Annotated in this window: 202 protein-coding genes (2 of these 202 cut by a window edge); 123 read left to right on the top strand and 79 right to left on the bottom strand. The window is 59.2% G+C overall.

Going from position 1 to position 230,686, the window contains the following annotated elements:
• From HNQ72_RS19155 to HNQ72_RS19115, 9 genes are all read right to left on the bottom strand, one after another.
• Position 1, bottom strand: a 1-nt sliver of a protein-coding gene (locus HNQ72_RS19155) for a four-carbon acid sugar kinase family protein (RefSeq protein ID WP_183994284.1). Its footprint begins 1,028 nt before the window's first position; a 1-nt sliver of its 1,029-nt coding sequence is all that appears in the window; the start codon is cut by the window's left edge — 1 of its three bases falls inside, at position 1; its stop codon lies off the left edge, out of view.
• 520 nt (positions 2-521) lie between these two features.
• Positions 522-1,718 (bottom strand): amidohydrolase family protein, encoded by a 1,197-nt coding sequence (locus HNQ72_RS19150; protein ID WP_183994282.1) that lies wholly within the window; start codon positions 1,716-1,718, stop codon positions 522-524.
• 37 nt (positions 1,719-1,755) lie between these two features.
• Positions 1,756-2,736 carry an ABC transporter ATP-binding protein gene (locus HNQ72_RS19145; RefSeq protein ID WP_183994280.1) on the bottom strand — a complete coding sequence of 327 codons (981 nt, stop codon included), beginning with the start codon at positions 2,734-2,736 and terminating at the stop codon, positions 1,756-1,758.
• Positions 2,733-3,734: an ABC transporter ATP-binding protein gene (locus tag HNQ72_RS19140; protein ID WP_244654452.1), complete on the bottom strand. Its 1,002-nt coding sequence runs from the start codon at positions 3,732-3,734 to the stop codon at positions 2,733-2,735. Before HNQ72_RS19140 ends, HNQ72_RS19145 begins: the two co-directional genes overlap by 4 nt.
• Positions 3,731-5,236: a chlorohydrolase family protein gene (locus HNQ72_RS19135; RefSeq protein ID WP_183994278.1), complete on the bottom strand. Its 1,506-nt coding sequence runs from the start codon at positions 5,234-5,236 to the stop codon at positions 3,731-3,733. The genes HNQ72_RS19140 and HNQ72_RS19135 overlap by 4 nt, the downstream gene beginning before the upstream one ends.
• Entirely contained in the window at positions 5,233-6,426 is a 1,194-nt protein-coding gene (locus HNQ72_RS19130; RefSeq protein ID WP_183994277.1) for an amidohydrolase family protein, read from the bottom strand. The genes HNQ72_RS19135 and HNQ72_RS19130 overlap by 4 nt, the downstream gene beginning before the upstream one ends.
• A 9-nt stretch (positions 6,427-6,435) precedes the next feature.
• The gene (locus tag HNQ72_RS19125; protein ID WP_183994275.1) at positions 6,436-7,404 is read right to left on the bottom strand and encodes an ABC transporter permease; all 969 of its coding nucleotides are present in this window, start codon (positions 7,402-7,404) and stop codon (positions 6,436-6,438) included.
• A 12-nt stretch (positions 7,405-7,416) separates the two neighbouring features.
• Positions 7,417-8,382 carry an ABC transporter permease gene (locus HNQ72_RS19120; protein WP_183994273.1) on the bottom strand — a complete coding sequence of 322 codons (966 nt, stop codon included), beginning with the start codon at positions 8,380-8,382 and terminating at the stop codon, positions 7,417-7,419.
• A gap of 77 nt (positions 8,383-8,459) precedes the next feature.
• Complete coding sequence (locus tag HNQ72_RS19115) at positions 8,460-10,013, bottom strand: ABC transporter substrate-binding protein (protein WP_373289465.1); 1,554 nt, start codon at positions 10,011-10,013, stop codon at positions 8,460-8,462.
• Positions 10,014-10,252: 239 nt separating this feature from the next.
• On the opposite strand from HNQ72_RS19115, the gene HNQ72_RS19110 reads away from it, so the two are divergent.
• From HNQ72_RS19110 to HNQ72_RS19100, 3 genes are read left to right on the top strand one after another with little or no spacing between them, the layout of a single operon-like run.
• Complete coding sequence (locus tag HNQ72_RS19110) at positions 10,253-10,942, top strand: GntR family transcriptional regulator (protein ID WP_183994271.1); 690 nt, start codon at positions 10,253-10,255, stop codon at positions 10,940-10,942.
• Positions 10,943-10,985: 43 nt separating this feature from the next.
• Entirely contained in the window at positions 10,986-12,509 is a 1,524-nt protein-coding gene (locus tag HNQ72_RS19105; RefSeq protein ID WP_183994268.1) for a gamma-glutamyltransferase family protein, read from the top strand.
• Between the two features lie 7 nt (positions 12,510-12,516).
• Positions 12,517-13,764 (top strand): amidohydrolase family protein, encoded by a 1,248-nt coding sequence (locus HNQ72_RS19100; protein WP_183994450.1) that lies wholly within the window; start codon positions 12,517-12,519, stop codon positions 13,762-13,764.
• A gap of 3 nt (positions 13,765-13,767) precedes the next feature.
• Here HNQ72_RS19100 and HNQ72_RS19095 read toward each other — a convergent pair whose 3' ends face one another.
• The 8 genes from HNQ72_RS19095 to HNQ72_RS19060 are packed head-to-tail and all read right to left on the bottom strand — an operon-like array spanning position 13,768 to position 22,827.
• A complete protein-coding gene (locus HNQ72_RS19095; RefSeq protein WP_183994266.1) occupies positions 13,768-14,661 on the bottom strand; it encodes a ribokinase in 894 nt (297 codons plus the stop codon).
• 12 nt (positions 14,662-14,673) lie between these two features.
• On the bottom strand, positions 14,674-16,479 hold the full coding sequence (locus HNQ72_RS19090) for an ABC transporter ATP-binding protein (protein WP_183994264.1): 1,806 nt from the start codon (positions 16,477-16,479) through the stop codon (positions 14,674-14,676).
• 4 nt (positions 16,480-16,483) lie between these two features.
• Complete coding sequence (locus HNQ72_RS19085) at positions 16,484-17,425, bottom strand: ABC transporter permease (RefSeq protein ID WP_183994262.1); 942 nt, start codon at positions 17,423-17,425, stop codon at positions 16,484-16,486.
• The gene (locus tag HNQ72_RS19080) at positions 17,425-18,399 is read right to left on the bottom strand and encodes an ABC transporter permease (RefSeq protein WP_183994260.1); all 975 of its coding nucleotides are present in this window, start codon (positions 18,397-18,399) and stop codon (positions 17,425-17,427) included. The genes HNQ72_RS19085 and HNQ72_RS19080 overlap by 1 nt, the downstream gene beginning before the upstream one ends.
• Positions 18,396-19,376, bottom strand: coding sequence for a nucleoside hydrolase (locus tag HNQ72_RS19075; RefSeq protein ID WP_183994258.1), 981 nt, complete (start codon positions 19,374-19,376; stop codon positions 18,396-18,398). The genes HNQ72_RS19080 and HNQ72_RS19075 overlap by 4 nt, the downstream gene beginning before the upstream one ends.
• A complete protein-coding gene (locus HNQ72_RS19070) occupies positions 19,373-20,335 on the bottom strand; it encodes a nucleoside hydrolase (RefSeq protein WP_183994256.1) in 963 nt (320 codons plus the stop codon). Before HNQ72_RS19070 ends, HNQ72_RS19075 begins: the two co-directional genes overlap by 4 nt.
• A 36-nt stretch (positions 20,336-20,371) precedes the next feature.
• Positions 20,372-21,253, bottom strand: coding sequence for a dihydrodipicolinate synthase family protein (locus HNQ72_RS19065; RefSeq protein WP_183994255.1), 882 nt, complete (start codon positions 21,251-21,253; stop codon positions 20,372-20,374).
• A gap of 23 nt (positions 21,254-21,276) precedes the next feature.
• Positions 21,277-22,827 (bottom strand): ABC transporter substrate-binding protein, encoded by a 1,551-nt coding sequence (locus tag HNQ72_RS19060; RefSeq protein WP_183994253.1) that lies wholly within the window; start codon positions 22,825-22,827, stop codon positions 21,277-21,279.
• 136 nt (positions 22,828-22,963) lie between these two features.
• On the opposite strand from HNQ72_RS19060, the gene HNQ72_RS19055 reads away from it, so the two are divergent.
• Entirely contained in the window at positions 22,964-23,845 is an 882-nt protein-coding gene (locus HNQ72_RS19055; RefSeq protein ID WP_183994251.1) for a LysR family transcriptional regulator, read from the top strand.
• A 30-nt stretch (positions 23,846-23,875) separates the two neighbouring features.
• On the opposite strand, the gene HNQ72_RS19050 is transcribed toward HNQ72_RS19055, so the two are convergent.
• Positions 23,876-25,975, bottom strand: coding sequence for a carboxy terminal-processing peptidase (locus tag HNQ72_RS19050; protein ID WP_183994249.1), 2,100 nt, complete (start codon positions 25,973-25,975; stop codon positions 23,876-23,878).
• 288 nt (positions 25,976-26,263) lie between these two features.
• On the opposite strand from HNQ72_RS19050, the gene HNQ72_RS19045 reads away from it, so the two are divergent.
• Genes HNQ72_RS19045 through HNQ72_RS19035 form a run of 3 tightly spaced genes read left to right on the top strand, consistent with a single transcriptional unit; the run spans position 26,264 to position 30,386 of the window.
• Positions 26,264-27,796: an acyl-CoA carboxylase subunit beta gene (locus tag HNQ72_RS19045; protein ID WP_183994248.1), complete on the top strand. Its 1,533-nt coding sequence runs from the start codon at positions 26,264-26,266 to the stop codon at positions 27,794-27,796.
• A 12-nt stretch (positions 27,797-27,808) separates the two neighbouring features.
• Positions 27,809-29,827 carry an acetyl-CoA carboxylase biotin carboxylase subunit gene (locus HNQ72_RS19040; protein ID WP_183994246.1) on the top strand — a complete coding sequence of 673 codons (2,019 nt, stop codon included), beginning with the start codon at positions 27,809-27,811 and terminating at the stop codon, positions 29,825-29,827.
• Positions 29,828-29,834: 7 nt separating this feature from the next.
• The gene (locus HNQ72_RS19035) at positions 29,835-30,386 is read left to right on the top strand and encodes a 2'-5' RNA ligase family protein (protein WP_244654451.1); all 552 of its coding nucleotides are present in this window, start codon (positions 29,835-29,837) and stop codon (positions 30,384-30,386) included.
• 390 nt (positions 30,387-30,776) lie between these two features.
• On the opposite strand, the gene dgoD is transcribed toward HNQ72_RS19035, so the two are convergent.
• Positions 30,777-31,925: a galactonate dehydratase gene (gene dgoD / locus HNQ72_RS19030; protein WP_183825092.1), complete on the bottom strand. Its 1,149-nt coding sequence runs from the start codon at positions 31,923-31,925 to the stop codon at positions 30,777-30,779.
• A gap of 279 nt (positions 31,926-32,204) precedes the next feature.
• Here dgoD and HNQ72_RS19025 point away from each other — a divergent pair, with 279 nt between their 5' ends.
• The 16 genes from HNQ72_RS19025 (at position 32,205) to HNQ72_RS18950 (ending at position 51,564) form a co-directional block, all read left to right on the top strand.
• Entirely contained in the window at positions 32,205-32,990 is a 786-nt protein-coding gene (locus tag HNQ72_RS19025; RefSeq protein WP_183994446.1) for a FadR/GntR family transcriptional regulator, read from the top strand.
• 189 nt (positions 32,991-33,179) lie between these two features.
• Positions 33,180-33,749 (top strand): TetR/AcrR family transcriptional regulator, encoded by a 570-nt coding sequence (locus tag HNQ72_RS19020; protein ID WP_183994444.1) that lies wholly within the window; start codon positions 33,180-33,182, stop codon positions 33,747-33,749.
• 15 nt (positions 33,750-33,764) lie between these two features.
• Entirely contained in the window at positions 33,765-34,367 is a 603-nt protein-coding gene (locus tag HNQ72_RS19015; protein WP_183994244.1) for a 2-hydroxychromene-2-carboxylate isomerase, read from the top strand.
• Positions 34,368-34,444: 77 nt separating this feature from the next.
• Positions 34,445-35,308, top strand: coding sequence for a 3-mercaptopyruvate sulfurtransferase (gene sseA / locus HNQ72_RS19010; RefSeq protein ID WP_183994242.1), 864 nt, complete (start codon positions 34,445-34,447; stop codon positions 35,306-35,308).
• Complete coding sequence (locus tag HNQ72_RS19005; RefSeq protein ID WP_183994240.1) at positions 35,305-36,681, top strand: FAD-binding oxidoreductase; 1,377 nt, start codon at positions 35,305-35,307, stop codon at positions 36,679-36,681. The genes sseA and HNQ72_RS19005 overlap by 4 nt, the downstream gene beginning before the upstream one ends.
• A gap of 47 nt (positions 36,682-36,728) precedes the next feature.
• Entirely contained in the window at positions 36,729-39,047 is a 2,319-nt protein-coding gene (locus HNQ72_RS19000; RefSeq protein WP_183994238.1) for a molybdopterin-dependent oxidoreductase, read from the top strand.
• Positions 39,048-39,583: 536 nt separating this feature from the next.
• Positions 39,584-41,239 carry an ABC transporter substrate-binding protein gene (locus tag HNQ72_RS18995; RefSeq protein WP_183994236.1) on the top strand — a complete coding sequence of 552 codons (1,656 nt, stop codon included), beginning with the start codon at positions 39,584-39,586 and terminating at the stop codon, positions 41,237-41,239.
• 34 nt (positions 41,240-41,273) lie between these two features.
• The gene (locus HNQ72_RS18990) at positions 41,274-42,284 is read left to right on the top strand and encodes an ABC transporter permease (RefSeq protein ID WP_183994234.1); all 1,011 of its coding nucleotides are present in this window, start codon (positions 41,274-41,276) and stop codon (positions 42,282-42,284) included.
• The gene (locus tag HNQ72_RS18985; RefSeq protein WP_183994232.1) at positions 42,281-43,129 is read left to right on the top strand and encodes an ABC transporter permease; all 849 of its coding nucleotides are present in this window, start codon (positions 42,281-42,283) and stop codon (positions 43,127-43,129) included. The genes HNQ72_RS18990 and HNQ72_RS18985 overlap by 4 nt, the downstream gene beginning before the upstream one ends.
• Complete coding sequence (locus tag HNQ72_RS18980) at positions 43,108-44,832, top strand: dipeptide ABC transporter ATP-binding protein (RefSeq protein WP_183994230.1); 1,725 nt, start codon at positions 43,108-43,110, stop codon at positions 44,830-44,832. Before HNQ72_RS18985 ends, HNQ72_RS18980 begins: the two co-directional genes overlap by 22 nt.
• On the top strand, positions 44,829-45,917 hold the full coding sequence (locus HNQ72_RS18975; protein ID WP_183994228.1) for an LLM class flavin-dependent oxidoreductase: 1,089 nt from the start codon (positions 44,829-44,831) through the stop codon (positions 45,915-45,917). The genes HNQ72_RS18980 and HNQ72_RS18975 overlap by 4 nt, the downstream gene beginning before the upstream one ends.
• 152 nt (positions 45,918-46,069) lie before the next feature.
• Positions 46,070-47,173: an LLM class flavin-dependent oxidoreductase gene (locus HNQ72_RS18970; RefSeq protein WP_183994226.1), complete on the top strand. Its 1,104-nt coding sequence runs from the start codon at positions 46,070-46,072 to the stop codon at positions 47,171-47,173.
• 112 nt (positions 47,174-47,285) lie between these two features.
• A complete protein-coding gene (locus HNQ72_RS18965) occupies positions 47,286-48,467 on the top strand; it encodes an acyl-CoA dehydrogenase family protein (protein ID WP_183994224.1) in 1,182 nt (393 codons plus the stop codon).
• A 63-nt stretch (positions 48,468-48,530) separates the two neighbouring features.
• A complete protein-coding gene (gene msuE, locus HNQ72_RS18960; RefSeq protein WP_183994222.1) occupies positions 48,531-49,091 on the top strand; it encodes an FMN reductase in 561 nt (186 codons plus the stop codon).
• Positions 49,092-49,153: 62 nt separating this feature from the next.
• Positions 49,154-50,155, top strand: coding sequence for a C-terminal binding protein (locus HNQ72_RS18955; RefSeq protein WP_183994221.1), 1,002 nt, complete (start codon positions 49,154-49,156; stop codon positions 50,153-50,155).
• Positions 50,156-50,349: 194 nt separating this feature from the next.
• Positions 50,350-51,564, top strand: coding sequence for an SfnB family sulfur acquisition oxidoreductase (locus HNQ72_RS18950; protein ID WP_183994219.1), 1,215 nt, complete (start codon positions 50,350-50,352; stop codon positions 51,562-51,564).
• 20 nt (positions 51,565-51,584) lie between these two features.
• Here the strand turns inward: HNQ72_RS18950 and HNQ72_RS18945 are convergent, their stop codons facing one another.
• Positions 51,585-52,358 (bottom strand): RBBP9/YdeN family alpha/beta hydrolase, encoded by a 774-nt coding sequence (locus HNQ72_RS18945; protein WP_244654450.1) that lies wholly within the window; start codon positions 52,356-52,358, stop codon positions 51,585-51,587.
• A 152-nt stretch (positions 52,359-52,510) separates the two neighbouring features.
• On the opposite strand from HNQ72_RS18945, the gene HNQ72_RS18940 reads away from it, so the two are divergent.
• The 3 genes from HNQ72_RS18940 to HNQ72_RS18930 all read left to right on the top strand — a co-directional run bounded on the left by HNQ72_RS18940 (position 52,511) and on the right by HNQ72_RS18930 (position 53,394).
• On the top strand, positions 52,511-52,699 hold the full coding sequence (locus tag HNQ72_RS18940; protein WP_183994217.1) for a hypothetical protein: 189 nt from the start codon (positions 52,511-52,513) through the stop codon (positions 52,697-52,699).
• A 78-nt stretch (positions 52,700-52,777) separates the two neighbouring features.
• Entirely contained in the window at positions 52,778-52,954 is a 177-nt protein-coding gene (locus HNQ72_RS18935; protein WP_183994215.1) for a hypothetical protein, read from the top strand.
• A gap of 149 nt (positions 52,955-53,103) precedes the next feature.
• Positions 53,104-53,394 carry a hypothetical protein gene (locus HNQ72_RS18930; protein ID WP_244654449.1) on the top strand — a complete coding sequence of 97 codons (291 nt, stop codon included), beginning with the start codon at positions 53,104-53,106 and terminating at the stop codon, positions 53,392-53,394.
• A gap of 262 nt (positions 53,395-53,656) precedes the next feature.
• On the opposite strand, the gene HNQ72_RS18925 is transcribed toward HNQ72_RS18930, so the two are convergent.
• On the bottom strand, positions 53,657-54,436 hold the full coding sequence (locus HNQ72_RS18925) for an IclR family transcriptional regulator (protein ID WP_183994213.1): 780 nt from the start codon (positions 54,434-54,436) through the stop codon (positions 53,657-53,659).
• A gap of 534 nt (positions 54,437-54,970) precedes the next feature.
• Between HNQ72_RS18925 and HNQ72_RS18920 the strand changes: the two genes are divergently transcribed.
• The 8 genes from HNQ72_RS18920 (at position 54,971) to HNQ72_RS18885 (ending at position 62,558) form a co-directional block, all read left to right on the top strand.
• Positions 54,971-55,924: a DUF6282 family protein gene (locus HNQ72_RS18920; RefSeq protein WP_308422353.1), complete on the top strand. Its 954-nt coding sequence runs from the start codon at positions 54,971-54,973 to the stop codon at positions 55,922-55,924.
• A 90-nt stretch (positions 55,925-56,014) separates the two neighbouring features.
• Entirely contained in the window at positions 56,015-57,319 is a 1,305-nt protein-coding gene (locus HNQ72_RS18915) for an MFS transporter (RefSeq protein WP_183994210.1), read from the top strand.
• Positions 57,320-57,425: 106 nt separating this feature from the next.
• Positions 57,426-58,157 carry an NAD(P)H-dependent oxidoreductase gene (locus HNQ72_RS18910; RefSeq protein WP_183994208.1) on the top strand — a complete coding sequence of 244 codons (732 nt, stop codon included), beginning with the start codon at positions 57,426-57,428 and terminating at the stop codon, positions 58,155-58,157.
• A gap of 58 nt (positions 58,158-58,215) precedes the next feature.
• Positions 58,216-59,412: a beta-ketothiolase BktB gene (bktB, locus tag HNQ72_RS18905; RefSeq protein ID WP_183994206.1), complete on the top strand. Its 1,197-nt coding sequence runs from the start codon at positions 58,216-58,218 to the stop codon at positions 59,410-59,412.
• A gap of 17 nt (positions 59,413-59,429) precedes the next feature.
• The gene (locus HNQ72_RS18900; RefSeq protein ID WP_183994204.1) at positions 59,430-60,191 is read left to right on the top strand and encodes an HpcH/HpaI aldolase family protein; all 762 of its coding nucleotides are present in this window, start codon (positions 59,430-59,432) and stop codon (positions 60,189-60,191) included.
• Between the two features lie 3 nt (positions 60,192-60,194).
• A complete protein-coding gene (locus HNQ72_RS18895) occupies positions 60,195-61,103 on the top strand; it encodes a cupin domain-containing protein (protein WP_183994202.1) in 909 nt (302 codons plus the stop codon).
• 142 nt (positions 61,104-61,245) lie between these two features.
• The gene (locus tag HNQ72_RS18890; RefSeq protein WP_183994200.1) at positions 61,246-61,905 is read left to right on the top strand and encodes a CoA transferase subunit A; all 660 of its coding nucleotides are present in this window, start codon (positions 61,246-61,248) and stop codon (positions 61,903-61,905) included.
• Positions 61,902-62,558 (top strand): 3-oxoacid CoA-transferase subunit B, encoded by a 657-nt coding sequence (locus HNQ72_RS18885; RefSeq protein WP_183994198.1) that lies wholly within the window; start codon positions 61,902-61,904, stop codon positions 62,556-62,558. Before HNQ72_RS18890 ends, HNQ72_RS18885 begins: the two co-directional genes overlap by 4 nt.
• 187 nt (positions 62,559-62,745) lie before the next feature.
• Here the strand turns inward: HNQ72_RS18885 and HNQ72_RS18880 are convergent, their stop codons facing one another.
• The 8 genes from HNQ72_RS18880 to HNQ72_RS18845 form a co-directional block, all read right to left on the bottom strand.
• Positions 62,746-63,951 (bottom strand): pyridoxal phosphate-dependent aminotransferase, encoded by a 1,206-nt coding sequence (locus HNQ72_RS18880; protein WP_183994196.1) that lies wholly within the window; start codon positions 63,949-63,951, stop codon positions 62,746-62,748.
• Positions 63,952-64,026: 75 nt separating this feature from the next.
• The gene (locus HNQ72_RS18875; RefSeq protein WP_183994194.1) at positions 64,027-65,664 is read right to left on the bottom strand and encodes a hydantoinase B/oxoprolinase family protein; all 1,638 of its coding nucleotides are present in this window, start codon (positions 65,662-65,664) and stop codon (positions 64,027-64,029) included.
• A 14-nt stretch (positions 65,665-65,678) separates the two neighbouring features.
• A complete protein-coding gene (locus HNQ72_RS18870) occupies positions 65,679-67,769 on the bottom strand; it encodes a hydantoinase/oxoprolinase family protein (protein WP_183994192.1) in 2,091 nt (696 codons plus the stop codon).
• A gap of 174 nt (positions 67,770-67,943) precedes the next feature.
• Positions 67,944-68,789, bottom strand: coding sequence for a transporter substrate-binding domain-containing protein (locus tag HNQ72_RS18865; RefSeq protein WP_183994190.1), 846 nt, complete (start codon positions 68,787-68,789; stop codon positions 67,944-67,946).
• A gap of 41 nt (positions 68,790-68,830) precedes the next feature.
• Entirely contained in the window at positions 68,831-69,481 is a 651-nt protein-coding gene (locus HNQ72_RS18860; protein ID WP_183994188.1) for an amino acid ABC transporter permease, read from the bottom strand.
• A 9-nt stretch (positions 69,482-69,490) separates the two neighbouring features.
• The gene (locus HNQ72_RS18855; RefSeq protein WP_183994186.1) at positions 69,491-70,159 is read right to left on the bottom strand and encodes an amino acid ABC transporter permease; all 669 of its coding nucleotides are present in this window, start codon (positions 70,157-70,159) and stop codon (positions 69,491-69,493) included.
• Between the two features lie 10 nt (positions 70,160-70,169).
• Positions 70,170-70,925 (bottom strand): amino acid ABC transporter ATP-binding protein, encoded by a 756-nt coding sequence (locus HNQ72_RS18850; RefSeq protein WP_183994184.1) that lies wholly within the window; start codon positions 70,923-70,925, stop codon positions 70,170-70,172.
• Positions 70,926-70,943: 18 nt separating this feature from the next.
• Positions 70,944-71,417: a RidA family protein gene (locus HNQ72_RS18845; RefSeq protein WP_183994182.1), complete on the bottom strand. Its 474-nt coding sequence runs from the start codon at positions 71,415-71,417 to the stop codon at positions 70,944-70,946.
• Positions 71,418-71,852: 435 nt separating this feature from the next.
• Here HNQ72_RS18845 and HNQ72_RS18840 point away from each other — a divergent pair, with 435 nt between their 5' ends.
• The 13 genes from HNQ72_RS18840 (at position 71,853) to HNQ72_RS18780 (ending at position 84,728) form a co-directional block, all read left to right on the top strand.
• Positions 71,853-72,605 (top strand): FadR/GntR family transcriptional regulator, encoded by a 753-nt coding sequence (locus tag HNQ72_RS18840; protein WP_183994180.1) that lies wholly within the window; start codon positions 71,853-71,855, stop codon positions 72,603-72,605.
• Positions 72,606-73,002: 397 nt separating this feature from the next.
• Positions 73,003-73,707, top strand: a complete 705-nt coding sequence (hutC, locus tag HNQ72_RS18835) for a histidine utilization repressor (protein ID WP_183994178.1) — start codon at positions 73,003-73,005, stop codon at positions 73,705-73,707.
• 165 nt (positions 73,708-73,872) lie between these two features.
• Positions 73,873-75,501 carry a TIGR04028 family ABC transporter substrate-binding protein gene (locus HNQ72_RS18830; protein ID WP_183994176.1) on the top strand — a complete coding sequence of 543 codons (1,629 nt, stop codon included), beginning with the start codon at positions 73,873-73,875 and terminating at the stop codon, positions 75,499-75,501.
• 80 nt (positions 75,502-75,581) lie between these two features.
• On the top strand, positions 75,582-76,526 hold the full coding sequence (locus HNQ72_RS18825) for an ABC transporter permease (protein WP_183994174.1): 945 nt from the start codon (positions 75,582-75,584) through the stop codon (positions 76,524-76,526).
• Positions 76,523-77,413 carry an ABC transporter permease gene (locus tag HNQ72_RS18820; RefSeq protein ID WP_183994172.1) on the top strand — a complete coding sequence of 297 codons (891 nt, stop codon included), beginning with the start codon at positions 76,523-76,525 and terminating at the stop codon, positions 77,411-77,413. Before HNQ72_RS18825 ends, HNQ72_RS18820 begins: the two co-directional genes overlap by 4 nt.
• Positions 77,410-79,041: a dipeptide ABC transporter ATP-binding protein gene (locus HNQ72_RS18815; protein WP_183994170.1), complete on the top strand. Its 1,632-nt coding sequence runs from the start codon at positions 77,410-77,412 to the stop codon at positions 79,039-79,041. The genes HNQ72_RS18820 and HNQ72_RS18815 overlap by 4 nt, the downstream gene beginning before the upstream one ends.
• 16 nt (positions 79,042-79,057) lie before the next feature.
• Positions 79,058-80,095: a putative FMN-dependent luciferase-like monooxygenase gene (locus tag HNQ72_RS18810; protein WP_183994168.1), complete on the top strand. Its 1,038-nt coding sequence runs from the start codon at positions 79,058-79,060 to the stop codon at positions 80,093-80,095.
• A gap of 41 nt (positions 80,096-80,136) precedes the next feature.
• Positions 80,137-80,733, top strand: a complete 597-nt coding sequence (locus HNQ72_RS18805) for a CMD domain protein (RefSeq protein WP_183994166.1) — start codon at positions 80,137-80,139, stop codon at positions 80,731-80,733.
• Positions 80,734-80,745: 12 nt separating this feature from the next.
• Positions 80,746-81,348, top strand: a complete 603-nt coding sequence (locus tag HNQ72_RS18800; protein WP_183994164.1) for an alkylhydroperoxidase domain protein — start codon at positions 80,746-80,748, stop codon at positions 81,346-81,348.
• Between the two features lie 107 nt (positions 81,349-81,455).
• Positions 81,456-82,064, top strand: coding sequence for a J domain-containing protein (locus HNQ72_RS18795; RefSeq protein WP_183994162.1), 609 nt, complete (start codon positions 81,456-81,458; stop codon positions 82,062-82,064).
• Positions 82,065-82,210: 146 nt separating this feature from the next.
• A complete protein-coding gene (locus tag HNQ72_RS18790; RefSeq protein WP_112456227.1) occupies positions 82,211-82,414 on the top strand; it encodes a cold-shock protein in 204 nt (67 codons plus the stop codon).
• A 276-nt stretch (positions 82,415-82,690) separates the two neighbouring features.
• The gene (locus tag HNQ72_RS18785; protein WP_183994160.1) at positions 82,691-83,299 is read left to right on the top strand and encodes a DUF2026 family protein; all 609 of its coding nucleotides are present in this window, start codon (positions 82,691-82,693) and stop codon (positions 83,297-83,299) included.
• 166 nt (positions 83,300-83,465) lie between these two features.
• A complete protein-coding gene (locus HNQ72_RS18780; RefSeq protein WP_183994158.1) occupies positions 83,466-84,728 on the top strand; it encodes a glycerate kinase type-2 family protein in 1,263 nt (420 codons plus the stop codon).
• Positions 84,729-84,732: 4 nt separating this feature from the next.
• On the opposite strand, the gene HNQ72_RS18775 is transcribed toward HNQ72_RS18780, so the two are convergent.
• Positions 84,733-85,638, bottom strand: a complete 906-nt coding sequence (locus tag HNQ72_RS18775; RefSeq protein WP_183994156.1) for a S1C family serine protease — start codon at positions 85,636-85,638, stop codon at positions 84,733-84,735.
• Positions 85,639-85,849: 211 nt separating this feature from the next.
• The gene (locus tag HNQ72_RS18770) at positions 85,850-86,266 is read right to left on the bottom strand and encodes a hypothetical protein (RefSeq protein ID WP_183994154.1); all 417 of its coding nucleotides are present in this window, start codon (positions 86,264-86,266) and stop codon (positions 85,850-85,852) included.
• Positions 86,267-86,586: 320 nt separating this feature from the next.
• Here HNQ72_RS18770 and HNQ72_RS18765 point away from each other — a divergent pair, with 320 nt between their 5' ends.
• Entirely contained in the window at positions 86,587-88,173 is a 1,587-nt protein-coding gene (locus tag HNQ72_RS18765; RefSeq protein ID WP_183994152.1) for a GMC oxidoreductase, read from the top strand.
• 99 nt (positions 88,174-88,272) lie between these two features.
• On the opposite strand, the gene HNQ72_RS18760 is transcribed toward HNQ72_RS18765, so the two are convergent.
• From HNQ72_RS18760 to HNQ72_RS18730, 7 genes are all read right to left on the bottom strand, one after another.
• Complete coding sequence (locus tag HNQ72_RS18760; protein WP_183994150.1) at positions 88,273-89,187, bottom strand: TIM barrel protein; 915 nt, start codon at positions 89,185-89,187, stop codon at positions 88,273-88,275.
• Between the two features lie 16 nt (positions 89,188-89,203).
• The gene (locus HNQ72_RS18755) at positions 89,204-89,962 is read right to left on the bottom strand and encodes a glycerophosphodiester phosphodiesterase family protein (protein WP_183994438.1); all 759 of its coding nucleotides are present in this window, start codon (positions 89,960-89,962) and stop codon (positions 89,204-89,206) included.
• A gap of 35 nt (positions 89,963-89,997) precedes the next feature.
• Positions 89,998-90,879, bottom strand: a complete 882-nt coding sequence (locus tag HNQ72_RS18750) for an ABC transporter permease (RefSeq protein ID WP_183994148.1) — start codon at positions 90,877-90,879, stop codon at positions 89,998-90,000.
• Between the two features lie 12 nt (positions 90,880-90,891).
• Positions 90,892-91,818: an ABC transporter permease gene (locus tag HNQ72_RS18745; RefSeq protein ID WP_148144552.1), complete on the bottom strand. Its 927-nt coding sequence runs from the start codon at positions 91,816-91,818 to the stop codon at positions 90,892-90,894.
• Positions 91,819-91,832: 14 nt separating this feature from the next.
• On the bottom strand, positions 91,833-92,759 hold the full coding sequence (locus HNQ72_RS18740) for an ABC transporter ATP-binding protein (RefSeq protein ID WP_183994436.1): 927 nt from the start codon (positions 92,757-92,759) through the stop codon (positions 91,833-91,835).
• A 71-nt stretch (positions 92,760-92,830) separates the two neighbouring features.
• Positions 92,831-93,841 (bottom strand): ABC transporter ATP-binding protein, encoded by a 1,011-nt coding sequence (locus HNQ72_RS18735; protein ID WP_183994146.1) that lies wholly within the window; start codon positions 93,839-93,841, stop codon positions 92,831-92,833.
• 71 nt (positions 93,842-93,912) lie between these two features.
• Positions 93,913-95,550 carry an ABC transporter substrate-binding protein gene (locus tag HNQ72_RS18730; RefSeq protein ID WP_183994144.1) on the bottom strand — a complete coding sequence of 546 codons (1,638 nt, stop codon included), beginning with the start codon at positions 95,548-95,550 and terminating at the stop codon, positions 93,913-93,915.
• A 211-nt stretch (positions 95,551-95,761) separates the two neighbouring features.
• Here HNQ72_RS18730 and HNQ72_RS18725 point away from each other — a divergent pair, with 211 nt between their 5' ends.
• From HNQ72_RS18725 to HNQ72_RS18690, 8 genes are all read left to right on the top strand, one after another.
• A complete protein-coding gene (locus HNQ72_RS18725) occupies positions 95,762-96,709 on the top strand; it encodes a sugar-binding transcriptional regulator (protein ID WP_183994142.1) in 948 nt (315 codons plus the stop codon).
• 216 nt (positions 96,710-96,925) lie between these two features.
• Positions 96,926-97,915: an aldo/keto reductase gene (locus HNQ72_RS18720; RefSeq protein WP_183994140.1), complete on the top strand. Its 990-nt coding sequence runs from the start codon at positions 96,926-96,928 to the stop codon at positions 97,913-97,915.
• An 87-nt stretch (positions 97,916-98,002) separates the two neighbouring features.
• Positions 98,003-99,253, top strand: a complete 1,251-nt coding sequence (locus HNQ72_RS18715) for a multidrug effflux MFS transporter (protein ID WP_183994138.1) — start codon at positions 98,003-98,005, stop codon at positions 99,251-99,253.
• Between the two features lie 4 nt (positions 99,254-99,257).
• On the top strand, positions 99,258-100,058 hold the full coding sequence (locus tag HNQ72_RS18710; RefSeq protein WP_183994136.1) for an SDR family oxidoreductase: 801 nt from the start codon (positions 99,258-99,260) through the stop codon (positions 100,056-100,058).
• Between the two features lie 22 nt (positions 100,059-100,080).
• Positions 100,081-100,923 (top strand): SDR family oxidoreductase, encoded by an 843-nt coding sequence (locus tag HNQ72_RS18705; protein WP_183994134.1) that lies wholly within the window; start codon positions 100,081-100,083, stop codon positions 100,921-100,923.
• A gap of 67 nt (positions 100,924-100,990) precedes the next feature.
• The gene (locus HNQ72_RS18700) at positions 100,991-102,007 is read left to right on the top strand and encodes a zinc-dependent alcohol dehydrogenase family protein (RefSeq protein WP_183994132.1); all 1,017 of its coding nucleotides are present in this window, start codon (positions 100,991-100,993) and stop codon (positions 102,005-102,007) included.
• 177 nt (positions 102,008-102,184) lie between these two features.
• Positions 102,185-103,402: a (R)-mandelonitrile lyase gene (locus HNQ72_RS18695; protein ID WP_183994130.1), complete on the top strand. Its 1,218-nt coding sequence runs from the start codon at positions 102,185-102,187 to the stop codon at positions 103,400-103,402.
• A gap of 29 nt (positions 103,403-103,431) precedes the next feature.
• Entirely contained in the window at positions 103,432-104,010 is a 579-nt protein-coding gene (locus tag HNQ72_RS18690; protein WP_183994128.1) for a flavodoxin, read from the top strand.
• Positions 104,011-104,018: 8 nt separating this feature from the next.
• On the opposite strand, the gene HNQ72_RS18685 is transcribed toward HNQ72_RS18690, so the two are convergent.
• The gene (locus tag HNQ72_RS18685; protein WP_183994126.1) at positions 104,019-107,657 is read right to left on the bottom strand and encodes a hydantoinase B/oxoprolinase family protein; all 3,639 of its coding nucleotides are present in this window, start codon (positions 107,655-107,657) and stop codon (positions 104,019-104,021) included.
• 198 nt (positions 107,658-107,855) lie between these two features.
• Between HNQ72_RS18685 and HNQ72_RS18680 the strand changes: the two genes are divergently transcribed.
• From HNQ72_RS18680 to HNQ72_RS18665, 4 genes are read left to right on the top strand one after another with little or no spacing between them, the layout of a single operon-like run.
• Complete coding sequence (locus tag HNQ72_RS18680; protein ID WP_183994124.1) at positions 107,856-108,440, top strand: TRAP transporter small permease; 585 nt, start codon at positions 107,856-107,858, stop codon at positions 108,438-108,440.
• 4 nt (positions 108,441-108,444) lie between these two features.
• On the top strand, positions 108,445-109,758 hold the full coding sequence (locus HNQ72_RS18675; protein ID WP_183994122.1) for a TRAP transporter large permease: 1,314 nt from the start codon (positions 108,445-108,447) through the stop codon (positions 109,756-109,758).
• Between the two features lie 21 nt (positions 109,759-109,779).
• Positions 109,780-110,760, top strand: a complete 981-nt coding sequence (locus HNQ72_RS18670) for a TRAP transporter substrate-binding protein (protein WP_183994120.1) — start codon at positions 109,780-109,782, stop codon at positions 110,758-110,760.
• A gap of 59 nt (positions 110,761-110,819) precedes the next feature.
• Positions 110,820-111,356 carry a winged helix DNA-binding protein gene (locus tag HNQ72_RS18665; protein ID WP_183994118.1) on the top strand — a complete coding sequence of 179 codons (537 nt, stop codon included), beginning with the start codon at positions 110,820-110,822 and terminating at the stop codon, positions 111,354-111,356.
• Between the two features lie 102 nt (positions 111,357-111,458).
• Here HNQ72_RS18665 and HNQ72_RS18660 read toward each other — a convergent pair whose 3' ends face one another.
• From HNQ72_RS18660 to HNQ72_RS18635, 6 genes are all read right to left on the bottom strand, one after another.
• Positions 111,459-111,995, bottom strand: a complete 537-nt coding sequence (locus HNQ72_RS18660; RefSeq protein WP_183994116.1) for a DUF992 domain-containing protein — start codon at positions 111,993-111,995, stop codon at positions 111,459-111,461.
• A gap of 180 nt (positions 111,996-112,175) precedes the next feature.
• A complete protein-coding gene (locus HNQ72_RS18655) occupies positions 112,176-113,108 on the bottom strand; it encodes a phosphatidate cytidylyltransferase (RefSeq protein WP_183994114.1) in 933 nt (310 codons plus the stop codon).
• Entirely contained in the window at positions 113,105-113,758 is a 654-nt protein-coding gene (locus HNQ72_RS18650; protein ID WP_183994112.1) for a lysophospholipid acyltransferase family protein, read from the bottom strand. The genes HNQ72_RS18655 and HNQ72_RS18650 overlap by 4 nt, the downstream gene beginning before the upstream one ends.
• Positions 113,755-114,192 carry a hypothetical protein gene (locus tag HNQ72_RS18645; RefSeq protein ID WP_183994110.1) on the bottom strand — a complete coding sequence of 146 codons (438 nt, stop codon included), beginning with the start codon at positions 114,190-114,192 and terminating at the stop codon, positions 113,755-113,757. Before HNQ72_RS18645 ends, HNQ72_RS18650 begins: the two co-directional genes overlap by 4 nt.
• Positions 114,189-115,523, bottom strand: coding sequence for a phosphatase PAP2/dual specificity phosphatase family protein (locus HNQ72_RS18640; RefSeq protein WP_183994108.1), 1,335 nt, complete (start codon positions 115,521-115,523; stop codon positions 114,189-114,191). The genes HNQ72_RS18645 and HNQ72_RS18640 overlap by 4 nt, the downstream gene beginning before the upstream one ends.
• A 7-nt stretch (positions 115,524-115,530) precedes the next feature.
• Positions 115,531-117,267, bottom strand: a complete 1,737-nt coding sequence (locus HNQ72_RS18635) for a bifunctional alpha/beta hydrolase/class I SAM-dependent methyltransferase (RefSeq protein WP_183994106.1) — start codon at positions 117,265-117,267, stop codon at positions 115,531-115,533.
• A 120-nt stretch (positions 117,268-117,387) separates the two neighbouring features.
• Here HNQ72_RS18635 and HNQ72_RS18630 point away from each other — a divergent pair, with 120 nt between their 5' ends.
• Entirely contained in the window at positions 117,388-117,987 is a 600-nt protein-coding gene (locus HNQ72_RS18630; RefSeq protein WP_183994104.1) for a CDP-alcohol phosphatidyltransferase family protein, read from the top strand.
• 16 nt (positions 117,988-118,003) lie between these two features.
• Here the strand turns inward: HNQ72_RS18630 and HNQ72_RS18625 are convergent, their stop codons facing one another.
• The gene (locus tag HNQ72_RS18625; RefSeq protein WP_183994102.1) at positions 118,004-119,320 is read right to left on the bottom strand and encodes a replication-associated recombination protein A; all 1,317 of its coding nucleotides are present in this window, start codon (positions 119,318-119,320) and stop codon (positions 118,004-118,006) included.
• Positions 119,321-119,620: 300 nt separating this feature from the next.
• On the opposite strand from HNQ72_RS18625, the gene HNQ72_RS18620 reads away from it, so the two are divergent.
• The 4 genes from HNQ72_RS18620 to nadC all read left to right on the top strand — a co-directional run bounded on the left by HNQ72_RS18620 (position 119,621) and on the right by nadC (position 123,979).
• Complete coding sequence (locus HNQ72_RS18620; RefSeq protein ID WP_183994100.1) at positions 119,621-120,526, top strand: NUDIX hydrolase; 906 nt, start codon at positions 119,621-119,623, stop codon at positions 120,524-120,526.
• Positions 120,527-120,596: 70 nt separating this feature from the next.
• Positions 120,597-121,568, top strand: coding sequence for a quinolinate synthase NadA (gene nadA / locus HNQ72_RS18615; RefSeq protein WP_183994098.1), 972 nt, complete (start codon positions 120,597-120,599; stop codon positions 121,566-121,568).
• Positions 121,565-123,118, top strand: a complete 1,554-nt coding sequence (locus HNQ72_RS18610) for an L-aspartate oxidase (RefSeq protein WP_183994096.1) — start codon at positions 121,565-121,567, stop codon at positions 123,116-123,118. Before nadA ends, HNQ72_RS18610 begins: the two co-directional genes overlap by 4 nt.
• A gap of 15 nt (positions 123,119-123,133) precedes the next feature.
• The gene (gene nadC / locus HNQ72_RS18605; RefSeq protein ID WP_183994094.1) at positions 123,134-123,979 is read left to right on the top strand and encodes a carboxylating nicotinate-nucleotide diphosphorylase; all 846 of its coding nucleotides are present in this window, start codon (positions 123,134-123,136) and stop codon (positions 123,977-123,979) included.
• Between the two features lie 237 nt (positions 123,980-124,216).
• Here the strand turns inward: nadC and HNQ72_RS18600 are convergent, their stop codons facing one another.
• From HNQ72_RS18600 to HNQ72_RS18585, 4 genes are all read right to left on the bottom strand, one after another.
• Positions 124,217-125,416: an OFA family MFS transporter gene (locus HNQ72_RS18600; protein ID WP_183994093.1), complete on the bottom strand. Its 1,200-nt coding sequence runs from the start codon at positions 125,414-125,416 to the stop codon at positions 124,217-124,219.
• Positions 125,417-125,517: 101 nt separating this feature from the next.
• Positions 125,518-126,255 carry a LytR/AlgR family response regulator transcription factor gene (locus HNQ72_RS18595; RefSeq protein WP_183994091.1) on the bottom strand — a complete coding sequence of 246 codons (738 nt, stop codon included), beginning with the start codon at positions 126,253-126,255 and terminating at the stop codon, positions 125,518-125,520.
• Positions 126,252-127,907, bottom strand: coding sequence for a LytS/YhcK type 5TM receptor domain-containing protein (locus HNQ72_RS18590; RefSeq protein ID WP_183994089.1), 1,656 nt, complete (start codon positions 127,905-127,907; stop codon positions 126,252-126,254). The genes HNQ72_RS18595 and HNQ72_RS18590 overlap by 4 nt, the downstream gene beginning before the upstream one ends.
• Before the next feature lie 106 nt (positions 127,908-128,013).
• Positions 128,014-128,643 carry a GntR family transcriptional regulator gene (locus tag HNQ72_RS18585; protein WP_183994087.1) on the bottom strand — a complete coding sequence of 210 codons (630 nt, stop codon included), beginning with the start codon at positions 128,641-128,643 and terminating at the stop codon, positions 128,014-128,016.
• A gap of 113 nt (positions 128,644-128,756) precedes the next feature.
• Between HNQ72_RS18585 and HNQ72_RS18580 the strand changes: the two genes are divergently transcribed.
• The 5 genes from HNQ72_RS18580 to HNQ72_RS18560 are packed head-to-tail and all read left to right on the top strand — an operon-like array spanning position 128,757 to position 133,281.
• Positions 128,757-130,184, top strand: coding sequence for a M20 family metallopeptidase (locus HNQ72_RS18580; protein WP_183994085.1), 1,428 nt, complete (start codon positions 128,757-128,759; stop codon positions 130,182-130,184).
• Positions 130,181-130,900, top strand: a complete 720-nt coding sequence (locus tag HNQ72_RS18575) for an ABC transporter permease (RefSeq protein WP_183994083.1) — start codon at positions 130,181-130,183, stop codon at positions 130,898-130,900. The genes HNQ72_RS18580 and HNQ72_RS18575 overlap by 4 nt, the downstream gene beginning before the upstream one ends.
• A complete protein-coding gene (locus tag HNQ72_RS18570; protein WP_183994081.1) occupies positions 130,900-131,622 on the top strand; it encodes an ABC transporter permease in 723 nt (240 codons plus the stop codon). The genes HNQ72_RS18575 and HNQ72_RS18570 overlap by 1 nt, the downstream gene beginning before the upstream one ends.
• Positions 131,619-132,398: an ABC transporter ATP-binding protein gene (locus tag HNQ72_RS18565; protein WP_183994079.1), complete on the top strand. Its 780-nt coding sequence runs from the start codon at positions 131,619-131,621 to the stop codon at positions 132,396-132,398. Before HNQ72_RS18570 ends, HNQ72_RS18565 begins: the two co-directional genes overlap by 4 nt.
• Before the next feature lie 37 nt (positions 132,399-132,435).
• Positions 132,436-133,281 carry a transporter substrate-binding domain-containing protein gene (locus HNQ72_RS18560; protein WP_183994077.1) on the top strand — a complete coding sequence of 282 codons (846 nt, stop codon included), beginning with the start codon at positions 132,436-132,438 and terminating at the stop codon, positions 133,279-133,281.
• A gap of 121 nt (positions 133,282-133,402) precedes the next feature.
• Here HNQ72_RS18560 and HNQ72_RS18555 read toward each other — a convergent pair whose 3' ends face one another.
• Both HNQ72_RS18555 and HNQ72_RS18550 read right to left on the bottom strand, forming a co-directional pair.
• Entirely contained in the window at positions 133,403-134,245 is an 843-nt protein-coding gene (locus HNQ72_RS18555; RefSeq protein ID WP_183994075.1) for a D-hexose-6-phosphate mutarotase, read from the bottom strand.
• Positions 134,246-134,774: 529 nt separating this feature from the next.
• Positions 134,775-135,596, bottom strand: a complete 822-nt coding sequence (locus HNQ72_RS18550) for a glycosyltransferase family 2 protein (RefSeq protein ID WP_183994073.1) — start codon at positions 135,594-135,596, stop codon at positions 134,775-134,777.
• 276 nt (positions 135,597-135,872) lie between these two features.
• On the opposite strand from HNQ72_RS18550, the gene HNQ72_RS18545 reads away from it, so the two are divergent.
• The 5 genes from HNQ72_RS18545 to HNQ72_RS18525 are packed head-to-tail and all read left to right on the top strand — an operon-like array spanning position 135,873 to position 140,630.
• Positions 135,873-136,661: an NAD-dependent epimerase/dehydratase family protein gene (locus HNQ72_RS18545; protein WP_183994071.1), complete on the top strand. Its 789-nt coding sequence runs from the start codon at positions 135,873-135,875 to the stop codon at positions 136,659-136,661.
• Positions 136,654-137,433 (top strand): glycosyltransferase family 2 protein, encoded by a 780-nt coding sequence (locus HNQ72_RS18540; protein WP_183994069.1) that lies wholly within the window; start codon positions 136,654-136,656, stop codon positions 137,431-137,433. Before HNQ72_RS18545 ends, HNQ72_RS18540 begins: the two co-directional genes overlap by 8 nt.
• Positions 137,433-138,599, top strand: coding sequence for a DegT/DnrJ/EryC1/StrS family aminotransferase (locus tag HNQ72_RS18535; protein WP_183994067.1), 1,167 nt, complete (start codon positions 137,433-137,435; stop codon positions 138,597-138,599). Before HNQ72_RS18540 ends, HNQ72_RS18535 begins: the two co-directional genes overlap by 1 nt.
• Before the next feature lie 3 nt (positions 138,600-138,602).
• Positions 138,603-139,688 (top strand): GDP-mannose 4,6-dehydratase, encoded by a 1,086-nt coding sequence (gene gmd, locus HNQ72_RS18530; RefSeq protein ID WP_373289460.1) that lies wholly within the window; start codon positions 138,603-138,605, stop codon positions 139,686-139,688.
• Positions 139,689-139,691: 3 nt separating this feature from the next.
• Complete coding sequence (locus HNQ72_RS18525) at positions 139,692-140,630, top strand: GDP-L-fucose synthase family protein (protein WP_183994063.1); 939 nt, start codon at positions 139,692-139,694, stop codon at positions 140,628-140,630.
• 37 nt (positions 140,631-140,667) lie between these two features.
• Here the strand turns inward: HNQ72_RS18525 and fhuB are convergent, their stop codons facing one another.
• The 5 genes from fhuB to HNQ72_RS18500 all read right to left on the bottom strand — a co-directional run bounded on the left by fhuB (position 140,668) and on the right by HNQ72_RS18500 (position 147,605).
• On the bottom strand, positions 140,668-142,635 hold the full coding sequence (gene fhuB, locus HNQ72_RS18520) for a Fe(3+)-hydroxamate ABC transporter permease FhuB (protein WP_183994061.1): 1,968 nt from the start codon (positions 142,633-142,635) through the stop codon (positions 140,668-140,670).
• Positions 142,632-143,513 carry an iron-siderophore ABC transporter substrate-binding protein gene (locus HNQ72_RS18515; protein WP_183994059.1) on the bottom strand — a complete coding sequence of 294 codons (882 nt, stop codon included), beginning with the start codon at positions 143,511-143,513 and terminating at the stop codon, positions 142,632-142,634. The genes fhuB and HNQ72_RS18515 overlap by 4 nt, the downstream gene beginning before the upstream one ends.
• Before the next feature lie 12 nt (positions 143,514-143,525).
• The gene (locus tag HNQ72_RS18510) at positions 143,526-144,302 is read right to left on the bottom strand and encodes an ABC transporter ATP-binding protein (RefSeq protein WP_183994057.1); all 777 of its coding nucleotides are present in this window, start codon (positions 144,300-144,302) and stop codon (positions 143,526-143,528) included.
• Between the two features lie 82 nt (positions 144,303-144,384).
• The gene (locus HNQ72_RS18505; RefSeq protein WP_183994055.1) at positions 144,385-146,502 is read right to left on the bottom strand and encodes a TonB-dependent siderophore receptor; all 2,118 of its coding nucleotides are present in this window, start codon (positions 146,500-146,502) and stop codon (positions 144,385-144,387) included.
• Between the two features lie 233 nt (positions 146,503-146,735).
• Positions 146,736-147,605 carry an alpha/beta hydrolase gene (locus HNQ72_RS18500; RefSeq protein WP_183994053.1) on the bottom strand — a complete coding sequence of 290 codons (870 nt, stop codon included), beginning with the start codon at positions 147,603-147,605 and terminating at the stop codon, positions 146,736-146,738.
• Positions 147,606-148,016: 411 nt separating this feature from the next.
• Here HNQ72_RS18500 and HNQ72_RS18495 point away from each other — a divergent pair, with 411 nt between their 5' ends.
• From HNQ72_RS18495 to HNQ72_RS18470, 6 genes are all read left to right on the top strand, one after another.
• Entirely contained in the window at positions 148,017-148,925 is a 909-nt protein-coding gene (locus tag HNQ72_RS18495; RefSeq protein ID WP_183994051.1) for a dihydrodipicolinate synthase family protein, read from the top strand.
• Between the two features lie 136 nt (positions 148,926-149,061).
• Entirely contained in the window at positions 149,062-149,856 is a 795-nt protein-coding gene (locus HNQ72_RS18490; protein ID WP_210319646.1) for an IclR family transcriptional regulator, read from the top strand.
• Between the two features lie 186 nt (positions 149,857-150,042).
• The gene (locus HNQ72_RS18485) at positions 150,043-151,797 is read left to right on the top strand and encodes an alkaline phosphatase (protein ID WP_183994049.1); all 1,755 of its coding nucleotides are present in this window, start codon (positions 150,043-150,045) and stop codon (positions 151,795-151,797) included.
• A 142-nt stretch (positions 151,798-151,939) separates the two neighbouring features.
• Positions 151,940-152,416, top strand: a complete 477-nt coding sequence (locus tag HNQ72_RS18480; protein ID WP_373289459.1) for a hypothetical protein — start codon at positions 151,940-151,942, stop codon at positions 152,414-152,416.
• A 4-nt stretch (positions 152,417-152,420) separates the two neighbouring features.
• Positions 152,421-153,110 carry an ABC transporter ATP-binding protein gene (locus HNQ72_RS18475; protein WP_183994047.1) on the top strand — a complete coding sequence of 230 codons (690 nt, stop codon included), beginning with the start codon at positions 152,421-152,423 and terminating at the stop codon, positions 153,108-153,110.
• Positions 153,107-154,507 (top strand): ABC transporter permease, encoded by a 1,401-nt coding sequence (locus HNQ72_RS18470; RefSeq protein WP_183994044.1) that lies wholly within the window; start codon positions 153,107-153,109, stop codon positions 154,505-154,507. The genes HNQ72_RS18475 and HNQ72_RS18470 overlap by 4 nt, the downstream gene beginning before the upstream one ends.
• A gap of 23 nt (positions 154,508-154,530) precedes the next feature.
• On the opposite strand, the gene HNQ72_RS18465 is transcribed toward HNQ72_RS18470, so the two are convergent.
• The 5 genes from HNQ72_RS18465 to HNQ72_RS18445 form a co-directional block, all read right to left on the bottom strand.
• Positions 154,531-155,529: an ABC transporter ATP-binding protein gene (locus HNQ72_RS18465; protein WP_183994043.1), complete on the bottom strand. Its 999-nt coding sequence runs from the start codon at positions 155,527-155,529 to the stop codon at positions 154,531-154,533.
• A 4-nt stretch (positions 155,530-155,533) separates the two neighbouring features.
• On the bottom strand, positions 155,534-157,168 hold the full coding sequence (locus HNQ72_RS18460; protein WP_183994041.1) for a glycoside hydrolase family 43 protein: 1,635 nt from the start codon (positions 157,166-157,168) through the stop codon (positions 155,534-155,536).
• Positions 157,169-157,172: 4 nt separating this feature from the next.
• Positions 157,173-158,003, bottom strand: a complete 831-nt coding sequence (locus HNQ72_RS18455) for a carbohydrate ABC transporter permease (RefSeq protein ID WP_183994039.1) — start codon at positions 158,001-158,003, stop codon at positions 157,173-157,175.
• Positions 158,000-158,932 (bottom strand): carbohydrate ABC transporter permease, encoded by a 933-nt coding sequence (locus tag HNQ72_RS18450; protein WP_183994037.1) that lies wholly within the window; start codon positions 158,930-158,932, stop codon positions 158,000-158,002. The genes HNQ72_RS18455 and HNQ72_RS18450 overlap by 4 nt, the downstream gene beginning before the upstream one ends.
• A 70-nt stretch (positions 158,933-159,002) precedes the next feature.
• A complete protein-coding gene (locus tag HNQ72_RS18445) occupies positions 159,003-160,256 on the bottom strand; it encodes an ABC transporter substrate-binding protein (RefSeq protein ID WP_183994035.1) in 1,254 nt (417 codons plus the stop codon).
• Between the two features lie 203 nt (positions 160,257-160,459).
• Here HNQ72_RS18445 and HNQ72_RS18440 point away from each other — a divergent pair, with 203 nt between their 5' ends.
• From HNQ72_RS18440 to HNQ72_RS18420, 5 genes are all read left to right on the top strand, one after another.
• Positions 160,460-161,644 (top strand): AraC family transcriptional regulator, encoded by a 1,185-nt coding sequence (locus tag HNQ72_RS18440; protein WP_183994033.1) that lies wholly within the window; start codon positions 160,460-160,462, stop codon positions 161,642-161,644.
• 335 nt (positions 161,645-161,979) lie between these two features.
• Positions 161,980-162,996 (top strand): D-xylose ABC transporter substrate-binding protein, encoded by a 1,017-nt coding sequence (gene xylF, locus HNQ72_RS18435; protein WP_183994031.1) that lies wholly within the window; start codon positions 161,980-161,982, stop codon positions 162,994-162,996.
• Positions 162,997-163,057: 61 nt separating this feature from the next.
• Entirely contained in the window at positions 163,058-164,590 is a 1,533-nt protein-coding gene (locus HNQ72_RS18430) for a xylose ABC transporter ATP-binding protein (protein WP_183994029.1), read from the top strand.
• Between the two features lie 34 nt (positions 164,591-164,624).
• The gene (locus HNQ72_RS18425; protein ID WP_183994027.1) at positions 164,625-165,788 is read left to right on the top strand and encodes a sugar ABC transporter permease; all 1,164 of its coding nucleotides are present in this window, start codon (positions 164,625-164,627) and stop codon (positions 165,786-165,788) included.
• Between the two features lie 213 nt (positions 165,789-166,001).
• Positions 166,002-167,285 carry a cystathionine gamma-synthase family protein gene (locus HNQ72_RS18420; protein ID WP_183994025.1) on the top strand — a complete coding sequence of 428 codons (1,284 nt, stop codon included), beginning with the start codon at positions 166,002-166,004 and terminating at the stop codon, positions 167,283-167,285.
• 35 nt (positions 167,286-167,320) lie between these two features.
• On the opposite strand, the gene HNQ72_RS18415 is transcribed toward HNQ72_RS18420, so the two are convergent.
• The 5 genes from HNQ72_RS18415 to HNQ72_RS18395 all read right to left on the bottom strand — a co-directional run bounded on the left by HNQ72_RS18415 (position 167,321) and on the right by HNQ72_RS18395 (position 171,633).
• Complete coding sequence (locus tag HNQ72_RS18415) at positions 167,321-167,566, bottom strand: DUF982 domain-containing protein (protein ID WP_183825422.1); 246 nt, start codon at positions 167,564-167,566, stop codon at positions 167,321-167,323.
• Positions 167,567-167,700: 134 nt separating this feature from the next.
• Positions 167,701-168,147, bottom strand: coding sequence for an RrF2 family transcriptional regulator (locus HNQ72_RS18410; protein ID WP_183994023.1), 447 nt, complete (start codon positions 168,145-168,147; stop codon positions 167,701-167,703).
• Positions 168,148-168,305: 158 nt separating this feature from the next.
• The gene (locus HNQ72_RS18405) at positions 168,306-169,250 is read right to left on the bottom strand and encodes an isoaspartyl peptidase/L-asparaginase family protein (RefSeq protein ID WP_183994021.1); all 945 of its coding nucleotides are present in this window, start codon (positions 169,248-169,250) and stop codon (positions 168,306-168,308) included.
• A gap of 71 nt (positions 169,251-169,321) precedes the next feature.
• The gene (locus tag HNQ72_RS18400) at positions 169,322-170,914 is read right to left on the bottom strand and encodes an ABC transporter substrate-binding protein (RefSeq protein WP_183994019.1); all 1,593 of its coding nucleotides are present in this window, start codon (positions 170,912-170,914) and stop codon (positions 169,322-169,324) included.
• Positions 170,911-171,633 (bottom strand): MarR family winged helix-turn-helix transcriptional regulator, encoded by a 723-nt coding sequence (locus tag HNQ72_RS18395; protein WP_244654448.1) that lies wholly within the window; start codon positions 171,631-171,633, stop codon positions 170,911-170,913. Before HNQ72_RS18395 ends, HNQ72_RS18400 begins: the two co-directional genes overlap by 4 nt.
• Before the next feature lie 45 nt (positions 171,634-171,678).
• Between HNQ72_RS18395 and HNQ72_RS18390 the strand changes: the two genes are divergently transcribed.
• The 6 genes from HNQ72_RS18390 to HNQ72_RS18365 all read left to right on the top strand — a co-directional run bounded on the left by HNQ72_RS18390 (position 171,679) and on the right by HNQ72_RS18365 (position 177,660).
• On the top strand, positions 171,679-172,380 hold the full coding sequence (locus tag HNQ72_RS18390; protein ID WP_183994017.1) for a creatininase family protein: 702 nt from the start codon (positions 171,679-171,681) through the stop codon (positions 172,378-172,380).
• Between the two features lie 69 nt (positions 172,381-172,449).
• Positions 172,450-173,421: an ABC transporter permease gene (locus HNQ72_RS18385; protein WP_183994015.1), complete on the top strand. Its 972-nt coding sequence runs from the start codon at positions 172,450-172,452 to the stop codon at positions 173,419-173,421.
• Positions 173,421-174,296: an ABC transporter permease gene (locus HNQ72_RS18380; protein WP_183994013.1), complete on the top strand. Its 876-nt coding sequence runs from the start codon at positions 173,421-173,423 to the stop codon at positions 174,294-174,296. The genes HNQ72_RS18385 and HNQ72_RS18380 overlap by 1 nt, the downstream gene beginning before the upstream one ends.
• Complete coding sequence (locus tag HNQ72_RS18375; RefSeq protein ID WP_183994011.1) at positions 174,293-176,005, top strand: dipeptide ABC transporter ATP-binding protein; 1,713 nt, start codon at positions 174,293-174,295, stop codon at positions 176,003-176,005. The genes HNQ72_RS18380 and HNQ72_RS18375 overlap by 4 nt, the downstream gene beginning before the upstream one ends.
• Before the next feature lie 22 nt (positions 176,006-176,027).
• The gene (locus HNQ72_RS18370; protein WP_183994009.1) at positions 176,028-176,912 is read left to right on the top strand and encodes a polysaccharide deacetylase family protein; all 885 of its coding nucleotides are present in this window, start codon (positions 176,028-176,030) and stop codon (positions 176,910-176,912) included.
• Positions 176,905-177,660: an SDR family NAD(P)-dependent oxidoreductase gene (locus HNQ72_RS18365; protein ID WP_183994007.1), complete on the top strand. Its 756-nt coding sequence runs from the start codon at positions 176,905-176,907 to the stop codon at positions 177,658-177,660. Before HNQ72_RS18370 ends, HNQ72_RS18365 begins: the two co-directional genes overlap by 8 nt.
• Positions 177,661-177,744: 84 nt before the next feature.
• Here HNQ72_RS18365 and HNQ72_RS18360 read toward each other — a convergent pair whose 3' ends face one another.
• Positions 177,745-177,966, bottom strand: coding sequence for a hypothetical protein (locus HNQ72_RS18360; RefSeq protein ID WP_183994005.1), 222 nt, complete (start codon positions 177,964-177,966; stop codon positions 177,745-177,747).
• A 235-nt stretch (positions 177,967-178,201) separates the two neighbouring features.
• On the opposite strand from HNQ72_RS18360, the gene HNQ72_RS18355 reads away from it, so the two are divergent.
• The 11 genes from HNQ72_RS18355 to HNQ72_RS18305 all read left to right on the top strand — a co-directional run bounded on the left by HNQ72_RS18355 (position 178,202) and on the right by HNQ72_RS18305 (position 193,734).
• On the top strand, positions 178,202-179,053 hold the full coding sequence (locus HNQ72_RS18355; protein WP_183994003.1) for a transporter substrate-binding domain-containing protein: 852 nt from the start codon (positions 178,202-178,204) through the stop codon (positions 179,051-179,053).
• A gap of 161 nt (positions 179,054-179,214) precedes the next feature.
• Positions 179,215-179,958: an amino acid ABC transporter ATP-binding protein gene (locus tag HNQ72_RS18350; RefSeq protein ID WP_308422352.1), complete on the top strand. Its 744-nt coding sequence runs from the start codon at positions 179,215-179,217 to the stop codon at positions 179,956-179,958.
• Between the two features lie 5 nt (positions 179,959-179,963).
• Positions 179,964-180,638 carry an amino acid ABC transporter permease gene (locus tag HNQ72_RS18345; RefSeq protein ID WP_210319645.1) on the top strand — a complete coding sequence of 225 codons (675 nt, stop codon included), beginning with the start codon at positions 179,964-179,966 and terminating at the stop codon, positions 180,636-180,638.
• A 10-nt stretch (positions 180,639-180,648) separates the two neighbouring features.
• Positions 180,649-181,314 (top strand): amino acid ABC transporter permease, encoded by a 666-nt coding sequence (locus HNQ72_RS18340; protein ID WP_183994001.1) that lies wholly within the window; start codon positions 180,649-180,651, stop codon positions 181,312-181,314.
• 20 nt (positions 181,315-181,334) lie between these two features.
• Positions 181,335-182,261 carry an N-carbamoyl-D-amino-acid hydrolase gene (locus HNQ72_RS18335; protein WP_183993999.1) on the top strand — a complete coding sequence of 309 codons (927 nt, stop codon included), beginning with the start codon at positions 181,335-181,337 and terminating at the stop codon, positions 182,259-182,261.
• 11 nt (positions 182,262-182,272) lie between these two features.
• On the top strand, positions 182,273-183,733 hold the full coding sequence (hydA, locus tag HNQ72_RS18330) for a dihydropyrimidinase (protein WP_183993997.1): 1,461 nt from the start codon (positions 182,273-182,275) through the stop codon (positions 183,731-183,733).
• A complete protein-coding gene (locus tag HNQ72_RS18325; RefSeq protein ID WP_183993995.1) occupies positions 183,730-184,401 on the top strand; it encodes an aspartate/glutamate racemase family protein in 672 nt (223 codons plus the stop codon). The genes hydA and HNQ72_RS18325 overlap by 4 nt, the downstream gene beginning before the upstream one ends.
• Before the next feature lie 5 nt (positions 184,402-184,406).
• Complete coding sequence (locus HNQ72_RS18320; protein ID WP_183993993.1) at positions 184,407-185,321, top strand: LysR family transcriptional regulator; 915 nt, start codon at positions 184,407-184,409, stop codon at positions 185,319-185,321.
• 100 nt (positions 185,322-185,421) lie between these two features.
• Positions 185,422-186,276 carry a D-amino-acid transaminase gene (locus HNQ72_RS18315; RefSeq protein WP_183993991.1) on the top strand — a complete coding sequence of 285 codons (855 nt, stop codon included), beginning with the start codon at positions 185,422-185,424 and terminating at the stop codon, positions 186,274-186,276.
• A gap of 215 nt (positions 186,277-186,491) precedes the next feature.
• A complete protein-coding gene (locus HNQ72_RS18310; RefSeq protein ID WP_183993988.1) occupies positions 186,492-191,987 on the top strand; it encodes a glutamate synthase-related protein in 5,496 nt (1,831 codons plus the stop codon).
• 10 nt (positions 191,988-191,997) lie between these two features.
• Positions 191,998-193,734 (top strand): sulfite reductase subunit alpha, encoded by a 1,737-nt coding sequence (locus HNQ72_RS18305; RefSeq protein WP_183993986.1) that lies wholly within the window; start codon positions 191,998-192,000, stop codon positions 193,732-193,734.
• A 39-nt stretch (positions 193,735-193,773) separates the two neighbouring features.
• Here the strand turns inward: HNQ72_RS18305 and HNQ72_RS18300 are convergent, their stop codons facing one another.
• From HNQ72_RS18300 to hutI, 4 genes are read right to left on the bottom strand one after another with little or no spacing between them, the layout of a single operon-like run.
• Positions 193,774-194,346 carry a HutD/Ves family protein gene (locus HNQ72_RS18300; RefSeq protein WP_183993984.1) on the bottom strand — a complete coding sequence of 191 codons (573 nt, stop codon included), beginning with the start codon at positions 194,344-194,346 and terminating at the stop codon, positions 193,774-193,776.
• Positions 194,347-194,350: 4 nt separating this feature from the next.
• Positions 194,351-196,036, bottom strand: coding sequence for a urocanate hydratase (hutU, locus tag HNQ72_RS18295; protein ID WP_183993982.1), 1,686 nt, complete (start codon positions 196,034-196,036; stop codon positions 194,351-194,353).
• Positions 196,037-196,064: 28 nt separating this feature from the next.
• The gene (gene hutH / locus HNQ72_RS18290; RefSeq protein WP_183993980.1) at positions 196,065-197,600 is read right to left on the bottom strand and encodes a histidine ammonia-lyase; all 1,536 of its coding nucleotides are present in this window, start codon (positions 197,598-197,600) and stop codon (positions 196,065-196,067) included.
• A complete protein-coding gene (hutI, locus tag HNQ72_RS18285) occupies positions 197,597-198,886 on the bottom strand; it encodes an imidazolonepropionase (RefSeq protein WP_183993978.1) in 1,290 nt (429 codons plus the stop codon). The genes hutH and hutI overlap by 4 nt, the downstream gene beginning before the upstream one ends.
• 117 nt (positions 198,887-199,003) lie before the next feature.
• On the opposite strand from hutI, the gene HNQ72_RS18280 reads away from it, so the two are divergent.
• Positions 199,004-200,365, top strand: a complete 1,362-nt coding sequence (locus HNQ72_RS18280) for a formimidoylglutamate deiminase (RefSeq protein WP_183994425.1) — start codon at positions 199,004-199,006, stop codon at positions 200,363-200,365.
• A gap of 80 nt (positions 200,366-200,445) precedes the next feature.
• Here HNQ72_RS18280 and araD read toward each other — a convergent pair whose 3' ends face one another.
• The 5 genes from araD to HNQ72_RS18255 all read right to left on the bottom strand — a co-directional run bounded on the left by araD (position 200,446) and on the right by HNQ72_RS18255 (position 206,210).
• The gene (gene araD / locus HNQ72_RS18275) at positions 200,446-202,185 is read right to left on the bottom strand and encodes an L-arabinonate dehydratase (protein WP_183993976.1); all 1,740 of its coding nucleotides are present in this window, start codon (positions 202,183-202,185) and stop codon (positions 200,446-200,448) included.
• Between the two features lie 40 nt (positions 202,186-202,225).
• Positions 202,226-203,128 carry a dihydrodipicolinate synthase family protein gene (locus HNQ72_RS18270; protein WP_183993974.1) on the bottom strand — a complete coding sequence of 301 codons (903 nt, stop codon included), beginning with the start codon at positions 203,126-203,128 and terminating at the stop codon, positions 202,226-202,228.
• Positions 203,129-203,134: 6 nt separating this feature from the next.
• Positions 203,135-204,634, bottom strand: a complete 1,500-nt coding sequence (locus HNQ72_RS18265; protein ID WP_183993972.1) for a tripartite tricarboxylate transporter permease — start codon at positions 204,632-204,634, stop codon at positions 203,135-203,137.
• 53 nt (positions 204,635-204,687) lie between these two features.
• Complete coding sequence (locus HNQ72_RS18260; protein ID WP_183993970.1) at positions 204,688-205,167, bottom strand: tripartite tricarboxylate transporter TctB family protein; 480 nt, start codon at positions 205,165-205,167, stop codon at positions 204,688-204,690.
• 62 nt (positions 205,168-205,229) lie between these two features.
• Positions 205,230-206,210: a Bug family tripartite tricarboxylate transporter substrate binding protein gene (locus HNQ72_RS18255; RefSeq protein WP_183993968.1), complete on the bottom strand. Its 981-nt coding sequence runs from the start codon at positions 206,208-206,210 to the stop codon at positions 205,230-205,232.
• A 237-nt stretch (positions 206,211-206,447) separates the two neighbouring features.
• On the opposite strand from HNQ72_RS18255, the gene HNQ72_RS18250 reads away from it, so the two are divergent.
• Positions 206,448-207,473 carry a LacI family DNA-binding transcriptional regulator gene (locus HNQ72_RS18250; RefSeq protein WP_183993966.1) on the top strand — a complete coding sequence of 342 codons (1,026 nt, stop codon included), beginning with the start codon at positions 206,448-206,450 and terminating at the stop codon, positions 207,471-207,473.
• Position 207,474: 1 nt separating this feature from the next.
• Here the strand turns inward: HNQ72_RS18250 and HNQ72_RS18245 are convergent, their stop codons facing one another.
• Complete coding sequence (locus tag HNQ72_RS18245) at positions 207,475-208,620, bottom strand: L-talarate/galactarate dehydratase (RefSeq protein ID WP_373289471.1); 1,146 nt, start codon at positions 208,618-208,620, stop codon at positions 207,475-207,477.
• A 143-nt stretch (positions 208,621-208,763) separates the two neighbouring features.
• On the opposite strand from HNQ72_RS18245, the gene HNQ72_RS18240 reads away from it, so the two are divergent.
• The 10 genes from HNQ72_RS18240 (at position 208,764) to HNQ72_RS18195 (ending at position 218,783) form a co-directional block, all read left to right on the top strand.
• Positions 208,764-209,648, top strand: coding sequence for a LysR family transcriptional regulator (locus tag HNQ72_RS18240; protein WP_183993962.1), 885 nt, complete (start codon positions 208,764-208,766; stop codon positions 209,646-209,648).
• Positions 209,649-210,006: 358 nt separating this feature from the next.
• Complete coding sequence (locus HNQ72_RS18235) at positions 210,007-211,650, top strand: ABC transporter substrate-binding protein (protein ID WP_183993960.1); 1,644 nt, start codon at positions 210,007-210,009, stop codon at positions 211,648-211,650.
• Between the two features lie 67 nt (positions 211,651-211,717).
• Positions 211,718-212,671: an ABC transporter permease gene (locus HNQ72_RS18230; protein ID WP_183993958.1), complete on the top strand. Its 954-nt coding sequence runs from the start codon at positions 211,718-211,720 to the stop codon at positions 212,669-212,671.
• A gap of 2 nt (positions 212,672-212,673) precedes the next feature.
• Positions 212,674-213,564, top strand: coding sequence for an ABC transporter permease (locus HNQ72_RS18225; RefSeq protein WP_183993956.1), 891 nt, complete (start codon positions 212,674-212,676; stop codon positions 213,562-213,564).
• Positions 213,561-214,634, top strand: a complete 1,074-nt coding sequence (locus tag HNQ72_RS18220; protein WP_183993954.1) for an ABC transporter ATP-binding protein — start codon at positions 213,561-213,563, stop codon at positions 214,632-214,634. The genes HNQ72_RS18225 and HNQ72_RS18220 overlap by 4 nt, the downstream gene beginning before the upstream one ends.
• A gap of 1 nt (position 214,635) precedes the next feature.
• Positions 214,636-215,604: an ABC transporter ATP-binding protein gene (locus tag HNQ72_RS18215; RefSeq protein ID WP_183993952.1), complete on the top strand. Its 969-nt coding sequence runs from the start codon at positions 214,636-214,638 to the stop codon at positions 215,602-215,604.
• Between the two features lie 66 nt (positions 215,605-215,670).
• Entirely contained in the window at positions 215,671-216,348 is a 678-nt protein-coding gene (locus HNQ72_RS18210; protein WP_183993950.1) for an aspartate/glutamate racemase family protein, read from the top strand.
• Positions 216,349-216,446: 98 nt separating this feature from the next.
• Positions 216,447-217,286: a MurR/RpiR family transcriptional regulator gene (locus HNQ72_RS18205; protein WP_244654447.1), complete on the top strand. Its 840-nt coding sequence runs from the start codon at positions 216,447-216,449 to the stop codon at positions 217,284-217,286.
• Positions 217,287-217,501: 215 nt separating this feature from the next.
• A complete protein-coding gene (locus HNQ72_RS18200) occupies positions 217,502-218,269 on the top strand; it encodes an SDR family oxidoreductase (RefSeq protein ID WP_183993946.1) in 768 nt (255 codons plus the stop codon).
• Positions 218,238-218,783 carry a gluconokinase gene (locus HNQ72_RS18195; protein WP_183993944.1) on the top strand — a complete coding sequence of 182 codons (546 nt, stop codon included), beginning with the start codon at positions 218,238-218,240 and terminating at the stop codon, positions 218,781-218,783. Before HNQ72_RS18200 ends, HNQ72_RS18195 begins: the two co-directional genes overlap by 32 nt.
• 46 nt (positions 218,784-218,829) lie before the next feature.
• Here HNQ72_RS18195 and HNQ72_RS18190 read toward each other — a convergent pair whose 3' ends face one another.
• The gene (locus tag HNQ72_RS18190; RefSeq protein ID WP_183993942.1) at positions 218,830-219,486 is read right to left on the bottom strand and encodes a GntR family transcriptional regulator; all 657 of its coding nucleotides are present in this window, start codon (positions 219,484-219,486) and stop codon (positions 218,830-218,832) included.
• Between the two features lie 317 nt (positions 219,487-219,803).
• Between HNQ72_RS18190 and HNQ72_RS18185 the strand changes: the two genes are divergently transcribed.
• The 8 genes from HNQ72_RS18185 to HNQ72_RS18150 all read left to right on the top strand — a co-directional run.
• A complete protein-coding gene (locus tag HNQ72_RS18185) occupies positions 219,804-220,571 on the top strand; it encodes a LamB/YcsF family protein (RefSeq protein ID WP_183993940.1) in 768 nt (255 codons plus the stop codon).
• Positions 220,572-220,616: 45 nt separating this feature from the next.
• Positions 220,617-222,218: a 5-oxoprolinase subunit PxpB gene (gene pxpB, locus HNQ72_RS18180; protein ID WP_183993938.1), complete on the top strand. Its 1,602-nt coding sequence runs from the start codon at positions 220,617-220,619 to the stop codon at positions 222,216-222,218.
• Complete coding sequence (locus tag HNQ72_RS18175; protein ID WP_183993936.1) at positions 222,215-223,981, top strand: acetyl/propionyl/methylcrotonyl-CoA carboxylase subunit alpha; 1,767 nt, start codon at positions 222,215-222,217, stop codon at positions 223,979-223,981. Before pxpB ends, HNQ72_RS18175 begins: the two co-directional genes overlap by 4 nt.
• The gene (locus tag HNQ72_RS18170; protein WP_183993934.1) at positions 223,978-225,795 is read left to right on the top strand and encodes an ABC transporter ATP-binding protein; all 1,818 of its coding nucleotides are present in this window, start codon (positions 223,978-223,980) and stop codon (positions 225,793-225,795) included. Before HNQ72_RS18175 ends, HNQ72_RS18170 begins: the two co-directional genes overlap by 4 nt.
• 58 nt (positions 225,796-225,853) lie before the next feature.
• Positions 225,854-227,389: an ABC transporter substrate-binding protein gene (locus tag HNQ72_RS18165; RefSeq protein WP_183993932.1), complete on the top strand. Its 1,536-nt coding sequence runs from the start codon at positions 225,854-225,856 to the stop codon at positions 227,387-227,389.
• A gap of 78 nt (positions 227,390-227,467) precedes the next feature.
• A complete protein-coding gene (locus tag HNQ72_RS18160) occupies positions 227,468-228,391 on the top strand; it encodes an ABC transporter permease (protein ID WP_183993930.1) in 924 nt (307 codons plus the stop codon).
• Positions 228,392-228,397: 6 nt separating this feature from the next.
• Positions 228,398-229,246, top strand: a complete 849-nt coding sequence (locus tag HNQ72_RS18155; RefSeq protein ID WP_183993928.1) for an ABC transporter permease — start codon at positions 228,398-228,400, stop codon at positions 229,244-229,246.
• A gap of 30 nt (positions 229,247-229,276) precedes the next feature.
• A protein-coding gene (locus HNQ72_RS18150) for a M14 family metallopeptidase (RefSeq protein WP_183993926.1) crosses the window boundary here: on the top strand, positions 229,277-230,686 show its 5' portion. It continues 324 nt past the right edge of the window; the window shows 1,410 of its 1,734 coding nt (coding positions 1-1,410); the start codon lies at positions 229,277-229,279; its stop codon lies off the right edge, out of view.

Raw genomic sequence — 230,686 nt, 5'->3', positions numbered from 1 at the left:
TATGTCTCCGCCTACCTATGTTGTAATCTTTATACCACAAAAAAATGCTTAAATGTCAACAATAATGTAACTCCAAATGACAAATACGAAGACATGATTTTGTCAAATGTCGGCGCGTCTTTAGCCCCCTCCCCGTGCGCGTCTGCGGGGAAAGAGGCGACCATGATCAATCGGGAGATGTTGCAGGTGGTCGGGGGAACGAACCGAGGCCGTTTAGCCGCTCCGATCTCCCGCGGGTCGATCATAGGCGACTACGGGGAACCGGCAGGCGGAATTCTTCCGGCGAATTTCGCTGACTGAAAGAGGATAGAATAGGCTCGAAGCAGCCAGGCCTTCGGCTACACGGAAGGCGTTGATCCAATGCAAAACATTGAAGAGAAATGCTGCCGCCGAATGACCTCAGCGACAGATCCTTTCTTGCCGCTACGATAACGCAACGGCCTTCCATGGCTGTTTAATACGCTCTGCGCGGGCACCGTTTTCGTTGAGCCCGAACGGCAGCTAAAGCGTGAAATTTTCGACTATTGCCTGTAGATCTTGCCACTCTCGGCGACCAGACGTCCTTCCTTGAAAACCTTACGATTTCCGGGGAAGCCAACAACCGCTTCCGGAATATGCTCGGCAGCAATGGCGACGAAATCCGCTTTGGCGCCGATTTCGATACCGTGATCTTCAAGCCTGAGTGCCTTCGCACCCGCGGTGGTGACGATATCGAATGCCGCCTGCAACTCGGCATCGGTGAAGAAGCCGGAACGGTAACCGATAATCTCTGCTCGACGCAGCATGTCGCCATCGCCATAGGGCCACCAGCTATCGCGGATGTTGTCGCTACCGCTGAAGACGTTGACGCCTTCGCTGCGCAGCAACGCGACAGGCGGAAAAGTGTGATGTCCCGGTGCATTGGTCATGATCGAGATCCCGCTCCTGGCAATCTTTGCGGCAATCTTGCGGGCAGCGTCAGGTGCAAGGTCGCCAAGACCATAGGCGTGGCTGATCGAGACATGTCCCTGCATGCCGAGCGCCTCCGTCCGGGCACAGATTTCCTCGATGGTGAAAGCTCCCATGCTGCCGCCTTCATGCAGATGAATATCCGCATCGACACCGCGTTTTTCAGCGATACCGAAAACGACATCGAGATGGGCGCTGACGTCACGATCGAAACTCGCCGGATCCAGACCGCCGATCAGGTCAGCGCCGAGGCCGATTGCCTCGTCGAGTAATTCGGGAGTACCGGGGCTTTTGAGGATGCCGCTCTGCGGAAAGGCAACGAGCTGGATATCTATGATATCCTTGTATTTTTCCTTCACCGCCATGATCGTTTCAAGCGACTTCAGCCCGACCGAAGCATCGACCATCACATGGCTGCGCATCTGCAGCGTGCCATGCGAAACGCAAAGTTCCAGCTGCTTGATGGCGCGTTCCGCCATAGGCTCCGCTTTCGCCATGTTATCAGCCTGGAAAGCGACCCGTTCGTGCACGTCGAAACCGTTGGTGCAGGGCCGATGCGGCACCCATTTTCCGCCGTAGAAGCTCGTATCCAGATGGATATGCCCTTCGACGAAACCCGGCACCAGAAGATCACCCGCGATATCGATGACATTGCCGGAGGCGGGTGACGCTGTCGTAGCCTGGATGCCGGTTATGCGGCCATTCTCGACATGAATATCGTGCAGTGCTCCATCGGAGAGCTTCGCATTGGTGAAAATTGTCTTCGTCATGATCGGGTGTTTCCTCAAGATCTTATCGTGGAAAGGCTCAGGTGGCGGGCGCCAGATGACAGGCAACCGTGCCGCCGCCCGCCCGTGCCCGAACCTCGGGTGCCGTTTTGCTGCATTGATCCGTTGCCATCGGACAGCGCGGATGGAAGGCACAGCCTTTCGGCGGATCGAGCGGGCTTGGTGGTTCGCCGCCCATCAGTTCACGGTCGCGATTGGGAGCCGCGACATCGGGGATCGTCTGAAGCAGCAGCTGCGTATAGGGATGCTGCGGATTGGCAAAAAGCGCCTCGGTATCGGCTTCTTCGACGATCCGCCCAAGATACATGACCGCAATACGGTCTGCCATGTGCCGCACGACGGCAAGATTGTGGCTGATGAAAAGATAGGTCAGCCCGAGTTCGTCCTGAAGGCGGCGCATCAGATTGAGGATCTGTGCCTGCACCGAAACATCGAGCGCAGAGGTCGGCTCATCGCAGACCAGGAATTCCGGCTCGCTGGCCAGCGCCCGGGCAATCGAGATACGCTGGCGCTGCCCACCGGAAAACTCGTGCGGGTAACGTTTGCCATCGTCCGGAGAAAGACCGACGGTGCGCAGCAATTCGGCGACACGCGCTTCGGTTGCTTCCGCGCCGCTGCGAAGGCCAAACTCGCGGATCGGCTCGGCAATGATATCGCCGACGCGCCAACGCGGATTGAGGCTTGCATGCGGATCCTGGAAGATCATCTGGGCTTCCATCGGCCTACCACGCCCCCTGCCCTTTACCGCGGGCGCAAACAGGATGGCGCCTTCGCTCGGGGCATAAAGCCCGGTGACAAGCCGCGCCACGGTGGACTTTCCGCAACCGGACTCACCGACAAGCGCGAGGCACTTGCCTTTTTCGACAGTGAACGTGACATCCTGAACCGCATGCAGGTAGCGCTTCGGCTTGCGATCGATCACCCGGTTCAACCAGGGTGCGGAGACATCGAAGGTGCGGGAGAGCTGATCGACCTCCAGGGCATTGTTTGCGCTTCTCACTGAACACCTCCATCATGAACGAGGCAGGCAACACTGCCCTGCCCTTCCGTTACCAACGCCGGACGGACCTGGCGGCATCGAGACCCCGCATCCAGACAGCGCGGGTTGAACGCACAGCCCACAGGAATGGCATTCAGCCGCGGCATTGCACCATCGATCTGGGCGAGCCGCTCGACACGGGCGCCGAGAGCCGGGATCGATCCCATCAGGCCGCGCGTATAAGGATGCTTCGGCCGGCTCAGCACCTCTTCGACCGGGCCGATCTCGATCACGCGACCGGCATACATCACAGCCACCCGATCGGCGGTTTCCGCGATTACGCCCATATCGTGCGTCACCAGCATAACGCCCGTGCCGTGTTCGCGGCACAGCCTGCGCAACAAAGCAGTAATCTGCGCCTGGATAGAGACGTCGAGCGCCGTCGTCGGCTCATCGGCGATGATCAGTTGCGGATTGCCTGCAAGCGCCAGTGCGATCACCACACGCTGGCGCATGCCGCCGGAGAACTGATGCGGATAATGATCGATGCGCTCATCTGCGCCGGGGATGCCGACCTGTTTCAAGAGTTCGATGGCTCGGGCACGCGCATCCATGCGGCTTCGGCTCGAATGCAGCCGAATGGTCTCGATCAATTGCTGACCAACGGAAAACAGCGGATTGAGCGAGGTAAGCGGGTCCTGAAAGATTGCGCCGACCATGCTGCCGCGGATCGATGCCATCTCCGCTTCGCTCAGTTTATCGGTCCTCTTTCCACCGATGCGAATTTCGCCGGAAGACACGCGACCAGGCGGTTCGAGCAGGCCGAGAACGGCCATCCCCGTCATCGATTTACCCGCACCGGATTCACCGACGACGCCCAGTATCTCGCCGCGCTTGATGGTCAGAGAGACATCCGAGAGTGCGGTCAGCACACCTTTACGGGTTGGGAACTCGACCGAGAGACCTCGAACATCCAGCGCGAGTGCGTCAGATGCTGGTGGGTGAGTGGACATGCTCATGACGCAACCTCGCTCTGGCTGAGATGCAACGGATAGCTTGGAGGAAAGATCGTCTCGACCGGCGGATGCCCGTAGGTGCGTTCGGGATAGTGCCCGACCAGCCCATCGAACTGTGCCTGCGCCCGGTCGCGTGCAGCCGCGAGGTCAATGCCGGCAACCTGTCCGTCACGCATGGAGAGGCGACCGTCAACGATCGTCGACCGCGTAACGCGCCCAGTCGCGCCGTAGACAAGCGTCTGGATGGGGTCGATGCGCGGTGCGATCATGCGGTCTGCCATGTCGAAGACGGCAATATCGGCCTTCGAACCAACGGCAAGCCGTCCGAGATCTGGGCGGTTCAGAGCGTCGGCTCCGGAAATCGTCGCGGCATCATAGAATTCGGCAGCAGATCCGGCATCACCGCGGCCTTCCGCAATGCGGTTCGCCATCAGGCCGACCGACATGTTGAGCACCATGTCCGGCGGCGCGGTGTCGGTGCCCATGCCGATACGGATACCCATCGCCTTCAGACGCGAGAAGGATTTGAGCGCAGAACCATGCCGCGCCGACACGAGTGGGCAATGGGCGACCGAAACACCGCTCGCCGCATAACGGGCGAGATCGTCGTCGGTGGCGACCGTTGCATGTGGCGCGATCAGGCGCGAGGAAAGCAGGCCCAGACTGTCCAACCATTCCGGTGCCGTGACCCCATGCAGCCGCCGCACCGTCTGCAGCTCCATCTCACCCTGCGCCATATGCAGCCGCACCGGCAGATCCATCTCGCCTGCATGAGCGAATGTCCGACGCAGCAGGGTTTCCGTACAGGTTTCGACACGATCCGGGGCGAACATGCCCGAAATCAGGCCACCAGCCGTGCCGTGAACACATCCCGCAAAAGCCGCAGCTGCTTCGAGCTCTGCCAGCCCTCGTTCCTCGTCGAAGACGGGCTTCATCGCACCAGCGTCATCAAGAATCACGCCGCCGCTGCGATAGGCCGGCCCGAGCCAGACGCGCAGGCCGAGCTCTTCGGCCGCAACAGCGGCCGCCTCGAATTCGGCGACCGTCTCGCCCCAGGCTCGATAGAAAAGTGAAGCGATCGGCAGCGCCGAAGTAATGCCGTTCAGAAGAAGCTGCGCGAAGGCATAACGCTTCTGAAAGGCGAGCTCTTCCGGGCTGTACATTTCATAAGCGCGCCCGGCATAGTCCGAAGGCCAGACACGCCCCTTTTTCCAGCCGGGCTGGTTGTCCATGCCCAAAACCGTCGTATCGAGGTCGGAGAGCGCGTCGAGATCGACGAAACCTGGGCCGATCAGCGCTTCTCCCATGTCGTAGCGCGCGGCAAGTTCGCCCTCGAAGCGCTTGCCGATCCAGATGACGCGGTCGTTTTCGATCACCACCTCGCCGTTTTCGATCAGCCACCGCCCTTCCGGCAGATCGGCCACGATGAAACGTGCGCCGAGAGCCCAGCGACCGGGTGGCCGTTTGCCGAGCGGAAGATCAGACCAGTTCCTGTCTACCCTCATGGCCGTTCCCGCAGGCTCTTGCCGTCACGGGCGACGACGTTTCCGGCTGTGACCACCAGCTTGCGCAACTGATGCGTAACGAGCGCCTCACCGACCGTTTCGCCTTCAACGATCACCACATCTCCACGTCCGCCGACTGTGAGACTGTGGTCCTTGCGATCGATCGCCATTGCGCCGCCAGTCGTGCAGACATCGAGCGCCATCAGCAATTCGTCGTCGCGGCGCAGATTGTTCTTCATGCCGAGCAACATGGCGCGTTCCAGCATGTCGCCATTGCCGTAAGGCCCCCATGTGTCGCGAAAACCGTCGACGCCGGCACCGAAGCGTACGCCGGCAGATCGTAACCGCTTCAGCGACGGTACGTCCCGCGACGGCGGTGCGGTGGTCAGGATCGGCACGTCAAGTTCGGCGCAGGTATCGATCAGCGCTTGCGAGATATTCCAGTCGGGAAGCGCAAGGCAGAAGGCGTGGCTGACCGCGACCTTGCCCTGCATGCCGGTGGCGCGGATGCGCTCGAAGATCATCTCCATCGAAAACGCACCAAGTTCGCCGAGTTCATGGAGGTGGATATCGATGCCCTTGCCGTGTTTTCCGGCGAGCGCAAAAATAGCGTCGAGATGAGCTTTGGGGTCGCGATCCATGCCGCATGGATCCAGCCCGCCGACGAGATCCGCGCCCATGGCCATTGCCTGATCAAGCAGTTCGACCGTCCCCGGCCGGCGCATCAGGCCGGATTGCGGGAACGCGACAATCTCGATCTCCACCACTCCGGCCAGCTGGCGGCGGGTTTCCATCACGCCTTCCAGCGCCACCAGACCCTGATCGGTGTCGATATCCACATGGGTGCGGATCAACGTCGTGCCGTAACCGACAGATTGCAGCGATTGGCGCATGGACTGGACATGCGCATCGAGGCCGTAGTCGCGTTTCACCTTGCGCTCGTTGTCGATCTTGTCGATCAACCGCGGTCCGACTTCGTTTACATACCAAGGATAACCGAGCAGCGACTTGTCGAGATGAGTATGCGCGTCGACCAGGCCCGGAATGGCGATGCGGCCACCCACGTCTTCAGTGTGGACACCTTCGGCAACAAGTCCCGACCCGATTGCGGTAATACGGCCGTCCTCGATGAGGATGTCGGACGCATCGGCCCCCATGGGTCTCGCATTTTTAATCAGAAGATCACTCATGGATAAGCCTCAGCGCAGTTTGGGATTGAGAACATCACGCAGCCAGTCGCCCAGCACGTTGATCGAGACGACGAGCAGACAGAGCTGCAGGCCGGGGAAAAGGACGATCCACCATTGCCCGGAAAACAGGAACTGGTTTCCGATCCGGATCAGCGTGCCGAGCGACGGTTGTTCCGGCGGCATGCCGACGCCGAGGAAGGAAAGCGTCGCTTCGATCAGGATACCCAGACCGAAATTCAGCGTCGCCGTCACCAGAAGCGGCGTGGTAGTGTTGGGAAGGATATGCTTGATCAGGATACGCCAGGTCGGCACGCGGATAAGGCGTGCGGCCTGCACATATTCCTTGTTGCGCTCGACCATGGTGAGCGCCCGGACCGTGCGCGCATATTGCACCCAGGCGGAAAGCGAGATGGCAAGCACGATGACGCCGGAGGCACCGACCTCACGCAATGACGGCGGCAAAGCCTGCCGTGCAAGTGCCGACACGAGGATAGCAATCAGCATGGTCGGCATCGACAGAAGCACGTCGCCGGCGCGCATCAGCAGACCATCCGCCCATTTGCCATAATAACCGGCGACCAGCCCAAGCGCCGAACCGACGATCAGCGACACCGCGACAGACGCTGCGCCGATGACGATCGATGCCCGCGAGCCATAAAGGATGGCGGAAAGCAGGTCGCGTCCCTGGGTATCCGTGCCGAGAATAAACGGCCATTGCCCATCTTCCATCCAGATCGGCGGGATCTCGGCGTTCAAAAGGTCAAGCGAGGCGAGATCGTAAGGGTTCTGAACGGTGATCAGGGGTGCGAAGAACGCCGAACCGATGAGTAGCAACAGCAGGATTGCGGCGGCAACGGCAGACGGATGATGCTTGAAGCTCCACCACAGATCGGAATCCCGCAGGCGAGCAAGCCATGAGGGAGCCGTTCGGACTTCCTGTTTGGCGGTGTGTTCGGCAGTATTTACAAGAGGTGGCATGATTGTCTCCCGTCACGCAGCGCGCAGACGCGGGTCGATCACCGCGTAGGCGATGTCGACGAACGTGTTCAGCGTCACGAAGATGAAGGATACGATGCAGAGATAGGCCGCCATGACCGGAATATCGACGAAGGTGACGGCCTGCATGAACAGCATGCCCATGCCCGGCCACTGGAAGACCGTCTCGGTAACGAGCGCAAAGGCGATCAGGTTGCCCACCTGCATGGCAGTCAGCGTCACCACCGGCATGAGACAGTTCTTCAGCGCATGACGAAACCAGAGCGCTTGCCGCTTCACACCGCGGGCGCGAGCAAACTTGATGAAATCGGCCCGGAGGATTTCCAGCATTTCGGCGCGGACGAGCCGCATGACCAGCGTGATCTGGAAAAGCGACAATGACAGTGCCGGCAATACGACGGCGGCACGACCGGATGGCGTCAGCAGCCCCGTCGACCACCAGCCAAGCTGCACGACCTCACCGCGGCCATAGCCCGGCAACCATCCGAGACTGACGGAAAAGGCAAGGATCAGGATGATCCCGACAAAAAAGCTCGGCAGAGACACGCCGACAATCGAGGAAAACTGCAGGCCTTCCGCCCACCAGCGCCCGCGACCGATCGCGGTGAAGACGCCGAGCGGAATGCCGATCGCCAGCGAAAGAATGGTGGCGATGATGACCAACTCGAATGTCGCGGGAAAACGCTCGCCGATCAGGGTGATGACATTCTGCTGATTACGCCAGGAAAGGCCGAATTCGCCCTGGGCGGCATTGGTGACGAAACGCAGGTACTGCACCAGAAAGCCGTCATTCAGGCCGAGGCGGGTGCGCAACTCGTCGCGCTCCACCTGGGTGGCGCTTTCGTTCACCATCATCTCGACGGGGTCGCCGAGGAAACGGAAGATCAGGAAAGCGAAGAAGGCAACGGTCAACATCACGAGGATGGCGTTGCCGACGCGCTTTACGAGGAAGGCGATCATGGTCGCTGCGTCCCTGTTTTTTTAAGATAGGAAGGGCGCCCCTTGCCGGTGTGATCGACGGCAAGGGGCGTGGCGACTTACATCTTCACCAGCCAGAGGCGGGGAAGATTGTCCGAGAAGAGCGGGAAATCCTTGATCTTCGCGGAGGTCGCCCAAGCGAGCGGCTGCTGGTGCAGCGGGATCATCAGGGCATGGTCCTTGGCGATTTTCAGCGACTGCGCTTCCAGCGCAAGGCGTTTGGTTTGGTCGAGTTCGACGGCTGACGCTTCCGTCACCTTGTCGAATTCCTTGTCGGACCAGCCACCCCAGTTGAATATGCCGAACGAGCCTTCCTTCGTATGCAGAACCTGCGAGGTCAGGCTGTAGGTGTCGAGCATGGGCAGCGTTGCCCAGCCGAGCGTGTAGACATCCACTTTACCAGACGAGCGCTTCGGTGTCTGAACCGCACGGGTACCCTGATCCAGCTTCGGCTTGAGGCCGACACGCGACCACATGGAAGCGACGGCCTGGCAGACCTGCTCTTCGTTGACGAGGGTGTCGGCACAGTTGAACTCGAATTCGAAGCCTTCGGCACCCGCTTCCTTCAGGAGAGCCTTGGCTTTTTCCGGATCGGCCTTGACCGGCGTATCGAGCGCAGCGTCATAACCCGGGATCTGCGGGGCAACGAGCGCACCGGCATTGCGGGATTTTCCGCGCATCACCTTCTTGTTGATGAGGTCGAGATCGATGGCGAGCTGCATTGCCTGGCGAACGCGCAGATCCTTCATCGGGTTTGCAGCGCCGGACAGAAGCTGGTCACGCTGGGAAAAGCCGATCATGACAGTACGAAGGTCGGTTCCTTCCAGAACCTTGACCTCGGGTGAAGCAGCAAGCCGCGGTAGATCCTGTACCGGCGCCTGATCTGTGAAATCGATATCGCCCGCGAGAAGGGCGGCAACACGCGTAGCCGGTGAGGCAATCGGGGTCAGTTCGATCCGATCGATATTGTGCTGGGGCTTATCCCACCAGCCATCGAACTTGGTGAAGACCGTCTTTGCGTCAGGCTGGCGGCTTTCGACCTTGAACGGGCCGGTGCCGTTTTCATTATAGGTCGCATAACCTTCGGTACCGGATCCGACATCGGTCGGCGCTTCGGCATTGTTGTCCTTCAGCCAGCCGGCATCGAAGATGTAGATGGTCGTGAGGTCGTTCGGCAGCAGCGGATAGTTGGCCGAAACGTCGATCTCGATCGTGTGTGCGTCGATGACGCGTGAGCCCTTATAGGCCGGGATATTGCCACGCAGAGGCGACTTCGGGTTCGAAGCACGCTGCAGCGAAGCCTGTACGTCTTCGGCAGTGAAGTCTGCGCCATTGTGGAACTTGACCCTTTCCCGCAACTTGAAACGCCAGGTCGTCAGCGAAACGATTTCCCAGGATGTGGCGAGCGCAGGCTCGATCTTGAGATTACGGTCGTAGCGAACCAGCCCCTCATAGGCGTGGTTGAGGACGCCGAGCGCAAAACTGTCGCCGTAGGAATAGGGATCGAGCGAGCTGATGTCGCGCGAGGCACCCCATTTCAACGTTCCGGCCATGGCTGGCATTGCCAAGGCGAGAAGCGCAACGCCTCCCACCAGAATTCTCGATAATTGCATTGATAGTTCCCCTCGGATTGCATGCAATGCCCGCAAGACGGCGCTTGAGATCGGACCACATGTCGTTGAAACCGGTTGCTGTAGGCGGCTTTTGCGCTTTCTCTATCAGCTTGAGACGAGGCTAGATCAGAACGAATGCAAACTCAATAGATAATTGCATGCAATTTATTCGACTGGATGACGTACGATTTTTATGCGATATGCAGATAAAACTGCATTCAGGAGAAAGAGCGACAGCGATGTCCACTAATCTCAGCAGAAGCGATGCGATCTACGCTTCGCTTCGCCGCGCCATTCTCGAACAGGCGCTGAAGCCGGGCACGAAACTGCCGGAAGATTCCATCGGCGACACATTCGGGGTCAGCCGTACCAGCGCGCGCAATGCGCTACTGCGGCTCGCATCCGACGGCCTTGTCGAGATCAAGCCCAACCGAGGTGCTGCCGTTGCCATGCCGACGCTGGAGGAAGCCGAAGAGGTTTTCGCCCTGCGACGTTGCCTGGAGCGTGAAGTGATCGAACGGCTCTGCAAGCGCATGCCGCGCGACGGAATCGATGCGCTGATCAGCCATGTGCGCGAAGAAGAGCGAGCATTGCAGGCATCTTCGCCTCGCTCCATCCGGCTTGCCGGCGAGTTTCACATCCTGCTTGCCGAACTTACCGGCTCTAAACTGCTGATCGACTTCATCAGCCAGGTCGTCTCGCGCTCGTCGCTTATCCTTGCCCGCTTCGGGCGTCCCCATTCGGCCGAGTGCGGGATCGATGAACATGTACAGCTGATCGAAGCGCTCAAGGAGCAGGATCCGCAGACCGCGAGCCGGATCATGGACCACCATCTGCATGCGGTGGAAGACCGCGCCAAGACGGACGACAAGGATGATGGTCCCGACATTATCGAAATTCTCAACCGCTACATGTCGGCATCCGATTGATATGAACCAGTCAGAGAGAGCCGCTGCGCGGTCCAGACGCGGTATGGTGACCAGCCCGCACCATCTCGCCAGTGAAGCAGGCGCAAAGGTTCTGCGTCGTGGCGGCACGGCGATCGAGGCGGTGATCGCGGCAGGTGCTGCGCTGACGGTGCTCTATCCGCACTTTTGCGGGCTGGGTGGCGATGCGATCTGGATCGTTGCCGATCGCGCCGGTCGGCGCAAGGCGATCATGGGGATTGGTCAGGCAGCGAATAACCTGCCCAAGCTCGAAACCATCCCGGCCCGCGGCCCGCTTTCGGCACTGACAACTGCGGCACTCGTGGACAGTTGGGGCGAGGCCTTAAGCTTTTCGCGAGACCACTGGCAGGGCAAGGAGAGCCTTGCATCTTTGCTGGCGGATGCGATCGAGTTGGCAGCGGGAGGTTTTCCGGTCAGCCGATCACAACAGCATTGGCATGCCTTCCGAAGCGGAGAGATCGAACACTGGCCGGGCGTCGCAGGCGCTTTCGTGACCGAAGGAAAACAGCGCCAACCGCAACTCGCGGAAGTGCTGAAGACGATTGCGCTGCATGGGCATCGCGAATTTTACGAAGGCGAGCTCGGTCATCGCATTGCCAATGCATTGGAGACGGCCGGCAGCCCGATCCGGGCGGGTGATCTGGCAAAGACAGCGGCCACTTTCGCCGACCCGGTATCTCTCACCTACCGGGACATCGAACTTCTGGCGCCGCCGCCGCCTTCCCAAGGCATCTCGACGCTCGCCATCATGGGCATCCTTTCGAAATTTCCGATGCAGGATGTCGATCCGGCCTCAGCGGATTTCTACCATCTCTGTGTCGAGGCGGTAAAACAGGCTTTTCTCGACCGGGGACAGATCGCCGATCCGGATTTCATCGTACAACATTGCGCCGAATGGATCGCAGCCAACACCCTTTCAACCAAGGCTGCAGCGATCGATCCCGGCGTTGCCATGCCATGGCCGCACCGTTTCCAGACCGGAGATACGGTCTATCTCGCGGCAGTCGATGCCGAGGGCCGTTCGGCAAGCGTCTTGCAGAGCACCTATTATGACTGGGGCAGCGGCGTACTGCTGCCGGATACCGGCATTCTCTGGCAGAACCGTGGAGCTGCGTTCAGCACCGATCCTGCAAGCCCGAATGTTCTGGCCCCCGGTAAGCGCCCCTTCTACACGCTCAATCCCGGCCTGGGCTTGAAGAATGGGGTGCCACATCTTCTCTATGGAACTCAGGGAGCCGACGGCCAGCCGCAGACGCTGACCGTCTTGCTCAGCCGGTTGATAGATCACGGTTTCGACCCGCTTTCGGCCCTTGCGGCACCGCGTTTCCTTCTCGGGCGAACCTTCTCCGATACGCGCGATAATCTGAAGGTAGAGGATGCGGTCGGCACCGAGGTTCTCGCGACGCTTGCCGCTCGCGGGCATGAGGTCATTCCAATCCCTGCACTGAATGCCCTTTCCGGCCAGGCGGGCGTCATTCGGCTGAAAGACGATGGCTGGATGGAAGGTGCCCATGATCCACGCAGCGATGGTTGCGCCATCGCAATATAGGTTTCAGATGAAAGCCGATCTCGTTCTTCGCAATGCCCTGATCGCCCAACAGGCGGGTCTCGTCGATATATCCATCAAGGATGGCCTGATTACCGGAATTGAGCGCCAGATCCGCTGTGAGGCCGTAGAGGAAGAAGATCTTGAAGGCGCCTTTGTATTCCCCGGCTTCGTCGATAGCCACATCCATCTCGACAAGGCCTGTATCATGGAGCGCTGCTCGATATGTGCCGGGACGCTCGAAGAGGCGGTACGTGAGACCGCAAAGGCAAAGGCCGGCTTTTCCGAAGACGACGTCTACCAGCGGGCGTCGAAGCTGGTCAGCAAGGCTATCATGCATGGCACGAACCGGATGCGAACATTCGTCGAGATCGATCCGCGCGCCGGAATGCGCTCGTTTGAGGCGATCAACCGGGTTCGGGAAGATTACGCCTTCGCGATCGATATCCAGATCTGCGCCTTTGCTCAGGAAGGGCTGACGCAGGAGCCTGAAACGGAAGCCATGCTTGACGAGGCTCTTCGCTCAGGTGCCGACCTGATCGGCGGCTGCCCCTATACCGATGCCGATCCGGCCGAACATGTGCGCAGGATCTTTGCACTTGCGTGCAGGCATGATGTCGATGTCGATTTCCATCTCGATTTCAGCCTTGATCCGGAAAAGACCGATTTGCCGACCGTGATCGAGGCAACCCGTATGAATGGTTATGCCGGCCGCGTTACGATCGGCCATGTCACCAATCTTTCGGCACTCGATCCTGACGCTCTTTCCGCCATTGGGAAAAAGATCGCCGATGCCGGCATCGCGCTTACAGTCCTGCCGGCGACGGATCTGTTTCTCATGGGGCGGCAATATAGCTCGAATGTTCCGCGCGGCATCGCACCTGCAAATTTGCTGTCCAAGCTGGGCGTCAGAACGGCAATCGCGACGAATAATGTGCTAAACCCGTTCACCCCGTTCGGAGATGCGTCGCTGGCACGCATGGCCAATCTTTATGCCAACGTGATGCAGTTATCGCGCGATGCGGATATCGACCTTGTATTCGACATGGTGGGATCGCAGGCGGCATCGATCATCGGCTCGAGGCATGAGCTGATCGTTGGTCGCCCGGCAGACATGGTTGCTCTCGATGCCGCCAATGCTTGTGAAGTCGTTCGCTCCTCGGCACTCGCTCTTGCAGGATGGAAGCGCGGAAAGAAGACTTTTTCGCGCCCGAGGGCTCAGCTTCTCAAAGCGGCGATGATCACCGGCGAGAGCTGATACTCAGGCCAGCGTAAGCAGTCCCGGATGTTTATCGATATCCGCCGCCGAAGGAAGGCTGCTCTGGCTACCCCGTCTGGAGCAGGCGATGCCGGCGGCGACCGAAGCACGCTCCATGGCAACTTCAAGCGGCATGCCACGATCAAGCGCCGAAGCGAGTACGCCGACAAAACAGTCGCCAGCGGCCGTTGTGTCCTGCACATCGATTGGCAAGGCTGCGACGTGGATCTCCCTTCCATCGACACAGGCTTCTGCACCTTCCCCGCCCAACGTTCGCAGAACGCCGGTGCCGAGCCTTGCCGAAAGCGCATTTGCCGAGGAACCACAGCCCAGCCAGCCGGCCAGCGCCTCTGCCTCATCCTCGTTGACGACGATGAGATCACAAAGCAAGAGAACCTCTTCTCCAATCGGAAATGCCGGAGCAAGGTTGAGGATCGACATGGCCTTCGAGGCGCTTACGCGGCGGATGAGCATTTCCACCTGCGCCATGTCGTTTTCCAACTGCATGAGAACGACATTTGCCCGCTCTAGCAATTCGTCTTCCACGGTATCGGAGGACGCGATCAGATTGGCGCCGGCCGCGACAACGATCATATTTCGGCCCTTGGAATCGATATGGATCGAGGCATTGCCGGTCGGCTCGCTGGCACTAGCAACGCGGCTGATATCCGTCGCAGAGGTCAAATTCTGCAGTCCGATTGCCGCCAGGCTGTCATTCCCGACCGCCCCGACCATCACCACTTCGGCGCCATCACGCGCCGCTGCCAGCGCCTGATTGGCACCCTTCCCACCGGATTCGGTGCGAAACTTCCTGGCAAGCAGGGTCTGGCCCGGTTGCGGCATCTCATCGACCTCATAAACGAAGTCGACATTGATGGAGCCGAAAGTGATGATCATGGCGATGCTTCCTTACGCGACCTGAACGAAATGGCCTTCGCCGGCCTGTTCGTAAGTCCGTTTCGGCGGCACATAATCGGCAGCGCGGAACGGGCTCTTGATCTCGTCGTTGGAGATGCGGCGCGTCTGCCGGCGTGACGGATCGGCGATCGGAACCGCCGCCATCAGGCGCTTGGTGTAATCGTGCTGTGGATTTTCGAACACGGCCTGACGCGGGCCGATCTCGACGATTTCGCCGAGATACATGACCGCCACACGGTGGCTGATGCGTTCGACAACGGCCATGTCATGGCTGATGAACAGGTAACCGAGGCCGTATTTCTCCTGCAGGTCGAGCATAAGGTTGATGACCTGCGCCTTGACCGAAACGTCGAGCGCCGAGACGGATTCGTCCGCAATCAACAGCTTCGGTTCGAGTGCAAGCGCACGGGCGATGCAGACACGCTGGCGCTGGCCGCCGGAAAACTCGTGCGGGAAACGATCCGCCATAGAGGCGGACAGGCCGACACGTTCCAGCAGTTCCCCGACACGCTGGCGGGCATCCGATGCCTTGACCAGGCCATGGGTGATGATCGGCTCGGCGATCGCCTGGCCGACGCGAATGCGCGGGTTGAGGCTTTCGAACGGATCCTGAAAGATCATCTGCGCTTCGCGGCGGATATCCGTCAGCTCCGACTTGCCGGCCTTCAGCACGTTCTTGCCGTCGATCTGCACTTCACCCGAAACCGGGTCGGTCAGGCGGATGATCGAGCGACCAGTGGTCGACTTGCCGCAACCGCTCTCTCCGACCAGCGACAGCGTTTCGCCCTGACGCAGCTCCAGCGACACGCCTTCGACGGCGTGGATACGGCCGATCGTCTTGCGGAGGAAACCGCGCTTGACCGGGAAACGGGTGATCAGGTTGTCGACTTTGAGGATAGGAGGCGCGTCACGCTTGACGGTATCCTCTGTCGGCTTGACCGGCTGGATTTCGCCTGTTGCCATATCGACATGCGGGAAACGCAGAGGACGATCCTTGCCGGTCATCGAGCCGAGCTGCGGCACGGCGGAGAGAAGCGCGCGGGTATAGGGGTGCTTGGCGCCGGCAAACAGGTCATGCGTCGTGCCGGTCTCGACCTGTTCGCCACGATACATGACGACGGTACGGTCGGAGATTTCCGCGACAACGCCCATGTCATGGGTGATGAAGAGAACCGACATGCCCTCCTCTTCCTGTAGCGTCTTGATCAGTTCCAGGATCTGCGCCTGGATGGTGACGTCGAGCGCGGTGGTCGGCTCATCGGCGATCAGCAGCTTAGGATCACAGGCAAGCGCAATGGCGATGACGACGCGCTGGCGCATGCCGCCCGAGAAATTCATCGGGTATTCGTTGAGGCGCGATTTGGCTGACGGAATACGGACCTTTTCCAAAAGTCGCACGGCTTCCGCCTGAGCCTGGCTTTCCGACATGCCGCGATGCTGGCGTAGAACCTCGGTGATCTGATCGCCGATCTTGAGGACCGGATTGAGCGAGGTCATCGGCTCCTGAAATATCATGCCGATGCGGTTGCCGCGGATTTTCTGCATGTCGTCGAGCGGAATGGACAGAAGATCCTTGCCCTCGAATTCGATCTTTCCCGTCACCCGCGAATTGCCGGGTGACAGAAGCCGCATGATCGACATGGCCGTGACGCTCTTGCCCGAACCGGATTCGCCGACGACGGCAACCGTTTCCTTTGGCGCGATGTCGAAGCTGACATTGTTGACGACGTTGCGCCACTCGCCGCCGACGCGGAAGGCCGTGTTGAGGTTGGAAATCGAAAGAATGGGATTTGTCATGATCTTAGCCCTCACGACGCGGATTGAGGATGTCGCGCAGGGCATCGCCGATCAGGTTGATCGCGACGATGAGCAACAGAAGGGCGATGCCCGGGAAGAAACTGATCCAGTAATCGCCGGATAGCAGGTATTCGAAGCCGTTCGAAATCAGCAGGCCAAGCGACGGTTCGGTCACCGGCAGGCCGATGCCGAGGAAGGAGAGCGTTGCTTCCAGCATGATCGCATAGGCGACACGCATGGTGGCGACGACGATCAGCGGTGGCAGGCAGTTCGGCAGGATATGGCGGAACAGGATGCTGCGATCCGGCAGCGCCATCGAACGGGCGGCATCGACATAGGCGCGCTTGCGTTCAACCAGTGCTGAGCCACGGATCGTACGGGCGTAATAGGCCCATTGGGTAACGACCAGCGCAAGAATGATCTTGTCGACGCCCTGGCCGAGAATGGCCAGGAAAATCAGCGCGATCAGGATGGCGGGGAAACTGAGCTGGATATCGACGATACGCATCAGGATGGAATCCGTGCGACCGCCGACATAGGCGCTGGTGAGGCCGATCGAAGCGCCGATAACGAGCGCGATTGCCGCACTGGACAGGCCGACGAGAATGCTGGTGCGCAGGCCATAAAGGATGGCGCTGAACAGGTCGCGGCCTTGCGTATCGGTGCCGAGCAGATAGGTCATGCCCGACATACTTTCCGAACCCGGCTGCAGGCGGCCGTCCATGATGTCGAGCTGCGCCAGATCGTACGGGTTCTGCGGCGCGATCAGCGGCGCGAACACGGCGGCGAGAATGAAGATCGTCACCAGCACGATGCCTAGAAGCGCCAGCTTGTCATGCAGCAGCGCGTAGATGACTTCTGCAGCCGGAGAACGCGAAGCGGATTTCGCGCCGCTATTGGCCGCAGCATGGACCGAGGTGGTCGAGGATGAATTGTTGTCGGTCATCACGAGTTCCCCTCAAGACGGACGCGGGGATCGACGATCGAATAGAGGATGTCGACCAGGAGATTGATGACGCTGAACATCACGACGGTGATCATCAGATAGGCGAGAATGACGGGGCGATCGAGAACACCGATGGCGTCGATGATCAGCTTGCCCATGCCCGGCCATGCAAAGATGGTTTCGGTGACGACGGCAAAGGCAATCAGCGAACCGAGTTCGAGGCCGATAACCGTGATCAGCGGGATCAACGTGTTTTTGAGCACATGCACGGTAACGATGCGGCGCTCCGTCAGGCCCTTGGCACGGGCGAAACGCACGAAATCGAGCTGCATGGTTTCCATCACGCCGGCGCGGGTGAGACGGATGACCAGCGAAATCTTGAACAGCGCCAGATTGAAGGCCGGCAGCAGCAGATGCGAAAGACCATCGAGCGTGAACATGGAGAGCGGCACGCCGAGCACATTGACGGTATCGCCACGGCCCGATGACGGCAGCCAGCCGAGATAGACGCTGAAATACATGATCATTACGAGGCCGATCCAGAAGGTCGGCAGGCTGAAGCCGAGGATCGAGAAGGTCATGATCGACTTAGAAACAAGCCCCTTCGGCTTCAGGCCGGCATACACGCCGAGCGGAATACCGATGACCAGCGCCATGAACAATGCGACAAATGCCAGTTCCAGCGTTGCCGGCATGCGGTTCATGATCAGCGTCAGCGCCGGCTGATTGAACACAAAGGAATTGCCGAGATCGCCGGACAGCGCGTTGGTCAGAAAGATCCAGTACTGTTCCCAGACGGATTTATCGAGACCAAAGGCCTGGATGACCTGCATGCGCTCGGCCGGTGTTGCGGTCGGGCTCAACAGCACGTCGACCGGGTTGCCGACCAGAAACAGGCCGGCAAAGACGAGAACCGACATGACGAAAAGTGTGAGCACGGTCTGCAGAGACCGGCTTAAGAGATATCCGCTCATACGTGTGAGCCTCCCATAGTTCCTGCGTCGAGCGCCTCGCCGCCATGGCGGGCAATGCGCTCGATCAGCAATGCGATGAACCCGGCCTCGTCGACATCGGTGACTACGGTGGCATTGGCCGGCCGGTCCATCTTCTTGTAGAAATCGGCATAGGTATAACCCATGGTCAGGCCGGTGATCTGCACGCCGACAAAAGCCTCGCGGCTGGTGAACAGTTCGGGGCGGATGAGCCAGGCGATCGTGGTCGCATCATGGATCGGCCCACCCGGACGACCAAAGCGTTTTTCATCGCTGCGGTCGAAGGTGGAAAAGAGATTGTAGAGCGCTGCACCCGCCTCGCCGCCGGCGCGGAATTTTTCAAAATGCTCGGCGGTAAACAGTGCCTGAAAGGTCATGTCGAGCGGCATCAGCACGATCGGCACACCGGACTGGAAAACGATCTCGGCCGCATGCGGATCGGCATAGATGTTGAATTCCGCCCAGGGCGTGCGGTGACCAAGTGCCGTGAAAGCGCCACCCATGGATACGATCTGGCGAATGCCGAGAGCGACATCCGGGTGCTGGATCAGCGCCAGCGCCACGTTAGTCAGCGGGCCGATGGCACAGATGGTGATCTGCTCACCGGCGGCCACAGCGGCGCGCGCCGAACGGGTGATGAACTGGACCGCGTTTTCGTCCGACGGCACGATATCACCGGCCTTGACCAGCTTGTCGTCAAACGAGCCGATACGGGCATATTTGCCATAAACCTGTTCGCGCACCAGCGGGCCGCTGGCGCCGGCATGAACCGGCACGTCGCGACGACCGCTCACACCGATAAGCTTGCAGGCATTGGTGACGGTATGTTCGAGCGACACGTTGCCGGCCACAATCGACAGGCCGAGCACCTCGATTTCCGGCGAGGCAAGCGCCATCAGGATGGCGGCGGCATCGTCCACGCCCGGATCCGCATCGATGATGACTTTGTGGATGCTCATGCGACGGCCTTTTGATCGGCGTAACGCGACAGGCGCTCGAGGAAAAAGGCGATCACGCCTTCAGCATCGACCTTGGTGACGATATCGGCATTCGGCTCCAGCCCGCTCTTGCCGTACCAGTCGGCAATCGTCTGGCCCATGCAGAGCTCGCTTTCATATTCGACGAAAACGCGGGCCTTCTGTGTTTCGAACAGATGCGGCGCGAGGATATATGCCATCACCAGTGGATCATGCAGCGGGCCGCCGCGCGAGCCATAACGGCGCACATCGTTGCGATCCCAGAAGGCCATGAGTTCGGCCAGCGTCTCGGAAATGCGGCCGCTGACGCGCGAAAATTCGGCGACATGCTCCGGCTTCAGCATCACCTGATGGGTCGCGTCGAGCGCCAGCGCCACGATCGGGATGCCACTCGAAAACACAATATGCGCAGCATGTGGATCGGCGAGAACGTTGAATTCCGACGTCATGGTACGGTTACCCGGTTCGCGATAGGCGCCGCCCATCATGACGATGCGTGCGATACCGTCGGCCAATTGCGGTTTCATCCGCAGGGCCACCGCAACATTGGTGAGCGGTCCAAGGCAGCAGAGCGTGACGCGCTCACCGGTCTCGGCAGCATTGCCGAGCGTTTCGATAAGGAAATCGACGGCGGACATCGCTTCCGCCTTCTTCACCGGCTCCGGCAGCGTCGTGTTGCCGAGGCCCGTCTTGCCATGGAACTGTCCATGGATCGGCTCGCGCAGCATCGGCCGGAAACAACCGGCATAGACGGGGATATCAGTGCGGTTTCCGAGCTCGCAAACCTGCAGCGCATTGCGCACCGTACGCTCCAATGGCTGGTTGCCACAGACCGGCGTAATGCCAAGGATCTCGAGTTCCGGTGATACGAATGCGGTCAACAGCGCAATCGTGTCATCGATACCAGGATCACAATCGACGATGATCGAAGTCGGCTTCATGCAAAAATGCCTTCAATGTGTGGGATCAGAAAAACGTCAAAGGGCGCCGATATCGCGCAACACGCCGGCGATTTCTTCCCGCGCCGCCTCATTCAGCGGCATTTGCGGATGCATCGGTGCTCCGACGGCAAACCCTTGCAGATCGAGCGCCGTCTTGATGCAGGCAGCGATCGAATATTTCGCGAAAACCTCGTTCAGCTTCCAGAGCGGTCGCTGCAACTCCATCGCACGCGTCCAGTCGCCCGCCTTGGCGGTTTCGTAGAGCTCTATGCTCTGTTTCGGCGCAATACAGGCCGGGCCAGCCATCCAGCCAACGCCGCCGATCATCATCACGCAGGTCGGAATATGCGCCGAGGCTGCAAATACCTCCATCCGGCCCCGGGTTCTTTCGATGATCGAGAGAAGACGTCCGGTATTGGTGGAAGCGTCCTTGATGTAGCGGATGTTGTCGATGCGGCTCAGGCGCTCGATCACCGGGAGAGACAGGTCGGAGCGCTGGAACTGCGGGTTGGTGTAGAGCACCACGGGGCGCCCTTTTGCGGCCTTGGCGATCGCGGTGAAATAGGCTTCGACGCCTTCGTCACTGATCGGAAAATAGGCTTCGAGGATCGCGAGTATCCCGTCAGCACCCGAATTGACCATATATTCCGTCTGAGCCACGGCGTCGGCCGTCGACGTCGACGCTACGCCGGCGACAACGGGGACACGACCACTACTGGCCGAAATCACCGTGTCGACGACGCAGCGCCTCTGCTCTTGGGAGAGATAGGCAAATTCACCCGTGCTGCCGAGTGGTGCCAGACCGTGGACACCCTCATCGATGAGATGATCCACCAGATCCGTCAGTAGATTCCGCATCACCTTGCCGGATTCGTCGATCGGCGAGACGAGATAGGGAAATACACCGCTGAAAGACATGGTGGATCGCTCCTCTTCTTCGATCAGTTCGGCTTCACGTAGTAGGGAAGCGTGTAGCCATCGGAGCGACCCGCGTAGTTTATGTCGCTCTTCACCGCCCAGGTATTGGCGAGATAGAAGACCGGGATAACACCAAGATCGGTCATCGCGATCTCGGTCGCCTTCCTCAGCAGTTCCTCGCGCTTGGCGTCATCGAGCGTCGAGCGGGCTTCGTTCAAAGCCTTGTCGAATTCCGGGTTGGAATAACGGCCGCGATTGCCTTGGCCGGCCTTTTCGCCATAGGTCTCGAGGATCGGCCCGAGAACGCCAGACGCTTCACCGGTTTCGACCGCCGCACCGCCCATGATGAACGAGAATTCGAGGTTTGAGGCGCGGGTGAAATAGACGCTGCCCGGCAGGGTGGCGACTTCGGTCTTCACGCCGATACGGCTGAAGAACTGACCGATTGCCTGCGCAACCTTGCTGTCGTTCGGATAGCGGTCGTTGGAAGCATGGAATGTCAGCGAGAAGCCGTTCGGATAACCGGCCTTGGCCAGCAGTTCCTTTGCCTTGTTCGGATCATAGGCATCGACCTTGAGGGCCGGATCATAACCGAAATACCCTTCCGGCACGACCTGACCGGCAGGAACGCCCTGGCCATCCATGATGCGGTCGACCAGCGCTTCGCGATTGATCGACAGCGACAATGCGCGGCGAACATCGGCATTCAGAAGCGGGTTCTTGCCGTCGGGACCCTTGGCGAACGGCGATTCCGCGCGGTTCTGATCCATATGCAGGTACATGATGCGGTTGCCGGCAATGTTGACGACCTTCAGCTTGTCGGACGCTTCCAGACGGCGGGTGTCGGCCGTCGGGATGTTCTCAATCATGTCGACATCACCCGACAACATGGCCGCAACGCGAGCGCTCGGGTTCTTGAAGACGCGGAAGGTCACCTTGTCCCACTGAGCCTTTTCGCCCCAATAGGCGTCATTCTTGGCGACAACGACATTGTCGTCCGGCGACCAGGACACGAACTTGAACGGGCCGGTGCCGATGACACCCTTGCCGGTATTCATTTCGCCGGTCGTGACCTTTTCCATCTCTGCCGGCAGGATTGCGATGCGGCTGAGATTGTTCAAAAGCAGCGGCGTCGGGCCGGAAGTCTTGATGCGTACCGTTAACGGATCGACGGCCGTAACTTCGGTGATCGCCTTCACATAGGCGGCAAAGGAGCTCGGGCTGTTGGTCGAGGCAAGCGGAATGCGCTTGATGCTGGCGACTACATCTTCAGCCGTAAAATCGCTGCCGTCGTGAAATTTCACGCCTTCGCGCAGCTTGAATTCCCAGGTCGTGTCATCGACGATCGTCCAGGAGACAGCCAGAGCCGGCTGGATCTGCTGCTTATCGTCCTGGTTGACGAGGCCATCGAAAATATTGCGTGCCATCGCGCTGTTCGGACCGACGACATAAAATTGCGGATCCATGGATGTCGTCGATGCGGAAAGACCGACGGTCAGGTCCTTGGCCTGGCTTGCGAGCGGCAGAGCAGAAACAGACGCGACCAGTGCGGCTGCGAATACAGAAAACTTCATGATGAGGACTCCTCCAAGTTGTCCAATCTCCGCACTCTCCCTGCGGGGGTGGAGATGAGTTAAAGCTTTCTTACAAGAAAGAAAAATTGCATTTAGTACTCGATCCATGCCTAAATGTTATGGAAAGGAGGTCTGCATGCGATTGAAACCACGCCAGGTAGAGGCATTCAGGGCCGTGATGATGGCCGGAGGCATTACCGCGGCAGCGGATGCGATGAATGTGACGCAACCCGCCGTCAGCCGGTTGATCCGCGATCTCGAGGACATTGTTCAGATGACACTGTTCGAGCGGGTGGGCGCACGCCTGATACCGACCGCCGAGGCGACCCAGCTCTATCGCGAGGTCGAACGACTTTACTTGGGTCTCGACCAGATTGCCCAGGCCGCCGACGATATCCGCCTGCACAAGAATACCGTTCTGCGCATCGGCAGCGTGACATCGCTGGTCCGTCCTTACCTGCATCAAGCCATAGTTGACGTAATCGGTGAACGACTGGACATTCCTCTGGTTATCGAGGTCGAGAACAGCCGTTACATCTGGGACATGGTCGAACAAAACCGCTATGATCTTGGTCTGGTCTTCGCCTCGCCGCGAATGGCAGATAAAAACGCCGTTCGCCTGCACAGCACGAACGCGGTTGCCGCGATGGCGCCGGGCCATCGTTTGGCCGGGCATTCCGTCATTACGCCCTTTGACCTCATCAACGAGCGGGTGCTGATACCGGGCCGGAATTCGCCTTTGCGGCTCTCACTAGACAGGGCCTTTTCCCGCGAGGAGCACCAGCCTGTCAGCACGATGGAAACATCCATGCTGAACTGCTGTTACTTTGCCGCGGCCGGCATGGGAGTGGGTATCGTCGATCACATCAGCCTCAGGTCCGCGGAGGCTGATGTGATCTCCGTCCCATTCGAACCGAATATCGAGGTGTCCTATTTCGCGATACGTCCGAGCGGCGGTCAACGTATCGCCATCCTCGACGAGATCATCAGCAGGATCCAGCACCTGATCCAGAACTGACCACGAGCGAGCCTTTCTGCCGGCGCCTCGTTACGGCTGATTGGCGGCCTTTCGCACCGGAGCCAGCAATTCCGCCTGATCAGCAACGATGGAAGCAGCCTCGGTCCTCAAGACGTCCTTGGCGTTCTTGCGGGCATTCTCAAGTGCGAGATCCGCGCTCAGACTGCGCTCGTTGGCCTGCAAGCCGTCATCCTCGCCACGCAGCACACCATCATCACCTTCTGCACGCGCCTTCAGGCGGCTTTCAAGGGCTTTCATCTCTTCGCGGCGCTCGGCCTCATTCAGAGAGATAACGCGCTTTTCCCGCTGTGCCTTCAACTCCGCAGCATCCTCCACAAAACGCTGGAAATCCTTGTCGTCTTTCACCCGGGCTTCATGGCGGCTCAAGAGTTGCGGTAGCAACGAAGTTGTCTTGTTTGATGCGGTATATCTAGCCGGCTTGATCTTATCCCACGGCAAGGCATTGTCATAGCTCGACTCGCCAACGATCTTCGGGTCAAGGAGACCCGGCAGGGCAATGTCAGGTGTCACGCCATGAAGCTGGGTGGTGCCACCGTCGATCCTGAAAAACTGCGCGATCGTCAGCTTCAACTGGCCGTATTTCGGCGTGTTGTTGCGAACGGCCTGGTCGAGATCGATGACAGTCTGCACCGTCCCCTTACCGAAACTCGGCTCGCCGATGATCACGCCGCGACCATAATCCTGTATGGCGGCCGCAAAAATCTCGGATGCCGACGCAGAACCGCGATTGATTAGCACACCAACCGGGCCAGCCCAGGCCGGCTTGGAAAGATCATCGCTTTCCACTTCGACCCTGCCCGCAGCGTCACGCTGCTGGACAACCGGACCCTTGCCAACGAACAGCCCGGTCATGTCGATCGCTTCGGTCAACGAACCGCCGCCATTGTCGCGCAAGTCGATCAGCACGCCATCGACCTTTTCCTGCTTCAATTCGCCGAGAAGCTTGGCGACGTCGCGGCTGGCGCTGCGATAGTCCTTGTCGCCCTTGCGGCGCGCGTCAAAATCCTCGTAGAAGGCCGGCAGGGTAATGACCCCGATCTTGCGGGCCGTGCCACGATCGTCGATGGGCAGGACAGTCTTTTTCGCGGCCTGTTTTTCAAGGCTGATCTTGTCACGCACCAGGCTGATCACCCGATGGCCTGCATTGGCGGCAGTCTCGGCGGGTAGAATATCGAGCCGTACGACCGAATCCTTCTCGCCGCGGATCAGTTGCACGACTTCATCGAGACGGATGCCGACAACTTCCTTGACCGCACCATCCTTGCCCTGCCCTACGCCGATGATGCGATCGCCGACCGCCAACTGCCCGGATAGCTGGGCTGGGCCACCAGGCACGAGTTCGCGAATGGTAGTATAGCCGTCCCGCTCCTGCAGAACTGCGCCGATGCCGACCAGCGAAAGCTTCATCGAAATGTCGAAGTCGGCCGAAGCGGCAGCGCCGAAATAATCGGTATGCGGATCGACGGAGGTCGTGTAGGCAGCCATGAAGGACTGGAACACGTCGTCGCTCTTGTAGGTATAAACGCGCTGCTGGATGTTCTCGTAGCGCTTGTCGAGCGTATTGCGAATTGTGTCGCTGGTCTGGCCGGCCAGTTTCAGCCGCAGCCAGTCGTTCTTGACGCTCTTGCGCCACAGGTCATGAAGCTGTGCTTCCGATTGCGGCCATGGGTCATCCTCGCGCGACAGAGGAAAATCTTCCTTGGCGCTGAAATCGAAGCCCTGCTTGAGCAGATCCCGCGCATACGTCATCCGATCGACAACACGCTTCGAATAGACGTTGAATACTGAAAACGGGATCTTCAGGTCTTCGTTGACGATGGCATCGTCAATCTTGGTCTTGTTGACCATGAACTTGTCGATATCGGCCTGCAGGAAAAAGCTGCGGTCAGGATCAAGCGACTTCAGGTATCGATCCATGATTTTAGCAGACAGGGCATCGTCGAGCGGAACCGGCTTGTAGGCATAGCGCTCGAGGAATTGCGCGCTCAGATTAGCAGCCTCCGCCTGACTCTTTTGCGGCGCAAGAACCGGCGGCGGGCCAAGCTCCAAGGCATGGGCGGACGATGCCATTAGAAGAAACAGGCCAACGAAACCGTAACGAGCGCGCATTCAGCTTTAATCCCAGATGCAGAAAAAACAGACTGTCAGGTGTTGCATCAACCGCACTGTTTTAGCAACCCAACTCTATGCGCAATAATTTGTGTCTCGCCTCCACATTCTCGACAAAATTGCAGTAACGACCCGGATCCCGCTCTCAACCTTTTGCTGCCTGGCACCATGTTTCTCGGCTCCCATCGCTTTTTCCTTCATGGTCTTAAGACTGAAACCGGCCTTTCCCTCGATCCCGTTTTGCTATCTTTATACATGTCTGCATTCGCACATTCTTTGGGAGGAAATATGCGGGCAATGTTGAACGAGCTCGAAAAGCGTCGTGTAGAGGCGAGGCTTGGCGGCGGCACCAGGCGGATCGAGGCCCAGCACGCCAAGGGCAAGCTGACCGCCCGCGAACGGATCGAGGTGCTACTCGATGAAGGTTCGTTCGAAGAATTCGATATGTATGTCACCCATCGCGCCGTCGATTTCGGCATGGCGGACCAGAAGGTTGCCGGTGATGGCGTGGTAACCGGCTGGGGCACGATTAACGGTCGACAAGTCTATGTCTTTTCCCAGGATTTCACCGTGCTCGGCGGCTCACTGTCGGAAACCCATGCGCAAAAGATCTGCAAGATCATGGATATGGCGGTGCGGGTCGGCGCACCGGTGATCGGCTTGAATGACAGCGGCGGCGCGCGCATCCAGGAAGGTGTCGCCTCGCTTGCCGGTTATGCAGAAGTGTTTCGCCGCAACGCAGAAGCTTCCGGCGTCATTCCGCAGATCTCGGTGATCATGGGGCCTTGCGCTGGCGGTGCCGTCTATTCGCCTGCCATGACCGATTTCATCTTCATGGTCCGGGATTCGTCCTACATGTTCGTCACCGGCCCGGATGTGGTGAAAACGGTGACGAACGAGATCGTGAGCGCTGAAGAACTCGGCGGCGCCTCAACCCATACGCAAAAATCATCTGTTGCCGACGCGGCGTTTGAAAACGATATCGAGGCACTGGAAGCGGTTCGACGGCTTTTCGATTTCCTGCCGCTCAACAACCGCGACAGGGTTCCGGTCAGGCCGTTTCACGACGACCCGTCACGGGTCGAAATGCGGCTCGATACGCTCGTGCCGGACAGTGCGACCAAGCCCTACGACATGAAGGAACTGATAACGGCGATTGCCGACGAAGGTGATTTCTTTGAGATCCAGCAGGCCTTCGCGAAGAACATAATTACCGGATTCATCCGCATCGAAGGCCAGACGGTCGGCGTCGTCGCCAACCAGCCGATGGTTCTTGCCGGCTGCCTGGATATCGATTCATCACGCAAGGCGGCGCGGTTCGTCCGTTTCTGCGATGCCTTTTCCATCCCGATCCTGACGCTCGTCGACGTTCCCGGCTTTCTGCCCGGTACGGCACAGGAATATGGCGGCGTCATCAAGCATGGCGCAAAGCTGCTGTTTGCCTATTCGGAAGCAACCGTGCCGATGGTGACGCTGATCACCCGCAAGGCCTATGGCGGCGCCTATGACGTGATGGCATCGAAACATATCGGTGCCGATATCAACTATGCCTGGCCGACAGCCGAGATCGCGGTGATGGGCGCCAAGGGCGCAACCGAAATCCTCTATCGCTCCGAGCTTTCCGATCCGGAGAAGATCGCGGCCCGCACCAAGGAATACGAGGAACGTTTCACCAATCCGTTCGTCGCCGCCGAGCGCGGTTTCATCGACGAGGTGATCATGCCGCATTCATCCCGTCGCCGTATCGCCCGCGCATTCGCCTCGCTGCGCAACAAGCAGGTGACGACCCATTGGAAAAAACACGACACGATACCGCTCTGAAGGCCCGCAAACATGTTCAAAAAAATCCTCATCGCCAATCGTGGCGAAATCGCCTGCCGGGTCATCAGAACAGCGCAGAAGATGGGCATCGCGACCGTCGCCGTCTATTCGGACGCCGATGCGAATGCGCTTCATGTGTCGATGGCCGACGAGGCCGTACATATCGGCCCCGCCCCTTCCAACCAGTCTTATATCGTCATCGACAAGATACTCGATGCGATTGCTCGAACCGGCGCGGATGCTGTGCATCCGGGATATGGCTTCCTGTCTGAGAATGCCGCTTTCGCCGCGGCACTCGAAAAAGCCGGTGTCACCTTCATCGGCCCGCCGGTGAAAGCCATCGAAGCGATGGGCGACAAGATCACCTCGAAGAAGATCGCTTCGGAGGCTGGTGTCTCGACGGTGCCCGGGCATATGGGCCTGATCGAAGACGCTGACGAGGCTGTAAAGATCTCTTCTTCGATCGGCTATCCGGTCATGATCAAGGCGTCAGCCGGCGGCGGCGGCAAGGGCATGCGCATAGCCTGGAACGACGCGGAAGCGCGCGAGGGTTTCCAGTCGTCCCGCAACGAGGCGAAAAGCTCGTTCGGCGACGACCGTATCTTCATCGAAAAATTCGTCGACCAGCCGCGTCATATCGAGATTCAGATACTCGGCGACCAGCATAACAGCACGCTTTATCTCGGCGAACGAGAATGCTCCATCCAGCGGCGCAACCAGAAGGTTATCGAGGAAGCCCCCTCGCCTTTCCTCGATGAAGCGACCCGCAAGGCGATGGGGGAACAGGCGGTAGCCCTTGCAAAGGCCGTCGGTTATTTTTCCGCCGGCACGGTCGAATTCATCGTCGACGGCAACCGGAACTTCTATTTCCTTGAAATGAATACCCGCCTGCAGGTGGAGCATCCGGTAACCGAACTCGTCACCGGCATCGACCTTGTTGAGCAGATGATCCGTGTTGCAGCCGGCGAAAAGCTCTCGTTCAAGCAGACGGACGTATCACTCAGGGGATGGGCGATCGAAAGCCGGCTTTATGCCGAAGATCCCTATCGCAATTTCCTGCCGTCGATCGGCCGGCTTACACGCTACCGCCCGCCAGTCGAGGGGTTACAGGATAGCGGGGCCGTTATCCGCAACGATACCGGTGTTTTCGAGGGCGGCGAGATATCGATGTATTATGATCCGATGATCGCCAAGCTTTGCAGCTGGGCCGAGGATCGGACAGCGGCAATCGACGCCATGGGAGTGGCGCTCGATGCGTTCGAGGTGGAAGGGATCGGCCACAACCTTCCCTTCCTGTCAGCCGTGATGGGACAGGAGCGCTTCCGCTCCGGCAAGCTGACAACCGCCTATATCGCGGAAGAGTTCCCGGATGGCTTTTCCGGTGTAGAGCCCGATGTCGGCGACCCGCGCAGGCTTGCGGTCATTGCAGTGCTGGTCAACCAGGCTTTGGAGGAGCGGGCCACCTGGATTTCCGGCACGCTGTCCAAACGCCGCCGGGCGGTGGCAAAGGACTGGGTCGTGACGCTCTCGGTCGGGGCAAAGCCGACGTTCGAAGGCCCGGTCACGCTCGATACGGCCGCCGATGGAGCCTTCGTGCGTTTCGACGATGCCCATCATATCTCTGCGGCGACCGGATGGTTTCCCGGGCAAAGTCTTGCCGATTTCCATGTCGGCGGCGAAAGTCTGATGGTGAAGGTCGATCTGGTGGGATCGGCCATCCGGCTGCGCTGGCACGGCATGGATGTTCTGGCGCGCGTTCGCTCGCCGCGCATCGCCGAGCTTGCCAAGCTCATGCCGGTCAAGCTGCCACCGGACACCTCGAAAATGCTGCTTTGCCCGATGCCCGGCGTCATCACGTCTATCGCAGTGAGCTCAGGTGACAAGGTGGAGGCAGGCCAGACGCTTGCAACGGTCGAGGCGATGAAGATGGAGAACGTTCTGAAGGCTGAAAGGGCGGGGCTTGTCAAACGCGTTGCCGCCAAGCAAGGCCAAAGCCTTGCCGTGGACGAAGTGATCATCGAATTCGAATGATGGCCTTGTGACGCTGCCGCCGGTGATCATAACCGCTCATGTCGAAGCTGATGACATGGAGCCTTTCGATCGTCTCCGGCAGGCGCATTTTCCTGCTGCCCGCAATTTCCTAAAGGCGCATGTCACCGTCTTCCATCATCTCCCCGGCCGGCGGCTCGCGGCGGTCAAGGAGATCGTAGCCGAAATGCTTTTGGCGCGGACAGATTTCCTCGCAACCGTCAGCGGCATCCAGCATCTGGGAGCAGGCGTCGCATTCAAGATCGAAAGCCCTGAACTGCATGACCTGAGAGGCGAACTCGTCCGTCGCTTCGGCTCCTGGCCCGGCCCGCAGGATCTGCAGAAATTCCGCCCGCATATCACGATCCAGAACAAGGTATCGCGGGCAAAAGCCGACCAGTTGTTTTTCGAACTGAAAAGCCGGTTTGAACCGAAATCCATCCGCATAACCGGGCTCGATCTATGGAGTTATCTGGGCGGCCCGTGGCGTCATGAAGGGCGCGTGTCATTGTCGGATCGAGAGGGGCAATCGCAACCCCAGTCATCCGGCGCAGGAGACTGATCCTCCGTACTCCCGGAAACGTTTTCGCAATTTCCTAAAAAAACCGAGTCCTCGTCGGAACCGGAAGCCTTGCCGGACATTACGCCCTCGTTGTTTTTCTCACCACAAGCGTGATGTCCGAGGTTTGATGACATGCCCAACGCAAGCGACCTTTTACGCTTAGGCCACATCGTGCTCACGGACTTCGGACCGTCATTCTCAATCCTTCTGTCGATTTTCGCCCTGGGTGCCTGGGCTTTAGGCCTTCAGTTCGGAAGCGTGCTGCACGATTTTCCAGACTACGGAGACAGCGTGTTTCAGAACATCCGGTCGTCGACGATTTCCGATTTCGTCGGATAAACGGCACCCGGCCCTGATAGAGCCGGATGCTTATTGTTTGAGGAAATTACCTTACCACTCGGCGAAGCTCCCATCCTCATGGCGCCAGATGGGATTGCGCCAACGATGGCCTTCCTTGGCTCTTTCGATCACATAGGCTTCGTCGACTTCGACACCGAGGCCAGGCCCCTGCGGAATGCTGACGAAGCCATCGGCGTAATGGAAGACTTCCTTGTTGGAGATATAGTCGAGGATATCGTTGCCCTGGTTATAGTGGATACCAAGGCTCTGTTCCTGAATGAAGGCGTTGTAGGAGACGGCATCGACCTGCAGGCAGGCGGCAAGGGCGATCGGGCCGAGCGGGCAATGGGGTGCCAGCGCCACATCATAGGCTTCAGCCATGGCGGCAATCTTGCGGCATTCGGTAATCCCGCCCGCATGCGAAAGATCCGGCTGGATGATATCGACGTAGCCGTCAGACAGAACCTGCTTGAAATCCCAGCGTGAGAACAGCCGCTCGCCAAGCGCGATCGGTGTCGAGCAATGGTTGGCAATCTCTTTCAGCGTCTCGCGGTTTTCGGAAAGCACCGGTTCCTCGATGAACATCAGCTTGTAAGGCTCGAGTTCCTTGGCAAGAACCTTGGCCATCGGCTTGTGGACACGGCCGTGGAAATCGACGCCGATGCCGATATGCGGGCCGACGGCCTCGCGGATGATGGCGATCGTCTCGACCGCCTTTTCCACCTTTTCATTGGTATCAACGATCTGCATTTCCTCGCAGCCGTTGAGCTTGATGGCCTTGAACCCGCGGGCAACCACATCCTTGGCATTGTTGGCGACATCCGACGGGCGGTCGCCGCCGATCCAGGAATAGACCTTGATCCGATCCCTGACCTGCCCACCGAGGAGCGAGTGGACCGGCTGGCCCAGCGCCTTGCCCTTGATGTCCCAGAGCGCCTGGTCGATGCCGGCGAGTGCCGACATGTGAACTGCCCCTCCCCGATAGAAACCACCGCGATAAAGAACAGTCCAGTGATCCTCGATCAGAAACGGATCCTTGCCGATCAGGTAATCGGACATTTCATGCACGGCGGCCTCGACCGTCAGCGCCCTGCCCTCGACCACGGGCTCACCCCAGCCGACGATACCCTCGTCGGTCTCAATCTTCAGGAACAGCCAGCGCGGCGGGACGATGTAGGTGGTCAGCTTGGTGATCTTCATCAAAGTGCTCCAAATATGAACTCATACAGCGGCATTGCCGACTATAGCGCGGACTATGGTGTTCCTCTTGGTCCGGAAACGGTCGGCATCAGGTGATCTAATTCTCTGCTGACAAGGATTAAAATTCATAGGATGGATGTCAATATAAATATGATTTATTTCTGGATTTGATCAAAAAATAAGATCGTTCCATACTATGAATTGCAAACGAGAATCTGCGCCCCTTTGGAGAGAGATAGAGCAATGACAAAGGAGGGCTCACTGCTTAAAAATATTACGATGACACGGGTGCTGACAGAGGACGGCGAACCGATCGCACAGCGCGGAAAACGAACTGTCCGAGAAGCGCTACTTCACTGTCTTATCGAGATGATCGTGTCGGGGGCGTTCGCCGAAAACTCCACCCTGCCTAACGAGGCCGAGCTTACCGAACGTTTTGGCGTCAGCCGCACCAGCCTACGTGAAGCCATGCAATATCTCTCTGCGCTCGGCATGGTTCGATCGCGAACAAGGGCCGGCACCACCATCCTGCCGAAGGAAAACTGGAACTATCTTGATCCCATCGTCCTTGAGGTCATGCTGTCGGTCGGAGCTGACGAAGCCTTTTATTCCTCACTGATCGACGCTAGACAACTGCTAGAACCTGCAGCCGCGGCACAAGCGGCCGCCAATGCTAACGCGCGCCAGCTCTACCAGATTTCCAAAGCGTTCGAGGACATGGTCGAAGCCAACTCCCGGGATACCGAGGCCTGGAGCCGGGCCGATCTGGAATTCCATACAGCAATCATCAACGCCAGCGGAAACTGGGTTTACCGGCAGTTCGCAAGCGCCATCCAGGCAGCGCTGCTCGCGAGCTTCCGGCTCACCAACCGTGCCAGCCAATCACACGAACAGGCGATCTCGAGCCATCAGGTTGTGCTGGAGGCCATTCGCATGCGGCGACCCGAGGCAGCACACCATGCCATGGCACATCTTATCGGCGCAGCACGAATAGAAATGACCGAAGCACTCCGACAAGCACGTGTGGTTTTTCAGCCGCCGAAGCGAGAACGGGATACTGAATAAATCCTACAATAGCTCAGGATCATATGTGGTTTTCTGCCACTTTATGCGCGAGAGGACTGCGGGCCGCTTGACGTAATGCCGGCAATCGTTGACAACTCTAGCAACCGAGACAGACCGGTCTTACTTCTATCGATCTGCGACCGTCTATGGATCATCGAAGCAATAGGCCCAAAGTTTAAAAGCGATTCCATGAGAGAAGCCATACCTGACCAGATCCTCACTGCTGCCGGAGCACTTTTCTACAGGGAAGGCATCCGAGCGGTGGGAATTGACCGCATCATCGAAGAAGCGAATGTCGCCAAGGCGACGCTTTACCGGCACTTCCCTTCCAAGGACCATCTGGTCGCAGCCTACCTTCAGGCCCGCCACGATCGAGTTATCCGATCTCTCGAAGAAGTCATCGAAGCAGAGATTGCCCCAAGAGACGCGATAAAGCTGATCTTCGAACGCTTGCATGAAAAGGCAGACAGTCCGGAGTTTCGCGGCTGCGCATTTGCGTTGGCAGTCGCGGAACACGGCGATTCCGAGCGTGTCGTCTCTGTAGCTCGAACTCATAAGACAATGGTTCGGAACATATTCTCTGCCATTATGTCAAAGGCCGACAGCGGATCTCAACAGGCGTCCGCCCATCTTTCCCTTCTTTACGAAGGCGCACTGGCTATCGTGGCGGTGGGGCGCGATCCGAGTGCCGTACTCATTGCCCGCGATTGCGCACTTTCAGTCTTCGATACGGCAGTGTTCACCAAGCAGCCTTCCTGAAAGCGATAGCAGACCATGACAAAAACGATCGATTTCTTCTTCAGCATCGGCTCACCCTGGGCCTTTATCGGGTTGGAACCATTTGCCACGCTGGCAGCTGAACATGGCGTCACGATCCGTCCTCACGTCATTCCGCTGATAGAGGACAATGGCGGCATTTACTCCCGCAATCGGCCCGAAGCACGCCGCGCCTACTGGACGAAAGACCTGAAACGTTGGGCAGCGTTGAGAGGCAAGACACTCAACTTCGACAATCGCGCCGCACTTTCCGATCCAGCACCGGCCGGCCTGATGGTTGTCGCCGCGATCGAGGCCAATCAAGACTGGCTCAAGCTGACGAAAGCGCTTCAGGAAGCGTTCTGGGGACGTGGCGAAGATATTGGCGATACCGAGATCCGCCGGCCGATTGCGACGGCGGCAGGCTTTGATGCAGCGGCACTGGATGACCTGGGCCAGGGCGAGGCCGTGCAGGCACGCCGCACATCCAGCTACGAGACTGCCAAGGCCGCCGGCGTATTCGGACTTCCGACTTTCTTGTATGAAGGTGAGCTTTATTGGGGCCAGGACAGTCTGCCTTTCCTTGAACGCCATCTGAAGGGCGAAAAGCTGGTCGCCTGATTTTCACTCAAGCGACCCCATGCGCCTCAGACGCCGCACGGCTTTGCTTATCCGCTTATATTTTTCGGAGTTTCCCAATGTCTCTTTCCCTGCCTGGCTCTCTGGTCACCACCGAATGGCTTGCGGCGCATATTGACCGGCCAGAGCTCGTCATTCTTGATGGATCGTTTAAGCTTCCGGGCGTCACGCCCATTGCAGCCGACGATTTTGCGGCCCGGCACATTCCAAAGGCGCGTTTCTTCGATATCGACAAGATTGCCGACCACGAAACGTCGTTGCCGCATATGCTACCCTCGCCCGAATCTTTCGAGCAATATGCGGCGGATCTCGGCATCTCGAGCGACAGCACCGTAGTGGTCTATGACACGCCCGGCCTTATGTCGGCTGGCCGAGTCTGGTGGACCTTGCGGACGTTCGGACACGACAAGGTCGCAGTTCTAGACGGTGGCCTGCGGAAGTGGCTGGCAGAAGGTCGGCCGGTAACCGATAAGATTGCCTCGTTCGCCAGAGGAGTTTTTCAGGCGCATTTCAATCCCGGCGCGGTGCGTTCGAAAGCACAGGTCCTTGAGAATATAGCAAGCCAGGCCGAACAGGTCATCGATGCCCGTTCCGCCGCACGCTTCACCGCGACGGAAAAGGAAGCGCGCCCGGGTCTTCGCTCCGGTCATATTCCGGGAAGCCTCAATCTGCCCTTCAATGCGCTGACCAATCCCCAGACGGGCGAACTTCTCGATACCGCAAGCATCGCGAAGGCTTTTGAACAGGCTGGTCTCAATCTTTCGGAACCCGTCATCGCAAGCTGCGGATCGGGCGTGACGGCCGCAGCACTCGCCTTCGGTCTTCACCTTGCGGGCAAGGATGACGTGGCTATTTACGACGGAGCCTGGACAGAATGGGGGCGACCAGGCGATACACCCGTTGAAACCGGAGACGGAAAATGAGCGCGCTTCCGCTCTCCCTTTCCGAAGCGCTGAGCAACCGCTTCGGTGATCGTTATTCGATATCGCAGGCCCTCCGTGAACAGCATGGCCGTGGTGAATCCCATCACACGCCAGCCATCCCGGATGCCGTCGTTTTTGCGGAGAACACGCAAGAGGTGGCCGATATCGTGCGGCTATGCGCTGCTGAAAGCGTTCCAGTCATCGCCTTTGGCGCAGGAACATCTCTCGAAGGCCACCTGACAGCGGTGCGCGGTGGTGTATCCATCGATCTGTCGCGCATGGCGAAGATCACCCGCATCAGCCCCGAGGATCTAGACTGCACCGTCGAGGCGGGCGTTACGCGGGAGCAGTTGAACACCCATCTGCGTGACAGGGGCCTGTTCTTCCCGATCGATCCGGGTGCCAACGCCTCGATCGGCGGCATGACAGCAACACGCGCTTCCGGTACCAATGCCGTGCGCTACGGCACCATGCGCGAAAACGTCCTTGGGCTAACCGTCGTGTTGCCGAATGGCCAGATCATCCGCACCGGTGGCCGGGCGCGCAAGTCCTCGGCAGGTTACGACCTGACCCGGCTCTTCGTCGGTTCGGAAGGCACGCTTGGCATCATTACTGAGGTCACATTGCGTCTCTACGGTATTCCCGAGACGATCTCTGCTGCGCTCTGCTCGTTCGAAAGTGTCGAACAGGCGGTAGCCGCTGCAATTCAGGTCGTCCAACTCGGCATTCCCGTTGCCCGTATGGAACTGATGGACCGTGGTCTGATCAAGGCCGTCAACGCCTATTCCAGCCTGTTACTGAAGATCGAGGATACGCTCGCCTTCGAATTTCACGGCTCACCGGTCGGCGTGCAGGAACAGGTCGAAATGGTTGCCGCGATCGTCGCAGAAAACAACGGTCGGGATTTCGAATGGGCAAATGCAGCAGAAGAGCGAAACCGGCTTTGGAAGGCGCGTCATAGCGCCTTTTATGCTGTCGTCTCCCAGCGAGAAAACGCCAAGGGCTGGTCGTCCGATGTCTGCGTGCCTGTCTCCGAGTTAAGTGGCTGCATCCTGAAGACACGCGAACTTCTGAAGGAGTGCAGTGTCCCGGCAGCCATTCTCGGACATGTCGGGGATGGCAATTACCACGTCGTCTTCGCCGTCGATCCGAACAACCGGCAGGAACTCGACGAAGTCGCTGCAATCAATAAGAAGATGGTGCAATATGCCATCTCGGTCGGCGGTACATCGACAGGCGAGCATGGGGTCGGCACAGGCAAGATTGCCTATCTTCGGGCTGAACATGGTGATGCCGTTGATCTCATGGCCGTCATCAAGAATGCTATCGATCCGGCGGGCATCATGAACCCTGGCAAGGTTCTGCCAAATTAGCCAGTGCCTAACAGCTGAAATACATTGATCGTCGAGGATACCCGCCAATGAACTCGTTCAAGCCTCACAGCTCACATTGGGGCGCCTTTTCAGGCAGATACGAAAACGGCACCCTCCACATCCGGCCTCATCCCGGCGATCCGCACCCCTCTCCCCTGCTGGGCAACATTCCGGCGATTGCCGATAGTCCCGCTCGTGTCAGACGCCCCGCCATCCGGCGTGGCTGGCTTGAGCAAGCACCTGCCCACGCAAACAAACGTGGCGCCGATGATTATATTGAAGTTAGTTGGCCCGAAGCGGTGGAGCTGGTTGCAAACGAACTGCAGCGCGTTTACCAGGATTTTGGCCCGCAGGCCGTATTCGGCGGCTCCTATGGCTGGTCGAGTGCCGGCCGTTTTCATCATGCGCAGAGCCAAATCCATCGTTTTCTAAATGTGCTCGGCGGTTACGTGCGATCCGTCAACACCTATAGTTCTGGCGCGGCATCGGTCATCATCCCGCATGTATTGGGGCCTTATGACACGGTCGACCGCAAGAGCGTCACCTGGGATGCAATCGAGCGCAGCACGGAACTCGTCGTCGCCTTCGGCGGAATGGCGATCAAGAACGGCGACGTGCATGGCGGCGGTATAGGCGCCCATATTGTGCGGCCGAAACTGTCCGGCGCCAGTGCCCGCGGCGCCCGGTTCATCTCCATCACCCCGCTTAAGGATGACTTCCCTTCTGAAGTAAATTCCGAATGGCTGGCGATCATCCCGGGCACCGATGTTGCGCTCATGCTAGGAATAGCACATGTGCTGGTGGCAGAAGGGCTGCATGACCGCGAGTTTCTTGAGCGCTATACGGTCGGATATGAGCGCTTCGAGGACTATCTGCTTGGCCGCAGCGATGCATTGCCGAAAACGGCCGAATGGGCAGCGGAAATCTGCGGCATAAGCGCAGAAACGATCAGGGACTTGGCGCGGGCAATGGCACGCTTGCGCACGCTGGTGACCGTCAGCCATTCGCTCCAGCGAGCCGACTACGGCGAACAACCAGTCTGGATGGGTATTGTGCTTGCCGCAATGCTTGGCCAGATCGGTCTTGATGGAGGCGGATATTCCTATTCGCTCGGAGCGCTTGGAAACATCGGAAAACGCCAACTTGCCGTGCCGCTGCCAACGTTAAGTCAGTTCAAGAATCCTCTGGCGGACTATATCCCCGTCGCCCGCATTGCAGACATGTTGCTCGATCCGGGTGGCGAATTCCAATATAATGGCAATGATTTGCACTATCCGGATATTCGCCTCGTCTATTGGGCAGGCGGCAATCCGTTTCATCACCATCAGGATCTCAACAGGCTGCGCGACGCATTCAGGCGGCCCGAAACAATCATCGTCCACGAGACAGCCTGGACGTCCACGGCGCGTCACGCGGATATCGTTCTGCCGGCAACAACAACGATCGAACGGGACGACATCGGCGCGGCAGACCGCGACGATTTGATGGTCGCGATGAAGAAATTGATCGAGCCGGTCGGCGAAGCACGCGACGACTATGAGATTTTTTCTGCCATCGCCCGGCATCTCGGGAAATTCGATGCGTTTACCGAAAACCGCACGGCCCGGGAATGGCTCGGCTTCCTTTTCGAAACGACACGTCAGGCGCTTGCAGCCAGCGGGCATGAAGCTCCGGATTTCGAAGAGTTGTGGGAACGTGGTGAACTGCGGCTGCCGATCAAACCTGATGATGGCGGGCCAGCACGCGCCTTCCGCGACAACCCGTCTGCATCTCCCCTGCAGACCCCATCCGGCAAGATCGAGATATTTTCAAAGACGATCGCAGCTTTCGATTATGACGATTGCGGCGGTCATCCATATTGGTACCCAGCAAGGGCTGAAGCAGCGGTCGATAAAACGATCTACCCACTGCATCTGGTTTGCAACCAGCCGCACCAGCGACTGCATAGCCAGCTCGATTATGGTGACTTCAGCCGCTCTACGAAGATCAAGGACCGTGAGCCGGTCCGCATCAACCCGGCCGATGCGGCAGCGCGCGATATAGCGGATGGCGATATTGTCAGGCTTTTCAACAATCGTGGCAGTTGCCTTGCAGCAGCGATATTGAGCGACGACGTAAGGCAAGGCGTAATGCAGCTTTCGACAGGCGCGTGGTTCGAGCCGGATGATCCGAAGTCGGAACACCCGATGTGCATCCATGGAAATCCGAATATCCTTACGCAGGATATCGGTACTTCCAGATTGGCCCAAGGCTGCACCGGTCAGATCACCAAAGTGGAGGTCGAGCGGTTTTCCGGCGACGCTCCACCAGTCCGGATCTTCGAGGGCATGATATTCTCGACGAATGAGAACGGCACCGAGACGTAAACCCGGACGCAAATCTGCACCTTTGTGCCGGACTACATCTTGGTCGAGACCGCATATGAGAGATGGTCGGCGGCTGTTCCCTGCATTTTCCATTTCTCACCGCCTGCCTCGCAATCCGGCGTTCAGGCCTCCACCATTACCCATCACCACATTTGAAACACCAATCCCAAACGCTTCCCAAACTGCGACAAATTAATCCACTAATTCCATAGAAAAAGAATAACCAGTCTTTCTCCTTGGCGGTGTGCTGATAGGCTGTGTGTCATGATCTTCTTGCCGAACAACGGAGGACCGCGTCATGAACGGAATATGTAGCGCCGAGCGCGCTCTGCGCGCGAGATTGCCTGGCAGGACCGGCTAACAGCGGCTGCGCCGAAGTCCATTCATCGGAATTTACATTTTTCTATTCGCCCGCTCGGCACGGAACCGCAGCGGCAACGGTTTGACGCGCACAATTTCCGCTCATCGCGGACCAGCATGTGCACTCGCAGAACATCGAAAACACAACCTACGCCCCGAAACATCAGGATCACCCAATGACCGAACGATCTTCTCTTCTCAACCTCTCCCGGCGGCGCCTGCTGATCACGATATCGGCTACGGTTGCAGCGGCTCTTCTGGTCTCGACGGCGGGCTTCGCTCCGGTTCAGGCCGCAGAAACACCGAAGGATGGTGGTGACATAACCTTCCTGATTGACTCTCTCGGCGATACCTGGATTCCCAACAACAGCGCCATCTCCAGCTTCCAGGGGCATATCTGGGGGCACGTCACCGACAAGCTTCTTTATGTCGATGCCGAAGGCAAGGTCAGTCCCTGGCTCGCAGAACGCTGGGAGCAGAATGACAATGCAACGGAATTCACGCTGCATCTCAAGAACGGGGTGACCTTCTCCGATGGCGCGCCGCTCGATGCCTCCGCGGTCGTTGCCAATCTCGACATCTGGTATGCGGGGCGCAAAAACGAGGGTATCAACCCCATCGGCCTTTTCCCCAAGACTTACGATCGCGCCGAAGTTATCGACCCGTCCACCGTCAAGGTCTTTTTCAAGAAACCTACACTGGGTTTTATCCCGACGCTTGGCTATCACGGCTCGATCCTGGTATCGCCCAAAAGCCTGGCACAACCGGCTTCCGAGCAAGCCGACCTGAGCAAGACTGCCGGCAGCGGACCCTATGTGGTCGAGAGCTGGAAGGAAGGCGATCACGTTACGCTGGTCAAGCGCAAGGATTATAACTGGGGGCCGGCCGCCGTTGGCCATACCGGTCCGGCCTTTCTCGACAGTATCACCTACAAGCTTGTGTCAGAACCCTCTCTCCGGGTTGCCTCGGTCCAGTCCGGTCAGGCAGATGTCGCCTATAATGCTTCCCCCCAGGAGCTGAAGTCGCTCAGGGAAGAAGGCTACACGATCGCAACGCCGCGCTATCTCGGTTTCGTCAATGGCTGGGCGGTCAATACGAAGATCGCCCCCTATGACGACGTAAAGGTTCGCCAGGCGCTGCAGGCCGGCATCAACCGTCAGGAAATCATCGACACGGTCTACACGCCCGACTGGAAGCTGCCGACCTCGTTCATCCAGAGCAACGTGCCCGGCGCAACCGACCAGAGCGGCCTTTTAGCCTACAATCCTGACAAGGCAGAAAAGCTGCTCGACGAGGCGGGATGGACGAAAGGTGCCGACGGTGTTCGCACCAAGGACGGCAAAGCGCTGACGCTGACGCTCCATTCCAACCCCTATCTCGCCACCTCCAAGTCGGTCGACGAGCTTATCGCCCAGCAGCTCGGCAAGCTTGGCTGGAAGGTCGCCATCCGTGCTTATGACGTCGTGACGTATGGAGAGAAGGTGAAATATGGCGGCCCTGCCATCCCGACATACGAAGTCACACGCAGCTTCATCGACGCAGGAACGGTTGCCGGCATTCTGACAAATGCCAACAATGGCGAGAACTGGTTCGCGCTCGATGACCGCGATACCAAGCTCAACGAACTGCGCGACAAAATTGCGGGTGCAGGCACTTTCGATGAACGCAATCCGCTGCTGAATGACCTGCAGCAATACGTTCTCGACCAGGGATATTTCATCCCGCGCACGCAGATCGTCCAGCGCATCTATGTGCAGTCGCCGACGCTGAAAGGCGAGGTCTATAACGGCGTTGCCTATGCCAGCTACTACACGGCCTTCATCGCCGATTGACGCTTAAAGCAACCAACCAATGCGAGGCACCGGCATGAGCAATGCCTACCTAACCTATGCCGCAAAACGGCTCGGCCAGGCGGTCGTCGTCATCCTGCTGGCCTATGTGTTCACCTTCGTGGTCGTCAGCATCCTTCCCGGCGATCCGATCACCAGCGTTCTGCGCAACCCGCAGAACGGCTTCAGCGAAGAAGAAATCGCCGAGATCATCGCCGCACAGGGGCTGGACAAGCCGATCATCGTCCAGCTCTGGCATTCGCTGTCCGGCTTCCTGACCGGCGACCTCGGCATGTCGATGCGGTCCAACCGGCCGGTCTCGACGCTGATTGCCGAGGTCCTGCCCTCGACGCTCATTCTGGCGTCGGCGGGTCTCGCCGTAGCACTGGTGCTGGCCATGCTTGTTGCTTACGGCACCCGCTTCGTTCCCAAGCGATACGGGCAGGGCCTGCTGCGTGGCTTTCCCTCGCTGTTTCTGTCGGTGCCAAATTTCGTCATCGGCCTGGTGTTGATCCATCTGTTCGGTTTCCAGCTCGGACTGTTCCGAGTGATCAATCCGGACAGTTTCTGGGCTACCCTGTTTGCTGCCATAGCACTCGGCATCCCGATTTCCGCACAGATCGCGGAAGTCCTGATCGCCAATCTGGATAAGGAGGCGGAGCAGGAATATGCCACTGTGGCCCGCAGCCGCGGCATCGGACAGGCACGTCTCTTCGCAAGCCACCTGCTGAAGCCGGCTTCGCTCCCCGTCGTCACCGTCATCGCCCTTACGATCGGCGAACTTCTCGGCGGTTCTCTGATTACAGAAACGGTATTCGGGCGAACCGGTATCGGCAGTCTCGTACAACGATCGGTCAGCACACAGGACCTTCCCGTCCTGCAAGCAATTGTCTCGCTCGGCGCCGTGATCTTCGTTCTCGTCAATCTCGTTGCGGACCTTCTCTACCCCCTCCTCGATCCGCGCGTGAAAATTCTGGGCGGGCAGAAACGCCAGCCGACCACCGCGGACGAGACATCGATCGGACCAACCAGAGTGGTGACGCCATGACCTTTGTCGCGAACTCCACACTTTCACGCGGAAGCCGAAGCGGCTGGGCGGAAGCGCTTCGAATGCCGCCGATTGTTGCGCTCTCCTTCTTGATCACCGCGACCATCATTGCCTGGTCAATCGCGCCGCAGCTATTCACCGCATACAGTCCGGTCGTCGGTGTTCCGGCAGACAAATTGCTTGGCCCCAGTGCCGAGCACTGGTTCGGCACAGATCACCTAGGGCGCGACCTTTACGCTCGTGTTGTCTACGGCACAGCCTCCTCTGTATCGAGCGCGCTGGTTGCCGTGGTGATCGGCGTTCTGGCCGGTGGCCTGATCGGGCTACTGGCAGGTTTCCTTGGTGGCTGGGTCGATGTCGTTCTGGCTCGTCTCGTCGATGTCCTGCTTTCCATCCCGAAATTTCTGCTCGCCGTCATCGTTGTCACCGCGATCGGCTTCGAGACGATCAATGCGGCAATAGCAACCGGCGTATCGGCGGTGGCGATCTTTGCACGCGTCACCCGCGCAGAGGTCATCAAGACCAGACAGGCGACATTTGTCGAGGCCGCGTTCCTTTCCGGCGGGTCGCGCTGGTTCATCCTCTGGCGGCATATCCTGCCGAATGCCTCCCGCTCGGTGCTGCCGCTTGCGGTGCTGCAGTTCGGCGAGTCCATCCTGGTAATCGCCAGCCTTGCCTTCCTTGGATATGGCGACCCGCCGCCTGCCTCAGACTGGGGCCTGCTGATCTCGATCGGCAAGGATTACCTCAAATGGCCGTGGCTCGTTTATGCGCCCGCTTTCATCACGATCGTAACCGTCCTCTCAGTGAACAGGATCAGCCGATGGCTTCGCAAGACAGACTGAGCGCCGCTCTCATTCGCGCAATCACGGTCGCTCCGGCGCCACAACCCGTCACCCCTCTCCTGAGTGTGGACAATCTGTCGGTGTCCTATGGACGGCAGGATGTCGTGCACGATGTTGGGTTCGAACTCGGACGCGGCAAAAGCCTCGCTCTGATCGGCGAGTCCGGCTCCGGAAAATCGACCATTGCCCGCGCCATTCTGCGGCTGTTGCCGAGCGGTGCGACAGCCTCCGGCGCCGTCCGGTTTGGTGGAGACAACCTGCTGGCCCTTCCCGAGCGTCGTTTCCGAGCTCTACGCGGACGCCAGATCGGATTTGTCCCTCAGGATCCCGGTAATGCCCTCAACCCTGTGCGCACGATCGGCGCACAGGCGATGGAAGCGGCAGAGCTGACGGACGAGCCAAATGCGACAATCCGCAAGGCTCTCATACTCGAAACCTTCGCGCAGGTTGGGCTCGAAAATCCTCAGCGGGTTTTCTCTTCCTACCCCCACCAGCTCTCCGGTGGCATGCTGCAGCGTGTTCTGATCGGGCTTGCCGTTCTGCCTCGGCCAGCGCTTCTGGTTGCCGACGAGCCGACATCCGCACTCGATGTAACCATCCAGAAGCGGATTCTCGATCTTCTCTCCAAGTTGCAGCATGATCTGAACATCAGCCTGCTGCTCATCACCCATGATCTCGCCATAGCTTCCGAAAGGACGGACAGCCTCGTCGTGCTGAAGAATGGTGTGGTGCAGGAAGCAGGAAAAACGTCCTCTGTGTTTTCGTTACCGGCCTCGGCCTATGCGCGGAAATTGCATGCCGATGTACCGGCTCTCAATCCGGATCGCTACGCGAGGCTAAGGGAGGCGGGCTTGCGTTTACGCAGTGCCGGCGAAGCCCCGAAGATCGAGGTCAACGCAGTCACAAAGAGCTTTACGGTCGACGGCAAGATACTGACAGCTGTAAGCGATATCTCTTTTGCCGTCGCTCCCGGTACAACTCATGCACTGGTCGGAGAGTCGGGTTCCGGCAAGACGACAACCATCCGGCTGTTGCTAGGGCTTGAAGAGCCGGATGCGGGCGAGATCTCAGTTGCTGGTGAAAGACTGTCCGGCCGCTCGCACGCATCATTGCGTGCGGTATGGCGGCACCTCCAGCTCGTCTATCAGAACCCCTTCACCTCACTCGATCCGACCTGGACCGTCGAGCATCTGGTGGGCGAACCTCTGGACCGGTTCAAAGTCGGAACACCGAAAGAACGTGCGGAACGGGTGCGCGAGGCGCTCGCCAATGTCGGCTTGGCTGAACACCTGCTTAACCGCAAGCCGGGTGCACTTTCAGGCGGTCAAAGGCAGCGTGTGGCAATCGCAAGAGCGCTTGTCCTCAAACCCGATGTGATTGTTCTCGATGAACCGACATCGGCGCTCGATGTCAGTGTCCAGGCGGATATCGTCGAGGTTCTTCTGTCTCTACAGGCCAAGCTGGGCCTCACCTACGTATTCGTCTCGCATGACCTCGCACTTGTCCGCCAGCTCGCACATACCGTCTCGGTCATGCAGCGAGGCAGCATCGTCGAACATGGCAGCGTCGCGGATATTTTTGGCAATCCGCAGCATCCGTACACCGCGACACTCCTGGAATCGATCCCGGCGGGCATTGCCAATCCGGTTAACACCACCCAGCAGAAACCTCGGGAAGTCTTCAGAAAGGAACAGATCGCATGACCATCGCCGTTCCGACCAAAAGCCTACCCGGCTCGTTCCGCCCCAAGCAGCGGCTCGGTTTCAACACACGCGTGTCGTTCAATGACGATGCAGGACCAGCACAGGGCCTGCGCGACGGATTGGAACTGTTCAGGCAGGCCGAGCAACTGGGCTACCAGTCGGGTTGGGCCTATCAGCGTCATTTCGATCATTACCTCTCCTCACCGCTTCCCTTTTTCGCAGCCGTCGGCCAGCATACGCGGCATATCACGCTCGGATCAGCCGTCATCCCGATGCGCTATCAGGATCCGATCCTTCTCGCAGAAGCTGCCGGTACGACAGACCTCCTGATCGGTGGCCGGCTTGAGCTTGCGATCTCGACCGGAGCCAATGGAGCTTTCGATGCGGTCTTCGGCATCGTCGACACCGACGCCCGCACGGAGGCCAAACGCCGTCAGGCACGTTTTCTGTCCGCCGTTTCCGGCGAAATCCTGCATACCGTTACCGAGCCCGTTCAGGGGGCGCCGCTGGGAGCCGAATTGCGCGTCACCCCGCATAGCCCTACTCTGCGTAGCCGTATCCGGCAGGGTTCAGCCAGCCTCAGCTCAGCCATCCAGGCGGCCGAACTCGGTATCGGATTGATTTCCGGGACGGTGCTGCATGATCAGGCCGAAGGCGAGACCTTCGGCGAATATCAGGCTCGGATCATCGAAGCCTATCGTGCGACCTGGCGGGAAATCTGGACGACCGAGCCGCCGCCAGTAGCCGTCGCCGCCTCTGTTCTTGTTGGCACAACCGCCGAGCTTCGCGAAAAATATGCCGCGTATGATCTGGATCGTCGTACCAATGGCATCGCCGCATCACGTCCCAAGGGCGCGCTCGCACCCGCCAGCCAGCCAGCCGGCGCACTCATTTCTCCTGTTTTTCAGGGAACGCCCGATCAGGTGATCGAATCCGTCTTTAAAGATCCAGGTCTCAGCGCGGCTGACGAGCTGGTCCTCTTTTTGCCGCCGGCCTTCGGGCTCACCGAAAACATCCGGCTATTGAGCGACCTTGCCCAAACCGTTGCCCCGGCATTCGACTGGTCACCCGCCCTGCAGCACTAAACACGGTGAAGGTCACGGTAGCACCGTCTAAAGCACCATCAGCCGCAGAGAATATTTTCTACATATTCCATAGAAAAAGAACGACCTGTCTTCCTCATCAATCTGCCGCTGCTTAACCTTTCCGCATCGGCTGCCAAACTCAAGGAGCTCACATGACCGCGGAATTTATCAGCGTAAGCTTTCCCAATGCGTCGAATGATCTGAACCCCATTCCCGATGCTCCTGTGGATCCACGTTTCCTCGAGCGCTATGCCCGCTCGCTCGATGATTACGGCTTCAACTACACGCTGATCCCCTATTCCTCGTCGTCTTTTGATCCTTTCACGCTTGGTGCAACGGTGCTTGCGCATACGAAGAACATCAAGATCATCGTGGCGCTGAGACCCAACACCGTCTACCCGACAGTTGCGGCCAAGTCGCTTGCGACGCTCGATCAACTGAGTGGTGGTCGCGTCGTTGTCCACTTTATCGCCGGCGGCAGCGATGAGGAGCAGGCACGCGAGGGTGATTTCCTTAACAAGGAAGAGCGCTACGAACGGCAGGAAGAGTATATCCGCATCCTGCGCCTGGCCTGGACATCAAGGGAGCCCTTCGATTTCGACGGCAAATATTACCAGTTCAAGCAGTTCCGCAGTGCCGTGCGTCCAACCAACGGGCTGATCCCGATCTCACTGGGCGGGTCGTCGGACGCGGCCTATCGTATCGGTGGCTCTCTCTGCGATATCTTCGGCCTTTGGGGCGAACCGCTTGCCGAAACAAAACAGCAGATCGAACGAATCTATGCGGAAGCGGCGAAGGCCGGCCGGACAGATCGCCCGCGCATCTGGGTCACCTTCCGTCCCATCGTCGCCGAAACCGATGAACTTGCGTGGCAAAAGGCGCACAAGATTCTGGACCAGTTGAATGAGAACCGCCAGAAGGGCCTTCATCGCGCTCCGGTAAACGCTCCAGCACCGGCCAATGTCGGCTCGCAGCGACTACTGGAAATCGCAAAACGCGGTGATGTGCATGACCGCGCCCTCTGGTATCCAACCGTCACAGCAACCAATGCCAGCGGCGCAACCACTGCACTTGTGGGTTCACCGCGCACGATCGCGGACTCGATACTCGATTATATCGATCTCGGCGCCGATCTGATCTCGATCAGAGGCTATGACAATTACAACGATGCTGTCGATTACGGACGCTACGTGCTTCCACTCGTGCGCGAAGGCATTCGCGAGCGGGAAGAGGCCAAGCGGAAAACGGCTGCGTAAGCCTTGAAGGTCAAGGCGTTATGCAGGCCCCTCACCCCCGCAAGGTAAAACCGCGAACTCAGTAGCGTCTTCGGGGAACGTGTTCCCCGCAATCCGGAAAGTCCAGAACCGCATGTCATATGATCCAACTCTCCTCGATGCTACTGCACGCATCCTTGCAGACGCCGCACCCGATGCGGATCAGACCGGCCAGTTCCCCTGGGCAGGTATCCGTGCGGTTCATGAGGCGGGTTTGCTGGAAAGCACCGTGGCCAGCCGCTATGGCGGTGAAGGAGCAACGCTAAGCGATGCCGCTCATATTCTGGCAGCACTTGGTCGAGGCGATCCTTCGGTGGCTCTGATCAGCGCCATGACGATATTCAACCATCTCGGTCAGGCAACAAAAAACCATTGGCCGGACAGCCTTTACAGGCGCCTGCTGGACGAAGCCAAGCAACGGCCGCTGTTGCTCAACGCCGCTCGCGTGGAGCCAGAACTGGGTTCGCCCGCCCGCGGCGGTTTGCCCGCAACGGTCGCACGCCGCACGGTAACAGGCTGGTCGATCTCCGGCAGGAAGCGTTTCGTGACAGGTGCCCATGGCCTGACTCACTTTCTCGTCTGGGCCCATACGGACGAAGTGCCGGCGCGCGTCGGAACCTTTGTCGTGCCAAACGGCCTTCCGGGTATCGAGGTCATCGAGAACTGGAAGAGCCTCGGCATGCGGGCGACCGGGTCGCATGACGTCGCATACACGGATGTCGAAATTCCGGCAGAAAACGCGCTGGACCTGGTAGATCCTTCTATCGCCCAACAGGATAACCGTGCGCATGCAGCTATCAATCTGGCATTGACTGCTATCTATCTCGGCGCAGCCGAAGCGGCCCAAGCTGTTTTCATCCAGTTCGCACATGAACGCATACCCGCCAATCTCGGCCATCCCATCGCCCGGACAGAGCGGTTCGTGACGCTCTCAGGGGAAATTGATCTGGCCGTTTCAGGTGCCCGCCAGATCATATTCGGCACGCTGGCTCACAATAGTGACGACGCGGAAGCGCTGATAAGGGCAAGACTACTTGCCGGTAGACAGATCCGGGACGCTGTCGAGATTGCAGTACGCGGCATCGGCAATCCGGGCCTGAGCTCGGATCTAGGCCTTGAACGTCATTTCCGGGATATCCAATCCGTACTGGTCCACGCGCCGCAGGAAGATACGACCATCTCCATTCTTGGACGCGCCGCTTTCGATAAATGGAAAAGAAGCGATGCCGGCCGGTCTAGCGATCTGACCAATGTTGCGATCCTCAAGACCGCCTGAGCAAGCAAAAGAAAATTCACTGACGGCTAACAGCCTGTGACCGCATTTCTGAAAGGGATTTGAATGGGTAACAATCTTATTGTCGGCTTCTCGGGCAACATCTCGCGGCCTTCAGGTACGCGACGCTTCGTGGAGAATGTGACGGAGGCGTTGGCGGGGCAAGCCGGTTTGCAGCACGTGGTCTTCGATGTAGAGGACCTCGGCCCGTCGCTGGCGACCGCCAGATCGGTCACGGATCTAGATCCAGCCGCCCGTAAAGTAATTAGAACGATTGTTGAGGCCGAAGCGCTCGTCATCGGCTCGCCAACCTACAAGGGAAGCTACACAGGCCTCTTCAAGCATGTCATCGACCTGCTCGACCCCTCTGACCTGCGCGGTAAGCCGATCGTTCTGACAGCTACGGGCGGAGGAGATCGCCACTCGCTCGTCGTCGAACATCAGTTGCGCCCGCTCTTCGCTTTCTTCGAAGCCTTCGTGGTGCCGACCGCGATCTACGCTTCGGGCCGTGACTTCGTAGATGGTGCTCCTTCGTCCGCTATTCTTGGACGGGTGAACCAGGCGCTCGCAGAAGCTTCGCTGCTGATCAGTGCCCGCTCGTTCTCTGCGGCGATGGCAGCGGAATAGGCAATGGTGCCCGGTTGGTTGCCCATCAGGAAGATATGCCAGTGCCGCAAAGGCAGATCAGAATGACGGGTAGGAAATACGTGGTCGGGATTACCGATCACATGATCGGCCTGCCCGATCTGGAAGCGGAAGTGCTTGGCGATGACGTCGAGATCGACTTTTTCGCCAGCACTGACGAAACATCATTCGATCCCGATCGTCTAGCGAGGCTTGATGCACTGATGACTTGGGGTGCGCGGCTCGGCCCTGAAACGGTGACACACCTCAGCCGCTGCAAGGGCGTAGTCAGGTATGGCGTCGGCTACGAAAAGATCGATCTTGCGGCACTTGCCGCTGCAGGCATTCCCTTTGCCAATAATCCCGACTACGGTACGGAGGAAGTTGCTGATCACGCGCTTGCGATGATCCTTTCGCTGCATCGGCGTCTTTGGGAACATGACGAGCGCGCGCGCGGACATAAATCCGGATGGCAAATCCACAGCCTCAAGCCGCTTCTCCGCTCGAACCGAGCCACGGTTGGTGTCATTGGCGTCGGTAGAATAGGGACTGCAGTAATCAACAGATTGAAGCCTTTCGGCTTTCACATCCTTGGTTACGATCCCGGCCAGCCGCCTGGGCACGAGAAGGCGATCGGTTATCAACGTGCGGAGCGGCTGGATGAACTTTTCGCCCAGTCGGATATCGTAACCCTTCATTGCCCGGCAACGGCGCAGACGCGCGGTATTCTCAATGCCGAAGGCCTCGCCCGGTTGAAACACGGCACGATTGTCGTCAACACTGCGCGAGGCGAATTGATCGAAGATCTCGATGCGCTCGAAGCAGCGCTTCGGAGCGGGCAGATCGCAGCGGCAGGAATCGACACGTTACTGCATGAACCGCCGGGAAATCACCCTCTGTTGGAAGCATGGCGCAACCGCGAGGATTGGCTCGCAGGCCTTCTTGTCATCACGCCCCATAATGCATTCTACTCCGATCACGCAGCCATCGAGATGCGCACAAATGCAGCGAAGACGGTAAAGCTGTTGTTGGATGAGGGCCGGCTTCGCAACAGGGTGACGGAGTGACCTCGCGGGAAAGACGTTCCCAGTCTGAACGCGCTGCTGCGCAAAGCGGCCAAGAACAAGCTTGCATGACTGATTAACTTCGCGGTGCGTCGCTGAGAGAAAAAAACGCTCAGCTAGTTAGGTTATTTGAAGCTTTGTTCCTTCAATCGCGATCAGGACCATGGCTGAATGTTGCCCTTGTGAAGGAGGGTGCGATGAGCAAGGTCATCAACTTGGCAGGAACGCTCAGGGCCGTTTCCCCTTATATCAGAACCGAAGATGAAGCGATTGAGGTTGCAAAGGCGCTAGCGAATGAAATTCGCACCGAATCCAACCGTCATGACCGGCAAAGTATCCTCTCCCATCACACGCTGGAGCGTGTCGCTCAATCCGGCATTTTGGGCATAAGTGTTCCGACAGAATATGGCGGAGCCGATATCTCCAATCCGTTTTTGGCAGAAGTAGTTGCGCTCTTGTCGGAAGTAGATAGCTCGATAGGCCAAATCCCTCAAAACCATTTCCACATCCTGGAGGTACTTCGGCTCGCAGGAAGCGAAGAGCAGAAGCGATCTTTCTTTGCCAGGGCACTGGCCGGCGATCATTTCGCGAATGCATTTGCCGAAAAAAATATCGAAGCGGCCGGTGCCATCACTACGCGCCTGGTACCCGATGGGGTCGGATATCGTATTTCCGGACAGAAATATTACTCCACAAGCGCCTTGTTTGCCGACTGGATTGCCATCATCGCGCAAGACCCCGAGGATCGTACCGTGATGGCGATTGTACCGCGCCAAACCGAAGGCCTTGATATCATGGGCGATCGGGCAGGCTTTGGTCAAAAAACGACTGCGGGCTGCACCGTTATCATCGACAACATCTATGTATCCGCCGACTCCGTCATAGCTCACGACCGGGCTTTACAGCAGTCGAGCACGCTCGGATCACTTGGCCAATTGCTCCACGCCGCCGTCGATCTCGGGGTCGCCCGTGCAGCTTTCGCCGACATGCTGGATTTCGTTGGAACACGGTCACGCGGCAATCCCAACATTGATGCCGAGAGCACGAACGCGGATCCTTGGGCCATCGCCAAAACAGGATCGGTTGCCATCAAGATAGAAGCAGCAGCAGCCCTGGTCGAGCGAGCAGGCAGGAAGGTAGACGTCGCCCAGGTGTCTCCGTCTATTCCAGCTGCGTCGGATGCCTCGGTTGCAGTGGCTGCCGCTAAAATCTTCACGGCGGAGGCCGCGCTGGAGGCAGCCAATACGCTACTCGAGCTTGCAGGAGCATCCGCGACAGACGAAACGCTCAATCTCGATCGCCATTGGCACAACGCAGGGAACCATCCAGTTGATGATCCGGTGCACTGGTATCATGCCGTCGGCGATTTTCACCTCAACGGCAAGATTCCCGATACGAACCTCCAATTTTGAGTGCCCGATAATCATGTCACCTAAAGAGTGGATGAGCGGACCAAATCAGAGCGAGACGTGGCAGCCGACGGCCACGGCTGCGGAACCATTGATGACCGCACCAACCGCTCAAAAAAATCATATCCTTGAGGCCAGCGCCCAAAACCGCTTGCAACATTGATGTGGCCGGAAAACCCGATCGTGACCAGATCACTTCCCCAAGCTTTGACATGACGTTCCAACTGCGGAACACTCATGTAGGGATCGTTGAGGCTACCGACAACGAGACTTGGAAAGGGAAGACGCTCAAGCGGTTCGATACCGAAATCAATCATGCAGGGATGCATCTGCAGGGTTGTTTCCAACGAACAAGGAGCGACCAGCAGCGCGCCACGGATAAGGCCTGCCCCACGGCGGCCGGCATAGCTCGCTGCGAGGAGGCAACCGAGGCTGTGTGCAACGAGAAAGGCGCCATCGGTGTTCGACAGCGCCTCATCGAGCTTCGCCTGCCAGTGCGCAAGAACCGGACAGGTCCAGTTCTCCTGTTCCACGACCGACGAGGATATTCGTTCGCGCACCCAGTGTCGCTGCCAATGCTCGTCGGAAGAGCCATTCAAACCCGGAATGACAAGCGTCTGGATCATAACCGACCTCATTACATTTCTAACGCTTCTAGAAGATAGGCGGGCGGTCACGTCGCGTCGGCGAAAGCTCATCCAAAATCTACCAGAAAGATAGATTAATTTGCCTCGTTGCAGATAACGTGATCCGGTAATTTGCGGACAGCGAATACAGAACGAATGGAAATCGGACATGAAAAGCTTCAGCACTGCAGCCCAAGCCACAACCAGCCTGCTTGTGGGTTCGTCCGTTTCCCGATGCCTCCTCCACTCGCGAATGCAGATGTGTATCGCGCCCATTACGGCCGAGAACATTGAAGAAAGATTGCGAGATAGGAGTGAAGGACATGCAGAAGCAAGTTATTGAGCATGGTGGTTTGCCGGTCGGCATAGCCATTCCAGATAGCGGGAAGCTGCGTTTTATAGCTGTGAAGTTTCATGTCATCGATCTTGATGATCGGCGTTTTGCAACGGTTGGCGAACTGAGGGCCGCGATCAGCGACCACCTCAGATCCTCAAGTCCGATTGCTGCGTGATAACGACAAACCATCTGCCAAAATTGGTCGTCGACGTCATGCCGCGCTTGATAAACTCTTTTTTCAAGAGAGAGATCCATGAAAGATATTCTCAAATTAACCGGTAATTGGACGATGACGGTTGGTGCAGCCCTCATCATTGCAAGTCTGGTTTTGCGCAATTTCGACACCGGCATACCCAGCTGCCTTGTCGCAGTCAGCTTGGCGGCCGGTCTCATCTCGGTTATTTTTGCTGCAGGCCGAATGAGCGATTAGTACGTCCGGCGCATCCGTTTACCTGAGCTCTTGCTTTACAAAAACGGCAATGTGCGGAGCTTTTCCAAGCTTGGGGCGATAACTCGAAAAACCTTGCTCGGCTATGGATATGCTGGCGGCAACCTGAAAGTAGACGGGATAAGAGGTTCGTGATCGATCTTGACGAACCCGCCTTCCCGACCCACATCCCCGGCGATCAGGACAAGATGCATAGCATGAAAACATTTCTAGAGAAGACGTTCGGCCCGACCGAGCTTGCCATCGTTGATGCTGCTTTCAGCGAATGGATCGATCAAGCTAAAGTTGAGAAACAAAGCCCTGAGGCAGAGCTAGCAGCTGCAATCGTTATCAACCTGTTTCGCGAGGGAAACGACACCATTCCCGCAATGCGAAAAGCAATTTCCGTTCATCGCGGTTTGATTGACCTACGTTGCATCTAATAGCTAAGCGGGTCTGACCGCAGGAAATTCGAATCTCTCCGTTTTCCGTAATTTGAACAGTATGAGCCGACAGGTTGCCTCATCTTCGAATCTGGGCGGAGATACGACCCGTATCGGCGAAACGATACCGCTCAGCTTGTTTTGACGGGGCACGCCCAATTCATAGAAAGCCGGACCTGGACCGAGTGAATTGTTCGCCCACGGTGTTCGCGAAAATCGGTGTCACCTGGTTTCACACTGTTCATGCGAGCCAAGAGATCTGCTAGCCCGAATACCCCAGAAGCCGCGAAATTCGCACGGCGGTGCTCTTCGTCTTTTCAATATGTTCTTCTGACGGAACTTCGCCGAGGAACTGGATCATGTCGACGATGCCCACAGCGCCACAAACCATGCCGGCTGCGTTGAATATCGGGCTGGCGAGCGTGTTCAAACCGAGAGCGGCCTGATTGGGCGCAACTGCCCAGCCCTGCCGCCGGATAACTTCGTATTCTTCCGCCAGCACGGTCGGCGAAACGATTGTCTCAGGGGTGAAGAGCTCAAGCCGGTTTCGTAATACGCGCGCCTGGAAAGCCTGCGAAGAAAAGGCAGTTGCGACTTTGCCCTGAGCAGACCCGTGAAACGAGAGGATCGATCCGACCCGAACCCCGATTTCGATCGAAGCCCGCCCAGGAACGGTCGCAATGACAAGCATGCCTTCCGGCGTTAGTTGCGATGCGACAGCAGAGTGGCCCAGCGCATCCCGAAGATCGAGAAGCGGATCGTTGGAGGCACGAATAAGCCCCATATTGTCAAAAACGGATTGGCCGAGAGATAGCAGCTTGGAGCCTAATTCATATCGTTCGGAATCATCCTGCTGAAATACATATCCCTGCTGAACAAGCGTCTGCAGATGGCGATGGATTCGGCTTTTGCTTGTCCCGAGCGTATTGGCGAGGCTGGTCACACCTACGCCCTTGGGAGTGCGGACGACCTGCTCGATAATATTCATCGTAAGGATGACGGACTGGAGGCCGTCTGAATTTTTATCTTCAGTATCAGTCATCTGCCGTTGCACCTTTAAAACTCATCCAAACGTCCATAAAATAATCGAAGCGGTTTTGCGCTTCCGAAGCATGCTGAATCCGGGCACCCGAGATTTCTGGTCAGGTCTGAAACAATAGCAGCATGCCATTTTTCCATTCCGGAACGCTCTGCTGGAGCGTCTTTCAGAAAATTCATTTCTTCCCAAGACGCCGCAAAACACTCGTGCGCAATTTCGTCCACGGGCGTAACCGCTCGTTCGCGAACCCAAACTGGTAAGAACAAAGTTCTGAGAAATCAAGGTATTTGGCTTTCCACTTGCGAAACAGCAAACCTTCTATCGGCGTGTAAATCCCCGAAATACTGACAACCGCGTCCGTTTGACGCGCAAGCCGCCTCCAATCAACCGCTTGACGAATGACCACGGAAGGCAAATAAATCAGAACAACGTTTCTTTCAGCGGAACAAGGAGAGTGGAGCGCCGTAATTGACGGAATGGCATCCCTCTTTTGGAGACCCGTCTTGGAATAACGGAAATCAAGCTGGTGACGTGTAGATGCCGCCAGAGGAGAATGGAGGAATAGAAATGGCTGAAATTGCCTCAAGGACCGCAGAACTTGACGCCCGTGTCGATGAGATATTGCGCGGAGGCGTCGACCCGCATGTTCACAGCGGCCCATCGATCGCAGCTCGGGCTGTCGATCATCTGGAACTGGCTAGACAACTGTCAGATGCCGGCTTCATTGCGGCCGTCACCAAAGATCACGACTACTCCGGCGTCGTGCCAACGGAGATGATCCGCAAGCATCACCCTGAACTGTCGACAAAGGTTTATTCAGGCATCGTACTGAATAACGTGGTGGGCGGATTCAATCCTTATGCAGTCGAGCACACCGCTGCCATGGGCGGAAAAATTGTCTGGTTGCCGACACTGGCTGCCGAAAACCATCTTAAATGGGAAAAATCATCGGGCTGGGCTCATCCTGCATCGACGCAGAAAATCCGCCCGGCGACCGCGGTTCCACTTTTCGACGGCGACGGCAAGCTTCTCGACTCAGTACTTGATGTTCTCGATGTCGTTGCAGCAACCGGCATGGCCTTAGCCAGCGGCCATATCCACGTCTCAGAGACAAAGGTGATATTCGCGGAGGCTATAAAGCGGGGCGTAGAACACCTCATATTCACTCACCCGGAAGACATCGTCGGTGCCTCCTTGGAAGACGCCCGCGAACTCGCCCAAATGGGCGCCTATGTCGAGCACTCGCTGGCATTCTTCCTGAACGGCTCGAAGTTCCAGACGCGAAAGGAAGAAGAGCTTAAAGCTCATATCGATATCGTTGGCGTAGATCGGACAATCTTGTGTTCTGATCTCGGACAAGTCGGCACATTCGCACCGATTGAAGGTTTCCGAAATGGCGTTCTCGCCTGCATCAAGCTTGGCTATTCCGACAGCCAGATCCACGAAATGGTGGCGACCAATGCGGCGAATGTCCTCGGCCTTACACGCTAAGCCACGAGGTTGGCCTGAAAGCGCATTTCAAAATTATTAGCACTGACTGCTTCGGACAGGGAATCCGAAGCAGCTTTTCCGGAGGAAAAAATGTTAAAATGGTATCATGAGCTTAACAGCAAAGAACGAAAGACGTTCTATGCTTGCTTTGCCGGCTGGGCGACAGATGCGCTCGACACACAGCTCTTTAGCTTTCTTATTCCGACGCTCGTCGCAATCTGGTCGATTACGAATGCTGAAGCTGGCTGGCTCGGCACGTCGGCATTGATTTCATCTGCCGTCGGCGGTTGGATTGCCGGTATCTTCTGCGATCGCATCGGCCGCGTAAAGGTGATGAAAATCGCCATCGTATGGTTCACTGTATTTACCATCGCGAGTGGCTTTGCTGATTCCTATGAACACCTTCTGATCGCCCGTATTCTCTCCGGCCTCGGCTTCGGTGGCGAATGGGCAGCAGGCGCAGTTCTCATGGGTGAAGTCATCCGCCCTGCTTACCGCGGCAAGGCTGTTGGCAGCGTCCAGAGCGCCTATGCACTCGGATACGGTTTTGCAGCCATTCTGTCGTCGGTGCTCTTTGCCACGATCGAACCGTCCAGTGCCTGGCGCTGGATGTTCTGGATCGGTGCACTTCCTGCTGTCTGGGTTTTCTGGGCGCTGCGCGGAGTAGAGGAACCGGAAGTCTTCCTGAACGCCAAGAAGGCACAGCATGCGCGTGGCGAAACGGTCAATCCGCTGGTCATCTTCGCACCTCGCTACCTGAAAACGACAATCCTATGCTCGCTGCTCGCACTCGGGGTACAGGGCGGTGCATTTTCGATCGTCATGTGGCTTCCCTCATTTCTGAAGAGCAACTACCATCTCACTTCGGTTGAGGTCGGTTATTATGTCTTCGTACTGACCTTCGGATCATTCGTTGGCTATATCACCGCCGCTTATCTTTGCGATGCAATCGGACGCCGGCTCAGCTTCTTCGTCTTCACCATCCTGAACTGGATCATCATTCCGGTGTTCCTGTTCGTGCCGGAAATGGGTGCGGTGTCGCTGCTGCTTATCTTCCTGCTCGGCTTCTCGCTGCTCGGTATCTACAGTGCACTTGGCCCTTATTTCACCGAGTTGTTCCCCAGTCTCATCCGTGCGAACGGACAAGCTTTCAGCTACAACTTCGGCAGAGCCATTGGCGCCTTCTACCCCGCCATTGTCGGCATGCTGGCATCGGCTGACCTGCTACCTTTGCACAGCGCCATGGGTGTGACGGCAATGTCCGCTTACGTCTTCGTGCTGCTAGCCGTCGCAATCCTGCCGGAGACCAACGGCCGGGATCTGACCGCGACGGATGGAAAAGTCGATGCGACGCCTGTCGCGCCGGGCGGACAGCCAAACGAAGTCAACCCTTAACAATACCATCGAACGTAATCTGGAACTTCCCAACGGCCTCAGGCCGTTGGGACCGGTAGTGCGCGAACCCGCGAACTCAAAATCTCAACTGAAATGCGTGACCACCATGACAATTCAGAATCGAAACATCCTGATCGTTACCGCTCATCCTGAACAACGGTCCTTCAATCATGCGTTGACCAAAAGTGCGACCTCTGCGCTGCTTGCTGCCGGACATGATGTCGTGCTTTCGGATCCTTATGCCGAAAATTTCGACGCCTCCTCTGGACCAGGTGATTTCACCGCCCGTGCGGATGCCGACCACCTGCATTATCAGAACGAACAGACCAATGCGGTCCGTACCAAATCCTTCGCGCCGGACATAGCACGCGAACAGGCCAAGCTTGCTGCCGCCGATGTCGTCATCTTTCAGTTCCCGCTCTGGTGGGGAGGGCCGCCCGCCATCCTCAAGGGCTGGCTCGACCGGGTTCTGGCCTATGGCTTCGCCTACGTGGACGGTTATCGATTTGACACCGGTCTCTTTCGCGGCAGGCATGCGATCCTGTCGGTGACCACAGGCGGAACGCCCGCCCGTTTCAGCGACGATGGCGTTTATGGACCCATCGAACAACTCCTGCGTCCGATCAAGCGCGGTGCGCTGGAATATATGGGCTTCGAAGTCGCGCCATCCTTCGTTTGCTACGGCGCACCACGCATGAGCGAGGAGGATCGCCAGGCCCATCTGTCGCTCTGGGCGAAACAGGTGCTCGAGATCGCCAGGCTTCCCACTGATAGATCGCGTTATCCCGCCGACCCGCTGTCTCTGGTCGAGGATGGAGCATGGGCGAGAGGCCGATGACGTCGGCAAGGACACATTGGGAACGAGCGAGCCTCGTCACCTCTGATTGGAGTTAGAAATGGAACAGGACATATTCATTCTCGATGGGGCTCGTACCGCGATTGGTACGTTCGGAGGGGCATTGAGCACCTTTACCCCGGCGGAACTCGGCGTGATTGCCGCAAAATCAGCGATTGAACGCTCGGGCGTCGTTGCCACGGATATCGACAATGCCGTCGCAGGCAATGTTATCCCGAACTCGCCTCGCGATCTTTACCTCGGGCGCGTGATCGGCATGGAAAGCGGCCTTCCGGCCTCCGCGCCTGGTCTGACGCTCAACCGGCTCTGCGGCTCGGGCGCCCAGGCAATCGCAACCGCAGCTTCGATGATCCGGGCCGGCGAGAGCACGCTTGCACTTGCGGTTGGCTCAGAAGTCATGAGCCGCTCCCCCTATTCGATCGACAGCCTGCGCAAGGGCCAGAAGATGGGGGATGCCGGGCTGACTGACTGGTTGCTCGGATCGCTTACCGACCCATTCGGCTGTGGCGGCATGGGCATCACCGCCGAAAATGTTGCGGTCAAATATGAGATCAGCCGCAACGAGCAGGATGCCTTCGCGCTCGATAGCCAGCAGAAGGCAGTGCGCGCGATCACCGGGCAGCGGTTCGCATCTCAGATCGTCCCAGTCACGGTCAAAACCCGGAAGGGCGAGCAGATTGTCACGGAAGACGAACATCCGCGTGCGGATACTTCGCTTGAAGGTCTAGCATCCCTGCGGCCGACCTTTCGCAAGGACGGTACGGTGACTGCCGGTAATGCGAGCGGCATCAACGATGGTGCTGCAGCCGTGGTGCTGGCGAGTAGCGCAGAAGTTGCTGCCCGCGGCCTTCGCCCACGCGGCCGATTGCTTTCCTGGGCCGTTGCCGGCGTACCGCCGGAAATCATGGGCATCGGCCCGGCACATGCGGTTCCGCTGGCGTTGCAGCGCGCGGGTATCGATCTCGGGCAGATTGACGTGATCGAATCGAACGAGGCATTCGCCGCGCAGGCGATTGCCGTGAACAGGCTGCTCGATCTGCCCCTCGAAAAGGTCAATCCGAACGGCGGTGCAATCGCACTCGGGCATCCGCTGGGCGCGACCGGCGTCATCCTGACGGTCAAGGCTCTTTATGAACTGGAACGCATCGGCGGCCGCTACGGTCTCGTCACCATGTGCATCGGCGGCGGTCAGGGGATTGCTCTTGTTGTCGAGAATTGCCTGGCCAATCGCGCGTAGAATTCAAGGAGGAAAAAATGACTTCAAATTTGCGAACACGTATCCGCGCAGGTGAGCTGCTTGTCGGGTCGTTCATCAAGACGCCTTCCCCGCATGTGATAGAAATCCTTGGTCATGCAAAGCTGGATTTTGCGGTGATCGACCAGGAACATGCGCCGATCGGCATCGCCCAGGTGGACATGCTGGCACTTGCCGGCAAGGCGATCGGCCTGCCGCTCCTGTCCCGTCGCTGGGGAGCTTCCGTCGACTGGATTTCTCCGCTGCTCGACCTCGGACTTGCCGGAGTGATGGTGCCGCACGTGCTGAATGCCGAAGGTGCACGCTCCGTTTGCGACGCGGTCCGTTTCTCCCGCGGAAAACGTGGCCTTTCGCCATCACCGCGAGCCGGCAATTACGGTGGCATCGGCATCGCCGACTATCGTGCAAAATGCGACGCGGAGAGTGTCGTGATGGTGCAGATCGAGGACAAGTCCGCGCTCGATCATCTTGATGAGATCGCCGGCGAGCCGGATGTCGATCTTCTGTTCATCGGGCCGGCAGACCTCTCGCAATCGATGGGGGTCAGTTATCCCTCGCCGGAACTGGATGCCGCCATCGACCAGATCATCGCAGCCGGCAAGAAGGCGGGTGTCGCAATCGGCCTATTCGTCGGTGATGCCGGACATATCGCCAAATGGCACGCCCTTGGCGTGACCGTCTTCGTCTGCGGCTCCGATCAAGCGCTTCTGCGCAAATCAGCGACCCAGATGATGATCACAGCAAAAACCGAGAAGGAGTGAAACATGTACAAGGACAAGGATCCGCGCGCAGATCTCTTCGCCGCAGCGGCAAAACCGCCGGCAACGGGCCTGATCGCAGAGGAGCAACTGGCAACCTTCTATGACACGCCACCGCAGGATGAGCAGAATGGAAGCCGCACCTGGTATGTCAGGGGTTGCAATTTCGTCCTCGCTTACTCCGAAACGAAGGACGGTGCGGTCCTGGAGCGCAAGGGACAAGCTGACGAATACGTTCTCTATCTCGCCAATCCGGCTGACAAGGCAGTTGTCGAGTGGGGTGGAGAGAAGGTCGAGGTTGCGGGCTACTCCGTCACCTTCATACCGCCGGGCGACAGCCGGATCGTTCTGCCGGCAGGCGGCAAGCTCGCCCGGCTTTTCACCACGGCCTCGAAGGATCTGGTCAAGGCATGCCCCAATGCCGACGCCTACGATGTGCCGCGCCAGCACATTCCCGCATTCGAGCCCTGGCCGGAACCGGTGGGTGGATGGAAAGTACGCCAGTATTCGCTGAACGTTCCCGATGAGCCGGGTCGTTTCGGGCGGATCTTCCGCTGCACGACGTTCATGGTGAATGCGCTTCCGTCCCAGGTCGGACCGCGCGATCCGGCAAAGATGTCGCCGCATCATCACGACGATTTCGAACAGTGCTCGCTGGCATTGGGCGGGAGCTTTACCCACTACCTTCGCTGGGCCTGGACGACCGATATGGCCGATTGGCGCGAGGACAAGGCGATTGATGTCGGCTCGCCATCGGTGCTCGTTATCCCACCTCCGGTCATTCACACGACGCGGGCCAGCAGCGACGGCAACAACGATCTCGTGGACATCTTCTGCCCGCCACGCGTGGACTTCTCGCTTAAGCCCGGCTGGGTTTTGAACGATGCCGACTATCCGATGCCGGGCACCCGGTAATCAAGCGGGAGAGGGCCAGGCTGGCAGCAGTCGGCCCTCTCCCGGACTGTGCCTGTTTGAAAGTGCGCAAGGCGATTCCTCGCGCGGGCGTTCCAGGACGGCTGCAAAGCTTCATCTCATTAGAAATCAAAGGTCTCAAAAAATGTACAAGGTGAATACCGCCGAGGAAGCCGTGCGACGGATACCCGATGGAGCCGTCCTGATGATCGGTGGCTTCGTCGGCATTGGGACGCCTCAGGATCTTGTCGATGAACTGGTGCGTCAGGGAAAGAAGGATCTGACGCTCATCGCGAACGATACCGCGCGCCCGAATGTGGGCGTTGGCAAGCTGATCGACGCCGGACTGGTGAAAAAGGCCATCGTCAGCCACATCGGTACCAACCCCGTCACGCAAAAGCAGATGATCGGTGGAGCGATCGAGGTCGAACTGGTTCCGCAGGGCACGCTCGCCGAGCGGGTACGCGCCGGAGGTTCCGGGCTTGGCGGCGTGTTGACGCCAACCGGTGTCGGCACGGATGCAGCGATCGGCAAGGAAACGATCGAAATCAACGGTATCCCCTATCTGCTGGAAACGGCGCTCAAGGCTGACTTCGCCCTGATCAAGGCACGCAGCGCGGATTACTCCGGGAACCTCCGCTATTCGCTGACATCGCGTAATTTCAATCCGCTGATGGCCATGGCTGCTGAAATCGTTATCGCGGAGCCGGACGAAATCGTGCCGGTTGGCTGCATCGAGCCCGATGCCGTCGTCACGCCGCATGTTCTCGTTGACTTGCTGATTGCGAAAGGAGCCACGCTATGAACGAGAAAGAGATCATTGCGAGACGGGTTGCTCAGGAACTCAAGTCCGGCACACTCGTCAATCTCGGGATAGGCCTCCCTACTATGGTCGCATCCTACCTGCCTGCCGGGCTCGACGTCTCGTTTCAATCGGAAAACGGCATTATCGGCATGAGCGCCTTGCCCGATCCGGGACTTGCCGGAAGCAATCTCACGGATGCCGGAGGAACACCTGCAGGTGCGTTGCCCGGAGCCTGTGCCTTCGACAGCGCCATGTCTTTCGCACTGGTTCGCGGCGGCCATCTCGATGTCACCGTGCTGGGCGGGCTTCAGGTCGACGAGGAAGGACATCTCGCCAACTGGATGGTGCCCGGCAAGATCGTGCCGGGAATGGGCGGCGCAATGGATCTTGTTTCAGGTGCCAAGCGCGTCATCGTTGCGATGACGCATACCGCCAAGGGCGAACCCAAGATCCTGAGGAAATGCACCTTGCCGCTGACATCCGTTCGCCGTGTCGATCTGGTCGTCACGGAAATGGCCGTGATCCAGCCGACCGAAGAAGGGCTTGTCCTTCTCGAGACTGCTCCGGGCGTGACAGTCGATCAGGTTGTCGCGGCGTCGGAAGCCAAACTGTTAATGCCGAAGGTTCCAGGCGTGATGGGCATCGCAGCCTGAACTATCGGTTTGCGGGAGGGGCGTATCCTCCTCCGTCGTCCCTCCCGCTTCATTCCGACTCATCCCGAGGCATCAGTCCTGGCGTTGGTCTGCTGCGCCATGTTTTCTCTTTCGCCAACGCTACGCCACACCGGTTAAGGGTAGCATCCACCATTTCACAATCTGTGCTATTCGGGGGATCTGCGTCTCAAGGTTTGAGCGAGCGCACCATATTGGCCAGCCGCTCGCAGGCGCTTTCGAGTTCAGATTCTGATGCCGCGATCGACAGTCGAATAAAGCCGGGCGCAGCAAACGCAGCCCCCGGCACACTCGACAGACCGAATGTCTGCAACAGACACGCCGCAAACGCCGTATCGTCGCCGAGAACGACTCCATCGGCGGTCTTGCGGCCAATCAGTTGCTGCACGCCGATGAAAGCGTAAAAGGCTCCATCGGGCGCTGTGAAATCGATCCCCTCGATCTCGACCAACCGGCTCGCCACGATCTTCGCGCGCCGGGCAAATGTTCGGGCGCCCTCGCCGACAAAAGCCTGATCTCCGGTCAGCGCCGCGATTGCTGCAGCCTGAGCGACCGGCGACACGCATGAGACGCTTTGCGACTGCATCTTGTTGAGCGTCGAAATCAGTGCTTTCGGACCGGCGGCATAACCCAGCCGCCAACCCGTCATGGCGTAAGCCTTGGAGACGCCGTTGACGATCAAGGTACGGTCCCGCAGCTGCGGGCAGGCCTTGCCGAAGGAGACGAAGGGCGTGTCGTTCAAGAGCACATGCTCGTAAATCTCGTCGGAGACGACGAGCACGCGCGGATGGCGCTCCAGCACGCCGGCAAGCCTGCGATATTCTTCTGAAGAATAGATCGCCCCTGTCGGATTGGACGGAGAATTCAGCATCAGCCATCGGGTCTTCGGCGTGATAGCTGCTTCCAGTTGCTCGGCCGATAGCTTGAAGCCGGCATCCGCGCCGCAGGTCACATAGACCGGCGTCCCTCCATGCAGCGAGACGATGTCGCCGTAAGAGACCCAGCAAGGCGTGGGGATGATGACTTCGTCGCCCGCTTCCAGCGTTGCGAGGAACACATCGAACAGGATCTGCTTCGCACCATTGGCAACCATCACCTCGTCGGTGGAATAATCCAGTCCGTTTTCCGCCTTGAACTTCCTGACGATGGCCTGACGGAGGCTTTCCATTCCTGCCGGTGCGCCATAGCGGATACCGCCCTTGCGGATCGCTTCAACGGCCGCTTCCGCCACATGCGGCGGCGGCTCGAAATCCGGCTCACCGAGCGACAGGTCGATGATGTCGTGGCCTTCCGCTGCCAGCTTCTTTGCTGCCATCGCGATCGCCATGCTCGGCGAGGACTTGATACCCGCAGCGCGGCGGTTCTCGAAACTCATTCTCGGCTTCCCTGGAGAGTTTGACTTGATAGAAACCGGGCGAGGCTTCAGCCTCGCCCGGCACTCTTGGGAGAGTTATTTCGAAGCGACGTAGTCGAAGGCGATATCGCGTTCTGCCGCAGCGACATCCCGGTTATCCGCCGGCCCGTAACCGCCGCCGCCCGGAAGCTGCAGGATCAGCCTGCGGCCGGCCGGAACATGCTGGCGTCCCTTGGAGGCAAGGCGGGTTCCGTCATCCAGCAGCACGGCACCGGCAGCGCCGTTTTCGCCACCTTCACGACCACGCGGCGGGTGATCGACACGGTCGAACATGGCGTTGAAATGCATCTCGTGACCTTCGGTAGGCGAAATTTCCACCACCTGGCCAAGACCGCCGCGGAACTGGCCCGCACCGCCCGACCCGTCGCGCAATTCCTTGCGCCAGAAAATGACCGGACCGACATGCTCGGTCGCCTCGATCGACATCGAATGCACGCCGCTCGGAAATGCCGTGGCGCTCATGCCGTCGAGTGTCGGGCGTGCGCCGGAACCGCCACTGTTGAACAGCAGAACCTCGGCGCGTTGTCCGCCATCGGCCGGAGCCTTTTCGCCTTGCAGCGGACGAACGCTGACATGCAGGTTCCAAAGCGCGCCCGCCCCTTCAGCCGGGATCTTTCCCGGCAGCATCTTGTGAACCGCGCCGAGCACGGCATCCGGCACCAGATGGCCAAGCACGTGACGAACGGAAACCGGTGCGGGATGCTGCGCATTCAGGATGCAGTCCTTCGGTGCCACGACGCGGAACGGCAGGAGTGAGTAGTGGTTATTTGGAATATCGGGCGCGATCGCGACCTTCATGCCATAGCAGGCATAAGCTGCCGAATAGATGATCGGGCAATTGATGCCCTTCGGGCTCGGCGGCGAGGTGCCATCGAAGTCGGCGAGAATATGATCGCCTTCAACATCGAGACGCACGGCGATATCGATCGGCGAACCGTAACCATCGACCCGCATCGTGTTGGAATAGGAGCCCTTCGGCAAGGCGGCGATCCGTTCGATCGTCGCGTCGTAACTGCGCTTGAAGATGAATTCGCCGAGTGTCTCAAGATCGTCGAGTTCAAACTCTTCCATCATGTCCATCAGGCGGCGATGGCCGATCTCGTTGCAGGCCGCCAGCGAATAGACGTCACCGACCACCTGATGGCTCTCGCGCACATTGTTGTGCAGGATATTGACGAGATCCTTGTTGACCTTGCCGCGTTCGGCAAACTTCATGATCGGAACGAAGATACCCTCTTCGTAGACCTCGTTCGCATCCGGGCCGAAACCGCGACCGCCGACATCGACCACATGCGCGGTGCAGGCGAAATAACCGACGAGCGCGCCATTGCGGAAGCTCGGCGAGACGACGGTGAAGTCGTGCAGATGGCCGGTGCCCTTCCACGGGTCGTTAGTGATGTAGACGTCGCCTTCAAGAATGTTCTCCGGCCCGATATCGCGGATGAAGTGGCCGACGGCTTCCGCCATGGCGTTGACGTGGCCGGGCGTGCCGGTGACCGCCTGGGCAATCATCAGGCCGCCGCGATTGAAGACACCGGCGGACAAGTCGCCCGATTCACGCACGCTGGTGGAAAATGCGGTGCGGATGAGGGTGATGGCCTGCTCTTCGACGACGGAGATCAGCCGGTTCCACATGATCTGCATGTGAACGTCGGAAAGTGCGTTGGTTTTCATGATATGTCCTCCGTTCAAGCGCTTTGCTTGACGCGTACGAGCAGGCAGCCATCGGCTTGCATGATGACTTCGCGGCTGGCGGTGATGATGGTCGAGGTTTCGCGTTCGGTGATGACGGCGGGACCGGAGACGAAGTCGCCCGGTTTCATGTCTGCGCGGTCGACGATCGATGCGGTCTGGAAACTTCCTTCCTGCACATCGAAGATCTCACGTGTGCCGCGAACCTTTGCCTCGCCGGCCTTTGCCGTCTTGCCGATCCGCTCAGGCGGCGCGACCTTGGATGTGGCGCGCAGTGACCAGCTGACGATTTCGACATCCAGACCATCGATGACGCGGCCGAAGAAGTGTTCGTATTGCTCGTCGAACAACTTGCGAAACAGCTCTCCATCGACATCCGCATAGTCACGGACCTCGATCGTGACCGGCACTTCCCAGCCCTGTCCGACATATCGCATGTAGGCGATGCATTCGAGATCCGGATCGGCATCCGGGGCACCGGAGCGCACGAAGGATGTTGCTTCCGCGATCAGGTCCGACACCGTATAGTTGATCGCGGTCGCATCGAAGCGACTGAGGCGGCTATAGGCGCTGCGAACACTCTCGAAACCGAAGGGAGCGCGCAGGAAGCCGATGGCCGAACCGACACCGGCGCCCGGCGGGATCAGAAGTTCGGCCATGCCGAGCTTTTCGCAAAGGCGCGCCGCGTGGATGGGGGCTGCACCACCGAAGGCGATCATGGTGAACTCGGAGAGTTCCTTGCCGTTTTCCACTGCGTGCATGCGTGCCGCATTGCTCATGTTTTCATCGACCACTTCGCTTAGGCCGTAAGCGGCCGTCGCGATATCCGTCTCAAGTTTCGAAGCGAGATCCGCATCCATGGCCTTGTCAGAGGCCGGGCGGTCGAGCTTCATCGCACCACCGGCGAATTCGTCGGCATCCAGGCGGCCAAGGATCAGGTCGGCATCGGTGACGGTCGGGTTTGCGCCGCCGCGGCCGTAACAGGCCGGACCCGGCTCCGAACCCGCGCTATGCGGTCCGACGCGGATCTGGCGCATGCTGTCGATCGTCGCGATCGAGCCGCCGCCGGCGCCGATCTCGACCATCTCGATGACCGGAATGGAGATCGGCATGCCGCTGCCCTTCTTGAAGCGCCAGGTGCGAGCCACTTCGAAGGTTTTTGACGTCTTGGGCGTCTGCTTTTCGATCAGGCAGATTTTTGCCGTCGTGCCGCCCATGTCATAGGAAAGGACTTGGTCGAGACCATAGCTGCTGGCGATATGGGCCGCGAAGATCGCGCCGCCGGCCGGGCCGGATTCCAACAAGCGCACCGGAAACTCGATGGCACTTTCGACACTGATGATGCCGCCGCCGGAATGGATCATGAAGACCGGGCAACGTGTGCCCTCCTCGGTCAGGCGGCCGACGAGGCGGTTCAAATAGGATGCCATCAGCGGCTTGACGAAGGCATTCGCGCAGACGGTGTTGAAGCGCTGGAATTCGCGCATCTGCGGCGAGACTTCCGAAGATATCGAAACGGAAATGTCTGCCTTCTTCGCAAGCAGCCGGTCTCTCACGATCTTCTCGTGCGTGCCGTTCAGGTAGGAGTGGATGAAGCCGATGGCGACGCTCTCATACCCGGCGGCGATGATGTGATCGCACAAAGCATCCACCTCATCGAGATCAAGCGGCTTCAGCACAAGTCCATCAGCGCCGATACGTTCATCGACGACGAAGCGTTCGTTGCGCGGCACGAGAGGCGCCGGCAGAACGATATCGAGATCATACTGTTCGAAACGGCTTTCGGTGCGCATCTCGATGACGTCGCGAAAACCCTTGGTGGTGATGAAGGCGGTGCGGGCACCGCGTCGCTCGATCAGCGCATTGGTGGCCAGCGTCGTGCCGTGAATGATCGTGTCGATTTCGGACAATTCGACACCGGCAACCTCCGCCACCTGCCGAATGCCCTTGACGATCGCATTTTCGGGATAGGAATAATCGGTCAGTACTTTGATCGAATGGAGCGTGATGCCTACCTCCATCGCAACGTCGGTGAAGGTGCCACCGATATCGACACCGACCCTGATCTGCTTGCCATCTTTCGCCATTGTCTGTCTCATGCTCCATAAGCGAGCTGTTGTTGCGTGCTGCCCGAAAACCCGGTTTTCGACGCGCAGCGACCTGTCCCCGCCCGCACGAACAGGCGGGGGCCAAGAGCTCTTCAGTTGTTGATGTGTTCTGTCCGGCGCGGCGGCCTTCGGCGGTCGCGCTGGATCGGGGTGTTACTGCTTGCCTGTAAAGTCGACGCCCGGCAGCGTGGTCGGGAGTTTTGCGCGATCGACGCCGATCCACTTCTTGTAGAGCGCGTCGAGCGTGCCGTCAGCGGTGTGACGGGTCACGAAATCGGTGAGGAAGGCGAGCATTTCCTTGTCGCCCTTGCGAACCGCCATGCCTTGAAAGTTGTCGGCAACCTTGTACTTGCGCTCGAACTGAGCGTCATAGCCCGCCTGCTTGATGACGAGGCCGTAGGTAATGCTGCCGACGATCGCGTCGACCTGGCCGGACAGCAGCGACTGAACAGTCGTCGCATCATCATCGAAACGCTTGATCTGCGTATTCGGCGGGGCGACCTTGACGAGAAGCGGGTCGAAGGCGCTACCGCGGTTGACGCCGATCACGTATTTGCCGAGATCCTCATTGGCCTTGATGGCCGCATCCTTCTTGCCCCAGACTGTGATGTCGTTCGACGAGTAGGGAATGACATACTGGATGACCTTGGCGCGCTCCTCGGTGATCGTCATGGACGGCACGAGGAAATCGACATTGCCGTTGACCAGCAACGGAATGCGGTTCTGGCCGGTGATGCGCTCGAACTTCACCTCGACGCCGAGTTCCTTGCCAATCAGCTTGGCGATCTCGATGTCAAATCCGTCGTTCTGGCCCTTGGGATCGATGAAGCCCCACGGAAACTGATCCATCTGCACACCGATCGTGGCTGTACCCTTGGCCTTGATCTCTTCCGGCGTCACGGCGAAAGCCGTGGTGGCAAAGGAGGTCGCAGCCAGAAGCACGGCGGCAAACCCGCCCATGACTTTCGAACGCGAAAGGGTCAATGCTGTATTGAACATGTGGTCACCTCTGGTTGGTTTCTTTTTCATGCGTTCTTGTTTTACCGAGCGGCGTTGAGACGCCTTTCGATCCTTGCGCTGCAATAGGTCAGGGGTACGCAGATGATGAAGTAGATGACTGCGACCGCCCCGTAGACCTGCAGCGGCTGAAAGGTGATGTTGGCCATCAGCTGACCGGAGCGGGTGAGCTCGGTGAGGCCAAGCAGGGCGGCAAGCGCAGTGCCCTTGATCAGATTGACGAGGAAGCTAATGGTCGCCGGCAGTCCGATGCGGAAGGCTTGCGGCAGGACGACATCGATCATCCGGTGCATGTAGCCGATGCCAAGCGCCCGGGCCGCCTCGCTTTGACCATCCGGCACCGCCTGGATGCTGCCGCGCCAGATTTCGCCGAGAAATGCGCTCGTATGCAAAGACAGGCCGATCGTCAGCGCCATCCAGACATCCACCTTGAGCCCAAGAAGCGGCAGGCCGAAATAGACGAAGAAGAGCTGGATCAGGAGCGGCGTGCCCTGGAAGATCTGGATGTAGGTGGCCATCAGGATGCGCAGCCAGGCCCATTTGCTGGTCCGGCCCAGCGCCACGGCAAGCCCGAGCGCGCCGCCGAAGGTGAAGGCGAGCAGCGAAAGGACAACTGTCCAGCGTGCGCCTTCGAGCAGAAAGAGGAACTCACCCCAACCGAATTGACGGATCATCTCGCTGCCTCACTTTGCCGGATAGGAGAAATAGACCCGGCCGATCATGCCGAGAGCGATGGACAAGAACTGCGACAACGCCAGATAGATGACGCCGAGCGTCAGATAGATCTCGAAGCTGCGGAAAGTCTGGGCATCGAGCGTCTGGGCGAAATAGGTCAGCTCTTCCGCCGAAACCGAGGACATCAGGCTGGAGTTCAGCATCATCAGGATGAACTGGCTGCACAGAGCCGGATAGACTGCGCGGATCGCCGGACGAAACACGATGAATCGGTAGATATCGACCGTATGCATTCCAAGCGCCCTACCCGCCTCGATCTGGCCGGGGCGGATGGATTGCACACCACCGCGGACGATCTCTGCCGCATAGGCCGCACAGTTGAGCGTCATCGCCAGGATTGCCGCCTGTTCGCCACTCAGGCGAATGCCGATCGCCGGCATGCCGAAGAAGACGAAGAACACCTGCACGAGGATAGGCGTGTTGCGGATCATCTCGATATAGCTGACGGCGATTGCCTTGAGCGCTCGCTGTTTGCTCATCCGCATCATCATGAAGACGATGCCGAGCGAGAGGCCGAAGATCATCGATAGCGACGACATCTTCAAAGTGCCGACCACGCCATCGACAAGCGACGGCCAGGCGGCAAAAACGGGGGCGAAGTCGAATGTATAATTCATCGGCCGCCCCTCAGTGATTGAGGATCTGGCTGAGGAAGGTCTTGGTGCGCTCGTGGCTCGGATTGCTGAAGAACACATCCGGCTTGGCGCTTTCGATGATCTCGCCGCGATCCATAAAGATGACACGGTGCGCCACGGCGCGGGCAAAGCCCATTTCATGTGTCACGCAGATCATCGTGATGCCATCGTCTGCAAGCGAGATCATCGTGTCGAGCACTTCCTTGACCATTTCCGGATCGAGCGCCGATGTCGGCTCGTCAAACAGCATGATCTGTGGATCCATACAGAGCGCCCGGGCGATCGCGACGCGCTGCTGCTGACCACCGGAAAGCTGGGCCGGATATTTCTGTGCCTGCTCGGCAATATGCACCCGTTCCAGATGGCGCATCGCCTTGTCTTTTGCCTCGGCGACAGAAGTCTTGCGTACGCGGCGCTGCGCAAGCATGCAGTTCTGCAATACCGTCAGATGCGGGAAGAGGTTGAACTGCTGGAATACCATGCCGACATCGCGGCGGATATGGTCGGCATTCGAACCCTTCTGGCTAAGCGTCGTGCCGTTGACGGCGATGCTGCCTTGCTGGATCTCCTCCAGATGATTGATGCAACGGATCAACGTCGACTTGCCGGATCCGGAAGGGCCGCAGAGCACGATATGTTCGCCGCGCCCGACTTCGAGGTTGATCCCCTTCAACACCTGCAGGTGGCCGTACCACTTGTTGACGCCGCTCATGGAAATGGCTTTTTCTGAAATGCTGGTCCCGTTCATGGCCAGTTCCCCTTTTTGTCAGGCTTCAGGTGCGATTTCGAAGATCGCATCGACTTCGACGGATGATCCGCGCGGCAGCGAACCGGCACCAAGTGCCGTGCGCACATGGCGACCCTTGTCGCCAAAAATCTCGACGAGAAGATCGGAGGCACCATCGATGACTGCGGGATGGCCCTTGAAGTCAGCCGGCGCATTGACGAAGCCGCGCAACTGGACGCAGGCGACGACGCGATCAAGGTCGCTTTCGAGCGCTGCATTGACGCGTGCCACGATGTTCAGCGCGCAAAGCCGGGCAGCCTTGTAGCCATCCTCGGGTGAAATATCCCTGCCGACGACACCGACATGATGCTCGACGCCATCGATCCGCGGTATCTGACCCGACACGAAGAGAAGGCTTCCAACGATGCGATGCGATATGTAATTCCCAGAGGCTGGTGCGATCGTAGGCAATACGATACCGAGCTCTGAGAGGCGTGCGAAGACGACACCCATAGCGACTTTCCATCCGATTTTTAAAGATGCGCCGGAGGCGCAACCATGTTCCCGGAACAGGTCGTCATCGGCTTGAAGGCCTAGCTGATCGCCTGCTCACTTCTTGTGATTTGAGATTATTGAAATACTACCTCTTGTCAATGAGAAATTTAGTGATGCTATCACTAGGCGGTATGTGACTAATTATGTCCCATAACACCATGTTTCTCATATATTTTTTAGTGGTAATATGACTTTGATTTCGCCTCAATCGTGTACTTCTCGAATTCTTTTTTATAGGAATTTTGGTGATCGCAGTGCACGAAAAAGCCCAGTGTGCGCACTCTATCAAACAGAAGATGCATTAAAGAGATAGCATCACCACGATAGGTCGTGCTACCTTGCTGCCCATCGAGACGTGCGCAGACCGCCAGCGCTTCACAAGACGGGTGATTTTTGGACACTTTGACGGGCCGAACCATACAGGCACTGAAAACGCATATCAGCGACAAGCAGCTTTCGGCCGGCATAAAGCTCGGCTCGCTCAACGAGCTGTCACAGCAATTCGGGGTGAGCAGGACTGTTATCCGCGAAGCGGTATCGGCTCTGCGTTCCGAGGGTGTCGTTGAAGCGCGCCATGGTGTCGGCGTGTTCGTGCGTGAAGTTCCGCGTACCGGTTCTGAAGAGCCCAACACATTTGATGCTGATGTTGCCCTCGCTCCATTATCTCGCCTCAAGACATCCTTCATGGATCTTCTAGAACTCAGAATGGCGTTCGAGGTCCATGCGGCAGGACTGGCTGCGGTCCGTCGCTCCTGGGCGCAGGAATCGAACATATGGAATGCCGCGCGTCAGTTCGAGGCTTCACTGGATGACGAGGCCGCACTCGATCATCTCGATTTCGTTTTCCACCGCTCGATTGCTGAGGCGACAAATAACGGCGCCTTCATCGAGTTCTTCAGCCTCATGAGCCTCCAGATTCTGCCGCAGCCGGCTTTTTCCAAGGAGCTGAACCCTGCGCTGATAACGTCTGATTACGTCCAGAACACCGTGGTGGAACACCGTGCAATTTGCGAGGCGATCAGCACCGGAAGCTCGGAGAAGGCGCGTGAAGCCATGCGCGCGCATCTGAACAGAAGCCATCTGCGTTATCGCGGCTTTTCGGATGGCGGCGCATCGCCGCTCAGCAATGTGGCAAGAGATGACTGAGAAGCAGCAATTGCGGCAAATACTGTACTGGCTGCTGATGTTGTTTAGAAACTTGAGAGATCCCGAGCGGCAGAATAATACGGCGCAGTGCCGGCCGCGGAAATGTGCTCGTGCGAGATTTTCTCGCCCAATACCTCGATGGCTCCGATGACCTTATAGGCCATCTGGATCACTTGCTCATCTTCGACTGTCAACGAAAGCGCGTTGACCGAATGGTGAAACAGCGGTGTGTCACAATGGTCTTCCAATGCCTATACCTGCGGAGAAGGCCCTGGATCCAAAGCCGCCCGACCTGAAACTGTTGGGAGCGCAGATAAGCTGCGATTGACGGGCTCGGCCTGAAGTGTAGACCTGCATCGACACTGCCCAAAAGGAGACCGCCCGCATTTCCAAGCCCATGACCCTTCACCGCAAGATTCTGGCGGATATCGAGGAAAAGATCGTTTCCGGTGCTTGGCCGCCTGGCCACCGGATCCCTTTCGAGGTCGATCTGGCCGCGCATTACGACGTCTCGCGGATGACGGTGAACAAGGTGATGGGCCAACTGGCACAAGCGGGCCTGATCGAGCGTCGAAAAAAGGGGGGAAGTTTCGTATCCCAGCCCAAGGCGCAATCAGCCGTGTTGGAAATCCACGATATCGCCGACGAGGTGCGCTCTCTAAACCTCGAATATTCCTATCAGCAGCTTTCGATCACCCGCCGTAAGGCGATCGGTGAAGAGCTTGCATGGTTTGCGAACGGCTCGCCCGGTGACGTGCTCTTCGTCACCTGCCTGCATCTTGCAGCCGGCCAGCCTTTTTGCCTGGAAGAGCGGGCAATCAATCTTGCCACGGTACCGGCAGCGCTCGAAGCCGATTTCATCTCGCTCGCACCCGGCCCCTGGCTTTCCTCGCAAATTCCCTGGATCACCGCCCAGCATCGCATCCAGGCGGTGCCTGCTGACCGCAAGGAACACAAGCTCCTCAACCTCACCCCGAAACAGGCCTGCCTCGTCATAGAGCGCCGCACCTGGAACACATCGGGAGCGGTAACATGGGTACGCATGACCTATCCCGGCAATCGCCACGTCGTCACCGCGGATTTTCGCCCGGCGTCTGCGTGAGCAGTGAGGACGCTAAAGCTGCAAGATCGGAATGCGATTGTTCCAAGTAGCCTCCGGACAGCAAAGAAACTTCCGCGCTTGCCTTCAAAATAGAATAGCAAATCCATAGAAATCTCATGTGAGTGGATAGGCTCATGGTCATCGATCAACCGCGAGACCGGACCTATGACGCGCTATCGGAAACTTCTTTCTTTCAGCATCGGATTGCTGACTGCCACGACACTTGCAACGGCCAGCCTCGCCGCGGACGCGCCGGTCAAGGGCGGCACGCTCGTCTATCTCGAGCAGCAGGCTCACACCAATCTCTATCCGCCGGCCGGCGGCTTTTACCCCAATGGCGGCATCCTTAACCAGATCACCGACAAGCTGACCTACCAGAACCCGAAGACGCTGGAGATCGAGCCCTGGCTGGCAGAATCCTGGACGGTCAACGACAACGCCACCGAATACACATTCAAGCTTCGTCCCGGCGTGACCTTCTCCGATGGCACGCCAGTTGATGCGGCCGCCGTCGCGAAAAACTTCGACACCTACGGCCTCGGCAACAAGGAACTGAAACAGCCGGTTTCCGAAGTGGTCAACAATTACGACCACAGCGAAGTCATCGATCCGCTGACAGTCAAATTCACCTTCAAGAAACCCTCACCCGGCTTCCTGCAGGGCACATCGGTAATCGGCTCCGGCATCGTCTCGCTCTCGACACTGGCGCTCCCATTCGAACAGCTTGGCGATGCAACGAAGATCATCGGTTCCGGCCCCTTCGTGGTCAATGCCGAGACGCTGGGCAAGTCGCTCGATCTGAAGGTTCGTGAAGACTATAACTGGGGACCGGCCAAGCTTGAGCATCAAGGCCGCGCCTATCTCGATGAGATCAACTACATCATCACCGCCGAAGACAGCGTGCGCATCGGCGCACTTCTTGCCGGTCAGGCTGATTTCATTCGCCAGATCCAGGCCTATGACGAAGGCCAGGTCGAAGCCCAGAGCTTCACTATCTACGCGCCTGGTACGCGCGGCGTGAACAACTCGATCGTCTTCCGACCCGATAATCCGCTGGTCGCGGATCTCAAGGTGCGCAAGGCGCTGTCGCTTGCGGTCAACCGCGACGAGATCCTTTCGACGATCTTCTCGAAGAACTATCCGAAGGCAACCTCGATCATCGCATCGACCGCCATCGGTTACGTGGCGCAGGAAGACAAGCTCGGTTACGATCCCGAAAAGGCGGAAGCGCTGCTCGACGAGGCAGGCTTCAAGCTCGGCGCAGACGGTATCCGCGCCAAGGACGGCCAGAAGCTCGTCCTCACCTCCTATGAATCGCTGCCGCAGCCGCAGAGCCGTGCGGTCCTGCAGCTGATTGCACAGCAATGGTCGAAGCTCGGCGTCAAGCTGAACGTGCTGGCCGGTGACGCTGGCAGCAAGGTGGTCGACGAACTCGATCCGCTGAAAACGCCGGTCGCCGTCGCCATGGTCGGCCGTGCCGATCCGGACGTGATCAAGAGCCAGTATTACCCGACAAACCGCAACGTGCTGGTGCAGAAGGGCGGCGTCAGCGACAAGGTGAAGACTTTCTCAGACGACAGGCTGAACGAAATCCTGAACGAAATCGCCTCGCAACCGGATCGCGAAAAGCGCCTGAAGGCGGTGGCGGATGCGCAGGCCTATGTTCTCGATCAGGCCTATGCCGTTCCGATCTTCGAAGAGCCGCAGGCCTATGCCGGTGCACCTTATGTCAAGGGTGTCGCCTTCGAAGCGGTCGGCCGTCCGGCCTTCTACAGCACCTGGCTCGACAAGTAAGCGCTAGTAACCAACAGGCCTCCCAAGCCGCACGGATGGCAGCTCCCGGGCTGCCATCCACCCTTCCGTGGAGATATGAAATGACGCGATATGTCATAGGACGGATCGGCCAGGCGCTGCTCGTTCTCTGGGCCGCCTTCACGCTGTCCTTCATCCTGCTGCAGGCCATGCCCGGCGATGCGGTGCTGATCAAGTTCCTCAATCCGGAATTCGGCCTGAGCGCCGATCAGGTAGCGGAAATCCGCGCCGCCTATGCGGTGGATTCCAGCGTGGTCGTGCAATACGGGCATACGCTCGTCAATTTCCTCCAAGGCGACTTCGGATATTCGCTGCAGGCGGGTGTGCCGGTCTCGGCGCAGCTCGCCACCAACCTGCCGCCGACACTCAAGCTTGCCGGCCTCGGTTTTCTTGCCGCGACCCTGCTTGCCGTCTTCATCGCCTTTCTTTCCTCGATGGCGCCTTTCGCATGGCTGAGAAATGCCATCCAGTCGCTGCCGTCGCTGTTTATTTCGGTACCGGTCTTCTGGCTGGCAATCATGCTGATCCAGATCTTCTCCTTCCGTTTCCGGCTGGTGTCCGTCATCAATCCCGGCCCGTGGGAAAGCCTCGTTCTCCCGGTCGCAACGCTTGCCGTCCCGATCGCAGCGCCGCTGGCGCAGATCCTTATCCGTAATATCGATGAGATCCGCACCCGTCCCTTCGTTGCCGTCGCGCGCGCCAAAGGCGCCAGCGAGACGCGGCTGCTCTGGCGGCATGTCGCCCGTAACGCCATCCTCCCGACACTGACAATCGCCGGCGTGCTGTTCGGCGAACTGATCGCCGGCGCTGTCGTCACCGAAACCGTGTTCGGTCTCAACGGCATCGGCGGGCTGACCGAAAAAGCAGTCGGCAATCAGGATCTCTCGGTGCTTCAGGCAGTGGTCGTCATCTCCGCTGCCGCTTTCGTCACCATCAATCTCGCGGTCGACCTTGCCTATCCACTGCTCGACCCACGCCTCAGGACCGGACAGGGAGCTGCAGCATGACCAGCCTCGACACTTTCGTTCACCTCACCACAACGACGACTGCCGAGAGCTCCAGCCGCTCGGACAATCGCCGCGACGTCCTGAGCATCCTGCGCAACTTCCCTTATGGTCTCGCTCTTGCCTGGCTGGTACTTGCGCTCGTGCTTCTCTGGGCAACCGTACCGTGGGTGTTTACCGGCCATGATCCGCTGCAGGGCACGCCTGGCGGCCAGCTCAAGGCGCCTTCCGCCCTTCATATTCTGGGCACGGACTCGCTTGGCCGCGACCTCTTTGCCCGCATCGTCTACGGTGCTGTTCATTCGCTTTCGGGTGCCATTGCCGCAGTCGGCGTCGGGCTTGTCGTCGGCAGCGGGCTCGGCCTGATCGCCGGTTCGGTGCGTGGACGTGTCGATGAAGCCCTGATGCGGCTGGTCGATGTGCTTCTGTCTATCCCGACCCTGCTGCTTTCCCTCAGCATCATCATCCTGCTCGGTTTCGGTACGCTCAACGCGGCAATCGCGGTCGGCGCGACGGCCATTGCCGGCTTTGCCCGCCTCATGCGATCCGAAGTCGTGCGGGTGCGCAATGCCGAATTCGTCGAGGCGGCCTTCGGCAGCGGCGGCACGTTCGGCAAGGTTCTATGGCGGCACATCCTGCCTAACTCGCTGACCTCCGTCGTCGCCTATACCGCCGTCCAGTTCGGCTGGGCGATCCTGCAGATCTCTACCCTCGGCTTCCTTGGTTATGGCGCACCGCCCCCGACGCCGGAATGGGGCCTCTTGATCGCCGAAGGCCGCAACTACCTCGCCACCGCCTGGTGGCTGACCGCCGCCCCCGGCCTGATCGTTGTTGCCGTCGTCCTGTCGGCCAATCGCATCAGCCAGTCCATCGGAAGGAACTCGCGATGAGCACCTCGCAAAAGCCCGTTCTCGACGTCCGCGATCTCAATATCTCCTACAGCCAGGGTGATGAACGCCCGACGGTCGTGCATGGCGTCTCCTTCACGGTCGAGCCGGGCGAAGTCGTGGCTCTGGTCGGCGAAAGCGGATCCGGCAAGACCTCTACGGCTCAGGCCGTGATTGGCCTGCTTGCAGAGAACGGCCGCGTCGAGAGCGGTTCCATCCTTCTCAACGGCGAGGATATCAGCCGCTGGAGCGCCCGGCGCCTGCGATCGATCCGCGGTGCCGTCGTCAGCCTCGTCCCGCAGGACCCGGGCAGTTCGCTCAATCCGGTCCTCACCATCGGCGCGCAGGTGCGCGAGATCCTCGAAATCCACGGAAGACTTGATCGCCGCGAGGCCGATCGCAAGGTTATCGAACTTCTCGCCAATGTAGGCCTTTCCCAGCCGGAACTGCGGATACGTCAATATCCGCACGAGCTTTCCGGCGGCATGAAACAGCGCGTGCTGATCGCCATTGCTATCGCCTTGCGTCCGGCGCTGATCATCGCCGACGAGCCCACATCGGCGCTCGATGTCACCGTACAGCGCCGTATCCTCGACCTGATCGACGATCTGCGCCGCGAACACGGCACCTCGGTCCTGCTTGTCACCCATGATCTCGGCGTTGCCGCGGACCGGTCGGACCGGATCATCGTGCTGCAGGGCGGGCGTATTCAGGAACAGGGCAGGACCGTCGACGTGCTGGCCTCGCCGCAAAGCGCCTATACCCGCAAGCTGCTTTCCGATGCGCCTTCGCTCGCCGCCGCCAAGCCGCGCCCGCCGGTCGAACCGGGCCGGCCAGCGGCGCTGACAATCAGCAATCTGGTTCAGGATTTTTCGCTGCCGACGGCTAAAAATTTTCGCGCCGTCGATAACATTTCCTTCAGCGTCGCGCGTGGCACGACCCACGCGGTGGTGGGCGAAAGCGGCTCCGGAAAAACCACCACGATCCGTTCGATTGCCGGTTTCCAGAAGCCGACATCCGGCGAGATCCGTATCGGTGATCTAGATGTTGCAAGCCTGCGTTCCGAAGCGTTGCGACAGTTCCGGCGCAAGGTCCAGCTCGTCTACCAGAACCCCTGGGCCTCGCTCGATCCGCGCCAGACGGTGCAAGCGATCGTCGAGGAGCCCTTGCTCAACTTCGACCCCTTGCCGCGGGCCGAGCGAGAAGCACGCGTTCGCGCCATCATTGAGCGCGTCGGACTTCCGGCTACGGTTCTCTCCCGTCTGCCGCACGCCCTTTCCGGCGGCCAACGCCAGCGTGTGGCAATCGCCCGCGCACTGGTTCTCGAGCCAGAAGTCGTGGTGCTCGACGAGGCCGTTTCCGCTCTCGACGTCACGGTTCAGGCGCAAATCCTCGACTTGCTTGCAGAATTGCAGCGGGATCTCGGCCTCACCTATGTCTTCGTCTCCCATGACCTCGCGGTCGTACGCCAGATCGCCGACACGGTGTCCGTCCTGCACAATGGCAGGCAAGTCGATTACGGCACGGTGGAAGATGTCTTCTCTTCAGCCTCGACCGCCTACACGCGCGAACTCATCGACGCCATTCCAGGACAGAAATTTCCACGCGCCGAACTTTCGCGGCAGCCATAAAAACAGGACCTTTGTCATGACCAGCAAGATTGCCCCCAAACGCTTAGGCTTCTTCACCCGCCTTCTCGATGATGTGCCGGCCGGCGAACGTTATCGGCTGGCGGCGGAACAGATCATCCATGCCGAAGAAAACGGTTTCGACAGCGCCTGGGTCGCGCAGCATCATTTTCACGCGGAAGAAGGCGGCCTTCCTTCCCCCGCAGTTTTCCTCTCGCATGTCGCGGCCCGCACATCGACCATCCGCCTCGGCACCGGTGTGATCACGCTGCCGATGGAGAATGCGCTTCGAGTGGCCGAAGATACTGCCGTGCTCGATCTGCTTTCGGGCGAGCGGCTGGAAGTGGGCTTCGGCACCGGCGGCACGAAGGAATCTTTCGAGGCCTTCGGCATCGACGCTGATCGTCGCGGAGAGGTTTATGCCGAAAACCTGGCCGTGGTTCGCGATGCCTGGGCCGGAAAGGTTCTGCATGGCGGCAACCACCTTTATCCCGATGCACCGCATCTGCTCGATAGGGTCTGGCTCGCCACCTTTTCCGCCAATGGCGCACGTCTCGCGGGCCTGAGCGGAGATGGCCTGATGCTGTCGAGAACCCAGCCGCGCCCGGCCGACAACCCCGATGCGACGCTGGACGATATCCAGAACCCGATCATCGACGCCTATCTTGCCGGCCTGCCACAGGGCCGCGCACCACGCATTCTCGGCTCACGCAGCCTTTTTGTCGCCGACGATCGCAAGCGGGCGCTCGCCTTTGCTGAAACCGGCCTTCGCCGTGTCGCCGACCGTTTCGCGGCCGCCGGCCACCGGATTGAAGGAGACAAGCTCGAAGACCTGATCAAGGCGCTCGACAGTCATGTCGGCACACCGGATGACGTGATCGCTTCACTGAAGAAGGACACGGCCCTCGCACGCGCGACGGACATCGTTTTCCAGGTCCATTCCATCGACCCGCCCCATGCAGAAATCCTGCGCTCTATCGAACTGATCGCTGCAGAAGTCGCCCCGGCCCTGGGCTGGACGCGGTCTTCAGCGCCGCAGCTCGTTGCTGCCCAGTAATTTCCTGCCCAAGTAATTGCCGATAATCGAAAGAGACATTCATGACCGATACGATCGACGTTATCGACCAACTCGTCGGGATCACTCCAGGAGCGCCTGCCGACGCGCTGCGGAGCCGGCGCCCGATCACCAAGGAGCATGCACAGAAAAGCTGGACGGCTCTTTTCGAACCCGTCGATGAAAGCCAGGCATCGCTTGCCGAGCGCTTTGCCGTCGCAGTTTTTGTCGCAGCCCTGCATGGCGACAAGAGCATCAAGGAATTCTACGGGACAAAGCTGACAGGGCTCGAAAACGGTGCTGTCCTCCTGGCGACCGTTAAGGCTCTGGCCGAACTCAATGCGACCAAGGGTCCCTATGGCCATTATCCCGAAGGGCCTTTGAGCGTGGAAAATGTCGACGGGCCGGCTCTTGATATCGGCCCCGCCGATCGCGCCATTCTTGGTGACCGGCTCACCGCAGCGCTGGAACACGCCTATCTGCTGACATACCGCCCTCGCGACGCCAGCCCTGCAGAACTTGAAAAATTGCTCTCGACCGGATGGAACACGACGGGCGTGATCACGCTGTCCCAGCTCGTCTCCTTCCTCGCTTTCCAGATCCGCGTCGTCGCCGGCCTTCGGGTCCTGGCTGCGGCCTAACGGAGAACCTCCATGTCTGATACCGTTATCGAACCCGCCGTCGAAAACCCGCCGGTCGCCTTCACCCAGGACAAGATCGGCTGGACGCCATGGCTGCAGCCGCTGGCGGAGACCGAACTGACCGATCGCCACTATGAGGCGCTGGTCGACAAGGCGCGCGCCAAGTCAGGTTATTTCGCGCTTCTGGTCCGCGATCCGGATATTCTCGAGGCCCGCACCAAGACGGACAACGACATCTTCTACAACACCAAGGATGGCCTGCCGCGCGCCGAACGGGAACTTGCCGCTACTGCCGCATCGAGGCTGAACGGCTGCATTCTCTGCGCCTCGGTCCATTCTCGCTTTGCCTCGCAATATTCCAAGCGTGAAGCCGATGTGCAGAAACTGCTGGACGAAGGCGTCGACGCCGATCTTGGCGAACGATGGAATGCGATCGTCTCGGCTTCGGTCGCGCTCAGCACCACGCCACCCAGCTTCACTTCGGATCATGCAAAGCGTCTGCGTGAAGCCGGATTGTCAGACGAGGAGATTTCCGACGTCGTGCATGGCGCCGCGTTCTTCAACTGGGCAAACAGGCTGATGCTGTCGATCGGCGAGCCAACACCTGCGAGCTGATCGCACCAGAACACATTCGCAACACTGCCACTGTTCATCACGGATCAATGGCGTCGGCATGGTAGACCATTCTTGCCATGCCGACCTGTTGTCGTCATATACGGGCCATGACGTCTGATTCAAAAATTTTCGTAAGCCTGAAGTCCACCAAAAAGCGGGCAGTCAAACCTGCCGAACCCGTTGGCCCGAAGTGCCAGTGGGATGGTTGCGACAAGGTTGCTCCGCATCGCGCGCCTGTCGGCGGCGCGGCGGATGGGTTGTATCTGTCCTTCTGTATCGAGCATGTGAAGGAATACAACAAGGGTTATAACTATTCCCCGGCCCTCTCCACGCCTGAAGTCGCCCGTTATCAAAAGGAAGCTGCGGCAGGCAGCCGGGTAACATCCGGAACGGCCTTTACAGAGGCGAAAGAGGCTCCGCTTCCCTCCACCGCCCGGTCCGGCTCGGCCAAATCGATCAACGCCCGCAAGTCCGCAGCACAGCGCCTGCTTGAGAAACGACAAACTCAAGCGCGCAAGCTGAAGGTCCTCGAAGCAAAAGCTTTCGAGGTGCTCGGACTTTCGGAGGATGCGACGCCTGAGGAAATCAGAACCCGTTACAAGGAACGTCTGAAGATGCACCATCCTGATGCAAATCAGGGCAATCGCAATTCAGAAGACCTGCTTCGGGCGTCAATCGAGGCGCATAAAATCCTGAAGCTGAACGGATTTTGCTAGAGGTAGCGATCAGACGGTTTACCTGAGCACCCAGTTCGGGATATGTAACGATCAAGCGTCTTGCGGCGTGGTATCTGTATGGCGAGGCTTTACGCATCGCCATATAAAATGGTGGGGCGAGTTCCCCAAGTGAACAGGGATTTCTGATGGCGACCGGCACAGTTAAATTTTTCAACCAAGACAAGGGCTTCGGCTTTATCACGCCTGAAAATGGCGGCGCGGACGTGTTCGTGCACATTTCGGCAGTAGCCTACGGCGCCGCTCTGCGTGACGGCCAGAAGGTCAGCTACGAACTGGGCCAGGATCGCAAGACCGGCAAGTCGAAGGCTGAGAACGTCAACCCGCTGTAAGCGGCTTCCTTGACGGATCATATAGATGATGTCGCGTGCTCAAACGCGGCATCATTCCCGAAGGCGGGTTCAGTTATTCAGCTCCCGGTGAGCTTAAGAACGTCGACCTTTCGCTGATTGGGCGAATACACTTCCCATCAGCTGTGTCGTAGATGATGTCTGCACACAACGAACACTGCGGCGCCTGAGGGCCTGAGTGTCTTGTTTCCCAAGAGAATTCGATTGTCGGGCGATACGCTATCAGCCCCCGAATTAGCAGATTTGAAGGGCCACGGCATGCTGATCAAGCAGAGCGACTATCATCGGATCTACAGGGTCATCAACAGCCTTCTTATGAATGAAAATGCTGACCCCGCGACAGCTTCCATGTATTTCAGCACATTCGGGGCCTTTATCCTCAAACAGCACTACAAGCTGGATGCGACACCGAAGGGTGGTCTGGCAGCCTATAATCTTGACGGAACCGTCATCCTTTTTGCCGATCACCGCGAGGACGGTTTTGTAACCGGGGCCGGTGAAAACTTTCATTGCTGGGTGGAGGCGGATGGCTGGGCAATCGATTTCATGGCGCCTGCATTTTCCGAAAGCGCAAAAGAACTCTCGGTTTCCTCCAGGATGTTTCAACGTCCAATGTCCGATATGGCGATCTCGATCAATGAGATCGAAAAGTCGGGCGACTTCTTTTATCTGTCGGAACCTGAAGCAACCGCCCGGCGCTTCGCCGAATGGCGCAAACACGCAATGATCGGAGATCTTGCCACGATTGCTGCAAAATGGTTTCGCAAATCGCCGAGACAGATTCCGTCATCCATTTCGATTGAGGGGCAGCATGGGGTGATCAAGGAGGTTCCGCTTGTCGGCAACAGTCTCGTTGGAGCCTGGTGACAGAGCGTCGGAAAAGAGGCTGCTCCATTTCCCACCGTGGCAAACCGTGACATCACCGTTTTCCGGAAACACATCCATTCCGCTTCATCGATGACAGCAAGGAAAAGTGCGGTTGACGCGTGCTGACCACCATGGTCAGAACAGTTCGCCAGGGCGAGGAAATGACATGATCGGTGAACGCCAACTGCTGAAGATGCTGTTTGATGCCGCGGTGAAGGCCGCCGATCCCCTTAACGGAATTCGCAAGCATCTACCTAATCCACCCGCGAACGCTCGCACAGTTGTAATCGGTGCCGGCAAGGGAGCCGCGCAGATGGCCGCGGCGCTGGAGACCGTCTGGAATGGTCCTCCGCTCAGCGGCCTTGTCGTCACGCGATACGGTTATGGCTGCGAGACAAAGAGCATCGAGGTCATCGAGGCGGCCCACCCGGTACCGGATGAGGCAGGACTTTCGGCAAGCCGCCGGCTGATCGAGACTATCTCAGGCCTCTCGGAAGATGATCTGGTCATAGCGCTTGTCTGCGGGGGCGGGTCTGCCTTGCTTCCGTCACCTCCGGAAGGGCTGACGCTTCAGGACGAGATTGCGCTCAACGAGGCGCTGCTGGCCTCCGGCGCATCCATTTCGGCGATGAACGTGGTGCGCAAGCACGTCTCCACGATCAAGGGCGGGCGACTGGCCGCAGCAACAAAAGCGCGTGTCGTCAGCCTGATCGTCTCGGATATACCAGGCGACAATCCAGCCTTCGTCGCCTCCGGTCCTACTGTACCTGATGACAGCACCCGCCATGAGGCTCTGGCAATCATAGAACAATATCGAATGGACCTGCCGTCAGCCATCATTGCCCATCTAAACTCGCAGGCAGCCGACGCACCGATGCCGCAAGAGCCACATTTCTCGAGAAATGAACACTACATCATTGCCTCTGCCGGCGTCTCGCTTCGCGCTGCAGCGGATTTCGCCCGCAGCAAAGGTGTCGATGCGCATATCCTCTCGGATTCCATTGAAGGAGAGGCACGCGATGTCGCCCTCGTTCATGCGGCCATCGCCCGGGAAGTTGCCTTGAAAGACCAGCCATTTACCAAGCCGACCGTGCTGCTCTCCGGTGGAGAGACAACTGTAACCATCCGCTCGAAAGGCGGCAGAGGCGGACGGAACGGTGAATTCGCCCTATCTTTTGCTTTGGCAATTGGCGGCACCGGGATCGTGGCGCTTGCCGCCGATACGGACGGGATAGATGGTTCGGAAGATAATGCCGGCGCTTTTGTTGATGGTACGACGGCGCAACGTCTACTGCGTGCCGGAACCGACGGCCGCGCTCTGCTCGAGCGCAACGACAGCTATTCAGGCTTCGTTGCAATCGGCGACCTGTTCGAAACCGGGCCAACAGGGACGAATGTCAATGATTTCAGAGCGATTCTGATACGCTAGGCTATTATTGCAGCGACGGCTTTATCAAGAAGTCGTTTCTGTCTGCAGATTTCACCCTGAGCCAAGCTTCACGTCCGTCACGAAGTATCCGCATAGGAATTTCGGCGCCCGGTGAGCCGCTTTCCCAGACCTTTCGGTAGAAATCCGCCAATCCATCGACCTCACCGTCGCGGATCTCGGAGATCACATCGCCACTTTTCAAACCCGCCTTTGCGGCCGGCCCGTTTTCAGTAACGCTCATGACTACGACTTCGCCATTGGTCTCAGCCGAATATGCCCCAAGCCAGGGTCTTGGCGGTTTATTGATTATTCCCTGGCTCAGGACGTCATCAAGTATCGGCTTCAGCAGATTGATGGGGACAGCCATATTGATGTCGGCAATCTCACCGCCCTTACTCATCTGCAATCGCAGGGATCCCAGGCCGACAAGCTTGCCTTCACTGTTGATCAAAGCGGCTCCTCCCCACGATGGATGGGCAGGCGTGATAAAGATCGCTTCTTCCAGCAAGTATTCCCAATAACCGGCGAATTCCTGTTTTGCGACGATATGCCCCCGCACGTATTGTCCCTCGCCGTCGGCAAAGACGATAGCGTCTTCGATAGATGCCTCATCTGAATCACCGATGGGAAGCGCCGGCAGTTCGAGCGGCGCAAGCGCCTGAACCAAACCGAAACCGCTTTCCTGATCATAGGCCGTAACATAAGCCGGCACGACGCGACCGTCGTAACGTGTCAACCAGACTTCCGTTGCCTCGGTAATCAGGTAACCGATTGTAAGCACCAAGCCGTTTTCGCGGATCACCACGCCGCTACCCTCCCGGCGCGTGCCGAGCGTGCCAGCCGTGAAGGCCTTTTCCGGAACGGAGGCACGGACAGCGACGAGCGACCGCAAGTTTTTTTCGAGATCCATGGTGCACATCCTCAAAACAAGCCGGGGAGGATCCCGGAAAATATTGCCGTATGATATATAAACATCGCCGACGAGAAGCCTAAGCTAACCGGCATGGGACGTCCAGGCGAGCAATTTGTTCCATGAGATATCGCCCGAGTTTCTTTGCCATCTACTGTTCGGCATAGCGGTCCGCCTGGCAGTTCGTCTGGAGCAGACGCAAACCCGGCACTCAACCAGGATATCGAAGCCTGCAGATAATCTGCAGATCAAGGATATACTGATCGATACCTTTGAAAGCAGTATCCTCAATGACTTGGGGAGGTGTCCAATCCTTATCACCCTTGACGCTGCCATGCCCAAGTTCTGCAAGACGAAGCTCTATAAAGCCCGCTCTAAGGCCCTCCCGGATGCGCTGAACCTGCAATTGTCTTTCGATGCAAGCGTTGCTGCTTGACCAAAAATATTCGGCGGCATTACCGGGGCTGGCCAAGGCCAGTGAACAGGCGAGAAATGCGGAAAGCTTCGGCCTGGCTTTCATGTTTGCACCGCGGCGAATGCGCAGGTGTTTCTTACGGTGACACCCATGTTTGACATTGATGCTCCTCTGCGACAATGCAGAAAACGGATTTGGATCGAGATAAAACAAAATTCAAGAAGAGTCTCGATTAATCTTGCGTTTCTTACGCCTTCGATCCATCATCTATTCAAATACGTCAAGCTTAAGCTCTTCAATTGCATACAAAACAAGAATTTAACTTGCAACAGGCACACGTTACGTTGCTTGTTACGAACATATAGACTCATCTCTTCTGTTAATTCAGATCCGATGTTTCTTCTGGGACAGTCAATCGAAATCAGAAGGCGGCAGGGAACGCCTTCGACCATGTAACGAGGCGATATCGGTCATGTTGGGCGCACTATAGGCGCATGAACAATATGGCTGACCAGTGACGAGGGTCCATCTTAATGCTGTCCAGCCGCGACGTCCTGAATAGCGAGTTCGATGTATGCGTTGTCGGCGCCGGCCCTGTCGGCGTCTGTATTGCACTTATTCTCAGTCAGGCCGGCGTTCGAACACTCCTTCTCGAACGTGGCGCGCGGAATGCAATACCGCCCAAGAGACGGGAGGGGGTACGACTGGATGATACTGTCCCTCATGCACCCGATCACGATACGTTAGCATTTGGCCTGGGAGGCACTTCAAGCAGATGGGGAGGGCGATGCGTCGAACTCGACGACATTGATTTCGAGCATCGCGACTATCTTGGCGAGGAAGCACGCTGGCCAATCAGTCATAGCGAACTTGAGCCGCATTACGTGGAAGCGGCGAAACTCATGAAGGCGCCTCGCCCGCACAATACGCCGCTGTCAAACGAAGCATTCCTGGAATCGATGGAAAGCTGGGCTTTTCCTCGAAACACTGCAACAGCAAATCGCTCTGCTCTTCTGTCTTCGAAATCTCTGCACATTCTTCTCGACGCCCAACTGATCAAATTGAATTTTGATAGTGCGATGGGCAGGACGACCTCGGCAGCCATTCGATGCGACAGACAATTGGGTACGGTTCGCGCGAACCACTTTGTTCTGGCATGTGGAGGTAGGGAGAACTCGCGTCTCCTGCTGAACCTGCAGGCCCAATTTCCTGATCTGTTTGCCGGCAAGGAAGGGCCGCTCGGGCGGTATTACATGGGTCATCTCACGGGCCAGATTGCTCAAATCCGGTTTCAGTCAGAGGCAATCGCGGAGCAGTTTTTCTTTAGGCGGCAGCAGGATGGTCGCTTCACGCGCAGACGCCTGCAGCCATCTCCACAGACCCAACGAAATCTAGGCGTGCTGAACACGGTGATGTGGCCACACAATTCAGACGTAGGCAAACTACCGCCGCGTCAACCATTGGCTTCCGCCGTATTCCTGCGAGAAGTGCTGCAGGGCAAACGCAGTGCATCCCGCCAGGACTGCATTACGCATGGAATGTACCTGATGCGACATCCCATCAACGGGCTGGCTTCGATTTCCAAGGTTGCGCATGAAAGATATTTTTACGGACTGCCACACCTTCAGATGCGTGACGTCCATAACGAATATAGCCTGACCTATCATGCAGAGCAGGCGCCGCGCAGGCTAAGCCGTGTTGACTTGATCAACGATGCCGACCGGGATGGTCAATTCGGGATAAGCACCGAATTCAGTTACTGCCCGGAGGATTATCAATCCGTGCTGAAGATACATCATAGTTTCGACGAGTGGTTGAGGGCTACAGGCCTCGGTTCACTTCGTTTCCTGGAAGGCGACTTAGAAGAGATGGTGATATCGCAGGCTCATGACGGTTATCATCAGATCGGACTGACGCGAATGGGCACTAACCGTCGGGAGGGTGTCGTTGATGCCGACTGCCGTGCCTTTGATATCGATAACCTCTTCGTTGCAGGCAGCTCGGTTTTCCCGACTTCGGGACAAGCGAATCCGACATTTCCCGCCGTCGCTTTCGGGATTCGACTGGCTCATCATCTCGTGCACATCGTCGGTCGCGTCCAACCGGCAAGGATTGCCTGAGCGCATAGCGTGATGCAATCAATCCGCAGTCACGACCAGATTGCAAATGGCCTTGCCTTTTGCGGACATGGGTCCGCAAAGCAAGGCCATTTCATAGTTTTACTCAGCGGCAATATTCGACTGACCGGCGTTGAGAGTCATCAGCCGTTTTGCACGTTCAAGGCTTGCGGGCTGTTCGGCATGGTAACGGCGACCGATTTCCATCATCAGCACCGTATCCGGCAGGAAGGTCAGTTCCGAGAAAATCTCTTCCCAGTCAATATCACCCCAGCCGAGCGGCATATGCAAATCGCCGATGCCGAGTGCGGTGTTTTCCTGAACATGGTAGGGCTTATAGAAGGCCTGCGGGCGGCCGAAACTGTCATGCACATGCAGATGGCCGGCAACCGGCGCCATGGCGCGCAGTTCTTCGCGGAAATTCAGGCCGCGATAGGTGGCTTCGAGATAGGCATGGCTGAAGTCGATCAGCGCCACGAGGTTGGGGTGATTGACCGCCTTGACGGTTTCGGCAACCTGCGTCGGCGTCTGGCGATATTGGCCAAGCTCGGTGGTGAAGATGTTCTCGAAGGCAATACGCACGCCATAGGGCTTGCAGAATTCGGCAAGTTCGAACAGCGATTCACGCTCTCTTCTGTCAGCTTCAGCGCGTTCCGCCAACTGGTCGGCACGCAGATTGCCCCCGTGCTGGACGAGGATACGCGCGCCGATCCGGTCGCAGACCTGCGCTAGCGCCTTGGCGGCGTCGATCTGGTAATGGCAAGTATCAGGATCCATGAAATTGGAGGAAACGAGGCCGTGTACTGTATAGCGGAAATCAAACTGCCTGGTGATCGCGACCAGTCGCTCGGCGCGCTCCTCTATGATGCGGCCGCCGGCGATCAGGTCAAGGCTGGTGAGGCCCAGTTCCACCGTATCAACGCCGATCCCAGCCAGTACCCGTAGTTCTTCTTCAAGGCTTGCCAGTTCTCCGTTGACGGAGCCGGCGTTGAAGCCTGTACCGATAATATTGCCCATGGTTGATCTTTCCTCTTCAGACAGGTTCGGATTGCTGTTGGATTTTTCCGCGCAGGGTCAGCGCGAGATCGGGACTGTCGGAAGTCAGGTGACCGATGCCACGTTCCAGCCACGGCCGGATCAGCGCCTCGTCATTCAGCGTCCAGACACAGAGACGATCGAGCGTCAGCTTGGAGGTGATCAGGTCCCACTCGGCCGCCATCAGTTCGTGATGAATGGCAACGATATCGACGAGGCCTTCGACATTATCGATGAAGCTTGAAAGGCCGCCCTGTTTTGCTGCCCATTCTGCATTGACAGAAACGAGGCGCTCGACCTTCGGTGCCACGCGGCGGCATTCCTCCAGCACAGACACATCGAACGACGTCAGGTGGCAACGGTCGGCGAGACCAAAGCGCTCGATCTCGGCAACCACCTTTTCGGTGATGCCGGGATAGGGCTTCTTTGCCTCATCGGACTTGATCTCGACATGCAGCTGACGCTCACCGGCATCGCCCAGGATAGCCAGCACTTCAGCAAGCGTGGGCACCGTATCCGTCGTCGATTCGAGATGTGTCTCGGTGCGCGACTGCGTCGTCAGATGGCGTACGAGGCCGGACTTGTCTGTGGTGCGCTCCAGCGTCGCGTCATGGATGACGACCAGTTCTCCGGCATCGGTAAGGTGCACGTCGAATTCGATCGCGTCGACACCGAGCGCCAGCACGTTGCGAAAGGCGGTCAGCGAGTTTTCCGGCCATAGATTACGGGCGCCGCGGTGGCCGGTGATCTTGGTTATGGTCATGAGAAAATCCTTGGATGAAACGGAAGAGATTATCGAAGTGTCGGATCGAGCTTGTCGCGCAGCCAGTCGCCGACCAGCGAGATGGAGAGCGTCGTCATCATGATGACGAAGGCAGGAGCAAGCATGATCCATGGTGCACGCGTGAGATATTCGCGGCCAAAGCCCACCATGTTGCCAAGGCTGGTTTCCGGCGGCTGAACGCCGAGACCGAGGAAGGAAAGTCCGCTTTCCATCAGGATAATTTCCGGAAAGGTCAGCGTCATCGAGACGATCAGCGTCGAGGCGACATTGGGCAGGATGTGCTTCATGTAGACACGGGTCGGTGTCGCGCCGAGCTGCACGACTGCCGCAGCATATCCTTGCGCGCTTGCTGAGATCGCCAGACCGCGGGCAATGCGGGCATAACGCTCCCAACCGTAGAAACCCATCAAACCGATCAGAAGCGGCATGGATGAACCGAAGAAGGCCAGAACCGCAAGCGACATGATGAGGAATGGCAGGGCCGCCTGAAAGTCGGCCAGAACCAGAACGAGATGTTCAACCGCACCACGGAATTTTGCGGCCGCAAAACCAAGCGCGGTGCCGAAAACGGCCGAGATGATCGTTGCGCCGAAGGCAATTGCGAGCGACACGCGGATCGACTGGATGAGGCGAGAGAATACGTCACGCCCGAGTTCATCCGTTCCCAGAAGATGCGCCGGATTGCCGGGCAGCGACAGACGGGCACGCAGATCCATGGCGGTGATGCCATAGGGGCGGATCAGGTCGGCAGAGAAGGCGACGAACACCATGGCGACAAGCCAGGCGATGCCGAAGCCGACAGAGAAAGGCACCTTGCGCACCTGCTTGATGAAACGGATGTAGAAGGACAGCTCGGAGGTCGGCTGACGGGATGTATCGACGATGGTCATGTCCGTCTCTCCTTAATGTGCGCTCTGGGCACGAAGCCGCGGGTCGAGCCAGCCATAGAGCAGGTCGACGATCAGGTTCGACACGACCATGGTCGCGGCAATCATCAACAGGATGCACTGGACGACAGCGAGATCGCGATTGGTCACGGAGACGACCAGAAGGCGGCCGATACCGGGCCAGGAGAAGATCGATTCCACCACGACCGCACCGGCGATCAGAGAGCCGACCATGAAGCCCACGATCGTGACGATCGGCACGGCGGCATTGGGAAGTGCATGGCGCCAGACGACATCCTGCCATGCCATGCCCTTGGCCGAGGCCGTGCGGATATAGGGCTGGCTCATCACTTCGATCATCGCGCTGCGCGAGAAGCGGGCGAGGATGCCGATGCCACCGATGCTCATTGTCAGCGTCGGGAGAATGCCGTGCTGCCATGTGTCCTGTCCGCCGGAGGGAAGAAGACCGAGCGTGATCGAGAAGATCAGCACCAGAAGCAGGCCCATGACGAAGGATGGAATGGTGAAGCCGAAGATCGCGGCCAGGATGACGCCGCGATCGACGGCGCTCTGGCGATGCAACGCGGCATAGACGCCTGCTGGAATGCCGATCACGACCTTGAGGAACAGCGCTGGAATGGTGAGCTGCAAGGTGGCGGGAATTCGATCGATGACCAGCTGCATTGCCGAGGCCTTGTCGCGCATGGAAACGCCGAAATCACCGGTAAAGATCGCCTTGATATAGGCGAGATACTGGATCCACAGCGGCTGATCGAGACCCCAGGCCTTGCGGAAGGCATCAACGGATTCCTGTGGCACGTCAGGCCCGAGCATGACCTGTGCAGGATCACCAGACATGCGCAGGACCACGAAGGCGAAGGTCAATACCGCCAGAATGGTAATCATCGCGCGGAGAAGACGGATGGAAGCAAAACGCAACATGTCTCTTGCGCTCCTTATGCTGCAACAGGCTGATCGACGCCGGCCACAAGGTGGCAGGCGGCAGTGCGACCATCGGCGACCTGACGAAGCGGCGGCACGCTTGCACGGCAGATGTCGGTGGCCAGCGGGCAGCGCGGATGAAAGGCGCATCCGGACGGACGATTGGCCGGGTTTGGCGGTTCGCCCTGCAGGATCACGCGCCCTTTGAGAGGTTTGCCCGGCACCGGCACGCTGGAGACGAGAGCCTTGGTGTAGGGATGCAGCGGCGCGGCGAAAATGACGTCGGACGAAGCTTCTTCGACGATCCGTCCGAGATACATGACGGCCACGCGGTCAGCCATGTTGCGCACCACCTTCAGGTCATGGCTGATAAACACCATGGCGATACCGTTTTTTTCCTGCAGGTCACGCAACATGTTGACGACCTGGGCCTGGATGGACACATCCAGCGCCGAAACCGGTTCGTCGCAGACGAGGAGTTTTGGGCGAGATGCGAGCGCGCGGGCAATGACGACACGCTGGCGCTGGCCACCGGAAAGCTCGTGCGGATAACGATCCGCCTGATCCGGACGCAAGCCTACCGCCACCATCAGTTCGGCAACGCGGGTCCCGCGATGTTCCTTCGGCACCAGCTTGTGGATGGCAAGCGGTTCACCGATCTGTTCGGCGATCGTCAGGCGTCGGTCGAGCGCTGCCAGCGGGTCCTGATAGACAAGCTGCATCTTGGCGCGCAATGCGCGCCATTCCGGTGTACCAAGCTTCGGCATTGGCTTACCCTCGAAGAAGGTCTCACCCTCCTGCGAGGGGTCGATGCCGAGCAACATACGGCCAAGCGTGGACTTGCCGGAACCGGACTCGCCGACCACACCCAGAGTTTCGCCGGGCATGACGCTGAGATTGATGCCATCGACAGCGCGGACCGGCGTCGCCTTGCCGAACATGCCCTGGCGAACCTCATAAGTCCTGACCAGATCTTTCGCTTCAATCAAAGGAGCATTCGCAGAATGGGAAATCACGATACGGCCTCCGCAACGCGGTTTGCCGCAACAGTCGCCAGATCGGTGGAATGGCTGACCGGGTGGAAACAGGAAAGAAGGCGGCCGTCGTCCATCGGAGAGAGATCAGGCCTGCGGCTGCGACAGTCTATGGCGGCATGCGAGCATCGCGGCGAGAAGGCGCAGCCTTCCGGCAGATCACGCGGATGGGGAACGGTGCCCGGAATGGGGATCAGCCGTTCGCGCGGACCATCAAGCCGTGGGATGGCGTCGAACAGGCCACGCGTATAGGGATGGCGCGGGTTGTCGAACAATGCCTCGATCGTGCCCTGTTCGACGATGCGGCCGGCATACATGACGCAGGCGCGTTCGCAGACCTGGGAAACAGCGCCGAGATCATGGCTGATGAAGATCGTCGCCATGCCGGTTTCGGCGCGAAGCTCGATCAGGAGGTCAAGAATCTGTGCCTGAATGGTCGCATCGAGTGCCGTGGTCGGTTCGTCGGCAACCAGCAGATCCGGTTCGCCGGCAAGCGCCATGGCGATCATCAGACGCTGACACTGGCCGCCGGAAAATTCGTGCGGAAAAAGATCGAAACGCCGGCGTGTATCGGGAATACCGACCATGTCCATCAGACGCAGGGCTTCGGCCTTTGCCGCCTGGCCAGTCAAGGCACGGTGAAGGACGAGCGCTTCGGTAATCTGCCGCCCGATCTTCAGAACGGGATTGAGCGAGCTGGATGGATCCTGGAAGATCATCGCGATCCGTTTGCCGCGTACACTCTCCAGTACGCTGCGCGGAGTGCCGAGGATCTCCTGTCCGTCGACGCGCACCGAACCGGCAACCGTTGCCTTGCCCGGGAGCAACCCGAGTGCTGCAAGCCACGTGACCGACTTGCCACAGCCGGATTCGCCGACAAGGCCGATCGCCTCACCACGGCGGACCGTGAGATCGATACCGTGCAGCACCTGGATACCGTCGAAAGCAACCTTCAGGTCGCGCAGTTCCACAAGGTTGTTGGAAACCATCGGAGCTCATCTCCATTTCAGCAATAGAAGACGCCGGCCGCTGGGAGCGGCCGGCGCGCGATATCGAACGGTTAGGAAGCGTTCCAGTTACCGGTGCGGAAATCCATGGCGAAGGCCGGAGCGGCCTTCCACTTCAGCGAGGACTTCATGCCGGTGAAGACGGCGTTCTGGTGCAGGACCTGATAGGCCGGGTCTTCGCGTTCGGCGATTTCCAGCATGCGGGTGATAGCCTTCTTGCGCAGATCGCGATCTGTGGAGGTTTCCATGACCACGGAGAGCTTGTTCATCTCTTCGTTGCTCCAGTCCTTCTTCTGCTGAGCTTCACCGTTCGGGCCGAACTGAACGACCATCGGCGTGATTGGGTCGTTAATGGAGTTGCCGGCCGACCAGTCACGCACACCCTTGACGCCCTGCGGATCGTGGATCTGCGCCCAGTTTTCCTTCATCTGGATCTCGACGTTCAAGCCAACCTGCTTCCACATCTCGACCATGATCTGCGCATTAGCAGTCTGGTTGGTGTAGTAGTTGTTGAGCAGGCGATAGGGGATCGCATCGCCCTTGTAGTTGGCTTCCTTGAGAAGCTTCTTGGCGAGATCCTGATTGTATTCCGGTGCTGCCCAGCCTTCGACGAACATGTTCGAAGTCCTGAAGGATTCGAACTGCAGGCCGGCGGGAACAACGGTCTGACCGGCCCAGAGTGCTTCGACGATCGCCTGACGATCGATCGAATGGGTCATGGCGCGACGAACCAGCGGGTTGGCCAGGATCGGGTTCTGGGTATTGAAAGTGGAAACGCGATGGTTCCAGATCGTCGAGCTCTGCACTTCAAGGCCGGGCGCAGCCTTGACCGTGGCAATCTGGTCCGGCGGCAGGTCGCAGGCAAAGTCATATTCGCCCGACAGAAGGCCGTTGACGCGGGACGCCACTTCCGGAACCTCGACAAAACGGATCTGCTGAAGCGGCGGACGACCACCCCAGTATTCATCGAAGGCAACCAGCGTCAGCGAAACGTCCGGCTTGTATTCACCAACCATATAAGGGCCAGTGGTGATCGGCTTGCGTGCCCAGTCGGTATAGCTCTTGGCTTCATCCCAGGAACGGCGGCTGGTAATCTGGCTGCCGAAGGAATAGAGGCGGCCTTCAAGCGTCACGTCCGGCGTCGCATTGTGGAAACGGACAGTGTACTTGTCGACGACTTCAACGCCGGTGAGTGCCGGCCACAGGCGACGGGCAACGCCCGGAACGATCGCCGGCAGTTCCTTGACCGTCGTCGGCTTGTTATCGGCTTCAAAGATCGTCTTGCCGCCGACCGGTTCGGTGTTGCCGAACACGCGCTCCTTGGAGAAGGAGAAAGCAACGTCTTCAGCCGTGAGTTCGTCGCCGTTGTGGAACTTCACACCCTGGCGCAGCTTCAGTTCCAGTGTCTTGTCGTCAATCCGCTTCCATTCGGTGGCCAGACCCGCAACCGGACCCTGGTTGCCCATCCAGTCACGATTGATCAGACCTTCCCACAGGTTGGGGAAGAACACGCGTTCACCAACGTTGGACTGTTCGTTCCAGACATCGAGCGTATTATTGTTGGTGATCTTCTGTACCGCGATCGTGATCGACGGGCGTGCACCCTGGCTGAACGACATGCGCGGCAGGATGATGGTGCCGGCTGCAGCAGACATCAGTCCCAGCGCATGGCGGCGGTTGATAGAAAGCATGGATCTCTCCTGTTGAACCAAATGAACGATATGGGCGCGCGGACACCTTCGCCGGGCGGGAGGACCTCGGCGTCGGGCGTCGCATGGAAATCGACAGACAAAATTTCGTCAGGAGGCTGTGGTTGATGAAAGCCGCTTTACCGCCCCGCCGACTTCGCGTAGCTCTAGGTTACAAATGTTACGCTGATGTGACATTTGGGCGGGAGGTAACATGTCCAATCAGCAGCTCATGGTAAGAGCCTCGTGGCTCTATCACGTAGAAGGATTGACGCAGGCGCAGATTGCCGAACGGATGCTGCTCACACGCCGCAAGGTCAACGAGCTTCTCTCCGCAGCACTTGATCAAGGCGTCGTCAAGATCAGCTTCAACTCTCCACTGACCGAAAACGTCGAGCTGGAGGCTGAGCTGCGGCAGCGATTTGGCCTGACTGACGTGGTCATCGTTCCGACACCCGAAGATAAAAAACAGATGGCGACCGTGATCGGCCGCGCCGCGGCAATGTTTCTGGAACGACTGATCCAGGCAAGCGAGCCGACATCACTTGGGGTCGGCTGGGGCGCAACGCTACGCGAGACCGTCCACCATATGGCGCCGGCCAACGTACCGAACGTCAAGGTTCGTTCAATGATGGGCGGCTTGACGCGCGGCTCGGAAATCAACACGTTTGAAATCGTGCGGCGGTTCGCCAAGGTCATGAATGCGGAATGTCATTATCTGGCTGCACCGATCTATGCGGACGATCCGGCTTCGCGCGACACCATCGTTGCACAGACGGTGTTCCAGAGCCTGCTTCAAGAAGCAACCGCGGTAGATGTCTCGATTCTCAGCATCGGCGACATCTCACCGGAATCGCTTCAGGTTCGATACGGCCTGCCCACCGGTACAGATGTTGGAGAATTGACTACTGCCGGTGCTGTCGGCGATCTTCTGGGACGATATCTCGACGGTAATGGCCAAGAGATTGATCACCCCTTGAACCGGCAGGTCATATCTCCATCGATCAACGATTATCGCCGAATTCCAACACGGATCATTGCGTCCGGGGGAGCGCATAAAAGGGCGATTTTGACCGCGTGCCTCAGCGCGGGCCTGGCGACCACCGTGATTACCGATACGGATAGCGCTTATCGCCTGTTGGGCAGGAACCTATCTGAATAAGCGATGATCCTCGACAGCCACATTCATTATCATCAGCAAGCTGCGGCATGACTTGGCTTCGAGCCAATTCATGAATTTTGAGCATAAGTTCATGCTGTATCCAGCGTCTAATGAAATGACTGCTTAAGGTTTACATTTCCATCCACGGTGAGTTGATCGCCAGCGAAAACTGGCCGGCAGACACCCGCTCGTTATTGTCGTGAATGGAGACAGGATATGAAAAAGCGCGTCCTCGGAAAGGCCGGCCTTGAAGTGTCGGCACTCGGCTTTGGCTGCATGGGGCTGGATTTCGGTTATGCCAACAAGGTCAGCAAAGAGGAAGGCATCACCCTGATCCGTCAGGCGGTCGAACGCGGCGTGACGTTCTTCGACACGGCAGAAGTCTACGGCCCCTTCACCAACGAGGAAATGGTCGGTGAGGCATTAAAGCCATTCCGCAATCAGGTGATCATCGCCACGAAATTCGCCTTCAACTTCGTCGACGGCAAGCAGTCCGGGCTGAACAGCCAGCCGGCGCATATCAGGCAGGCGGTAGAAGGCAGCCTGAAGCGTCTCGGCGTCGAGGTGATCGATCTCCTCTATCAGCATCGCGTCGATCCCAATGTGCCGATCGAGGATGTCGCCGGCACGGTGAAGGACCTGATTGCCGAGGGCAAGGTCAAGTATTTCGGCATGTCGGAGCCAGGCGCCAACACGGTGCGCCGCGCCCATGCAGTACAGCCGGTGACCGTGCTGCAGAACGAATATTCGCTCTGGACCCGCGGTGTCGAGACCAACGGCATTCTCCAAACCTGCGAGGAACTCGGCATCGGCCTCGTTCCCTACAGCCCGCTCGGCAAGGGTTTTCTCACCGGCGCAATGAGCAAGGATACAAAGCTCGGCGAGGGTGATTTTCGCAATATCCTGCCGCGTTTCACGCCGGAGGCGATGGAGAAAAACCAGGCGCTGGTCGACCTCCTGAAGACCATAGCCGATGAAAAGGGTGGCACGCCTGCCCAGATCGCTCTCGCATGGCTGCTGGCACAGAAGCCATGGATCGTCCCGATCCCCGGCACGACCAAGCTGCACCGGCTGGAAGAGAACCTCGCAGCCGCGGATGTCGAACTGACACCGGACGATCTTGCACGGATAGAAAAAGCCGCAGCCGAGATCCGGATCGAGGGCGAGCGTTATCCCGAACATCTGCTCAGGACGACCGGCCTCTAACACCTCTCAGTCATTTTCAGGCCCGGCAGGAGCAGCATGCCCTGCCGGGCGCTGGCAGTTATCCGGCAACAGGACACCCACACCATCATGCCATCCCAAACTCAGCTCTGTTCGGCCGACACCCTTGCCGACAGCGCGCCCATACCGCATACGCAGCGCTGGCAGGTGCTTGCTATCCTCAGCGCATTGATGGGTTTTGCGTCGATCTCGACCGACTTCTACCTGCCTGCAATGCCGGAAATGGCCAATCAGCTTGGTGCCGATGCAGGCAGTGTCGAGTTCACCATTTCAGGCTTCCTGATCGGCTTCAGCCTGGGACAGCTTTTCTGGGGCGCCCTGAGTGACAAATACGGGCGGAAGATCCCGGTTGCGATTGGCCTTGTCCTGTTCGTCATCGGCTCGATCGGCTGTGCGATTTCGACAAGCGTCGAGGAGATCATTCTGTGGCGCATCCTGCAGGCGATCGGAGCCTGCGCAGGCGTGGTTCTGTCACGCGCCATCGTCCGAGATCTCTATCAGGGCGCGCGTGCAGCGCAGATGCTCTCGACGCTGATTGCCGTGATGGCGATCGCCCCGTTACTGGGGCCCATCCTCGGCAGCCAGATCGCGGCCATCGCCGGTTGGCGCGCAATATTCTGGGTGCTGGTACTGCTCGGGCTTTTGGCGCTTGCAGGTCTTTGCACCTTGCCTGAAACATTGCCGGCCGAGCGGCGGCGCACCGAGCCGCTGACAGGGGCTTTCCGTCGTTACGCGGATCTGCTCACTCATAAGAAGATCATCGGTTATGCCGGTGCGGGAGCCTTCTTCTATTCGGGCATGTATGCCTATATCGCCGGAACTCCGTTCGCCTTCATCACCTACCACAAGGTGCCAGCCAAATATTACGGGCTGCTCTTCGGTGCCGGCATCATCGGCATCGTCATCACAAACCTGGTCAACGCACGGCTCGTCCACCGCTTCGGCATGAACCGGATTCTGGCAGGCGGTACGGTTTTTGCGATGATCTCGGGCATCGTGCTTGCGGTAAACTCCTATTCCGATTTCGGCGGATTATGGGGCCTTTTCCTGCCGCTGCTGGCTTTCGTTTCCGTCACCGGCTTCGTCGTCGCCAATTCGATCGCGGGTGCGATGGCCGATTATCCCGAACAGGCCGGCTCGGTTTCGGCGCTCGTCGGCGCCATTCAATATGGCAGCGGCATTGCCGGGTCGGGATTGGTCGGTGCTCTTGCGGACGGCACGCCCTGGCCGATGGGATGGGTGATCGCCGTGATGGCGACCGGTGCTGCGCTCTGTGCCTGGCTTGTCACCTCCACCTCTTCCAAATCTCGGCAGGAGTAACGTCATGACCGATCAACCTCTCAAGATCCTTGTTGTCGGCGCCACCGGCAGTATCGGCGGGCATGTCGTTGCCGAGGCTCGCGCGCGTGGCCATTCCGTCAGGGCGCTCGTGCGCGACACGCACAAGGGTCGTGCACTTGGCGATGCAGTGGAGATTATTGTCGGTGACCTGACCGAAAAGGCCAGTCTTCGTGCCGTCGTGGAGGATGTCGATGCGATCGTCTTCACCCACGGTTCCCATGGCAACGGCAAGCTCGGTTCGGAACAGGTCGATTATGGCGGCGTCCGCAATACGCTCCTCGCCCTCGGTTCCCGAAAAGTCAGGATCGCACTGATGACCGCTATCGGCGTGACCAACCGCACCGGCAGCTACAATCAGCACACCGAAGCTCATGATTGGAAACGCCGCGCCGAGCGTCTGGTGCGGGCCAGCGGCCTCTCCTACACCATCGTCCGTCCCGGCTGGTTCGATTACAATGACAAGGACCAGCACCAGCTCGTCTTTCTGCAGGGTGACACCAGACAGTCCGGCACGCCGCAGGACGGTGTCATCTCCCGCAGGCAGATAGCCCAGGTTCTGGTTGCAAGCCTTACATCCGAGACGGCCCGTTACAAGACATTCGAACTGGTGGCCGACAAGGGGCCGGAACAGACCGATCTGGAACCGCTGTTCTCCGGAATAGCGTCGGACATCCGGGGCGGACCCGATGCCGTTCGCGACACCGACAACATGCCCCTGTGCGATGAGCCGCAGCGCGTGCGTGACGATCTCGACGCAATCCGTCCCGCCTTAACTTCAGATTGAGACCAATAAAGGAGCACGGAACATGGCCCAGCAGACATGGTTTATTACCGGCGTCAGCAGCGGTTTCGGCCGCGAATTGACCGAGCAACTTCTTCAGCGTGGCGACAAGGTCGTCGGTACGGTCCGCGACACCGGCAAGATCAAGGATCTGGTCGAAGCCTATCCGCAGACTTTCTTCGCCAGGATTCTCGATGTAACCGACGTCGCGGCGATTAGGGCGCTGATTGATGCCGTCTTCGCCGACATCGGGCGCGTCGACGTGGTCGTCTCAAATGCAGGCTATGGGCTGTTCGGGGCTGCAGAGGAACTTTCAGATAGCGAAATCGATACGATCATCGCCACCAATCTCACCGGCTCGATCCAGTTGTTCCGAGCCGTCATCCCTCATCTTCGTGCCCAGGGTGGCGGACGTATCATCCAGCTGTCCTCCTATGGCGGTCAGGTCGCCTTCCCCGGCAATTCGCTTTATCATGCGACCAAGTGGGGCATTGAAGGCTTCGCGGAATCGGTGGCTCAGGAAGTAGCCGCTTTCGGCATCGGCGTCACGATTGTGGAACCGGGCGGCGCGCGCACGGAATTCCGCTATGGCAGTGCCAAAGTGGCAAACCTCATGCCGATTTACGACAACACGCCAACCCACGCATTCCTCAAGATGCTCGATCCCGGCAATGGCTTGGCAGCGGGTGATCCTACTCGCATGGCCACGCGCATTATCGAAAGTATCGAGATCGAGCCCGCACCGCTCCGGATGGTTCTCGGCTCCCAGGCGCTGCAAAGCACGATCGATACGCTGAAGAAGCGCATCGCGGGCTTCGAGGCGCAAACCGAACTGGCCGCCTCCACGGATTTTCCGCCGAACGAGTGACTTTCCGGATCCGGCAGGAATGTCCGTCCATCCCTGAAGAAAAAGATGAAATTAAAAGGAAAACATAATGCTTGCTACAATTCTCCATGGTCCCGGCGACGTTCGCTGCGAGGAAGTCTCCGAGCCGAAGATACTCAAGCCGACGGATGCCATCATCAAGCTGTCTGCATCCTGCATCTGCGGATCGGACCTGTGGCCCTATCGCGGCGCCAACGAGGTGACCGCACCGCTCTCAATGGGTCATGAATATTGCGGCGTGGTCGTTGAGGTCGGCAGTGCAGTCAAGACTGTCAAGCCGGGCCAGTTCGTCGTCGGCTCCTTCTGCCTCTCCGACAATACCTGCCCGCATTGCCGCTTCGGTTTCCAGTCGTCCTGCGAACAGCGGGAATTCATGACCGGCGCACAGGCGCCCTATGCCCGCGTGCCTCTGGCCGACGGAACGCTTGTCGCAACCGCCGACATGCCCGCAGATGATCTGATCCCGAGCCTTCTGGCCACATCCGACGTGCTGGGCACCGGCTGGTATGCCGCCGACGCGGCGGGCGTACAGGAAGGCTCGACCGCCGTTGTTGTTGGTGATGGCGCTGTCGGCCTGATGGGCGTACTCGCCGCCAGGCAGATGGGGGCCGAACGCATCATCGCGATGAGCCGCCATAAGACCCGACAGGACCTGGCGCTGGAATTCGGCGCAACCGATATCGTCTCCGAACGCGGTGATGCAGGCGTTGCCCGCATCAAGGAACTGACAGAGGGCGTAGGCGCGGCTTCCGTTCTGGAATGCGTCGGGACGCAGGAATCCATGTCACAGGCTATCGCCTCTGCCCGTCCGGGCGGCAAGATCGGCTTTGTCGGCGTCCCGCATGGCGTCACATTCGACGGCCAGAACCTGTTCTTCCAGCAGAAGAGCCTGCTTGGCGGCCCCGCCCCTGTGCGCCGTTTCCTGCCTTACCTGATGGATCTGGTTGTCGACCGGAAGATCAATCCCGGCAAGGTCTTCGACCTTGAACTGCCGCTGGCTGACGTGGCGGAAGGATACAAGGCCATGGACGAGCGCCGGGCGATCAAGACCCTTCTGCGTTTCTAAAAAAGGAGAGCCGTCGCGTCACCGAATTCAATGACGCGACCGCCCGACCATTCATGAACCCGGCGCATAGGCCCAATCGGATTGAGCCATCTAATCCCGCGGGATTTCCGGCCCACATCAAGGGACGGGTAACCCGCGCGTTTGGCCAACCGAGACCGTAGAAAGAGGAAGATCCGGATGAAGAACATTGCCGCCAGCATCGCCATGTCCACGCTCGCCGTCACAGGCGTGGAGGCCCAGGAAGAACGGCGTCGCGTCGCTCCGCCGGCGGTCTATGACGTTGCCCCGGGACTTGGTCATTTCACCGATAGTGTCCTCTTCGGCGAGGTATGGGAACGAACCGAACTTGCACCACGCGATCGCAGCCTGGTGACGGTCGCGGTTCTCGTCTCCACCGGCAAGTCGGCACAGATCGGCAGCCATGTGCGGCGTGCGCTCGATAACGGCGTAAAGCCCGAAGAGATCGGTGAACTGATCACCCAGCTCGCGCTTTATTCCGGCTGGCCCAATGCGATTTCGGCAGTGCAGGAAGTCGCCCAGGTCTTCGGTGAACGCAATATCGCACCGGTGCGAAACAGCGATGCCGCGCGCATCGAGCTGGAAGCGGCGGCGGAAGCTGCCCGTACCGCGACGGTCAACGCTGCCGTTGCTCCGACAGCCCCTGCCCTTGCCGAACTGACCAACCGCGTGTTGTTCGGTGATCTCTGGCAGAGGCCGGATATTTCCGCCCGCGACCGCAGCCTGATCACGATGGTGGCGCTTGTGGCGATCGGCCAGCCGGAACAACTGCCGTTTCACGCCAATCGGGCGATGGATAACGGCCTGACCGCCTCCGAGGCATCAGAAGCGATCACCCATGTCGCGTTTTATGCAGGCTGGCCGCGCGCCATGTCCGCAGTCCCGGTATTGAAGGCGGTATTCGAAAGCCGTAACGGCACAGCTCAAGCAAAGCCTTCACAAGTGAATTCCCAAGGAGAAAACATGGATCTTCAGGTCACCCGCGCCAACAGCAATCCCGGTCCCGGGCCGGACGCCTACTTCACCGGAGAAGTAAGCGTTGCCGGTCATTACAAGGGCACCGATCCGGCGCGCATCAGTGGCGCAACCGTGTCCTTCTCGGCCGGCGCGCGCACCGCATGGCATACCCATCCTCTCGGACAGACGCTTTTCATCATCTCCGGCAAGGGCTGGGTGCAGAAGGAAGGCGGCCCTGTCGAAACCGTCGGTCCCGGTGACGTGGTCTGGATTCCGCCGCATCTGAAGCATTGGCATGGCGCTTCTGCCGATGAGGCCATGACGCATTTCGCCGTGGCCGAAGCTGAGAACGGCAGCGTCGTAACCTGGATGGAGAAGGTCTCCGACGAGGATTACGCCAGGGCCGACGCAATAGACTGACGAAACCGGGGAGCCGGAGCCGGACGATCATGGGAAACGAATTGCCGAGAAGAAATCTGCTGAAGGCTCTGCCTCTCACTGCCGCCGGCCTTGTGCTGGCGGCGTCGAAGACGTCGGCAGAGCAGCGCCCGGTCGAGACCGGACATACACTCGTCGCCTATTATTCGCGAACGGGAAATACCGCCGTCATAGCCCGCCAGATCAGGCGGGCCATGGACGCGACGCTGTTCGAGATAAAGACAGAAACGCCCTATCCGGAAGATTATCAAACGACGGTCGATCAGGCGCGCCGCGAAACGCAGTCGCAATACCTGCCGCCGCTCGGGCATTTCGTCGCCGATATCGGTCGGTATGATACCGTCTATCTGGGCATGCCGATCTGGGGCATGACCGCTCCGCCGGTGATCCGCTCATTCCTGCGCGCCCACGACATGTCCGGCAAGGTGGTGATCCCCTTCATCACCCATGGCGGATATGGGTTGGGCGATAGTATCGACGTGCTGCGCGCCCATATGCCGGACGCCACGTTACGTCCGGCCTTTTCGATGGAGGCGGACCAGGAGCGCAGAACCCTGGACCGCGTTTCCGGCTGGCTGGCGGAAAACTAGAGCCTTCCCTATTCTGCCGGCAGATAACCGCCCGCCGTCGGCGTCACCACGGTGACGGCTTCGCCCGCCTCGATCAGCGTCTGGGCGCAGCCGGCAAGTTCTTCCACCGAGCCGTCGAGACGGCGCACTGTGGTGAGGCCGAGTTCGCCCTCTGCGCCACCGCCCAGCCCATGCGGGCGGATCGTGCGGTGCGACGAGAGGATGGCGCAATCCATTTTTTCGAGAAAACGGATCGTCCGCTTCGTGCCGCTGCCGGCAGAAAACGCCCCCTTACCACCGGATGCTTCACGGATATGGAAATCCTCCAGCAGCACCGGATAGCGCGTCTCCAGGATTTCCGGATCGGTCAGGCGGGAGTTGGTCATGTGGACATGCACCGCATCCGTACCCGCAAAACCGGTGCCGTCGTTGAATCGGCCTGCCGGTGAGCCGGAGCACAGGGTTTCGTAATACTGGTAAGTGGCGTTGCCGAAGGTGAGATTGTTCATCGTCCCCTGACTGGCGGCAATCGCGCCCAAGGCACCGAACAGCGCATTGGTGACATGTTGTGAGGTCTCCACATTACCCGCCACGACGGCTGCCGGATATTGCGGCTTCAGCATCGAGCCATCCGGCACGATGATCCTGATCGGCTTCAGGCAGCCGGCATTCATCGGGATCGAGCTTTCCACCATGACACGGAAGACATAAAGAACCGCCGCCCGCGTGACCGGTTCCGGCGCGTTGAAATTGTTCTTCTTCTGCTCGCTGGTGCCGGTAAAATCGACGGTCGCTTCGCGCTTTTCCCTGTCGACAGTGATCTTAACCCTGATCGTGCTGCCCTGGTCGGTGGCATATGAGAATTCGGCATCGCCGAGCTTTTCCAGCACCCGGCGAACGCTCTCTTCGGCATTGTCCTGCACATGGCCCATATAGGCCTGCACCACATCCAGACCGAATTGCGCAATCATCTTGCGCATCTCGTGCACGCCCTTTTCGTTGGCGGCGATCTGGGCACGAAGGTCGGCGACGTTCTGGGCGACGTTGCGGGCCGGATAGGGATGATCGGAAAGCAGCCTCGTGATACCCGCCTCATCGAACCTGCCGCGGTCGACGAGCGGAACATTGTCGAACAGAACGCCTTCCTCGTCGACCGTCGTTGCAAGCGGCGTCATCGAACCGGGGGCCGTGCCACCGACATCGGCATGATGACCGCGCGAGGCGACGTAGAACAATATCTTCTCGCCCTTTTCATCGAAAACCGGCGTCACCACCGTGATATCCGGCAGATGCGTGCCGCCATTATAAGGCGCGTTGAGCGCGAAAACGTCGCCGGGACGGATCCTGCCCTTGTTCTGCGCGATGATGCTTTCGACCGAGCGATCCATCGAGCCGAGATGCACCGGCATATGCGGAGCATTGGCGACGAGCGCGCCGTTTTCGTCGAACACTGCGCAGGAAAAGTCGAGCCGTTCCTTGATGTTGACCGATGACGCAGTGTTCTGCAGCGTCACGCCCATCTGCTCGGCAATCGACATGAACAGGTTGTTGAAGACTTCGAGCAGGACCGGATCGGCCTGCGTGCCGACCGCCTTTGCCCGTGACAGCTCCGCGATACGCTTCAGCACGACGTGATCGAGTTTGGTGATCTCGAAAGCCCAGCCATCCTCGACGACGATCGTCTGGTGCGGCTCAACGATCAGGCAGGGGCCATTGGCACGGGCACCCGGTGAAATGTCGGCGCGGCGATAGATGGGAGCATCCCGCCAGGCGCCGCCGGAAAAGAATTTCGTCACTTCCGTCGATACCGGTGCCGCTGTCTCAAGCGCGAATTCCGGCTCGGAACTATCCGCACCGCCACCAATCGCCTCGACTTCATAAGCCTCGAAAATGATCTCGCGGTTCTCGAAGATGAAACCGAACTGCTTCTTGTGCGCACTTTCGAAAGCGGCAGTCATTTCGGCCGCATCGGAAACAGTGATGGACAAGGTCGTATCCGTGCCCTGATAGCGCAGATGGGCGCGATGCAGGACTTCGATATCCGTTTCCGCGACACCCTGGCTTTTCATCTCGCCAAGAACGGCTGCGGTCAACTCGTCACGAACCGGTGAAAGCGACGCGAGCGCTGCCGCAAGACCTTGCGAGACCGTGCGCTGGCGGGTGGCGCGAATATCGGCAAGCCCCATACCATAGGCCGACAGGATGCCGGAAAACGGATGGATCAGCACGGTCGAGATGCCGAGCGCATCGGCCGTGAGGCAGGCATGCTGGCCACCAGCACCGCCGAAGCAGGTCAGCGCGTAATGGGTGACGTCATAACCGCGCTGGACGCTGATTTTCTTGACGGCATTGGCCATGTTCTCCACGGCAATGGCGAGAAATCCGTCGGCCACCTGTTCGGGCGTGCGGCCATCGCCGACCACCTCTGCCATCTCCTCGAAGGCCTTGCGTACGGCCTCCGCATCGAGCGGCTGGTCACGGTTCGGGCCGAAGATCTTCGGGAAGAGATCCGGCGAAAGCTTGCCGAGCATGACATTGGCGTCGGTAACCGTCAGCGGGCCGCCGCGACGATAGGCTTTTGGGCCGGGATTGGCACCGGCCGAATCCGGGCCTGCGCGAAACCGGCCGTTCTCGAAATGCAGGATCGAGCCGCCGCCGGCCGCAACCGTGTGGATCGACATCATCGGCGCGCGCATGCGCACACCCGCCACTTCCGTCTCGAAGGAACGCTCCAGTTCACCGTCATAGTGGGAAACGTCTGTCGATGTGCCGCCCATATCGAAGCCGACCATCTTGTCGAACCCGGCAAGCCGTGACGTCTCTACCGCTCCGACCACGCCGCCGGCCGGACCGGAAAGGATCGCATCCTTGCCTTGAAACAACCGCGCGGCAGTAAGGCCTCCGGAAGACTGCATGAACATCAGCTGCGGGCCGTTCCCACCTGTCCCGTTCGCGTCCGCGCCAAGCTCTTCCGCCACCTGCTCCACATAACGGCGCAGGATCGGCGACAGATAGGCATCGACCACCGTCGTGTCGCCCCGGCCGACAAGCTTGATCAGCGGCGAGACTTCGTGGCTGACGGAAATCTGGGTGAAACCGATCTCGCCGGCAATACGCGAGACAAGCTGTTCGTGAGCCGGATACCGATAGGCATGCATGAAGACGATGGCGATTGCGCGATAGCCGGCATCGAACCGGGCCTCAAGGTCGGCGCGGACGGTCGCTTCATCCGGTACTGCCTCGACCTCACCATCGGCGCGGACGCGCTCATCGACTTCGACGACGGCACTGTAAAGCAGTTCCGGCTTGATGATCTTCTTGGCAAAAATGTCGGCACGGGCCTGATAACCGATCGCCAGCGCATCGCGGAAACCCCGTGTGGTAACGAGCAGCGTCTTTTCGCCCTTGCGCTCCAGAAGCGCATTGGTGGCAACCGTCGTGCCCATCTTTACCGCGCCGATCAACCCGGAGGGGATCGGTTCTCCGGCCACGACGCCTAAAAGCTCGCGAATGCCCTGGACCGCCGCGTCCCTATAAGCCTCCGGATTTTCCGAGAGAACCTTGTGCGCAACCAGGGTTCCGTCCGGCTTTCGGCCGACGATATCGGTAAACGTGCCGCCGCGATCGACCCAGAAATCCCACTTACTGCCGGTTGCGTTGCCAGCCATGCCGTCCCCCTTGGAAGCTCGATTTGCTTCAACGAAAACAGTTCGTCGACAAAACGTCAATGATTAGTTGACAGGAAAATGCCCAATGCTGCATCATGCCCATCGAACAGGCAAAAGGCCGCAAAGAGCCTTGCCTGCAACGGCAACCGAGGGGAAGCCACATGAGCGATTTCCGCATTCCTGAGCGGAGGACACGTCATGTCCGCCGCTGATCCGCACCACAGCATATTTCCCGAATGGCTCCGCAAAGGGCTGGATGGGTTGTATCTTGCTTCCGGCTGGCTGGCCGGGCTTTTCCTCATCTCGATCTTCGTCATCATGCTGGCGCTTTCCGCCGGCCGACCGCTCGGCATAGACGTGCCGGCCGGTGACGACTTCGCCTCCTGGGCGATGGCGGCCTCCGCCTTTCTCGGTTTGGCCCATACCTTCCGCTCCGGGGAGATGATCCGTGTCGGCCTGCTGATCGAGCGGCTGACCGGCCGGACCCGCCAGCTCTTCGAAGTCGCAGCCCTTCTGATCGGATCTGCCGCTGCGGTCTATTTCGCGTGGTATGCCTTCGACATGAACCGCACCTCATGGGAGTTCAACGACCTCGCCCAGGGCGTGATCGCCATGCCGTTATGGATCCCGCAGATCGGCTTTTCCGGCGGACTGATCATCCTTGCCGTCGCCATGGTCGACGAGCTTGTGCATGTGCTGTTCGGCGGCTTGCCCCGTTACGAAAAACCTGCACCGGACACGCCGGAAGAAGCCATCGAACGCGCCATCCAGAGCGGGGCCTGATCTCATGGGTACAGTCGAACTCGTCGAAATTTCCGGCATCATTCTGGTTGCCCTCCTGGCGCTTCTGGCAAGCGGCGTGTGGATCGGCTTTTCGCTGCTGATCTGCGGCTTCATCGCTATGCTGTTCATGCCGGGCATCCCGATCGGCGCCGTGCTCGCCACCAATTCCTGGAGCAATGGCGCCTCCTGGTCGCTCGCGGCCCTGCCCCTTTTCGTCTGGATGGGTGAAATCCTGTTTCGGACGAAACTTTCGGAAGAAATGTTCCGTGGCCTGGCGCCCTGGCTCGGCTGGCTTCCGGGTCGCCTCATGCATGTCAACGTGCTCGGCTGCGGCCTGTTTGGCTCGATTTCCGGATCATCCGCCGCAACGACGGCGATGATCGCCAAGATCGCCCTGCCGGAGTTGAAGAAGCGCGGTTACGACGAAATGGTCAGCCTCGGTTCGCTTGCCGGTGCCGGCACGCTCGGCATCCTCATCCCGCCGTCGATCACCATGGTGGTTTACGCGGTAGCGGCCAATGTCTCGATCATCCAAATCTTCCTTGCCGGCTTCCTGCCGAGCCTGATCGTCATGGTTCTTTATTGCGGTTACATCGCCGTCTGGTCGCTGCTCAACCCGGACAAGACACCGCCGGCCCCGCCTAAGATGAGCTTCAAGGAAAAGCTGAAGGAATCGGCAAACCTCATCCCGGTCACGCTGCTGATCATCCTTGTTTTCGCAACGCTGCTGCTCGGCTGGGCAACGGCAACGGAATGCGCTGCATGGGGCGTGCTCGGCTCGCTTGGTATCGCGGCATGGTCGAAATCGCTCACCTGGAAATCCTTTTGGGAAAGCGTGATGGGCGCGACCCGGCTGACCTGCATGATCATGCTGATCCTGACCGGTGCCGGCTTCATGTCGATCGCCATGGGCTATACCGGCATTCCGAACGCGCTTGCCGCATGGGTCGACAGCTTCAACCTCAGCCCCTTCGCGCTGATTGCCGTCCTCACGGTCATGTATATTCTGCTGGGTGCAGCACTGGATGGTCTGTCCATGATCGTGTTGACCACCGTCGTCGTCTTGCCGATGATCCAGCAGGCCGGTTTCGACCTCGTCTGGTTCGGCATCTTCCTCGTGCTGATCGTCGAGATGGCCGAGGTTTCGCCGCCTGTCGGTTTCAATCTCTTCGTCCTCCAGACGATGAGCGGTCGCGACAGCCTGACGGTAGCGAAAGCTTCGCTACCCTTTTTCTTCCTGCTCGTGGCGACAGTCGCCATCATCACGGTCTTCCCGGAAATCGTGATGGTTCTGCCGCAAATGGCGTTTCCGGGATAACAAGAGAGGGAACTGAACACGATGAACGTAACTGGAAAATTTGCGCGCCTGGGCTTTGCTGCCGCTGCCCTTCTCGCCACCACCGCACCGTCCTTCGCGGCCAGCTGGGTCCTGCCGTCCGCCTATCCGCCGGCAAACTACCACGTCGAAAACCTCAACCAATTCGCCAAGGATATCGACGAAGCGACCAAGGGCGAGCTGAAGATCACCGTCCATCCGAACGCCTCTCTGTTCAAGGCGCCGGATATCAAGCGTGCCGTCCAGACCGGCCAGGCGCAGGTCGGCGAAGTTCTGCTGTCGCTGCATGAAAACGAAAACCCGGTCTTCGGCCTCGACGTCGTGCCGTTCCTGGCGACAAGCTTCGACCAGTCGAAGAAGCTCTATGACGCCTCCAAATCCGCCATCGAACAGGCGCTCGACAAGCAGGGCCTCAAGCTTCTCTACACCACGCCGTGGCCGCCGCAGGGCATCTTCACCAAGAAGGACGTCAACTCCGTTGCCGACCTCAAGGGCCTGAAATGGCGCGCCTATAATGTCGGCACCTCGCGCATCGCCGAAATCGTCGGCGCGCAGCCGGTTACGGTTCAGGCAGCCGAACTGCCGCAGGCGCTGGCAACCGGCGTCGTCGACGGCCTGATGACGTCATCGGCCACCGGTGTCGACTCGAAGATCTGGGAATCGCTCACCCACTATTACGACACCCAGGCCTGGATTCCGAAAAACGCCATCTTCGTCAACAAGGCGGCCTTTGCAGCGCTCGATCCCGCCACCCAGAAGGCCGTGACCGATGCGGCAGCAGCGGCCGAAACCCGCGGCTGGGCGCTCGCCGCCGAAAAGACGGCCGCCTACATGGACACGCTCAAGAAGAACGGCATGCAGGTCCTGGAACCGAGCGCCGAACTGAAGACCGGTCTGTCGGAAGTCGGCGCCAAGTTGACGGAAGACTGGTCGAAAAAGGCAGGAGCCGACGGCCAGGCCATTCTCGACGCCTACAAGAAATAATCGGACGGCGCTGCGGCGGCCATGCCGTGGCGCCTTTCCTTCGCGGGAGAGGAGGGAGCATGTCACAGGAAAAGCAGCCGCTGGCGGAGCACAGTCTCGGCCCGATCGTGTCCTCGGAACATCTGGCAAGCGGCGCGCTTCCCGCACTCTCCGAGATCGAATTCGGCCTCGTCATGCTCAACCATGCCTTCAGCCGCTGGATGGTCCGCTGCATGGCAGCGGCCGGCGTGCCGGATCTGTCGCCGGTCGATATTCTCGTCCTGCACAACATCAACAGCCGCAACAAGCCGAAGACGCTCGCCGACATCGCCCTCGTTTTGAATATCGAGGACACGCATGTCGTGACCTATGCGCTGAAAAAGCTGGAAAGGCTGAAGCTGATCAAGTCCGGCCGTCGCGGCAAGGAAAAGCTGGTCATGGTGACCGAGGCCGGTGCGGATGCCTGCGCCCGCTACAAGGCGACACGCGAGAGCCTGCTCGTAAAGTCCGTGCTATCGACAGAGGTTGCGACCGACAGTCTCTCGCAGGTTGCCGCAAGGCTGCGTGCGCTTTCCGGTCATTACGATCATGCAGCTCGTGCGGCCGCGTCGCTTTGAACTGAAAGAACTGCTTGAATACGAAAAAATACACCGGTGATCAGCACAGGTGACAATTTCGACCTGCCTCGAAAAATGGCGAGGCAGGCCGGTTTCAAAAAATTACATTGCCGCAGGCGACAGCGTTACCGATGTACCGGTCGCAGCAAGGTTGAGGCCAAGCTGGCCGGTCACGCTCACCGTCTGAAGGTGGATCGATCCGGATGTGCCGCCGACGAGGATGTTTGCGCCAACACCTGCGCCAACGGTGGCTTCCGCCGTTGCACCCTGATAAAGGCCGCCGAGCGAACCGTGGTGATAACCTGCAGTCGGTGCGAAGACCGCCCAGATCAGCCGGCTGCGGGTGGTGAAGCCAAGATCGACGCCCATCTTGCGAACGACGCCGGTGTAGCGGTCAAGCGGCTCGCTGCCCATGGTCGATTTGAAGACGCAGTCAGCTTCCTTGGCAGAGCCTAAGACATAACCGACGCCGCCACCGATCGAGCAATCGAGATAACCGATCCGTACACCACCGCGCTGATCAGACTCTTGATAGGTTGGCACGGCATCACGTCGGCCAATGACGTCAGCGGCCGATGCGACCGTCGCAACGAATGCGACCGGAAGGGCGGCGAGGGCCACGGCAATTGTCTTTTTCATCCCTGTACTCCTTATAATATTATGTTCATCCGTTCGGGTGCGGATGACACACAGCGTTGACTAACGCATGTGGCAGAAGAATGATCCAAAATATAGGAACACGAAATATCTCGCCCTGCGCGCCAACGTGACTGCGTGTTTCATAACGATCACGGGTGAGCCAGTTAGACGTATGCAGCGCTACGTCCAGGCGTAGCGAACGATATGGAAAAAGACCGGTGCGGCGAAAACCAGGCTGTCGGCTCGGTCCAGCATACCGCCGTGGCCTTCGATCATGTGGCCCCAGTCCTTGACTCCGCCGTCGCGCTTGATGGCGGAAGCGACAAGGCCACCGAAGAACCCCATGACGCAGGACAGCGCGGCAAGCATTCCGGCTTCCAGCGGCGAAAAGGGCGTCAGCCAGTAAAGCCCTGCGCCCATCAGCGATGCACTGGCGATCCCGCCGATCAGTCCCTCCCAGGTCTTGGACGGCGAGATACTGGGAGCAACCTTGTGACGACCGAAAAGCTTGCCGAATACATATTGCAGAACGTCGCTGCCCTGCACGGTCGCAATAAGGAATGCGATCAGCAGCAGTCCCCGCCCTTCAATGCCCGGAATGGGCAAGGTCACCAGCGCCGGCACATGGCTGATGCAGTAGACGGAAAGCATGATGCCCCATTGCTGCTCGCTGACCCGCTCGAGAAAGCGGGACGTGTCTCCGCGCATCGCCGTCAGTGCCGGCATGGCCAGGAAGCAGTAGACCGGAATGAAAATCGAATAGAGCCCGTACCAGTCGATCCAGATCAAATAATATTGCACCGGGTTGATGATCAGGAACATGCCGAGCAACGTCCAGCGGTCCGCATGGCGCGTATTGGTCAGCGTCACATATTCCCGCAACGCGGCAAAGGACACGAAGGCAAAAAGCAGGATCACCCCGCCGGCGCCGAACAGGAAGGCAAAGCTGATGCCCGCCACCATGATCCACCAGGCCTTGATCCGAGCATTGAGATTGTCGAGCGTCGACGGCAGCGGCTTCGGGCTGCGCCAGGAGAGCCCCCCCGCAATCACGCTTGCCGTCAAAAGCACGCCGACCAGACCGAGAAAAAGGCGCGTGGTGTCATCGCTCATCGGCTGTTTCCATCCTTTTGGGGTGCAAGCGCCAGAAGAGCCTGCCGGGCGCGGTCGAGAAAGATCTTGCGGTCTTCGCCTTCGTTGAGCGCCACCGGCTCACCGAAAACGACACGGCAGAGAAGCGGGATCGGCAGAAGCGCGCCCTTGGGCAACACACGCGACATGTTCTCGATCCAGCAAGGCACCAACTCGACATCCGGCCGGGCGGCTGCAAGATTGTAGAGGCCGGACCGAAACCGCAAAAGCGCTTCCTCCGTCATGTTGCGCGTCCCTTCCGGAAAGAAGATCAGCGATTGTCCTGCATCAAGCGCATCGAGCATCACCTGCATCGGGTCGACCGTTCGCTCTACCCAGTTGCGCTCGACAAGCACGGTGCGCAGCAGGCGGCGGGAAATGAACTGGCGCACACGGCCCGAACCCCAGTAATCTGCACCCGCGACAGCCGCCGTCCGGCTGCGCTCAGCCGGCGTCAGGCAGGTCGAAACAAGAATGAAATCGCCATGGCTGGCGTGATTGGCGAAATAGATGCGCTGGCGGCCATTCGGCGCCGATCCCGCCCATATGGGGCGCACCCCGGTTACCGCCCGCGCAAGAACGGCGAGCAATGAGCCGGAGACGATCTGAAGCACGGATGCGCGGCCTCTCATTGGGGACCTCCATTCATCGCATCGAGCAGAAGAATGCCGTAAAGCACGATGGCAACGGCAAGGCTCAGCCATTGCAGCAGGATAAGCCGGCGGCATCCGGAAAGCCGTTGCGACAGCGGCGCCGAAACGGCAGGCTTCGTCCTCAGCCCCATTCGCGCCAATACGTCATCGATCGCTGCTAGGCCCACCTCTTCGCTGTCATGCGAAAGCGCTATGCGAAATAGTGCTGTATCGAACAGGAGATGAACCGAGAGCGCCAGAGCAACAAGGCAGAAGGCCAGCAACAGCAACCATCCGAGTGCTGCGCCAAACCCATGAGCGCCTGCCGTCAACGGTGCGACGGCCAGCAGCAATAGTGCGACCAAGCCACCACCGATGCCGTTGCAGCGCAACCGCCAGACCGCCTTTGCCGTTGCTGCCTTCCAGTCGCTCATCGCGCCGCCTCATCGATCGCCGCATAGACTTCCGGCTTGAGATGTACCGGGCGGCCGAGCGCCTTGAGTTGCTCGACTGCCACGGCCGCGTTGGCCGCATGGCCGGACCGCACGAGCCAGCATGCGACCACGGCGGCACTGCGCTGAAAACCGAGTGCGCAGCAGACAAGCACCAGGCCGCTGCCGTGGGCTTCCTCGACCGCAAGCGCTCCATCGCGGATGCTTGACACGGTTAGCGGCAGCAGGTCGAGCGACGGTATCGCACGCCAATGGAGATCGGCAGCGCGGGGCGTGGGAAATTCGGCCGTCATGTCGACGACCGAGGCATAGGCCGCAAGTTCGCTACGGTTGGGAGCACGCCCGAGGAACACCCCGTCGCCAATCTCGACCGCGGCCGGAAGCTTGTGCGTCCACCACCAGCGGTTCACCCGTGCGCCGAGGCGATAGGGCCAGAGCAGAAAGCGGCTCGCAAGGCTCGTCACCCCGTCGCCTTGCTTTTGAAAGACCTTCGGTCCTGCTCCGGCATAACCGATGGCGACCAGTGCCAAGGCGAGGCTCGGCCATAGCCACAACAGGCCTGCACCGTTGTTGTGCACCGAAACTGCCGCAATCAGCAGGAAGATTGTCGCACCGATCGCATAAACGACCGCCAGCCGCAGGGCTTTTCGATTTTTCGTGAGGCGAAACGCAACAAGCGGCGAGGCTCTATCCGCCGGGAACAGCCAGAGTGCGAACAGGCCGAGCAGCGCTCCCGTTGGAATATCGATGACATGGTGCTGCCAGGTGGTCAGCACCGAAAGCCCGATCAGCAGGCACCATACGTGCCAGATCCCGCGTGGAAAGCCTTTCAGGCGGTGGCGCCAATGGTCCCAGATGATGACCAGAAGAGCGATATGCAGCGATGGCGCCTGGTTGAACGGCTTGTCGAAACCGCCGAGAACATCGAACATGAAGCCCGGAAGGCCATCGGTTGCCGGCCGCACGAAAATCGCCTGCAAGGGAAATGCGATAAAGCAGATTACCGCCACGATCTGCGCCGTCAGATACCGGCGCGCCAGACGGCCGACATCCTGCGGCGTGTCGTTAACGAAGAGAGACAGCGCATAAAACGCATTGATCGACCAATAGGGAATGATCGTCCAGGCGAAGAAAGGGATGTGCTTTTCCCAGCCGAAGGCAAGGTTCGGCACGTCGGCGCGCAGCGAAGCCAGCCAGTTTGCCACGCCATAGGTGAGATAGAAAAATGGAGCGAGGAAAAGCAGCCAGAGCGCTGCCGTTCGCATGACAGCGCTGCGCGTACCGACCGGAACCGATGCAATTCCCTCCCCCATGCCGACCTCAGATACGCTCGGCCAGCGAAACGGTGAAGATGCCCCATTTGTCGATGCGCTGCTCGATCTTGCGGAAACCGGCAGCAGCCACCAGCTGGTCCATTTCCTGCTGGGTGCGCCGGCGCATGATCCAGGCCTCGCCGCCGCGGTGAGAGGTGAGCGCCCGCGCGATCATCTCGAGCTGCGGATGCCATGGCTGGCCTGTATAGAGCAGCAGTGACCCCGGCTCCAGCGCCTGGGAAAGACCTGCAAGCGAGGCTTCGATAGCGCCGTTATCCGGGAACAATTCGTAGAGGCCGGAAACCACGGCGAGCGTCGGTCGGGGCTCGATCGAAGCCAGTCCAGCAGTATCGAAAGCATCGGCGCGATGGAAGCTCGCAATGTCACTCAGGCCACGCTCAGCGATGAGTGCTGTGCCTTTCTCGACATTGATCGGAGAATAATCCTGCAGCCGGATACTGTCCGGCTTTACGTTGGATGCCACCACGGCATCGAGAATATAGCGCCCGTGGCCGGCAGCGATATCGAGCACCCGCAACGGCTTTCCCTCGGCCTTCAGGCGCACCAGCGCCTTACCGATCAGTTCCTCCAGATGCACCTTGCGCTGCCGGATGCCGCGCCAGCCGATCGCATCGAGAAACTGCCGGTCGATCAACCGGCCACCGGGACCAAGGCCTCGCGCATCGTTTTCATAGATATAATCGAGTGTCGAACCAGAATCGAAGCCGGTGCGCAGGCCCGTCCTGATACCATCGGAAAAGAAACCACCGAAGCGGATCGAGGCACGCGTCAAAGCCCAATATAGTCCGCGCGGCGAGGTGATAGACAATGGCGTAGCCAACCGGTCGGCCTCGTCGCGGCTGTAACCGGATAGGTGCGCCCGCCTCAGATCAGCAACAACCGGCGCCTCCTCGAAGCGTTCTGCGATGAACGAGCGCACCTTCTTGACGGCCTTGGCCCGGTCGCGTTCGCCCAGCGTGTCGTGATAAAAACCGGGCAGCACGTGACGTTCCTTGATCGTGCTGCCGAGGTTTTCGAAAAAGCGATGCTGCGGCGTGTGGCGCACAACGAAATCGCTGCCAGAAATCAGCAATTGCGTCGGCACCGTGATCGCGCGGGCGTCCGCTACAACCCTGTAGCCAGCCTCGTAAAGCTCCAGAAGAATGTTGGAGGCGATCGGACGAGTAATCAGCGGATCGCTCTCGAAAGATGCGATACGATCGGCGTCATGCGTCAGGAACCGCGCCTTGACATAGGAATTGACGAAGAACGTGCCTTTCAGCTTCTGCCACAGCGCAATCCCCTCCCGGGCGAAGGGCACGTAAAGCTTGACGTCAAAGGCCGGCGACGCCAGCACCAGGGCGCGGATCCCCGGAGCGTAATCATGCACCCATGTGGATGCGAGCACCGCGCCGACGCTCTGGGCCACGACCGCAACCTGATCGATGGCAAAACCGCCGGTCTCGCGGATGTGGCGGACGAAGCAGTCGAGGTCGCGCACCGAATGCGCAAACGACGGCGAGTGACCGCGTTCGCCGGGAGATCGGCCATGCCCACGCGCATCCCAGGCGTAAAAGGCGAAATCATCGAGACCAAGCTCTTCAACGAGATGGGCAACCCTGCCGCCATGCTCGTGGCCGCGATGCAGAAGCACGATCGCACCCTTGGCTATACCGGAACGGGCAGGCCAGCTGCGATAGAAGAGTTCGACCCCGTCATGGCTCGCAAACGCGGATTCAATCATGCCTTTTCACTCCCCCTCGGCTGTTCTGCACTCTATACGTAAGAGGACCCCAGTTTTGCAGTTGATTTCTTCAACTTGCGTCTGCATTTCTTGAAAGCAATCAAGCGGATTCGAGCTTTCATGTCGATCTACAAACTGAAGTCGTCATTCCAGGCCATTCTTCGCCCGCTCGTCGTGCGGTTCGCAGCGATGGGGGTGACCGCCAATCAGGTGACGCTGTTTGCGTCAATCGTTTCGGTTGCGATCGGCGTCCTGTTGATCATCGAGCCTCTGCCGGCGCTATTTGCGCTCGTGCCAATCTGGATGTTTCTCCGCATGGCCTTCAATGCAGTGGATGGCATGCTGGCGCGCGAGCATGGCCAGCAATCCGCGCTTGGCGGCTATCTGAACGAGATTACCGATGTCGTGTCGGACGCAGCGCTCTACATCCCCTTCGCGCTGATTGCGCCTTTCTCCCTGCCATGGATCGCAGCCATCATTTTTCTTGCGATGCTGACGGAATTTGCCGGCGTTCTCGGCATCGCGCATGGCAAGGGACGCAATTACGAAGGACCGATGGGTAAGAGCGACCGTGCCCTGCTCTTCGGAGCCTTGGGCGCGCTCGTTGCCATATTCGAAACCCTGCCGGACTGGACATGGCATATCCAGCCCATGGCCTGCGTCCTGCTGATCTGGACAGTGGTCAACCGCATGCGCGCCGGTCTGGCAGATTCGGGCTGATCGGTTAGCGCCAGGATCAGCGTTTGTCGCCGAAACGGCGTGCCGTGGCGCGGCCCGTTACCTGTTCCCAGTGTTCGTCCGCCCGCCGTTCAAAGGTTGCGGCATCGCGCGCATCGCTCTGGTAGAAGGCGCCGCGCGGCACGTCCGGCGCATAGACCTGATCGCTCCAGCCGCGGCCATCATCATGCGGAAAGGCATATCCGACATGGCCGAGCGCCGCCGCTCCTTTGTAATGTGCGTCGCGTAGATGCATAGGCACGGATGAAGGCGCCTCGCTCGCCACATGGGCAAGTGCCAGCGAAATGCCGCGGCAGGCGGAATTCGATTTCGGCGCGCGTGCCACATGAAGGGCTGCATGCGCCAGCACGATCTGCGCTTCCGGATAACCGATTTTTTCCACCGCATGAAGCGCTGCAACAGCCGTCTGCAGCGCGGTATTGTCCGCCAGCCCAACATCTTCCGAGGCGTGGATCATGATGCGACGGGCGATGTAGCGCGGATCCTCGCCGCCATGCACCAACCGCGCCAGCCAGTAGAGCGTCGCATCCGGATCCGAGCCACGCATGGATTTCACGAAGACCGAGACCACATCATAATGCGCGTCTCCGGACCGGTCATGATTGACCGGTGCCGCCGCATAAGCCTCGTCGACCATTGCCTCGGTGATGACCACCGGCTTGTCCGAAGGATGGCCGACGGCGAGGCTTTCGAGCACCGTGAGGGCACGGCGCGCGTCCCCGCCGGAGCGGCCGGCAATGCGTCGCAGCAGTGCCGGTGCAAGCTCGACCGCAATGCCTTTGCCGACAAGATGATCAAGCCCGCGGCGCACGACCTCCTCCATCTCCTCGATCGCCAGGGGCTCTAGCTTCAGGATGGTCGAGCGCGAAATCAGAGCCGGCGTCAGCGAGTGATAGGGGTTGCCGGTCGTTGCCCCGATGAAATCGGCGATCCCCTCCTCGCAGAGCGCCAGAAGATGATCCTGCTGCGTTGCGCTGAAGCGATGCACCTCATCGGCGAACAGCAGCGTCGGGCGCATGCGCGCCTCGTCGGCGATCTTTCGAATATCGGCAACATTGTTATGCGCGGCATGCAGCGGCCTGAAATTCTTGCCCAGCATGTTGCCGATGGCGCGGGCAATCGAGGTTTTTCCAAGACCCGGCGGGCCATATAGAATGATACTGCCAAGCCGCCCGGCCGCGATGCGCCTGCGCAGCATAGTTCCCTCGCCGAGAACCTTCTCCTGACCGATAACCTCGTCGAGTGTTGCCGGGCGCAATTCCGCAGCAAGCGGCATGGAGCCGGTGCGCGGTGCGGCATCGAAAAGATCGGTCATAGGAGCCTCATCGAAAGGATTTCCATTCCGACGGCTGCATCTACGTCGCTACCCGCCGGATCAGGTTCGTCTACCGGCCCCGGCAGGCCGGGTCAAATACAGCAATTCGCTCCGCGAGCTGGTGCGGATACTTAACTGGTTCATCCACCGTCGGATTGACTGGCACAGCGAGGCTCTATGAGCTCACATCCTTGAACAACAATAGATATCCCCAATGCATTCATTCCCAAATTCTGCCCGCTCTGATAGCAGATCAAATGGGAGATATGACGATAGATTTGAGACCAGACAGGACCTCGTTTGCCGGATAAACAAACACATATCGAGCTCATTGCCGCACTCACTGCCGTGACGAGCGGTGTTCCGCGTGTCATGACGGTAAGAGCGGGAGAGGCGCTACCGTCTGGTCCGTTCGAGCTGGGCCACCGCAGCCTGCAATCGGGTTTGCGCGAATGGATTGGCGACCAGACCGGACACCCCATTGGTTATCTCGAGCAACTCTACACATTCGCCGACCGGGATCGTTCATCGGCGGGGGGCGATGAAGGCAGGACGATTTCGATCAGCTATCTTGGGCTTGTTCGCGAACAGGCAGCGCCCGGTGCAGGCAGGCCCGGCTGGCATGGCTGGTACGAGTATTTTCCTTGGGAAGATCATCGCGATGGAAGACCCAATTGTCTTCTGTCCATCGCAAAAGGTCTACACGCATGGATCATCGCCGAACCTTCCCGGCGCGAACATCGCCAGCGCCGAACCGATTTCGCCTTCGGGCTGGACGGCAGCCCTTGGAACGAAGACCTGGCATTGCAGCGATATGAATTGCTTTACGAGGCCGGGATCGTGGCGGAGGCGGGGGGAAAAGCCGATCCTGCGACCGGGCGCCCGATGTTTGCGGATCATCGCCGTATTCTTGCGACTGGAATCGCAAGGCTGCGCGCCAAGATCAAATATCGACCGGTCGTCTTCGAACTGATGCCGGAAAATTTTACACTGCTGCAGCTGCAGCGAACCGTCGAGTCGCTGGCGGGGCTGACACTGCACAAACCAAATTTCCGGCGGCTCATAGATCAACAGGAGTTGATCGAGGAAACCGGCGGCATGAGCAGCGAGACCGGCGGCCGTCCGGCCAAGCTCTTTCGTTATCGGCATGCGGTCCTTGAAGAACGAGCCCTGTCGGGTTCGAGACTTCCGCTCTCGCGCAATTGACATAATCTCGAATCGAGAATAACTAGCTTGCCCCATATATACTCAAATTGAGTATTAACGGAGGCTATCGATGAATTCGCCCATTTCCATGTTATCGCTCTATGAGCGCGTTCGCAGAGTCATGCCTGAAGCCGAGTGGTTGTCGCACCAGAAAGACGTTGAAGCGATCCTCGAGTTGAAACGAAGCCGTAATGCGGTAATCCTCGCACATAATTACCAGACACCGGAAATCTTCCATGGCGTTGCCGATATCGTTGGCGACAGTCTGGCGCTCGCTCGCAAGGCAATCGATGTAGAGGCGGACGTGATCGTTCTGGCCGGCGTTCATTTCATGGCCGAAACAGCCAAGTTACTCAACCCGGAAAAACCCGTGCTCATCCCGGATATGGGCGCAGGCTGTTCGCTGGCCGAATCCATCACGCCGGAAGACGTGGCGCTTCTGCGTCAGGCCCATCCCGGCGTACCGGTTATCACCTATGTAAACACATCGGCAGCCGTGAAAGCGGCATCGGATATTTGCTGCACGTCGGGCAATGCAAAGAAGGTTGTCGAATCTCTTGGCGCATCGAAAGTCCTGATGATCCCGGATGAATATCTGGCACAAAACGTGGCGCGCGAGACAGATGTCGAGATCATAGCCTGGCATGGCCACTGCGAAGTGCATGAGCTTTTCACCCCCCAGGATGTGCGCGACCTGCGCGATGCGCATCCCGGCATCACCATTCTGGCGCATCCCGAATGTCCGCCTGACGTGGTAGCGGAAGCTGATTTTGCTGGCTCCACTGCTGTCATGTCGGACTATGTCGGAGCCAAGAGCCCGGCGCGCGTCGTTCTTCTGACAGAGTGTTCGATGAGCGACAACGTCGCGGTCGACCATCCGGGCGTGGAATTCATCAGACCCTGCAACCTCTGCCCGCATATGAAGCGCATCACGCTCTCCAATATCCGCCTGGCACTGGAAGAAAATCGCCACGAGGTGATCGTCGATCCCGCCGTGGCGGCAGGCGCACGGCTCGCTGTCGAAAGGATGCTGGCGATATGACGGAGTATCTCGATCGCTTCGCCGGCCATGTCGTGGTGGTCGGCAGCGGGCTCGCGGGACTGGTCACTGCACTGACGCTGGTTCCGCAGCCGGTTCTTCTCCTGACACAGGCGGCATTGGGGACCGAAAGCTCCAGCGCATGGGCGCAAGGCGGTATCGCCGCAAGCCTTGGCGATGACGACAGCCTCGGCTTGCATCTGGCAGACACGCTGGCAGCAGGCGACGGATTGTGTGACGCCGAAGTCGCGGCTGCAATCCTCGCAGACGCACCGGCCGCGATCGCATCGCTTGAGAATTCCGGCGTGCGGTTCGACCGGAGCCCGGACGGAGCGCATATGCTTGGACTGGAGGCTGCTCATTCACGGCGACGCATCGTTCATGCTGCGGGCGACGGATCGGGAGCCGCTATTGTGCATGCCCTCGTGGAGAAGGTTAGCCGCACGCACTCTATCACAGTCATGGAGGATATCGAAGTCCGCCGCTTGCTGAAGACAGACGATGTACTGTCCGGTCTTATCTGCGCAAGCCGATCAGGGCCTCTCGTCATTCCTGCAACGCAGATCGTTCTCGCCACTGGCGGACTTGGTGGTCTTTACGAAATGGCCACGACCCCCAGCGGCAATTACGGGCAAGGCATCATGCTTGCCGCCCGTGCCGGCGCCAAGCTTGCCGACATGGAATTCGTACAATTCCATCCAACCGCGCTCGACGCCGCCAACTGGTCCGCCGGGCGGCCGTTGGCGCTTGTCAGCGAGGCAGTGCGTGGCGAGGGTGCCATTCTTGTCAATGACAGGAATGAGCGGTTTATGGCCGATCAACCGGGTGCCGAGCTTGCCCCACGCGATGTCGTTGCCAGAGCTATCAGCGCCGAAATCGCCAAAGGCAACCGGGTTTTTCTCGATGCGAGAGAGGCTTTAGGACAAGGCTTTGCCAGCCGTTTCCCGACAATAACTCTTCTATGCCGAGAAGCCGGTGTTGACCCGTTGCAAGAACGCATTCCCGTTCGGCCTGCCGTTCACTATCACATGGGCGGCGTCGCAACCGATCTTCAAGGACGCAGTACTCTCGATGGCCTCTGGGTCGTCGGCGAGGCCGCCTCGACCGGCCTGCATGGTGCAAACCGGCTAGCCAGTAATTCTCTTCTTGAAGCCGCGGTCATGGGCATGCGCGCCGCCCGCGATATTCTTGAGAAGCCAAGGTCAATGGCTCCGATATGCAACGCGATCGAACTGCCGGTATCATCGGATCTTTCGTTTGTCCGACCCATCGTCTCTCGTAGTCTCGGTGTATTGCGCAATTCACAGACGATAAGATCTGCGATCGGAAGTTTGCTGCCATTGGTGGAAAAGGATGGGGCGGCGACTGATCCCGCGCTTGTGGCGATTTCCATCGCCGTCTTTGCATTAATGCGGGAAGAGTCACGTGGGGCCCATGCCCGGACCGATTACCCGCTCAGCCTTCCGGACGCTCGACGCCGAAGAATGACATTTAGTGCCGTGCTGGCCACCGCCCGCGAAATGGCGCCCCTATCCCTTATTCACACTGCTTGAAGAGCGACATACGAGATGATTGCACCGCTTCCCCGGATCGTTATCGAACCCACGGTACGCAACGCCCTAATCGAGGACTTGGGACTTGCCGGCGACATCACGTCAGCAGCTGTCATTCCGGTCGGACATCGCTCACGCCTTGCGATGGTCAGTCGCAAACGAGGCGTGATCGCCGGTCTCGATGCCGCCGAGCTTGCGTTTCAACTCATAGATCCGGCGGTTGGCATGGTTCGCCATATGGAAGACGGTTCGGTGGTGAAGCCCGGCGATGTGATCGCCACGATCGAAGGGCCTTCCCGCGCCTTGCTGGCCGGCGAACGTACTGCACTGAACTTTCTCGGCCACCTCTCCGGTATAGCGACCGTGACGGCGGGCATCGTGTCAGCCATTTCAGACAGCAAAGCGTCGGTCGTCTGCACCCGCAAGACGACACCGGGACTAAGGTCGCTCGAAAAATACGCCGTACGAGCCGGGGGCGGCATGAACCATCGTTTTGCGCTGAACGATGCGGTTCTCATCAAGGATAACCATATCGCGATTGCCGGCTGTATCGCCGAAGCTATCCGGCGCGCAAAGGCGGGGGTTGGGCACATGGTCAAGATAGAAGTCGAGGTCGATACGCTCGATCAGCTGCACGAAGCCATGCAGATCGGGATCGATGCCGTCCTGCTCGACAACATGACGCCGATCCAGTTGCGCCAGGCGGTCGATTTCGTCGCCGGTCGGGCGATTACCGAGGCTTCCGGCAATATCAATCCGACGACAGCAGCTGAAGTCGCCGCCTCAGGCGTGGATCTACTATCAGTCGGCTGGATCACCCATAGCGCACCGGTGCTGGATATAGGACTAGACTACATTTAAGGCACGATATGCCTCGACGATATTAGGATCGCCGTCCGAACGTCGCACAAGAAACCCGACACAACGCCCGCCCTCGAGGCGACCCACCAGACAAGGATCGAGGCTGCGGGCGGCCAACCGCAGCTGCATATTTCCAAAGCCTCGCCAATAGCGAGGCTTTGAAGCGTTGGCTGTGCGCGGCCAGTCAGATGGCATCGGATATCACGAAGTGAAGGCCTCCGAAGAATTTCTCGACGTTCAATGTACGGTCGCAGTCTTTGCGTGATGCGACCGGCTCGGCCAAAGGCTGATCGAGCACAGAAGCGAGGCGAACAGCAGCAGCAGTGACAGGTAGAATGTCGGCAGGAAGCCACCAAGGGCGAAGGAAACGATCGAACCGATGACGCTACCGATGCCGAAGCCCAGATAGATCAGGCCGTAATTGCGAGCGAGATTGGTCAAGCCGAAGAAGTCGCTGACCAAGCCGGGATAGACGGTGATCGTTCCGCCGAACGAAAAGGCAACGCAGGCGACCGCGAAGAAGAACGAGTATTCATTCAGCGGTACGAAGAGCAACATGGCCATGCCGGTCAGGGCGCAGGCAAGTGCGATGCTGATGATATGGATACGGGCGATCTTGTCCGACAGGATACCGAGGACGAGCCTGCCGAGCAGGTTGGCGGCAGCGATGATGGCGACGGTATCGGCAGCAACCGAAGCCGACAGGCCGATGTAACGCTCGCCGACATCCTTGGCGACGCCGATCAGATATAGGCCGCTCATGCAGACGGTGAGGAACATCAGGGCAAGCAGCCAGTATCTTGGCTGACCGACGGCTTCCGCCAAAGTGTAGTCCCTGGCGCCGGCACCGGCTGTCTGAGCACGTGCTTGCGGAGCCTCGCTGATCAGCAGTGCGCCGCCGACAACCAGCACAAGAGCGGCAATCGCCCACAGGCCGAAAGCGCTTTCCATGCCGAAGCGGTTGATCAGCTCGAGGTTCAGGTATTTGAAGCCGAGACTGCCGAGACCATAGGCGCCGATCGAAAATGCCGAAGCCAGGCCCTTGCGCTCGGGGAACCATTTGACGCAATTCGACAGGGTAAGCAGATAGCCGGCACCGTCAGCCGCGCCGACGAGAATGCCGCCGTAGATGTAGAGGAGTGTAAGGTTGCTAGCAGTCGAGGTCAGATAAAGGCCGAGGCCAAGTGCAAGGCCGGCGGTAATCGCGACGCTGCGCAGCCCGAACTTCTCCTGCAGCTTACCCGAAAGCGACGAGCCGACGGCAAGCGCCAGGCTCAGCAGACCGAAGGTGAACGCAACCTGGGTAAGCGGCTGCGAAAGTTTTGCTGAAAGGCCCTCGTTGAACAGGCTCCAGGTGTAGACCGAACCAAGGCCGAACTGGCACAAAATGGTGCCGACAAGCGTGAAATAACGTTTTGAATTGGAAAGAGCGGTCATCCGCGTTTCCTCCTTTATGAATATGGAGAAAACCTAAGCCGCTCTTTATTTCGCCTGTTCGAAAAAGGCGTGAACTGCACGATCGGTGGAATGAATGGCAGTCAGAGCTGCATGAGCTGCTTAAACTCTTTCAAGTGAGACCGGCTGACCGGAATTTCGACGTCATCGAAATGGTGCAGCTTGATGACATAGGTACCGTTGAACCACGGCGAAATTTCACGAATCTTCGACGTGTTGATGCACCAGGAGCGATGGCAACGGAAGAATGTGTCTGTGGGCAGTTTTTCGGCGAAATCACCGATGCTGGTCGGAATGACGAAATGCCCCTTGATGGTATGCACATAGGTCAGCTTCTCGTCGGCGCGGGCATAATAGATAAGATCTGCCGGCAGCACGAGGATACTGTCCTTGCGTGGTATGTTGACCGTGCGCTTGGGTGCGGTGAGCGGCGGGGGCGCCTGCTCTGCCTGTACTGCCGAGCCCGGATGATTTTCCAGCTTCTTCAGCGTGTTGGCGACACGCTGCTCATTGAAGGGTTTCAGAATGTAATCGAACACTTCAAGCTCGAAGGCTTCGGCCGCATGCTCCTTGTAGGCCGTAACGATGACCACCTTGGGCGGATTGGCCTGCTTGTGAAGGTTGCGCGCCAGCGTCATCCCATCGATCGACGGAATATTGATGTCGAGAAACACGACATCGACATCGTTTTCCTGCATATAGCGCAAGGCTGCAAGACCATCTTCCTGCGTTGCAACGACCTTGATGGAGCTGTGGTTTTCGATCAGCCATTTCAGCTCGTCTTGCGCCAGATATTCGTCTTCAACGATCAGGGCCTTCATGCGGCCTCCGTGTTTTCGAGCGGAAGATCGAAGCTCACGGACGTACCCGGCTCGAGCCTTCGGATAGTAAGGCCCTGGCCATGCAGCAGTTTCAGGCGTTCATTCACGTTCATCAGACCGATCCGGTCGCGCACGGCTTGGCCATTGGCAACCGCTTCGATCACCTCCGGATCGATACCCTTACCCGTATCGCGGATGGTGACATTGACCCTATCGGCATGGCGCTTCACCGCGATATGAACTTCGCCCGGCTTCGGCTGTGACTGGATGCCGTGAAGAATGGCGTTTTCGACCAGCGGCTGGAGCGAGAGACTTGGGATTTCGACATTGACGTCATCGACATCGAACGTGACTGTCAGTTTGGGGCCGAAACGCGCCTGCTCGATCGCCACATAGTCGTGCACCTGCCGCAACTCGTCCTGTATATCGATCATCCCGTCGCTGAGCGAGAGGTTATGGCGCAGGTAATCGGCCAGCTTGGCTATGACCTGCCGCGCCTCGTCCGGACGAAGCCGCACGAGAGACGAGATGGCGTTGAGCGCATTGAAAAGGAAATGCGGATTGATCTTGCTCTGAAGCGCGCGAAATTCCGCCTTTGCCGCCATCTCGCGCAAAACCTTCACCCGCGATAGTTCCATCTGCGTAGAGATCAGTTGCGACAGGCCGACGCCGAGTTCACGCAGTGAATCGGTAATCATGTCCGGCTTGCTGAAAAAGATCTTCAACGTGCCGGTAACAAGGCCGTTTTCCCGCAGCGGCACGATCGCCACGGAGCGGAAATCCGCCGCCGGATAACGATGCAGGTTATTGTCGACGGTGATCCGGTCATTGCGGATGGCATCTGCTGTCAGCTCGCTCAGATGCTTGTGCTTTTTCTCGTCATAATATTCGTGACCGATGCCGACATAGGCAAGCACATGGTCCCGGTCGGTGATCGCGACCGCATCCGCCTCCAGGCATTCGTGGATCACGCCACAAACCTTGGCGAGCGTATCGTCCTGCACGTTCTGGAAAAACGGCAGAGTGCGGTTGGCGATGACGAGAGCAAGCTTTGCCTCATGCGCGGCTGTTAATTCCTTTTCATCCTCGATGTCCTGGATACGCTTGATAATCATGCCGGTGCACATGGAGCCGATGATCATCGGCCAGGCGATTTCCGCAACGATCGCGCTGCCGACACCAACGGGAGCCAGAAGCAGGATGAGCAGCATGGTCAGGCATTCACAGGCCATACCGGCAAGGCTGCCGGTCAACCACAACCACCTGCGGCGACCGCGGTAATGGATAACGGTCGATAAAAGCCCGGCACAGATACTGCTGATCAGGCAGGCGGTGGCCGATGGGCCGTGGATGTCGATCAGGAAACGGTGCAGGCCGGAAATGATGCCGGCAGGGATGCCTACCCATGGCCCGAACAAAATCCCGCCGGACATGATGGCGATGGTGCGGACGTTGACGAGCGCGCCTTCCACCGGAATGCCCATATAGGTGCCGCCGACAGCAAAGCCGGAAAACAGTGCGGACAAAAAGGCAAGCTCAAGCCCGCTGAGCCTACCTTTCCAGAGCACGTTCTTGAAAAGGCGCGTGCGTCCGAGAAAGAACAGCACCATCAGCATCAGCGCTGCGCGTTCGAAAAGAGCAAGTAGAATCATAATAAACCGAAAAGCGAGCTGGTGAACCGGATCTCGGCCGCTCTGAATGGGTCGGGATTAAGAAAGTGAGGGGATTGTGCGATTTTTGAGCAGGAATTGAAACCGGCTATTTTTGCCGGATATGCTGCTCGATGAGCGTTTTCAACCGCAACTCGTCCTTCTCTGCGATCGCATCGACCATTTCATGGTGTTCCGCAGCCGAAACCTCGATCCTTGATCGCGTATGCCACTGCGACACCGGCGCAGACGATGTACGCTGCCGCAGTTCCGCGATCACGCTGTGCAGTTCCGCGTTTCCGGCAAGATCGACATAGGCGCGGTGAAAGGCGAGGTTTGCCTCGTAAAGCTCGAGTACCGTGCCTGAAAGAAGCAAGCCCTGAAACCGGTTCGCCAAATCTCGGAGGCCTGAAATATCCGCCAGCGTCGCATTTGCGATGACCTTTCCGGCAATGCCCGTCTCCAGCATGATGCGGATCTCGGCTATATCGTCCCATTGCTTTCCGTCACTCAGATAGACGTGATAGCCGCGGTTGGGGACATGCTCGACAACTCGTTTCAGGGCGAGACGGTCGAGTGCGCGGCGAATCTCATTGCGGCCGCGGCCATAGCGGGTCTCGAGGTCAATCTGCTTGAGCCACGTGCCGGGCGCATAAACGCCGGACTGAATATCCTGCAGGATCAGCTGAGTAGCATCCCGCTCTCCATCCACTTCGGTAACCGTCTGTGAACCCGTCATCACCACTCTCGAAGTCTGCATAATTGCCCAATAAATAATCAAAAAGAAATGTTGCGCAAATGTTATTCCGTAAATAGGATTGGTACCAATTTTGTCAACAAAAGACCGATAGCATGAAAAACTCCGACGCCGTCTGGGAACTGATCGACAATAAGACGCCCGATTATGCCCGCCTCGCCGACCAGGTGTGGGACACACCAGAGGTGAATTACGAGGAATTTTCTTCCAGTGAAGCCCATGCGGCGCAGCTTGCAGCGGAAGGTTTTCGGATCACCCGTAATGTCGCAGGCATGCCGACCGCGGTAATGGGCGAAGCCGGTGAAGGCGGTCCGGTCATCGCCATCCTTGGTGAATACGATGCTCTGCCCGGCCTCAGCCAGGAAGCCGGTATCGCCGAGGAGCGCCCGATGGTTGCCGGCGGCCACGGCCATGGTTGCGGACATAACCTGCTCGGTTCCGGCTCCCTGCTTGCGGCAGCAGCCGTCAAGGATTACCTCGCCGCCAACAATCTGCCCGGCCGCATTCGTTATTACGGCTGCCCGGCGGAAGAAGGCGGCTCCTCGAAGGGCTTCATGGTTCGCGCCGGCGTATTCGATGATGTCGATATCGCGATCTGCTGGCATCCGGCCGCTTTTGTCGGCGTCAACAATCCGGTCTCGCTCGCCTGCAACGAGCTAAATTTTCATTTCTCCGGCCGCGCCTCGCATGCGGCTGCCACGCCCCACCTCGGGCGCTCCGCTCTCGATGCTGTCGAGTTGATGAATGTCGGCGTAAACTATCTGCGCGAACACATGCCATCGAGCGCACGCATTCATTACGCCGTCACCGATACAGGTGGGCACGCGCCAAACGTCGTTCAGGCCCGCGCCACGGTTCGTTACCTTGTGCGCGCACGTGACCTGCCGGACCTTCTCGAACTCGTTGATCGCGTCAAGGATGTGGCAGCCGGTGCAGCCCTGATGACCGGCACGACAGTCAGGAGCGAAATCATCAGCGGCGACGCAAACCTAGTCGGCAACACGCCGCTCGAAACCCTGATGCACGGCCATATCGAACGCATCGGCCTGCCGGATTTCGATGATGCGGATCGCGCCAAGGCTGCCGAGTTCCAGAAGACGTTTACGCCGGCTGACATCAAGTCGTCCTTCCAGCGTTTCGGCCTCAAGCCGCGCCCCGGCGTACCGCTTTGCGACGTGATTTTCCCGCCGGAAAGCGGCGATACGTCGATCGTCGGTTCCACCGATGTCGGCACCGTCAGCTGGGTGGTTCCGACCGTGCAGGTACGCGGCGCCACTTACGCGATCGGTACACCCGGCCATTCTTGGCAACTGGTCGCCCAGGGCAAACTGCCGGCGGCCCATAAGGGCATGGCCCATGCCGCCAAGGTCATGGCCTCGACGGCTGCCGATCTGTTCGCAAATCCCGAACGGATTGCCGAGGCGAAGGCCGATTTCGCCTATCGTCTCGAAGGCACGCCCTTCGTCAACCCGATCCCGGATGACGTCGATCCTCCGATCCCGCTCGTCCAGGATGCTGCATGACACAGCCCTCGTTTCTCGATCTGATCGGCAGCGGGCCGGACGGCTGGGGACCGGCGCTTGCCGCCGGTGCCATGATGACGATCCTGATCGCGCTCGCAGGTTATGCCATCGGCATGGTCTTCGGCGCACTCGGCGCCTGGGCAAAGATCGCCGGCGGACCGATTGCCCGCGGCGTTGCCGGCACCTACACCACGGTATTGCGCGGCATTCCCGATCTTCTCGTCATCTATCTCTTCTATTTCGGCGGCAGCACGGTCATCTCCGCCTTCGGCCATCTCTTCGGTGCAAGCGGCTTCATCAGCTTTCCCGGCTTTCTCGCCGGGGCGCTCGCCGTCGGGGTCACCTCCGGTGCCCAGCAGACGGAAGTGTTTCGCGGTGCCTACAAGGCCGTCCATACCGGCGAGCTCGAAGCGGCGATTGCCTGCGGCATGTCTCCCTTTCTGCGCTTTCGCCGCATCATCGCGCCGCTGACTTTGCGCTACGCCCTGCCCGGCATGGGCAATGTCTGGCAGATCGTGCTGAAGGAATCCGCTCTCGTGTCGATCACCGGTGTCGTCGAGTTGCTGCGCCAGTCGCAGATCGGTGCCGGCTCCACCGGCCGCCCCTTCGACTTCTATTTCATCGCCGCCATGATCTACCTCGCCATATCGACCCTGTCGGGTGCATTGCTGCAATTCAGCGAAAAGCGGTTCACCCGCGGCGTGCGGAGGGGCTAATGGATTTCGTGTTCCTCTACGAGACGTTTGTCACGCTGATCTCGGCCATTCCGACGACGCTGCAACTGGCTGCAACGTCGGTGGCCATGGGAACCGTTCTCGCGCTCGGCCTGGCGCTCTGCCGTCTTTCCGGCATTGCGCCGCTCGACTGGTTTGCCCGCGCCTATATTTTCGTGTTCCGCGGAACGCCGCTGCTCGTGCAGATCTTCCTGATCTATTACGGTCTCAGCCAGTTCCGCGGCGTGCGCCGCAGCATGTTCTGGTTCATCCTGCGTGACCCCTACTGGTGCGCGATCATCGCACTGATGCTTTGCACCGCCGCCTATTCCGCCGAGATCATCCGTGGCGGCCTTCTTTCCGTGCCGCACGGGCAGGTGGAAGCTGGACGCGCCTGCGGCATGTCACGTTTTCTGGTGTTTCGCCGCATCGTCATGCCGCTGGCTATCCGCCAGTCGCTGCCGGCCTATTCCAACGAGATCATCTCCATGGTCAAGGCAACCTCGCTTGCGTCGATCATTACCATCATGGAAGTGACCGGCGTTGCCGCGAAGCTGATTTCCGAAACCTACCGGGCGATCGAAGTCTTCATCGTTGCAGGCGCGATCTATCTCGCCATCAATTTCGTGCTCGCCCGCATCGTCGTCCTGATCGAATACCGCCTGAGCCCGCATCTGCGACAAGCGCCCAGCCTTCAGCCCGTTGCGGCAGGAGAAATGAAATGACCGCAATGACATCCACCACCACACCTGCGATCGAGGTCCGCGGACTGCGCAAGAGCTTTGGCCCTGTCGAAGTGCTGAAAGGCATAGACCTGACTGCGCATGAAGGCGAAGTGATCTCCATTCTCGGTTCGTCCGGTTCCGGGAAATCGACCATGCTTCGCTGCATCAACATGCTGGAAACGCCCGATGCCGGCGATATCAGCGTCGCCGGCGAAAAAATCAGCCTCAAGCGCGACGCAAAAGGCTATGGCCGGATCGTCGACCGCAGGCAGGTCGAACGCATCCGCTCCGAGCTCGGCATGGTGTTCCAGAGCTTCAATCTCTGGTCCCACAAGACGGTGATCGAGAATATCATCGAAGCGCCGATCCATGTGCAGAAGCGGCCGAAGGCGGATGTTATCGCCGAGGCGGAAGCGCTGCTTGAAAAGGTCGGCATTGCCGACAAACGCAATCATTATCCCTCGCATCTTTCCGGCGGCCAACAGCAGCGTGCGGCAATCGCCAGGGCGCTCGCCATGCGCCCCAAGGTCATGTTGTTCGACGAACCGACGTCGGCGCTCGACCCGGAACTGGTCGGCGAAGTCCTGCGCGTCATGCGCTCGCTTGCCGACGAGGGCCGCACGATGCTGGTCGTCACCCACGAAATGGGCTTTGCCCGCGACGTGTCCAGTCGGGTGATCTTCCTCCATCAGGGCGCCATCGAGGAACAGGGCAGCCCGGAGGAAATGTTCACCAACGCGCAGTCGGAGCGCTTCCGCAAGTTCATCAGCGCCTGAGACCAATTCATACCCAACAAGGAGACGGGGAACGACAATGACAATCATCAAGACACTGGCTGCCGGCGTGTTCGCAGCGATGACGCTTGCGACCGGCGCTTTCGCGCAGGAAAAGACAGAAATCACCATCGCCACCGAAGGTGCATTTCCTCCCTATAACCTCACCCGCCCGGACGGCACACTGGACGGCTACGACGTCGAATTGGCGCACTATCTCTGCGACCATATGAAGATCAAGTGCACAATCGTCGCCCAGGCTTTCGACGGCATGATCCCGGCTCTTAACGCCGGCAAGTTCGACGCCATCATGGCCGGCATGTCAGCCACCGAAAAGCGCAAGGAAGTCATCGACTTCTCGATTTCCTATGGCACCACCGGTCAGGCCTTTGCCGTCCTGAAAGACTCCGACCTGTCAAACATGCCGTTGAAGGATGCCATCTACTCGCTCTCCACCAACGAGGAAGGCGCACGCAAGGCCATAGAAGAACTGAAGCCACTGCTCAAGGGCAAGATCGTCGGGGTCCAGACCGCTTCGATCGGCTCGCGATTAATCGACGAATACCTCAAGGACACTGTCGAAAAGCGGGAATACAAAACCACCGAACAGCATGATCTTGACCTGATCGCGGGCCGCGTCGACATAATCACCGCCTCCATGGGTTACTTGACGACCGCCATCCAAAAACCCACCAACAGCGAGATGGAAATCGTTGGACCGCGTTTCCAGGGTGGCTTCCTTGGCGCCGGCAGCTCGGTCGGCTTGCGCAAGAGCGACACGGCTCTCAAGGCCAAGTTCGACGAAGCAATCAACGCCGCCAAAGCCGACGGCACTTTGAAGACACTGTCGATGAAGTGGTTCGGCTTCGACGTGACCCCGCAATAATTTCACGACTGATGAACAGGATCCGCTTAAAGCGCGGCTCCTGTTCAAGGAAATAAGACTTTTGCTCCCTAGATCGAGGGCAATCACACTACGGATGATTGCCCTCGACGCATTCAGGGATTTATCGATCGCCTCGAAGATCTTCCATTTTCTGGATCCCGCGCCACGTTGCTCCGGGAGCAAGAGAGATTGGAGCGTCAACGACCGCCGCTTCAATGCAGACAAAATGCTGCCAGGCATCATCGGGCAGATCGGCGATGGTGGCGCAACGTTCCGGGCCTGGATTCCATACGACGGTATCGGGCATGCCTTGCGTAGAGATCCGCAGCTGACGAGCGCCATCTTCGAGGGTTAGCGCCTCCGTTGTGTTGTAATAGACGCGATCGAGCGGGCGGTCGATCAGCAGTCGCGCGCTCGTCTCAGTGTCGATGACATTTTCCTTTAGCTTGTCCAGATAGCGGATATTCTGCAAGCCCGTGATGGCTACGTTCGCGATCTCTGCCACCCGGAAGTAGGTGTGGAGCGCTGCGGTAAAGGAGAACACCTCGGCCCCTGTATTCGATACCGAGAAAGCGATCTCCAGGCTGTGATCCGCTACTGTCACTTGAAGTTCAGCTTGGAAAGCGTGCGGCCACAGCGCGCGAGTCTCGTCTGTGTCGCGAAGCTGTAACCGCGCAATCTCGGCGCCATCTGCACCGCCGGGAACCGGCGTCCAGATCTGGTTGCGGAAAAAACCATGCAGTGGCAGATCGCCTAGGGTGGAGAATTGCGGAAAGCAGATTGGCGCGCCGCCACGCACGGCGCTACCCGGCAAAAAATCGGCCAGCTCAGACAGATAGATGTTTTCCGTACCTTTCGCAGACCGCCAGGAAGCCAGTTGAGCGCCATGGTGAAGAACGGCAGCCGTCGCACCTCCCGCTGTCGCCGGATACAATTTCAAGGGAGCTGGTTGAAATGAATTCATGATGTCTTTCTCTTCCCATGGAGCCGCGCCAGGCGACGTTGGCATTTTTGTACAGCAGACACATGGAGTTGAGTATGCGGCAAAGCTACCACTTACGGTCAGCGGATCTTGGCTGCACGATCCTGCGTCAAGCCCACCCGCGCCATGAGTGGAAAACCCGTTCGAAGACTATCTGTCGGAAAACATGCTTTCTCCCAAAGGCTTCTCGATGAAGACGGCTCGGTTCGGACCAAAATCCTGAATATCTCCTCATGGCCTGCACATAATCTGCAAATGCCATGGGCATTCTGCCGACATGAAAAAGCACCTCATTCCCGATCGCTCCGCCCTTCCCCGCTTGCCCTATCGCCTCCTCGCCGAGGGCTGGTGGCTTGGAGAAGGCGGCGACTGGTGCAGATAACATCACCACAACAGTCCATGAGTCTGCTTCAAGCTGCGCGATGCTTGCCTCACACGGCGCAACAATCACGCTGCAAAACTCATCCTATCGAGGCACCGAATTCCTGGTCACCATCCCGCAATCGAGAGGCTAGGCGGTTGGTCCAGGCACTTCTGGCACTTCTCCACCAAGAATGCGGTCCGCAAACGAAATTTTGGAAATGCCGTGGCGAGTGACAAGCTCCTGGTCATCATGCGAACGGAATTCGGCCTGTTCTGTCGGTGACGAGTAATATTTGCCTATAAGCATCGGCAGGCGCACCATCCTTAGACCCTTTTGATGCAGCACGCCCCAAAACAACGTATCGCCAATCGATTTGATGATCGATCCATCGTTGAAATAACTCGGGTAATATTTGCCCACTGCTGCAGCATGCCAGAGGGTCGCCGGACCAAAAGTGCCGCGCTCACCGGAACCCGAACCCAATCTGAGCCGTGGGTTTGGTTTGGGCGGCCACTCGGAAACGAATTCCGAAGCCATAAGCAAAGGCGCCTTGAACGGCTGGTCAAGATGCGATTGATCGAAACAGATCAGCCACTCGCCGCCCACAAGCGCCGCCGACGAGGCACAGGCCGCTCCAACCAACATTTCCACCGCATTGGTGGCCAGACGATCGTCAAGGTTGAGGTTCATGACATAGAACGACTTGTTGAGCGCCACGGCTGCAGCCCATGCTTCGTAGATCGAAAGTGGGCCTGAGAACACGTAGCAATCCGCATCCAGCCAATCCGGCGGCGTATCACCATTGTCGAAAATGTAGAGCATGCGCACGCCGATACTCTGGCGGCGCAGATTGAGATAATGGGATTTTAGAAGATCGAGCTTGTTTTGCTGCCGATGCCAGACCGCGCAATACACGGTAACCAGAGCGCCCTCGAAATCGCTCTGCGTCCTCACTCGGGTATAATGCATATCTGGGAATTCCTTCGCCGTAAGGTTCGCGCATGGAACAAACGTCATTGATTGTTAACGAGGGATGGCATGCGTCGGGCGTTCACGTCAATTGCCATAACCACGATTTCTGAGGGCCTGAACCGTGAGTCTTCAAGCCTGTTACTTGGGTGAATCTCTGCGCTGCGAAACCCTTCGTCACGCATAACAAGGGTATAGAATGCAGCAGGCAGTCGGCTCCACTTCTTATTGTCGATGGGCTTCGTCTCCGGCCCATGCCCGTAGATGGTGTGATCAATGCGCATCCTGGTGACCGGTGCAGGCGGGATACTGGGGCGGCATGTGATCTCACATCTGGCTCGCCTGTCCCCTGATGCGGAGATAATCATCAACAAGGCCGACCTGACCAGCCTGGATGCCGTGCGGGCGCAGTATGCGGCAGCCGCAGTCGATAAGATCATTCACCTTGCTGCTCTGGTTCCTGTTGCCTCGGTCAAGGCAGATCCTGCTCGTGCCTATGCGGTGAATGTCGGTGGCACGATCAATCTTCTTTCCGCGCTGGAAGGGCAGCAGGCTTCGTTTGTATTTTGCTCTTCAAGCCACATTTACGCGCCATCAGCAGAGCCAATTTGCGAAGAAGCGGAGAAGACGCCGGCATCGCTTTACGGTCGCACCAAGTGGCAGGCCGAAAGCGTTGCTGCAGACATATGCGACGCCACAGGTCGGGCCTTTCTCGCTACGCGGCTTTTCTCCATTCACGACCCTGCCCAGACGGGCTCGTTCCTGCGCCCCTCTGTAGAACGGCGTCTTGCCAATGAAGATCTGACCCAGCCTTTCGAGGTGCCTGGCGGAGACAGTATCCGTGATTTTCTGCCTGCTGAGAAGGCAGCTGAATACGTGGTGCGCCTTGCCCTTTCTTCAGCAACCGGTCCTGTCAATGTCGCCTCTGGCAATGGCACGACTATACGCGATTTTGTTCAGGGATTGAGCCCGCATCCTCTCGAAATCCGAGCTACCGGCAGCGCCGATACTCTCGTTGCCAATATTTCGCGGCTTAGACAGATCCTAGGAGACCTTAATGTCTGAGACTGTTTCCATTGTCATTCCAACCTTCAATCGCGCAGACATGCTACCTGTGGCGATAGAGAGTTCGCTGAACCAGACGCGCCCCGTCGAGGTTATCGTTGTCGACCACGGATCGACAGATAACACAGTGGAGGTAGCGTCATCCTACGGTGATCGTATCCTCTACATTCGCCGCGAACGCGACTTCGGCCCGCATTTTTGCTGGCTTGAGGGCGTGCTGCATGCCAAGGGTGACTTCGTGCACCTTCAGTATGACGACGACTGGATCGCTCCGAATTTCATTGAGGCTTGCCTTTCCGTTATCGACGAAGACACCGGCTTTGCATTCAGCGGCGCCGATGTGGTCGATGGGCCAGGTCTTCCGACCAAGCTTCGCCAGTTCGTAGAATGGCTACCCGAAACCGGTATATTCCCCGTCGAGGCCGTCGAGAAACAGATCCTCGGCTCGCTGATTTCGCCCGGTGCAGCCGTATATCGCCGCCAGATCCTGATCGACGCACTCTATCAGGGTCGGCTGCCGCTGCAGAGAAACGAATATCGCGGCGTCGGTCCCGACGCCTTTGTCTCGCTACTCTCGATGCTACGCTATCCCAAGATCGGGTTTGTCAGAGAGCCGCTCGCATTCTTCCGCGCTCATGAGGGATCCATCACGATCGATGCGTTTGCGTCCGGCGAGAAGACCCTGAAGCTTCGCGCCGCCTATGCCGAAGTCACCCGCTATTATCTGGAAATGAAAGTGATGCGCTCTGTGCGCATCAGGGAGGCGTCTTGATGTCCGTACTTCGTCCTATCCGCCTCGCCGAGGAAACCATTGCCCAGAACGAGCTTGAGGCGCTCTCCGAATGGATGCTCGCGGGCAACCGACTGACCAAGGCCGAACAGACACTCGCCTTTGAAGAAGAGTTCGCGACCTGGATGGGCAGCAGGCATGCGGTCTATGTGAATTCCGGCTCCTCCGCCAACCTCCTGATGATCGCCGCGTTGAAGGAGGCTGGCCGTCTGCGCAACAACAAGGCGATCGCCGCCGGCGTCAGCTGGGTCACGACCGTCTCGCCCCTGCTGCAATTGGGCTTCGACGTCCGCCTGTGCGATTGCGATCCGAATTCGCTCGGTATCGACCTCAACCACCTGGAGGATCTGTGCCGCACTGATCCGCCGTCGCTGCTGATCCTTGTTCATGTGCTCGGCCACTCCGGCGACATGGATGCGATCCGCGACATCTGCCAGCGCTATGATATCGAGCTTTTGGAAGATTCGTGCGAAGCGCTAGGCTCGACCTACAAGGGCCGGAAACTCGGCTCGATCGGGACTGCAGGCAGCTTCTCGTTCTATTATGGCCACCATATTTCGACCATTGAGGGCGGCATGGTCGTCACCGACGACAGCGATCTGCACCAGCTGATGCTATCGCTGCGATCGCATGGATGGAGCCGCGACCTGCGTCCGGACCTGCGCAAATCTCTGGCTGACGAGAACGGTATCGACGAGTTCAAGAACCTCTACACCTTCTATCACGCCGGATATAACCTGCGCTCGACCGACCTGCAGGCGTTCCTCGGCCGTTCGCAGCTGAAAAAACTTGACCATATCGTTGAGCGCCGGCGCATCAATTTCGAGCTCTATCGCAAAGCATTGCCGGACTTCTTCTGCCAGTCGGGCGACACGGAAGTTCTTTCCTCCTTCGCCTACGGGACGTTCATTGAAAACCGGCTTGAAACCTACAAGCACATCAACGCGCTCGATATCGAATGCCGTCCATTGATCTGCGGCAACATCGCGCGCCATCCCTTCTGGCTTAGGGACCATTCGCAGCTCGCGCTGCAGAACGCAGACAAGGTGCACGATTACGGCATCTACCTGCCGAACCATCATAACCTGAACGAGGCGGATATTGCGCGTGTGGCTGAAGCCTTCTCCGCCGTCGCTCGTCCCTGCTAAGGAATGACTACCATGACCAACAAGGTTGCGAAACGCGCACTGATTACCGGCGTCACCGGGCAGGACGGCTCCTATCTGGCTGAACTCCTGCTCGAGAAAGGTTATCACGTTCACGCCATCAAGCGCCGCTCATCGAGCTTCAATTCCGGGCGCATCGACCATCTTTATGAAGATCCGCACGAAACCGACCGCCGTTTTACTTTGCATTACGGCGACATGACCGACTCAACCAACCTGATCCGCATCATTCAGGAAGTGCAGCCGGACGAGATTTATAACCTTGCCGCACAGAGCCACGTGCATGTGAGCTTCGAAACGCCGGAATACACCGCAAACGCGGATGGCATGGGCACATTGCGTATCCTCGAAGCAATTCGCATTCTGGGCATGGAAAAGAAGACCCGCTTCTATCAGGCCTCGACATCTGAGCTTTACGGCAAGGTGGTCGAGACACCCCAGAAGGAAACCACCCCATTCTATCCACGTTCGCCTTACGGCGTTGCCAAGCTTTATGCTTTCTGGATCACGGTCAATTACCGTGAATCCTATGGCATGCATGCGTCCAATGGCATCCTTTTCAATCATGAAAGCCCGCGCCGCGGCGAAACTTTCGTGACCCGCAAGATCACCCGCGCCGTGGCCGCGATCGCTGCCGGCGATCAGGACCGCTTGTATCTCGGCAATCTCGACGCCAAGCGTGACTGGGGCCATGCTCGCGACTATGTCGAAGGCATGTGGCGGATTCTCCAGCAGGATGAGCCAGACGACTATGTTCTTGCCACCGGCCGCACTGTCAGCGTGCGCGATTTTGTCAGTACGGCCTTCAAGGTCGCCGGCATAGAGATCGAATGGAAGGGTGAAGGCGTCGAGGAGCGCGGCTTCGAGCGCGGCACCAATCGCTGCCTTATTGAGGTCGATCCGCGTTACTTCCGTCCGACGGAAGTCGATCTCTTGCTGGGGGACCCTGCCAAGGCTAAGGAAAAGCTCGGCTGGACAGCAACCACCACGCTGGAGGAAATGATTACCGAGATGGTCCAGTCCGATATTCGCGAACATGCGAACTCGGTGCATCAAAGGGACAAGGACTGACAGATGAAGCCGCCGTTCGAGCTTGAGGGAAAACGGGTCTGGGTAGCTGGCCATCGGGGTATGGTCGGCTCGGCGCTCGTGCGGCTTCTCGCAAGGGAAAACTGCGAGGTACTGACCGTGCCGCGCAGTGAAGTGGACCTGCGGGATCAGGCTGCGACACGCAGCTGGCTCGAATACACGAAGCCGGATGCCGTCATCATGGCGGCAGCCCGTGTCGGCGGCATTGCGGCCAACAGCGCGTCACCAGTCTCCTTTCTCTACGACAATCTGATGATCGAGGCGAATGTCATCGAGGGTTCGGCGCGCGCCGGCGTGGAGAAGCTTCTCCTTCTCGGCTCGACCTGCATCTATCCCCGTGACGCGGAACAGCCGATCCGCGAGGAATCGCTGCTGACGGGTCCATTGGAAAAGACCAACGAATGGTACGCCATTGCCAAGATTGCCGGCATCAAGCTTTGCCAGGCTTATCGGCAGGAGCAGGGACTGGATTTCATTTCGGCTCAGCCCACCAACCTTTACGGTCCCGGCGACAATTACGACCTGGAAACAAGTCATGTTCTGCCGGCGCTGATCCGCAAGGCACATGAGGCCAAGCTGAAAAATGCAGACAGTCTGACAATCTGGGGCAGCGGTAACCCGCTTCGGGAGTTTCTTCATGTCGACGATCTGGCAGAGGCCGTAGTCTTCCTGTTGCGCAATTATTCCGATGCTTTGCCGGTCAATATCGGCTCGGGCGAAGAGCTTTCGATCGCCGATGTCGCCCATCTTGTCTGCGAAACCGTAGGCTTCGAGGGACCGCTCTCCTTTGATCGTTCGCGACCGGACGGTACGCCGCGCAAGCTTGCCGATCTCACTCGCCTGCATGGGCTCGGCTGGGACAATGCCCGGCCGCTGAAAGTGGGGTTGAAGCAGACCTATGAGAGTTTTCTGGCCAGCCAGTAAGCAAGCTGGAGAGCCGTTAATCCACAGCAGACGACGCTCAGGCCTTTCGGCGCATCATCAGCATCAGGAACGGAGCGCCGATGAGTGCTGAAACGAGGCCGGCCGGGATCTGGTAGGGCGACACGATCGTCCGGCCGACAAAATCGGCTGCCACCATCAATCCTCCACCAATCAGGGATGCGCCGATCATCTGCGGCATGGCACGCGTCAAGCCTGCCTCCCGCGCCAGATGTGGCCCCATCAACCCGACAAAGGAGAGCGGACCGACTGTCAGCGTTGCAGTAGCTGTCAGCAATCCGGCAAGCCCGAACAACGCCAGCCTTGCGCGCGCCAGAGGGACACCAACCGCGACAGATGGAGCAGGGCCGAGCGGCAGGATATCGAGCCAGTGTCGGGCAGCGAATGCAATTGCTATGAGGATAACTGCAATCACCGTCTCTGCTGCGGCACTCATGCCATCGACCAGATAGGTGGAGCCGCTCATCCAGCGCATCAAAAGTACAGCGCGCGGATCACCCGTCGAACTCAGCACGCCGACCACGGCGTCGACCATGGCGCTGAGCGCGATACCAGCCAGCAATACCCGCTCGGGCGCGAATGATGATCGGCGGGAACCGAGCAATATCATCGAAAGCACGATGATCGCCCCGATCACCGCAAACAGGAACTGGCCGGAAAAGCCCGGCGCGATCGCAAAAAGTGCGATCGCGACACCGAATGTCGACCCGGCGCTGATCCCGAGAACTTCAGGGCTCGCCATCTCGTTTCCGGTCAGCCGTTGGAGGATCGAGCCCGCGACGGCAAGCATTGCGCCGGATGCCAGGACGGCGAATATCTTCGGCATGCGGATAGACAAGACATCCCGGGAATATTCACCGAAAACGAGCGTCCAGCTTCCATCGATCCCGCGCCCGACAAACATGCTGAGGAGCAGCATCAGGACGAGGGCAAAGAGTGCTATGACGATCGGGATCTTCGTATCCCATCGGCGCGACTGCCTTCGTACTGAAGCCTGTTGAATTCGATGGCGGATCTTCAGCCGTGGCAGAAGCGCCAGAAGCAATGGTGAACCGAAAATCGCCGTGACCGCTCCGGTCGGCAGGAAATCGCCAAGGCCACCTGCGACAAGCTGCAAGACGGAATCGGCAAAGAAGAGCAGCCCGGCGCCAATCAGCGGAGACCATAAGATCAATTGCACCGGCCGCCTTGCACCCGCCAGCCGGGCAATCGTCGGCGCCACCAGTCCGATAAAGCCGATCACACCCACAGCGCTGGTGACGAAGGCCGCAAGCGCAACGGCGCAGACGATAACGATCGTACGAAGACGGACCAGCTTGACCCCTAGCGCCGAGGAACTGCCCTCCCCCAGATCAAGTAGGGAGAGCGGCCGGATGAGCATGGCGCAGACGATGGAAACAGCGGCAAGTTTCCACATCAGCGACAATGGAATGACCCAGCTTTGTTGTGAGAGCGAACCTGCGCCCCATATGAACAGGCTCGCCAGATATTTCTGATTCAGATAAGTCAGGATGGCCGCAAGGCCGCCGCACCAGAGGCTCAACACGAGGCCGGAGAGTACGAGCGAATAAGGTGAGAACCCCCGGCGTGCGCCGAGACTGACGACGATTGCAGCTGCAACGCCACTGCCTGCCAGGGCGACGAGATCACGGCCGGCTCCTAACAGACCGGGCAGGAAAAGCGATGTGATGACCAAGGCAAGGTTTGCTCCTGCCGAAACGCCGAGCGTCGTCGGATCGGCCAGCGGGTTGCGCAGGACCTGCTGGAACAGCGCGCCCGACAAGGCAAGGGCACCACCGGCAAGCAACGCCGTCGCGAGCCGGGGGAGCGTCGAATAATAGAGCACCATCCGCTCGATATCGTATGCAGAACCGCCGGGTACGGACAAGGCAGGTGCGGCAAGAAACCAGGATGTCACTCCGCCGGCGCATAACAGCAATAGCGTCACGAGAGCCGGCCCGAGAATGTCGCGACGGGATGCGGTCATGCGTCTTTTTCCAAAAGCTCGGTCAACAGGCCGGCGAAGCGAACGGCCTCATTCACCATGCCGAACATCAGGGCCGGCGGAAGAACGGAAAAATGTCCCGGCTGTGAAAACGGAAGGCGTTGCCAGAGCGGACTGTCGGCGAGCCTCGGCAATACATCCGGCGGGATGGGATCGAAGGCGATCAGGCGCGCATCCGGATGCTTGATCGTCGACAACTCCTCGATGCCGATCGTCTCAAACCCCCAGTAATTCGACTGCTTTTCCCACGCGTTGCGAACCCCGATGCGCTCCAGCGCATTGTGGAAAAGACCGGACGCCGAATAGATGCGGGCGTGGCGGGCGTCCATGAAATTGACCAGCGCCACCGGCGGCAGTTTCCTGCCGGCCAGTCTATTCTTGCAGGATTCGAAAAAAGTGTCGGAACGCGCAAGGAACTCTTCAGCCTCGTTCTGCCGTCCGATTTCCGCGGCAAGCCTGCGTGTCGCGGCAATGGCCGCCGGCAGGATAGGACCGGCGTCGGGGGTGAAAATCTCAAGCCGGACAACTTTCGCCACCGGTTGAAGCTTGGGCAGAAGTTCATCGAGATAAGGTGTGGTCAGGATAACGTCGGGCTTCACCTGTACGAGGATCTCGAAATTGATCTCGTAGGCGCTGCCGATGTCGATGACGGAGGATGGCAAAACCGGCTCGACAACCCATCGGCCCCAATCGGCGAGATCCGAAATTCCGACAGGCGGCAGACCGAGAGACAGAAGCGTGGATGACAGCCCATAATCAAGGCTGACCACCCGCAATCCGGCCATTTCGGCAAACACCGGCTTCGGCATCATTGCTGCCGCCGCCGCGCATTGCAGAAAAGATCGCCGCAAGACCGTCATCGTGTCAGGGCCTCAGCGGGCATAGGCAAGCGGATGCGACAGGTTGGATGCAGCAATCACATCCATGTCGATCCCGTAGATGGTCTGCAACACGTCGGGTACGAGTATGTCGTCAGGTGTTCCACTGGCAACCACGCGGCCGCCTTTCAGCGCATGGATCCGATCACAGAACCGTGCGGCCATGTTGATGTCGTGAAGCACGATGACGACACTTCGGCCACCCTCATGCGCAAGCCGTCGCACGAGCGAAAGGACCTCGATCTGATGGGCAATGTCGAGTGCCGCGGTCGGTTCATCGAGCAGCAGGCAGTGCGCGTCCTGTGCGATCAACATGGCAATCCATGCCCGCTGGCGCTCCCCGCCGGACAGCGTACCCACCATGCGGTCGGCAAATCTCTCGATATGCGTCGCCTCGATCGCCGCCTCGACCTTCTGCCGGTCGAGATCGGAAAACCGGCCGAGCGCCCCATGCCAAGGATAACGCCCGCAAGCGACAAGCTCGCGGATCGTCATGTCGGATCCAGTGCTCAGATCCTGCGGCAGATAGGCGACGGACCGTGCGAAATCGCGGCCGTCATACTGCTTGAGATCGCGGCCAGCATAAGCGGCGGATCCCGTGGTCGGCGTCAGCTGTCGCGCAAGTATTTTCAAAAGGCTTGATTTGCCCGAGCCATTATGGCCGACCAAAGCCACCACTTCTCCTGCCGGAAAATCGAGGCCGACATCCGACAGGATCGCATTTCCGTCGATCGAAAGACCGAGGTTCTGCACCGTAAAGGCTTTCGTCATATCGAGCGTTCCTGCGCGAACTGAGCCGAGGTCATGCCCCCATCCCCATGTCGAGTATAACATTGGAAGGAGGCCGCCAGTTTTACCACTTGTACTTGAGCGAACCCAAGACGGTGCGGCCTCGGCCGGTATAGCAATAACCGTCGGTGCAAACCTGTTCGCGTCGATCCGCAAGATTGGTGGCACTTACAGCAAGCGATAGTCCCTTGAGGTCGGGAGCAGTGGCGCCGAAGTCATAGGACAATGCGGCGTCGAGATAGGCTACGCCTGCATTCTTGCCGGTATTCGCGTCGCTGGTGAAGGATTCGCTCATCGCACGTACGCCACCACCGATGCTAAGACCGCTCAATGCAGTGTCTTCCGGCACGGCATAGTTCACCCATAGAGATGCGACGTGACGCGGCACCGTCGAAGGAGTGTTGCCGATCAGGGATGGGTCGAAGTTTTCCGTGATTTCGGCGTGAGCATAGGTATAGGCAGCGATCAGGCTGATGCCGTTATCGAACTCGGTACGTCCTTCGATTTCAAAGCCGGTATAAGTGTTTTCGCCGGAATTGTGTGAGAACAGGTAACTCGGGACATCGTACTGAGGCTTGCCTGTTTCCACCAGCCTGTAGACGGCGCCACTCAAAGAGTAATTCTCGCCCTGCGGCTGGTATTTCAAGCCAACTTCGATCTGGCGGCCCTTGGTTGGTTCGAGAACCGAACCATCGGCTGCAAGCGCTGTGGATGGGATGAATGATGTTCCATAGCTGATATAGGGCGCAAGACCGTTGTCAAACAGGTAAAGCAGTCCCACCTGGCCGGAGAGGACACCGTCATCCTTCTCGCTGGTTGAGCCGCCCTCCACGGCGGTCTTCTGGTGCGCCCAGTCGTAGCGAAGACCCGCCACGGCGCGCCATTTGCCGAATTCAATCTGGTCCTGGGCATAGATGCCTGTCTGGCTGAGGCTGCTGTCGGTGAAGTCGGTGAGCGCGGGAATTGCCACCGTGGAGCCGGGAGTACCTGGCGCAACCTCATCACCGCCCATAGCGAACTCCGACAAGACCCGGGTGTAGTCAAGCCCCATGAGCAGCGTATGCGAAAGGCTGCCGGTATCAAACTGGCTTTCGAGCTGGTTGTCGATCTGATAGGCGCGCATGTCCTCCGTCACTGCAGTCGTTGGCCAATTGCCAGCGGCATTAAGGAGTACGCGGTTTAGGTAATGCGCCTTGAGATCGACATCGCCGACACGGGCGTTCTGGCGGAAGGTCAAGCCGTTATCAAACTTGTGCTCAAGCTGATAGCCGAGCTGGTACTGCTCGACCTTCTGGCTGTTAAAGTCAGGGTCGGTATAGAGGAAGACGTCCTCGCCCTGAAGGTAGCTCCACGCGCTCGCGCCCGTTTCGCCTTTCTGCGCCAGACCGTAGACCGTAAGGGTCGTGTCGTCGCTCGGCTTCCAGGTGAAGGATGGCTGGAGGAGGTAGCGATCATCAGGGATGTCGTAGCTTCCCTCTCCCTCTCGGACGAGGCCGACCAAGCGGTAGAACAGCTCGTCACTCTCGCCAACTGGACCACCGAAATCGAAGGCAGCCTGCTTGCGGCCAACTGTGCCGTATTGCAATTCGACTTCGTGGTGAGCCTCTTCCTGCGGCATCTTGGAGATACGGTTGACGATACCCGCTGCGCTCGCCGCACCATACATCACCGAGACTGGCCCCTTGAGGATTTCGATACGATCCAGCGTATAGACTTCAGTAGCAAACGACCCGTAGTTCATGATCGGCTGGCGTAGACTGTCGCGAAAGTCGCCGGTGGTCGTGGTTTCGATACCGCGGATGTAGATCTGGTCAAAACGGGGATCGTAACCGAAAGCACCGGTGGTGACGCCCGAGCTGTAGCGGGCTGCCTGGATCATGTCGGTGACGGCACGCTGCTCCATTTCCTCGTGTGTCACCACCGAAATGGCGCGAGGCGTTTCTACCAAAGGGGTGTCCGTCTTCGTGGCCGACACGGTGCGCCTGGGCACCACCGTATTATTGTCTTGGCCGATCGTTGTTGCTCCGCTTTGGAGAACGATCGGAGCAAGCTGCGTTGCCTCACCAGCTGCGTCCTGCGCAATAGCCGTGGCCGGCACGAAAGCTGCGGTCATGGCACCAACCAGTATGGTGGAACCAAGAAGACGATGGCGCGCGTGGAACTGGTGAAGAGAGAACGTCATTGCCCGATCCTTTTGACAAGGGACAAACTGAATTGAATGATCCGAAAAGATCGTGGATGTGAGACGCGCGAGAGCGAGTTTCTCTCGACGAAGTCAGCTCACGGGGCAGCTATAAAAGTTCAATTTCGAGCGATCAATAAAATATGATCTAGAAAGTCATCTTTTTCTCAAGCGGCGTAAATTTGTCACGCCCCGGCCGAGGCACACATGCCTGAGGCCTTTGATATTTAAGATCACTTTCTGACTGCGAATGCGATGTTGACGGCCCGGTTTACAGCAGGTCCAAGCACCGACATGTGCGTCTCACCAGGAAAAATTTCAAATTCGGTGCGAATGCCATCTGCGGTGCCGTTCAGACGAACAGCCATCTCTCTGGCAAGCGATATAGTCCTCTCCGTTTTCCGCTTTTCGAGGCGTGTCTCGGCATCCTCGTTCCGGTACTGGAACGGCGCTAGTTCATCGCCTTCGTACTCGCCGGCAGATAGATGCAAGAACGGTGCATTCCCGGGTGCATCCGGTCGCCGCGCCTCATTATTGAGGATTTCGCTTCCTTCCCAATAAATGGTCGGGCTGGCGGCAATCCAGTTTTTGAACAGGCCCGGTCGCTCGAACAGCGAAAAAAGCGTGAAGAGGCCGCCAAACGAATGGCCGAAAAGCGATCGCCGCGCAGGATCGAGCCGCACCATAGCTGCGATTTTCGGAAGCAGTTCGTGTTCGATGAAATCCAGCAATTCTCCCGTGCCGCCGATCAGAACCGGCGGGCCACCTTCGAAATAAGGCGGATAGGATTTGACTGGCGGAGGTCCAAGATCCCAGGCTCGGCGCATCGCGTTATAGGGATCATCCGATGGATAACCGATCGCCGCAACGACACCCCAGCCGACATTCGTTCCCGTGGGATAGGGCGCCTGAGTGACAAGGCTGGCCACGGCGAAGGGAAAGGTGGCATTGCCGTCGGTCGTCACCAGAAGCGGCCATCCTTCCGCAGGCGGCTCGCCCGCCGGAATTGAAAGGAAGATCCGATAGGGTTCGCCACCCTTTGCGGGCATCAGGTCAAAAAAGCGCGTCCCGGGCATCGTATAGACTTGCGTCCCCTCGGTCATGCTCTCTCCCATCACTCAACTGCATCACTCAACAGCATCACTCGAGTGCATCACTCGAGTGCATCACTCGAGTGCATCACTCGAGTGATCGCTAAGGGATCGATCGAAAGGCTGCAAGCTACCCGGTCTAAATCTTGATAATGAATCACAGGTATTGAGCAGCCCTTTCAATCGCCAGGGCGGATGGCCAGGATGACTACGGCTGCCCTCGGCACCCGATCAATGCCCGCGATCTCCCCCATGGTGCGACATACAGCCTCGCAATGGCATTTGCCAAAGCCGGACAATGGCACTTCGGCTACGCTGAAAATCATCGGAACACTGTTCTATAATATAGAACAAATGAGTATTCTCTAACATTCAGCCAGTTCGCATGTTCCGATATCGCTTTTGACAAAAGGAGGTTCGTTAATGTCCAGATTGATGAAATTTTTGGGGATTATTCCACCCGTCCCTACCATTTTCAAAGATGATGGCAGCTTCGACACGGCCGGCATGGCCCTGGTCATCGATCATCTCGTCAGCGCAGGCGTGGACGGCATGTTCTTCCTGGGCACCGGCGGCGAGTTCTCACAGATGTCCCATGAGGAGCGCCTGGAGGTTGCCGAATTTGCCGTCCGTTACACCGCCGGCCGGGTGCCGGTTCTGATCGGCACCGGCAGCACCAATACACGCGAGGCAGTAGGACTCAGCCGGCACGCTCAATCGATCGGCGCCAGCGGCGTCGTGGCCATCAATCCCTATTACTGGAAGGTGACGGAAGAAAACCTGCTCGGTTACTTCTCCGCGATCGCCAACTCGGTCGAACTGCCGGTGCTGCTCTATAATTTCCCGGCGCTTACCGGCCAGGATCTCTATCCCGAATTCGTCAAGCGATTGGTCGATGCACATCCCAATATCGTCGGCCTCAAGGATACGATCGATTCCGTGGCCCATCTGCGAGACATGGTCGATATCGTAAAGGGCGCGCATCCGGAATTCAGCGTCTTCTGCGGTTATGACGACCATCTGTTGAATACGTTGCTTCTGGGAGGTGACGGTGCCATTTCCGCAAGTGCAAACTTCGCGCCGAATGTTTCGACGGGCATTTATCGCGCGGTCAAGGACGGCGATCTGGCAAGGGCCACCGCTCTCCATCGCACCATCTTGCAGTTGCCGCGCATCTACAAGGTCGATGTGCCATTCGTCGGCGTGGTCAAGGAAGCGATGAAAGCCTGCAGGCTGCCTATCTCCTCCTATTCGCTGCCACCGGCAGCGCCGCTCAGCGAGGATAAGATTGCGGTAGTCCGTCGCGTGCTCACCGATGCGGGCATCATCTGAGCCTGCCTTGGCGAGATTGGAACCATCGAAGGGAACCGCCCCCGGCTCGTTGCTGCGAGCCGGGCCATATGTCGCGCACCTGCAAGACGGCCGGAAACGTGCTAGACATCACGGCATTCATTCTTCAGGCGAGCCGATGGCCACCGGCTTGCCTTCATCCCAGCGGGTAAGCATGCCGACCATCCAGTCCGTTGACAGAGCATTGCAGATTCTTGACCTGTTCGACGATCAGAACAGAGAGATCAAGATCACCGACATCAGCGCCCGGACAGGATTGAACAAGAGCACGCTGCATGCACTGCTCAAGACCATGCAGGCGCGGGGCTATATCGACCAGAATGAGGAAAACGGGCGTTATCGTCTCGGCATGAAACTGGTCGAGCGCGGCAATTTTGTCATCAGTTCGATAGACATTCGCAAGATCTGCAACAGCTTTCTTGTCAGCCTCTCCGAACAGACCGGCCAGACCGTGCATCTCGGCATCCTCGATGGAACGCATGGCGTCTATATCGACAAGGTGGAGGGGCAGGCAGCCGTGATCACCTATTCACGGATAGGTCGGCAGCTCCCGCTTCACTGCACGGCAATCGGCAAGGTGCTGGTCGCCTTTCAGGATAAAGAGACCCGAGAGCGCATCCTAAAAGGATACTCCTACGAGGCGGCGACACCGCGTTCCATCGGCAGCGAAGCAGCCTTTCTCGACGAGATCACCAGCGTTCGTGAGCAGGGATATGCGATCGACGACCAGGAACATGTAAAAGGCGTGCGCTGCACCGCCGTGCCGATCTTCGATCATAGGGGTAAGATCGCCGCAGCCATCAGCCTCTCCACGCTCACACCGATCGTCAACAATCGTGACTTCGAACGTTACATCGGCCTGTTGAATTCCGTCAGTGGCGAAATTTCTGCCCTGATCGGGCACCGTTCCTAACGCGAGCTGGCCTGCTTGGCTTGCCGATGTAAGGATGACTGATCCCGGCATCTGCATTTCACTGCCACCTAAAATTGAGGCCGGGCGTCGAGACATCGACCAATCATTGCTGTCGGCAAGTCATCCAACTGTCACATGGCGGGACTAGGAGGGGACGTCGTTTTTTCACATATCCGTGAGGGGAATATGCGCAAACTCTTTTCCGCCTTGGTCGCTACGACCATTCTCGCCGGCGCCGCTCAGGCTGCCGAAGTCTACCCGCTCGATCGCGCGACGATCCTGACCGGTTCGCCGTTCGATTTCAAAGTCGAGTTCGATAAGGTCGTAAAGCCGGAAGACGTCAAGATCACCGTCAACGGCCAGGATTACAAGGCAACGCTCGGCAAGGAAGTCGAGTTCGTCGCCGAAGAGAAGAACAAGGAGAAGGTCCTTGGTTCGGCCGTCATCCTGCGTGGCGTGACGCTCGCCAAGGCTGGCGACTACAAGGTCGAGGTTGCTGCCGGCAGCGAAACCAAGACCATCACCTGGAACGTCTACGGCACGCCGGAACAGGCAAAAGCCAAGAACGTTATCTTCCTGATCGCCGACGGTCTCTCGGTTGCCCACCGCACCGCTGCCCGCATCATGTCCAAGGGCATGACCGAGGGTAAGGCCAATGGCCGCCTGAACATGGACGACGTGCCGCCGGCAGCCTTCATCGGCACTTCGGCCACCGACGCCGTCGCCACCGATAGCGCCAACACGATGTCGGCCTATATGACCGGTCACAAGACCGCCGTGAATGCCATCGGCGTTTATGCCGACCGTACGCCGGCTTCCCTCGACGACCCCAAGGTCGAAACGCTGGCAGAAGCTCTGCGCCGCCAGACCAAGAAGTCGATCGGCATCATCTCGACCGCCGAACTGCAGGACGCAACGCCTGCTGCCGTCGTAGCCCATACCCGCAAGCGCGGTGACAAGGCCGAGATCAACGGCATGCTGTTCGACGTCAAGCCGGACGTTCTTCTCGGCGGCGGTTCCGCCTACTTCCTGCCGCAGGCAACTGCCGGCTCGAAGCGCAAGGACGACAAGGACTACATCGCCATGTTCAAGGACGCCGGTTACACGCTGGCAACCAGCAAGGGTGAGCTGGCAACCGCTGCCGGCAGCAACACCGGCAAGATCCTCGGCCTGTTCCACACCGGCAACATGGACACGACGCTTGACCGCGAATTCCTGAAGAAGGGCACCGTTTCCAAATTCCCGGAACAGCCCGGTCTCGTCGAAATGACCAAGGTTGCTCTCGACAACCTGTCGAAGAACCCGGAAGGCTTCTTCCTGATGGTCGAAGCCGCAAACGTCGACAAGATGTCCCACCCGCTCGACTGGGATCGTGCTGTCATCGACACGATCGAATTCGACAAGGCCATTGGCGTTGCCCGCGAATTCGCTGCCAAGAACCCGGACACGCTGATCATCGTCACCGGTGACCACACGCACGGCGTTTCCATCATCGGCACCGTCGATGACGAAAAGCCGGGCACCGAGATGCGCGAAAAGGTCGGCACCTATGCCGAAGCCGGCTTCCCGAACTACGAAGACAAGGACGGCGACGGCTATCCGGACAAGGTCGACGTGTCCCGTCGCCTGTTCCTCAACGCCAATAACGGCCCGGACCATTACGAAACCTTCCGCCCGAAGCTTGACGGCCCGTTCGCACCGGCCATCCAGAACGAGAAGAAGGAATACATCGCCAACGAACAGTATAAGGATGTTCCCGGCGCGGTCCTCGTAAGCGGCATCATCCCGAAGAGCGCAGACAGCGGTGTTCACGCCGTTGACGATGTGGTTCTGCAGGCTGAAGGCCCCGGCGCCGAAGGTTTCCGTGGCTACATGGAACAGAGCGACGTCTACAAGGCTCTCGCCGAAGCTTTTGCGCTTGGCGCAAAGCAGACCAACTAAGGCCTGAAACATGGTGGGGGCACGCCGTAGCGGCGTGTCCTCGTTCTATTTTCCGAGTTCGATTGTCCTCGGTGTTTCCCCGTCTTGCATTGTCCACCTTCCGGCGTGACGATGAGCGGATATTTCAGAAAGGAGAAGGGTCATGAACAAGCTTCATCCGGCGCGTTTCAATCGCCGCCAGGCGCTTACCATGACACTTGGCCTCGTATCCGGCCTGCCGCTGCTGGCTGCGGCCGGTCGTGCTGAGGCCAATAACGATATCACCTTTGACGAGCTTTACGGCAAGGTCAGCGTTCTTGGGCTGGAATTTTCCGACAAGGTCAAACAGCTGAACGGCAAGGAGATCGCCATGCGCGGTTTCATGGCGCCGCCGCTGAAGGCCGAGGCCCAGTTTTTTGTCCTGACCGAAATCCCTATGTCGATCTGCCCCTTCTGCTCGACGGATAGCGATTGGCCCGACAATATCGTCGTCGTCTATCTCGGTGAAAAGCAGACCTTCACCCAGCCCAGCCAGACGATCGAAGTGCGCGGCAAACTGGAAATGGGCTCCTGGACGGATCCGGAAACCGGCTTCGTCAGCCTTCTTCGTATTCGCCAGGCCGAATACGCCACGGTTTGAAAACATGCTGTCGCTGAAGATTGAAAATCTCGCCGTCTCGTTTCCCGGCCTGACGGCACCGGTTCTTGCCGTCGATCACCTCGAAATCGCAGCCGGCAGCGGTGTTGCCCTGACGGGTGGGTCCGGCTCGGGAAAAAGCACCCTCATCAACATCATTGCAGGCCTGGAACGTACGCGTGCCGGTCGTGTGTTCTGGGGTGATCAGAACTTCGCGGATCTTTCCGAAGGCAGGCGCGATCGCTGGCGTGCCGCCAATATCGGCCTGGTCATGCAGGATTTTCATCTGTTTCCCGGCCTGTCGGCGCTCGACAACATTCTGTTGCCGGCACGCCTGTCGCGGGTAGCGACGGCCGAGCTCGTCAAGCGCGCCCATGTTCTGTTCGAAACCGTCGGCCTCAAGCGCCCCGAACAGCATGTCGAGACCATGTCGCGCGGTGAGATGCAGCGTGTTGCGATTGCCCGCGCGCTTCTGCGCAAGCCGGGCGTCATCATCGCAGACGAACCGACCGCCAGCCTCGATCTCGAAAGCGGCGAGGCAGTCGGTGATCTTCTTCTGTCGGTCGCCGCGGATGCCGGCTCGACCCTGATCGTCGCCAGCCATGACCAGCGCCTGGTAGAGCGGCTTGGACGCCGACTGTCGCTGAAAGGCGGCCATATCGTCGGCGATACGCAGGCCGGGGAGATGGCGGCATGATCCGGTTCATCCTTGCAGATCTGCGTCGCCTCTGGCTCGGTGGAGCCGTCGTCGTGCTTCTGGTGGCGCTTGCTACCGCACTCGGCGTTGCCGTCACACTTCAGGAGCGTTCTCTGCGTCTCGGCAGCGCCCGCGCCGCAGACAAGTTCGATCTCGTTGTCGGCGCCGCCGGCAGCGAGACACAGCTCGTTCTCTCCTCCATTTTCCTGCAGGCCGCGCCCCTGCCTCTGGTCGACGGTTCCGTCTTGACCAGGCTTTCCGCCGATCCACGGGTAGACTGGGCCGCCCCGGTCGGTTTCGGCGACAGTTTTTCCGGCTATCCGATCATCGGCACGACCACCAAGCTCATTTCCAGCACGACGCCCGGTTTTGCCGAAGGCAAGATGTTTGCGCTGGAAGGCGAAGCGGTTCTGGGCGCTGCCGTAAACCTGCCGCTCGGGGCGGAAATCAAGCCGATGCACGGCACAGCCGAGACGGGTGGGCACACCCACGCCGGCCCGGCCTATAAGGTTACCGGAAAACTGCAGCCGACCGGCACGCCGTGGGACCGCGCCATTCTCGTGCCCATCCAGGCCGTCTGGCACGTTCATGGCCTTGGCGAAGAACATGGTCATGAGGAAGAGCATCACGACGGAGATGGTCACGACCACGCCCATGAAGGCGAGGAAAACCACGAGGACGGCGAGACGCATGTCGAGAGCGAGGCGGCGGAACACGCCACACCGGTCGCCGGGACACCCGCCGCGCAGCCTGCCAAACCCGCCTTCGCGCTGGGTGCTGCGTCCTCCGCTCATATCGAAGAGGATCATCACGGCAGCATCGATCCTGATGCGCCGGTCGTCGAAACCTTCGGTGCATCCACGCCCGGCCTGCCTGCCATTCTGGTCAAGCCGAAGACGATCGCCGATGCCTATCGGCTACGCCAGGAATACCGCACCGGCAGCACGCTCGGTGTCTTTCCCGGCGAGGTTCTGACGAGGCTTTATGCGACGCTCGGCGATGCCAAGATGATCCTGAGTGCAGTCGCTGCCGGCTCTCAAGGCCTTGTCGCAGCAGCGCTTGTTCTGGTCACCGTTATTCATGTAGGCCAGAGGCGGCGCCAGATCGGAGCACTCCGAGCCTTCGGTGCGCCTCGCCTTTCCGTGTTCACCATCGTCTGGCTGGAGCTTTTCCTGCTTGTTGCGCTCGGCATCGGCATCGGCTTCCTGATTGGCCTTGCAGCCGCGCAGATCGGCGCGCAGCTTTTCGCGGCCAAAAGCGGCGTCATCCTGCCTGTCGGCTTTACGCGTGAGGATATGCGTCTGGCGCTGGTATTCCTCGGCTTTGCCGGCATTCTGGCTGCCGTGCCGGCTTTGCTTGCCTATCGCCAATCCCCGGCAACCGCCCTGCGCGCCTGATCGGCGCGCAGGATCTTTCTAATTCAGAGCCGCTTGCCTGTTTCATCGAAACGATGCGTCATTTCAGGCGAGTAGGATAGCCATACGGTCTCCCCTGCCCCATAGACTGCGTCGCCCACCGCACGGGCAATAACCACGCCGATACCCTCCATTGCGACATGCAGGTAGGTGTCGCTGCCCAGTCGTTCCGAGAACTGCACGGTGCCGGAAAGAAGTCCGTTCTTGCGATCGACATCCAGATGTTCAGGCCGGACGCCAAGCGTATGCGCGCCAGCCGCCGCGGCCAGCGGGCCGGTGAAGAAGTTCATCTTCGGCGAGCCGATGAAACCGGCGACGAAAAGCGTCTCGGGCCTGTTGTAGAGATCGATCGGCGCGCCAACCTGCTCGATCAGTCCCTTGTTGAGCACCACGATCTGGTCGGCCAGCGTCATGGCTTCCACCTGGTCGTGGGTCACATAGATCATCGTTGCGCCGAGCCGCTTGTGCAGTTGCGCAAGCTCCACGCGCATCTGAGTACGCAATGCGGCATCGAGGTTAGAGAGCGGCTCGTCAAACAGAAATACCTTGGGCTGGCGGACGATCGCACGGCCGATGGCGACACGCTGCCGCTGGCCGCCGGAAAGCTCCGCCGGCTTGCGCTTCAACAGCGGCGTCAGCTGCAGCACGTCGGCGGCGGCTTCCACCTTCGCCTTGATCTCCGCCTTCGGCACCTTGGCCATTTTCAGCGCGAAACCGATATTTTCCGCCACGTCCATATGCGGATAAAGCGCATAGGACTGGAAGACCATGGCGATGCCGCGTTCAGTCGGGCGCTCCTCGGTCACGTCTCGCGCGTCGATGAAGATCTTTCCGTCGGTCGCGTCCTCAAGCCCCGCCGTCAGACGCAGCAAGGTTGATTTTCCGCAGCCGGACGGGCCGACGAAGACGGTGAAGGATCCGTCCGGAATATGCAGCGAGGCATCGGGAATGACGGTAACCGCGCCGAAAACCTTCTTGATGTTTCGATATTCGACAACTGCCATCGGATCATTCCTTGGGAAGGTTCTTGTAGGTGAAGTGCGAGAAGTCGGCCGGCATCGCGAGCCCGCCGAGATCGTGGGCTGCCATGCCGACAAAGGCGCCGGTGAAATTGCCGATGCCGACGAAGGAGCCGGTGATCTTGCTCTGCTCGCCTTCACCGCTCTCGTCGGAAAGTACCGAATTGTCGAGAACCGGCCCGATCCGCGTCCAGGCTCCATCCTTCATGTAGAAGAAGCGCAGGGCCGCTCCGCGCACCTCGACCCGCAAGCGCACCGGACCGTCCGGAACGGAAATCGGATTGTCCAGCCCGAGCATGGTCATGCCGTTCGGCCACTGGCCATTACAGTAGAAGATCTGCAGCGACCGCCCGGCCTTCTCGTCATGACTGACGCAGAGGTAGTGGTAGGCGAAGCGATTGTAGTAGGCGATCAGCCCGGCCATCTGTAGATGCGAAGTCGGATCGCAATCGACTTCCGTCTCTGCATCGTAATCGAAATCCGTCTGTCGCCGTGCGACCAGCGACTGCTCGAACCAGGAGCCGATCGACTCGCGTCCGAAAAGGCGCAAATGGCCGGGGCATTCGGTCAGCGAGAACAGCCGTTCGGGATAGGGCGAGCGCAGCCACTGGAAGGCGAGCGGCAATCCCTTGTCTTGGTTGAACTCATAACGCTCCGGTTCGGCAGGGAAAGGATGTGCCGGCAGGTTAGGGGCCGTGACTTCGTCCTGCGGGACGAATTTTTCGCCATCCAGCCGCAACCAGCCGTCATCGCCCCACACGCATTTCTGAATGGATGTCTCGCGCCCCAGAACCGACCGGTAAAGGCCCGGCAGCGGACGGCTGCACAGATGCACCATATAGGTGCCGCCATCCGGGGTTTCGACGAAATCGCCATGCCCGCCACGCTGCAGCGTTGCATCCGGATGGAAACGGGAGGTGACGACATGGGTGTCGGGATGCAGTTCGTAAGGACCGGTCAGGTTACGCGAGCGTGCCATCGTCACTGCGTGGCTGTAGCCCGTACCGCCTTCGGCGACGATCAGGTAATACCAGCCGTCACGCTTGTAGAGATGCGGCCCTTCCGCAAGACCGAGCGGCGAGCCCTTGAAGATGTTGGAGATCGGCCCGACCAGCTTCTTTTCTACCGGATCATACTCCTGCAGCACTATGCCGCCGAAGCGGGACGGACGTCCACGATGATCCCAGAGCAGGTTCACATGCCATTTGCGGCCATCGTCGTCATGGAAAAACGACGGATCGAAGCCGGATGAATTCATATAGACCGGGTCCGACCACGGTCCTTCGATCGAAGGCGCGGTGACCACATAGTTATGCGCATCCTTGAACGAGCCGCTCTTGCGCTTCACGTCCGTATAGACCAGCCAGAACAGACCGTCGGAATAGGTGAGGCACGGAGCCCAGATGCCGCAGCTGTCCGGATCGCCGCGCATGTCGAGCTGCGATGCCCGGTTGAGTGGGCGGGTGACGAGACGCCAGTTCACGAGGTCGCGCGAATGATGGATCTGTACGCCCGGATACCATTCGAAGGTCGAGACGGCGATATAATAGTCGTCGCCGGCGCGGCAGATCGAAGGGTCGGCATTGAAGCCGGGCAGGATCGGATTGCGGATTACGGGTGTCATGAACTCATCCTTTCACGGAGCCGCGGGTGAGACCGGCCACGATGTATTTCTGGGTGAAGGTGAAGAAGATCAGTGCCGGCAGGATGGTCAGCGACACGAAGGCGAGGATGCGGTTCCACTCGACCATGAACTCGCCGCGATAACGCATGATGCCGAGCGGCCAGGTGTAGCCGGCACTGTCGTTGATCACGACCAGAGGCAGCAGATAGTTGTTCCAGCTCTGAACGAAGACGAAGGTTCCGACAGTGGCAAGGATCGGCGTCGATAGCGGCAGGGTGAAGCGGAAGAAGAAACCGATATACCCACAACCATCCACATAGGCGGCTTCGAACAGTTCCTTCGGCAATTGCTGAAAGAAGCTGCGCAGAAGCACGATCGCAAAAGCCATCGAAAAGGCCGTCTGCGGCAGGATCACGCCGAGCGGATTGTCCAAAAGGCCGAAATTACGGATCTGCAGGAACAACGGCACGATCGCCGTGGCAAAGGGGAACATCAGCCCCAGCAGCAGATAGGCCTGGATATATTTCGAGCCGAAAAAGTGGATCTGCGCGAAGATATAGGCCGCCATCGAGGCCAGCATCAGGGTGAGAAACACCGCCGAAAACGAGATGATCAGCGAGTTCTGGATATATCCCCAGAAGACCGGTCCGCCGAGAATATCCGTATAGGTCTCGATGCGCCAGACGGGCGGCAGGCCAAAGGGGGAGGCCCTCAGTTCGCCGACCGATTTGAAGCCGCCGAGAAAGGTTGCGATGAGCGGCACGATAACCAGCGCCGCAACGATCGACAGCACGGCGGCGCGGGCAAGCGCCAGAAAAAAGCCGGGGCGGTTCATAATGCGCCTCCTTTACCCATGGCGAGGCGGCGGTAGCTGAAAGCGGTCACCATGCAGAGAATGAACAGGACGACACCGACGGCAGCACCGTAACCGACATTCAACTGCGCCAGCCCATAGGTGTAGAGATAGCTGACGATCGAATGGGTGGAGTTGGACGGACCGCCATTGGTGAGCGGGATGATGATGTCGAAGACCTGCAGCGCGCCGACAATCGCGAAGAATGCGGAAAGCTTGATCGCATGCATGATCAGCGGCAGCTTGACGTAGAAGACCTTCTGCCAGCGCCCCGCGCCGTCGATCTCGGCCGCCTCGATCAGATCATCCGGTACCGCCTGCAAAGCGGCGATGAAGATCATCATGTGATAGCCGAAATATTTCCACACGACGACGGTGATGATGGCGAGGAATGCGAATTGCCGGTCTGCCAGGATATAGAAAGGCTCGATGCCGAGTGCGGTGGCGATCTGGCCGGACACCCCGAAGTCGCCGTCGAAGATGAAGCTCCAGATCACGCCGGATGCGATCTCGGCGAGAATATAGGGGGCGAAGAAGATCAGCCGGAATGCCGTATTGATCGATGTCTTCTTGTAGATGAGCAGGGCGAGCGTCAGGGCCAGCGGGATCTGGATGAACAACGACGCCAGGATCAGCTTTACCGAATTCCACAAGGACTGGTGAAAGACCGAATGGTTGGCAAGCCGCTGATAGTTCTGGGTGCCGACGAAGTTGTCGATCGCGCCATAACCGCTCCATTTGAAGAAGCTGAGATTGGCGGCGTTGAAAATCGGCCAGATGACGAAAAGGGTGAACAGCACCAGGGCCGGCGGCAAAAACAGCAGGAGAGCAGTGAGCTTTCCTTGTCTGTGCATGCGCGCAATGCGCGCCGCCGGGCTCAGCTGTGGGCGTGAGCCGGTCATGGTCGTCATGTCATTCCTCGATATGTCCGGTGTTGGGTGAGGCGCGGCGAGTGTTCGCCACGCCCACTTCAGGCGAGACTCAGCGCATTTCGCGTGCTTCTTCCACGAGGGCTGCAGCTTCTTCCGGCGAGATGTCGCCAGTGACTATCTGGGCTGCAGCGTCATTGAGGGCCGCACCGACGCTCGCACCGAGCATCTGGTCGAGATAGAGCTGGTGATGCGGTGCCTTGGAAAGGTCCTCGGCGATCCGGCGCAGGCGCGGATCGGCAATGCCGGACTGGGCGTCTGTGCCGATCGGCAGCCAGATCTTCAGGCGGCCGCCTTCGGTCTGGTTCTTGTTGTTGGTCAGAAACTTCAGGAAATCGACCGTCGACTTGCCCGCATCCTTGGTCACCAGCCAGCCGTTGACACCGCCGAACGTGTCGGCCGGATCGCCCTTGCCGCCCTCGACTGCCGGGAAGGTGATGAAGTCGAGGTCGTCTCCAAGTCCTTTGCCTGAGGCCGAATTCTGCGCCTGCGCACCGACCAGGAAGTTACCGGCCAGATAGAAGGCGCCCTTACCGTCACCGAACAGGCCTGCCGCCTTGGGCTGGGTCGTATCCATGTAACCCGGCTGGAACGGTTTGATATCGGCCAATTGTTTCAGCGCTTCGCCAGCCTGGATGAAGGCCGGATTGTTGAAGCCTTCGTTTTCGCCCTTGTCTGCAGCTGCGACACCGTCAGTGCCAGCAATACGGGCAGCAAGCTGACCATAAAAGAGAGCGATCGGCCATTTGTCCTTGCCACCCATGACGATCGGCACGATGCCAGCACCCTGGATCTTCTTGGAGGCGGCAAGCAGGTCTTCCCAATTCTTGATCGCCTTCGGGTCGACACCAGCCTTTTCGACAAGCGCCTTGTTGTACCAGAGCACGACGCTCGCGGCATACATCGGCACGCCATAGAGCTTGCCATCATGGCTCATCGACTGGATGCCGGAGGGTGAATAGTTCTTGCGGTCCGCATCGGTGAAATCGGCCGAGATATCCTTCAGCACACCGGCCTTGGCCTGTTCTGCGAAAACGCCACCTGTCCAGGTGAAGAAGGCATCCGGACGCGCGGATGACTGAAGAAGTGTCGGCAGCTTGGATTTGAACGACGTGTCGTCGAGAAAGTCGAACTGCACTTTCGTGCCGGGTTTTTCCGCCTCATACGCCTTTGCGACGTCGAGGTAATACTGCCGCCCTTCGGGAACATTCGGCTCGATCGCCAGCATGCGGACGTCGTCGGCCAGCGCCGAGCCAGCCAAAGTCAGTCCCAGGACCGTTGCGGCCCCGAGGCAAAATGATTTCATGACAATTTCCTCCAATATGCCTGGCTGATGACGCCAGATCCCTCCGAGCCGAGGCTCCACCCCCGGTTCATTCTTGGAGCCTAGACCATGCGGTTTTGCACCCCTCGTTATAATTTTTAACAGTCTTGATGATTGCGAAGGTTTTTCTTGCAAACACCGACAAGTTGATATCGCTGATGAATCGGGGTCTGATGGAGGAGATGATGACCGCGAAGAAACGCAATGAATTTCAGGTCGCGCTACTTTTCAAGGCGCGTGGAAGTTACGGGCGGGAGATCATTGCAGGCGTCTGCGACTACGTGAAATCAACACGTGCCGTCTGGGACATGTTGCTGCACGAGGATTTTCGCGACAGCGTTGCAGGGATCGCTGACTGGTCGGGAAACGGTATCATCGCGGATTTCGACGATCCGGAATTCGTCAAGGCGCTGTCGGAAGTGTCGATACCGGTTATCGGTGTCGGCGGCTCCTATCACCGGGACGCCGATTATCCCCGCAATTTTCCTTACGTGGCGACGGATAACGAAAAGCTGGTAACGGAAGCCTATACCCATCTGGTCGACATGGGCCTGCCGCGCTTTGCCTTTTACGGACTACCGGAGACCCGCTCGTATCGGTGGTCGGAAGAAAGGGAGAAAGCCTATCTTAAGCTCTGCGCGCGGGATCGCGCAAAGCCGGAAATCTTCAAGGGACAAGGTACGTTCGGGCCGGACTGGGACGAAATTCTCGCCGATGTGATCGCCTGGCTGAAAGGCCTGCCGAAGCCGATCGGCGTGATTGCCGTGACGGACTCCCGTGCGCGCCACATCCTGCAGGCCTGCATTCTTGCCGATATCGCGGTTCCAGAACAGGTCTCGATCGTCGGTATCGATGACGATCCGCTGCTGCGCATGCTGACGCGTATTCCGATCAGCTCGGTGCGGCAGGGAACCCGTAGCATGGGCCGCACCGCCGCCGCGATGCTGCACCGCCGGCTGATCGGCGCCACATTGGACGAGACCCGTGTGATCGTCCCGCCGGAAGGGCTGAATGCCCGGATGTCTTCCCGCTACCAACCGATCTACGACCCTTACGTAATGCGGGCGCGTCATTATATTCGCCAGTTCGCTGGCCAAGGGATCAAGGTCGCGCAGGTTGCCACCTATGTCGGCGTCTCCCGAACAACGCTCGAAACCCACTTTCGCCGCGCCTTCGGTTACACGGTTCACGACGACATGCTCGCCTACCGGCTGCAGCTTGCGCAGGAGATGCTTGCGGACGAAAGCCTGCCTCTGGAACGTGTCGCGGAACTCAGCGGCTTTAACAACAGCCAGTATATGCACACGGTCTTCAAGCGCGAGCTCGGCTGCAGCCCACGTGAATATCAACGAAACAGTTTCACCCGCTAGGCCTCAGATCGGGTTATGCCGGCACGGGAGCAGGCCTGCCGATAAGGCCGAAACCAGCCATTTCTTAAGTCTTTCCGTACCTCAACTGCGACAAATTGTCGCAGTTGAGGTACGTGCATCAAATCCACTTCCCAACCCGAAGGAACAGCCGTATCAAATACACCAAGAGGAGGTAACTACCGCATCTTCGCGGAATGGTTACGACGTGGCGACAGCCACGATAGGAGGCAACAACCACATACTGGCATCTTGCATGGGTCTGTGGGCTGCATGCTCGGGGAGCATGGGCGTTGGGAGCGTGCCGGTCTCGGCCGCATCATAGAGGAGGTAAGTTCATGAAGAAATTTCTTTTGTTTACGACTGCAGCAATTGGTCTCGCGGCAGGCACCTTTGCCGGTATCAGTACTGCGGCCGCATCACCCGACAAACCGGTCATCGGTTTCTCGATCGACGATCTACGCGTCGAACGGTGGGTACGTGACCGTGACTATTTCATCCAGGCAGCCGAAGGGCTGGGCGCCAAGGTCAGCGTCCAGTCTGCGGATGGCAATGAGGAAAAGCAGGTCAAGCAGGTTGAAAACCTGATCGCCCAGGGCGTCGATGCGATCGTCATCGTGCCGATGAACTCCAAGGTCTTCGACGCGGTCGTCGCCGACGCCAAGGCATCCGGCATCAAGGTGCTGTCCTATGATCGCCTGATCCTCAATGCCGATATCGATGCATATATTTCCTTCGACAACGAGCGCGTCGGTTTCATGCAGGCCGAAAACGTTCTGAAGGTGAAGCCGGAAGGCAATTACTACCTGCTTGGTGGCTCTCCAACCGACAATAACGCCAAATATCTGCGCGCCGGCCAGGAAAAGGCCCTTAAGGCAGCGGTAGATTCCGGCAAGGTAAAGATCGTCGGCTCGCAGTGGGTCAAGGAATGGAGCCCGACCGAAGCGCTTTCGATCATGGAAAATGCGCTGACGGCTGCCGACAACAAGATCGATGCCGTGGTCGCCTCCAATGACGGTACCGCAGGTGGCGCAATCCAGGCGCTTGCCGCCCAGGGCCTTGCCGGCAAGACTGCCGTTTCTGGGCAGGATTCCGACCTTGCTGCCGTCAAGCGGTTGCTCGACGGAACCCAGACGGTCACCGTCTACAAGCCCTTGAAGCTGATCGCCTCCGAAGCCGCAAAGCTGACTGTCCAGCTGGTGAAGGGTGAAAAGCCGGCATTCACCTCGAAAATCAACAACGGGACCAAGGATGTGGACACCCTGTTGCTGACGCCTACCGCCGTCACCAAGGAGAATATCGACATCTATGTGAAGGATGGGTTCTACACCAAGGAACAGATCGGCCTGAAGTAAACGAGCGAACGGCCCCGGGACATCAACCGTTCCCGGGGCCTTCAACCATTACGAGGGTACGATGAGTGAATTTCTTCTCGAAATGAAGAATATCTCCAAGAGCTTCTCCGGTGTGAAGGCTCTGGATGGAATTCATCTCCAGGTTCGCCGTGGAGAATGTGTCGGCCTCTGCGGTGAGAACGGAGCCGGCAAGTCGACGCTGATGAAGGTCCTGTCCGCGGTCTATCCCTATGGCACCTGGGAGGGTGAAATCCTGTGGGAGGGGCACGAACTGAAGGCCTCGTCCATCCGTGAAACGGAAAAGGCAGGCATTGCCATCATCCACCAGGAATTGATGATGGTTCCGCATCTGTCCGTCGCGGAAAACATCTTCCTCGGGTCCGAGATCAGCAATCACGGTTTTCTCGACTATGATGCGATGAACGCCCGGGCGCAGGAACTGCTCGCCAAGTTGAATGTCCATGACATCAACCCCGCGCTACCCGTTCTCAACTATTCCGGCGGCAAGCAGCAGCTCATCGAGATCGCCAAGGCGCTCAACAAGGATGCCAAGCTGCTGATCCTTGATGAGCCCACATCGGCATTGACCGCAACCGAAATCCGGACCCTGCTCGATCTGATCAAGAGCTTGAAGGCGGAAGGTCTCGCCTGTGTCTACATTTCCCACAAGCTCGAGGAAGTGGCCGAGATTTCCGACACCGTCACGGTAATCCGCGACGGGACGCATATCGCCACACGTCCGATCGGCGAACTGACGACGGCTAGTATCGTGACGATGATGGTCGGTCGGGAGATGAAGAACCTCTATCCTAAGGAAGAGCATGCGATCGGCGAGGTCGTTCTGGAAGCTCACAATGTTTCCTGTTGGGATGTCACCAATCCCGACCGGAAGGTGGTCGATGACGTATCCTTCAAGATCCGCAAGGGTGAAATCCTGGGCATAGCGGGATTGGTCGGCGCCGGTCGAACCGAACTGGTATCGACTCTTTTCGGCGCTTATCCCGGCAGCCACAGGGGAAGTGTCCATCTCGACGGACGTGAGATCACGATCCGCTCGCCGCGCGATGCCGTCAAGGCCGGGATCTGCATGGTGCCGGAAGATCGCAAGCGAAGCGGCATTCTTCCGATCATCGGCGTCGGACATAACATGACGATCTCGGTGCTCAATCGCTTTGCCGCTTTCGGGCTCATCGACGAGCATGAGGAGCTTGCCCAGATCCAGGCGGAAATCCTGCGTCTGAAAATCAAGACGGCCGATCCGATGCTGCCCATTGCCTCCCTTTCCGGCGGCAACCAGCAAAAGGCGGTACTCTCCAAGATGATGCTGCCCGATCCGCGTATACTCATCCTCGACGAACCTACCCGCGGCGTCGATGTCGGCGCAAAATACGAAATCTACAAACTGATTTTCGCGCTCGCCAAGGCCGGGGTGGCAGTTCTGATGGTGTCGTCCGAACTGACCGAAGTTCTGGGGATATCCGACCGTGTCCTTGTGATCGGGGAAGGCCGGCTGCGCGGCGATTTCGTCAATGACAACCTGACCCAGGAACACGTGCTGGCTGCGGCTTTAGGCCAGTCCACGCAGATGGCCTGAATTTGCAGTTACCGCTGTAGAAGGCGCTTTAAACATGGCGAATATAAATCTTCGAAAATTCCTTTCCGAAAACAAGATCGTAGCCCTGCTGATCGTGGTCGGCCTGATCTGGGCTCTGTTTGGATATCTCACCTATAATGCCGATACGGGTGTCTCAGGCTTCCTGACCGCGCGTAACTTCTCCAACCTGCTGCGCCAGATGGCGATCACCGGGATATTGGCGGCCGCGATGGTCTTCGTCATCGTGGCGGGCGAAATCGATCTATCCGTCGGTTCCTTGCTTGGCCTTCTGGGCGGTATCGCGGCCATTCTCGATGCGGTCTATGGCTGGCCCCTGGCCGGTACGATATCCTTCGTTCTGCTTGCCGGCGCGGCCCTTGGCCTGATGAACGGCTGGCTGACTGCCTATCTCGGCATCCCGTCCTTCATTGTAACTCTCGGCGGGCAACTTGCCTTTCGAGGGGCAGTGCTGGGCCTGACCGGCGGCATTACCATCGCCCCGGTTTCTCCCAGCCTGCGCTATATCGGCCAGGGCTATCTTCCCGGCTGGCTCGGCAACGGATGCGCCGTTCTGCTTTTCCTCGTCCTGCTTGTCATGGCGTTCAGGACACGTCGCAAGCGTCTCCAGCATAACCTGCGGGTACCGACCCCGGTGATGGAAGCGGTCAAGCTCGTCGTCGTCGGCCTGTTCATACTCGGCTTCGTACTGGTGCTGAATTCTTATCAGGGCATTCCCGTCCCCGTCCTGATGCTGCTCTTCGTGCTGGGCATCTTCACGATCATCGCCAAGGGCACGGTATTCGGTCGCTATATCTACGCCGTCGGCTCGAACTCCGAAGCCACGCGTCTCTCCGGCGTCAACGTCAATCTGGTCAAGATGGTGGTGTTTGGCCTGATGGGCCTGATGGCGGCGCTTGCAGGGATCACGACGACCGCCCGCCTTGCGGCAGGCACACCGTCCGCCGGTTTCGGCGGTGAACTGGATGCAATCGCGTCCTGCTTCATCGGCGGCACCTCCATGCGCGGCGGCGTCGGTTCCGTCATCGGCGCGCTTGTCGGTGCATTGATCATGGCCAGCCTCGATAACGGCATGTCCATGCTCGGCGTCGATACGTTCTGGCAACAGATCATCAAGGGCATCATCCTTGTCATCGCCGTCTATCTCGACATCATTTCCTCGGGCGTAAAGCGGCTCTAAAAATCCACTCCCGACGAAATATATGTTGCTGCTATGCACCCTGCTGAACCTTACCCGGTTCGGCAGGGTGTCCGTTTTCTCAAAGAGCAGGATATTGCAGCTTCGGGAGAAAAGATCTGTGCGGCATCTCCTTCCAACGGCTTCGAATTGCACCAGATCTAAGGACAGAGCCAAGGCGGCATGTTCCGCCGCAAGTCGCATCAGGAGACCATCATGACCTCGCCGCATCCTTCAAAGACCAGCATCGGCAATCACGAACTGCAGCCGGAAACGCAGATGCTGAACTACGGCTACGATCCGGAGCTTTCCGAAGGCGCGGTCAAGCCGCCGGTGTTCCTCACATCGACCTTCGTCTTTAAGTCGGCGGAGGACGGTCGCGATTTCTTCGACTATGTATCGGGCCGCAAGGTGCCACCGGAGGGCCGAGGCGCAGGACTGGTCTATTCGCGCTTCAACCATCCCAACAGCGAGATCGTCGAGGATCGTCTTGCGGTCTATGAACGTGCGGAAAGCGGCGCCGTTTTTTCCTCGGGCATGGCCGCGATCTCGACCACTCTGCTGGCCTTCGTCCGTCCCGGCGATGTGATCCTGCATTCCCAGCCGCTTTACGGTGGAACGGAAACTCTGCTTTCGAAGACGTTTGCGAACCTCGGTGTTTCAGCAGTCGGTTTTGCCGATGGCGCCGATGAAGGCTCGATCACTGCGGCAGCAGAAGAGGCGATGAAAAAAGGTCGCGTCTCGGTGATCCTCATCGAGACACCGGCCAATCCAACCAACAGCCTCGTGGATATCGCGCTGGTCAGACGGATCGCCGACCGGATCGGGGAGCAACAGGGGCACACACCCATCGTCGCCTGCGACAATACCCTTCTCGGCCCAGTCTTTCAGAGGCCGTTGCAGCATGGTGCCGATATCTCGCTTTATTCACTGACCAAATATGTCGGTGGACATTCCGACCTGATCGCCGGAGCCGCCCTCGGCAGCAAGGCGATCATCACGCAGATAAGGTCCCTGCGGGGATCGATCGGAACTCAGCTCGACCCTCACTCGTGCTGGATGCTCGGCCGGTCGCTGGAAACGCTGCAGATCCGGATGGAGCGCGCGAACAGCAACGCGAAAGCCACCGCCGACTTCCTCAAAGATCACCCCAAGGTTGGCAAGCTTCACTATCTCGGCTTTGCTGAACCGGAATCCGCCATCGGGCGTGTGTTCGCGTCGCAATGCAGCGGTGCCGGTTCGACATTTTCGTTCGACATAGAAGGCGGCCAGCCCGCAGCGTTCCGGTTTCTCAACGCCCTGCAGATCATCAAGCTCGCGGTCAGTCTCGGCGGCACAGAATCTCTCGGATCCCACCCCGCCAGCATGACACATTCCGGTGTACCTGCGGACGTGCGTCAGCGCATTGGCGTACTCGATTCGACGATCCGGTTATCGATCGGGATCGAGCATCCGGACGACCTAATTGCCGACCTTGCTCAGGCGCTTGACAAGGCATGAAGCCCCGCGCCGACATTGCATGTCGGCTCGCTCGATCACGCCCGGATCAGGATGCCCGCTTCGCGCGCGGCATCGACGAAAGCCTGCCGAGCATCTTCCGGTTTTTTCCTGCCGGCATCGACTGCGGCGCAGATTTCCAGGGCCTTGTCGAGAAACGTCCCATCTTCGGTTGGCCAGTCCTCGATCATCGCCCAGGCAGCGGCTTGCGTCGTCTCGATGACTGTCTCTTCCGGTGGCTCTCCAACGGATACGACAACCGGCTTTTTCCAGGGCGTGTTCATAGGTCTCGTTCCATCGCTTCAATCGCAGGCCTCTTAGCCCGATTCAACTCGGCTGGCGAGGCCGCAAATATAAAGCGGCATGGCCCGATCCGACATTCAAGGCTTGGGTGCAGGCGTTGGTGACGCGAGACAACTTATCGCGCGGCGATCTCTTTCTCGACCGATGATCCTTTGGCAACCATCTGCTCAAGCGTCATGTTATCCAGAACCGCTGAAATCGCATCGCGAACTTCCACCATCGAATGGCGCACCTGACAGTCTTCCGGATGATCGCAATCGTCACAAGGCTCGAAAGCGGTCTTGCTGGCACAGAGGATTGGCGCAAGCGGGCCGTCGAGAATTCTCACGGCATGGCCGATGGAAATTTCCGATGCTGGCTTGGACAAGGCGTAGCCGCCGCCCGGCCCTTTTTTGGAACGCAGTATTCCGCCCTTGCGCAATTCCAGAAGGATCGCGTCGAGAAACTTCTTGGAGATATTGTTCTGCTGGGCAATGTCGCTCACGAACGCGGTCTTGCCAGGTTCGATCTGCGCCAGATGGACAAGCGCCTTGAGCCCGTATTTTCCTTTTTTGGTCAGCATCGATGCCTGAGAACCCGGTTTGCCGGCATGATTGCCGGCTTACCAATGACCGATACAGGACTGGAGCAAAAGCTTCAATAATCGCTTGTCGGTAACAGTTTAGACAGACTGCCCCTTTGTCTTTGCGACAATCAAGCTGCGGTGCCCATTCAAGCGGCCTAAACCTCGAAAACCTTGCTGTGTGTTGCAACGAAGAACTGGCCCTCCGATGTCACCCAGCCACGGAACATTCCATCCGTGTTATAGGGCGCGGCGATTGATCCGTCCGCAGCAACTGCCACCAGCCCAGCGCCGATATTGTGGGGTTTAAGGTCTTCCATGATGACCTTGCCAGCTGCCTTTTCCAGATCTTCTCCGAGATAGTTTATCCGGCTCGCCACTTCATGGCCGACAGCATAACGGATGAAGAATTCCCCCTTGCCCGTTCCCGAAACGGCGCAGACGCCGTCGCGCGCATAGGTCCCTGCCCCGACGATCGGTGTGTCGCCAATACGCCCGGCCGGCTTGTTGTTATAGCCGCCAGTAGATGTCGCAGCCGCCAGATGACCTGCGCGGTCGAGCGCCACGGCCCCGACCGTGCCGTGTTTTTCTGCCTCGCTTGCCTTGATCGCTGTCCCGGCTGCAACATGCTCCTTCATCGCAGCCAGTGCCTTCACGCGGCGCTCGGTAGTGAAATAATCGGGTTCGACGATATCGAGGCCTTCTGCCTGCGCGAATGCGTCAGCTGCCGGGCCTCCGAGGAGCACGGCCTCACCCTTTTCCATGACCCGGCGCGCCGCCTTGATCGGATTGCGGATGCGCTTGGCGAGTGTCACGGCGCCCGCCTCCAATGTCCTGCCGTCCATGATCGATGCATCGAGTTCATGCTCGCCATCGGTATTTAGCGCCGCCCCATAACCGGCATTGAAATGCGGGCTGTTTTCCATAACGACAACAGCGGCCTGAACCGCGTCAAGCGCAGAACCGCCGGTATCCAGCACTGCCCAGCCAGCCTGTAACGAGCGATGAAGGTCTGCACGGGCAGCCGCCCATTCCTCCTCACTCAGATCGAGCTTCGCCATAACCCCGCAGCCACCGTGAATGGCGAGTGCAATCCTGTTCATTGTCTGTCCTGTTTTCAACCTGCAAAAAGGCCGGGCAAAGCGCCCGGCCGATTGTTCTTGTGTCCGGCCCGTTATTGCGCTGGGCGAATATTCATCGCAAGCGTATCTTCGTCTGAACGCGGCGTGATCTTGATCGCTTTCTTCATGCCCCAGGCCGAGACGATCGAAGCAATCGACAGGTTGGGACGGTCGCTGGCGACCAGCGCATTGGCATCCTTCAGAAGCTGCTCGCGCTTTTTGCCATCCATCTCGACGCCAGCATCCTCGATCAGCTTGTCCATCGAAGGGTTGGAATAACCGCGGATGTTGAAGGCGCCAAGTTTCTTTGCCGGATCGTTGGTGTGGACAAGCGAGGAGAGCGTGTAGTTCGCTTCGCCCGTCAGCGTGCCCCAGCCCGACATGGTCAGCGAATAGTCGCCGCGCGTATTTGCCGGGAAGTAGACGGCACCCGGCTGGGCATTGGCCTCGACCTGAATGCCGATCGCCGTCAGCATCTGGGCAATCGTCGTGCCGGTGTCCTTGTCGCCAGGCAAGCGGTCGTTGGTGAAGCTGAACACGACCTTGAACCCGTCCGGATAACCTGCCTCGGTCAGGAGCTTCTTGGCCTTCTCGACATCCGATGCTGGTGCCTTCACATCAGGATTGTAGCCGAAGATGTTGGGGGTCACGAGCTGCGACTGTACCGTACCCATGCCTTCCATTGCGATCTCTGTGATGGTCTCACGATCAATGGCAAGATCGAAAGCCTCACGAACCTTCGGGTCGAGGAAGGGGTTCTTCGGCAGAGGCGAACCGTCCTTGGCCGTGACTTGCGGCGGCTTCTCGCGGAAATCGAAGGCGATGTTGAAGAGGTAGACGCTATCCTGGCGGACGATGCTGAGTTTACTGTCGGTTTCGAGCGTCGGAACGTCAGATGCGGGAATGCGGGCGATCAAATCGACCTGGCCGGCCTTCAGCTGTGCAACGCGGGCTGCGTCATTCGGGATTTCCTTGCGCGTAACCTTGCCCCAAGGCTCCTTGCCGCCCCAGTAACCATCGAAGCTCTCCAGCACGAGCTGTTCTTTCGGCGTCCAGGACACGAACTTGTAGGGACCGGTGCCGATCGCCGCCTTGCCTGAGTTGAACCCTTCGGCCGCTTTCTCAGCGCTATCGGAGTAATCCTTGGCAGCGACATGCGACACGACGAAGAGGCGAATGAAATCGTTCGGCAGGTTCGGAGCCGGGCCATCGGTCTTTACCCGAATCGTGTGGGCGTCGACGATCTCCGTGCTTTTCACCCGGCGAACATAGATCGTTGTCGGATTGGGGCCGGCAACTTTTGGAATGCGCTCGATGGAGAACTTTACGTCTTCCGCAGTGAAATCGGACCCATCATGAAATTTCACACCCTCACGCAGCTTGAATTCCCAGGTCGTGTCGTCGATCGCCGTCCAGGACGTGGCAAGGCCCGGTTCCAGTTCGAGATTGTTGCCCGATTTGATCAGTGAATCGTAGATATGCTTCATCGCCTCGGCATGAGTGCCGGCTGCGGTGAAATCCGGATCGATCGACAGCGGACCGGCACGCACGCCGATGGTGAGATCGGCCGCCAGAGCCGCGCCGGAAACACTGCCGAGCAGGACCGCCGCCAGCGTAAGAGTGCGAAATGTCTTGGAAATAATCATTCTTCGTTCTCCTCTGTATTTGTCATTATTGGCCAATTGGGGGAATCCACGACGATTTTGGCGAGCAGTTCCGACAGCATCAGTTGTTCGGCTGGCGTCAATGCGGAGGTCATGACCCTCTCCCGCTCCACCATCGGCTGCATGGCCTGATCGACGATGCGTTTGCCTTCGTCCGTGATGTAGAGGACGAAGCTTCTCAAATCCGCCTGATCGACTTCGCGGCGGATGATGTTCTTGTCGATCAATTTCTGGATCGCGCGGCTGATCGTATTCTTGGGGAACCCCGAAGAGCTGCAGATAGCGCTTGCCGTCAGCCCGTCCGACAGGCCGAGCGAATAGAGCACGACGAATTCGGGACGCGGGAGCCCATGCTCCTTCTCGATCCGCCGGTAGATCGGCTCATTGAACTGCAACGCCAGGAAGTTGATCCGGAACGACAGCCAGCATGGATTTTGCCAAAGCTTGACGGCGACAAGATCTTCCACACGCCGGTTTCCGGCAGCCGCAAGGCCACCTTGCCGTAGCAGATTATCCAGCGCCTGTTCGTCTGTTTCACGCACGCTTGGCATCCCATCGCTTTTCAATTTAGTCCCGTATGGAACTTGACGCTGCATTAATTGGCTGTCAATTTCTTTTTTTAGTACCGTTTGGAACTTTGCATTTTCTGAAACACAGGGCTGCAAAGCATAATTTTTGTGCGTCTTGGCCGTGATCCGCAATTTCTTTGCGCAGATCAGCCAAAGCGAAGAATGGAGATGGGTTAAGTGAAGATCGCGGACATGAACTGGATGCAGGTGGAGACGAGGACCGCTGGCGATGATCGCTGCATTCTGCCGATCGGAAGCGTCGAGCAGCACGCTTATCTCAGTCTCGCAACCGACATGATCCTTGCTGAAAAAGTCTCCGTCGATGCGGCCGAACCGCTGGGTGTTCCCGTCTTTCCCGCTCTGCCTTATGGTCTCGCCTCGTCCTTCGCGAGTTTTCCCGGCACGTTGACCTTGTCGCTTGCGACTTATATCGGCGTCATCCGCGATCTTCTCGATGGTATGTACCGCTCCGGCTTCCGCCGGATCCTCGTGGTCAACGGCCATGGCGGCAACACGCCGGCAATGACGGTGATTTCCGAATGGCTGAACGATCATCCGGACGCATCGGTCAAATTCCACGATTGGTGGCGCGCGCCGAAGACGATGGCGAAGGTTCTCGAAATCGATCCGGCAGCTTCGCATGCTTCCTGGATGGAGAATTTCCCGTGGACGCGTACCGATGACCCGCGCCAGCCAACGACGCAGAAACCACGGGTCGACTTCGCGGCGCTGGCACGGGTCGATACGCAGCGCAAACGCATCCTTCTTGGCGACGGCAACTATCACGGTCTCTACCAGCGTCCCGATGAGGACATGCTGGCGATCTGGGAAGTCGCGGTGGCCGAGACACGCGAACTTCTGGAACACGGCTGGCACTAAACGCGACCACCAGCGGCCGCCAATGCGCGCCAGACTTTGAGCCCGCAGAAGACGGGAGAAGGGGAACAGATGCTAGGCTTCATCTTGCAAAGACTGTGGCAGGCGGCAATCGTCGTGCTTGCCATGTCGGCGCTGGTCTTTTGCGGCGTCTATGCTGTCGGCAATCCGATCGATGTGTTGATCTCGCCGGATGCGACACAGGACATCCGCGCCGCCGTCATCGCCCAATACGGATTGGACCTGCCGCTCTGGCAGCAATATCTCGGCTTCCTCGGCCGGGTCCTCGAAGGCGATTTTGGCCGCTCCTTCGTTTATAACATGCCTGTCAGTGAGTTGATCCTGTCGCGCCTACCGGCAACGCTGGAACTCACGCTCGCCGCCGTGCTTTTTGCCAGCCTCGTCGGCATTCCGATCGGCATGTATGCCGGTTATCGGCCGAACAGCCCGGTGTCGCGCGCCATCATGGCGCTCTCCATCCTCGGCTTTTCGGTGCCTACCTTCTGGTTCGGCCTGATGCTGATCATGCTGTTTGCCGTGCAATGCGGTTGCATGCCCGCGGGCGGACGGGGTGATACGGTGAGCCTGTTCGGCGTCGATTTCAGTTTCCTCACCGCCAACGGGCTATCGCATATGGTCCTGCCAGCACTCAACCTCGCGCTTTTCAAGTTTTCGCTGATGATCCGCCTGGCACGGGCCGGCACGCGTGAACTGATGTTGAGCGACACGGTAAAATTCGCTCGCGCCGCCGGCATTTCGGAATTCACCATTCTGAGCCGGCATGTGCTGAGACTGATCTCCATTCCGCTCGTCACTGTCTTCGGCCTGGAATTCGGCTCCACGCTCGCCTTTGCGGTGGTGACCGAGACTATCTTCTCCTGGCCTGGCCTCGGCAAGCTCATCATCGACAGCATCACATCGCTCGATCGTCCCGTCATGGTCGCCTATCTTATGCTGGTCGCCATGCTGTTCATCGTCATCAATCTTGTGGTCGACCTTACTTATGCGCTGCTCGACCCGCGCCTGCGGAAGGGAAGAGCCTGATGCGCGACACGCCATTTTTCCACTTTCTCGAAGAGTTCCGTCGCAACAGGGTCGCGTTCGGTGCGGCCATCGTTGTCGGCCTCATCGTCATCATCGCGCTTGTCGCTCCGCTGGTAACCCCGCAAGACCCTTACGATCTTGCCCATCTCGTGCTGCGCGATGCAAGAAGGCCGCCGGGTTATATCGGTACGGGCGGCTATACCCATTGGCTGGGCACAGATTCGCAGGGGCGCGATCTCCTTTCGGCGATTATCTACGGTCTGCGCATTTCGCTGCAGATGGGCGTGATCGCCGGCGGCATCGCCCTCGTCATTGGCGCAGTCGTCGGCTGTGCAGCGGCCTATATCGGTGGGCGTTTCGAAAGCCTCGTCATGCGCATTGTCGATCTGCAGCTTTCGTTCCCGGCAATCCTGCTCGCCTTCGTCATCGCCGCCATTCTCGGTCAGGGGCGTTATCAGCTTATTCTCGCACTGATCTTCGCCCAATATGCCTATTTCGCCCGCACTGCCCATGGCGCAGCATCGGCCGAACGGCAGAAGGACTATGTCGAGGCCGCACTCTCCATACCGCTGTCTCCTTTACGGGTGGTGCTGCGCCACATCCTGCCCAATTCCCTGCCGCCGCTGATCGTGGTTGCGACGGTACAGGTGGCAAGCGCCATCTCGCTCGAAGCAACGCTCTCCTTTCTCGGCGTCGGCCTGCCACCTACTGAACCATCGCTCGGCATGCTGATTGCCAACGGCTTCCAGTATCTGCTTTCCGGCCGCTACTGGATTTCGATCTATCCCGGCGTGGCGCTGATCCTGTTCATCGTCTCGCTCAATCTCGTCGGCGACCAGATCCGCGACCAGCTCAACCCGAGGCTTCGCCGATGACCGAAGAAACTACTGCACCACTGCTCGAAGTCTCCAATCTTCGCACCTGGTTCCCCAGCACAAGGGGCGAGATCAAGGCAGTCGACGGCGTTTCCTTTTCGCTCGCACCCGGCGAGGTTCTCGGCCTTGTCGGCGAATCCGGCTCGGGCAAGTCGATAACCGGCTTCTCCATCATCGGTCTGATCGATGAACCCGGCCGGATCGTCGAGGGCTCGATCAAGCTTGAAGGCCGCGAACTGATCGGCCTTCAACCGCACGAGTTGAGGGAGATCCGCGGTAAGACCATTTCCATGGTTTTCCAGGACCCGATGATGACGCTGAACCCGGTGCTCAGCATCGGCACGCAGATTAGGCTCGCACTCGAAGCCCATGAAAAGATCGGCGCGGCAGAGGCACGAAATAGGGCCATCAAGGCACTGGCGCAGGTTCGCATCACCGAACCCGAGCGTAAGGTCGACTTTTTCCCGCACCAGTTTTCCGGCGGCATGCGCCAGCGCGTGGCGATCGCGATCGCACTGCTTCATCGTCCCAAGCTGATCATCTGCGACGAACCGACGACGGCACTGGACGTATCGATCCAGGCTGAAATCCTCGCAGAAATGAAGGAGCTCGTGGCCGAGCTCGGTACGGCGCTGATCTGGATCAGCCATGATCTCGCAACTGTCGCCTCGATTGCCGACCGGGTGGCCGTCATGCGTTTCGGCAAGATCGTCGAGATAGGTCCTGCGCTCGGCGTGCTGACCAGACCGCAGCACGACTATACCAAGGCGCTGCTTGATGCCCTGCCCTCACGGGCAAAACCGGGTGAACTTCTTTTGCGCGGCAGCGGTATAGCTGATGCTACCCCGCCGTCTCGAAAGACTGCAACAGGCGACCTGCCCCCACTCGGCAGCCCGTATCTGGTGATCGATACCGCCGTCAAACGCTTCGAAAAAAACGCCGGCCTGTTCAAAAACATGGCGATCCGCGCCGGCATCGCACAGCCTCAGGCAGTCGTGCAGGCCGTGGATGGCGTCTCGATCACGCTGAAACGAGGCGAGGTGCTTGGCCTTGTCGGTGAATCCGGTTCGGGCAAGTCGACGCTCGGACGCATGGCAGCCGGCATAACCGTGCCGACATCCGGCACCATTCGTCTCGCCGGCAGGCCGATCATGAGCGCCGGTCGCAGCCCGCGCAAGATTACGACCCGCGTCCAGACCATATTTCAGGACCCGTTCGCTTCGCTCAACAGCCGTATGCGCGTGGGTGACATCGTTGCCGAAGGCCCGCTAGCGCACAGGCTCGTTTCCCGCGCGGAAGCACCCGGCTATGTGGGCCAATGGCTGTCGGCAGTCGGGCTCGATCCCTCCTTCGCCAACAGATTCCCTCACCAGTTTTCCGGCGGGCAGCGGCAGCGTATCGCGATTGCACGGGCACTCGCCATGCAGCCGGACGTCGTCGTTTGCGACGAGCCGGTCGCCTCGCTCGACGTGTCGATCCAGGCGCAGATCATCAACCTTCTTATCCGCCTGCGCTCCGAACTCGATCTGTCGTTGATTTTCATCAGCCACGATCTCTCGGTCGTGCGGCATCTCTGCGACCGGGTGGCGATCATGTATCGCGGCCGCATCGTGGAGGAAGGCGATGCAGCTGGTATCTACGACGACCCGCAACACGACTACACCAAGCGGCTGCTCGCAGCCGTGCCAGTTTTGCCGATCGCGGCATGATCATCATGGGAGAACAGGACAGATGGAACCTTGGGAATGGGATGAACAGATCTGGCGCGGCAAGGTCGAGAAAGTTCGTGCTGGACGATCACTGAAACCGAAGGCCTGGAAGGGCGGCGCGCGCTGCGCCGTGGCGCTTTCCTTTGACAGCGACCACGAGACCAATGAGTTGCGCGACGGCGGCGAATCCATCGGCCGCATGTCGCAAGGCCAGTATGGCAATCGCAAGGGCGTGCCGCGTATTCTCGAAACGCTTTCCGCCGCCTCGGTTCCGGCGACCTTCTTCGTACCGGCCGTCACCGCCCTGCTCTATCCGGACGAGCAACGGCGCGTGATCGCTGAAGGCCATGAAATCGGCCTGCATGGCTGGATCCATGAGGTGAACACCAAGGTGCCGGCAGATAAGGAACGCGAACTGCATTTCCGCGCCGCCGATACGCTGGAGAAAATCACGGGCATCCGCCCTGTCGGCATGCGCACGCCGTCCTGGGATTTTTCCTCAGTGACGCTTGAGATCGAGCGCGAACTCGGGCTGATCTACGATTCCTCGCTAATGGCCGACGATGATCCCTATGAGCTCGTCGAAGAGGGCGAAGCGACGGGCATGGTCGAATTGCCGGTCGAATGGATCCGTGACGACGCGGTCTATTTCAACATGAACCGTTTCACAGCGCTCAGGCCCTACACGCCACCGACCGCCGTTCTCGACATCTTCAAGCGCGAATTCGACCGCGCCTATCAGGAAGGCGGGCTGTTTCTGCTAACCATGCATCCGCATGTCACGGGCTACCGCTCACGCATCTTCATTCTCGAAGAACTGATCCGGCATATCAAGGCTCATGACGATGTCTGGTTCGCCACCCATGCGGATATCGCTCGTTTTGTGAAGGAGGATTCCGGTGTCTGATGGACAGAGGAAGGTTGCGATCGTCACCGGCGGCGGTCGCGGCATCGGCCGAGGCTGCGCCCTCGATCTCGCCCGCCATGGCTTCGATATCGTGATCGTCGACCTGATCGAAGAGGACCTTGCGCGCACTGCCGTTGAAATCAGCGAGCTCGGACGCCAGGCACTGACATTCATCGCGGATGTCAGCAATCATGCCCGCGCTGCCGAAATTGTTGCGGAGGTCGACCGGCAATGGGGCCGCATCGACATCCTGTTCAATAATGCGGGCCGTTCGATGTCAAAAGGGATCGAGGAGATCTCCGAACAAGAGTTTGACACCACGATCGCCATCAATCTCAAGGGTGCATTCAACTATATTCAACCGACAGTTCCGGTGATGCGCCGGAATGGCGGTGGGCGGATCATCAACATGTCGTCGATGAACGCCCATACCGGCGGCGTCACCAGCGCCGTCAGCAAATTTTCCTACACCGCCGCTAAGGCAGGCATCATCGGCATGACAAAGGCACTCGCCAAGGAACTTGCTCCGGAAATCGTCGTCAATGCCGTCTGCCCCGGTGTGATCAAGACCGAACGATCGAACGCCATGATCGATGCGCGGGAGGCGAGCCTTTCTGCCGGCATATCGCTAGGACGTGTAGGAACGCCTCAGGATGTCGCGAGTGTGGTGACGTTTCTGGCAACCGCTGAACCGAATTTCATAACCGGCCAGGACATCCAGATCGACGGCATGCAGTGGGTGAGGTGAACGACCCGTACCGCGACGTGAGGCAGCAAGCCGCCTGCCTTACATTCTTTGCCTGTCTGACAAAAAGATAAGGTCCTCCTCAGGTCACTCTTCGTCAATGCCTTCCGTCAGACCGTCGTAGACTTCCATCAGCGCATTGGTAATCGCCTGACCAAGTGCATTTCCCGCAGCACGAACGTCGTCATCATTTCCATCACGGGCGGCACGCGCAAGCTCGAAGCCCTGATCGGCGACCAACTGCTTTGCAACCTCTATCGCCCAGAGACCGAAGTCTCCGCGATTGCCGATCTCGATCGTGTCGTCCATATCAATGCTCCCTCGGTTACGGCTTCCATCTAACGTAACCAACGCTTAAGGCAAGCTTCGAACCGGCCCGGTTCTCCGAAAGCGGGTTCAAAAAGAAGTCGCATCTTCGTATTTGGAATTCGTATAATTCTAGTTCGATTATAATAATAAATTATATTGCAGTGCGGAATTTTCGATGGAACTATGACGGCAACAAGGGTCGCTAAAGGCCTGGACCACCAGTAGGAGAACATCGATGAAATCCTTTATAAAGGCCGGCATCGTCGGCTTATCGACACTTTTTGCCTGCAGTTCAGCTTTCGCACTCGGCGATCCGATCAAGACCGCGATCGACGCGACCTTTGCACCACATGCCATGCCTACCCTCGACGGCAAGATCGAGGGTTTCAATGTCGACATGGCAGATCTGATCGGCGAACGTCTCGGCAAGAAGGTCGATCTGACCGGCGCGCAGTTTTCCGGTCTCATCCCGGCACTTCAGGCCGGCACCTATGATTTCCTCGTCGCACCGGTAACCGTCAACAAGGAGCGTGCCGCGAACCTTCTTTTCACCGAAGGCTTCATGGATACGAATTTCGCCTTCGTCGTCCCGGCCAACGCGCCGGAATACAAGACGCTCGAAGACTTCAAGGGCAAGACGATCGCCGTCAACAAGGGCTCGGCCTATGACAGCTTCCTGCGCGAGAAGGAAAAGGAATTCGGCTGGAAGGTCGAGAGTTACGGCACCAATACGGATGCCGTCGCAGCAGTGATGGCAGGCCGCGCGGATGCCAATCTTGCCGGCAACACCGTGGCCGCATGGTCGGTCAAGCAGAACCCGCGTTTGAAGCTATCCTATGAATACGTGACAGGTCTCGTATGGGCGCTTTCGTTCCGCAAGGGCGATGAGGCAAATCGCGATCTGGTGGATCGGGCAATCGAATGCCTGAAGCTGGACGGCTCCATGGCAAAGCTTTCCGAAAAATGGTTCGGCGTCACGCCGGTTGCCGGCACGACCATCGTCACCCCGACCAAGGGTTTCGGTACACCGGGCTTCGACGGCTACAAGGATGACGACCATCAGGCCTCCTGCGAGAACCTGAAGTAATCCCAGCATCGTGGACGGGCGGGGCCTCCCACTCGCCTGTCCACTCTTTTTCAGACCGCGATGCGACCTGCTGCTGCAGGTCGTATCCGGGCGGAAACGCCGCTGATCCGCCGGTCGGATCGGCCATCCCGCCTGACACCGTGCCTGCCGGAGTAGCCTGAATGGCCAATCGCCCCATGCTGGAAATCGTCTCGCTGGAAAAGCGCTTCGGTACCAACACCATTCTGAAGAAGATCGATCTGAAAGTTGCGGAAGGCGAACTCGTCTTCGTCATCGGCCCGTCCGGTTCCGGCAAGAGCACGATGCTGCGCTGCTGCAACCGGCTTGAGGAGCCGACATCCGGCGACATCATTGTAGATGGCCGCAACATCATGGCCGGCACCCGCCGCGATCTCGACCGCATGCGGCTGCAGATCGGCATGGTCTTCCAGGGCTTTCACCTCTACCCACATATGAGCGTGCTGAAGAATGTCACGCTCGCCCAACGCAAGGCGCTGAAACGGTCGAAAGTGGAAGCCGATGCGCGCGCCATGGACATGCTCGAACAGGTCGGCATGGAGCACAAGGCGGATGCCTATCCGGGCGAACTCTCCGGCGGCCAGCAGCAGCGCGTCGCGATTGCCCGCTCGCTCGCACTCGATCCGAAGGTCATGCTGTTCGACGAGCCGACGTCTGCGCTCGATCCCGAACTCGTCGGCTCCGTGCTGAAAGTTATGAAGGACCTTAAATCCAAAGGCATGACGATGGTCGTCGTCAGCCACGAAATGGGTTTTGCCCGCGAGACGGCCGACCGGGTTGTCTTCATGGATGGCGGTGTCGTGGTCGAACAGGGCACGCCGGACGAGATTTTTGGCGCGCCGAAGGCTGAGCGCACCCGTGCCTTCCTCTCGCGCGTTTCCGGATAACCGCCATGGACCGGTTTCTCCAAACCTTCTTCAACCCGGTGGTGATGGCGCAATATACGCCGGATATCATCGCCGGCATCTGGGTGACGCTCCAGATCGCCGCCGCCGTCATCATCGCCGGCATTGCGGGCGGCTTGTTGCTTGCCTGCCTGCGCAGCTATCGCATCAAGACGTTGAACTTCTTCATCATCTGTTATGCCGACATCTTTCGCGCCCTGCCGCCGCTGGTCGTCATCCTCATTCTTTATTTCGGCTTTCCGTCGATCGGCATCCAGCTGTCCGGGCCGATGGTGCTGTTCATCGTGCTGGCGGCGACGCTTGCCGCCTTTGCCGAGGAGATTTTCTGGGCCGGTTTCTCGTCGGTCGAAAAGGGCCAGTGGGAGGCTGGCATCGCCACGGGTCTCGGCTTCACCCGCACACTCGCCTATGTCGCCCTGCCCCAGGCGGTGCGGCTCGCCATCCCGCCGCTCGTCAACCGCGTCCTTGCGATCACCAAGATGACGGCGCTCGGTTCTGCCATCGGCGTCTCTGAAATCCTGTCTAGCGCCACGACGGCGCAGAGTTTTTCCGGCAGCGCCACGCCGCTCACCATGTCGGTCGTCGCCTATCTGGTGATCTTCCTGCCGATGGTGATCGTTGCCCGCTGGCTGGAAAGCCGCACCGCCTGGAAGAAGCGGTAGGAGGCCGGACATGGATATCTTCATCGACCAGTTCTTCAATATCGAGATCATGCGCAAATCGCTGCCGCTGCTCATCACCGGCCTGTGGATGACGTTGCAGCTCTGCAGCGCCGTCATCCTGCTCGGCCTGATCGGCGGCCTGTTCGTGGCACTCGGCAACATGAGCGAGCGCCGCTGGCTGCGATGGCTTTCGATCGCCTATACCGATCTCTTTCGCGCTCTGCCGCCGCTGGTTCTGCTGATCTTCATCTATGCCGGCCTGCCCTTTGCCGGCATCAACATCTCGCCCTTTGCCGCCGTCGTCATCGCCTTCCTGCTCAACAACTCCTCCTATTACGCGGAGGTCTATCGCGCCGGCCTCATCTCGGTCGCGAAAGGCCAGTGGGAAGCGGCGCAGTCGACGGGTCTCAGCCCCGCACAGACGCTGATCTACGTCGTACTACCGCAGGCGGTACGCAACGTCCTGCCGGACCTGCTGTCGAACACGGTGGAAGTGGTCAAGCTCACGTCGCTTGCCTCGGTCATCTCTTTGTCCGAACTTCTCTACAATGCCGGCATGGCCCGGTCGGTTACGTACAATGCCTCGCCGCTGGTGCTGGCCGCTCTCTTTTATCTCGTGCTGCTGTGGCCGCTGGTACGCCTCGTCAGCCATTTCCAGCGGCGTCTGGCCGCCTGATCGCTTCGAAAGGAACCCCGATGACCGTCATGAAGATTGCAGGTGCCCAGCTCGGCGCCATCCAGAAGGCCGACAGCCGCGAAAGCGTGATCAAGCGCATGATCGCGCTGCTCGACGAGGCAGCCTCCAAGGGTGCCGATCTGGTCGTCTACCCGGAACTGGCGCTGACCACCTTCTTTCCCCGCTGGTATATGGAAGACCAGGCCGAGATCGATTTCTGGTTCGAGACCGAAATGCCGAACGCGGCCACCCAGCCGCTGTTTGATCGCGCCCGCGAGCTTAGTATCGCGATCACCTTCGGTTATGCCGAAAAGACGCCTGACGGCCACTATTACAACACCTCGATCATCACCGACCGTCAGGCAAACATCGTCGGCAAATATCGCAAGATCCATCTTCCCGGCCATTCGGAATACGATACCGAGCGCGCCTTCCAGCATCTCGAAAAGCGCTATTTCGAACCCGGCGATCTGGGCTTCAACGTCTGGCGCAACGAGGGCGTCATCATGGGCATGGCGATCTGCAACGACCGCCGCTGGCCCGAAACCTTCCGTTGCCTCGGCCTGCAGGGCGTAGAGCTGGTGACGATCGGCTACAACACGCCTTCGGTGAACGCACAAATGAGCGCCGAGGGACTGGAAAAGCGTCTGTTCCATTCGGAACTTTCGCTGCAGGCCGGCGCATACCAGAACGCCACCTATGTCGCCGGTATCGCCAAGGCGGGCGTCGAGGACGGTCATCCGCTGATGGGCGGCTCGATCATCGTCGATCCGGACGGCTTCATCTTGGCAAGGGCCGTAACGGAGGAAGACGAGTTGATCATCGCCGAATGCGATTTTGCCAAATGCGACTTCGGCAAGAAGACGATCTTTGATTTCGAACGCCATCGTCGTATCGAACACTATGGCCGCATCACGAGCCAGACCGGCGTCATCGTCGAAGTTTAAGGAACAGCGCAATGACAGAGTTCGATACCGTCATCCATGGCGGCCGCATCGCCACCGCATCCGATGTCTTCGATGCCGATATCGGCATCATCGACGGCCGTATCGCCGCCATCAGCGAGAAGATCGCGGGCGGCACCCGCCGGATCGATGCCGGCGGCAAGCTGGTGGTTCCGGGCGGCATCGAGGCGCATGCCCATATCGCCCAGGAAAGCTCCAGCGGCCTCATGTCCGCCGACGACTATTATTCGGGCTCTGTCTCCGCCGCTTTCGGTGGCAATTCCTCCTTCATTCCGTTTGCCGCACAGCATCGCGGCCAGTCGATCGCCGATGTCATTTCGACCTATGACGGTCGCGCGGCCCCGCAATCGGTGCTCGACTATTCCTACCACCTGATCATTTCCGATCCGTCCGCCGCCGTTCTGGAAGAGCTGCCGGGCGTCTTTGCCCGCGGCATCACCTCCTTCAAGGTGTTCATGACCTATGACCTGATGAATATCGGCGATGGCGGCATGCTCGACATTCTGACGGTGGCGAAAACCCATGGTGCGCTCACCATGGTCCATGCCGAAAACAACGACATGGTCAAATGGATGAACAAGCGGCTGGCCGCTTCCGGCCTCACCGCACCGAAATACCATGCCATCAGCCGCCCGGAACTGGCCGAAGAAGAGGCTATCAATCGCGCCGTGTCGCTGGCGAAACTCGTCGATGCAGCACTTTTCATCGTCCATGTCTCGACTTCTGGCGGTGCCGCCATCGTCCAGCGGGAAAAGCTTGCCGGCACGAAACTGTTTGCCGAAACCTGCCCGCAATATCTGGCGCTGACCCGTGAGGATCTCGACCGTCCGGGCATGGAAGGTGCGAAATTCATCTGCTCGCCGCCGGTGCGAGATGCGGCAACGCAGGCCGCGCTTTGGCGGCATGTGCAGTCCGGCACGTTCGAAAGCGTGTCTTCCGACCACGCGCCATATCGTTTCGATGCCTCAGGCAAGTTCGCCAATGGCACGGATGCGCCTTACCCCAAAATTGCCAACGGCATGCCCGGCATCGCCATGCGCCTGCCCTATCTGTTCTCCGAGGGAGTCGCCAAGGGCCGCATCACTCTGCAACAGTTCGTCGCGCTGTCGAGCACCAATGCGGCCAGGACATTCGGCGTGGCAAAGAAGGGCACGATCGCGCCCGGTTACGATGCCGATATTGCCATATGGGACCCGGAAGCCCGCCACACGGCAACGCTTGCCGACCAGCACGACAATATGGATTACACGCCATTCGAGGGCATGGAAATCGAAGGCTGGCCGGTTATGACCATGAGCCGCGGCGATGTCATAGTCGAGAACGGCGCGTTGAAGGCCGAGCGCGGCCGCGGCCGCTTCATCGCCCGCAACCCGGTCGATCTCACGGGCAAGCCCGGCTACCGCGCCAAGGAACTCGATCCGGCGCAGAATTTTGGCGTGGAGATCGCGCCATGAGCACGCCCAAAAACATGATCGGCCCGATCCTCGTCATCAATCCGAACAGTTCCGAAAGCGTCACCGAAGGCCTTCGTGAAGCGGTCGCCGGCATGCAGTTTCCCGGCGGTCCGGTAATCGAATGCATCACCATCAGGCAAGGCCCGCCCGGCGTCGTCACCCAGCGCCATGTCGATGAGGCTTCGCTTCGCACCGCAGACCTGATCGAAAGCCGCTCGGATGCTTCGGCCTATGTGTTGGCCTGCTATTCACAGCCCGGTCTCGATCTCGCCCGGTCTATCACCACCAAACCGGTTTACGGCATTCAGGATGCCGGGGTGTTGAGTGCGCTGGCGCTTGCCGATCTCTTCGGCGTCATCGCCGTTGCCGAAGGCTCGATCCCGCGTCACTTACGCAATCTTCGCCGCCTCGGCGTCGATGGCAGGCTTTCCGGTGAAGTCGCACTCGAAGGTTCGATCAGCGTCGCGGAAAGCGGCCATGGGGAGGAGAGCTATTCGGCATTGCTCAAGGCCGGCACGAAACTTCGGCAGATGGGCGCCGGTGCCGTCGTGCTCGGTTGTGCAGGCATGTCCGGCCATCGCCGCAGGCTGGAAAAAGAACTCGGGATCCGCGTCATCGACCCGACCCAGGCGGCCGTCGCCATGGCGCTCGGCGCAGTTCTGACCTGACAGCCATGACCGAGATCGAGCACAAGCCGGATATCTCGTTGCGTCTCCTCGAAATCTTCGGCGCGATGATGCGCTGTGAGACGACCGTCGAGGCCGCAGAACAGCTGGGCATTTCCCAGCCTGCCGTGTCGAACGGCATCCGCCAGCTCGAAAACCAGCTTGGCGTGACCCTGTTCGAACGCCTGCATCGGCGGCTGGAGCCGACCGAAGAAGCACTGCTTCTGTTCGAAGAAGTCCGTCCCGTCTTCAGCATGCTGCGCAATTTCTCGGCCCGCGCCCGCTCGATCCGGCATGGCACGTCGGGCCGCTTGCGGATCATGTCGACGCCGCCGCTCGGCAATACGGTGGCGCCGATGGCTCTCGCCCGTTTCCTGAAGGACCGACCGGATGTCTCGGTTGCTTACGACGTTCGCCGTCTGGAACATGTGATTGATGCCGTGCAGAGCGGCGCAGCCGATATCGGGCTGGCGATCGCGCTCGAGCGCCATCCGTCGGTCAATGTCGAGGTTTTGGCGCGCACCCACATGGTCGCTCTGGTGCCAAAGGAACACGAAATCGCGGTACGTCAGGAAGTGGCGGTCAACGATCTGACCGAGTACGGTTTCATCGGCCTGGAGGTCGAATCGCGCATGGGCCAGATGCTGCGAGATGCCTTCGAGCGCGACGGCATGACCTATGAACCGCGCGTCGAGGTGCGTTATTGCGCGACCGCTGCGGTTCTGGCCGGTGCCGGGGTTGGCGCCGCGATCGTCGATCCCTATAGCGCCGCCTACCAGCCTTCCGAAGGGCTGGTGCAACTTCCCTTTCAGCCGCCCTGCGAGATCCCGGCGGTGATGATTACCCGCAAAGGCATTCCGCGCTCGCGCCTGCTGCATGGTTTCATCGCCGAACTTAAACGAGCCGTCGGCGATGTGCTGTGATCCTTTTTCGCGTCGGCGAACAGTCTGCGCTTTCATTTTGCCCTATCGGCGTTGCACAGCATTCGCTGACCGCCACTCATCATCCTGAAGGAGTAACATCTTGTCCCGTATCGTCTATCTCAATGGCGATTGGCTGCCTGAAGCCGATGCCAAGGTTTCCATTTTCGATCGCGGCTTTCTGTTTGCCGATGCGATCTATGAGGTGACCGGCGTCATCGGCGGCAAGCTTCTGGAATATGACGGTCATTCCGCCCGCCTGAAACGCTCGATCACCGAACTGGGTATCGAGCTGCCGATCTCGACCGACGAACTGCTGGAAGTTCACCGCGAGATCGTCCGTCGCAACGATCTGACGGAAGGCCTGATCTATCTGCAGATTTCCCGTGGTGCCGCCGACCGCGACTTCGCCTTTCCGAAGCAACCGAAGCCGACACTGGTTCTCTTCACCCAGGCGAAATCGGTGATCGAAAATCCCAAGGTAAAGACCGGCATGTCGGTGGCGCTGCTGCCCGACTGGCGCTGGGAACGCCGCGACATCAAGACGGTGCAGCTGCTGTACCCGTCCATGGCCAAGATGCAGGCGATGGAAAAGGGCGCCGACGACGCCTGGCTGGTGGAAGACGGTTTCGTGACCGAAGCAAGCTCGGCGACCGCTCATATCATCGACAGGCAAGGCAAGCTGATCACCCGGCCGCTGTCGAATGCAATCCTGCACGGTATCACCCGCGCCAGCGTTCTCGACATCGCCGACAAGGCCGGCATTCCTTATGAGGAGCGCCCGTTCTCGCCGGAAGAAGCCAAGAATGCCGCCGAAGCCTTCATCACATCGGCAACGAGTTTCGTCCTGCCGGTAACCGTGATCGACGGCCAGCCTGTCGGTGACGGCAAGCCCGGACCGCTGACCCTGAAGCTGCGCGAGCTTTATATCGCGCACAAGACGGCCAGCGCCATCTGACATAGGCATCACTTTGAGACGAGCAGGGATAAAGCCATCCTTGCTCGTCTCAGGCTCTGTAAACCGCTTCCATACAGGCACTTCTCAGGTCGATCCGCTCCATCGCTGCGAGTCGCCAAGGTGTTGTTGTGCGCTGCAAAAACGATTAAACTTGACTCCATATATCACATTATATAGGTCAGCAAAGTTGACTTATTTCCCGTGGGAGTCTGAACATGGAAGCGACAAATAAGGGCTTCGGTCTATATGATCCCGCAGAGGAAAAAAGCAGCTGTGGCGTCGGCTTCATAACGCGAAAGAACGGCGTTCAGACACATGACGTATTGCTCAAGGGCCACGAAGCCCTCTGTGCGGTTCCGCATCGCGGCGGCATGTCGGCGGAAGGTGTGGGCGACGGAGCAGGCATTTCCGTGGACCTATCCCTCGGCTTCTTCCGCAAGCTGACCGGACGCCCCGATCTTCAGCCGCGCCGCTTCGGTGTCGGCAATTTCTTCCTGCCGGCAGATCCCGCATTCCATGGCGAAGCAGAGCGTCTCGTCGAGGCGGCGCTGGCGGAGCAGGGTTTCGCAATTCTCCTGAAGCGTGATGTGCCGGTCGACAATGATGCGATCCGGCCCGCTGCCATCCGGCACCAGCTGACGATCCGTCAATGGGTTTTCGGCTGTCACAGCGAGGCCGCTTCGCAGGCCGAGTTCGACTTCCGCATCCACAAGGCGCTCCTCGCGATCGAGGCGGAAGCCTATACGCGCGCCGAACTCGCCGGCCTTTATCCGATTTCGCTCAGCGCCCGCACCCAGGTTCTGAAGGGCCGCCTCAACTCGGACGAGGTCATTCCCTATTTCCGCGACCTGGTGGATCCGGATCACACGATCCACACCATGTATTTCCACACGCGGTTTTCCACCAACACGGACCCGCATCCGTCGATGGCACAGCCGTTCCGACAGATGGCGCATAACGGCGAACTCAATACCGACCGCAAGAACCGTCTGTCGGAAGCGGCGATCGCAGCCGCCAAGAATGCCGCGATCATCCGCCCCAAGGGACAGTCGGACAGCTGCCGGCTCGACCAGACGCTGCAGTCCCGCGTTCTGGAAGATGGCCTCGATCTCGTCACCGCAGTCGTCTCGATGATGCCGCCGGCATGGGAAAACGACGAGACAATGTCCACTGAAGTCGTCGCCATGCTCGAATACTTTTCCCTTTACGAGGAGAAGAACGACGGACCGGCAGCGCTGATCTTCGGCAATGGCGATGTGATCGGCGCAAGGTTGGACCGGCTCGGCCTGCGCCCACTGCGCACCGTCGAGACGGAAGACTATCTTTGCGTCATGTCGGAAGCCGGCCAGATCGCTTTCCCGCCGGAAACCGTGCTCAATCGCGGACGTATCGAAGCCGGCGGCATGCTGGTTTACGATCATGTCGAGAAGCGCAGCTATGGCACACTCGAAGCGCTGGAAATGCTGGCCGCCCGCCGGCCATACCGCGATCTTCTTATCGAAGCCCGCGTGCGCCTTTCAGACCTGCCGGAAATCCCGGCGGAAGCTCAGGGCTCGCCGCTTCGCTATAATGGCGATCTGGAGCGCCACCAACGTTACGTCGCCTATTCCCACAATCAGGAAAGTTTCAAGTTCCTGATGGACCCGATGCTGGCGACCGGCGCGGAAAAAATCTCCGCCATGGGTTATGGCAATGCCATCAACGCGCTGTCCGATCAGGAAGGCGGCGTGGCTAAGTATTTCTCGCAGCGCTTCGCCCAGGTAACCAACCCGCCGCTCGACAGTATTCGCGAAGCCGACGGCATGACCCTGCGCATCGCGCTTGGCGCCAAGCCCAATATCGGCGCCAAGGCGGCAAGGCAGATCGTCGTTCCTTCGCCGATCCTCACCCATCTCGACATGCTGAAGCTGCGCGAGCAGACGGAGACGCCTTTCCGGCGCTTCGAAATGCTCTACACGCCGATCCTCGAAGATGCAGAGGCCAATGCGCAGGCGCTGGAAGCAGGCATCGGCAAGCTCTGCGATGCGATCGCAACTTTCGCCCGCGACGAAGGCGGCATTGCCGTCGTCACCGACAGGCATGTGGCGCGCGACCGCGCAGCACTTCCGATGATCCTTGTCGTCTCGGCAATCAACCAGAAACTTATCGAGGAAGGTGCGCGCCTGCGTGTTTCCCTCGTGGTCGAAAGCGGCCAGATCTCCTCCTCCCATCATGTGGCTGCTGCTCTCGGCTTCGGCGCTTCGGCCGTCTATCCGCTCGGCGTGCAGTTCCGCGCCGAGGAAAAGTTCGGGGCGGAAGCCGACAAAGCGTTCAAGCGGTTTGCCAAGGCGGCAGAAAAATCGCTGATGAAGACCATGGGCAAGGTCGGTCTCTGCACCGCAGAGAGCTATGTCGCCGGCGAATTCTTCGAGCCGAATTTTCTCGATACCAGCGATCCGGTGCTCAAGCGCTATTTCCCGAACGTCAAGACGCCAGTCGGCGGCGTCAACTTCAAGGTCATCGCCCAGGCGGTCGCCGACTGGCACGCCAAGGCACTGACAGTGAAGAGTGAGGATGAAATCCCGCTGCTCGGCCTGTTCAAGGAACGCGCAGAAGGTGCCGGCCATTCCTTCGGCACCACGGCCGTGCGCGGCTTCGTCGACATGACGGAGGAAAAGCCTTTCTTCGCCGAGCCGGATGGCGAGGAAGATCCCTTCCTGCGCCTGCTCACCCTCAATCGCCTCGATGATGCATTCGGCATCGATGACGCGGCCTATACCAATACGAGCTACGACCGGCTGTCTCCCGAAGCGATCGACCGTTTCGCCATTACGCCCGGTTATCGTTCCTTCGCGCGGATGATGGCAGAGGAACGCGCCCGTCGTCCCGCCGCTCTTCGCGACGTGCTGGCCTTCCCGGCAGACGTCACCTACGCAGCTTCACCGGACGATTTCCGCAAGGAAATGAAGCGCTTTTCCCGCAAGGGCAACAATAGCTTCCTCGTTCGCGGGTTGAGCTGCGAAGCCATGCCCGACGATGTCTTCCGCCTGACCCTGACCGGACCGCAGGGCGGCGACCTTGCCCGGCTTGCGGCTCTCGGCCAATCGCTCGTCGTCCGTTTCGGCTCAGATATCCTCGGCCATTGGCTGGAAGGCGGCGCGCTTGGCGTTCATGCGGGCGGCCAGGCTCTCGCCTATCTGAAGCTGCTCGACACCGCGCCTACCGGCATTGCGCTCGATGAGGTTCAGCCGGCAAGCGAAATCACGCCGCTTCTCGCCTCCGGCGCCATGAGCCATGGCGCACTGGTCGCAACCGCCCACGAAGCTGTCGCCCACGGCACCAACATGGTCGGCGGAATGTCGAATTCCGGTGAAGGCGGCGAACATATCTCGCGCTACGGCACCATCCGCGCCTCGCGCATCAAGCAGTTCGCCTCCGGCCGTTTCGGCATCTGGGCGGGTTACCTTGCCGATCCGATGCTGGAAGAGCTGGAAATCAAGATTGGCCAGGGTGCAAAGCCCGGCGAAGGCGGGCAGTTGCCAGCTGCCAAGGTGACGGTCGAGATCGCTGCTGCCCGCGGCGGCACGCCGGGTGTCGAGCTCGTCTCGCCGCCTCCGCATCACGATACCTATTCGATCGAGGATCTGGCGCAGCTGATCCACGACTGCAAGGCGGCGCGGGTGCGCGTCATCGTCAAGCTGGTCTCGTCGGAAGGCATAGGCACGATCGCCGTCGGCGTCGCCAAGGCCGGTGCGGATGTCATCAATGTTGCCGGCAATACCGGCGGCACCGGGGCAGCCGCCGTCACCAGCCTCAAATATACCGGCCGCGCCGCCGAAATCGGCATTGCCGAAGTGCATCAGGCACTCTGCGCCAACGGCCTGCGCCAGAAGGTGCTGCTGCGCTGCTCCGGCGCGCACCAGACGGCAAGCGATGTCGTCAAGTCGGCGCTTCTCGGTGGCGACAGTTTCGAATTCGGCACGACGGCGCTGATGATGCTGAAATGCGTCATGGCGAAGAACTGCAACATCAAGTGCCCGGCCGGTCTCACCACCAATGCCGAGGTGTTTGATGGCGATCCGCGGGCACTGGCGCAGTATCTCTTGAACATCGCCCACGAGACCCGCGAAATCCTTGCCTCCCTCGGCTTCAAGTCTCTGCGCGAAGCGCGGGGACGCAGCGACCTTCTTCACCTTCTCGATCACCCGTCCAGCGTTGGGCAGCTTGACCTCCGCGCGATGTTGCAGGTGGTCGAGGAGGTGAAGATCACCGATCCCGTCTATATGGAGAAGGATTACGCGGTCGATGACGCATTTATCGACATGGTGCGGTCAGCGCTGATCGATGGCGGCCTGCCGGTAGTCGAACTCGGCGGCAATCATCATCTCAACAACCGCAACAAGAGTGTCGGCGGCCAGCTTGCGGTCGATATCGAGCGGATGCTCAACCACGAACTCAGCGAAGACGAGACCCGTCACCTTCCGGCCGTCCGCCAGGACAAGCGCGGCCGCCGTTTCCTCGATGCGGGCTCGGTGAAGATCGCGACATCCGGTTCGGCCGGCCAGTCCTATGGCGCCTTCTGCAATGACGGCATGATGCTCTCCCATACCGGCACCTGCAATGACGGCGTCGGCAAAAGCGCCAATGGCGGCACGATTTCGGTGCGCTCGCCGGGCGGCGGATCGCTCGAAGCCGGCGGTAACGTTCTGATCGGCAATTTCGCACTGTTCGGTGCGACGGGTGGCCGGCTCTTCGTCGAAGGCCAGGCGGGCGACCGGTTTGCCGTGCGCAATTCCGGTTCCACCGCCGTTGTCGAAGGTGTCGGCGACTTCTGCTGCGAATACATGACCAATGGCGCCGTGCTCAATCTCGGCGCCTTCGGCAAGGGCGTCGGCAATGGCATGAGCGGCGGCTTCTTCTACCAGTACGATCCCTATCGCGACCTGCCGAAGAAGATGAGCCACGATTCCATCCTGATCGGCTCGATCGCCGATCCGGCAGACCCCTATGTGGCTTTTCATGCGGACGCGATCCGCATGATGCTGCAATGGCATGTGGAAGCGACGGGATCGGAAAAGGCGCGCTGGCTGCTCGAAAACTTCGAAAGCGAACGCTCGAACTTCGTCTATTGCCTGCCGCGTGCGCTGCTCCTCTATCAGGATAGCGATGCGATCCTGAAGGCGAAGAGCCGCAAGGACCTGATCGAGGAACTTTCGACCGCACTTGCCGGCCATCAGGTACGCAAGTTCAAGCTCGCCTATCGCGACCGCAAGCCGATCCTCAACGGCAAGGCTCCCGGCCACGGCGAGACGGACACCGAAGAGATGTTCACGCTGATCAACAATTACACGGTGCTTTCCATGGCGCAGTCGCTTGCGATGGCGCGGGTTCCGAACGCACTCGGCCCGTCCGAACCGGCGGTCGAAAAGGCGGTGCGCAACCTGATCCTGACCGAGGATTTCGCGCTGATGCAGAAACTGTCTCGTTATGCCCGCGAGGCGATTGCCGATTACGACGACCAGGGGCTTGCAGTTCTCGTCTCGGAAAAGCGGCTCTCGGATTATCGCCAGGCGCTGGCCGGTCGCAACACGCTGTCGATCGACAGCCCCGGCACCTATGGCTGGATCATCCAGCAGACGGAGAGCAACCGCGACCGGATCGGACGCATCCCGAGCTTCGAGGAGCTCTTTGCAGCCAAGGCCGTCGGTGGCCTTGCAACAGCTAGAGCCTGAGACAGTGCCGATGATGATCCCGCATATCCCCGAGGATGCTCCCTTTAACGGCGAACAGCGCGCCTGGCTCTCCGGTTTCATGGCTGGCCTCAACTCGCGTCTTCTCGCCGGTGAAAATACCGCCAGTGCGCCAGCCTCGAATGCTGCGCAGCCGATCCATATTCTTTACGGCACCCAGACCGGCAATTCCGAAAATCTGGCCATGGACGCAGCTGCTTCCGCCAAGGCTCTCGACATGGCGCCAGATGTGCGCGGCCTCGACGATATCGAGATGGATGCACTTGCAGCCATGCGCCATGTGGTGATCGTTACCTCCACCTATGGCGAGGGCGAGATGCCCGACAATGCCCAGCTTTTCTGGGAAGCATTGTCCGCCGATACCGCGCCGCGCCTTGAGGGCATGAAGTTTGCCGTCCTGGCACTCGGCGATACCGGCTATGACGGCTTCTGCCAAGCAGGCAAGCTGATCGACACGCGCCTCGAACAGCTCGGCGCCACCCGTATCGCGACCCGCCTCGATTGTGACATCGATTTCGAGGATGCCGCTGCCGCATGGTTCGGCGAAACTCTGCCGCTTGCAGCCGAGAAACCCGTTGCGAGCGGAGTGGCGGCGCCAACGCCATCACGAGAACAAACCGGCTGGAGCCGCAAGAACCCTTACGTCTCGACGATGGCGGTCAATCGCCGCCTTTCAGGTACAGCCTCCACCAAGGAAATCCGCCATTTCGAATTCGATCTCGCAGACAGCGGCCTCGTTTACGAGGCAGGTGATGCGCTTGGCGTCATGCCGGTCAACGATCCGGCGCTGGTCGATTTGTTGATCGCAAGGCTCGGCGCTTCGGCTGAAATGGAGGTCAGCGGCGCATCACTCGGCACGCTGCTCTCGACCCACTACGAAATCTCGACGCCTTCACGCGACCTGATTGCCGAAGTCGAACACCGTGCCGGCCACGAGGAACTCACTCATGTTGTCCGAAATGGCGACAAGGAAGCGCTCGAAGCCTTCCTGTGGAGCAAGGACGCACTCGACCTGATCTCGCTCATTCCCGAAGGCAGCCTGAATGCCGCGGAATTTGTCGGCCTTCTGAAGCCGTTGCAGCACCGCGCCTATTCGATCTCGTCCAGCCCTAAAGAGGCAGAAGGCCATGTCCACCTGACGGTTGCCAGCGTCCGCTACCACGCCGCCAACCGAGATCGCGGCGGCGTCTGCTCGACCTATATGGCCGATCGGGTTGCCGAAGGCGCCAGCGCGGGCATTTTCGTCTCGCCGAACAAGGCCTTTCGCGTACCCGGCAATGACGATGCGCCGATGATCATGGTCGGCCCCGGCACCGGCATCGCGCCGTTCCGCGCCTTCCTGCAGGAACGCCGCGCGCGCGGAGCGAAAGGCCGCAACTGGCTGTTCTTCGGCGACCAGCGCCGCGAGAGCGACTTCATCTACGAAGACGAGCTTTCGACGATGAGCCGCGACGGCCTGCTTACCCGCCTCGATCTCGCTTTCTCGCGCGATCAGGATGCCAAGATCTATGTTCAGACCCGGATGAAGGAAAACGGCAAGGCGCTGTTTTCCTGGCTGGAGGATGGCGCATCCTTTTATGTCTGCGGTGATGCCAGCCGCATGGCCCGCGATGTCGATGCAGCGCTCAGTGAGATCATCGCCGAACACGGCGGCATGACCGCGGAAAAGGCGGCGGACTATGTTACCGGCCTGAAGAAGGACAAGCGGTATCTCCGGGACGTCTATTGACGGCTTACCGACACCCACCGTTGCGAGCCCGAGGCAAGGTCAGTGGCTCGCCGACCCGAAGATCTCGATGACGAAACAAGGCTCTCGGGTTTCGAGCCTCAAGTCACGGCCCTGCGCCGGCTCATCAAGGATCACGGCGTCGAGCGGATCAAGCTCGACCTGTGACACCTCTGCCTTGCCCGTCACGACGAGGATGACGAGTGCCGCATCGGCAGAAAACCCGATCTCGCCACCCAGCTCTCTCCGCGTTACCCGATGCGAAAAGCGCCCGCGCCGGGTCATGACATTCAGATCGGTAATCGGCCCTGCCTGAAGTACGGCTTCGGTCTTGGCATCACCCGGAAACGAAAACGGCACTGATTTTCGGCCGAGTACACTCGGCGCCATGCCTTCAACCGAAAGCATCATGCCGTCTCCGGTGAGGATGCTCAGCGTCCGGTCAATGCCCGGGAAAACGGAGAACGCCCCATCGGACGCGACCGGCGCCATGCTGATGCGCCAGTCGAACGTGTCGACGCTTGCGCCTTCTGGAAAGACGGCGATCTCGACCGTCTCTCCCTTGCCGTTCTTCCACGGCATGCGCTTGTGGCCTGCTGCGCGAAGGATGCGCATCGGCTCAGCTCCCGAGGATGCCAGGCAAACGAAGGCCCTTTTCGGTCGCGCATTCAACGGCGATCTCATATCCTGCATCCGCATGGCGCATGACACCGGTCGCCGGGTCGTTCCACAAAACGCGCTCCAGACGACGGTCGGCATCTTCCGAACCATCGGCGCAGATCACCATGCCGGAATGCTGCGAATAGCCCATGCCGACGCCGCCACCATGATGCAGCGACACCCAGGTGGCGCCCGAAGCGGTGTTGAGAAGCGCGTTCAGCAGCGGCCAGTCGGAGACGGCGTCCGAACCGTCCTTCATCGCTTCCGTCTCACGGTTCGGCGAGGCGACCGAGCCGGAATCGAGGTGGTCGCGGCCGATGACAACCGGGGCAGAAAGCTCGCCGTTGCGGACCATTTCATTGAATGCGAGGCCTAGCTTGTGACGGTCGCCGAGGCCCACCCAGCAGATGCGTGCCGGTAGGCCTTGAAAGGCGATGCGGTCCTTTGCCATGTCCAGCCAGTTGTGCAGATGCTTATTGTCCGGCAGCAGTTCCTTCACCTTGGCGTCGGTCTTGTAGATATCCTCCGGATCACCGGAAAGAGCCGCCCAGCGGAACGGACCGATGCCGCGGCAGAAAAGCGGGCGGATATAGGCAGGGACAAAACCGGGGAAGGCGAAGGCATTTTCCAGGCCTTCATCCTTGGCGACCTGACGGATATTGTTGCCGTAATCGAGCGTCGGCACACCGGCATCCCAGAAGGCGACCATGGCTTCCACATGCGCCTTCATCGAGGCGCGAGCGGCGATTTCGACCGATTTCGGATCGCTTTCGCGCTTGGCCTTGGCCTCCTCCACGGTCCAGCCGATCGGCAGGTAACCGTTGCGTGGGTCATGCGCCGAGGTCTGGTCGGTAACGATATCGGGTCGTGGCCCGCCCGCCTGCATGCGCTTGACCAGTTCCGGAAATATCTCGGCGGCATTACCGAGCAGGCCGACAGATTTCGCCTCGCCCTTCGCCGTCCATTCGGCGATCATAGCAAGCGCCTCATCCAACGTCTTCGCCTTGGCATCGACATAACGGGTGCGCAGGCGGAAATCGATGCGGGTTTCGTCGCATTCCACCGCAAGGCAGCAGGCGCCGGCCATGACGGCTGCAAGCGGCTGGGCGCCGCCCATGCCGCCGAGGCCGCCGGTCAGGATCCACTTGCCCTTGAGGTTGCCGTCATAATGCTGGCGGCCGGCCTCGACGAAGGTCTCGTAGGTGCCCTGAACGATGCCCTGCGTGCCGATATAGATCCACGAACCGGCGGTCATCTGGCCATACATGGCCAGACCCTTCTTATCCAGTTCGTTAAAATGGTCCCAGGTCGCCCAATGCGGCACAAGGTTGGAATTGGCGATCAGCACACGCGGCGCGTCCTTGTGGGTACGGAACACGCCGACCGGCTTGCCGGATTGTACGAGCAGAGTCTCTTCTTCCGTCAACGTCTTCAGCGTCGCAGCGATCTTGTCAAAATCGTCCCAGGTGCGCGCCGCCCGGCCGATGCCGCCGTAGACGACCAGTTCATGCGGGTTCTCGGCCACGTCTGGGTCGAGATTGTTCATCAGCATGCGAAGCGGCGCTTCCGTCGTCCAGCTCCTGGCATTGAGTTCTGATCCCCGCGGGGACCGGACGTCGCGAATGTTGTGGCGCGGATTGGTCATGACTTCTGTTCCCGTTGTTCTTTTGCAATCAGATGTCGAGTACCGGCAGGATGCCGGGAGAGATGGCAGAGGCGAGCGCACCGCTTGCGACAAGCGCACTCGCGGCAGCAAGATCCGGCGCCATGTAACGATCGTCTTCGAGCGACGGCACGGCAGAGCGCAGCACGCCGGCGGCCTTCTGCAGTTCCGGGCTGGTCTTCAACGGGCCGCGCAGCTCGACGCCCTGAACCGCGGCAAGCGCCTCGATGCCGAGAATGCCGAACAGGTTTTCGGTCATCGCCAGCAGCCGGCGTGCTCCGTGGCAGGCCATGGAAACATGATCTTCCTGATTGGCCGATGTCGGCGTCGAATCCACGGACGCCGGATGCGACATCTGCTTGTTTTCGCTCATCAATGCCGCAGAGGTGACTTCGGCGATCATCAAACCGGAATTCAGGCCCGGCTTCTTCGAGAGAAATGCCGGCAGCCCGTAGGACAGGGCCGGGTCGACCAGAAGCGCTACACGGCGCTGGGCGATCGCTCCGATTTCGCAGATGGCAAGCGCCGTCTGGTCGGCGGCGAAGGCGACCGGTTCCGCATGGAAATTGCCGCCCGAAACGACTTCGTTATCGGAAAGAACCAGCGGATTGTCGGTCACCGCATTGGCTTCGATTTCCAGCGTGCGGGCAACCTGGCGCAACAGGTCGAGGCAGGCGCCATCCACCTGCGGCTGGCAGCGGATGCAATAAGGATCCTGCACACGCTCGTCGCCTTCGATATGGCTTTCACGGATTTCGGAACCGGTCAGCAGCTGGCGCAGTGCCGCACCGGCATCGATCTGGCCCTTGTGGCCGCGCAGCGTATGGATGTCCGGATGGAACGGGGCGGAAGACCCCATGGCCGCATCGGTGGACAATGCCCCCGTCACAAGCGCGGTCTGGGCGGCGCGATGGGCGCGAAACAGGCCGGCAAGCGCCAGCGCCGTCGAAGTCTGCGTGCCGTTGATCAGCGCCAACCCTTCCTTGGCGGCGAGAACGACCGGTGCCAGATCCGCCTTGGCAAGCGCATCGGCGGAAGCCATCCGTTCGCCATCGAAAAAGGCCTCGCCCTCGCCCATCATCGAGGCTGCCATATGGGCAAGCGGTGCAAGGTCGCCGGAAGCGCCGACCGAACCTTTTTCAGGGATGACCGGGATGACGCCCTTTTCCAGCATGCCCTCGATCAGGCGCACCAGATCCAGCCGGACGCCGGACGCGCCGCGACCGAGCGAGATCAGCTTCAGCGCCATGATCAGCCGCACGACGTTTTCCGGCAGGGGAGCGCCGATCCCGCAGCAATGCGACAGGATGAGATTGCGCTGCAGCGTGGCAAGATCGGCGCTGTCGATCTTGATCGAGGCCAGTTTGCCGAAGCCTGTATTGATACCATAGACCGGCGCATTGCCGGCCGCGATCTCGGCGATGCGACGGGCGCCTTTTTCGATGCCCGCATCGAAGGAGCGGTCGAGGACGGCCGGCTCGTTGTTCCAATAGATATTGGCGAGATCGGCAAGCGGGACGCTGCCCGGATGAAGCGTGATCGTCATGCGGATACCTGCTGGCCCCTGATGGTCTGGCCTTTGAAGATGCGGGAATGGAGCGGATTGAAGCCGATGCGGTAGACGAGCTCCGCAGGGCGCAGAATATTCCAGATGGCAAGATCGGCGGACTTGCCGACTTCCAGCGTTCCTGTTTGCCCTAGAAGGCCCAGCGCACGCGCCGCCTCGCGCGTGGCGCCGACAATACATTCGTCGACCGTCAGGCGAAACAGGGTTGCCGACATGTTCATCGTCAGAAGAAGAGAGGTCAGCGGAGACGTGCCGGGATTGCAGTCGGTGGCAATTGCGATCTTGACGCCGGCATCGCGCAGCGACTGGATCGGCGGCTTTCGGGTTTCATTGATGGCGTAGAAGGCGCCGGGCAGGATCACAGCCACCGTGCCGGCTTCGGCCATGGCCGCAGCGCCTTCGGCATCGAGATATTCCAGGTGGTCGGCAGACAGCGCGCCATAGGACGCCGCCATCCTCGCCCCACCGAGATTCGACAGCTGTTCGGCATGGAGCTTTACTGGGATGCCGAGCGCCTTGGCATGATCGAAGACACGGACCATCTCATCGACCGAAAAGGCAATGCCCTCGCAAAAACCATCGACAGCATCGATCAGGCCTTCCGCATGGGCCTTGTCCATGCCGGGCAGCACGATATCGGTGATATAGTCGCCGTTGCGGCCCTTGTATTCGACAGGTGTTGCATGAGCCGCGAGATAGGAAGTCACGACGCGGACCGGCCGAAGTTTTTCCAGCGCACGCGCGGCGCGCAACATGTTGAGTTCGCCTTCGATCGAAAGCCCGTAACCTGACTTGATCTCAAGCGTCGAGACACCTTCGGCTAGCAGGGTGTCGACGCGCGGTAGAGCTGCTGCGACCAATCCTTCGACGGAAAGCGCATTGGTTGCCTTGACGGAGGAAACTATGCCGCCGCCTGCGCGCGCTACTTCCTCATAAGTCGCGCCTTCCAGCCGCATCTCGAATTCCATCGCGCGGTCACCGCCGAAGATAATATGCGTATGGCAGTCGATCAGGCCCGGCGTGATCCAGCGCCCCTCGCAATCGATGATCGAGGCGGCATCCTTCAAATCCGCAGGGAGATCGGCTTGCGCGCCGACAAAGACGATCCGTCCGTCGCTTGCCGCAACCGCACCATTTTCGATGATGCCAAGCCCCTGCGCGCCCTCGGCAAGGGTCGCCAGATGCGCGTTTGTCCACACGGTGATGCCCGTGTGAACGCCGGGATGAACGGAAGAAACACTGCCCAAGTTTTCGTTCCCGCACATTGATTGCGCCTTTCATTATGGGTAAACATGTATATACATAATGATCATCTTGGCAAGCATGTTCTTTCACCCGACGATACACCCGTGATCAGACAATCCAACGACGGACCGGCAATCATGACCAATTCGGCTGCTTCGACGCTTCATGCAGGCTCAGCTCTCCTGCCGCAGGGATGGGCCTCCAATGTGCGTATCTCGGTGACGGGCGGGATGATCTCGAATATCGATATCGGAGTGGACGCCGAGGCGACCGACGAGCGGCATTCGGTTCTCGTCCCGGCCATGAGCAATCTGCACAGCCATGCCTTCCAGCGCGCCATGTCCGGCCTCGCCGAACTTCGCGGGCCCAGTGACGACAGCTTCTGGAGCTGGCGTGTCCTGATGTATCGGTTTGCCCTGCAGATGACGCCGGAACAGATCGAGGCGGTTGCGGCACAGCTCTATATGGAAATGCTCGAAGCCGGTTTCTGCCGCGTCGGCGAGTTCCACTATCTGCATCACGGTCGTGACGGCTCACATTATGCCAACATTGCCGAACATGCGGAGCGGATTGGCGCTGCAAGTTCGCAGACAGGTATCGGCCTGACGCTGTTGCCAGTCTTTTACGCGCATTCGGGTTTTGGCGGGCAGAAGCCGATCGACGGCCAGCGCCGTTTCATCAATTCGATCGAGAGTTTTGGCCGGCTGATGGACGCCTGCCGGAAGATGCAGGCGTCGCTTCCCGGCATGCAGCTCGGCATAGCACCGCACAGCCTGCGCGCCGCAACACCCGACGAACTGACCGCTATTCTGCCCTTGGCCGAAGGCGGTCCTGTGCATATTCATGTCGCCGAACAGACGAAGGAAGTGGAGGATTGCATCGCCTGGTCCGGCGCGCGCCCGGTCGAGTGGCTGCTGGATCATGCGCCGGTCGATGATCGCTGGTGTCTGATCCACGCCACCCATCTGACCGATCAGGAAGTGACGAATATGGCGGTGAGCGGCGCGGTGGCGGGCCTCTGCCCGATCACAGAAGCCAATCTAGGCGACGGCACCTTTGCAGCCTCCGCATTCCTTGCGAAAGGTGGTCGCCTCGGCGTCGGATCGGACAGCAACGTGCAGATCTCGCTGCCGGGCGAATTGCGACAGCTTGAATATTCGCAGCGCCTCGCCCATCGCGCCCGCAACGTCATTGCAGCACCGAACGGATCAACCGGTCGCCGCCTTTTCGACGCGGCTATTTATGGCGGGGCGCAGGCTCTTGCCGCGAAGGCGGGGCTGGTCAGCGGCGCTCCTGCCGATATCGTTGCTCTTGATACCGGCAATGCGCTCTATCTCGCGGAGGACAGCCTGCTTGATAACTGGATTTTTGGTGGAGATGTCACAGTCGACAGTGTCTGGGCTGCAGGCAAAAAGAAGGTCGTCAAAGGCCGGCACGTTGCAAGAGACAAGATCCGGACACACTTCGCAAAAACAATGCAGGCCCTGCTTGGCGGTTAAGCGACGATTGAAGGCGACTTTGCGCTGGGCCTGAACATGAGACGCACTACGGGGGGCATTTCGCCCCCCTCAACGCTTGCTTAATTGATCACCGGCTCAGACACTTTGGCACCGAATTCTGTCTTCAGAAAATCGAAATCACAGCCCTTGTCTGCCTGTTCGATATGTTTGGTGAACATAAAGCCGTAGCCCCGCTCGTAGAGTGGCTCGGGTGGTACCCAGGCAGCCTTGCGTGCCGCCAGTTCATCATCCGGGACGAGCATGTTGAGGCTGCGGGCCGGAATGTCGAGCTCCACCATATCTCCGGTTTTCAACAGGGCCAGCGGCCCGCCGACAAAGGCTTCCGGTGCGGCATGCAGCACGCAGGCCCCGAAACTCGTTCCCGACATGCGGGCATCGGAAATCCGCACCATGTCTCGCAGGCCGAGTTTCAAAAGCGCCTTCGGCATCGGGATCATCCCCCATTCCGGCATTCCCGGTCCGCCCTGCGGCCCGGCATTGCGCAGCACCAGCACCGTCTCCGGCGTCAGTGGATAATCGGGATCATCGATAATTTTCTTCAGTTCCGGATAGCTGTCCGCTACCAATGCCGGACCCTGGTGCCGGTGAAATTTCGGATCGCAGGCCGCGGGCTTAATCACGGCTCCATCCGGACAAAGATTGCCCTTCAAGACAGCCAGCGACCCTTCGTGATAGACGGGGTTGGACAGCGGCCGGATGACATCCTCGTTCCAGATCTTCGCATCATCCAGCCCATCCGTGAGCGGCTTGCCTGTAACGGTGATAGCGGTCGGATCCAGCTTGTCGCCAAGCTGCTTCATCAGCGCCCGCAAACCCCCGGCATAGAAGAAATCCTCCATCAGATAGGTCGTGCCGGAGGGACGGATGTTTGCGATAACCGGCGTCGTGCGGCCGATCAGGTCAAGATCATCGAGTTTCAGCGGCACGCCCGCGCGGCGCGCCATGGCGATCAGGTGGATGATCGCATTGGTCGAACAGCCCGTCGCCATCGCCACTGTGACGGCGTTGTTGACAGCAGCCGGCGTGATCACCTTTTCGGGCGTCAGATCCTCCCACACCATCTCGACGATCCGCCGGCCACAGGTGGCCGACATGCGCTGGTGGTTGGCATCGGCGGCCGGAATGGACGAAGCATTCGGCAAGGTGAGTCCCATCGCCTCGGCAATCGCCGTCATCGTGGACGCTGTGCCCATGGTCATGCAATGGCCGTAGCTGCGAGCGATACCGCCTTCGATCCCCTGCCATTCCTCCTTTGAAATCGTTCCGGCCCGCCGTTCGTCCCAATATTTGAAGCCGTCTGTGCCGGAGCCCAGAGCCTTTCCGGCATAATTACCGCGCAGCATCGGCCCGGCCGGCAGGTAGATGAAAGGCAATCCCATCGACACCGCGCCCATGACCAGTCCCGGCGTGGTCTTGTCACAACCACCCATCAGCACCGCACCATCAATCGGGTGCGATCTGAGCAATTCCTCTGTCTCCATTGCCAGCATGTTGCGATAGAGCATGGTCGTCGGTTTGACGAAATTTTCAGAGAGTGACAGCGCCGGCAGTTCCATCGGAAAGCCACCCGCCTGCAAGACACCGCGCTTCACCCATTCAGCCCGTTCGCGAAAGTGCATGTGGCAGGGCTGCGCATCCGACCATGTGTTGATGATCGCAATGATCGGCCGACCTTCCCAGTCCTCCGGCGCATAGCCCATCTGCATGGTCCGCGACCGATGGCCGAACGACCGCTGGTCGTCCGGCATCATCCAGCGCGCCGAGCGCAGTTCCTCATACGTCTTTTTCCTGGTCGTCATTCTTCACTCCTCGCACCATAAGGCGCTGCCAATCGGCTCATCAGAAGCTGATTCCGTTGCCTGAAATGAAAGCCGAAAGCGCTGCTTGCTGCCGTTCCGTCAAAGGCCAGGCCGAGGGCGGGCGTGCTGGGCCACAATCATGCCCAATCAGGGCCAGCGCGGCCTTCACTCCGGTCACATTCGTCCCGTTCATCTCTTCAGCCCGCACCGACTCGAAGTCCTTCATGCCGTCGATCAGCCGGTTGGCGCCCATATAGTCGCCCCTCGCAAGCGCGGCATGAATGGCAACTGACCTTTGCGGCCAGACATTGATGAGGCCGGACGTGAACCCTCTCGCACCAACCGCATAGAATACCGGTGCCCAGATTTCCGCCAGACCGCCCACCCAGACGATCTCCGGATCGCAGGCCGCCATCGCTTCCGATAGTTTCAAGGGGTTTGGCGTTGCCCATTTGACGCCGATGACGGAGGGCAGCGCGCAAAGATCCGCAATCGCCTTTGTGCCGATTGCATCGTTGCGCAGATAAAGCACTATCGGCAAACCATCTGCCGCATCCGCCACCGCCCGCACATAATCGACAAACCCTTGCGGGGAGGAAAACGGATCCGGTGGCTGATGGACCATCAGCGCCGAAGCGCCGGCTTGACGCGACACGGATGCCAGCCGACAGGCATCACGTATGCCTCGCCCGACGCCGGCTACCAGCGGCACCCGGCCGGCCACATGTTCGGCCGAGGATTGCACCATTGCCTCCGCCTCGATGAGCGTCAGGGCGTAAAACTCGCCGGTATTGCCATTGGCGACCATGATATGGACGCCCGCGGCGATCGCCCGATCGATGATCGGCTCCTGCAGCGCCGGCAGGATATCGCCGTTATGATCATAAGGCGTGACCAGAATGCCGGATATGCCGGTAAGGGCGGATTTCAGATCCTGCATCATTGCCTCCTACTCCGTGAATGCCTCTTCGCGCTTGCGGCTGATGCTCGGCGAAAGCACGAGCGCCAGAACCACGACGGCGAAGATCAGAAGCGAAAGGCTGAGCGGGCTGCGCACGAAAATCGACGGATCGCCCTGGCTGATCAGCATCGCACGGCGCAAATTCTCTTCCAGCATCGGCCCAAGAATGAAGCCCAGAAGCAACGGCGCCGGTTCGAACCGCATTTTGCTGAGCGCAAAGCCGATGACGCTGAAACCCGCCATGACGAATACGTCGAAGACGCTGTTGTTGATGCTGTAGGCGCCGATGCAGCAGAAGCCGATAATGGCAGGGAAGAGTAGATGATACGGCACGGTCAGCATTTTCACCCAGAGCCCGATCAGCGGCAGGTTGAGGATGACAAGCATGAGGTTGCCCGACCACATTGAAACAATCATACCCCAGAACAGAGCCGGTTCGTCCGAGATGACGTTCGGACCGGGGGTGATTCCCTGTATGATCATTGCGCCGACCATCAGCGCCATCACCGGGTTGCCGGGAATGCCGAGCGTCAGCATCGGAATGAATGAGGTCTGTGCGCCGGCATTGTTGGCGGATTCTGGTGCTGCTACGCCTTCGATCGCCCCTTTGCCGAATTCGGCGCGATTTGGGGAAATCCGTTTTTCCATCGCATAGGAAGCGAATGAGGCAAGCATCGCTCCACCGCCAGGCAGGACCCCGAGAAAGGAACCGAGGGCCGTGCCGCGAAGGACGGGGGCGATGATCCGCTTGATATCCTGTCTGGTCAGCATCAGTCCGGTGACGCGTTTCACACCCACCGAACGCTCGTGCTCGCTTTCCAGGTTGCGCAGGATTTCGCAGATCCCGAAGATACCCATGCTAACGGCAACGAAGTTCAAACCGTCATAGAGTTCGGGAATATCAAAAACATAACGCGGCGTGCCGCTCTCCACATCTGTGCCAACCGTGCCAAGGATCAATCCGAAGACGATCATTGCAAATGCCTTCAACAGCGACCCACTGGCAAGCGCAACCGAAGCGACGAGTCCCAGCACCATCAGCGAAAAATATTCCGCCGGCCCGAAATTCAGTGCCACGGCTGCTAGAGGTGGTGCGGCAACAGCAAGAAGGATTGTTGCCACTGTACCGGCGAAAAACGAACCGAGTGCCGCCGTAGCAAGCGCCGCACCGGCTCGGCCGTTGCGCGCCATCTGATATCCATCGATTGCAGTAACAACCGAGGAGCTTTCTCCCGGCAGATTGATCAGGATCGCCGTGGTCGAGCCGCCATACTGTGCACCATAGAATATGCCAGCTAGCATGATCAGCGCCGATTCCGGCGGCAAGCCGAAGGTGATCGGCAACAGCATGGCGATCGTGGCCGTCGGCCCTAGCCCCGGCAGGACACCGATCGCGGTGCCGAGCAGGCAGCCGATAAAGCCATAAAACAGGTTCATCGGCATGAAGGCGGTCGAAGCACCGAGCCAGAGGTTAGAGAAGATATCCATAAGCAATCCATTCCGTTTTCGTCAGCTAGCCAGGAAGCACTTGTGAGAACCCGCTAGAAAAGGTCGCCGATAAAGGGGATCCAGGGGCCGAAGGCTGAGACCGGAAGCGACAGGAGCTTGGTGAAAAGCAAGACGGAACAGGCAGCAAGAAACAGTCCAAGCAGAATTGAATGTCGCCAATTGGCATAGCGGCTGGCGGTTGCTACGCCGACGATCAGCAGCAGCATTGTTGGTGCCAAACCCAGCCCCGCAAGTGCGAGGCCGAAGCCGATCGGCCCAAGAATCACCAGAAAATAGGCCTTCCAGTTCCAGGTTTCGGGATCACCTGCTTCGGCATCGACCATCAGCGACTGCACGACGATCAACGCACCAATAGCCATCAGGAGAAGGCTCAACATGGTCGGGAAGTAACCCGGCCCCATCTGGAAGGAATTCCCGACTTCAAGTTCCTGGCCGAACCAGATGAACAGCAAGCCGACACAGATCATCGTCACGCCGCCAACGAAGTCGCGGCTGTTTCTAATTTTCAGCATGGCATGATACTCGCGTGTGAAAGTCATGCCGGCCGGGCGCAGAATCCGGCCGGCAGATTGCCTCATTGCAGCGGCACGTTCGCGGCCTTGATGACGTCAGCCCACTTTGCCGTTTCCTTGTCTATGAAGGCCTGGAATTCGGCTGACGTATTGCCGACCGGCGTCACGCCCATCGCCTTCAGTTTTTCCTGCATCGCAGGCTCCGCAATAATGGCCTGAACTTCCTTGCTGAGCTTTTCGACGATTTCCGGCGGCGTGCCGGGAGGAGCGAAGAGGCCATGCCACGAGGTCGCCTCGAAGCCGGGAATTGTGTTTGCCATGGTCGGCACGTCGGGCAGCAAATCGGCCTTTCCGAGGCTGGTGACAGCAAGCGCCTTCACCTTACCGGCCTTCACCTGCTGGGCGGCCGTTGGAATGTTATCGAACATCATATCCACATGGCCGGCCACGACATCGAGGATCGCCTGACTGCTACCCTTGTATGGCACGTGAGTAATCTTGACGCCGGCTTTGGTCGCGAGAAGCTCGCCGGCCAGATGGATCGAGGTGCCGACGCCGGAGGACGCATAGGTATGCTTGCCCGGCTCGGTCTTCAGGAACGCGATCAGTTCCTCTACATTGTTCGCCTTGATCTTGTCCGGGTTGACAACGAGCACGTTCGGCAGGCTGGCGATCAGCGAAATAGGTGCGAAACCCTTCTCTTTGTCGTAAGGCAGGGTCTTGTAGAGTGTCTGGTTGATGGCGTTGGAGCTAACCGTACCCATGCCGATCGTATAGCCGTCAGGCTTCGAACGAGCGAGGTCGCCCAGACCGATGTTACCACCGGCGCCGGGCTTGTTCTCTACGATGAAACGTTGCCCAAGACGTTTGTCCAATTCCTCGGCAACGAGACGGCCGAACGTATCGGTATTGCCGCCCGCTGCGAATGGTACGACGACGGTCACGGTCTTGGTCGGATAATCCTGCGCATGGCTCGGTTGCAAGCCGACGACACAGATAGCAGTCGCGGCGGCCGCAATCGTCATGAAACGTTTGAGCTTCATATTATTTCCTCCACTTATCCGGCCTCCTGCCGGTCCCAATTTTCCATTCCCCGACCCTCCGACGAAGAAATGAAAGCGCTTTCATTGTAACTTCAAAATCCTCATCCGCAACCGCGGCGAGAAAAATTTTAAATAATGAATTTCAAATAATTAGCACTTTTATCACTAAATTTTGCGGTTTATCGCTTGATAAAACCTACAATGAAAGCGTAACTCATTTTCACAGGAATGAGTGTCATGACCGATTACGATAAAAGCAAGCATATCAGGAACGGCGGTCCGGTGACGCTTGCCGATATAGCTAAACTCGCCGGCGTCTCACCGGTCACCGTTTCGCGCGCCATCAACACTCCGGCGCTGGTCAAGCCGCACACACTGGAAGCAATCGAAAAGGTCATTGCCCGCACCGGCTATGTGCCAAACCTGCTTGCCGGCGGCCTCGCTTCACGCCGCACGAGGCTGATCGCCGCGATCGTCCCTTCGGTCGCCAGCACCATTTTTGCCGAAACCATCGAAGGACTGAATGCCGAACTCGTCTCCGCCGGCTATCAGCTTCTGCTCGGCCTGTCAGGCTATGACCCCGGCCGCGAGCTGGAACTGACCCGTGCCATTCTTGCCCGTCGGCCGGACGGCATCATCCTCACCGGCATTACCCACATGAAGGAAACCCGCGCCATGCTCACGGGCGCGTCACTGCCTATAGTGGAAATATGGGACTCCACCCCTTCGCCGCTCGATACCGCCGTCGGCTTTTCCCATGCGGCAGTCGGTCGGCTGGTTGCCGAGCATCTGCTGATCCGGGGTTATGACCGCTATGCGCAGGTCGGCGCCAACGACCCGCGCGCCGTTCAGCGCCGCGATGGTTTCGTCAACCGGCTGAAAGGGATTGCCGAGGTCGAGTTGCCGGAACTGGATATGAATTCACCCTCCACCTTCCGCGACGGACGCATGGCGATGGCGCAACTTCTCGATCGCGGAGGAGGCTCGCTCGGCGTCTTTTGCTCATCGGATGTCGTCGCGCATGGCGCACTGGCGGAAGCCCATGCACGCGGCTGCAACATGCCGGGAGATCTCGCCATCATAGGGTTCGGCGATTTCGATTTCGCGCCGCACACCCATCCGCCGCTGACAACGGTCCGCATCGACCGTCGCGATATCGGCACCAAGGCGGCCCGCTCGATTCTCCGAAAAATTGCGGGTGATGCAAGTGTGGAGGCGATGATTGATATCGACTTCCACATCGTTGCTCGCGGCACCGCCTAGTTCAAGGTTTTTTGCCGAATTCGGCCGTGCCGCGCGTCCAATGTCCCGCCTGCGCCGACAGCGTGATCCCCAGCCCGGGCCGGTTTGGAACCAACATACGTCCCCCCTTGATTTCCAGCCGCTCGTTGAACAGGGGATCCAGCCAATCGAAATGCTCTACCCAAGGCTCAAGTTCGTAGGCTGCAGCCAGATGCAGATGGATTTCCATGGCGAAATGCGGCGCGAGCTGCAGCTTTTTCGCCTCAGCCAGCGCACAGATTTTCAGGAACTGCGTGATGCCGCCGACACGCGGTGCATCCGGCTGGATGAAGTCGACGGAATTATTCTGGATGAGTGCGATATGCTCCAGCACACTCGCCAGCATCTCGCCTGTCGCGATCGGCGTATCGAGCCGGGCCGCGAGCGCAGCGTGCCCCTCGACGTCATAGGCATCAAGCGGTTCCTCAATCCATGTCAGGTTATAAGGCTCCATGAGCCGGCCGAAGCGCATCGCACTCGGGCGATCCCATTGCTGATTGGCGTCGACCATCATCGCAGCACGGCCACCGATCCGGTCATGCACGGCGGCGACGCGCTTGAGGTCAACAGCCATATCCGGCTGCCCGACCTTGATCTTGATCCCGCCAATGCCGGCAGCGATCGACTGCTCGACGTTGTCGAGCACCTCTTCGATCGGCGAGGAAAGAAAGCCACCAGATGTGTTGTAGCATTGCACGCTGTCGCGATGTGCGCCGAGGAGTTTGGCAAGCGGCAGTCCCGCACGCTTGGCCTTCAGATCCCACAGCGCGACGTCAAATGCAGCGATTGCCTGCACCGCAAGCCCGCTGCGCCCAACGGAGGCCCCCGCCCAGCAGAGTTTGTTCCAAAGCTTGCCTATATCGTTCGGGTCCTCGCCGATCAGGACATGGGCGATTTCCTTTGCATGCTCATATTGTCCCGGCCCGCCGGCACGTTTGGAATAGCTGAAGCCAATGCCGCTGTGACCGTGCTTCGTCTCGATTTCAGCGAACAGGAACGCCACTTCCGTCAGCGGCTTCTGTCGCCCGGTGAGCACTTTCGCATCGCTGATCGGCGTCTTCAGTGGCAAGAAGACCGACGATAGCTTGATCCAGGCAATACTGTCGGCTCCGACCGTCGTACTTTGCAGATCATTCGCTACTGCCAACTGCGTATCCATGTTTCCACCCCATCTTCGGCTCCTCAGAGCCCCATCCTCGCTTGACCAATAATCTCGAGATCAATTTAAGTCCAAGTCGATTATTATTGAATATCAATACAAGGATTGAATAGATGTTGGATATGGGTCAGGTCCGATCCTTTGTTATTCTGGCATCCGAGCTGAATTTCAGCCGGGCAGCCAGACGACTGAACATCACCCAGCCGCCGCTCAGCCGGCAAATCAGGCTGCTTGAGCAGGAACTCGATGTGAAACTGGTGGAGCGCACGAGCCGCCGCGTTACACTCACTTCGGCGGGAATGACGTTTCTTGCCGAAGCGCAAAGGTTACTTGAGCAAAGCGACGCCGCGATAACGGCAACCCGGAGGGCTGCGCGGGGCAGCGCCGGATCAATCAAGATCGCCTTTGTCGGAGCCGCCACATATAGCTTCCTGCCCAAATTCATAGGCCAGGCACGCGCCGCAGCACCGCAGATCGAGCTTGAGCTTGTGCAGATGGAAACGTCCGAACAGCTTCAAGCCATCAATGCCGGCGACATCGACCTTGGCCTCTCACGTCCGCTTGCCGGCACACACCATCTCGAAAGTATCTGTGTCGCACATGAGCCCATGATGCTGGCCATACCTCGTGCACATCCACTCGCCACCAAGCGCCGCCCTGGCCTGGATGCACTCAACGGCGAACCTTTTATCAGCTTCTCGACGCCAGCCCGCTACCTGCACGACAAACTGACGAGACTGATGGCTGACAACGCGGTCACCCCCCGGATCGTTCAAAGCATGACCCATTCGCAGGCAATCCTATCGTTGGTCAGTGCCGGAATAGGCCTGGCAATCGTGCCCGCCGGTACCCAGAACGCTTGTTTCGACAACGTCGTGTTTCGCCCGATGGATCTGCAGCAAGAGTGCATTGCCGAACTTCATGCCATCTGGAGCCCGAACAACCGGAATGCGCTACTGCCGGACATCTGCGGCCTTGTATCTGCCATCGACAACTAAGGTTTGCAGGGATTAGCCAGGCTTTCAGATATCTGCATCCCAATAGGGATGAGTTCCGAAAAAACTCGACCATAAAGTCAATGCCAAGCGATTTCGAGGGGGATCTATACTCTTACAGCCGATGCGAATGGCTGATCTCAGGTCTCCATTTCCTATGTTTGCAACTGCCCATATCTGACCCGTCCCATGCCTGATTTTTTATCAGATACACTTGTAACGCATCGCCTTGCCCTCGGAGAAGAAATCTAAATAATTGATCAAATTATGAAATTTCAATTTCACAATTGTTGGCATGAAACCTGCTTCTCTTTACTCGACTGGGCAAAAGTCCAGCACGGATTAAAAAAGAGGGAACGGTATGACAAAAACATCATTGAGGAACTGGCGTGACAGGGGACTTTTGAAGACCCTGCAAACGGCAACGATACTCGGCGTGGCTTTTGCGGCCACTGCGAGCTCGGCATTTGCTGCCGGGACGCTCCGGATTGGCATGACGGCATCCGACATTCCCCTGACCACCGGTCAGACGGACCAGGGCGGCGAAGGCCAGCGCTTCATGGGATACACGGTCTACAATTCGCTGATTGAGTGGGACCTCAGCAAAGCCGACAAGCCCTCCGTGCTGATCCCCAGCCTCGCGACGTCCTGGACCGTCGACCCGGCCGACCAGACCAAATGGACATTCAAGCTGCGTGACGGCGTGAAATTCCATGACGGAAGCGTCTTCAATGCCGATGCAGTCGTCTGGAACCTCGACAAGCTCCTGAAGACCGACGCCCCGCAATTCGACCAGCGCCAGTCGGCACAGGGTAAGTCGCGCATTCCCGCGGTTGCCAGCTACAAGGCGATCGACCCAACGACCGTCGAGATCGTCACCAAGTCTCCCGACGCCACCTTGCCCTATCAGATCAGCTGGATCCTGATGTCCTCGCCAGCAAACTGGGAAGCCCAGGGCAAGAGCTGGGACAAGGTCGCCCAGCATCCGTCCGGCACCGGCCCGTGGAAAATGGAAAGCGGGTTTACCCCGCGCGAGCGTGCCGAACTGACCCCCAACAAGGACTATTGGGACGCAACCCGTATGCCGAAGCTCGACAAGCTGGTGCTGATCCCCCTGCCGGAGCCGAATACACGCGTTGCAGCTCTGCGCTCCGGCCAGGTCGACTGGATCGAAGCCCCGGCACCGGATTCCGTCAAATCGTTGAAGGATGCCGGCTTTGCCATCGTTACCAACGCCTATCCGCACAACTGGACCTGGCATCTGTCCCGCGTCGAAGGCTCTCCGTGGAATGATGTCCGCGTCCGCAAGGCCGCAAACCTCGCGGTCGACCGCGATGGCCTGAACGAGCTGCTCGGCGGCCTGTCCATTCCCGCCCAGGGCTATCTTCCGCCCGGCCACCAGTGGTTCGGAAAGCCCGACTTCAAACTCGAATACAATGTCGAGGAAGCCAAGAAGCTGATGGCGGAAGCGGGCTACGGTCCGGACAAGCCGATCACCACCAAGGTCGTCATCTCGTCCTCCGGTTCGGGCCAGATGCTGCCGCTCGCGATGAACGAATATATCCAGCAGACGCTCGCCGAGATCGGCATCAATGTCGAATACGAGGTGATGGACTGGAACACGGTCATCAATGTCTGGCGTGCAGGCGCCAAGGATGCCAGCGCCAAGGGCGCGACGGCTGTCAACTACAGCTACTTCATCCAGGACCCCTTCACCGCGCTCATCCGCCAGTCGCAGTGCAACCTCGCACCGCCGAACGGCACCAACTGGGGTTATTACTGTGACCCGGAAATGGATGCCCTGTTCAACAAGGTGCGCACCACCTTCGATGCCGCCGAACAGGACAAGGTGCTGCAGCAGGTCCACGAGAAATATGTCAACGAGGCGCTGTTCCTGATGGTGACGCATGACGTCAACCCGCGGGCCATGACCACCAAGGTCAAGGGTTTCGTGCAGGCGCAGAACTGGTTCCAGGATTTCTCGCCGATCACCGTCGATCCCTGATGCCCAACGCCCGGATCGTGCCCTTCAGGGCGCGATCCCCCCTCGTTCAAGTTTTCCGGAGAAGCTCATGCTCGTCTACGCCTTGAAACGGCTTCTGCATGTCATACCCGTCGCGATCGGGGTCAGCATCGTCTGCTTCATGCTCATCCATATCGCCCCGGGCGACCCGCTCGCCGCCATTCTGCCGACAGATGCCTCGCTAGAATTGCAGGCGCAGATGCGCTCCTTCTATGGTCTCGACCAGCCGCTTCCGTTGCAATACGCGCTCTGGGCCTGGCATGCCCTGCGAGGCGATCTCGGCACCTCGATTGCCACCGGTCGCCCGGTACTGGCCGAAATTCTCAGCGCCTCGGTCAACTCGATCATCCTCGCAGTTGCCGCCACTCTAATCGGCTTCACTTTCGGTTCGATCCTAGGGTTCATCGCCGGCGTCTTCCGTGGGGGCTGGATCGACCGCATCGCCTCCGGCCTTGCCATGCTCGGTGTCAGCGTGCCGCATTACTGGCTTGGCATGGTTCTCGTCATCGCTTTTTCCGTTTCGCTCGGCTGGCTTCCATCGATGGGCGGTGGTCCCGGCGGCTCGGATGGGCGAAGCTTCAGCTGGGATTATATCCAGTATCTCATCCTGCCGGCCGTCACCATGTCGGTTATCCCGATGGGCATCATCGCCCGCACCATCCGCTCGCTGGTGGCAGACATCCTGTCGCAGGATTTCGTTCAGGCGCTGGCTGCCAAAGGGCTGATGACGAAACACGTGATGCGCCACGTGATCCGAAATGCGGCGCCGACGGCGATTTCCGTCATGGGCCTGCAGCTCGGTTATCTTCTCGGCGGTTCAATCCTGATCGAGACGGTCTTTTCCTGGCCCGGCACCGGCTCTCTTCTGAACGGCGCGATCTTCACCCGCGACCTGCCGATCCTGCAAGGCACGATCCTGGTGCTCGCGATGTTCTTCGTTTTCGTCAATCTCGTCGTCGACGTGCTGCAAAGCGCAATCGATCCGCGCATCCAGAGGAGCTGAGCATGGCCGCCATCACAGCCGACATCGTGCCTGCACCGATTGCCGTGCCGAGATCCCCCGGTTTCTGGAGCGGCGTCCTTCACCGTCTCTGTCGCGATCCGGTGGCGCTTGCGGCACTCGCCGTCCTCATCGTCATCGTCGCGATCGCTATCCTCGCCCCCTATATTGCCCCTTACGATCCGACCAAGGGCAGCGTCATCCGAAGATTGAAACCGATCGGTACCGAAGGCTACTTCCTCGGTACCGACGAACTCGGCCGCGATATGCTTTCCCGCCTGATATATGGCGCCCGCCTGTCGCTCATCATGGGCGTCGTACCTGTACCGATCGCCTTCGTCATCGGCTCGATCATCGGCATCGTCGCCGGTTATGCCGGTGGCCTCACCAATACGCTGATCATGCGCACGGTCGATGTATTCTACGCCTTCCCCTCGGTTCTGCTTGCGGTCGCGCTTTCCGGCGCGCTCGGTTCTGGCCTGACAAATGCACTCGTCTCGCTCACCGTCGTCTTCATCCCGCAGATCGCCCGTGTTGCCGAAAGCGTCACCACTCAAATCCGCAGCCTCGACTATGTTGATGCAGCGCGTGCTTCTGGCGCCCCGGCATTCACGATCATCCGCGTCCATGTTCTCGGTAACGTGCTCGGGCCGATCTTCGTCTTCGCCACCAGCCTGATCTCGGTGTCGATGATCCTTGCTTCCGGCCTCTCCTTTCTCGGCCTCGGCGTGCGCCCGCCGGATGCCGAGTGGGGGCTGATGCTGAACACGCTGCGGACTGCCATCTACAACAACCCGGCAGTTGCCGCCCTTCCCGGCGTGATGATCTTCGTCACCTCGATATGCTTCAATCTTTTCTCGGACGGCCTGCGCCAGGCAATGGATGTGAAGTCATGAGAACAGTCGCGGAAACCACCATTCCCGAACTTCCGCTCGGCGAACGCGGCGGCCCGGCCCAGCCGCTGATTTCTGCGCGAGGCCTGATCAAGCATTTCCCGGTCAAGGGTTCAGGCTTCCTGCAACCGAAGAAGGTCGTGCGCGCCGTAGATGGCGTCGATTTCGACATATTGAAAGGCGAAACGCTCGGCGTCGTTGGTGAAAGCGGCTGCGGCAAGTCCACCACAGCCCGGCTTCTGATGCAGCTCATCATCCCCGATCAGGGCGACATCCTGTTCGATGGCGAAACGGTCGGCGGCGCGCTGCCGCTTGCCCAGTACCGGCGACAGGTGCAGATGGTGTTTCAGGACAGTTACGCCTCGCTCAATCCGCGCCTGACGATTGAGGAGTCCATCGCATTCGCCCCCCGCGTCCATGGCGTGCCTCAGGCCAAGGCGATCGCCCGCGCCCATGACCTGCTCCACCGCGTCGGCCTCGAACCCGTGCGTTTTGCCGGCCGTTATCCGCATGAACTCTCCGGCGGCCAGAGGCAACGCGTCAACATCGCCCGCGCGCTGGCGCTCGAGCCGCGTCTCGTCATCCTCGACGAAGCCGTTTCGGCGCTCGACAAGTCGGTCGAAGCGCAGGTCCTGAACCTGCTTCTCGATCTCAAGCGCGATTTCGGTCTCACCTACCTGTTCATCAGCCACGATCTCAATGTCGTGCGCTTCATGTGCGACCGGGTGATGGTCATGTATCTCGGCAAGGTCGCCGAGGTCGGCACGCGTGAGGCGATCTACGAAAACACAAAACACCCCTATTCAGCCGCCCTCCTCGCCTCCATGCCGAAGATGGACCCGGCGGAGCGCACCGAAGAGCCCCCGCTTTCCGGCGACCCGCCGAACCCGATCGACCCGCCATCGGGTTGTCGGTTCCACACCCGGTGCAGCATGGCGGAAGGCGTCTGTTCCGCCACGCCCCCTCCCCTTGCGGTCGTATCGAGTGAACAGCGGGCCGCCTGCCTGATGTCGGTTCCCGGTTCCGGCCACAGCCACGCGCCAAAACCTGCAGCCGAACTGATGGAGGCCTGAGATGAACGAAGAGCAGACAGTCATCGATATCCGCGACCTCTCCGTCACTTTTCACCGTGGTCGCAAACCGGTGAAGGCGGTCAATGGTGTCAGCCTGTCGGTCGAGGCTGGCGAGGTGGTGGCGCTTCTCGGCGAATCCGGCTCGGGCAAGAGCGTCACCATGCGCTCCCTGCTTCGCCTGCATCCGAAGGGCACGGATGTCACCGGAAGCATGACCGTTTCCGGTCGCGATGTGATGGGGCTTTCGACACGCGAACTCGGCCAATTGCGCGGTGCCACTGTCTCCATGGTCTTTCAGGAGCCGCGTCTCGCGCTCGATCCGGTCTACACGATTGGCCAGCAGATCGAGGAGACCATCATGCGGCACGAGAAGGTGTCGCGGCAGGCAGCGTCCGAACGGGCACTCGCACTCTTCCAGAAGGTGCGTATCCCGTCACCCGAACGACGGCTGAAGAACTACCCGCATGAAATGTCGGGCGGCATGCTGCAGCGGTCGATGATCGCCATGGCGCTTGCCTGCAATCCAAAGGTCCTTCTCGCCGACGAGCCGACGACCGCGCTCGATGCGACGGTTCAGATCCAGATTCTGCTACTGATCCGCGAGTTGCAGAAGGAATACGGCCTTTCTGTCATTTTCGTCACCCACGATATCGGCGTCGCGGCCGAAGTGGCGGACCGCATCGCCGTCATGTATGCCGGCCGGATCGTCGAGGAAGGCAGGGTCGGCGATATCATCCGTGATCCGAAACATCCCTATACCAAGGGCCTTCTCGGCGCCCGTGTCGAACTCGCGCATGGCCGCGACCGGCTCGTGACGATCCCCGGTTCGCCACCCGATCTTGCTGCCATGCCGCCCGGCTGTGCGTTTGCGCCCCGCTGCGGCCAGGCCTCGGACATATGCCTCAGGGATGTGCCGCCCTTGAAGCCGATCGGAGAGACGGGCAATATCGCCTGCATTCAATATGCCTGAACTGAAGCACAATAAAAAACGCGATGACAAAGGGAGGCAGTCGTGTGGTCGTGCACGGCTCAAGACATGACGCATATCACCCTGATAAACCCGAATACATCAACGGCCACCACGGCCATGATGACCGATATCGCACGCAAATATCTGCCTGCGGAGGCCACCATCGAGGGTATCACGGCGGCCAATGGCGTGCCGATGATCCTTGATGAGGAGCAGCTTGGCGCAGCCACTGACAGCGTCATGGAAATGGGGCTCGCCAAATCAGGCAAGTCGGATGGATTGATCATCAGCGCCTTCGGCGACCCAGGGCTCGAACTGCTGAGAGAGATTTGCGATATTCCGGTGGTCGGCATATGCGAAGCGAGCATGCTGGAAGCCTCGCTCGGTGGGCGACGTTTCGGCATCGCGACAGTGACGCCGGATCTTGTCGGAAGCTTTGCCGGAAAAGCCGATGCATTGGGCCTGGCCCCGTTCTTCACCGGCACACGGCTGACGACAGGCAATCCGATCGCGCTTGCCTCTGATCCTCAGCGCCTGCATGCGGCACTGGCCGTCGCGGTGCGCGAGTGCTTCGAAAAGGACGGCGCAGAAGCCGTAATCATCGGCGGCGGCCCACTCGGACAGGCAGCTGACGACCTGCAGCACCTTTTATCCGCACCGGTCATCGCGCCGATCCGTTCAGCCGTCGAACTGCTTCTATCCCGCCTCGCTGCGCCTCCTGCGAAGAAAAGGATCGCACGGTGACAGGCACCTCTTCGAACGATCGGCGGAATACATTTCCTGTTGCAAGAGCGACAACTCCACGCGACATTCCGCCCGCAGATGACATGGCGGAGTTTCCCGTGACCAAGGACAGGTCGTTCCTCTATCGCGTAAGGCAGGCCTTGCCAGATCTTCGCCCCGCCGAAAAGCGGCTCGGTGAATTCGTCTGCGATTTTCCGGGCGAACTCGCGAGCTATTCCGCCCAGGAATTGGCGGCCTTGGCACATGTTTCCAAGGCGACCGTCACTCGTTTCATCCAGCACCTGGGTTACGAAACCTACGAGGAAGCCCGCCGCCACGCACGCGCAGAAAAGCAGACCGGCTCGCGTCTATTCCTGGCGACCGCGACGGATGTGTCGTCTGCGCAGTCCATGCAGGCGCATGTGGCACAAAGCATCGCCAATCTGGAAGCGACGTTTCTCTCCATTTCCGATAGTCAGATTAACGCCGCAAGCGGCGCGATGATGGCTGCGCGCAAAGTCTGGGTTATCGGCTTTCGCAGCAGCCATCCATTCGCGTCTTATCTGCAGTGGCAATTGACGCAAGTGATCGAAGATATCGTCGCCATTCCCGCGGCCGGCCAGACATTAGGCGAGCATTTCGTCAGCCTTAGGGAGGACGATGTCGTGGTCTTCTTCGCCCTGCGCCGGCGAACCGCACAGACCGATGCCATTCTCACCCAGGTTCGCAAATCGAAGGCCAAGCTTCTCTATATTACCGATGAGGGCGCACCATTCGACACGCGGGCGACATGGCACATGCAGTGCCAGACATTCGCGCCCGGCCCCCTGTTCAATCACACGGCCCTGATGGCATTGTGCCATCTGCTGATCACCCGATGCCTCGAAAAGGCAGGCCGCGAGGGCAGCAAGCGCTTAAGAAACATCGAAGCGCTGAATGAAAGCCTTGAAGAACTCTGAGCTGTATTGAACGCGATCTGCAAAGGCAGCGGTCGCAAGTTGATGTGTTTCTGACATAGGATCACCACCGTCAAAGTGGACAGCTACGAGATCGGTGCGCAGGCAGAAAAATCCTGCGTTTTGGCGATACTCCCGAGTTTTGTTTTCGATTGCATATGTTATCGATAACATCTATGTCAACGTCAAAGAAGCTTATGAACCGGGAGGAATTTCTGATGTCGTTTCCGCTGTTCGATCTGACGGGTAAAACCGCGCTGATCACCGGCTCCAGCCAGGGTATCGGCCTGGCTCTCGCGCGCGGCCTTGCAGAGCACGGCGCTACAGTCATTCTCAACGGCCGCGATGAGGCGAAACTGGCTGATGCACAAAAACAGCTTTCCGCCGATGGCTTTACGGCCCTTGCCGTCGCCTTCGATGCGACGGACCAGGCCTCGGTTGCGGCAGGCATCGACAGGATCGAAGCAGAGATCGGTGCGATCGACATCCTCATCAACAATGCCGGCATGCAGTATCGTTCGCCGCTGGAAGACTTTCCGGCCGACAAATGGCAGCAGCTTCTGACCACCAATATTTCCAGCGTGTTTTATGTCGGTCAGGCCGTTGCTCGTCACATGATCACACGCGGTCACGGCAAGATCATCAACATCGCCTCGGTGCAGAGCGAACTCGCCCGTCCGGGCATTGCGCCCTACACGGCAACCAAGGGCGCGGTGAAAAACCTCACCAAGGGCATGTCCACCGACTGGGCCAGGCACGGCTTGCAGGTCAACGCCATTGCACCCGGCTATTTCAAGACGCCGCTCAACCAGGCGCTGGTCGACAATCCGGAATTTTCCGCATGGCTGGAAAAGCGCACGCCGGCTGCCCGCTGGGGCAATGTCGACGAACTGGTCGGCGCGGCCGTTTTTCTGTCCGGCAAGGGCTCCTCTTTCGTGAATGGACACACGCTTTATGTCGACGGCGGCATCACCATCAGCCTTTGAGGCAAAAGCCTTCCAGCGCCCCATCATCGTGATGGGTGTTGCCGGCTGCGGCAAGAGTTCGCTTGGCACCCGTCTGGCGGAAGCGCTCTCCCTCCCCTATCGGGAAGGCGACGATCTTCACCCCCAGGCGAACATCGTCAAGATGTCGGCGGGTACGCCGCTCAACGATGATGATCGCTGGCCCTGGCTCGATCGCATCGGTGAGATCCTCACCGATCACGCGACAAGCGGCATCGTTCTGACATGCTCGTCACTGAAGAAAGCGTATCGCGACCGTTTGCGCACGGCGGCAGGCGGAAAGCTTGCCTTCGTGTTTCTGGATGGTAGCAGAGCCCTGCTGACCCAGCGCATGGGCAGCCGCGAAGGCCACTTCATGCCGACCAGCCTTCTGGAAAGCCAGCTCGCAACACTGGAGAGGCCTGATGAGGAAGCTGGTGTCGTCGTCGTCAATATCGACAACACGCCGGAGAGGATCACCGATCTGGCGATCGAGGGGCTGAAGAGGCTTGTATAGCCTAAAAACAACAAAGCCGGCTCCACCGGACGGCGGAGCCGTCATTTTAGGCCGACGGCGCCACACGAGCATAAGCGCCTAGAATAAAGCGCTCGGCACGCAGCAGATAAGCTTCCAGCTTTTCAGCCGCGGCCACCGAGCGGCCAGCTTCAAGTTCCAGCAGTATTTCGCCATTCTGATCAATGAATGGGCCGTGCAGAAACTCGGGATCCTGGAGCAGGCCGAAGACGAGGCGCAGTTCCAGCGAAATATGCGCATAAAAACTTGATAGGCGCGGGCTGTCCGCAAGCTCGACGATCGCCGAGTGGAACGAGATGTCGGCACTCCCGACGCCGAGCCAGTTTCCTGCCTCGCGGCAAAGATGCGCATCATCCACCGCCAGCCGCATGCGCTGCATACCCGGATGGCGCGGATGCGCCTGCGCCAGCGCAGGACATTCGATGAAGCGCCGCACACGATAGATGTCTATGATGGTCGACATGCTCGGCGTGGAAACGAAGACGCCGCGATTTGCTTCGTAACGCAGCAATCCTTCCTTCGTCAGGATACGGAAGACTTCACGCAGCGTGTTTCGCGAAACCTGAAGCTCCTCGCAAAGCACCATTTCAGAAAGGTGACTTCCAGGCGTGAGCGTGCCCGAAATGACCTTTTCGCGAATGCGCTCGGCGACCGTTTCGGCCAGCGTCTGCACAGGCTCCGTCACTCGCGATCCTGTCGCGTTGCTGCCGCCAAGGTTTGAGTATCCGGTTTCATCACCTTGCGGTTTACGTGCAGCCAAGCCTTACCCCTTCGCTTCGGACGAGCTTTTCATTTTCGGTAATGCGCTTCCAAGCCACTCACAAGCAAAATGAACTGAAGGCAGAGGCGGAAAGCGAACTTATCCGTGCAGAATCCATCTTCTGCGCAAATATTGAGCAATTGACCATTTGTAGAGCAATACACAAAAATTGTTCAACACTCTGGACAGTATTGTTCGCCTTTGTTAGCGTTTAGTCAACTTATCAGGACGGACGGAGTTTCATGCTGACCATCGACATCAACAGTGACTTGGGCGAGAGCTTCGGAGCCTGGAAGATGGGCGATGATTCCGCCATGCTCGATATCGTCAGCAGCGCCAATGTAGCCTGCGGTTTTCATGCGGGCGACCCGGCCGGTATTCTCAAGACAGTGAAGGCAGCAGCCGAGCGCGGCGTCGCCATCGGCGCCCATGTCGGTTATCGCGACCTTGCCGGTTTCGGCCGCCGCAACATGGACCCGACGAGCGAAGAACTGATCGGCGACGTGATCTACCAGATCGGCGCGCTTCAGGGTCTCGCCAAGGCCGCCGGCACCCGCGTCACCTATGTGAAGCCGCATGGCGCGCTCTACAACACGATCGCCATTGACGCCCGCCAGGCCAGGGATGTCATTGATGCCATTCTGGCCGTCGATCCGTCGCTGGTGCTGATGGCGCTTGCCGGCTCGCAGCTTGTCGAACAGGCCCGCACCGCCGGCCTGACTGTCGTCGCAGAAGCCTTTGCCGACCGTGCCTATACGCCGGAAGGCAATCTCGTATCGCGTCGTGAAAAGGGTTCCGTCCTGCACGATCCCGACCTGATTGCCGAACGCATGGTGCGTATGGTCAAGGAAGGCGTGATCGAGGCGATCGACGGCACGCTCACCAAGGTCGATGCGCAATCGATCTGCGTGCACGGCGACAGCGAAGGCGCCGTTGCCATGGCCAAGCGCCTGCGCGAAAAATTCGAGCAGTCCGGCCTGACCATCCGATCCTTTACCGCGGTTGCCTGAACCATCATGCAGTCCGTCGCCCTCACCTCCTCCCGAGACACATCAATGCGCATCCTGCCGGTGCGTGGCGATTGTATTCTCGTGGAACTGGCCGATCTCGGTGAGGCGCTGGCGCTTTTCGACGCGCTGGAAAACAATCCGGTCGAAGGCATTACCGAAATCATTCCGGCGGCACGCACGCTGCTCGTCTCCTTCGATCCTTACACGATCTCCGACGACGCATTGATCGATGCAGTCACTGCTCTGGCCGGTGGCGAACGCAAGGCCGCATCCGGTGCGCTGGTCGAGATTCCGGTTCGTTATGACGGCGAGGATCTGGCCGAAGTTGCCGGCATTCTCGGCATCAGCGTCGAAGACGTCATTCGCCTGCATGGCGAGAGCGATTATGTCGCCGCCTTCACCGGTTTTGCACCCGGTTTTGCCTATCTCTCGGGCGGCGATCCGCGCCTTACCGTGCCGCGCCGTAAGTCTCCGCGCACGAAAGTTCCGGCCGGTGCTGTCGGTCTCGCCGGTGAATTCAGCGGCATCTATCCGAAAACCAGCCCGGGCGGATGGCAGCTGATCGGCACGACGCCGCTCGCGATGTTCGATATCGACCGCACGCCGGCCTCACTTTTGCAGCCGGGCAGCCGCATCAAATTCCGTGACATGGCAAAGGGTGCGGCCTACGAGATCAAGGCGTCGAACACGTTCACCGACAGACCCGTGACGGCCACCTCGAAAAATGCCGCTTCGGCAATCGAGATCATCTCCGTCGGCCTGCCGGTCGTTTTTCAGGATTTGGGCCGCGCCGGACAGGCCAGCCAGGGCATCAGCGTTTCCGGCGCCGCCGACCGGGCAGGTTTCAAGGCCGCCAACCGTCTTGTCGGCAATGCGGCCAACACCCCGGCGCTTGAGATCGCCCTCGGCGGCGTCACCTTTCGCATGCGCGGACAAGGCGTCATGGCCGTGACGGGCGCCACGACACCGATCAGCATTGCCGACGCCAACGGCACAAAAAATTCAGCCGCGCATCACAGCGCAATCGCGCTGGATGACGGCGATGTGGTGTCTCTCGGCGCGCCGACAGCCGGCATGCGTTCCTATCTTGCCCTGCGCGGCGGTTTCGATGTCGCGCCAGTTCTCGGCAGCGCCGCCACCGATACGCTGGCGCAGATTGGCCCCGCAGCCCTTGTTGCCGGCGATACCATCGCCATTCTGCCCGCTTCGGCAAACGCACTCGTATCATCGGAAGAACCGGCCTTTGCCATGCCGGGCGCCGACGAAACGGTCGTGCTGGATGTGGTCATGGGCCCGCGCACCGACTGGTTCACCGACGCCGCCGTCGCAAGCTTCTTGAGCCAGGAATGGTCGGTCACACCGCAATCCAGCCGTGTCGGCATCCGCCTGTCGGGTGATGCGCTGGAACGCGCCAACCACGGCGAACTGCCGAGTGAGGCAACCGTGCGCGGAGCGCTGCAGGTTCCGGCCAGCGGCCAGCCCGTGCTGTTCCTTGCCGATCATCCGCTGACCGGCGGTTATCCGGTCATCGCCAATGTTGCCGGCCATCATCTCGATCTCGCCGGCCAGATACCTGTCGGCGCAAAAATCCGCTTCAACGCGGTCAGCCGTTTCGCGCCCCGTTTCATTCCAGGAAAATGCCCATGAAGAAGGTTCTGATAGCAAACCGCGGCGAGATCGCGGTGCGGATCATCCGGGCCTGCAAGGATTACGGCCTGACCTCGGTCGCCGTTTACGCCGATGCCGATGCCGACGCGCTGTTCGTGAGGCTAGCCGACGAGGCCTATGCGCTGAACGGCGTGACGCCTAAGGACAGCTATCTCGATATCGACAAGCTGATCGCCATTGCCAAGCGGTCAGGTGCCGATGCCGTGCATCCCGGTTATGGTTTTCTCTCGGAACGCAGCGAGTTTGCGCAGGCTGTCATCGATGCCGGGCTCATCTGGATCGGTCCCGATCCTGATGTCATCGAGGCGCTCGGTGACAAGCTGAATGCCCGCGCAATTGCCCAGAAGGTTGGCGCGCCTCTGGTTGCCGGCTCGGATGGTGCGATTTCCTCGCCCGCCGAGGCGCTGGCTTTCGCAAAGAAATTCGGCCTCCCGATCGCCATCAAGGCGGCGCACGGTGGTGGTGGTCGCGGCTTGAAGATCGCCCGCGAACTCGGTGAAGTCGAAGAACTGTTTTCATCGGCCACGCGTGAAGCGGTGGCCGCCTTTGGTCGCGGTGAATGTTATGTCGAGCAATTTCTCGACCGCCCGCGGCATATCGAGGCGCAGGTGCTGGCGGACCGTCTCGGCAATGTTCTGGTGGTGGGAACCCGCGATTGCTCTTTGCAGCGTCGCAACCAGAAACTTGTCGAGGAAGCACCTGCTCCTTTCCTCTCCGATGAACAGCGCGAAAAGATTCACTCCGCTGCGCGCGACATCTGCGCGGAAGCCGGGTACACCGGCGCGGGCACGGTGGAATTCCTGCTCAGCGCCGATGGCGTGATTTCCTTCCTCGAGGTCAATACCCGCCTGCAGGTGGAACACCCGGTGACGGAAGAGACGACCGGTCTCGATCTCGTCATCGAACAGTTCCGCATCGCCGAAGGTTTGGCCGTCAGCGTGACGGCAATGCTGGAACCGCGCGGCCATGCGATCGAATTCCGCATCAACATGGAGGATCCCGGCCGTGGCTTTTTGCCGTCCGCCGGTGATATTTCCAAATTCGCTGCGCCTTCCGGCCCCGGTGTGCGTCTGGATTCCGGCGTCGTCACCGGCTCGACCATTCCGCCGATGTTCGACTCGCTCTCGGCCAAGCTGATCGTCTGGGGCGCCAACCGCGAGCAGGCGATCGCCCGCGCCCGCCGCGCGCTGGATGAATTTGTCATCGAAGGTGTGCCGTCCGTGCTGCCCTTCCATCGCGCCGTCATCGCGCATGACGATTTCGCCAGGGATTTTCGTGTTCACACCCGCTGGATCGAAACCGATTTTGCCGAAACGCTGGAGGCTGCAAGCCGTCCTGTCACGGCAGCGAGCGCCGGCCTTCTGCGCGGCCATGTCGAGATCGACGGAAAGCGCGTGGAAATCGGCATTCCGGATGCATTTTTGCGCCTGCTTGGCCCGCTTTCATCGGCCTCCAACAGTGACACGAAAAGCGAAAAGAACGATGCCGGAGCGGTAACCGCACCCGTGCCCGGCCTTCTCGTTCACTGGAATGTTTCCGATGGCGCACTTGTCGAAAAAGGTGAAGTTCTGGCAATGATGGACGTGATGAAGATGGAAACGGCGGTCACAGCACCGGTTTCCGGCACCATCAGCATCCTAGCCGAAGCCGGTTCCTCCCAGACCGCCGGCGCCATCATCGCCCGCATCGCCAGCGACAAAAACTCAACGACCGAACAGACCAAGCCGGAGACACGGACATGAGCGCAACCAACAAACCGCTTCTGTCGGTCGAAAATCTCAGCGTCGAATTCGGTTCCAGCCGCGTTGTCGACGACCTGTCGTTCACGGTCGAGGCCGGCAAGACGGTGGCCGTTGTCGGTGAATCCGGTTCGGGCAAGTCGGTCACCTCGCTGTCGACCATGCGGCTTGCCGACATGATGGGCGCAAAATACGCGACCGGCCGCATCCTGTTCAACGACAAGGACCTGCTGAAGGCCAGCCAGAAAGAGATGCGGTCGATCCGTGGCAAGGAGATCGCCATGATCTTCCAGGAGCCGATGACCTCGCTCAACCCGGTTTTCACCATTGGCGACCAGATCTGCGAAGTTCTGATGCTGCACGAAAAGCTCGGCAAGTCCGCGGCCATGGCGGAAGCCCAGCGCCTGCTCGACATGGTGCGCCTGCCGGACTCCGGCCAGCTTCTGCACCGTTTCCCCCACCAGCTTTCCGGCGGCATGCGCCAGCGTGTGATGATCGCCATGGCGCTTGCCTGTCGCCCCAAACTGCTGATCGCCGACGAGCCGACCACCGCCCTCGATGTCACCATTCAGGCGCAGATCCTCAACATCATGCGCGACCTGCAGAAGACGCTCGGCATGGGCATGGTATTCATCACCCATGACATGGGCGTGGTTGCCGAAATGGCCGACCATGTCGTCGTCATGTGGAAGGGCAAGAAGGTCGAGGAAGGTCCGGTCAACGAGATTTTCGCCAACCCGCAGCATCCCTATACCCGCACGCTTCTTTCCGCTGTGCCGAAACTTGGCAGCATGACCGGCGAAGAGTTTCCGAAGCGCATGCCGCTGACCGTTCTTCAGGATGGCGAGCCGACCGTGGTCGGTGAAGAGCGTGTGCAGAACACTGCCAAATACGACGAAAAACCGCTTCTGTCGGTCAAGGATCTGCTGGTCCGCTTCGATATCAAGAAGAACCTTTTCGGCAAGGCGACGCATCGTTGCAGTGCCGTGCAGAACGTGAGCTTCGACATCCATCCGGGTGAGACGCTGGCGCTGGTGGGCGAGTCCGGCTCTGGCAAGTCCACGATCGGACGCACCATCCAGCAGCTGCAATCTTCCATGGGCGGCGAGATTGCATTCAACGGCCGCACCTATTCGTCCATGTCGGCGGCCGAGCGTTTTCGTATGCGCCAGGAAGTCCAGTATATCTTTCAGGACCCCTTTGCCTCGCTCGATCCGCGCAAGACGGTCGGTTTTTCCATCGCCGAGCCGATCAACACCCACGGCCTGATCAACGACGGCAAGGCAGTCCAGCGCCGCGTCGATGAACTCTTGGAGCGCGTCGGCCTGCCGTCTTCGGTTGCCTCGCGTTATCCGCACGAGTTTTCCGGCGGCCAGCGCCAGCGTGTCTGCATCGCCCGCGCGCTCGCTTCGGACCCGAAGCTGATCATCGCCGACGAGGCGCTGTCGGCGCTCGACGTGTCCATTCAGGCGCAGATCATCAATCTGTTCATGGACCTGCAGGCTGAGCGCGGCTTGGCCTATCTGTTCATCAGCCACGACATGGCCGTTGTCGAAAAGATGAGCCACCGTGTCGCCGTGCTCTATCTCGGCCAGATCATGGAAATGGGCTCGCGCCAACAAGTGTTCGAAAACCCGAGCCATGACTATACCCGCCGCCTTCTCTCCGCCGTTCCGGTTGCCGATCCGACGGCACCGCGCAACACGGCGCTGATCGAGGGCGAAATTCCGAACCCCGTCCGTCGCGTCGGCGACGAGCCGGCCATCCTTTCCCACGAGGAAATCAATCCGGGACATTTCATCGCAAAAAGCGCCTGAGGAAACCCGGATCATAAACCGCGACACAATCGCAAAGCATCTGAAGAGGAAACAGGTAATGACAACGTTCAAAAGGGGACTGGCGTCGGCCTTCGTGGCTTTCGCTCTCGCCGGCACCGCACTTTCCGCCGCACCAGCCTTTGCCGCCGGCAAGATGACCATCTCGTCGCCGCAGGATCCGGGCAGCTGGGATCCGATCGACACGTTCCTCGTTCAGTGGGCAGCCGTTGCCACCAACATCTTTGACGGCCTCACCTATCGCGGTCCGGACCTGAAGCTCGTACCGGGCCTTGCCGAAAGCTGGGAAGAACTGGACGAAGGTAAGCGCATCCGCTTCAAGCTTCGTCAGGGCGTGAAATTCCACAATGGCGAAGACTTCAACGCCGCAGCGGTCAAGTTCACCTTCGAGCGCCTTCTCGGCGAACAGGGTGCCAAGGGTCCGCAGCGTTCCAACTACATCGCCATCGATAGCGTCGAGGTCATCGACGACTACACGGTCGACATGAAGCTGAAGGCACCGGATCCGGTCCTCTTGACCAAGCTCGCCGGTTATGGCGCGATGATTGTTCCGCCGAAATACATCACGGAAAAGGGTGAGGACAATTTCAACCTCAACCCGGTCGGCACTGGTCCGTTCAAGTTCGTCGCCTACCAGCCGAAGGTCAACATCAAGCTGGAAGCCAATCCGGATTACTGGGGTGGCGCGCCGAAGCTTTCCGAGCTGGAATATCGCTTCATCGCCGAGCCGGCGACCGCTGTTGCCGAACTGCAGGCCGGCCGCGTCGATCTCGTGATCCCGCCGACCATTCCGATCGGCATGCTGCCGGTCATCCAGGGCGACGACAAGCTCGAGATCGTTTCCGTTCCCGGCCCGACCGTCGACGCGCTGCGCTTCAACACCCGCGACGGCATCACCGCCGATCCGAAGGTGCGCAAGGCGATCATCATGGCAGTCGACCGCGCCACGATCGTCAAGTCGATCCTCGCGGGCCAGGCCTCCGAGATCACCAGCTTCCAGAGCGCGCTTTCCTTCGGCTTCGATCCGGACCTGAAGGCGATCCCCTATGATCCGGCTGGTGCCAAGAAGCTGCTGGCGGAAGCCGGCGTGAAGGCTGGTGCAACGCTGCAGATCGACATTCGCGGCAATGACGCGACGATGAACGAAGTTGCACAGGTCATTTCCAGCTATCTGTCGATGGTCGGCATCACCGCCACGATCAAGCCTTACGAAACCAACGTTCTGCTGAACGACATCATCCCGCAGGGCAAGACCGGCGCGATGTTCCAGCAGAAATGGGGCGGCTGGACCTTCGATTACGACAACACGGCGTATTCGATGTACCATTCGGGTGAAAAGTGGAACCCCTACGACAAGGACGAGAAGCTGGACAAGCTGCTGGAATCCCAGCGTCCGCTGACCGACCGTGCCGAGCGCGAAAAGATCCTCAAGGAAGTCGGTGCCTATGCATCCGAACGCGCGCTGGAACTGCCGCTCTACAACACCAACGCCATCTTCGGCATCAACAAGCGGGTCAAGGGCTTCATCGCCCCCCCGGACAACCGCATGAAGCTGACCGACGTTACCGTCGAATAGTTTTCGCGGCGACTTTTCCGTCAAATCGCTTCGCCCGCCTTGCGGGCGAAGCTGGACTTCTCTTTTAGGAACTAGAACTTGGCCGGTTTCCTCATCAAGCGACTGCTACAGGCGATCTTCGTCGTTATCGCCATCACACTCGTCGTCTCTTTCGCCATTCGCCTGACCGGTGATCCGGCAGTGACGATGTTTCAGGGCGGCGGCAGCATGACGGAGGACGACCTTGCGCGCATTCGTGCAGCGCTCGGAACCGACCAGCCGTTCTTCGTGCAATATCTCAACTTTCTCAAGGGGCTGGTCACGCTCGATTTCGGCCGCAGCTTTTCCGGCGGCACATCGGTCTCGCTGCTGATCGGCCATGCCTTGCCGGCAACGCTGCTTCTCGCCTTCATCTCGATGTTCGTGTCGATCGCGCTGTCGATCCCGCTCGGCATCAAGGCCGCCACCTCGCGTGGCAAGGCTGCCGACCAGGCGATCCGTATCTTCTCGCTGATCGGCCTCTCCTTCCCGAATTTCTGGCTGGCAACCATGCTCGTCCTGCTGTTTGCCATCACGCTCGGCTGGCTGCCGCCAAGCGGCATGTCGGGCTGGGCAAGCTATGTCATGCCGGCCGTCACCATGGGTGTCATCCTGACCGCGACCAATGTCCGCCTCGTGCGCACCTCGATGCTGGAAACCCTGCAATCACAGTACATCATGGTCGCCCGCGCCAAGGGGCTTTCCGAAAACAAGGTTCTCTACAAGCACGCGCTGCGCAACTGCGCCATTCCGCTGATCACCTATTTTGGCCTGCAGTTCGGCGGCCTGCTCGGCGGCATCGTCGTCATCGAGCGCGTCTTCAACTGGCCGGGCATGGGTACGCTTGCCTTCGACGCCGTCGGCGCTCGCGACTTCCCGGTGCTTCAGGCCGTCATCACCGTACTTTCGCTGATGATCGTCGGCATCAACCTTCTGGTCGACATCGCCTATGGCCTCGTCGACCCGCGCATCCGGACGGAGTAACCGACCATGGCTTCCAAAACCTCCCGCCTGTCGCGCTTCGCGAACCTGGAATTCATTCTCGGCATTTCGCTGACTGTCATCATCTGCCTTGCCGTCCTGTTCTCCGACGTCTTGTTTCCCGGCGGTGCAGACAAGATCGACCTGATGGCGCGTCTGGCAAAGCCGTTTGCTTCAGCCGCGCATCCGTTCGGCACCGATCCGCTTGGGCGTGACGTGCTGGCCCGTGTCGTTGCCGGCGGCAAAATTTCGCTTCTGGTCGGTTTCACCTCGGTCATCGGCGCCGTCATCTTCGGTGTGGTGGTCGGCCTGATCGCCGGTTATTACCGTGGCTTCTGGGATATGCTGGTCATGCGCTTTGCCGACCTGCAGCTCGCCATGCCGTTCATCCTGCTGGCTATCACCTTCATCGCCATCGTCGGCGGTAGCCTCACCAACACGATCATTCTGCTGATCGTGTCGCAATGGGTGCAATATGCCCGCCTCGTGCGCGGCTCCGTCCTGACGTTGCGTGAGCGCGAATTCATCCTCTCGGCGCGTGCGATCGGTGTGAAGGACTGGCGCATCATCTTCCAGCACCTGCTGCCGAACCTGATCGGCCCGGTAATCGTGTTGATGACGCTCAATGTCGCCAACAATATCCTGCTGGAAAGCAGCCTGACCTTCCTCGGCCTCGGCGTCGATCCGACCATCCCGAGCTGGGGCGGCATGCTGGCCGACGGCCGCACCTATCTGCAGACCGCATGGTGGGTCAGCGTCTTCCCGGGTCTCGCCATCCTCTTGACCGTGCTCGGCCTCAACCTGCTCGGCGACTGGCTGCGCGACAGCCTCGACCCGACCGGCCGCACCTCCAGATAAACTTTTCGATACATAGCAAGGCATGACACCATGACCACGATCTTCGAGACTTCAATCGAGCGTACTCTTGAAACTCTGGTCATGGGAGCCAAGCCGGACCTGTCATTCGAAGCCTGGACATTCGACGACACGAAAAGCCGCCGCGAAGCCGAACAGGCGCTGAAGGACAAGGGCATCACCGCCCGCATCCGCAGCGCCTACAAGCCGCTTCTCTTCACCTTCCTTGAAGAAATCGACCTTGCCGGCGTCACCGCCATCCAAGTGCGTTATCCGGTGCATTCCAATGCCCCGGCCAACCGTTTTCGCCTCGAAGCCTACCCGCTGGCATCGCTTGTCGGTGACGCAAAGATCGACTTCATCGCCCGCGAGGACGGCGAATTCTTTTATGATGTAACGCTGACCCGCAACGGCCAGACCGAAACGCTGAAAGTGCTCGTGCCGAACCGCGTGCATGAAGATGTTGTTGGTGAAACCAATGTCTCGCCAACCGGCTGGTATCGCGCAGAAGGCGATGCGACGGGCAAGCTTCTGGAGACGGATTACGAGCACCTGTTCCATGGCGCGATCGACGCTGTGGCCGGTTATGACTGGGGTTCGACAGAACCCTATTTCGAAGAGCTGAACATCCGCGTTTCGCATCCGGCTGAAGACATGGAACTGCCGGTCGGCGATGAGGTGGTGAGCCTGCGCGAAGCGCTGCACGAAGATTTTTACTTCTCGCTGCTCGAATTTTTCCAGAAGAAGTCCGGCCGTCCGCTCGGCGACCGTGGCCTGAAGCCGGGCCAGATCGTACCCGAGATCGTCAAAAGCACTGGCGAAATCAGCATTCGCGTCGAAACCCGTCCGCTGACGACCGGTTTCCTCGATGGCAAGGAACAGGCAATCGATACTGCGACCGAACCACCGGCAGCCAGCCAAATGGCAAAGCTGCTGGCGGAAATCGGCGGCGAAGAGTTTTCCGCCAATTCCCGCTCCGGCCGCGTTCTTTCCGCACGCTACGTCAAGGGCAGCGACGCCGCCGTGATGATCAGCGGCGGCCAGCACTCCAACGAGACGACCGGCATCGTCGGCGCCATTCGTGCGGCCCGTACGCTGAAAGAACGCGCCAATGCGCATTTCACCATTTCGCCTCTGGAAAACCCCGATGGTTATGCACTGCACCAGCGCCTGCGCGTCGACAATCCACGCCACATGCACCACGCCGCCCGTTACACCGCTCTGGGTGACGACCTCGAATATCGTACGCGCGAAAATTCCGGCGAGCACCTGAACGAAAAGGCCATCCGGTTCGCGGCGCAGGAGATCAGCGGCGCAAAGCTGCATGTGAACCTGCACGGCTACCCGTCACATGAATGGACGCGCCCGCTTTCCGGTTACGTGCCGCGCAATTTCGCCATGTGGACGCTGCCAAAAGGCTTTTTCCTAGTCATGCGCCACCAT

The organism is Aliirhizobium wenxiniae, assembly GCF_014201355.1.
Lineage (GTDB): Bacteria > Pseudomonadota > Alphaproteobacteria > Rhizobiales > Rhizobiaceae > Neorhizobium > Neorhizobium wenxiniae.
Note: the sequence above shows the minus strand (reverse complement) of the source record. Positions and strands in the feature narration are given on the sequence as shown.

What these genes read in the sequence shown, in the direction of transcription:
- HNQ72_RS19150 (WP_183994282.1), bottom strand. Translation starts at nt 1,718, where the DNA reads ATGACGAAGACAATTTTCACCAATGCGAAGCTCTCCGATGGAGCACTG.
- HNQ72_RS19140 (WP_244654452.1), bottom strand. Translation starts at nt 3,734, where the DNA reads ATGAGCATGTCCACTCACCCACCAGCATCTGACGCACTCGCGCTGGAT.
- HNQ72_RS19135 (WP_183994278.1), bottom strand. Translation starts at nt 5,236, where the DNA reads ATGAGGGTAGACAGGAACTGGTCTGATCTTCCGCTCGGCAAACGGCCA.
- HNQ72_RS19130 (WP_183994277.1), bottom strand. Translation starts at nt 6,426, where the DNA reads ATGAGTGATCTTCTGATTAAAAATGCGAGACCCATGGGGGCCGATGCG.
- HNQ72_RS19125 (WP_183994275.1), bottom strand. Translation starts at nt 7,404, where the DNA reads ATGCCACCTCTTGTAAATACTGCCGAACACACCGCCAAACAGGAAGTC.
- HNQ72_RS19120 (WP_183994273.1), bottom strand. Translation starts at nt 8,382, where the DNA reads ATGATCGCCTTCCTCGTAAAGCGCGTCGGCAACGCCATCCTCGTGATG.
- HNQ72_RS19115 (WP_373289465.1), bottom strand. Translation starts at nt 10,013, where the DNA reads ATGCAATTATCGAGAATTCTGGTGGGAGGCGTTGCGCTTCTCGCCTTG.
- HNQ72_RS19110 (WP_183994271.1), top strand. Translation starts at nt 10,253, where the DNA reads ATGTCCACTAATCTCAGCAGAAGCGATGCGATCTACGCTTCGCTTCGC.
- HNQ72_RS19105 (WP_183994268.1), top strand. Translation starts at nt 10,986, where the DNA reads ATGGTGACCAGCCCGCACCATCTCGCCAGTGAAGCAGGCGCAAAGGTT.
- HNQ72_RS19100 (WP_183994450.1), top strand. Translation starts at nt 12,517, where the DNA reads ATGAAAGCCGATCTCGTTCTTCGCAATGCCCTGATCGCCCAACAGGCG.
- HNQ72_RS19095 (WP_183994266.1), bottom strand. Translation starts at nt 14,661, where the DNA reads ATGATCATCACTTTCGGCTCCATCAATGTCGACTTCGTTTATGAGGTC.
- HNQ72_RS19090 (WP_183994264.1), bottom strand. Translation starts at nt 16,479, where the DNA reads ATGACAAATCCCATTCTTTCGATTTCCAACCTCAACACGGCCTTCCGC.
- HNQ72_RS19085 (WP_183994262.1), bottom strand. Translation starts at nt 17,425, where the DNA reads ATGACCGACAACAATTCATCCTCGACCACCTCGGTCCATGCTGCGGCC.
- HNQ72_RS19080 (WP_183994260.1), bottom strand. Translation starts at nt 18,399, where the DNA reads ATGAGCGGATATCTCTTAAGCCGGTCTCTGCAGACCGTGCTCACACTT.
- HNQ72_RS19075 (WP_183994258.1), bottom strand. Translation starts at nt 19,376, where the DNA reads ATGAGCATCCACAAAGTCATCATCGATGCGGATCCGGGCGTGGACGAT.
- HNQ72_RS19070 (WP_183994256.1), bottom strand. Translation starts at nt 20,335, where the DNA reads ATGAAGCCGACTTCGATCATCGTCGATTGTGATCCTGGTATCGATGAC.
- HNQ72_RS19065 (WP_183994255.1), bottom strand. Translation starts at nt 21,253, where the DNA reads ATGTCTTTCAGCGGTGTATTTCCCTATCTCGTCTCGCCGATCGACGAA.
- HNQ72_RS19060 (WP_183994253.1), bottom strand. Translation starts at nt 22,827, where the DNA reads ATGAAGTTTTCTGTATTCGCAGCCGCACTGGTCGCGTCTGTTTCTGCT.
- HNQ72_RS19055 (WP_183994251.1), top strand. Translation starts at nt 22,964, where the DNA reads ATGCGATTGAAACCACGCCAGGTAGAGGCATTCAGGGCCGTGATGATG.
- HNQ72_RS19050 (WP_183994249.1), bottom strand. Translation starts at nt 25,975, where the DNA reads ATGCGCGCTCGTTACGGTTTCGTTGGCCTGTTTCTTCTAATGGCATCG.
- HNQ72_RS19045 (WP_183994248.1), top strand. Translation starts at nt 26,264, where the DNA reads ATGCGGGCAATGTTGAACGAGCTCGAAAAGCGTCGTGTAGAGGCGAGG.
- HNQ72_RS19040 (WP_183994246.1), top strand. Translation starts at nt 27,809, where the DNA reads ATGTTCAAAAAAATCCTCATCGCCAATCGTGGCGAAATCGCCTGCCGG.
- dgoD (WP_183825092.1), bottom strand. Translation starts at nt 31,925, where the DNA reads ATGAAGATCACCAAGCTGACCACCTACATCGTCCCGCCGCGCTGGCTG.
- HNQ72_RS19025 (WP_183994446.1), top strand. Translation starts at nt 32,205, where the DNA reads ATGACACGGGTGCTGACAGAGGACGGCGAACCGATCGCACAGCGCGGA.
- HNQ72_RS19020 (WP_183994444.1), top strand. Translation starts at nt 33,180, where the DNA reads ATGAGAGAAGCCATACCTGACCAGATCCTCACTGCTGCCGGAGCACTT.
- HNQ72_RS19015 (WP_183994244.1), top strand. Translation starts at nt 33,765, where the DNA reads ATGACAAAAACGATCGATTTCTTCTTCAGCATCGGCTCACCCTGGGCC.
- sseA (WP_183994242.1), top strand. Translation starts at nt 34,445, where the DNA reads ATGTCTCTTTCCCTGCCTGGCTCTCTGGTCACCACCGAATGGCTTGCG.
- HNQ72_RS19005 (WP_183994240.1), top strand. Translation starts at nt 35,305, where the DNA reads ATGAGCGCGCTTCCGCTCTCCCTTTCCGAAGCGCTGAGCAACCGCTTC.
- HNQ72_RS19000 (WP_183994238.1), top strand. Translation starts at nt 36,729, where the DNA reads ATGAACTCGTTCAAGCCTCACAGCTCACATTGGGGCGCCTTTTCAGGC.
- HNQ72_RS18995 (WP_183994236.1), top strand. Translation starts at nt 39,584, where the DNA reads ATGACCGAACGATCTTCTCTTCTCAACCTCTCCCGGCGGCGCCTGCTG.
- HNQ72_RS18990 (WP_183994234.1), top strand. Translation starts at nt 41,274, where the DNA reads ATGAGCAATGCCTACCTAACCTATGCCGCAAAACGGCTCGGCCAGGCG.
- HNQ72_RS18985 (WP_183994232.1), top strand. Translation starts at nt 42,281, where the DNA reads ATGACCTTTGTCGCGAACTCCACACTTTCACGCGGAAGCCGAAGCGGC.
- HNQ72_RS18980 (WP_183994230.1), top strand. Translation starts at nt 43,108, where the DNA reads ATGGCTTCGCAAGACAGACTGAGCGCCGCTCTCATTCGCGCAATCACG.
- HNQ72_RS18975 (WP_183994228.1), top strand. Translation starts at nt 44,829, where the DNA reads ATGACCATCGCCGTTCCGACCAAAAGCCTACCCGGCTCGTTCCGCCCC.
- HNQ72_RS18970 (WP_183994226.1), top strand. Translation starts at nt 46,070, where the DNA reads ATGACCGCGGAATTTATCAGCGTAAGCTTTCCCAATGCGTCGAATGAT.
- HNQ72_RS18965 (WP_183994224.1), top strand. Translation starts at nt 47,286, where the DNA reads ATGTCATATGATCCAACTCTCCTCGATGCTACTGCACGCATCCTTGCA.
- msuE (WP_183994222.1), top strand. Translation starts at nt 48,531, where the DNA reads ATGGGTAACAATCTTATTGTCGGCTTCTCGGGCAACATCTCGCGGCCT.
- HNQ72_RS18955 (WP_183994221.1), top strand. Translation starts at nt 49,154, where the DNA reads ATGACGGGTAGGAAATACGTGGTCGGGATTACCGATCACATGATCGGC.
- HNQ72_RS18950 (WP_183994219.1), top strand. Translation starts at nt 50,350, where the DNA reads ATGAGCAAGGTCATCAACTTGGCAGGAACGCTCAGGGCCGTTTCCCCT.
- HNQ72_RS18945 (WP_244654450.1), bottom strand. Translation starts at nt 52,358, where the DNA reads ATGTCCGATTTCCATTCGTTCTGTATTCGCTGTCCGCAAATTACCGGA.
- HNQ72_RS18940 (WP_183994217.1), top strand. Translation starts at nt 52,511, where the DNA reads ATGCAGAAGCAAGTTATTGAGCATGGTGGTTTGCCGGTCGGCATAGCC.
- HNQ72_RS18935 (WP_183994215.1), top strand. Translation starts at nt 52,778, where the DNA reads ATGAAAGATATTCTCAAATTAACCGGTAATTGGACGATGACGGTTGGT.
- HNQ72_RS18925 (WP_183994213.1), bottom strand. Translation starts at nt 54,436, where the DNA reads ATGACTGATACTGAAGATAAAAATTCAGACGGCCTCCAGTCCGTCATC.
- HNQ72_RS18920 (WP_308422353.1), top strand. Translation starts at nt 54,971, where the DNA reads ATGCCGCCAGAGGAGAATGGAGGAATAGAAATGGCTGAAATTGCCTCA.
- HNQ72_RS18915 (WP_183994210.1), top strand. Translation starts at nt 56,015, where the DNA reads ATGTTAAAATGGTATCATGAGCTTAACAGCAAAGAACGAAAGACGTTC.
- HNQ72_RS18910 (WP_183994208.1), top strand. Translation starts at nt 57,426, where the DNA reads ATGACAATTCAGAATCGAAACATCCTGATCGTTACCGCTCATCCTGAA.
- bktB (WP_183994206.1), top strand. Translation starts at nt 58,216, where the DNA reads ATGGAACAGGACATATTCATTCTCGATGGGGCTCGTACCGCGATTGGT.
- HNQ72_RS18900 (WP_183994204.1), top strand. Translation starts at nt 59,430, where the DNA reads ATGACTTCAAATTTGCGAACACGTATCCGCGCAGGTGAGCTGCTTGTC.
- HNQ72_RS18895 (WP_183994202.1), top strand. Translation starts at nt 60,195, where the DNA reads ATGTACAAGGACAAGGATCCGCGCGCAGATCTCTTCGCCGCAGCGGCA.
- HNQ72_RS18890 (WP_183994200.1), top strand. Translation starts at nt 61,246, where the DNA reads ATGTACAAGGTGAATACCGCCGAGGAAGCCGTGCGACGGATACCCGAT.
- HNQ72_RS18885 (WP_183994198.1), top strand. Translation starts at nt 61,902, where the DNA reads ATGAACGAGAAAGAGATCATTGCGAGACGGGTTGCTCAGGAACTCAAG.
- HNQ72_RS18880 (WP_183994196.1), bottom strand. Translation starts at nt 63,951, where the DNA reads ATGAGTTTCGAGAACCGCCGCGCTGCGGGTATCAAGTCCTCGCCGAGC.
- HNQ72_RS18875 (WP_183994194.1), bottom strand. Translation starts at nt 65,664, where the DNA reads ATGAAAACCAACGCACTTTCCGACGTTCACATGCAGATCATGTGGAAC.
- HNQ72_RS18870 (WP_183994192.1), bottom strand. Translation starts at nt 67,769, where the DNA reads ATGGCGAAAGATGGCAAGCAGATCAGGGTCGGTGTCGATATCGGTGGC.
- HNQ72_RS18865 (WP_183994190.1), bottom strand. Translation starts at nt 68,789, where the DNA reads ATGTTCAATACAGCATTGACCCTTTCGCGTTCGAAAGTCATGGGCGGG.
- HNQ72_RS18860 (WP_183994188.1), bottom strand. Translation starts at nt 69,481, where the DNA reads ATGATCCGTCAATTCGGTTGGGGTGAGTTCCTCTTTCTGCTCGAAGGC.
- HNQ72_RS18855 (WP_183994186.1), bottom strand. Translation starts at nt 70,159, where the DNA reads ATGAATTATACATTCGACTTCGCCCCCGTTTTTGCCGCCTGGCCGTCG.
- HNQ72_RS18850 (WP_183994184.1), bottom strand. Translation starts at nt 70,925, where the DNA reads ATGAACGGGACCAGCATTTCAGAAAAAGCCATTTCCATGAGCGGCGTC.
- HNQ72_RS18845 (WP_183994182.1), bottom strand. Translation starts at nt 71,417, where the DNA reads ATGGGTGTCGTCTTCGCACGCCTCTCAGAGCTCGGTATCGTATTGCCT.
- hutC (WP_183994178.1), top strand. Translation starts at nt 73,003, where the DNA reads ATGACCCTTCACCGCAAGATTCTGGCGGATATCGAGGAAAAGATCGTT.
- HNQ72_RS18830 (WP_183994176.1), top strand. Translation starts at nt 73,873, where the DNA reads ATGACGCGCTATCGGAAACTTCTTTCTTTCAGCATCGGATTGCTGACT.
- HNQ72_RS18825 (WP_183994174.1), top strand. Translation starts at nt 75,582, where the DNA reads ATGACGCGATATGTCATAGGACGGATCGGCCAGGCGCTGCTCGTTCTC.
- HNQ72_RS18820 (WP_183994172.1), top strand. Translation starts at nt 76,523, where the DNA reads ATGACCAGCCTCGACACTTTCGTTCACCTCACCACAACGACGACTGCC.
- HNQ72_RS18815 (WP_183994170.1), top strand. Translation starts at nt 77,410, where the DNA reads ATGAGCACCTCGCAAAAGCCCGTTCTCGACGTCCGCGATCTCAATATC.
- HNQ72_RS18810 (WP_183994168.1), top strand. Translation starts at nt 79,058, where the DNA reads ATGACCAGCAAGATTGCCCCCAAACGCTTAGGCTTCTTCACCCGCCTT.
- HNQ72_RS18805 (WP_183994166.1), top strand. Translation starts at nt 80,137, where the DNA reads ATGACCGATACGATCGACGTTATCGACCAACTCGTCGGGATCACTCCA.
- HNQ72_RS18800 (WP_183994164.1), top strand. Translation starts at nt 80,746, where the DNA reads ATGTCTGATACCGTTATCGAACCCGCCGTCGAAAACCCGCCGGTCGCC.
- HNQ72_RS18795 (WP_183994162.1), top strand. Translation starts at nt 81,456, where the DNA reads ATGACGTCTGATTCAAAAATTTTCGTAAGCCTGAAGTCCACCAAAAAG.
- HNQ72_RS18790 (WP_112456227.1), top strand. Translation starts at nt 82,211, where the DNA reads ATGGCGACCGGCACAGTTAAATTTTTCAACCAAGACAAGGGCTTCGGC.
- HNQ72_RS18785 (WP_183994160.1), top strand. Translation starts at nt 82,691, where the DNA reads ATGCTGATCAAGCAGAGCGACTATCATCGGATCTACAGGGTCATCAAC.
- HNQ72_RS18780 (WP_183994158.1), top strand. Translation starts at nt 83,466, where the DNA reads ATGATCGGTGAACGCCAACTGCTGAAGATGCTGTTTGATGCCGCGGTG.
- HNQ72_RS18775 (WP_183994156.1), bottom strand. Translation starts at nt 85,638, where the DNA reads ATGGATCTCGAAAAAAACTTGCGGTCGCTCGTCGCTGTCCGTGCCTCC.
- HNQ72_RS18765 (WP_183994152.1), top strand. Translation starts at nt 86,587, where the DNA reads ATGCTGTCCAGCCGCGACGTCCTGAATAGCGAGTTCGATGTATGCGTT.
- HNQ72_RS18760 (WP_183994150.1), bottom strand. Translation starts at nt 89,187, where the DNA reads ATGGGCAATATTATCGGTACAGGCTTCAACGCCGGCTCCGTCAACGGA.
- HNQ72_RS18750 (WP_183994148.1), bottom strand. Translation starts at nt 90,879, where the DNA reads ATGACCATCGTCGATACATCCCGTCAGCCGACCTCCGAGCTGTCCTTC.
- HNQ72_RS18745 (WP_148144552.1), bottom strand. Translation starts at nt 91,818, where the DNA reads ATGTTGCGTTTTGCTTCCATCCGTCTTCTCCGCGCGATGATTACCATT.
- HNQ72_RS18740 (WP_183994436.1), bottom strand. Translation starts at nt 92,759, where the DNA reads ATGTTCGGCAAGGCGACGCCGGTCCGCGCTGTCGATGGCATCAATCTC.
- HNQ72_RS18735 (WP_183994146.1), bottom strand. Translation starts at nt 93,841, where the DNA reads ATGGTTTCCAACAACCTTGTGGAACTGCGCGACCTGAAGGTTGCTTTC.
- HNQ72_RS18730 (WP_183994144.1), bottom strand. Translation starts at nt 95,550, where the DNA reads ATGCTTTCTATCAACCGCCGCCATGCGCTGGGACTGATGTCTGCTGCA.
- HNQ72_RS18725 (WP_183994142.1), top strand. Translation starts at nt 95,762, where the DNA reads ATGTCCAATCAGCAGCTCATGGTAAGAGCCTCGTGGCTCTATCACGTA.
- HNQ72_RS18720 (WP_183994140.1), top strand. Translation starts at nt 96,926, where the DNA reads ATGAAAAAGCGCGTCCTCGGAAAGGCCGGCCTTGAAGTGTCGGCACTC.
- HNQ72_RS18715 (WP_183994138.1), top strand. Translation starts at nt 98,003, where the DNA reads ATGCCATCCCAAACTCAGCTCTGTTCGGCCGACACCCTTGCCGACAGC.
- HNQ72_RS18710 (WP_183994136.1), top strand. Translation starts at nt 99,258, where the DNA reads ATGACCGATCAACCTCTCAAGATCCTTGTTGTCGGCGCCACCGGCAGT.
- HNQ72_RS18705 (WP_183994134.1), top strand. Translation starts at nt 100,081, where the DNA reads ATGGCCCAGCAGACATGGTTTATTACCGGCGTCAGCAGCGGTTTCGGC.
- HNQ72_RS18700 (WP_183994132.1), top strand. Translation starts at nt 100,991, where the DNA reads ATGCTTGCTACAATTCTCCATGGTCCCGGCGACGTTCGCTGCGAGGAA.
- HNQ72_RS18695 (WP_183994130.1), top strand. Translation starts at nt 102,185, where the DNA reads ATGAAGAACATTGCCGCCAGCATCGCCATGTCCACGCTCGCCGTCACA.
- HNQ72_RS18690 (WP_183994128.1), top strand. Translation starts at nt 103,432, where the DNA reads ATGGGAAACGAATTGCCGAGAAGAAATCTGCTGAAGGCTCTGCCTCTC.
- HNQ72_RS18685 (WP_183994126.1), bottom strand. Translation starts at nt 107,657, where the DNA reads ATGGCTGGCAACGCAACCGGCAGTAAGTGGGATTTCTGGGTCGATCGC.
- HNQ72_RS18680 (WP_183994124.1), top strand. Translation starts at nt 107,856, where the DNA reads ATGTCCGCCGCTGATCCGCACCACAGCATATTTCCCGAATGGCTCCGC.
- HNQ72_RS18675 (WP_183994122.1), top strand. Translation starts at nt 108,445, where the DNA reads ATGGGTACAGTCGAACTCGTCGAAATTTCCGGCATCATTCTGGTTGCC.
- HNQ72_RS18670 (WP_183994120.1), top strand. Translation starts at nt 109,780, where the DNA reads ATGAACGTAACTGGAAAATTTGCGCGCCTGGGCTTTGCTGCCGCTGCC.
- HNQ72_RS18665 (WP_183994118.1), top strand. Translation starts at nt 110,820, where the DNA reads ATGTCACAGGAAAAGCAGCCGCTGGCGGAGCACAGTCTCGGCCCGATC.
- HNQ72_RS18660 (WP_183994116.1), bottom strand. Translation starts at nt 111,995, where the DNA reads ATGAAAAAGACAATTGCCGTGGCCCTCGCCGCCCTTCCGGTCGCATTC.
- HNQ72_RS18655 (WP_183994114.1), bottom strand. Translation starts at nt 113,108, where the DNA reads ATGAGCGATGACACCACGCGCCTTTTTCTCGGTCTGGTCGGCGTGCTT.
- HNQ72_RS18650 (WP_183994112.1), bottom strand. Translation starts at nt 113,758, where the DNA reads ATGAGAGGCCGCGCATCCGTGCTTCAGATCGTCTCCGGCTCATTGCTC.
- HNQ72_RS18645 (WP_183994110.1), bottom strand. Translation starts at nt 114,192, where the DNA reads ATGAGCGACTGGAAGGCAGCAACGGCAAAGGCGGTCTGGCGGTTGCGC.
- HNQ72_RS18640 (WP_183994108.1), bottom strand. Translation starts at nt 115,523, where the DNA reads ATGGGGGAGGGAATTGCATCGGTTCCGGTCGGTACGCGCAGCGCTGTC.
- HNQ72_RS18635 (WP_183994106.1), bottom strand. Translation starts at nt 117,267, where the DNA reads ATGATTGAATCCGCGTTTGCGAGCCATGACGGGGTCGAACTCTTCTAT.
- HNQ72_RS18630 (WP_183994104.1), top strand. Translation starts at nt 117,388, where the DNA reads ATGTCGATCTACAAACTGAAGTCGTCATTCCAGGCCATTCTTCGCCCG.
- HNQ72_RS18625 (WP_183994102.1), bottom strand. Translation starts at nt 119,320, where the DNA reads ATGACCGATCTTTTCGATGCCGCACCGCGCACCGGCTCCATGCCGCTT.
- nadA (WP_183994098.1), top strand. Translation starts at nt 120,597, where the DNA reads ATGAATTCGCCCATTTCCATGTTATCGCTCTATGAGCGCGTTCGCAGA.
- HNQ72_RS18610 (WP_183994096.1), top strand. Translation starts at nt 121,565, where the DNA reads ATGACGGAGTATCTCGATCGCTTCGCCGGCCATGTCGTGGTGGTCGGC.
- nadC (WP_183994094.1), top strand. Translation starts at nt 123,134, where the DNA reads ATGATTGCACCGCTTCCCCGGATCGTTATCGAACCCACGGTACGCAAC.
- HNQ72_RS18600 (WP_183994093.1), bottom strand. Translation starts at nt 125,416, where the DNA reads ATGACCGCTCTTTCCAATTCAAAACGTTATTTCACGCTTGTCGGCACC.
- HNQ72_RS18595 (WP_183994091.1), bottom strand. Translation starts at nt 126,255, where the DNA reads ATGAAGGCCCTGATCGTTGAAGACGAATATCTGGCGCAAGACGAGCTG.
- HNQ72_RS18590 (WP_183994089.1), bottom strand. Translation starts at nt 127,907, where the DNA reads ATGATTCTACTTGCTCTTTTCGAACGCGCAGCGCTGATGCTGATGGTG.
- HNQ72_RS18585 (WP_183994087.1), bottom strand. Translation starts at nt 128,643, where the DNA reads ATGACGGGTTCACAGACGGTTACCGAAGTGGATGGAGAGCGGGATGCT.
- HNQ72_RS18580 (WP_183994085.1), top strand. Translation starts at nt 128,757, where the DNA reads ATGAAAAACTCCGACGCCGTCTGGGAACTGATCGACAATAAGACGCCC.
- HNQ72_RS18575 (WP_183994083.1), top strand. Translation starts at nt 130,181, where the DNA reads ATGACACAGCCCTCGTTTCTCGATCTGATCGGCAGCGGGCCGGACGGC.
- HNQ72_RS18570 (WP_183994081.1), top strand. Translation starts at nt 130,900, where the DNA reads ATGGATTTCGTGTTCCTCTACGAGACGTTTGTCACGCTGATCTCGGCC.
- HNQ72_RS18565 (WP_183994079.1), top strand. Translation starts at nt 131,619, where the DNA reads ATGACCGCAATGACATCCACCACCACACCTGCGATCGAGGTCCGCGGA.
- HNQ72_RS18560 (WP_183994077.1), top strand. Translation starts at nt 132,436, where the DNA reads ATGACAATCATCAAGACACTGGCTGCCGGCGTGTTCGCAGCGATGACG.
- HNQ72_RS18555 (WP_183994075.1), bottom strand. Translation starts at nt 134,245, where the DNA reads ATGAATTCATTTCAACCAGCTCCCTTGAAATTGTATCCGGCGACAGCG.
- HNQ72_RS18550 (WP_183994073.1), bottom strand. Translation starts at nt 135,596, where the DNA reads ATGCATTATACCCGAGTGAGGACGCAGAGCGATTTCGAGGGCGCTCTG.
- HNQ72_RS18545 (WP_183994071.1), top strand. Translation starts at nt 135,873, where the DNA reads ATGCGCATCCTGGTGACCGGTGCAGGCGGGATACTGGGGCGGCATGTG.
- HNQ72_RS18540 (WP_183994069.1), top strand. Translation starts at nt 136,654, where the DNA reads ATGTCTGAGACTGTTTCCATTGTCATTCCAACCTTCAATCGCGCAGAC.
- HNQ72_RS18535 (WP_183994067.1), top strand. Translation starts at nt 137,433, where the DNA reads ATGTCCGTACTTCGTCCTATCCGCCTCGCCGAGGAAACCATTGCCCAG.
- gmd (WP_373289460.1), top strand. Translation starts at nt 138,603, where the DNA reads ATGACTACCATGACCAACAAGGTTGCGAAACGCGCACTGATTACCGGC.
- HNQ72_RS18525 (WP_183994063.1), top strand. Translation starts at nt 139,692, where the DNA reads ATGAAGCCGCCGTTCGAGCTTGAGGGAAAACGGGTCTGGGTAGCTGGC.
- fhuB (WP_183994061.1), bottom strand. Translation starts at nt 142,635, where the DNA reads ATGACCGCATCCCGTCGCGACATTCTCGGGCCGGCTCTCGTGACGCTA.
- HNQ72_RS18515 (WP_183994059.1), bottom strand. Translation starts at nt 143,513, where the DNA reads ATGACGGTCTTGCGGCGATCTTTTCTGCAATGCGCGGCGGCGGCAGCA.
- HNQ72_RS18510 (WP_183994057.1), bottom strand. Translation starts at nt 144,302, where the DNA reads ATGACGAAAGCCTTTACGGTGCAGAACCTCGGTCTTTCGATCGACGGA.
- HNQ72_RS18505 (WP_183994055.1), bottom strand. Translation starts at nt 146,502, where the DNA reads ATGACGTTCTCTCTTCACCAGTTCCACGCGCGCCATCGTCTTCTTGGT.
- HNQ72_RS18500 (WP_183994053.1), bottom strand. Translation starts at nt 147,605, where the DNA reads ATGACCGAGGGGACGCAAGTCTATACGATGCCCGGGACGCGCTTTTTT.
- HNQ72_RS18495 (WP_183994051.1), top strand. Translation starts at nt 148,017, where the DNA reads ATGTCCAGATTGATGAAATTTTTGGGGATTATTCCACCCGTCCCTACC.
- HNQ72_RS18490 (WP_210319646.1), top strand. Translation starts at nt 149,062, where the DNA reads ATGGCCACCGGCTTGCCTTCATCCCAGCGGGTAAGCATGCCGACCATC.
- HNQ72_RS18485 (WP_183994049.1), top strand. Translation starts at nt 150,043, where the DNA reads ATGCGCAAACTCTTTTCCGCCTTGGTCGCTACGACCATTCTCGCCGGC.
- HNQ72_RS18480 (WP_373289459.1), top strand. Translation starts at nt 151,940, where the DNA reads ATGAACAAGCTTCATCCGGCGCGTTTCAATCGCCGCCAGGCGCTTACC.
- HNQ72_RS18475 (WP_183994047.1), top strand. Translation starts at nt 152,421, where the DNA reads ATGCTGTCGCTGAAGATTGAAAATCTCGCCGTCTCGTTTCCCGGCCTG.
- HNQ72_RS18470 (WP_183994044.1), top strand. Translation starts at nt 153,107, where the DNA reads ATGATCCGGTTCATCCTTGCAGATCTGCGTCGCCTCTGGCTCGGTGGA.
- HNQ72_RS18465 (WP_183994043.1), bottom strand. Translation starts at nt 155,529, where the DNA reads ATGGCAGTTGTCGAATATCGAAACATCAAGAAGGTTTTCGGCGCGGTT.
- HNQ72_RS18460 (WP_183994041.1), bottom strand. Translation starts at nt 157,168, where the DNA reads ATGACACCCGTAATCCGCAATCCGATCCTGCCCGGCTTCAATGCCGAC.
- HNQ72_RS18455 (WP_183994039.1), bottom strand. Translation starts at nt 158,003, where the DNA reads ATGAACCGCCCCGGCTTTTTTCTGGCGCTTGCCCGCGCCGCCGTGCTG.
- HNQ72_RS18450 (WP_183994037.1), bottom strand. Translation starts at nt 158,932, where the DNA reads ATGACGACCATGACCGGCTCACGCCCACAGCTGAGCCCGGCGGCGCGC.
- HNQ72_RS18445 (WP_183994035.1), bottom strand. Translation starts at nt 160,256, where the DNA reads ATGAAATCATTTTGCCTCGGGGCCGCAACGGTCCTGGGACTGACTTTG.
- HNQ72_RS18440 (WP_183994033.1), top strand. Translation starts at nt 160,460, where the DNA reads ATGACCGCGAAGAAACGCAATGAATTTCAGGTCGCGCTACTTTTCAAG.
- xylF (WP_183994031.1), top strand. Translation starts at nt 161,980, where the DNA reads ATGAAGAAATTTCTTTTGTTTACGACTGCAGCAATTGGTCTCGCGGCA.
- HNQ72_RS18430 (WP_183994029.1), top strand. Translation starts at nt 163,058, where the DNA reads ATGAGTGAATTTCTTCTCGAAATGAAGAATATCTCCAAGAGCTTCTCC.
- HNQ72_RS18425 (WP_183994027.1), top strand. Translation starts at nt 164,625, where the DNA reads ATGGCGAATATAAATCTTCGAAAATTCCTTTCCGAAAACAAGATCGTA.
- HNQ72_RS18420 (WP_183994025.1), top strand. Translation starts at nt 166,002, where the DNA reads ATGACCTCGCCGCATCCTTCAAAGACCAGCATCGGCAATCACGAACTG.
- HNQ72_RS18415 (WP_183825422.1), bottom strand. Translation starts at nt 167,566, where the DNA reads ATGAACACGCCCTGGAAAAAGCCGGTTGTCGTATCCGTTGGAGAGCCA.
- HNQ72_RS18410 (WP_183994023.1), bottom strand. Translation starts at nt 168,147, where the DNA reads ATGCTGACCAAAAAAGGAAAATACGGGCTCAAGGCGCTTGTCCATCTG.
- HNQ72_RS18405 (WP_183994021.1), bottom strand. Translation starts at nt 169,250, where the DNA reads ATGAACAGGATTGCACTCGCCATTCACGGTGGCTGCGGGGTTATGGCG.
- HNQ72_RS18400 (WP_183994019.1), bottom strand. Translation starts at nt 170,914, where the DNA reads ATGATTATTTCCAAGACATTTCGCACTCTTACGCTGGCGGCGGTCCTG.
- HNQ72_RS18385 (WP_183994015.1), top strand. Translation starts at nt 172,450, where the DNA reads ATGCTAGGCTTCATCTTGCAAAGACTGTGGCAGGCGGCAATCGTCGTG.
- HNQ72_RS18380 (WP_183994013.1), top strand. Translation starts at nt 173,421, where the DNA reads ATGCGCGACACGCCATTTTTCCACTTTCTCGAAGAGTTCCGTCGCAAC.
- HNQ72_RS18375 (WP_183994011.1), top strand. Translation starts at nt 174,293, where the DNA reads ATGACCGAAGAAACTACTGCACCACTGCTCGAAGTCTCCAATCTTCGC.
- HNQ72_RS18370 (WP_183994009.1), top strand. Translation starts at nt 176,028, where the DNA reads ATGGAACCTTGGGAATGGGATGAACAGATCTGGCGCGGCAAGGTCGAG.
- HNQ72_RS18360 (WP_183994005.1), bottom strand. Translation starts at nt 177,966, where the DNA reads ATGGACGACACGATCGAGATCGGCAATCGCGGAGACTTCGGTCTCTGG.
- HNQ72_RS18355 (WP_183994003.1), top strand. Translation starts at nt 178,202, where the DNA reads ATGAAATCCTTTATAAAGGCCGGCATCGTCGGCTTATCGACACTTTTT.
- HNQ72_RS18350 (WP_308422352.1), top strand. Translation starts at nt 179,215, where the DNA reads ATGGCCAATCGCCCCATGCTGGAAATCGTCTCGCTGGAAAAGCGCTTC.
- HNQ72_RS18345 (WP_210319645.1), top strand. Translation starts at nt 179,964, where the DNA reads ATGGACCGGTTTCTCCAAACCTTCTTCAACCCGGTGGTGATGGCGCAA.
- HNQ72_RS18340 (WP_183994001.1), top strand. Translation starts at nt 180,649, where the DNA reads ATGGATATCTTCATCGACCAGTTCTTCAATATCGAGATCATGCGCAAA.
- HNQ72_RS18335 (WP_183993999.1), top strand. Translation starts at nt 181,335, where the DNA reads ATGACCGTCATGAAGATTGCAGGTGCCCAGCTCGGCGCCATCCAGAAG.
- hydA (WP_183993997.1), top strand. Translation starts at nt 182,273, where the DNA reads ATGACAGAGTTCGATACCGTCATCCATGGCGGCCGCATCGCCACCGCA.
- HNQ72_RS18325 (WP_183993995.1), top strand. Translation starts at nt 183,730, where the DNA reads ATGAGCACGCCCAAAAACATGATCGGCCCGATCCTCGTCATCAATCCG.
- HNQ72_RS18320 (WP_183993993.1), top strand. Translation starts at nt 184,407, where the DNA reads ATGACCGAGATCGAGCACAAGCCGGATATCTCGTTGCGTCTCCTCGAA.
- HNQ72_RS18310 (WP_183993988.1), top strand. Translation starts at nt 186,492, where the DNA reads ATGGAAGCGACAAATAAGGGCTTCGGTCTATATGATCCCGCAGAGGAA.
- HNQ72_RS18305 (WP_183993986.1), top strand. Translation starts at nt 191,998, where the DNA reads ATGATGATCCCGCATATCCCCGAGGATGCTCCCTTTAACGGCGAACAG.
- HNQ72_RS18300 (WP_183993984.1), bottom strand. Translation starts at nt 194,346, where the DNA reads ATGCGCATCCTTCGCGCAGCAGGCCACAAGCGCATGCCGTGGAAGAAC.
- hutU (WP_183993982.1), bottom strand. Translation starts at nt 196,036, where the DNA reads ATGACCAATCCGCGCCACAACATTCGCGACGTCCGGTCCCCGCGGGGA.
- hutH (WP_183993980.1), bottom strand. Translation starts at nt 197,600, where the DNA reads ATGACGATCACGCTTCATCCGGGCAGCGTCCCGCTTGCCGATCTCGCC.
- hutI (WP_183993978.1), bottom strand. Translation starts at nt 198,886, where the DNA reads ATGTGCGGGAACGAAAACTTGGGCAGTGTTTCTTCCGTTCATCCCGGC.
- HNQ72_RS18280 (WP_183994425.1), top strand. Translation starts at nt 199,004, where the DNA reads ATGACCAATTCGGCTGCTTCGACGCTTCATGCAGGCTCAGCTCTCCTG.
- araD (WP_183993976.1), bottom strand. Translation starts at nt 202,185, where the DNA reads ATGACGACCAGGAAAAAGACGTATGAGGAACTGCGCTCGGCGCGCTGG.
- HNQ72_RS18270 (WP_183993974.1), bottom strand. Translation starts at nt 203,128, where the DNA reads ATGATGCAGGATCTGAAATCCGCCCTTACCGGCATATCCGGCATTCTG.
- HNQ72_RS18265 (WP_183993972.1), bottom strand. Translation starts at nt 204,634, where the DNA reads ATGGATATCTTCTCTAACCTCTGGCTCGGTGCTTCGACCGCCTTCATG.
- HNQ72_RS18260 (WP_183993970.1), bottom strand. Translation starts at nt 205,167, where the DNA reads ATGCTGAAAATTAGAAACAGCCGCGACTTCGTTGGCGGCGTGACGATG.
- HNQ72_RS18255 (WP_183993968.1), bottom strand. Translation starts at nt 206,210, where the DNA reads ATGAAGCTCAAACGTTTCATGACGATTGCGGCCGCCGCGACTGCTATC.
- HNQ72_RS18250 (WP_183993966.1), top strand. Translation starts at nt 206,448, where the DNA reads ATGACCGATTACGATAAAAGCAAGCATATCAGGAACGGCGGTCCGGTG.
- HNQ72_RS18240 (WP_183993962.1), top strand. Translation starts at nt 208,764, where the DNA reads ATGTTGGATATGGGTCAGGTCCGATCCTTTGTTATTCTGGCATCCGAG.
- HNQ72_RS18235 (WP_183993960.1), top strand. Translation starts at nt 210,007, where the DNA reads ATGACAAAAACATCATTGAGGAACTGGCGTGACAGGGGACTTTTGAAG.
- HNQ72_RS18230 (WP_183993958.1), top strand. Translation starts at nt 211,718, where the DNA reads ATGCTCGTCTACGCCTTGAAACGGCTTCTGCATGTCATACCCGTCGCG.
- HNQ72_RS18225 (WP_183993956.1), top strand. Translation starts at nt 212,674, where the DNA reads ATGGCCGCCATCACAGCCGACATCGTGCCTGCACCGATTGCCGTGCCG.
- HNQ72_RS18220 (WP_183993954.1), top strand. Translation starts at nt 213,561, where the DNA reads ATGAGAACAGTCGCGGAAACCACCATTCCCGAACTTCCGCTCGGCGAA.
- HNQ72_RS18215 (WP_183993952.1), top strand. Translation starts at nt 214,636, where the DNA reads ATGAACGAAGAGCAGACAGTCATCGATATCCGCGACCTCTCCGTCACT.
- HNQ72_RS18210 (WP_183993950.1), top strand. Translation starts at nt 215,671, where the DNA reads ATGACGCATATCACCCTGATAAACCCGAATACATCAACGGCCACCACG.
- HNQ72_RS18200 (WP_183993946.1), top strand. Translation starts at nt 217,502, where the DNA reads ATGTCGTTTCCGCTGTTCGATCTGACGGGTAAAACCGCGCTGATCACC.
- HNQ72_RS18195 (WP_183993944.1), top strand. Translation starts at nt 218,238, where the DNA reads ATGTCGACGGCGGCATCACCATCAGCCTTTGAGGCAAAAGCCTTCCAG.
- HNQ72_RS18185 (WP_183993940.1), top strand. Translation starts at nt 219,804, where the DNA reads ATGCTGACCATCGACATCAACAGTGACTTGGGCGAGAGCTTCGGAGCC.
- pxpB (WP_183993938.1), top strand. Translation starts at nt 220,617, where the DNA reads ATGCGCATCCTGCCGGTGCGTGGCGATTGTATTCTCGTGGAACTGGCC.
- HNQ72_RS18175 (WP_183993936.1), top strand. Translation starts at nt 222,215, where the DNA reads ATGAAGAAGGTTCTGATAGCAAACCGCGGCGAGATCGCGGTGCGGATC.
- HNQ72_RS18170 (WP_183993934.1), top strand. Translation starts at nt 223,978, where the DNA reads ATGAGCGCAACCAACAAACCGCTTCTGTCGGTCGAAAATCTCAGCGTC.
- HNQ72_RS18165 (WP_183993932.1), top strand. Translation starts at nt 225,854, where the DNA reads ATGACAACGTTCAAAAGGGGACTGGCGTCGGCCTTCGTGGCTTTCGCT.
- HNQ72_RS18155 (WP_183993928.1), top strand. Translation starts at nt 228,398, where the DNA reads ATGGCTTCCAAAACCTCCCGCCTGTCGCGCTTCGCGAACCTGGAATTC.